Raw genomic sequence first — 225,814 nt, 5'->3', positions numbered from 1 at the left:
GGCAAAAACGATATCCGGCACGTCGCGGGCGAAAAGCCCGACCGTGTCGAGGCTGCGCGACAGCGGCGAGACACCGCCTGGCTCGATCAGATCGAAGGATGGCTTGTAACCGACCACACCACAAAACGACGCCGGGCGGATGACCGAGCCGGACGTCTGCGTCCCGAAGGCAAGCGGAACCATTCCGGCAGAAACGGCGGCAGCAGAGCCGGAGGACGAGCCGCCGGGCGTGCGGCCGGAGGCCGCCGGATTCTGTGTGCGGCTGGCCTTGTAGCCGGCAAATTCCGTGGTTTCCGTCTTGCCGAGAATGATCGCTCCGGCGGCACGCGCGATGGCGACGGAGGCAGCATCGAAATCTGCGATGCGATCCGCCCAGATCGGCGATCCGCACCGCCAGGGCAGGTTCTTTGCCGCGAAAATATCCTTCACGCCAAACCCGACGCCATGCAGGGCTCCGCCATCGGGGCCACGGTCCAGTGCGCGGGCGGCCTCCAGCGCGCCTTGCCTGTCCACCGCAACCCATGCCTCGACCGTCGGCTCCAGAGCGTCGATGCGGTCGAGCAGATCTCGCGTGGCCTGTTCGGCGGTGATCTTGCCGGATGCAATGGCGGTGCGGGTTTCAACCGCACTCAGGAGGGGGGCCGAGTTCGTGTTCATGACAGGGCTCCGGTCCAGTCCGCGATGGCGGCGCTGTAGATGGCCTGCGCCTGCTGGAGACGCAGGACGCTGACGCTCTCGTCGGTCTTGTGCGCCATTTCCGCCTCGCCCGGCCCCAGGATGATTGTGGGCACATTGTCGAGTGCAGGCGTGAAAACCGAGGCGTCCGTGAAATAGGGCATGCAGGAGGGAGCCGGATCCGCACCGGCCAGCCTCACCGCATGGGCTGTGATGCTGGCGATCCACGGATCTTGCGGATCTGTCCAGACCGCGGGCAGATCGATGATGGTCTCGATTTCGATCTGGGTCCCGATCCGTCCGATCAGGGCTGCGCGCATGGAGGCATGTTCTGCGCCCGCAACGGAGCGCATGTCGAGCGCGACTTCGCAATAGTCTGGGACCGAATTGGTATTGAGCCCACCGCGGATGGTGCCGACATTCGAGGTGCATAGGCCCATGACGGGATGGGCCGGGCCGGGCACGAAGCCCTCAATGGCGACAAGCGCATGGGCCATGCCCATGACCGCATTGACGCCTTCCTGCGGCATGGAACCGTGGCTGGTCACGCCGTGCGCCTTGAGCCGGAGCCAGAGCGCGCCCTTGTGACCGGGCACGGCGCGGTTGTCGGTGGGCTCAGCCACCACGAGCGCACCGATCTTCGGCAATCCGCCGGCTTCAACGAGGGCCTTGGCGCCGTCGCTTCCCGTTTCCTCGCCGCCCGTCAGCAACAGGACGATGCCGCCGGGAGGTGTCGGGCTTTCCAGCACCGCGCACAGGAAGGCGGCGACGCCGCCCTTCATGTCCGCCGAACCGCGGCCATGCAGCCGCCCGTTCTCGACCACGCCCGCATGTGGCGGGTGCACCCAGGGCGCATCGCCAAGGGGAACGGTGTCGAGATGGCCGGTAAAGGCAAGGGCTGCGGCGTCGGCGCTGAGCCCTTTGGTGGCAACAAGGCTGCAGCGCCGGTCTCCGCTCTCAACGAGACGACACTCGAAGTCGGCCCCTTCCAGAAGGTCCTTGAGGAACGCCATGGCGGCGGCCTCGTCGCCCGGCGGATTGATCGTGTCGAAGGCGATGAGCTTGCGCGTGAGTTCGGTGACGTCCATTTCCTGGTCTTTCTATCCGAAATAGGCTGCGTGAACGGCGCTGTCCTTTGACAGGGCTTCGGCTGTTCCCTCGCCGACAAGCTTGCCGCCGGAAAGCACGTAGCCGTAGTCGGCGATCGCCAGCGTCTGGCGCACGTTCTGCTCCACGAGGAAGACGGTGATGCCCTGTTCACGGATGCCCTCGATGATGCGGAAATTCTCCTTCACGTAGAGCGGAGAAAGACCGAGCGAGGGCTCGTCGATCAGCAGGATATCGGGCGCACCCATCAGGCCGCGCCCGATGGAAACCATCGCCTGTTCGCCGCCCGACATGGTGCCCGCCAGCTGGTCGCGGCGGGAATTGAGCTGCGGGAAGGTCTCGAAGACCTTTTCCATGCGCTCCTTGATGACCTTGGTATCGGCCACCTGGAAGGCCCCGAGGCGCAGGTTCTCCATCACGGTCAGCTTGGGAAACATCTTGCGCCCTTCCGGGATCGCAGCGATGCCACGGCTGATGATCTTGTGCGTCGGCAGATTTACGATGTTCTCGCCATTGAGCAGGATCTCGCCCGTGTGAGGACGGGTGAGCCCGAGGATCGCGCGGATCAGGGTGGACTTGCCGGCCCCGTTAGAGCCGAGCAGGCAGGTGATCTTGCCGGGCTCGATGTTGAGCGAGATGTCGTGCAGGACATCGGCCTTGTCATAGGCCGCATAGAGCCCCTTGATTTCGATACGGGCCATCAGTCCACCCCCAGATATGCGTTCTGGACCTCGGGGTCCGCAGCGATTTCGGCATAGACGCCTTCGGCGATCTTCTTGCCGTAGCTCAGCACCACGCAACGGTCGGTGATCCGTTCGATCACGCCCATCTCGTGTTCCACGATGATGATCGACAGGCCTTCGCCGCGCGCCCGCACGTCGAGAATGTCGGACATGAGCTGATCGGTCTCGTCATGGGTCATGCCCGCGGACGGTTCGTCGAGAAGCAGCAGGCGGGGATTGGAGATCAGTGCACGGCAGATCTCGATCCGCCGCCGCTCGATCATCGGCAGCGCGCCGACGGGATCGAACATGCGGTCTGCGAGGTTGCCGGAGAAGGTGGCCACGAGGGACCGCGCCGTCTCGAAGGTTTCCTCGAACTGCTGGCGCAAGGCCTTGCGGTTCATCAGGTTCGCCCAAAGGCCCTGGGGCAGGCGCGAGGTGTCGCCGATCATGATGTTGTCGTAGATCGACAGGTCGAGACACAGGCGCGAACGCTGGAACGTGCGCACGATCCCCGCCTCGTAGACCTGACGGGGCCCGATATCGGTGATGTCCTTGCCGTCGAACAGAACCTGGCCGCCGGACGTGGGATAGATGCCGGTCAACAGATTGAAGCTCGTCGTCTTGCCGGAACCGTTGGGACCGATCAGACCCAGAATCTCGCCGCGGCCGAGGTGCATGTTGAAATGGTTGAGCGCCGTCACACCGCCAAAGCGTTTGCTCAGGTCTCTGAATTCAAGAAGCGGAGACGTCATTTTCCGTTGCTCCAGCCCGGGAAGTAGTTGCGGATCTGGCGGGGCAGCAGGCCTTCGGGCCTGAACAGAAGCACAAGGATCACCAGACACGAGAACAGCAGGAACCGATATTCCTGGAGGATCTGAAGTTTCTCTGGCAGCAGCACGACAATGGCTGCCGCAAGAGCGCCGCCCCAGGGGCTCCCCATGCCGCCCAGCAGCACGATGGAGACCATCAGCAGGCTGTCGGCGAAGGTGAAGGATGTGGGCGCGATGAAACTGATCATCATGCCGTAGACCGCTCCGGCGATGCCAAGGATCAGGTTTCCGGTCAGGAAGGCGAGGATCTTGGTGCGGTGTACGGAGATGCCGAAACAGGCGGCCGCCGTCTCATCGAGACGCACCGCATCCATGTGCAACCCGAGCCAGCTGCGCTCCAGCCGCCGCACGAGGCAGAAGATCACCGCCGCCAGCACGATCGTGAAGAGCGTGTAGTTCAGGTAGAACGAGGTGTTTTCGCCGAAAATGGTGGGGGCGTTGTTGAAGTCCCAGCCGAAGAGCTTCATGGAATCGACCATCAGCCCCTGCGGTCCGCCGAGGATCTCGTTCACTTCCAGAAAGGTCTTGAACAACACGCCGAAGGCGATGGTGACCACGGCGGAATAATGACCGGCGGTGCGCACGATCGGGTAGACCAGCGCCATGCTGAGGATCATCGACACGATGCCGCCGGCAAGCAGGATCAGCAGGGAGGGCATCCAGGGCTGGGTACCGAGAACGGCTGCGGTGTAGGCGCCCGCGCCGAAGAAGGCCGCGCCTGCGAAATTCACCATGCCCGTGTAGCCGAACTGGATGTTCAGGCCGAGCGAGGCGATGAAATAGAGCAGGGTGGTTGTCAGCATCAGAAGCGGGAAATGCTGATCCCACAGGGCAAGCGCAACGGCGATGGCGCCAAGCATCGCGCCGCCATTCAGCGTCATTTCGTAGTCGGCCCAGGACGTCTTGATCTGGGTGCCAAAGCCGGTTTTCCAGCTCGCCAGCACCGCGGCGAGGGCGAGGCCGAGAAGGCTTGCGACTTCCCAGTCCTGCTCAACCGTCAGGATGGCCCAGCCATAGAGCGAGATGGCGAGGATGGTGGCTGCGCCGGGAAGAAGGCTCTTCTGCCGGGCAGGCGCTTGGAGGGCGGTGTCACTCATCGGATCAGACTCTGTCGCTGGTGCGTTCGGGGATGAGGCCGGTCGGCTTCCACGCCATGATCGCGATGACGACGGCGAAGGCGAAGACGTCCTTGTAGGCGGAAGCGAAGGGCAACACGGCGGAGCCGATGACCTGCAGGGCGGCAAACAGGAAGCCGCCGAGAATGGCGCCGTAGAGATTGCCGAGCCCGCCGACAATGGCCGCGGAGAAGCCGATCAGGCCAAGCAGCACGCCCATTCCGAAATTGATTTCGCTGTAGTAGAGGCCGTTCATGATGCCGGCGAAGGTGGCGACACCGGAGCCGATGGCGAAGGTCGCCAGAACCACGAGCATGTAGTTGATGCCCATGGTCTTCGCGGTCTCCTCGTCCTGCGCGACGGCGCGGATGGCGAGGCCGAGGCGGGTGCGGTTCAGCACCAGGTTCAGCCCGGCAATGAGCGCGAGGCCGGACACCACGAGGATCACGCTGTCGGCGCGCAGCAGAAAGCCGTCAAGGTCGATCGATGCGCTGGGAAGCAGCGTGGGAAAGGCCTTGGGGTTGGAGCCGTTCGGGTAGAACAGGCGCACCGCTTCGCGGATCGCGGTGCCGAGCATCAGCGTGATGAGAAGCGTGTTGAGTGCGGGCGCCTTCTTGAGAGGCAGCACCAGCCACTTCGCGATCATCGCGCCGACCGCCGCCGTCAGGGCGAGGCTGGCGACAAGAAGGATGATCAACTGCAGCCAGGGATTGACGATGCCGATGGCTTCCAGGCCGAGCCAGAAGGTGAACCCGGCAAAGGTACCGAGCATCAGCACGTCGCCGTGGCTGAACTTGATGACGTCGAGGACGCCGAAAAAGAGCGTGAAGCCGACGGCGACGAGCGCATACATCGTACCGAGCATAATGCCGTTGGCCAGGTACTGAGCGATCAGACCGAAATCCATGATCGGAGCCTTTGATCCGTTTGAGACACGACCGGAAAGACCCCGGACCGACGGGGCCGGTCCGGGGGTGGTGATGGGGAGTGCATTTTTCAGGCGAAGAGGATCACTTCTCGCCAGGGAGCTTGCGGGTGCCGGCGGCGTATTCGCTGTCCGGCCACAAGACCCAGGCGCCGTCCTGCGCCACATAGGTGGAGATCAGGGCGACGGTGTTCTGGCCGTGCTCGTCAAAGGTGATGGGGCCGGTGATGGACTTGTGGTCCTTGACCTTCGACATGTAGCCGACAACCTTCTTGCGGTCCGCGCCGACTTCCTCGATGGCGTCGATCAGCAGGTTCGTGGCCGCGAAGGCGAAGGGGCCATAGGCTTCCGCCGGGCTGTCATACTTGGCCTTGGCGTATTCCTCGATGAAATACGCGCCGCCCGGCAGTTTCTCCGCCGGGGCGCCTTCCAGGAAGGTCAGCGTGCCTTCCGACAGATCCGTGCCAAGGCCATCGAAATAGGCTTCGGACTTGATGCCGGAAACGCCCTGGAAGACGGCGTCAATGCCGAGCTTGTCCATCTGCTGGCGGACGCGGATGCCGAGCGGGGTCAGACCGGCGAAGTAGACCACTTCCGGGTTCAGTTGCTTGATCTGGGTCAGCTCGGAGGTGAAGTCCTGCTGGTCGGACGTCACGCCGAACGTGCCGAGGATCTCGCCGCCGTCCTCCTTGAGGAACTTCTGGAAGTACTCGTTGTGACCCTTGCCGTAGTCGGTGGTGTCGTGGATGACCGCCCAGGTCTTGTAGCCAAGTTCACGCATGAACTTCGCGGCCGTCCCGTTCTGGTTGATCATCGTGCCGTTGACGCGGGTGATCTCGGGATAGTCGTTGCCGTAGGTAATGGCCGGGAGCACCGCGCCCCATACCGTCGCCGGCAGGCCGAAGCGGTGATAGATATCAACCGTGCCCATGGCCACCGCGGAGCAGTAATGGGTGACCGCGCCGATGACGCGCCGATTGGCGGCGAGCTTCGTGGCGACCTGCACACCGACATTCGGCTTGCATTCGTCGTCCAGAGCCTCAAGCTCATAATGGTACTTGGTGTCGGGATCGGCATTGCGCAGCGCGACGGCGAGCTCCGCGGAGTTGCGCCCGCCGAGTCCGACGGCGGACACGCCACCTGTCAGCGGGCCGATGAAACCGAGCTTCACCGTATCTTTTGCGACGGCGGGGCTGCCCAGCGCGATACCCACACTTGCGGCAGCGACCAGTACAGTTGACCGCATCACGCCGAGTTTATTCCAATTCATGTCGTTGTCCCTCTGTTGCTATTCGTATAACTTTTTGAACAGATCGACTTCTCCGGTCGTCTCGCAAGGCATCGTGCCCAGTGACCAGAAGCCTGTCGTAAATTTGAATGTCATTCAACTTTTATATGCTCGAAGCTGAAAAAGTGAGCGGTATTCAAATTTTCTGTCTTGGATTTCATCAGTTTGAGGGGACATGAGCACAAGGAATGGGCGGCGGGGCTTGAGGGGAATGTTCCGGTCCGGAGCCGCCACCGGCGGCCGAAGGCGATTCCTCGGCAATATGCAGGCTTCGAGCGAGGAGGCGTCCGAGCCCGTATCGACGGTCGGTCCGACTGGCGCGTCCGGCTCCGTCGGCGCGATTTCAGGTGGCCATGAAAGCTCCATGCACAGCGAAGGCGCACACGACGCCCAGACCATGTCGGACCTCGGCGCGCGCATCCGCGAAGCGCGCAAGAGCAAGAAGATGACCCTGAGGGGGGTGGCCGAGCAGGTCGGCTGTTCGCCCTCCATGCTCTCCAAGATCGAGACCGATCAGGCGACGCCATCCCTGCGCACACTGCACCGCATTGCCGCGGTGCTCGACACCTCCATCATCCATCTCTTCGGTTCGGAAGACACCGGTGGCGAAGAGATCACGGTCATCCGCCACGATCAGCGTCCGGCCGTACGGGTCAGGCGCGATGGCGGGGCCTCGATCCTGCTGGAGCGCCTCTCTCCCTCGATGCCGGACCTAATGCTGTCCGCCAACATTCACACGCTGGAACCGGGCGCCGAGAGTGGCGGCGATATCCAGCATGCCGGACAGGAAGTGGGCTATGTCCTGCAGGGCAAGGCGGAGCTTGTCGTGGCGGATAATCTCTATGTGCTGGAGACGGGAGACAGCTTCTATTTTTCGTCGAACCTGCCCCATCGCTACCGCAATCTCGATGAGGGCGTGACCCGTATCCTGTGGGTGGCGACGCCGGCGACGTTCTGAGCGGTATCGGGCGCGAAGCGGATCACGTTCCGTGCGACGATTCCGAGGGTCCGTTGGCCCGTGTGGTGTTCCGCAGCAAGGTGGCGAACCTAGAGCTTCATGGCCTGAATGACGGCCGGCCCCATGATCACGGCGAACAGCACCGGCAGGAAGAACACGATCATCGGCACCGTGAGCTGCGGCGGCAGGGCAGCAGCCTTTTTCTCGGCCATCTGCATGCGTTCCGCGCGGTTCTCGTCCGCCATCACGCGCAGGCTGGTTCCCAGCGGCGTTCCGTAGCGTTCTGCCTGGATAAGCGACGTGGAAACCGCCTTCACCCCGTCCAGCCCCGTGCGGGACGCAAGGTTCTCATAGGCCTTGCGACGTTCCTGCAGATAGGAAAGTTCCGCATTGGTGAGGGCAAGCTCCTCGGCCAACGGGATCGACTGCGACCCGATTTCTTCCGCCACCTTCTTGAAGGCGGCTTCGATGGACATGCCCGATTCCACGCAGATCAGCATGAGATCCAGTGCGTCCGGCCAGGCGAGGCGGATGGACAGCTGGCGCTTCTTGGTCAGGTTGGTGACATAGATGTTCGGCGCATAGAAGCCGAGCAAAGCCACCATCAGCGAAAAGGAAACCTTCATGCCCGCCGGGTGAGAGGTCTTCAGAACCACAAAGAAATAGAGCAACGCCAGTATGAACAGGACAATCGGCATGATCACGCGGGCGAACAGAAACGTGTAGAGCGCCTGCTGGCCGCGCAGACCCGCCACGCGCAGCTTCGCGACGGTCTTCTCGTCGACCAGAGCATCCTTGAGGTTCAGCCTGTCGACGAAGTTCCGCAGGTTCTGCTTGGGCTCATGGCGCAATGAGACCTTGGCCTTTTCCGCCGCTGCCAAACGGGACCTTTCGCGCGCGCGCATCTCGTCGCGTTCGAGCGCGACGGACTTCATCCGCTTTTTCAGCGTGTCACCCTCGAATGCGGGCAATGCAAGCGTAATGATCGTCGCTGTCACCGCAAGAGCGGTCAGGGCGGCGATCAGGAACTGCTGGTTGAGAAGCAGGGACATGATGGTGTCGATCATCGTGTTTCCTCCTCAGATCTCGAAGTTGATCATGCGTCGCATGATCAACACGCCGCACAACATCCAGAAGGCGCTGACGCCAAGAATGATCTTGCCGATCGGCTCCACGAACAGGACCGTCATGTAGCCGGGGCTGGTGAGATAGATCAGCAGGGAAACGATAACCGGCAGTGAGCCGATGATCCCTGCGGAGGCCTTGGCTTCCATGGAGACGGCCTGGATCTTTGCGCGCATCCGTTTGCGTTCACGCAGAACCTTGGACAGGTTGCCGAGAGCCTCGGAGAGATTGCCGCCCGCCTGTGACTGAATGGCAATGACGATGGCGAAGAAATTGGCCTCCGGCGTCGGCATGCGTTCTGGCAGGCGACCGACGGCGTCCGCCAGCGGCATGCCCATTGCCTGAGCCTCAACGATCTTGCGAAACTCGCTGCAGACCGGTTCGCGGGCCTCCGATGCTATGACGCGCAGACAGTCGCCCAGCGGCAGGCCTGCCTTGACACCGCGGACGATCACGTCCACCGCATTCGGCAATTCTTCCAGGAACGCTTTCTTGCGCCGCTTGCGCATGTGATTGACATACCAGCGCGGCAATCCCAGGAATCCCACGAAACCGACGCCTGCCACAACGTAAAGCGGCAAGCCCTTCATCAGCGCAAGAAGCGCCACGATGGAGCCCGACGCGATGCTGACGAGAATGAACTTACGGCGGGACCAGGAAAGCCCGGCCTGCTGGATCCGCGTCATCAGCGCCGGATCGTTGCTTTTCTTCGCCTTCGCCTGCTGGCGTTGCTCGATGTCTTTCAGCGATTCCTGGATCGACTTGCGGCGCTTGTCGGCATCCTGTGCGGTGCGGCGATCAGCAACGACCTTCATCCGCGACGTGGAGGCTTGCGCCATGCGTTTCGCCTGTCGGCCGTCACCCGACAAGCGCGGCTGAAGCAGCGCATACAGAACGCCGCCCGTCGCGAAGATGATCAGGCCGACTGCGGCGATTATGGTGATACCCGGCGAAAACATGTCGCGTTCCTGGATCTTCGCGCCTTCGCATCGGCATAGCCGTCACGCATGCGCGGATGCGCTTCTCGTATCATGCGGCCCCGCAAGCGCGGCCCGTCGTCGTCCCTCTGGCCGCAAGGGCCTTGTTTCAGGCGGTTTCGCGCTCTGCCAGTTCGGCCGCGTCGAGCGCTTCCGCGAGGCGTTTTTCCTGGCCGAAATACCGAGCCTGTTCCCAGAATTTCGGACGCCCGATCCCCGTTGACTTGTGGCGCCCGATGACCTTGCCGTTGGCGTCCTCGCCGATGATCTCGTAGATGAACACGTCCTGCGTGACGATGACGTCGCCTTCCATCCCCACCACCTCGGTGACATGGGTGATGCGGCGCGAGCCATCGCGCAGACGCGCGGCCTGCACGATCACGTCGACGGAGGCCACGATCATTTCGCGGATCGTGCGCGAGGGCAGGGCGTATCCGCCCATGGTGATCATGGATTCCAGACGAGAGAGCGCCTCGCGCGGACTGTTGGCGTGCAGTGTGCCCATCGAGCCGTCATGACCGGTGTTCATGGCCTGGAGGAGGTCGAAGGCCTCCGGGCCACGCACTTCGCCGACGATGATGCGTTCCGGGCGCATACGCAGACAGTTCTTGACCAGGTCGCGCATGGTCACTTGCCCCTCGCCCTCAAGGTTGGGCGGGCGGGTTTCCAGCCGCACCACATGGGGCTGCTGGAGCTGCAATTCGGCGGCGTCTTCGCAGGTGATGATGCGCTCATCGGTATCGATGTAATGCGTCAGGCAGTTCAGGAGCGTGGTCTTGCCCGACCCCGTGCCGCCGGAAATCAGCACGTTGCAGCGCGATTTGCCGATGACCTGCAGCACCGTCGCGCCTTCCGGCGTGATCGAGCCGAAGCGGACAAGCTGGTCGAGCGTCAGCTTGTCCTTCTTGAACTTACGGATGGTCAGGGCCGGACCGTCGATCGCCAGCGGCGGCGCGATGACGTTGACGCGCGATCCGTCGGGCAGGCGCGCATCGCAGATCGGGCTTGCTTCGTCGACGCGCCGGCCGACCTGACTGACGATCCGCTGGCAGATATTCATCAGCTGCTGGTTGTCGCGGAAGCGGATCGGCGTCTGGTGAACCTTGCCCTCGGTTTCGATGTAGATCGTGTCCGCACCGTTCACCATGATGTCGGCGATGTCGTCGCGCGCCAGCAACGGTTCCAACGGGCCATAGCCAAGAACGTCGTTGCAGATGTCGTCCAGCAGGTCTTCCTGCTCGGCAATCGACATCACCACATTCTTCAACGCGATGATGTCATTGACGATATCGCGGATTTCCTCGCGCGCGGATTCCGCGTCGAGCTTGGCAAGCTGCGACAGGTCGATCGTGTCGATCAGGGCCGAAAAGATCGAGGTCTTGGTGTCGTAATATTCTTCCGAGCGCGGACGCTTCGCGGCTTCCGGCGGCCGGGGCTGGGATGCCGGGTCGAGGCGGCCGCTGTCAGGCAGCGATGACGGCATCGGCGCATCGTTTCTCGCAGCCGCCAGGGGGGGCGACATCGGCTCGGGTGCAGGCTTGGGCGCACTCGTCGCCGGTGTGCCGGATACGCGTGCGGGCGCTCCGCCTTCCTTCGCTCCGAAACTGCCGCGTTTGCCGAACATCTAAAGACTTCCCCCTGTTGCCGCGCCGGTCAGCCGCGGCCCCGCAGCTTCTTCAACAGCGGCCCCAACGCCGACTTGCGACGTGGCTGCCGGACCTCCGACCGCCCCGTCGTTATCTGGGCAAGATTGTTGATGGTGCTCACGACGTCGCTCTTGCCGCCAAGTTCGGCGATCATCTGCCCGTTGTTCGATGCCGTGCCGAACAGCTGGGGATCGAACGGAATGCTCGCATCCACCGTCAGCTCCAACGCACTGGCGAAATCCGCCGCCTTGATTTCCGGCCGCTTGGGCACACCCACGCGGTTGAGAACGAGATGCGGCGGGTGGTCGTTGGGCCGCAACTGGCGCAGCTTGTCGGCGAGGTTCTTGCCGTTTCGCAGATTGGCCAGATCCGGTTCGGCGACGATCACCACCTCGTCGGCGGAGCACAGGAGCGACTGTACCCACGCGGTCCACATGTGCGGCAGATCAAAGACCACCGTCGGCACGCCCTGACGCATCATGTCGACGACCTGCGCGAAATCCTGCTCCTGAAAATCGTAGGGGCGCTCAAGCGCAGCCGGTGCGGCCAGAATGGACAGGTTTTCGCTGCATTTCGACAGCAGCCGGTCCAGCAGCATGTCGTCGAGCCGGTCGGGCGAAGAGACCGCTTCCAGAATGCCCTGGAGGGGATCCTGATTGAAATCCAGCCCGGCGGTGCCAAAGGGGAGGTCGAAATCGGCCAGAACCACTTCGTTCTCGAAGTTGCGGGCAATCGACCAGGAAACATTGTGGGCGATCGTGGAGGCGCCGCAGCCGCCCTTGGCGCCGATAAAGGCGATGGAGCGACCGAGCGGGTTGCCTTCGGGATCGCCAAAAATCTCGCTCACCGTCGCGATCACGTCGAACAGGTCGATCGGGGTAACGAGATATTCGCTGATGCCACGACGCATGAGGTCGCGATAGAGCACGATATCGTTGGTTGCGCCGATCACCACCACTTTCGTGCCGGGGTCGCAAGCCTCTGCCAGGCTGTCGAGACCCACGGCCAGCGCATCCAGCGTCCCGTGCATCTCCAGAATGATCAGGTTCGGTGTCGGAGCGGACTGGTAGAAGTCGATCGCGGCCGAAAGCCCGCCCATATGGACCTTGGTATGCGCCTTGGCCATGCGGCGATCTTCCGCCGCCGCCTCGATGGCCGCGGCAACCGTCGGGCTTTCGCAAAAAGCCTGAATGGAGACGCGCGGGACGGGCCTCAGTTCCAGACCGGTCCCACGTGCGCCGTGGTCCTCCATGGCATTCATCTCGTCCGGATCGTCAAGCAACTTCGACTGTTGCGTCAACTCGTTCATCACAACTGGCCTCACTGCCCGACTTCGCTGACCTTGGCGCCGACGCCTTCGGTGTATTTGCCACTCGGGTTTTCGCCCCCGCGATACTTCTCATGCACACTGTCGCGGCGGAGCCGGTCGCCCGGGCCCATCGCGCGCGGCCGCAGCAGATCGACCGGATCATCGATCATGGCGGCCAGATTGGTCTGGGTCGCGCAACCGAAGTCGGGATGATCTGAATTGTCCGCATCCGAGGTGATGGATTCCGTCCACCGCCCGCAGGCATGAACCGAGGCCTTGACCTTGGGATAAGCAAGGCGGATCGGGGCGATGGCATAGGGATCATCAACCGGATAGGCACGGATCTCGATGTTCTGAGGGGGGATGCCCGATTTCGCCAGCGTGTGACGAACCTGTCCGGCAACCGAATGGGCGGCAGCCTCGTTCCCCGAACCCGATGGCACGAGGATCTCCACATGCCGCGCGCCACTGCGACGCGCCTCGCGGGCGAAACCGCTGACGGCATGCGCCATGGAGCGGGAGATGCGCCGCGTCTCCGCGCTTACGGGCAGATCGAAGGTTTCCGCCTGTTCGGCGATGACGATGGGGTGGCGCAGCCGGTAATCGTGTTTTGCAAGTTGTTGCGTCGTCGGATTGGTCTGGCACCCGGCTGTCAGGAGAACGGCGGCCGCCGCCATTGCGAGGCCTGTCAGGCGACGCGGGCGGCACCCCGTCGTGATGCGGGACGCACGAACAGGCGTCTTGCGGGCCGGGGCCTCCAGAGCAGGCGCGTCGTGAGCCATAGCCATGCTGCTGTCCTCACTCATAGATGAAGCCGACCTGGCCCTGATAGGTGCCGGCGGGCGCGACCGGATCGACCCGGTAGACGCGGTTGAGATGATCGAAGAAGAGGGCTTCCGCATCGTGCGGGGGCGCGAGGTTCGCGTCCGGGCGGGCGATCTTCGAAGGAGAGGTGGGCTTGACCGTGTAGGGGGTCACGAAGATGACCAGTTCGGTCTGATTGCGTTGGAAGTCGCGGCTCTTGAAGAGCGAACCAAGGATCGGCAGCTTCGACAGGCCCGGCACCTTGGACAAAGTGTCCTCGTAGCCGTCGCGCAACAGGCCCGCCATGACAAGGGCACCGCCAGACGGCAGCTCCACGGTCGATTCCGCACGCCGAACCTTCAAGGCGGAAATGGTCAGTCCGCCGATATCGACCGCGCCATCGGACGTCAGTTCGCTGACCTCTGTCTTGACCCGCAGGCTGATGCGCCCGCTCGACATGACGATGGGCGTGAAGTCAAGGCCGATGCCGTAGGGCTTGAATTCGACCTGGATGGTATCGTTGTCGCGCGAGACCGGGATCGGGAACTCGCCGCCCACAAGGAAACTGGCGTTCTCGCCGGAGATGGCGGTCAGTGTCGGCTCCGCAAGGGTGCGCACAATGCCGTCTTCCTGAAGGGCGTTCAGATAACCGGTGATATTCGTCGCGCCGGAATTGAAGCCGAGGCTTGCAATCGCGCTATCCAGCAGTTTGCCGCTATAGCCGCCAGTATAGTTGCCGGAGCCGATCGAGACATTGTCGAAGTCAATGCCGAGTTGCTTGACCACCGTGCGTTCGACCTCGGCGATCGTCACCTTGAGGAACACCTGTTCCTTGCCCATGACGCTCAGCATGTTGATGACATTGATATTCTTGCTGTCACCGGAGACCATGTATCCCTTGGCGATGTCCATCGCCTTCTGGGCGTCGAGCGGGGTCTGGACCGAGCCTGAGACGATGATCGCGCTGTTGGCGATTTCCGCATGCACGTTGGAGCCGGGAACGAGACGTTTGATCAGGCTGTTGAGTTCGCTGGTATCCTGCGCCACCGTCAGGTCGAGGCTGGCGATCTGGCGGCCGCCTGTGCCGAAGAGGAAGAGGTTCGCCTGACCAGGCGCGACGCCGAGAATGAACACGCGATGGGGGGTTCGCACGATGGCGTCTGCGACTTTGGGATCGGAGACCAGAACATCGGCCACGGCATCGCCGGTCTCCACGACGACCGAACGGCCAATGCCCACCGAAAGCGGCCGTGCGACTGCGTTCTCGCCGGTTGAGATACGCACCTTCTTCGGGAATGCGTTCTGGGCATCTGCGGGAGCGCCGGTCGCAAGCAGGCTCGCCAGGGCGAGACTTGCGGCGACCAAAAGGCCTTTCAAAACCGCTCCGCGGACCATCGGTTCACTCCTTCAAGCGCGGCTTCACTACCGCGTGGATTCCTGCGTGGTGACGCCGAAACGGACAAAGTTCACGCCACTGTTGCTCGTCACGGCATTGTCATTGTCGGCGATCGCATCCTCTGCACTGCGCAGCGTCAGGGCGATGGTGCCAAGTTGCTGGGATTCGGTGATGATCTCAGCCTGCGTCTGATCGAGTTCGAGCGTCGCCGTGCGGTTCGGCGGAAGAGACTTCTCGTCGCTCTCGCTCTTCGTCTTGGTATCGATGGCCAGAACGCGAACGTTCTGGAGGATGGTGCGGCTGACAGCCCCACCGGAGCCGCGCCGACCGGACTTGGTCAGGATCACGTCCACATGATCTCCTGGAAGAATGAACCCGCCCGCCGTCGTGACCGCTTCCACCGAGACGGCGACTGCGCGTTTGCCTTTCGGCAGGATCGCGGACATGAAGCCCCGGTCGGTCTTGATCAGGCGCTGTTCGCGGATCGGCTCGCCGGCAAAGACCGGTGCCCGCGCGATCCGCCCGGCCATCTCGACCCGCGCATCGGGGTTCTCCTGTCGGGTGATGAAGCCGGTGGTCACACTGCCTTTCGGCCAGGGCTGCCAGGACATTTCCGTCTCGCGGAGCACGGAGCCCAGCTGAACGTCTTCCGCCGCGATCAGCACATCGACCGTATCGATGACCGACTTGAGCTGCACCGTCTCAACGGGCTCCGGCGCGGGAGCGGACATGTTCAGCATGAGGTTCGCGGCCACCAGCCCCGCTCCCAATGCAACAACCAGAACGCCAATACGCGCGAGCTTCATCGCCACTTTCCTACTCGTTTACTCTGTCGCGCCTTGACGGGGGTGAACCCAGAGGCACCACAGTGGGACTTAGTTTTCACGGGAAATGGATAAATTATAGTTAACCGGTCAATACGGTTAGGAATTGACATAGTTTACATATTGGTTGTTATTGTTTTGTTAAATCTCGTATATTCAGAAGTATATAATGGATAACAAATAGTTAAACGTAATGTTAATTTGATACATATATAAATAACTTAAAGTTAACCCAGCAAGTTGATCCAGATTGACTTCGGGTATACGGCCAGCGCCGACGCTGCCAGTGCCAGCCCGTAGGGAATGCCCTCTGCAAGTGTGTGCAGACGGTCGATCCAGACCACACGTTCAGCGGCTTGCGGGAGCGGGACATAACGGAAAAGCATCAGCGCTATTGTCAGGATGCCCCCGAATACTGATGCGAAGACCACAAAGGCCAGCAGCTGGGGCAAGCCCAGCCAAAGTGCAGCCACGGCGGCGAACTTTGCGTCGCCTCCGCCGATCCAGCCGAATGCAAAGAAGGCAAAACCGACGACAAGCATGATCAGCCCGGCCCCCAGATGGCCTGCCAGGACGGAGGGGTTCCAGCCGATGGCGAAGGGGGCGGCGATGCAAAATCCTGCCAGCAGGGCCATCGTGATCCGGTTGGGGATCTTCATCGTGAGCAAGTCACCGATCCCGGCAAGCACGGTTATCAGCGGGAAAAGAAAGAACAGCGATTGGTTGAGCATGAGGCCTCTGCGTCCGTCGGCTTTCAAAAGCTTGACTGGACGCTTAAGGCATGAGGCTGAATATCGCGTTAAACGACAAGTAAGAATAATGCAGCACGGCAGAAAAGACTGGTTCTGGAAAAGCAAAGCGCGAATGACTTCAACGGGTCATTCGCGCTTCGATCGCTTATGGTGCAGACGCTCAGTAAAAGCAGCTTGTCCGGATAAAATGATCCGATCAGCTACACAGGCGCGCGATTAGCCGCCGGTGCCGCCGGTGCCACCGGTGCCGCCGGCGCCGCTCAGCGCGTCGGAAACAGACTGGAACGTGCCCTGCAGGCTCCCGCTCATGGTGCCCAGAATGCCGATGAGAGCGACAGCCACGAGGGCAGCAATCAGGCCGTACTCGATAGCGGTAGCGCCAGATTCGTCCTTCGCGAAACGGGCAAGAAGGGTCTTCATGGTTTAGCTCCTAAATCCACGTGGTTTTGACAGCACCTGTTCGGCGGGCTTGTTGTTTGTTTGCCGCTCGAAACTGAGTATGAAACCTAACGCTCAGTCGTTTCGATCAAGTTAATATGAGGCGGTCTTTTGCAATACACGAAAGCAAGAGCAGGCATGGTTAAGGAATGGTTGTAATAAAACCGAGATGTCGAGTGTTTCGCGAAATGCGTCTCTGGGGAAGGAGGCGTGAATGAATACTGCTAATGTTGGGCGGCGTGCATTTGAATTTTGTTAATCACGATGGGCGCTGGGTTGGCAAGCTGGTTTGGCAAGAAGCGTGGGGCTGGCTCATCCGGTCAGACCTCGGTCCGCAATCGACACAAATACCGGCAATTGGGAAGAGTGAGATCGCAACAAATACCATGTTTGTTTTTCGCAAGTCGGTTCCGTCATTCACGACACGAGCTCCCATAGCGTTAGGCATTCCTTCACCAAAAACCGGCAGGATCGAGGACTGCCAAGCACAGAAAGCATAAGCGGAGAGATCCATGCGTTCCTCAATTCTGCGGGCCCTGCCGGTCGTTACCGGTATTGCTGCCTCCGCCCTTTGCGCGGCCCTGTCCTGCGCGCCGACTTATGCTGAAGGCGTGGTCAAGGTGGTCACCGATCGGGCGAAGGTCTTTCGGATAGACGAGCCGGCGGACACGATCATCATCGGCAACCCCGCCATCGCGGATGCCACGATGCATGACCGCACCACCCTGGTGATCACCGGAAAAGCCTATGGCACGACCAATCTGGTCATTCTCAACAAGGCAGGCAATCCGATCATCGATGAAGTCATCGCGGTTGAGCCGCCGGGTGGATCGGTGGTCACGCTCATGCGCGCGAAAGAGACCTACAGTTACGACTGTACGCCTGCTTGCAAGCCGCACCTGAATATCGGTGATGATAAGGAATTCTTTGACAATACCTACAAGCAGGTCTCGCAGCGCCGGGCCCTGTCTGAGGGGGGCGGCGAAGGTCAGTCCGGTCAATAGTGTCCGTTCTTGTGAGAAGGCCTGCCGTTACAACCGATCTGTCGGCGGCCTCCGGCTTGAAACGGGTGGAGCCGCAAGGCAGCAAGAATGACGCATGAAGGTCGAATGAAGAACGTGAGTTCGCGGCATATGAGCCCGAGTGGGCTGTTGGCGCGCAGAGCGTTCACGGTTTTCCGTCGCGCTTGCCGCGATGAATCCGGTGTCACCGCCATCGAATTCGCGATGGTTGCCGTTCCTTTCTTCGCGCTGATCGTGGGCATCATCGAAATCGGCCTGATGTTCTTTGCCGGTCGCATTCTCGACAATGCAACCGCCGACGCCGCACGCCTCATTCGCACCGGCCAGGCGTACACGCAAAACTTCGATGCGGCGGCGTTCAGGGCGTCCGTGATGAGCGAATTGCCCAGCTTCTTCACCAATGATCGCTTGGCGATCGATGTGCGGACCTTCGAGACCTTTGCCGGGATCAACTCGCGGCCACCGGTTGAGGACGGCAAGCTCAACAACGACAACTTCACCTATGTCAATCCGGGGCCGTCGCAAATCGTCGTCGTGCGGGTTTTCTATCGCTGGCCCTACACAGGGTCCTACATGGGGGTCAATTTCGCAGATCTTGATGATGGAAGTCGTCTTCTCGGGGCTGTGCAGGCCTTTCGGACCGAACCGTTCCCCGAGCGCGCGGGTGGGAGTTAAGCCATGACGGAGAAGGGGTCCGGTTTGTGGTTTCGTGCCATCCTGCCATCACGTTTCATCGAATGTCAGCGCGGGGTGGCGGCCGTCGAATTCGCCCTCATCCTGCCGGTTCTGATCTTGCTTCTTCTGGGCGCATCGGAATTGACGCGCGCTCTCACCTACAACCGCAAGGTCACGCAGGCCGGATATACCGTTGGCGATCTGGTCGCCCAGAGCGATTCTGTTTCCGCCTCTGATGTCACCGATATCTATGCCGCCGCCGGTGCGATCATGCAGCCTTATCCTTCCGACGGGCTCAATGTCGTCATCGCCAGCGTGGTTTTCGATGAGGACGCGAACGCGACCGTCGCGTGGAGCTGCACGAACGGGTCCGGAGCCTGGCCGACCGGCGGTTCTCCTCCAATCACGATCCCCGACGGTTTGAAACTCGCCAATACGTCCCTGATCATCACCGTGTCGTCCTATTCCTACCGGCCGACATTCGATGCGATCATTCCCAATGGCATCGAAATGGGTGAGACTTTCTTCCTGCGCCCGCGCCTTGTGGAAACGATCAGCGATCCCGGCTGCTGACCGAGGCGTTTTTCAGTTCGCACTCGGGTGCCTACTATCTCGACGCTGCCTCCCGCAACGTGATATTGCATTGCAATAACGCGTCTCGATCCTGCACTGGGCGATCATGCCCCGCAGCAGGGCATAATGTGGTTCAAGTGCAGGGCGATAAGCATGGTCGCAAACAAGACCTATGACGAGATCAACGTCGGTGACAGCGCGAGCATTACCCGCGTTTGCACGGCAAACGACCTTTACATCTTCGCCAATGCCTCCGGCAATCTGAACCCGCTCAACCTGCCGGATTTCGATCACAACGGGGACGGGCGCAAGAACAAGGCGCTTGCGCCTGCCATGTGGGTGGGGGCGCTCGTATCCGCGGTGCTCGGCAATGTGCTGCCCGGCCCCGGCACCATCTATCGGTCCCAGAGCTTCCGCTTTCTGGAGCGCGTTCATGTCGGCGAGACGCTGACCGTGACCGTCACCATCCTTGCCAAGGAGCCAGACAATCTCCTGCGCGTGGGCGCGCGTGTCGAGGATGCTGGCGGCAGGTTGGTCGCCGATGGTGAAGGGATGGTGGAAGCGCCCGCGCGCAAGATCATTCTCGATGATCACGAAGTGCCGCAGATCCTGGTGGAGCGACACCAGCATTTCAACCAGCTGATCGCACGTGCGCAGACGCTGGAACCGCTGGCGACCGCCGTTGTCTGGCCGGACGAGGCCTCTTCGCTGAACGGGGCGATCCTTGCCGCGCAAGCGGGCCTCATGCAGCCGATCCTGATCGGTCAACGCGGGGCCATGGAAGCTGTTGCGGAAAAGATCGGCCAGTCGCTGGACGGCTGTCAGATCGTGGAGGCGGATAGTGAGGTCGAGGCGGCCAAGACGGCCGTGTCGCTGGTTCATGCAGGGCGTGCCGCTGCGATCATGAAGGGCCATCTCCACACCGACACGTTGCTGAAGCCGATTATTGCTCGCGATCACGGCCTGCGCGACACGCGCCGCATCACCCATGCGTTCATCATGGATGTGCCTGGCCGCCCCGCTCCGCTGATCATTTCCGATGCCGCGATCAACATCGCTCCGAACCTGAGCACCAAGGTCGACATTACCCAGAATGCGATCGACATGGCGCGGTCCATGGGTGTGGAGACGCCGAAAGTCGGTGTCCTGTCGGCTGTGGAGACGGTGAACCCGTCCATTCCCTCAACGCTTGATGCCGCGATCCTGTCGAAAATGGCGGAACGTGGTCAGATACGAGGCGGCATCGTTGACGGGCCGCTCGCCATGGACAATGCGGTCGATGTGAATGCGGCCCGTACCAAGGGCATCACGTCTCTTGTGGCCGGGCATGCCGATGTGCTGATCATGCCGAACATGGAGGCTGGCAACATGCTGGCCAAGGAACTGACCTTCATTGCACATGCGCAAGCGGCGGGCGTCGTTCTGGGGGCAAGAGTGCCGGTGATCCTCACCAGCCGGGCCGATGACGACCGCTCCCGCCTTGCATCCTGCGCGCTGGCCTTGCTCTTTGCACATTGGCAGAAGACGGGCGTTGCGGCGGTCAGTCCGGCGGAAGAGGAGCCCGAAGCTCTCACCGGAGCGCCCCGGCGCTTCGACACCCCGGAAACGGTTTGACGGCAAACGGTCTCAATTGGGCGAAAAGGCGTGCAGCAGCGGGGCGTAGTCGTCGCGGCTGATGGCCACGAAGCCGCTGGAAAAGGCTGGCTCAGCGGCATCATATGCCTCCGGGTCGGCCTGCAACAGGTCGAACAGGGCGGCGCGCAGGAGCGATTTCAGGTCTTCCGGCAGATTTGCCCTGACCACCTGCGGCGGGTGCGGGATCGCATCCGATTGCCAGACGATGCGGACATCGCCCATGGAAAGCGCGCCGTCGCGCACCATCCGGTGCAACGGCCCGCGGCTGTAGCCTTCAGCCTTGTCGCCGGCCAGGCTCGACCATGCGAAGGCAACGTCATAGTCCCCGCGCAACATGGCGGAAATGGCCGCCCGCGGGCTGGCGGCATGGTTTTGTCGTGCGAAGAAGCGGGTCGTGTCGATGCCTTGCGCGCGCAGGGTTGCGACCGGCAGCAAATAGCCTGTCAGGGAAGTCGGTTCGGAAAAGACGACGGCCTTTCCCTCCAGATCCACGAGCCGGCTAAGGTTTGATCTGGCGGGCGCGAGCGCGATTGCATGATAGGCGCGTGTTCCGTCCGCCGCCTGCGGTGTCGCCAGCGGTTCAAGGCAGCGGCACAGGGCCCAGCCCGTGGAGAAGGCGGATGCACTCATGCGGGCATAGTCGATCCGGCCATTGACGATGGCGTCGATCAGGGCGCGGGTGTCGCGCGCCGGGATCAGCTCCACCGGCAGGCCGAGCGTCTCCTGCATGTGGAGGCGGAACGGATCGGCCATGAGCAGCTCGCGCCCGGTGCCGCTTGGCGCCAGTATCCCGATGCGAAGGACATTGATTTCCTGCCGCCACTCGGGAAGGGAAGGGCGCGAAAGCGTCTCGATTTCGGGGCGCGTCTCGCTCTGAAGCGTCGGCAAATCCGCCGGTTCGGAGCCGGGGGCAGGATCTTGCGACAGCGCAGGCGCGCCGAAGCCCGCAACCGCGCAGCTGAGCACCAATGCGGCCAAATGCTTGCGCAGGCTCATGTCTGCACTCCGTAAGCCCGTTCCGCGATAATCAGTGCCCCAGAACGAGCGCCGCTCCGGAAAACACCAGGAACCCGCCCACCGCCTTGTTGAGCGCGCCGCCAATGGCGGTCTGGTTGATGACCCCGCTCAGGAGCGTGCCCGCGGCGACATAGATCGCGATTGCCACCGTCTCCAGACACAGGAATGTGCCCCCGATCCAGACAAACTGGGGGGCGGCGGGCTGGGAGAGGTCGAGAAACTGCGGGAAGACCGCGGTGAAGATCGCGATCGCCTTGGGGTTGGTGATGGCAATGAGGAAGTCGCGGCGCATCAGCGAACGGATGTCCTGCGCCGCGGGCATGTCCGTGGTGTCGACCCGGGCCCGCAACATGTGAAAACCCACATAGACCAGATAGGCCGCGCCCACATATTTGATCACGGTGAAGGCGACGGCTGAGGCGGTCAGGGCCGCGCCAAGCCCGATCGCAGTCAGCGTGATCAGGAAGGCAAAGGCGGGCAGCCGGCCGAGCGCTGCCAGAAAGCCAGGCCAGAAGCCGAGCCGGGCACCGGTCGCGAAGGCGGTGATGTTGTTGGGGCCGGGCGCCATGTTGAGCGCGAAGCAGGCGGGAATGAACAGGAGCCACGACATGGGAAAACCTTGGCCGGAAGCGTGAGAGGAAATGCGCGAATGCGGCGCTTCTCATGCTCCCGGAGGGTGTCCTCCACAAGGTGCCAAAATGCCACCCCTGCCCTGCGTTTTCTGCATGCCCTGTCATTGTGGTTCGCGGTTCTCCGCCAAGGCCCGGCCGGACCGGATAAGGGCCGGGCCGGGCAAGGTGTTCAGTGCGCCGTTGCAGGCTCAGCCGCCTTCGAACCCGCTCAACACATTGACGCAGTTCACGCCCAGCGCATCGATGGCATATCCGCCTTCCATCACGAAAAGCGTCGGCATCTTGAGCTTGGCGATCCGTTCGCCCGCACGGGTAAAATCGTCGCTCACAAGCTTGAACTTGGAGATCGGGTCCTTCTCGTAAGGATCGAGCCCCAGCGAGACGACGAGCACATCGGCACCGAAATCCGCAACATCCTTGCAGGCCTGGTCGAGGGAGGCGCCCCAGACCGACCAGTCCGTGCCATGCGGCATGGGCCAGTTGCGCGTGTAGCCTTCGCCCGCCCCCGCGCCTGTTTCGTCCTGGTAGCCCAGGAAATAGGGATATTCGACCGCCGGGTCGGCATGCAGAGACAGGAACTGGACGTCGGAGCGCTCGTAGAAGATCTCCTGCGTGCCGTTGCCGTGATGGTAATCGACATCGAGGATGGAGACCTTCTCGGCCCCGTTGTCGCGCAGAAACTGGGCGGCAATGGCGGCATTGTTCAAGAAGCAGTAGCCGCCGAACCGATCCGTCATGGCGTGATGGCCCGGCGGGCGGCACAGCGCAAAGGCATTGGGCAGGCCCTCGGCCACCATCTTGGCCGCCGTCAGCGCCGTGTCGGCGCTCACCTTGGCGGCTTCCCAGCTGTTCGGCCCAATGGGCGTCCCGGCATCGAAGGAATAGCGCCCGAGCAGGCCGTCCACATGGCGCGGCGTCACGTCGGCGCGCAGGCCCCGTGTCGGCCACACGAAGGGAAAGGCTTCGCCGCTGCGGCCTTCGGCCTCGTAAAGTGCGCGGAAGCCTTCCATGAAGTCGAGATAGTCGGCGTCATGGACGCGCTCCAGGGGCGTACGACCGAAGGCCACCGGGTCGATGATGTCGCCAAGGCGCACTTCGCGAATGCGGTCGCGCACATATTCCGCGCGTGAGGGCAATTCGACCGCCGGAACCATTGCTCCGTCGGACAACTCCACGGAGGGGGTGTGGAGGAGCTGACGTTCTGAGAACACGGATTTCATGTTGTTACTCTTGAAAGGGTGTCATTTGCGAAAGGTTATCTGTCTGACCCTTCCGGGGTAGCGGAATGAGCGCGCGCCTGCGAGATGAATTTATGGGCGCAACGTCGCTCTCGTCAGTCATGGCCTTCGGGTGTCTCGTCTTGAGGTGACGGTGTCTGTGTCTGGCGCAACAACCTCTGATAGAGCGCACCGATACCGATAAGGACGACGCCGAGCCCGATGAAGGAAAGCGCGCGCCAGATGCCGGTGAGGCTCGACATGTCGATGAGAAAGGCCTTGCCGACGGTCAGTGCCACGACCGCGCCGGACGCTGCCCGCAAGGCCCGCGAATGGGTGTAGACGCCGGCCACGAGAAGCACGATGCCGAGCGCCAGCCAGACCAGCGAATAGGTGTAAAGCTCGCTGTCGCCGATCGCGCCGAGATCGAGCCGCGGGCGATGGAAGACCGCGCGCACCTCTAGCGTGGCCCACGCAAAGACGAGGATGCCCGCGAGGATACCGGCTGCCAGAATGTAGAACGGATGTCTCTCCACGCGTAAGGACTGGCGATAAAGATAGCCCAACAGCAGCGCGGGCAGGAGATAGCCGGGCAACAGCACGTTGAAGAACAGACCTGTGCCGATGTCCTCGCCCGTCAGCCAGGGGTTCAGGGTGAAGAGGCTGACCTGCGCGATCATCGCAAAGCCGATGACGCCGACAAGCTGCGATCCGAATTCGAAAACCTTGCTTTCGCTTCTTTCGTTCAGCATCTGGAGGGCGATGGCGCCGGTGAGCGCCAGAAGTGTCAGGAGACTTCCTTCCGCCAGCGTGTCCACGCTCGCCTGCATGTCGCCGCCGTTCATGGCGTGATGGATGAGCATGGCGGGCGTTGCCAGCGCAAAACCGGTCGCCAATGCCTCAAAGAATGTCTGCGGCCAGTCCTTGCCGCGCCGGCCGAGCAGCCAGGCCGTTGCCGCGAAGGCGAGGGTCGGCACACCGTAGCCATAGAGCAGCCAGTTGAAGACCGGCGTCGTTCCCAGCGCCTCGCCCGCGATGGACGGCTCGCGCAGGACCACGTAACCGCAAAGCGCAGCGACGGCGACGGCCAGCCAACGCAGGACGGGAAGTTCCTTTCGGGTTTCCACCCAGGCAATGCCGGTGGTGATTAACGCCAGGGCAATGACCAGCCAGCCTTCCTCGAAAAGAATGGCCATGCCGGAGACAAGCGCCGCGATCGTTGCAATGGCATAGGCTGCCACGGCAAGCTCTCGGGTTGCGGCGCGGCGCGGCAGCCATGTCTCGAACCGGGCGGTTGCCGCCGCAAAGCCTGCGCCCATGGCAAGGGCGGTGATGCCGAACATGACCTCCAGGCCCGCCGTATCCGTGCGCAGATAGGCGACGCCGAAAACCGCAAGCGGCCCGGCAGTGCCTGCCGCGGCCAACGCCCAGCGCGCGGCGGAACGCCAACTCCCGACAAGTCCTGCAATGGCGAGCAGGCCTGCAATGGCGAGGCCGAAATGCAGGTAGCTTTGTGTTTCCGGGTTCAGGAGGGCGGAGGCGATGACCGGGTCTGCAGCCATGTCCGGCGCAAAGGAGTCTGGTCCCAGGGGCACCTTGAAAGTGAGGTGGGCAAGGCCACCCAGCGCTGCGGCAGCGATGGCCACCGCGCCCACAGCGGGCCATTCGCAGGCCAGCACCAGCAGCGCCGCAAGCGTGATGAAAAGTGTCGCCACCGAGACGGTGGAGAAAAGATCGATCTGCAGCAGGTAGAGGACTGGCAGGGCGTGGGCTGCGAGAATGGCGCTGACGACCCAGTCCGGCTTCTGGTCGTCGCGGTCCGAACCGCGCGGATAGAGCGTCAGCACGAGGAACCATGCCGCAAGGCCCAGTGCGCCGAGATTGTAAAGCGCCAGCAGCAGCACATCGGCAGGCAGAGCCATCGCGCTCAGGATATGGGCCCACAGCACAGTGGCGGCCGCCGCCGCAATCGCCAGCCAACGCCAGAGCCGCATGTTGGAAACCGCGTAGGCTGCGAGTGTCACGAAGAGAACGTATGGCACCAGCGGCGCCATTGCGGGCGTCTCGGAGGAAACCAGAAACGGCATGCCGTAGGAGGCGACAAGCCCGACGCTGGCGATGATCGGCCCGTGCAGCAACGAAGCGGCGAGCGTCAAAAGCGCCACCGCCCCCATCAGCACGAAGGCGGCTGCCGGGCCGATGAGCCCGTACAGCGCGTGCGCGGCAAAGGCGCTGGCGAAGGCGGAGGTTACACCGGCAAGCGTTAGGATACCGGGAATGTAGGCGCGGGTCTTGCTGGAAGGCTCCTCCGGCATGCGCCGTCGCGTGATCTCGCCAAGCCCGATGAGAAGGAGTGCGAAGGCTCCGCCCATGAGAACCCGGACGATCGGTGGCAACAGGCCGGCCTCGATGGAATAGCGCACGAGAAAGACGCCGCCCAGCACCAGGGCCAGACCGCCGATCCACACTGTCCAGTTTCCACCGAGACTGTCCTCAAGGGAGCCGCGGTTTGAAGCCACGGAGGTCTTGGGTTCGCGCGGCGCGTCGGTCTCGCCGAAGATCCTGTCGACGGGCGCAGCGGTTGCCGCGACATTGGGGATGCGGGACTTTTCCATAAACGGCTTTGCCGCCGCCCCCTGGCTTTGCCCGGCAGGGGGGGAGGTGTCCGGCTTGTCCGCGCTCGTGGGCTCAGTGGGCTCAGTGGGCTCGGCGGGTTCAGTGGGCTCGGCGGGCTCTGCGGGTTCGGCGGGCTTGGTCGGGGCCGTGGCGGCGGGCTGAGTCATCCGCCCATCGCCCTGTTTGCCTTCGAGCATGGCAAGGCGTTCGCGGACGTGCTTCAGCTCCCGTTCAAGAAGTCCGGATCTTTCGCGCAGGGCTCTCGTTCTCAACCAGCCGACAAAGCCGAAGACGGAAAAGACGGCGACGGTGAGGGGGATCAGGATGAGCAAGGCGAAGGCCGTATCGTCAAACATGAGGCGTCCCGCCAAACCCTTTACGTTGAAAGCTCAGCACAAAAGCAGAGCTTGCGAACTTTCGCAAGGACAGGAAGTGCGGGGGTCTGCCGGGCAAGCGCCTGACCCGGCAGACATCGGGGTCAGGGCGCAAAGACCATGCAGGTCTCGCTGCCATGGGCGTAGAGCTTGCCGTCGGCATCTTTCAACGTGGCTTCCGCCGTCGCCGTGCGCCGTCCTCGGTGAACGATGCGCCCTCGCAAATCATCTCACCGGAGTTTTCCAGGATGGGTCGGGTGCAATTCACCTTGAATTCCAGCGTCGTGTAGCCTTCGCCCGCCGCGAGTGTCGTCTGGACCGCACAGCCAAGTGCGGAATCGAGCAAGGTGGCTGCCCAGCCGCCATGAACCGTGCCGAGGGGGTTGTAGAAGGCAATGGACGGTCTTCCCGTGAAGATGGCGGTTCCCTCGCCGACCTCCCGCAACCAGAAATCCAGTGTCTTCGCCATGGGCGGGGCGGGCAACTTGCGGGCAATCAGCGCCTGCATGACCTCAAGCCCGCTCATATGTGCGATCTCCTCCCGCGTGGCGAGCCCGTAGCGAACGCTGTTGTCGCTTGTCAGCTGATCTTCGTTCACGCACCTTCTCCCATATACGTGCTGTTACACTTAATCCCATCCATTCTTGCCCCAAGAGCGGCATGTGTCTAGTGTTGCAGCGGCTGAATTCTTCCGTGCAAAGGCACGCAAATCACTGCGGGGGGGGCATGAGCGACGATCTCAACTGCACCTGCTATCGGCTGCGCAAGGCCGATCGGCTGCTGTCGCGCATCTATGATTCAGCCCTTGCAGGAACCGGCGTCTCCATCGTGCAATTCGCCGTTCTGGCCGAGCTTGAGCGCGCAGGCGCACGCGGCATCACGGCGCTTGCCGAAACGCTCGGCACCGACCGCACCACCATGACCCGTACGCTCGACCGGATGGCGGGGCTCGGCTGGGTGACGGTGGAGGAGACCGAAGATGCCCGCCTGCACCGCCATCAGGTGACGGACGCCGGACATGCGGTCTTTGTGGAGGCCTGGCGCGGATGGCGGCGCGCGGAAACCGCGATTGCCAAATCCATGGGCGGCGAGCGCCTCGCCCTGCTCTGGGAGCTTCTGGGGGAGGCGGAACAGGCGGCGCGTAACGCGAGCATCCAGCCCGCAAGTTCCGCGACTGGACCCGCGACTTGAGCGTGGGCTGATCGGCCGGTCTAGTAGCCGGCTGTGCGATCCACCACATTGATCAGCCCTTCACCCGCCTCATAGGCGCGGATGCGTTCCGCCACATAGACGGAAAGCGCCTGCGGATCGGAATCAGCTGCAATATGCGGGGTGAGGCTCACTCTGGGATGATCCCAGAACGGCGACGTGGCGGTGAGCGGTTCGTTCTCGAACACATCAAGCGAACAGGCGGCGAGTGTACCGTCATCGAGCGCGCGAAGGATATCGTCCTCCACCTGAGAACCGCCGCGTCCTGCATTGATCAGGATCGGCGCATCGCAATCGGGGTGACGCTGGCCGTCGCTGGAGAGCTTTGAGAGAAGATCATAGTCGATGAGACCGGTTGTGGCAGGGGTGAGGGGCAGCAGGTTCACCAGAATATCGGTGCGCCTGAGCATGGTGTTCAGCCCGTCCTCGCCGCTGAAGGACACCACGCCCTCAACGGATTTCGGGGTGCGGCTCCAGCCCGCAACCTGATAGCCCAGCAGCGCGAGCTTGCGTGCGGCATCCGCGCCCAGAACACCCTGTCCGAGAATGCCAACGCGCACGGCATTGGCCGAAGGCACATCCGCGCCCTTCCAGAGGTGGTCGGCCTGCTGTGCGCGATAGAGCCTGTCCTTTCTGTGGTGCAACAGCACCTGAAGGATGACCCATTCGCTCATGCGCATGGTCAGGTCCGGATCGACGATCCGCACCATCGGCACATCGGGAAGGTCGGGGTTCTTCAGAAGATGATCGACGCCCGCGCCGAGCGAGAAGATCACTTCCAGATTGGGCAGCGCGGCAACGAGCTCCGGGTCCGTCTTCCAGCCGAGAAGATAGCGGATGTCGGACAGCTCGCCCGTTGTCTCGGGATGGCGACGGATGTCGTGATCGGGCAGGAGGGCGGAGAAACGCGTGGCCCAGCTTTCACTGTCCCAGCCGTTCACGGCAATCAAGAGCGCCATTGGAAGGTCCGTCGTCTCTGGAGGAAAACGGCGCTCCGGACCGAGGTCGATCCGGAGCGCATGAGGGCCTTCACCTTAAAAGCGCGGCGGCACGCTGCCAACCGTTTGCCCGGCGAAAAGAAGGCCGTGTCCGAAGATCAGTCTTCAACTGCCACCGTCACCGGGATGTTTCCGCGGGTCGCGTTGGAATAGGGGCAAACCTCGTGTGCCTTGGCGACAAGGTCTTCCAGCGTGGCCTTTTCAACGCCCGGCGCGGAGGCCGAGAGCGCCACGTCCAGACCGAAGCCGCCATCGCTCAACGGGCCGATGCCGACGGTTGCGGTGATGGTGGTTTCCGGCGGCAACTTCACCTTGGCCTTGCCGGCCACGAGCTTCAGAGCACCGAGAAAGCAGGCCGCATAACCGGTTGCGAAAAGCTGCTCCGGGTTGGTGCCCTCGCCACCGGCCCCGCCCAGTTCCTTCGGGGTGACGAGCTTGACGTTCAGATTGCCGTCGAGGCTTTCGCCGGAGCCGTCGCGCCCGCCGGTTGCCTTTGAGGAGGTGCGATAGAGAACATTGAGGGACATGAGGTTTCCTTTCCTGTTGAAGGCCGGATCAAGGGCCGGGCCCATCGTCGGGCTGCGTTGTGAAACGCGCTCGGACCGATTGGGTTCGATGATCCAGAGAGCATCGTGCGAAAAAATATCGTGCACGATATAAAGGGTGCATGGAGCTGATTGTCAAGTCTTGCGATTAAATCGTGTGCTATATATTTACGTCGCAACAGTGAGAGAGCGCCATGACAGATCCTGAGAGAAGCCTCGCCAAGCCGAATGAGAAAGCACCGGACGCTTCTGGCTCTGCCTTGCCCGATGGCATGCTTCCCCACGAGATCATGCGGCTGGAAAACATGCTGTGTTTTGCGGTCTATGGCGCGGGCCACGGCTTCAACCGGGTCTACAAGCCTCTGCTCGACAAGCTCGGCCTCACCTATCCGCAGTTTCTGGTGATGGTCGCGCTCTGGGAGCGCGAAGGGCGCACGGTGGGCGATCTGGGTGGCGCGCTTGGTCTGGAATCCAGCACGCTCACGCCGTTGATCAAGCGTCTTGAGGCTGCCGGCCTTCTCACCCGTCGCCGCGACAGGGAGGACGAGCGGGTCGTCCGTGTCAGTCTCACGCAGGAGGGGCGGGCACTTCGGGACAAGGCGGATTTTGTCCCCGAATGTATCGTGGAAGCGACCGGAATGGGGCTCGACGAGTTGAAGGCGCTCAAGCAGGGGCTTGAACGTCTTCGCAGCGGCCTTGAAGCGTCAGCGCGCAAAGCCGGGCCCTAGACGATCAGTTCGAAAACAGCTCCGGCAATAATCGCACCGATGACGCCAAAGGCGATATAGGCGGCGAAGACGGCCTTGCGCACCAACGACCAGATTGCGGCCATGGCGGGAATGCAGCTCACAGCCCCCGCCACCATGAAGGCCAGCCCGGCACCGGATCCCATGCCCTGCTGCATCAGTCCTGCAACCATCGGCGGGGCGATATAGCTGTTCAGATAGGCGGGCATGCCGACGATGGCTGCCGTGGCAATCGATCCGATCCCGCTGCCGCCCACGAACCCCGCGATGGTTTGCGCGGGCACATAGGTCACCAACAGCCCTTCCAGCACATAGGCAAGTGCGAGCCATTTGAAGAGAAAGAGCACGTTGGAAGTCATCTCGGTGCGGAAGATCGTCCGGCGCGCGTCTTCGCGCCAGAACTGCCAGACCGGCTTTGCCCCGATCGTCGTGCGCGCCTTGCAGCAACAGCCGGAAGGGGCCGCCTCGGCACGCAGCGCATCCTTGAAGAAGCCCGCGCCTATCATGCCCTTGAGTGCAAAGCCGCCGAAAAGTCCGAGGCCTACGGCGGAAAGGGTCTTGGCAATCGCCATCGGCCAGCCGAGTGCTGCGGCGGTGATCAGGATGGAGCTGGGATCGATGAGCGGCGAGGAAAGCCAGAAGGCCATCACGGCGGGAAGCGGTGTGCCAAGCGCCAGAAGACCGGCAACAAACGGGATCACCTGACAGGAGCAGAAGGGCGCAAGCCCGCCGAAAAGCGCGGCCAGAACGATCATCCGCGTCTCGCGTCCCTTGAAGGCTTGCGAGATCATGGCCTCCGCGCCCGCTCCCTTCAAATAGGCCAGCAGCAGCACCGCAATGACGATGTAGGGCAGCGTACCGGCCAGCGCGCGCAGCGCGATTTCGCCGATCGGCAGGACCTGGCCCGGATCGAGCAGCGCGAGACCCGCCACCAGGTAGGTGATCAGCGCCCAGGGTGAGGTCAGCCAGGGCTTGGCTCGCTCAATCGGGGACAGGGCGCTTTGGGCGATATCGCTCATGTTGCGATCTCCCTGGAAATCTCCGGCACCATTGCCTCGTCCGCGCAGCACTGGGCCATGATGTATCCAGCCAGGGCTTCGAGCCTCTCAAAGGCCGCGCGGTTGATGACGCTGCGGCCCTCCTTTTCCTGCTCGATCAGGCCCGCGGAGGCGAGAAAGCGCAGGTGATGGGCAAGCGTCGAGGCCGCCATGCCGGTGCGCGCCTGGATATCGCCGACGCTCAGTCCGGAACGGCCCGCGCGCACGAGCGCCAGCACGACCGAAAGCCGGGCCTGCGATCCGATGGCCGCAAAACCTTGCGCGGCTTCTTCAATGGAAAGGGGGCTGCATGATATAACCATAAAACTAGTTATATAGAAATGAAGGGTCAGCGCAAGCGTCTGCGCGCTTGCCCCCCTATCGTGAGCCCGGTTCGCTGGGTTTCAAGGGGATTGGAAGCACATTGTCGTCGTCCAGCGTTTCGCGCGCGGCCTCGTCTGCACGCGTGCCGACCTCCGGCAATGCCGCATCCTCGCCCAGCTCCAGCGCCTCGATCCGCTCGCCGCGGCGCGTGATCTTGGAGGTGGAGGTGAGGATCTGCTCGATATCGCGCGCGGCCTGCCCGTGGTGTTGCTGCAGCTTGCTGACGCGATCGTCGAGCCGTGTCACGTCTTCCATCAGGTGACGGACTTCCGCTTGAATGAGATGGGCCTGCTCGCGCATGCGGGCATCGCGCAGGATCGACTGGATCACCTGGATCGAGAGCAGAAGCAGCGAAGGCGAGACGATCACCACCCGCGCCCGGTTCGCCTTCTGTACGATGTCGGAGAAATTCTCGTGAAGCTCCGCGAAGAGCGATTCCGACGGCACGAACATGAAGGCCGTGTCCTGCGTCTCACCGGGCAGGAGATAACGCTCGCGAATATCGATCACGTGTTTGGCCACATCGCGCCGCAACTGGGCGCTTGCCGCCTTGGTATCTTCCTCCTCGTCGCGGATGCGGTTGAAGGCTTCCAGCGGGAATTTCGCATCAATGACCAGCGGCAGCGCGCCGTTCGGCATGTGGATCAGGCAGTCCGGCCTGCTTCCCGATGAGAGCGTCGCCTGAAAGCTGTAGGCGGTCTCCGGAAGGGCGTCCTGAATGATCGCCTCCATCCGCCCCTGTCCGAAGGCCCCGCGCGCCTGCTTGTTGGACAGGATCTGCTGTAACTCCACCACCTGACCGGAAAGATCGGTGATGGTCTTCTGCGCCCGGTCGATGATGCCAAGGCGTTCATGCAGATGGGTGAGGCTTTCCTGCGTGCTTTTGGAACTTTGCGCCATGGACTGGCCGAGCCTGTGGCCGAACCCGTCGAGCCGCTCGTTGACCGAGCGCATGAGATCGGTTTGGCGCGAGCCCAGATGCTCGGCCATGGTCTTCATGCGGCCGGTCATTTCCGCCTGCGTATTGAGCAGCGTATCGATGCGCGCTTCCAGCTCGCGGGCATGGTGGATTGTGGCCCGCTCGGCCAGGCGACGAGCGCGCGCAAGGCGCAAGCTGACAATCAGCACGACCACCAGCAACACGAACGCGCCCGAACCGGCAAAGAGCATTGCCTCGCCAAGCGTCATCCAGTGTCCAGAAACCTGCAAAAACGGTGTCGAGAAATCCATGAAACAAACATAGAACGATTCGGGGCGGATGCAGAGAAGGGAAGGATTATCGGGCGGCGGGGCATCGGTCCCTTCGCCATGGATTGAGGCCGGTATGCGCGGCACATCATTCGCGGCAACCCATTCGGGTTTCCTCTGGATGACGTTGAAGGGGCGGCTTCCAGCTTGGTTGCGTCTTGCAGTGTCCCCCCGCGTCTGCGACGTAGCCCCCAAAGCGAGGTCCGGTCGCACGTTGCAGCAGGGGTAAACGGCGTGGAGTACATTTCAATTTTCTCGTTTGGCCAATGGGAGTTTCTGGCCAAGCTGGAACGGTTCACTTCTGCAACTTTCCTGGCAATGCCGGAGATCTGGGCGCTCATCAGCTTTTTGCCTTTCATGGTCACAGCCCGTCTTCTGACGTCGCGCGCCTTGCTGCTGACGACTTTGGCCCTTGGTTTTTCCATGATCGCGTTCGGCTACTTCACCGGCATGTACCAGAAGGCCATTTGGCTTCCGCTCTGGTTCAACCAGATGCGATCCTACGTTCTGTTCAGCATCGCCATGATGATGCTGGCTCTGATCGTGCGTAGTTTCCTGAAAAGCGATGGGCCTACTCGGGCCCGATCCTGGTTGGAACAAGGCCTATGGGGGCTTGTGGCATGGGGCGGCTTGTTCTTTTCTCCGCTCATCAATGTGACAAGCATGTCCATTGCGGGGACCGCGGCTGAGTATGCTGCTCTTTCCACGATGATCGTTTCCGCAGCCGCCGGAACGCTGACGGCGATGGCGCTCATACTGATATTGCCGACCTTGACCGGGTATCTGCTGAGCCGGTTTCCCTCTCTGTCTCTGAGGCGCGCGGTTCTTGTGGTTCTGGCCTTGCCGTGGTTCTGGCAGATCTTCACGATGTTGCGATATGCCGGACTTCTTTGATGGTCTTGGCCATGTGGCGAGGCACGAAGTGCCCCACGTGGCCATTGCGCCACGCAATAATCTTGCGTTGGCGGCGTACCGCATTTGCGACCTGTGACCTTTCTTTAGCCTTTGAAAGCTGCGAAAAGGGACGCCGGATAAAGCCAGCCGACCAACCAACAAGATTGCCAGGATGCCAGAAATGGCAAAATTGCCGGGACGGCCAGCTCAACAAGACTGATGAGGTTCGCTCATGCCCCCGTATCGTTCTCGTACATCCACGCATGGCCGCAACATGGCCGGTGCCCGCGGTCTGTGGCGCGCCACAGGCATGAAGGAAGGCGACTTCGGCAAGCCGATCATTGCTATCGCCAATTCCTTCACGCAGTTCGTGCCGGGGCACGTACACCTTCACAATCTCGGCCAGCTCGTGGCCCGCGAGGTTGAAAAAGCCGGCGGCGTCGCCAAGGAATTCAACACCATCGCGGTCGATGACGGCATCGCCATGGGCCATGACGGCATGCTCTATTCGCTGCCTTCGCGCGAGATCATCGCCGACAGCGTGGAGTATATGGTCAACGCCCATTGCGCCGACGCCATCGTGTGCATCTCCAATTGTGACAAGATCACCCCGGGCATGCTGATGGCCGCCATGCGGCTCAACATTCCGGTGATCTTCGTCTCCGGCGGCCCGATGGAAGCGGGCAAGGTGGTGCTGGAAGACGGCACGGCTAAGTCCGTCGATCTGATCGACGCAATGATCGTTGCTGCCGATGACCGCGTCTCCGACGCCGATGTGGCAACCTACGAGCAGAACGCCTGCCCGACCTGCGGCTCCTGCTCCGGCATGTTCACCGCAAATTCCATGAACTGTCTGACGGAAGCCTTAGGCCTCGCCCTGCCGGGCAATGGCACGGTGCTGGCAACCCATGCCGACCGTGAGCGTCTTTTCGTGGAGGCCGGTCACCTGATCGTCGATCTGGCGCGCCGCTATTACGAGCAGGACGATGAAAGTGTGCTGCCGCGCAACATCGCGACCGTTCCGGCCTTTGAAAACGCCATGTCGCTCGACATCGCGATGGGTGGTTCCACCAATACGGTCCTGCACCTTTTGGCGGCTGCCCAGGAAGGCGAGGTCGACTTCACCATGGCCGATATCGACCGCCTGTCGCGCCGCGTGCCCGTGCTGTGCAAGGTCGCGCCCTCGGTTGCCGACGTGCATGTGGAAGATGTTCACCGCGCAGGCGGCATCATGGGCATTCTGGGTGAGCTTGAGCGCGCGGGCCTGATCGACAAGTCGGTCGGGACGATCCACGCCGCTACCATGGGCGATGCGCTGGACCGCTGGGATGTGATGCGCACCAACAGCGATGCGGTGCACGAATTCTTCCGTTCCGCGCCCGGCGGTGTGCCGACCCAGACGGCCTTCAGCCAGAACCGCCGCTATGACGCGGTCGACACGGACCGCAAGGGCGGCATCATCCGCGCCTATGACGATGCCTTCTCCAAGGATGGCGGTCTGGCCGTGCTCTTCGGCAACCTCGCCGAGGATGGCTGCATCGTGAAAACCTCCGGCGTTGATGAGAGCATCCTGAAATTCACCGGCCCGGCCCGCATCTGCGAAAGCCAGGATCAGGCGGTGAGCGACATTCTCACCGGCAAGATCAACCCTGGCGACATCGTGCTTGTGCGCTATGAAGGTCCCAAGGGCGGCCCAGGCATGCAGGAAATGCTCTATCCGACGAGCTACCTGAAGTCGAAGGGGCTCGGCAAGGTCTGCGCGTTGATCACCGACGGTCGCTTCTCCGGCGGCTCCTCGGGGCTCTCCATCGGCCACGTTTCGCCGGAAGCCGCCGAAGGCGGTACGGTCGGCCTGGTGGAAGAGGGCGATCTGATCGAGATCGATATCCCGAACCGCAAGATCGAGCTGCAGGTTTCCGACGAGGTTCTGGCTTCCCGTCGCGCCGCGATGGAGGCCAAGGGCAAGGATGCCTGGAAGCCTGCCAAGCCGCGCAAGCGCAAGATCACGCAAGCGCTTCGTGCCTATGGCGCGCTCGCGACCTCTGCCGCCCGTGGTGCGGTGCGCGATGTCAGTCAGGTGGAGCGCCACTAGGCTGTCACGGGGCCGATTGCCGGCCTTCAGGAGTGCCGGCGTCTGAAATTTCTGGCGGCGCGAAACGGGAAAAGCCCCGTTTCGCGCCGTTTTTGTAGTTTGACGAGATTGACCGCAGGGCAATCACCGCCTATCTGATTGCTCATGGCCAAACGCGATATCATCATCCTGCCCGACGCCATGCTGCGTCAGGTCTCCACGCCCGTCGAGAAAGTCGACAGCGACATTCGTCAACTTGCCGACGACATGCTCGATACCATGTACGACGCCCCCGGCATCGGGCTGGCGGCGATTCAGATCGCCATTCCCAAGCGCATGCTTGTGCTGGACGTTGCCAAGGATGATCAGCCCAAGGACCCGCAGGTCTTCATCAATCCTGAAATCGTCTGGTCGTCAGAGGAACGGTCCGTCTATCAGGAAGGGTGCCTTTCCATTCCCGAGTATTACGAGGACGTGGAACGCCCGGAGAAGGTGCGCGTGACATTCCTCGACCGTGAGGGGCGGGAATGCGAGCTTGAGGCCGATGGTCTTCTGGCGACCTGTCTGCAGCACGAGATCGATCACCTGAACGGTGTGCTGTTTATCGATCATATCTCGCGGCTGAAACGCGAGCGAGTGATCAAGAAGTTCACCAAGCAGGCTCGGTACGAAAAGCAGCGCGCAAGCGCCTGATATTCACCGTTCGTCACGAGTGTACTTCATCGCCGCTGTGATGTTGGCGGTGCCCGTGCGCCTGTGTCTGTGTCGTTGTGTCCGAATTTGTGCGGCTGAACGCACGGGATGCCCGCATAGGGGCGCTGATATCTAGGTGTTATTATCTAATAATTGATTTAGTAGAATTTTACGCTGAGGCAATATTCTTCCATTCCGTAGATGGAGGGCGTCCGGGTGGGGCGTTTCGAACCGCGGAAATCCGGGAGAGAGCCGATGAGCAAGCCGTTGTCGCTGACGGGTGTCGAACGATTTTTCGACAAGGACGACGTGATTGTCAGCAAGACGGACACGAAGGGGCGCATCACCTACGCCAATCGCACGTTCCTTCAGGTCGCCGGTTTCCGGGAGGCCGACATCCTCGGCCTGCCGCATAGCATCATCCGCCATCCGCACATGCCACGGGCGGTGTTCAAATTGCTCTGGGACGCAATCGAGGCCGGTAGCGAGATTTTCGGCTACGTCATAAACCGGGCGAAGAATGGTGACCACTACTGGGTCTATGCCCATGTCACGCCCAGCTTCGACAACGCGGGCCATATCATCGGGTACCACTCCAACCGCCGCGTCCCCAACCGCGCCGTCATCGATGACGTGATCGTTCCCCTCTATGAGATCGTGCTGGCCGAAGAGGCGCGCCACAAGAACGGCAAGGAGCAGCTTGCCGCCGGCTACCAGGTCCTGATCGATCAGGTTTCAAGCCATGGCCTGCCCTATGACGAACTCATTGCAAAGCTGACGGCCCACACCCCGCTTAAGGCGGCGGCCGCATAGGTCGGTCGGCGGATACCCGGTTCTGGACAGGATTGAGACGAGAATGTTCTTTCGGTCGAAACGCGCAAAACTCAAACATGCCACCGAAGTCTGCAAGGCGGTTGCTGCCGGGGATTTCGAGGCGCGCATTCTCAATATCGACGATAGCAGCGACACGGCGGAGCTGATGCACGCCATCAACCTTCTGATCGATCGCACCGACGCCTATCTGCGCGAATCCAAGGCCTGTCTGGAATATGTGGGAAAGAACAAGCACTACCGGCTGATTTCCGAGCAGGGGATGCTCGGCGCCTTTGCCGACGCTGCGCGCAGCGTCAATGCGGTGACAGACAAGCTTCGAGAGCGGCACGAGAATTTCTGCAATCTCGCCAACCGGCTGGAAGAACGCTTGCACGAGACCGTTGACCGGATCGAGGGCGCGACGTCCGAATTGAAGACGGCTTCCAGCGAAATGGCGAATGCAGGTGAGGCGGCGAGCAAGCGCTCGCTCGATGTCTCTTCAGGTGCGGAGGAGGCGGCCGCCAACATGCGCAATGTCGCAAGCACCACCGAGGAACTCACCCAATCGATCGGCGAGATCAACCGTCAGGTAATGAGTGCGGCCGATATCGCGAGGGGGACCGTGGACAAGTCCCGCGCCATGAACCGGGAGATTGACGGTCTTTCGGAGAAATCGGAGCGGATTGGTGTCGTCATCCAGCTCATCACCGATATCGCAGCCCAGACCAACCTTCTCGCGCTCAACGCCACGATCGAGGCCGCGCGTGCCGGCGAGATGGGCAAGGGCTTTGCGATCGTCGCCCAGGAGGTCAAGGCGCTGTCGGGGCAAACGGCGAACGCAACAAAGGAAATCAACGACGAGATCCACGCGCTGCAGTCCGCAACCAGCACGGCTGTTGAGGCCAATTCGCAGATCAGCGAGGCCATTGAGAGGGTGAGCGAGATTTCAACCGCCATCGCCTCGGCGGTGGACGAGCAGGCAGCGGCCACCGGTGAGATCGCGCACAATGTGGAAGAAGCCGCACGTGGGGCGGGCGGGATCACGTCCGGCATCAGTGCGCTGCGCACGGCGAATGAAAGCACGGCGGAAATAGGCGGACAGTTGCTGGATGCCTCAGGTTCACTCTCGGATCAGGTCGAACACCTCCAGGAAGTGCGCGCCGATTTGCGCGAGTTCCTTGAAGGTGCAATGCGGACCGGCTGAACGACGAGGGAACGTAGCCTGCATCGAAAGGGCGAGGCTGCTCAGCCTGCCAGAAGCAGGACGACCGATCCGACGATCAGCACACAGCCCAGGACTTCCTTGCGGTTGATTGCTTCTCGGAAGACGAAGGCCGACATCGCGAAGGTAAAAACCAGTTCGATCTGCGCCAGTGTGCGCACATAGGCGACCTTCTGCAGCGTGCTGGCGGTGAACCATCCTGCGGATCCCACCACGCCCACAATTCCCACCCAAACGGCGATCCGCCAATGCCTGAAGGCTGCGGCAAGCTGCTCAGGTTCGTATTTCTTCATCCACAGACCCATGATCATGGTCTGGAAAACGGTCACGAAGCCCAACGTGAAGGCCGCCTGCATCAGGAAGTCATTTCCGCCGAGCGACAGGGAGGCCGTGCGATAGCAGGCCGCCGAGGCGCCGAACAGGGCTGCGGAGGCAAGGCCGATCAGCGCCGGGCGTCCGACAAGCGAGCCGGAAACCGCGCGCCAGGAAAGCGGCTGGCGGGCAACGGAAATGATGATCACCCCGATAACGCCCACCGCAATCGCGATCACTGCGGAAAAGGTGACGGTCTCTCCGAGGAGCACCAGGCCAAAGATCGCGGCCTGAACGGGTTCGGTCTTGGAATAGGCCGTGCCGACCGCGAAATTGCGATAGGAGAAGAGGTGCACGAGCAGGAAAGTCGCGAAGATCTGGGCAAGCCCCCCAGCGACAGAGGCGAGGGCGAAAACGACATTGGCCGTGGGCAGGGCATGGCCGAAACCCAGATGCAGAACCGCCACATAGGCTGACGCGAAAGGGAACCCGTAACCGAAGCGCACGAAGGTCGCGCCGGCCGTGCCGAGATGTCCCTTCAGATGCTTCTGAAGCGCCGAACGCAGGTTCTGCAGAAACGCAGCCGCGATCGTGATGGGTATCCACAATTCCATGGATTGAAAAACCTGCGAGGTTTGGCCGGGAAGGCTACTTACCCGTGGGAAGCCGTCTTGTCCACTTGGCCCGGTACGCCGAACCGTCATGGCGCGAGGAAGCGAGGAAACTGGGCTCACGTATGATCCATCGGCGCTGTGTTGTATTGACTTCATGGGCTGTGGCGGCTTTTCTCCGCCGCGGATCCTTCCATCAGCCCTCTTTCGGAAAAGACGCGACCCATGACCAGCCCTTCTGATCTTGCTTCCCTCCAGGCTACGATCGATGCCGCTTTCGACGACCGTGCGAATGTCGACACCTCGACGCGCGGCGAAGTCCGTGATGCGGTGGAGACCGCGCTGAACCTGCTCGACAGGGGTGAGGCGCGCGTTGCGGAGAAAGTGGGAGGCGAGTGGGTCGTCAATCAGTGGCTGAAGAAGGCCGTGCTTCTCTCTTTCCGCCTCAACCCGATGACGACCATCTCTGGTGGCCCGAACAATGCGACCTGGTGGGACAAGGTGCCTTCCAAGTTCGAGGGCTGGGGCGCGCCGGAATTCGAAAAAGCCGGTTTCCGTGCCGTTCCCAACTGCGTTGTGCGCCGTTCCGCCTATGTCGCGCCGGGCGTTGTGCTGATGCCGTCCTTTGTGAACCTCGGCGCCTATGTTGATACTGGCACCATGGTCGACACCTGGGTGACAGTCGGCTCCTGCGCGCAGATCGGCAAGAATGTGCATCTGTCCGGCGGCGTCGGTATCGGTGGCGTGCTTGAGCCGCTGCAGGCCGGTCCTGTCATCATCGAGGACAACTGCTTCATCGGCGCGCGTTCGGAAGTGGTTGAAGGCGTTGTCGTGGGCGAAGGCGCGGTGATCTCCATGGGCGTCTTCATCGGCGCATCCACCAAGATCGTCGACCGCAACACCGGCGAGATCCACATCGGCAAGGTGCCTCCTTACTCGGTGGTTGTGTCCGGCTCCATGCCCGGCAAGCCGCTTCCCGACGGTCGTCCGGGGCCGAGCCTCTATTGCGCGGTCATCGTCAAGCGCGTGGATGCGCAGACCCGGTCCAAGACCTCGATCAACGATCTGTTGCGCGACTGACGCGCGCCTTGCGCCTTTGCCGCGATGACGGTTGATCATGGCGATTGAACAAGAAAACCCGGGGCTGCGCGCGGCCCCGGGTTTTTTGGTCTGATCGCAGGGGCGAGGGGCGAGCCCCCGCGCCATAAGACGCCAGTCAGATTTCGTCGGATGTCGGCAGGATACAGGCGAAACGGTCGGACATGGCGGCAAGTGCGGCGCGGTGCATATCCCTCGCCGAAATCTCTCCGCCGTCATGGCTGGGCAGTGCCCGGGTTGCGCAGCTATCGGCGATAACCGCGGCCTCCAGTCCCAGATCAAGCGCGCCGCGCACCGTGGAAGAGACGCACATATGCGTCATGAACCCGGCGACGATGATGCGCTTGATGCTGAGCGCGTCCAGCCTGGTGGCCAGATCGGTGCCGGTAAAGGCGTTCGGCAGGCGCTTGTCGATCACGTGTTCTCCGGCCAGAGGCTCCGCTTGCGCGCAAAAGGCCCCGCCATGTCCCTCAACGTCGAAAAGGCCGCCTGGCGGGCCCACATGCCGGACATGAAGGACCGGTAACCCCAGCTCCCGCGCTCGCCGGCGCAGGTTGACGATCTCGCCCAGCGCCGAGGTGATGTCTCCAAGCGCCAATGCTCCTGAGCGGTATTCCTCCTGCGCATCGATCAGCAGCACCGCCGCCTCTCCGGGCGCCGGATGTTGCCATTTCGGCAGGCCGGCGAGATCCCGCAGCGTCCTGGGCATGGTCTGGAACGTGGATAGCATTCCGTATGTCTCTCTCTGAATAGTCTCGCCCTGCGGCATTGCATGAACCATAGGCTGTCAAAGGCCTTGCGAAAACGCCTCGCTTGTGCGGTTCAAACCTGCAAATATGCAGCATGCTGACATGGAACGATCATCATCTGGTGCTGGTCCTTGCACGCGCGGGCACGGTCGCGGGCGCCGCGCGCGCCTTGGGCGTGAATGAAACGACCATTTCCCGCAGGCTCGCCGCGGCGGAGCTGGCCGCGGGGTCGACCCTGTTTCGGCGCATAGAGCGCAAACTTGAGCCGACCGCAGCCGGTCGCGCCATCGTGGAGGCGGGGGAGGCCATGGAGCGCGCGCTGGCCGCGTCCGGCACCAAGATCAGCTCCGCACCGGCGACGGTACGGGTCAGTACGGTCATGACGGTCATCGAACACATGATCGCCCCGCGGCTGTCGGAATTCGTGGCGCGCCATCCGGGGATCGTGATGGAGCTTGTCGGTTCGAATGAGACGGTTTCGCTCGCGAGGCGTGAAGCGGATATTTCCATTCGCCTGCAGCGACCTGATCGCGGCAGGCTGGTGGCGCGCCGCATCGGGCGTCTGCGGTTCATTCTGGCCGGGCGGGAGGGAACCGATCCCACGGAGTTCATCGCCTATGAACGGGATATGGATGACCTGCCGGAGATCGCGACAATCATGGCGCGTTTCGGCAATGCTGCTCCTGTGGCGCGCATCGTCTCGCTGTCCTCCATCACCCGGGCGGTTCAAAGGGGGCTCGGCGCAGCGATGTTGCCGGAATACATGATCGCGACAACGCCTGGGGTTGTGGCCCTGGACCCATCGGTTCATGTGGAACGTCCGTTGTGGCTAGTCGTGCATGAGGACATGAAAGAGCGCCCGGCTGTCCGGTCGGCGGTCGACTGGCTGAGTGATACGATCCATAACGCCAGGCCCGGGACGGGCGAGTTGCCACATACCCCTTGAGTCCGACGGGTATCGACAATAGGTAACGCTTTCAAGCGCCCGTAGGGGCGCAGCTTGCGCAGCGTTTTTTGCAAGTCTTCACCCATGGAACAGAATGCTCCGATGAACGACCAACCGATCGCGCCGGCCAGCCCCATGAAGCTCGCCGCCCTGTTTTTCAGCCCGACCGGGCGTATCTCGCGGCAGGCCTATTGGCTGGCACTCGCGGTGCTGACCTGCATCAATTTTTCGCTGCGGCCCCTGTGGGAAGGCATGATGGTTATCCAGACCGGCGCGGACGGCGTTGATCACGTGGTGATGACTGGCACAGGCCCGATTGCCATGTTCATTCTGCTGCTGTTCCAGTGGGTGTTCTTCGTGCTGATCGCCAAGCGCGCCCGCGACTTTGGCTGGCCGGGTCTTATTGCCCTGCTCTGGGTCGTGCCGCTGATCAATTTTCTGGTTCTGTTCGGCGTCGGGCTGAAGGCCGGAGATCCGGGGCCGAACCGTTTCGGCTGGGCGCCCAACCAGTAGGTCTCGCCGCGAGGGCGCGGTTTCTTCGCGCGAAATTTGCTACAAGATATCCGTTCGAGTCGACTTTTCGTCGGCTGAAGCCGCAGGAAAGTTCATGACCGCCGCAACGCCCGCCCCCTCCGGTTCCGACAACGCCTTGTCCCCCGCCATCCGCATCGCGCGTGACCTGATCCGGTGTCCGAGTGTCACCCCCACGGAGGGAGGTGCGCTCGCGTTTCTGGGGCAATTGCTCGAAGACGCGGGCTTTGAGGTGCACCGCGTGACCTTCACGGCTCCCGGTACGCCGGATGTCGAAAACCTCTTTGCCCGCATCGGGTCCGGCGCGCCGCATGTGGTCTTTGCCGGCCACACCGATGTGGTGCCGGCGGGAGATGAGGCGAGCTGGGCGCATGGGCCGTTTGCCGGCGAAATATCCGGCGGGTTTCTGCATGGGCGCGGCGCTGTCGACATGAAGGGCGGTGTCGCTGCCTTTGCCGCCGCGGCTCTCGACTATCTTGCCGAAAAGGGAAATGAGTTCGCCGGAACGATCTCCTTCCTGATAACGGGCGACGAGGAGGGGCCCGCCGTCAACGGCACGGTCAAGCTTCTGGAATGGTGCGCGCAGCGCGGCGAGACGTTCGATGCCTGTATTGTTGGCGAGCCGACCAACCCGGACCATCTTGGCGATGCAATTAAGGTGGGAAGGCGCGGCTCTTTGTCGGGAACCGTTACGGTCACCGGCCGTCAGGGCCATGTCGCCTATCCGCATCTGGCCGATAATCCGATCCCCGGACTGATCCGGCTTTGCGCGGCACTGGAGGATCTCGTGCTCGACGAGGGCAATGAGCGCTTCCAGCCCTCCAATCTGGAAATCGTTTCCATCGATACCGGCAATCCGGCCTTCAACGTCATCCCGCAATCGGCAAGCGCGCGCTTCAATGTGCGCTTCAACGATACGTGGACCCGCACCAGTCTGGCCGCGCGCATCAAGGCGGCCCTGGGCGAGGTGGCTGATGAGGAACTCTCCTGGGATCTTGCCATTCGCGAGGATGGAAGCGACAGTTTCCTGACCAACGACGCCGCTCTGATCGAGACGCTGAGCGCGGCGATCGAAGCGGAGATCGGGCGCAAGCCGGAGCTGTCGACCGGCGGCGGCACGTCGGATGCGCGCTTCATCAAGAACTATTGTCCCGTCGTGGAATTCGGACTTGTCGGCCAGACGATGCACCAGGTCGATGAATGCGTGGCCACCGACGACCTTGACCGGCTCGCAGCCATCTACCGGCGTTTCCTCTCCGATTATTTCAAGGTTTGATCCTATGATTTTCAGCGGCGCAGAGATCCGCAACTCCGTTTTGGGCGTCTGGTATCTCTTCAAAGGGGATCCGGAGGGCTTGCGCGGGTTCGATGCGTCCATTGGCGGCTTCTGGCGATCGTTTCTGCTTGTCGTGCTGATCGCCGCTCCCTACCTGCTCATCACAAGCGCGCAGGTGGATGTCTATCTTGAAGAGATGGTGGACGTTCCTGAGGGCGGCGTGGACCTGTCGCTTGTCGCCACGCTCCTCATGCTCGCGCTGAACTGGTTCGCTTTCCCGCTGGTGCTTGCCATCTTGGCAGCGCCCCTGGGGATCGGGCAGAAGTTCGTGCAGTACATCGTCGTTCGCAACTGGGTGGAGATGGTTGCGATCGTGCCGCTCGCCTTCGCCGCGCTGATCTACAAGGCGGGTATCTTCAATTCCGAGGCTTTCGCCTTTGTGACATTGTTCGCGACCGGCATGACCTTTTTCCTTCGGTTTCGCGCCGCCCATATCACGTTTGAATCCGGTATCGCGTTTGCCGCGGGCATTGTTGCCTTCGACACCATGCTGTCGATCGTGCTTGAAATGCTGGCCGCCCGGATTTTCGTGGGCGGCTGAGCCGCAGCCGCGGCCTTTCTCAGTAGTCGACCTGCGTCAGGTAAAGCCCGTCCGGCGGGCAGACCGGGCCGCAGGCCGTCCGGTCGGCGGCTGCAAGGGCATCGGCCAGATCCTGCGCGCTCCACTTTCCCTCCCCGACCAGCTTCAGCGAGCCGACCATCGAGCGTACCTGATTGTGCAGGAACGAACGCGCCGAGCATCGGAGATTGATCACGTCGCCCTCGCGCGAAACGGAGAAGGCATCGAGTGTCTTCACGGGGCTTTTGGCCTGGCACTGGCTGGCGCGGAAGGTGGTGAAATCGTGCTTGCCCAGAAAGCACTGCGCGGCTGCGTGCATCGCGTCCGCATCGAGACGGTGGCGCACATGCCATGCACGGTGGCGCTCCAGCGCCAGCGGCGCGCGACGGTCGATGATGCGATAGAGATAGTGCCGCTTGCGGGCCGAAAAGCGCGCATCGAAATCGTCCGCAACCTTCTCGCTCGTCACGATGGCGACCGCGTGCTGGCGCAGATGCGCATTCGTGGCTTCGCGGATCTTGTCCGCCTCCCAGTCGCGCGAAAGGTCCACATGGGCGACCTGGCCCGTCGCGTGGACACCTGCATCCGTGCGACCGGCCCCGCGAATGCCCGGTGTCTCGCCCGTGAAGGCGGCAAGGGCCTCTTCGATGGCCTGTTGCACCGACATGTCGTGTTCCTGGCGTTGCCAGCCGACAAAGGCGGTGCCGTCATATTCGATGGTGAGCTTGTAACGGGGCAAGGGGGCGTCGTGTTCTGATCAGGTGTCGTCTTTGGCGTGCGCGAAAGCCGTGAACGGCCAGCGCAGCACCATATAAACGAGTGAGACGAGCGACGACACCGCGAAGATGACGGGAAAACTCTCAACAAGCACGAACTGGTTGCCGCCCGCGTTGCGCACCATGACCCAGAGGCTGTCGATCTCCCCACCGATCATCTGGAACAGGCGCGAGAACGTGCCGCCCTGATGGCGCGCCAGCGCATCGCCGATCCCAGCCAGAGAACTGAAAATCCCTGCGAATTCGCTGGAGATCATCTTGTAAAGCGTGCCTGCGAATGTCTCGGTGTCGAACTGGCTGGCAAGGATCAGATAGCTCGACCAGGTCTTTGCAAGTGACAAGGCGACGATGAAGGCGACGAGAAAGGCGAGGGGCACGACGATCCTTTGCACCAGTTCGGAGGAGTGCCGCACGAAGCCGAATGCGAAAACCGCCACGATGAGGGCCGCCAGCATGATCACGAAGAACTCCAGCGCCGGGCGCAGAAGGAAAACGGGAAAGCTCTCCGGCACGTAGACCTCGTCGCCGAAGATCCCCAGTTTCAGCAACAGGCCGGAAAGCACGGAACCGATCAGCACCGACAGGCTGAGGGACAGGGCCACGGAGAGCGCGAATGACACGACCTGTGCCCGCTCCCAGATCCTGTGAAGCAGCGAGATGTTGCAGACCAGAAAAATCGCGGCGACGCCCGCTGCAAGCCCGGCCAGGAAGACAAGCACGAGCGGCAGCAGGATGAGCAGGGCCGAGCGGTGATCGATATGCGTCATCTCGCAAGGTTAATTCACCTTAACGCTTGCCACAACGAGGACTTGCCGACCCTGTTCGCGATCTTTGCGCCAAACGGGCTAGCCGACAGCCACCAGGGCTTGCGGGAAGGTCAGCTTGAGCGGGGTATCGTCTGCCCCGAGGCTGATGGCGGCCCCTTCGCGAAGCTCCATCGCCATGAATTCAGGGCCCGGCCAGGGGGTATCGAATTTCTCGCCAAGCGCGGCGGAAAAGCCGAAGCGGGTGTAGTAGGCCGGATCGCCGAGCACCATGACCATGTCGATCCCGTCACGGCGCAAACGGTCGAGCGCCGCTTCGACAAGCGCGCTGCCGATCCCCTTGCGTTGCATGTCCGGGCGCACCGACAAGGGGGCGAGGATCACCATTGAGGGCGTGTCCGCTCCGTCGGCGCGGCGGACATGGGTGAACTGGACATGGCCCAGAATGTTCGCACCGTCTGTCGCGACCAGTTCCAGCGCGAAGTCGTCGCTCGTTCTGAGCTTGCCGACGAGTTTGGTTTCATCGCCGCGTTCGAAGGCCTCATGCACCAGCCGTCCGATCAGGACCGCGTCATTGGGGCCTGCGGGGCGAAAGGCGAGAGAGGTGACCGGGGCCTCGGCGGCCTCGGTCCTGTCGTGTGTTTCAGCGGTCGGTGTCTGGGGCTCGCTCATCGTGCTTGCCTCGTTTCGATTTGCGTTTACGAAGATCGAATGACTGCCTGCCCGATGATCAAGGCAGTATCGTGCCCTTGGCAAGGCGGGACCCGCGCAGGAACTCCTCTGCTTCCATCGGCCGCTTGCCGGCTCGTTGGACCTGCACCAGCTTTACCGCCCCCTCGCCACAGGCAATGGTCAGCTCGTCAAGCACCTCGCCAGGCTTGGCGGTGGACGGGGCTTGTGCGAGCGTGCTGCGAAGAACCTTCACGCGTTCCTCCTTGCCTTCGCCGCGCGGGAAATTGCACCACGCGCCGGGAAAGGGGGAAAGGCCGCGAATGTGGTTGTGGACCTCCTGGGCGGGGCGCGACCAGTCGATGCGGGTCTCGTCCTTGGAGATCTTGGCGGCGTATGTCACGCCCTCTTCCGCTTGCGGGCTCGTGCCAAGGGCACCGCGCGACAGGGCGGCGAGTGCACGTCCCATCAGGTCCGCACCGAGGCGCGAAAGCGCGTCGTGAAGTTCGCCCGCAGTCATGTCCGCGCCGATGGCGATTTTTTCCGCCATGGCGATGGGGCCGGTATCCAGCCCTTCGCCCATCTGCATGACTTCAACGCCCGTTTCCGTGTCCCCGGCCATGATGGCACGGTTGATCGGAGCAGCGCCGCGCCAGCGCGGCAGAAGCGAGGCATGCAGGTTCAGGCAGCCATGTTCCGGGGCTTCCAGTATGTCCTTGGGCAGGATCAGGCCATAGGCGACCACCACCGCCACATCCGCGCCATGCGAAAGGAAGCTCTCGCGCTCGATCGGGCTTTTCAGGGTGGTCGGCGTATAGACAGGAATGTGGAAGGCTTCCGCCTTGAGCTGGACGGGCGACGGTCGCTCTTCCATGCCGCGTCCCGCGGGGCGCGGGGGTTGGGTATAGCAGGCGACGACTTCATGCCCCTGCCCGATGATTTCCAGAAGGGTGGGCACGGAAAAATCCGGGGTGCCCATGAAGACGACTTTGAGCGACATGCGTATTCCTTGTCGATGCGGCGGATCAACTGGCGCGGATCAACTGGCGCGGATCTACCCCCTGTATGTGACGTCTTTCGGCGCGGATGCAACCGTTTGGGGGAGGAAAGTGTCATGGCGTTGTGGGAGGCAGGCGGACTGACGGCCATGATCGATGCGGATTGATCGTGCGCGCAGCCTTGGCTAGAGGTTGAGCAGGCAACGCGTGAACGGGAGGTGGAGAGCGGCGATATGAAGGACAAGCACCCGAAATCCGGCAAGCCCCAGGCTCCCGGAGCGCCGGACGGCAAACGTCCGGGCTTGCGTTCGCGGGGGTTCCTCTCCCATGGCGGCGCGCCCGCCGGGGATGGGGAGGACGTCCCCTCTCGCGCCCGCGCCTCGCGGTCCCATGATCGTGTCGGGGAGACCAAACCGCGCGAACTCGCGACACGGAAAGTCGTTCGCCCCTATCGCCTCGGTGAGGATTGATCACTGGAGGCCGCCGAAGCGGTTTCGCCTATTGCGCGGCCTCAAGGGAGGGCTCTTGCCAGGGTTTGCCGGTCGTCGGCTTGTCTTTCGGTCTCTGCCAGGCGCCGCTTTCGACCTCCTCGATCTGGCGCTCGATCTCGCTCACCACGTAGCGTGAGAACGGGCCCAGATGTACGAAAAGCGCATAGAGGACGATGGCGGCGTTGAGCGCGCGCGGATTGGTTCTCAGGCAATACCAGAGAAGCTTCAGATAGGGCTTGCGGTGCTCGGGCATGCGGACTGTCAGGTGCCACAGGATGCGCGCGAAGTCGCTCAGGTCTTTTTTCAACCGCGGACGTGTAAGCTCGCCGTTCGGACCCGACATGTCGAGCATGTCCACCACTCGGCGTACGCGGGCGACGTAGTTTTCCGGCGAATAGATGTGATCGATGATCCGGCGGTAGTCCCTGAGGATTTCCGCGCGCGGGCGCAGCGTGTCGAAATTGAGCCCCGCCGTGCACTGATCGCCCAGGTCGCCTTCGGCAAGACTGTGGCCGGGATGAAGCCGCCCTTCGCGCTCCAGCCGCCGTGTCAGTTGCGTCTCCGGCAGCGCGAACAGAAGTCCCGCCATGGACACCGGAATTGCCGCATCCTCGATGAGGCCGCAAATCGGCTCCGCCACGCTTGCCTTCTCCTCGTCGAAGCCGACGATGAACCCTGCCAGAACAAAGATGCCCGCTTCATAGATGCGGTGAATGCTGGCCGCGATGTCGCGCCGCGTGTTCTGCTTCTTGCGCGTGGCGTTGAGGATTTCCGGGTCTGGGCTCTCGATCCCGATGAAGACGGTGAAGAAGCCCGCATCGCGCATCATTTCCAGAAGGTCGGGATCGTCAGCGAGATTGAGTGACGCCTCTGTGGAGAGCAGGAAGGGGTATTTATGCGCCTTCTGCCAGGCGATCAGCTCCGGCAGGAAGGCCTTCACCGCCTTCTTGTTGCCGATCAGATTGTCATCCACGAAATCGACATTGCCGCGATATCCGAGATCGTAAAGCGCCTGAAGTTCCGCCAGCATCTGCTGCGTGGTCTTGGTGCGCGGCACACGGCCATAGATCTCGATGATGTCGCAGAATTCGCAGGTAAACGGGCAGCCACGCGAATATTGCACACAGATCTGCGTGTAGTCCTTGAAGTTCAGAAGGTCGAAGCGTGGCACCGGCGTCGTGGTCACGTCTGCCTTGAAACGCTCCGCATTGAAGAGGCCGGACCGCTCGCCCGCCCGCCACGCCTCAACGAGCTTCTCCAGAACGCCCTCCGCCTCGCCGGTCACCCGAAAGTCCGCATGGGCATACATGTCCGGGCTGGTGGTGACGTCCGGGCCTCCGACTGCCACCGGCACCCCTTGCGCCTTGCAGCGCTCGATGACCGCCAGCGTGGAAGGCTGCTGAGGGAGCATCCCCCCGGTCATCACGAGATCCGCCCATGCGATGTCCGCATCGTCGAGATCTTGCGTGTTCCAGTCGACGAGCCGGATGTCCCAGCTTTCCGGCAGCATGGCGGCTATGGTGATCAGGCCCAGCGGCGGGGCCGGGTATTTTGCGCCGATCATTTCGCAGGTCGCCTGATAGTTCCAGAAGGAACCGACCACAAACTGGGGCTGGACCAGCAGGACGTTGCAGCGATCTTCGCTCAAGGCTCTGTTCTCCCGGTGCTTGGGCGTTGAGGGCGCGTACGAGTTCCCGTCATGGCGGAATGTGCGGCAATACACGCAGCAAGGGCAAAGGGGATGCGTTGTGTACGAAATCGTTCCGGCGATATCCGGTCATCCGCCCGGTCAGCAAGGTCGATATCGGCGCGACTGCCACCATGCCGCGCGACTGATGTCTGAGCCAACAAGAAGTCGGCCCCGTCTGCTCCGGCCACGCGGCGACCTGGCGCTGGTGGCCGGAGCAGACGGGGCGTAGAAAAGGGCGAGGGGGCTGGCCAACGGGGGCGGCCCAACCTCATGAGTTAACGCCTAGGGAACGCGCCCCGCCGGAGCCTAGCTCGCCGCAGCAGTTCCCGTCCGGGGGGTGAAGGGTAGCGGTGCTGCCTGCTCGCGTTGGGCGAGAGCCTTGATGCCCGCGACCGAAAACACCGTGACGTGGTCGGCATATGCCGCCAGGTCTGCATCACTCGGACGCGGCATGTTGGCCGTATAGACGCCCGCATAATTCACCGCCATGAAGGCTCGGCACTGGCTGAGAATGCTGGTGACGCAAAGGCGCAGCGTGGGGGCGGAAAGAGCGTTTCCGCCAAGGGTACCTACCGCAGCTGCAAAATGGTTTTGCGTCTTTTCCAACCCTGCCACACGAAGGTCGTCGACCAGTCCGGTCGGCTGAACCATTTCCGCACGGATGAGCCGTTCGAGCGGATCGTCCTGTACCAGCCACTCCAGCCGGTCGAGGACGTAAAACCTCAACAGCGCCTCGCTGTCATCGAGGCTGCCGTTCTGCGGTGGCTCGGGCGGCTCGTAGAGGTCGATAAGACGTTGGAAAACCTGCCGATACAGGCTTTCCTTGTTGCCAAAGTGGTAATTGACCGAGGCAATGTTCGCCTGCGCGGTGTCACAAATATCGGCAACCGTCGTGTCGCGGTAGCCCTTAGAAGCGAATATCCGGCAGGCTGAAAATAACAACCTGTCCCGCGTGGATGCGGCCTGTCGCTGTGGCGTGACCATTTGGTCCCTTCCGTTACGTGCTCTTTAAGAGCGAATTCTACCCATTTCTTCACACGAACACTGCGAAAGTCGTAATGTCTTTTACGGACCTCATTATCAAGCGGGCCCTTTAAACTCTACACACTCATATACCATAGGTAATCTCAATATCATACAGGCTGTCGGGAGGCTTGTTGAGCGCTTTTTCCCCATTTCATGCCGAAAAGACATGGCGTCGGATTTTGGATATCGTGATAAATCCCAGTATCTGCGGCTTCAGGCGCCATAGAACTGTTCTATGCGGCGCGCGGTCTCTCGCATCAGCGGCAGGAATTCGCTGATCATCGTCTCGCGCGACACCCGTGCGGTCTGGCTGGAGATGTTGAGCCCGGCAAAGGCCCGACCCGCGCGATCGCGCAAGGGGACTGCGATGGAGCGCAGGCCGATTTCCAGCTCCTGATCGAGGATTGCATAGCCCCGCGAGCGCACATTCGTGATCTCGGCGAAAAGGCTGTCGTGGTCGGTCAGCGTGTATTCGGTATGCCGCTGGATATCCGACTTGGTCAGGAATGCATGCAGCGCCGTGGGCGACAGGTTCGCCAGCATGACCCTGCCCATGGAGGTGGTCAGGGCGGGAAGGCGTGTGCCGATGGTGATGTTGACCGACATGATCCTGTTGCCCGCCACGCGCGCCACATAGACGATATCGGTGCCGTCGAGCACCGCGGCGGAGCAGGATTCGTTCACCTGCCGTGACAGCTCGCGCATGAGCGGCGCCGCGCTCTGCCAGATCGGACGGTTGCTCAGGTAGGAGACCCCCAGGGACAGCACCTTCGGCGTCAGGATGAAGAGCCTGCGGTCTTGCCGCACGTAACCAAGTTCCAGAAGCGTGAGCAGGAACCGTCGGGCCGTTGCGCGGGTGAGCCCGACACGACCCGCGACATCGGTCAGCGTGAGACCCTCCGGCGCATCGCCGAGCGCCTGCATCACCTTCAATCCGCGCTCCAGCGAACCGACAAACTCCCGTCCGCGCCGGATGCCGTCATCTTCGAAATCCTCATTGTCGCTGTTCATCGGCGCGAGGTTCATGGCGACCTTCCTCCCGGTTTTCGCCTGCAACATCGCCTCTGTTCCCAAACGGGCTTGACAGAGGCCTTCGCAGGCGCAAAAACATATCACTATGCGAATATTAGTTCGCAATGCGAACATTTGCAACCGGGTTTATCCCCTGCCGGGTAGCGAAACGGTCAAGGCAAACAGGCGCATGCTGCGCCTCGGGCTTGACGTTGCGTCTGCAGGGGTGGTGAACGGTCTTGACTGGTTGCTATGTTATCTATTTGACAGGGTGGCGGCGGTTTCTGAGCGACGCTGCCGGGGCCGGTGGCAAGCCGGCCGGGGAAGAGAGAGGGGGAGATGCCGGGGTCCGGCAGATCGCCCGGCCTGCTTAGAGGAAGCAGGCTGCCAGGGAGGAATGAACGCGTATCATGGCTCGTATCATGACTTTGAAGAATGCTGTCGCAGACCTCGTGCGCGACGGCGATGCGGTGGCGATGGAGGGGTTCACCCATCTCATCCCTTATGCCGCCGGTCACGAAGTGATCCGGCAGGGCCGCACGGGGCTTACTATCATCCGCATGACCCCGGACATTCTCTACGACCAGCTCATCGGCATGGGCTGCGTGGACAAGATGGTTTTCTCCTGGGGGGGCAACCCGGGCGTGGGGTCCCTGCACCGGTTGCGCGATGCGGTGGAGAGGCAGTGGCCGAAGCCGATCACGCTTGAAGAGCATAGCCATGCGGCCATGGCCAACGCCTATGAGGCGGGTGCGGCGGGGCTTCCTTGCGCGGTCTTCCGTGGCTATCGGGGCGCGGATCTCGCCAAGGTCAATCCGAACATCAAATCCGTCACCTGTCCCTTCACGGGCGAGGAGTTGGCTGCCGTGCCAGCGATCCGTCCGGATGTAGCGATCATCCACGCCAACCGAGCCGACAGGCAAGGCAATGTGCTGATCGAGGGCATTGTCGGCGTTCAGAAAGAGGCGGTGCTGGCCGCCAAGCGCTCCATCGTGACGGTTGAGGAAATCGTCGAGGACCTGGCTCCGCCGTCGCCGAATTCCTGCGTGCTGCCAAGCTGGACGGTCTCGGCGGTGGCTGAGGTGCCGGGCGGGGCGCATCCTTCCTATGTGCAGGGCGCTTATCCGCGCGACAATGTCTTCTACAAGCGTTGGGACGCCATCGCGCGCGACCGCGACAGCTTTGCCGCCTGGATGCAGAAGAATGTCATGGAGCAGGGGCCTGAGGCTTTCGCGGTCCATGTGGGTCAGTCAACGTCCGGCAAGTCGGCATGAGGGAGGCGACGATGGATTACACTTCCACCGAAATGATGACGGTCGCCGCCGCGCGTGCGCTGTCCAATGAAGACGTATGTTTTGTCGGCATCGGTCTGCCGTCGGCGGCCTGCAATCTGGCGCGCCTCACCCATGCTCCGGATATCACGCTGATCTACGAGTCCGGCACCATCGGTACCCGTCCGGCCGTTCTGCCGCTGTCCATCGGTGACGGTGAGCTTTGCGAGACCGCGCTCACCACAGTCGCGGTGCCGGAGATGTTCCGCTACTGGCTGCAGGGCGGACGCATCAGCATCGGCTTTCTGGGTGGTGCGGAAATCGACAAGTACGGCAATATCAATTCCACGGTGATCGGCGACTACGACGACCCGAAGGTCCGCCTTCCCGGCGGCGGTGGGGCTCCCGAGATCGCCACGTCCTGCGGTCAGATCTTCATCGTCATGAAGCAGGGCAAGCGCAGTTTTGTCGACAAGCTCTCCTTCCGCACCTCGCTCGGTCACGGCGAGGGGCACAACTCGCGCCGGGAGCTGGGCGTCACCACCAAGGGTCCGAACATGATCGTAACGGATCTGTGTGTCATGCGACCCGATCCGGAAACCAAGGAATTCCAGGTGGTTTCCATCCATCCCGGCGTGTCGCGTGAGGACATCGTGGCGGCAACCGGCTGGGAGATCCAGTTCGCCGACGACATCGAGGAGACCCTGGTCCCCAGCGCGGCGGAACTGGACGTTCTGCGCGCGCTCAATGCCCGCACAGCCGCGGCACATGGCGAACAGGCCTGAGCGCGCGAACAGCTGAACAAGGAAAATGCCGCGCGCGCCAAGTGTCGTGCGCGGTCTCTATGCGACGGCCGGAGAGGACTGGCCGGGAGAGGAAAACAGAGCATCATGACTGAAGCCTATATCGTCGATTACATTCGCACCCCCATCGGCCGCTTCGGCGGCGCATTGAGTGCGGTGCGCGCCGACGACCTTGCCGCCGCGCCCCTGAGGGCGCTTGTGGAGCGCAACCCGTCCATTGATTTCGAGGCGGTTGACGACGTGATCATGGGGTGCGCCAATCAGGCGGGCGAAGACAATCGCAACGTCGCCCGCATGGCGATCCTTCTGGCGGGCATGCCGGAATGCGTTCCCGGCACCACCATCAACCGCCTGTGCGGCTCAGGCATGGACGCCATGCTTGCAGCTTCGCGCATGATCAAGGCGGGGGAGGCGGAACTGGTGATTGCCGGGGGCGTGGAATCCATGTCGCGCGCGCCCTTCGTCATGCCCAAGGCAACCAGCGCCTTTTCGCGCAATGCCGAGATCTACGACACGACCATTGGTTGGCGCTTCGTGAACCCGGTGCTGAAGAAGCAGTATGGCGTGGAATCCATGCCCGAGACCGGCGAGAACGTCGCCGCCGATTTCAATGTCGCGCGCGCAGATCAGGATGCCTTCGCCGTACGCTCGCAGAACAAGGCCGTCGCCGCGCAGGAGAATGGGCGGTTGGCCAAGGAGATTGTCCCCGTCACGATCCCGCAGCGCAAAGGCGATCCGATCATCGTCGACAAGGACGAGCATCCGCGCCCCGGCACCACGGTGGAGACGCTCGGCAAGCTTCCCACCCCGTTCCGTCAGAACGGTTCGGTCACGGCGGGCAACGCCTCCGGTGTCAATGACGGTGCGGCGGGGCTCATCCTTGCTTCGGAGGCCGCGGTCAAGAAATATGGTCTGACACCGATCGCCCGCGTTCTGGGCGGTGCGGCCGCTGGCGTCGCCCCGCGCATCATGGGCATTGGCCCGGCGCCTGCATCCAAGAAACTGATGGCTCAGCTCGGTTTGTCGATCACCGATTTCGACATCATCGAATTGAACGAGGCTTTCGCCTCGCAGGGCATCGCGGTGTTGCGTGAACTCGGTGTTGCCGAAGATGCCGACCACGTCAATCCGAATGGCGGGGCGATTGCGCTTGGCCATCCGCTCGGCATGTCGGGCGCGCGTATCGCGGGCACGGCCGCCCTGGAGCTCAAGTTGCGCGGCGCCAAGCGAGCGCTTGCCACCATGTGCATCGGCGTCGGTCAGGGCATCGCCTGCGCGGTGGAAGCGGTCTGATACCGCTGACAATGCGGATCTGTCTGAAAGCCGCGGCCCCAGCCGCGGCTTTTTTTGTTGGCGGTATCCGGATCACGGCCTTTTGAATTTGGGAATGGGGATGGGAACGGGAAACTGACGCTGGGTGATCGGGGCGCGCAGGCCGGGCTCAGCGGTTTGGTATGTGTCAGGTCCGAAATGTGTCACTGAGGCCATCGCGCCTTTGCCGCATTCGTGGTTGCGGGGCTGCGCCCGGCCCCGTCTTTCAAGGAGGGCCTGCCATGATCCGATATCTCTTTCTGGGGCTTGCCGTCGCCTGTGCGGTTGCAAGTCCTGCGACGTCTGCCGAACAGATCGGCTCCGCCTTCGCCATAACCGGGTCGGTTACCGGCGAGCTGCGATCGTCTCCCGTACGCGCCCTGTCCCCGGGCAGCGACATTCATTTCAAGGAACATATCCGTGCCCGCCCTGCCGCCAATGGTCAGTTCCGCCTGATTGACGGGTCCCATCTTGTGGTGGGGGCGGGCAGCGATGTGGTTCTGGATGAATTCGTCTACAAGGGAGGCGCGGTGCGCGCCCGCCTGAAGCTGACGAAGGGCACCCTCCGGTTTCTCGGTTCCGGCAACAGGCCCGGTCAGGACCGGGTTTCCATCACGACGCCGGTGGCCACCGTCGGCATTCGCGGCACTGTGGTCGATGTGACCCACAGCCCCAACCGAACTGCCTTTCTGTTGCTCCATGGCAGTGCGCAAGTGTGTCGGCGTGGCGGCGGGTGTCGGATGATCACCGAACCCTGCACCGGCGTCATCGTCACGCGCGGTGTCTCCGGCGTCGACCGGCGCGCTCCGGCGGAATTGGCCGCCGACTTTCCGCTGCTTGCCCAGCAACCCCGGCTGTGGCCGTCATTTCGCGCGGAGTCCGTCTGCGGCGTCAGTCCTGTGGTCAATCCGCCGGAGCGCGGCAGCGGAAAGAGCGCCCAAGCGCCCTCCGATGGCGATAAGGAGGCCGCTGTCAGTGGCAGCTATGGCGGGTATGGCGGCTATGGCTATTAGGCGGCGAGGCATGCCCCCGGCCCACGTGTGACCGCAAGTGGATGGATACGTCAAAGGGTGAGGTGTCGCCCCGTCATTCCCTTCTTTCGCCGCGCACGAGGGGGGATGGTGGTGACCCTATTCTTGAACACTGCCGACAAACTGCCCATATTCAGATGCGAAACGGACCATGAGGTCCGTCCGGATGCCGAATTCGGGTCCGGTTCAGCAGGTTTGCTGAAACAAGGTCGCTTAGAAAAAGGACTTTGATGATGTCGCGTCTTTCGGCGTTTTCGAGCCCGCTGCTGCTCGGTTTCGACGATATCGAACGGGTTTTGGATCGGGTGTCGAAGGCAACCAACGACGGCTATCCGCCCTATAATATCGAGCGACTCCCGCGTGAGGGAGAGCAGGGCGAGATTCTCCGCATCACACTTGCGGTTGCTGGCTTCACCAGCGACCAGCTCGATGTGACGGTGGAGGAAAACCAGCTTGTCATCCGCGGTCGACAGACCGAGGAAAACAACCGCCAATATCTGCACCGCGGCATCGCCGCGCGACAGTTCCAGCGAACATTCGTTCTGGCGGAAGGCATCGTGATCTTGGGTGCCGATTTGAAGGACGGCCTTCTTTCCATCGACCTTGTCCGGCCGGAGCCGGAAAGGACAGTGCGGCGCATCGCGATTTCCGCACATGACTGAAGGACTGAAAACCGATCTCATGCACCCACCGCTGCGGTGGCGGCGGGCGCAAGGTTGGTGGCGTAAATCCTTGATCGGGCGGTTCAACCCAGGAGGGATCACTGATGACCGATAACCTGAAGCACATCAATTCCAGGACATTTGCCCATCTCGGTGATGGTCACATCGCCTATATCCGGCAGCTGCGTTCCGAAGACATCAACGCGATCTTCCCGGCCGCACCGCAAATGGAGCGCGGGTTGAAGCTGTGGGCCCTTCTGGGGGCGGATGGCTCCCCCATCATGCTCTCCGACAGTCGCGAGGCCATTGTGGCCAATGCAGTGGAGAACGAGTTGACCCCGGTCAGCGTGCACTGACGCAGGCCGCGATGGGGCAAGGACCCGGCGTTTGAGAGAGTGCGCCAACTCGGAAAGACGAGATGCCTGAAAGCGGCACCGGAAACGGTGCCGCTTTTTTATGGCCTCAAAGCCGCACCGGTCCATGGGTCAGGGCTGCCGACACATGACGGGGAGAGGCGCGCCGGCAATCGCCAGCGTGAAATGTCAGGCTGCGTTTGACGCGTTCGGCTGAGTGAGCAGCGCATAGATGGCGGCTGCATCGGTGCTTGCGCGCAGCTTTGCGGCCACGCCGGGGTCGCGCAACAGGCGCGCCACGCGGGCAAGCGCTTTCAGATGATCGGCACCGGCACCTTCCGGCGCCAGCAGCAGAAAGACGAGATCGACCGGCTGGTCGTCAAGCGCATCGAAATCGATCGGGCGTTCCAGGCGGGCGAAGACCCCCAAAAGGCGCTTCAGCGTCACCGGTTTGCCATGTGGAATCGCGATGCCGTGGCCCACACCGGTGGAGCCCAGACGTTCGCGCTGCAGCAGGGTATCGAAGATGTCGCGTTCCGGCAGGCCCGTGATGCTTGCTGCCTTGGCTGCCAGCTCCTGGATGACCTGCTTCTTGCTGTTCACCTTGAGCGCCGGAATAATGGCGTCTGCCGTGATGAGGTCGCTCAAATCCATAATATAAGCCCGTGTATGGTCACCGCGCGCACCGTAATGCGCGCGGGCAACCTTGGTGCCTGTCATCAGGTCAGGATGCTGTTGTCTCTGAGAGAGAGGGGTCGATCCAACCGATATTTCCGTCGCTGCGACGATAAACGACATTCAAGCCGCCATTGCCGGCATTGCGGAACATGACGACGGTCGCTTCGGACAGGTCCAGTTCCATGACCGCCATGCCGACGGTCAGCGTGCGAACGCGCGAGGGCGTTTCGGCGATGACGACGGGGTTGAAGTTCTCCTCAACCTCCTCTTCCTCTTCCGGAGAGGCGAGAACGTAGGAGGTGGCCTCGGTCACGGCGCGGACGGTGCCGCTGGAATTGTGATCCTTCAGCTTGCGCTTGTAGCGGCGCAGACGCTTCTCGATGCGATCCGCGGCCTGGTCGAAACTCGCGCGCGGGTCAGGCGATTCTGCCGAGGTTTGAAGCACAATGCCGGTATCGAGCCGGATCTTGCACTCCGAACGATAGCCCGATCCTTCGCGCCCGAGCGTAACGGTGGCGTCATAACCGCCATCGAAATACTTGGAAAGGGCCTCATCGATCCGCTGTTCAGCATGCGTGCGCATGGAATCGCCGATGTCGACGTTCTTTCCCGAAATCCGCAAGGTCATGGAGTTCCTCTGACTTTGTCTTGATCGACCTGAGCAGGTTCGCCTGAATTCGTCTGGCGACCTGTCCGGACCGCTATCTGCGGCAAGAGCAGGATATCACGACCGCTCTTCCTGTGCCGCATCTTCTGTCGCATGAGGTTGGCTCATCGAAACGAGCCCGGACTTCTATGTCGGCGCGTTCGTGAAGTCAATCGTGGTGGTCCTTACCGCCCGCGGATCCGCGACGGTATGTCTTGGCAGAAGCGGCGGGTGAAAGGCGCAAACGGCTATTGCCGCTTTTCGCGACGGCGCTGGACGGATGAGGGAATGCGGAGTGATTCCCGGTATTTGGCAACCGTTCGCCGGGCGATGTCGATCCCTGCCGCCTTCAGCATCGTGACGATCGTATCGTCCGACAGAATGGCGCTGGGGCTCTCCTGATCGATCATCTGACGGATACGGTGACGCACGGCTTCGGCCGAATGCGCATCGCCGCCTTCCGAGGACGCGATCGCCGATGTGAAAAAATACTTGAACTCGAAGATGCCGCGATTGGTCGCCATGTACTTGTTGGAGGTGACCCGCGAGACGGTGGATTCGTGCATGCCGATGGCGTCGGCGATCGTGCGCAGGTTGAGCGGGCGCAGGTGCTGGACCCCATAGGTGAGAAAGGCATCCTGCTGACGCACGATCTCCGTGGCGACCTTCAAGATGGTCTTGGCGCGCTGGTCGAGGCTCTTGACCAGCCAGTTGGCCGTTTGCAGGCAGTCGGTCAGGTAGGCCTTCTCCGTCTCATCCCGCGCTGTCTTCTGAACGGTGGCGTAATAGGTCTGGTTGACCAGAACCTTGGGCAGGTTCTCGCTGTTGAGTTCGATCGTCCAACCGCCATCGGGGCCCGGCCGCACGATCACATCCGGCACCATGGGCTGCACGAGCACGGAGCCGAATGCGCTCCCGGGGCGCGGGTTGAGCGCCCGGATCTCCTGGATCATCTCCGTGAGATCCTCGTCGTCGACCCGGCACAGCTTCTTGAGGGCGGACATGTCCCTTTTGGCCAGCAGTTCGATATTGTCCAGAAGTGCTGCCATCGCGGGGTCGTAACGGTTCTTGTCCTGCAGCTGGAGGCGCAGGCACTCCGCCAGATTGCGGGCAAAGACGCCGATCGGCTCAAGCGTCTGCAATTGCGCCAGCACGGCAGCCACCCGATCCGGCTCCGCCCCCAGTCGCTCAGCGACCTCATCAATATCGGTGCGCAGGTATCCCGCCTCATCGAGATTGTCGATCAGGTTGCCCGCGATGAGCCGGTCCGCGGGATCGCTGAGAAGAAGTGTCATCTGTGCGCTCACGTGGTCGGCGAGCGTTTCTTCCTCGGCAATGAAGCTCTCAAGATTATAGTCTTCCGATAGGCCCGCGCCGCGCCCGCCCCCCTGTTGCCACGGGTCGCCCGCCAGGGCTCCCGGATCCGGGATGGCGTCGGCCTGACTGTCGCCCTGATAGACATTTTCAAAATCGGTATCGAGCTTCTCCGCGACGCCGCCCGGTTCTCGGTCTATTTCCGCACCGATCCACTCAGCCGTGTCGTCCGAACCGCCCTCATCGCCGGATTGGCCGCCCTGATCCGGGCCCGCCGCATCGCCCCCGCCTTCCCTAGTGCCCGGTTCGCCGATCGTTTCGCCGCCTGAAAAGTCATCGCGCCCGCTTGCGCTGGTCTCGTCGCGATCCCGGCCATCCGCCCCATTGGCATCGGCGGGCGCATCCTCACCTTCCGTGCGTTCCAGAAGAGGATTGCGCTCCAGTTCGGCGTCCACATAGGCGACCAGATCCAGGTTGGACAACTGCAGCAGCTTGATGGCCTGCATCAGCTGGGGCGTCATCACAAGGGACTGGCTCTGGCGAACCTCTAATCTCGGAGCAATGGCCATAAGCGCGTGGCGACCCTGTTGCGGTAAACTGGTCCAATTCTTGCTATTCAGTTTCTTACACTACGCGCAAACCGCGTTCAAAGTGTAAACCGCCCTCACGTCATCATTGACAGGGAAAGTGGAGGGGCAGGGCATCCGCTCTCGGGGGAGGCCTCGTGAGCGAGGCAAGCGGATTGCGTAGGGGTCTGCAGCGGTTTCTTCGCTCAGAAAGTGAACTGCTCGCCCAGATAAAGGCGCCGCACATCGGGATTGTCCACGATGTCGCGGGGCAGGCCTTCGGTCAGCACCTCGCCGGAGGCGATGATATAGGCGCGGTCGATCAGGCCGAGCGTCTCACGCACATTATGGTCGGTAATAAGAACACCGATCCCGCGTTGGGTGAGGTGGCGCACAAGCTGCTGGATGTCTCCCACGGCGATGGGGTCGATCCCGGCGAAGGGCTCATCAAGCAGCATGAAGGCGGGGCGGCTTGCCAGCGCGCGGGCGATTTCCACGCGTCGACGCTCGCCGCCGGAAAGTGCAATGGACGGCGACTTGCGCAGATGGGTGACGCCGAACTCCGCCAGCAGCGCATCCAGCTCCTCCGCGCGTCGCTTGCGGTTCGGCTCCACGACTTCCAGAACGGCGCGGATGTTCTCCTCCACCGTCAGCCCGCGAAAGATCGAGGCTTCCTGTGGCAGGTACCCGATGCCGAGGCGTGCGCGTCGATACATGGGCAGGCGTGTGATATTGAACCCGTCGAGATGAATCGCGCCATGATCGGGCTGGATCAGGCCGGTGATCATATAGAAAACCGTCGTCTTGCCAGCGCCGTTGGGCCCCAGAAGGCCAACCGCTTCGCCGCGGCGAACCGACAGGCTCACATCCCGCACCACCTGGCGTCGGCGATAGCTCTTGGCGATGCTGGAAATCACAAGCGCATCCCCGTCCGCGCCACCTGCCGCATCGCCTGCCGCAGCAGGCGCCGACCTGTCAGAGCGTCCCTTGAACGAAAAGGGAAAATGGAACGGGATCAGCTTCAACGGTTCGTGTCTCGAAATGGATGCCGGTGACCGGCATGCGAACCGGCGGATTTTTCGTACAGACTTTGTGTGGACGTGTCGAGCCGCAGCACGTCACATGCGGGCGCTGGCGTTGGCGCTGGCGCCAGCGCAGGGGGTGGCTGGGGTCAATTCGTGCCGCCGGTTTTATCCTTGAAGCTGTTGGGCGTGATCAGAACCTTGACCCGGCCCTTCTTGGGGGCTTCCAGATCGACCTTGCCGGTCTTCAGGTTGACTGTCAGTCGGCTCCCGACAACCACATTGGGGCCTTGGGAAAGCACGACCTCCTTGCCCGAAAGCACCAGCAATTCGCGTTCCATGTCGAAGGAAGCGTGGTCGCCCGTGGCGGTCTGGTCCTTCGAGGAGATGAGAACGGCTCCGCTGGCTTCCATTTTCGAGATCCGGCTTTGCACCGATCCGCCGGCGGCGGAGCCCGCGTATCTGATCTTCAGCCGCTGGGTCTTCAGCGTGGCGTCGCCCTGACGCACGATTACGTCGCCGGTAAATTCCGCCGTGTGATCCTTGTCCTGAACCTTCAGCTCCTTGGCCTCGATCTGAATCGGTTCGCGTTCATTGGAGCCGAAACCGGCGAAGCTGTCGGAAAAGGTCTGCGCCGCGACCGGCTGCGCGACAATGAGGGCAAGCGCGAGAAGCAGGCCGAAAAAGGGCGAGTGGCGGAGGATTGGTCTGATCACTGGGCTTTGTCCCCTTGGGTTTTGTGATCCAGCTTGGCCGGGTGAAGCGTCATCTTCACGCCTTGCGAGAATTGGACGCTGGAGCCGTTATCTGCAACCGAGATCTTGCCGGCCTCAAATGTTCCCTGATCCGACGAGACGAAAATCGCATCGTCCGACAGGATCGTCCCGCTCTTCAGGTCGATCTTGGCGCCACTCAGGGTGACATCGTATCCGCGGCTCCATGTGAGCGCGATACCGTCCGAGAGCTTCAGTGTTTCCTGCCCGCTATCATAGACGCCGTAAGGCGCGGTGAAGGCGACCCATTCTTCCGCGTTCAGCGTCACACGGGCGTCGATTTCTTCCAGATTGACAATCTTGGGATTGATCAGGCTCTGGATCGCCCGGCTGGCTTTGACCCGATAGGAACGCTCCCCGTCATGGCCGGACAGTTCCGGATTGCTCATGACGATGCCTTCGGTGGTGATGTTGATGGAACCCAGGTCGAAGCCCGGTAGCAGGTTGCGCAACGCCATCGTTGCAACGACACCCAGAACGATCAATCCGCTTGCCGCGGGCAAAAGGCGTTTGAGCCAGCGCACACGCGTCGAATGACGGCGCGCAGCCACACGTTCACGCCGCAGCCGTTCGGGGCTCTGCACGCCCCAAACATGTGCAGGCGCTCTGTCCGCATGGCTGCGTTCAAACGTCTGATCGATCCGGTCGATGTGCTGATCCATCTGGCTCCTGATGGCGCGTGGCAAACTTTCCAGACGACTTTATACGCACCATTGTGGCGGATGTGGAACGCAACATGGCCTGCGCAACTCCAAATCGTCGGGTCCGTGGTCGCTCGCGGGCGGAGAGGCCCTTACGAATGCGCGAAAATATCGGTCTCTGGCCAGCCATCGAGGTCGAGCCGGGCACGGGTCGGAAGGAAATCATAGCAGGCCTGGGCGATCTCGGTCCGCCCCTCACGTTCCAGCCGCACGACAAGCTCGTCGCGCAAGGCGTGCAGGTACAACACATCGGAAGCCGCGTAGGTGAGCTGTGCTTCGCTCAGCGTGTCCGCGCCCCAGTCGGAGCTTTGCTGCACCTTGGACAGTTCCACGCCGATCAACTCGCGGGTCAGGTCCTTCAGGCCGTGCCGGTCGGTATAGGTGCGCACCAGCCGCGAGGCGATCTTGGTGCAGAAGACCGGGCGCGTTGCGATGCCGAGACCGTTTTGAAGAGCCGCAATGTCGAAGCGCGCGAAATGGAAGATCTTCACCCGCGCGGGATCGGTGAGAAGGGCGGCCAGGTTGGGCGCCTCTGTCTGGTTCTGCGCGATCTGAACCACGTCAACAGTGCCGTCCCCGGGAGAGAGCTGGACGACGCAAAGCCGGTCGCGATGCGGGTTGAGCCCCATCGTTTCGGTGTCGATCGCGACGGCGCCGCCGGCAGGATAAGCATCGAGGGAGGGCAGGTCACCCTTGTGCAGGCGGATGGTCATGCAGGTGTCTCACTGGAATTTAAGAAAGGACGCGCAATGAACGCGATAACTCCCGTGTATGCCAGAAGCGGTTCTACATGCCAACCACTGCTCTGATGTGAAAAAGCCGACAAGAGCGCGCTTCTCTCTTGCCAATAAAATATGAGTATAATAATCAGCTTTTCGATCTCGAGGGGGCTTGTCGAAAGCCGGATGCACTGGCGACTATCCGGTTTGCGTGGAGAGGCGAGGCTGGTCGGCCTGTTTGGAAAAAAGGACAAGGGAATGAGTGATCAGGCAGTGGCGGCATCTGGCCGCACCATGCGTTTGCGCGAGGCGACCCGTGCCGCCCACGAGCGTCTCGACAACGCAATCATGGCCTATGATCCCTTCTCCGACCGGGAGGCCTATGCCGACTTCGTCGCCATGCAGTTTCATCTGCACCAGGCCGCGGAGCCTTTTTTCCGCAATCGCGAACTCGCCGCGCTTCTGCCCGATCTCGCACAACGCTCCCGGCTCGACAAGGTTCGTCTCGACCTGGCCGATCTCGGCAGGGGTGTTCCCGACGCAATTCCGGCCCCCGGTTGTGACGTGGCGGTGGCCAACCCTGTTCCGCAAGGGCTTGGATGGCTTTACGTGGTCGAAGGGTCCAATCTCGGCGCGGCCTTTCTGCTGAAGGCGGCGACGAAGCTTGGCCTGTCCGACCTATTCGGCGCGCGGCATCTGGCTGGCGATCCGAAGGGGCGCGGCTTGCACTGGCGTCAGTTTACCGCGGGCATCGATGCGGTTGACCTCACCGATGGCGACGAGACCGTCATGATCGAAAGCGCCCGCGGCGCCTTCTCCTTTGCCCAGCGCCTTGCAGACGGGATATTCTCTGCGCGCGGCTAAGCCCTGGTCCTTGAGGGGAAAACAGTCCGTTTTGCGAAAAACGGATCGGCGACCATACGACTTCCAGTCGCTGCGTGAGACCACGTGAGCGGGGGGGCGCGGCCCGCTCTGCCCGCCTTGCCTCGGAATTCTTCGCTCCCTCGCCAGCTTTCCGAAATACTGCGCGCCTTTCGACCGCTCGGAGTAGGTGGTTCTTCTCACCCCAAGCCCTTGGGAATGGTTTCGTTGATAAAAGCAGACTGAGATCCGGACAAATCACCTGAAGTGACGTGCGGTTGCAGTGTGCAAGGTATCGGGTATATGTGGAAATACATATAAGTACCATGTATTTATAGTTATACGTAGTCGCATCTATTCGTAATAGTGTGTTTACGGCATTTGTATATTCAGCGCTGACAATCCGGTTTGAAGGCGCCGAATGAAAAACGACATGCTGAGGATCACCAAGCGAACGATCAGTTTGTTCGCAGTGATCACAATTGCCGTGATCCTGTCCATTGTGGCGGTTGGCTGGTGGGTGGCCTCCCAGATTGACAAGGAGGCGACCGAGGAGCAGTCGCGGTTGGCCGCCAGTGGTCTCGATGCGCTTGTCCAAGAGCTTCCCAAGACCCAGGAAAGTGTGACCATCTGGAACGACGCGGTGGAAGCTGCGCGCGCGAATGACGAACCGTGGCTTTCCGAAAATCTCGTTGAATGGATGGGCGAGTTCTACGGGTACCAGAGGGTCTATCTGCTCGACGCCTCGGATCGGGCGGTGAGGGCGGCGCGTGATGGCAAGCTGGTTCCAGATGCGCGCTTTCTCTCCGATGAGCCGGCCCTTGCGCCACTGATCGAGGCATTGAGGCGGGACATGGCGCAGGCCGTCGTGGGGCGGGACGATACGAACGAAGCCCTCTCAACGGTCTTTGTTAGTGATTTCGTCGCCTTTTCCGATGGCAGCGTCGCCGGTGTCAGCATTCGACCGTTGGTGGGCACCGGCGCGGATCCGGTTCAGAGCCCGGGAACGGAATATCTGCAAGTCGTCGCCCAGACACTCAATGATGATGTGAGCAAGGAACTGGGGAGCCGGTTCGGGTTGCGCAATCTCGCATTCGTTCAAGGCGACAGGGCGCGTGAAATCGGCCCCTGGCTGCAAGTCCGCAACAAAGCTGGCGAGGTCTTGGGTGGTTTCACCTGGATGCCGCACCGACCGGCGCGCGCCCTCCTGAAGGCGGTTGGTCCTTTCGCCGTGGCCGGGCTCGCCTGCGCCGGTTTGCTGGTCATTCTGCTGATGATCAGGCTTCGTGGCATGTCCGACGATCTGGCGGCCAGCAAGGCCAAGGCGCAGCATATGGCGTTCTATGACTCTCTCACCGGCATTCCCAATCGCGCCCTGTTCCAGGACAGGCTCGTCCATGCGCTGGAAGTCGCCAAAAGAGAGGGCGTCCAGATCGCGGTTCACTATCTGGATCTGGATGGTTTCAAGAACGTCAATGACACGCTCGGGCATCCTGTCGGCGATCGCCTGCTGGTGGAAGTGGCGAAACGGCTCGTCTCGATTGGCCGCGCGAGCGACACGATTGCACGCCTGAGCGGTGATGAGTTCGCGATCATCCAGGTCGGGGTCGCCAATGACAATGATGCCGAGATCCTGTCGAGGCGGGTGATCGATGAATTGGGCAGGCCATTCGATCTCGACGGCGACCATGCTTCTGTCGGGGCGAGTATCGGGGTGGCATTGTCACGCGCTTCGGATAGCGGCGACGACATGTTGCGGAAAGCCGATATCGCTCTCTATCAGGCCAAGGAGAACGGTCGAGGCTGTTTCCAGGTTTTCGTCGAGGACATGGACGACATCGTCCGCAAGCGGCGCGCAATTGGCCGGGAATTGAGGCGCGCTTTGGAGCGTCAGGAAGATCTGCAATTCGTCTACGAGCCTATCCATGGCGCCAGGAAGGGCAATCTGGTCGGCGTACAGGCTCAGCTGCTCTGGGAACACTCAGACTATACCGGCGTCCGCTCCGAGATAATCGTCGCAATTGCGGAAACGAGTGGTCTGATCACCCAGCTTGGCGAATATGCCTTGAACGCGATCTGTGCCTTCGCCGCTTCCTGCAATGTTCCCTGGGTAAGCGTCCCCATGACGCCCGCCCATTTTCAAAATGAACGGTTGGCAGACAGGATCCTGGAGATCATCTCCGCCCATGGCATCGATCCGGGCCGCGTCTGCTTCGAAATCCGCAACGGTGAGCGCTTGCGGCATTCCGAGCGCGTCCGCAATTGCCTTGCGCAGCTTCGTTCTGCCGGCGTGGGGATCGTGCTCACCTGCTTCAGCACCGACAACGTTTCCCTGAACTATCTGCGCGAACACGGCGTCGACAAGCTCAAGGTGGATCGCGCCTTCATCAATGCGCTGGGCAGTGTGACGGAGGCGCGCTCGATCATCGGGGCGCTTGTCAATCTGGTGCACACCTTGAAAATCGGAATGGTTGTGGAAGGTGTGGAGACCGTTGAAGAATACGAAATGCTCAAGGATATCGGCTGTACGGAATTTCAAGGGCCGCTGATATCGCCCGCACTTGCGCCCGGTCAGATGCGCAGTCTGCTTGCATGTTCGTCTGGTGGCATGCCCTACGACGACGGAGATCGCGCCAAGGTCGGCGGTTTCTGAGCGCCGCGCGCATCGTGTGCGCCTGCCGGCTTCAAGCCGAGCGGGCGGGCTCGAACGAGCCGACGATGAAACTCCGCCCTTGAAACGAAAAAAGCTCCGGTTTTCCGGAGCTTTTTCAAAGATCTCTGACAGTGGTAGCTGCCAGAGCCGGGAAATGGTGCCCAGGAGAGGACTCGAACCTCCACGCCCTTTCGAGCACTAGCACCTGAAGCTAGCGCGTCTACCAATTCCGCCACCTGGGCCGATGACGGCGATACATACGGACACGACCCGCGCCTGTCAATCACCTTCGCACGGCACCCGCACAGGTTATCAACACCCATTCGATCGGATGGCATTTGCGCGTGAATGCGTTTGCGAATTCGTGCGCACTTCACACGCCCGCAACAAGCGGCTATGACGGCTGTAACGTGCTGATGACGCGCGGTTCGCATCTTCGACATGAGGCGCTGACGACCGGTGCCTCATGTCGGGCCGGTCCCGAATGTCTCGCCCGCCCGAAACGGCGTCGTGACATTCGCCCGGCCTGCGACCGCTGGCCGGATACGAATCTCGCCTTTCATGTGCGAGGGGCGTCTTTCGGACGTGACATGTCGGCACCGCGTAAGGTGGGCTGAGACGAAGGAGCGATCATGACCACTCCGCTCAATGGGAAGCTTGTGACGGTATTTGGCGGTTCCGGCTTTGTCGGTCGTCATGTGGTGCATGCGCTGGCAAGGCGCGGATGGCGGGTTCGAGTGGCCGTTCGCAGGCCCGATCTTGCCTTTCACCTCCAGCCGCTCGGCTCCGTGGGCCAGATCCACGCGGTGCAGGCGAATCTGCGTTATCCCGATTCGCTCGCCCATGCCGTGGCAGGCGCCGACGCAGTCGTGAACCTCGTCGGCATTCTTGCCCAGAGCGGACGCCAGACCTTCGACGCCGTGCAGGCGTTCGGGGCCCGTGCCGTGGCGCAAGCCTGCAAGGATGCTGGCATCACCAATCTGGTTCACATGTCGGCTATCGGCGCGGATGCGAAGTCACCCGCCGGTTACGCGCGCTCCAAGGCCGCCGGTGAAGCCGCCATGCGCGAACTGGTGCCCGAGGCCGTGATCATGCGTCCCTCCATCCTGTTCGGTCCGGAGGACGACTTCTTCAACCGCTTCGCCTCCATGGCCCGCATGTCGCCCTTCCTGCCGCTCATCGGCGGGGGAAAGACGCGCTTCCAGCCGGTCTTCGTCGGCGATGTGGCGGAAGCGGTGGCCCGTGCGATCGAGGGCGAGGCAGAAGCCGGTGCGACCTACGAGCTTGGCGGTCCTCAGGTGAAGACCTTCCGAGAATGCCTGGAGATGATGCTGGAAATCACCGGCCGAAAGCGGCTTCTCGTGCCCCTGTCCTTCCGGCTGGCCGGCACGCTTGCCCGTATCCTGCAGCTGCTCCCCGGCGCGCCGCTGACGAGGGATCAGGTCGCGATGCTCAAGTCCGACAACGTGGTCTCGGAGGAAGCGGTCGCCGCGGGGCATACGCTTTCAGGGCTCGGCATCACGCCGGTCACGCTTGCCTCCATCCTGCCGGGCTACCTGTGGCGCTTCCGCGTCCATGGCCAGTTTGATTCGGCCTATCACGCGAAATAGACCGGTGGCCCCTTGCCGGGGCATCTGAGACAGAAAAAGCGGCAGGCCTGGTGAGGCGCTGCCGCTTTTTGTTTCCAAAGGCGCCGTCGGGTTCAGCCCAGAAGGTAAAGCCCGGCAAAACCGGCCAGCCCGACAATGATCCGCCACCATGCGAAAAGCTTGAAGCCATGGCGGGCGACGTAGTTCAACAGCCAGCGCACCACGATGACGCCCGCAATGAAGGCGGTCACGAAGCCGACGGCGATGATCGCCATGTCGTCCATGGAGAGCAGATCACGGTTCTTGAAGAGATCGAGCGCGAAGGCCCCTGCCATGGTGGGCATGGCGAGGAAGAAGGAAAACTCCGCCGCAGAGCGCTTGTCCGTGCCCATCAGCAACGCGCCGACGATGGTCGAGCCTGAGCGCGAGACGCCCGGCACCATGGCCAGCGTCTGGCACAGGCCAATGCCGAAATAGAGGCGCATCGGATATTGCGTGACATCGTGATAGCGCGGTTTGAGGTCGAGCCGGTCGACCCACAGGAGAATCACGCCGCCAACAAGCAGCGTGGAGCAGATGAGGGCGGGTGATTCGAACAGCACCGCCTTGATGAAGCCATGGGCGAAAAAGCCGATCACGGCGGCGGGCATGAAGGCCAGCAGGATGCCAGCAACGAAATAGCGGCTGCGCGGATCGCTCGGCAGGCTGATGGCAAGGTGCCAGAGCCTGGCGAAATAGACCGACAGGATGGCGAGGATCGATCCGAGCTGGATAAGGACCTCGAATGTCTTGCCCGGATTGTCGAATCCGATGAAATGGCCCAGAAGCAACAGGTGGCCGGTCGAGGAGACGGGAATGAATTCGGTCAGGCCTTCCACGGTGCCCAGAATGAGCGCCTCGATGATGGTCTGTTGGTCCATGGCAATGCGATCCGTTGATGATTTTGCAAAAGCCGGGTAGGGCTTGGCGATGAGGACGTGCGGGGTTGGGGGCGAGACTCGTGCATTGAAGAGGCTCGTGCAATGATGCTGGCGTCACTTGGCAGCGTCAGTTATGGGTCTTTTCGATCATTCAGGCGACCATAGGTTGTCGGTAAGGTCCGTTTTCCGGTTTCCGGGTTGCGGTGCATGGCTTATGCGCCTGCGATCCGACAGACTGTGTCATGAGTATATGAACCACGAATGCTGATCCTGTATCACCATCCCTTCTCGCCCGCCTCTCGTTTTGTTCGGCTGGCATTGCACGAATATGGGGTGAATTTCGAATCCTATCTCGAGTACCCTTGGCAGCGCCGCCGCGAGTTTCTGCTGATCAACCCCGCGGGCACCGTGCCCGTTGCGGTGGAGAATGACGGAACGCCTGTGTGCGGTGGCGCCGTGATTATGGAATATCTCGACGAGACGCGCGGCTACATGATCCCCGACAAGCGTCTCATGCCCGACAATGCCGAACGCCGTGCGGAAGTGCGGCGTCTGGTGGAGTGGTTCCTCGGGAAACTCGATCAGGACGTGATCGGCCATTTCGTGCGCGAAAAGATCTACAAGCTGGAAATGCCGAAATCGGCGGGGGGCGGCGAGCCTGATTCGGCTGTGCTGCGCGCCGCGCGCACCAATATCCGCCACCACATGCGCTATATCGGCTATCTCGCCGCTTCGAGGCGCTGGCTTGGCGGAGACCGGATCAGCTTTGCCGATATCGCGGCAGCCGCGGAGCTTTCCTGCGCCGACTACCTGGGCGAGGTGCCGTGGGACGAGGACGAGCATGCCAAGGCATGGTACGCTCGCGTCAAGTCGCGCCCAAGCTTCCGCTCTCTTCTGGGGGAGACGATCCCGGGCATGCGGCCGGCGAAAAGCTACGCTGATCTCGATTTCTGATTGGCGCTGGCGCGCCGGTCCGGTCAGGGCCGAATGCGGGAGGGGCATGGCATGCGGTTGAAGGCGGTCATCGCCGAGCGGGCGGAAGCCCTGGGCTTCGACGTGTGCCGCATCACCCATGCCGATGCGATCCCCAAGGCCGGGGACCGGCTTGCGCGCTTTCTGGGCGATGGCCACCACGCCACCATGACTTGGATGGAGGAAACGGCTGAGCGCCGCGCAGCCCCGCGCGCGCTCTGGCCGCAGGTGCGCTCCATCGTCATGCTTGGGATGAATTACGGGCCCGATCACGATCCGTTGGAAAACCTCGCCAGCGCGGAGATCGGCTCGATTTCCGTTTATGCCCGCCACCGCGATTATCATGACATCATCAAGGGCAAGCTGAAGACGCTGGCCAGCCAGATCCTCGCCGCCGCGCGCGAGATGGCAGAGCTTCCCGAAGATGGCGCGGATCTGAAGGTCTTCGTCGATACGGCTCCCGTGATGGAAAAGCCGCTCGCCGCCGCCAGCGGTCTTGGCTGGCAAGGCAAGCACACCAATCTGGTTTCGCGCGACTTCGGCTCCTGGCTTTTTCTCGGCTCGATCTTCACAACGCTGGATCTGCCGCCGGACGAGCCGGAAACCGACCGTTGCGGCTCCTGTCGCGCCTGCCTCGACATCTGCCCCACAAAGGCGTTTCCGGCCCCCTACAGGCTCGATGCGGGGCGTTGCATCTCCTATCTGACCATCGAGCACAAGGGGCCGATCCCACGCGAATTTCGAACCGCCATCGGCAATCGCATCTATGGCTGCGATGATTGCCTTGCGGTCTGTCCGTGGAACAAGTTCGCCGAAAGTGCGCGCGAGGCGAAGCTGAAGGCCCGGCTCGATCTTCAGGCCCCGATGCTGGAAGATCTGGTTGCGCTGGATGATGCCGCCTTCCGTGCGCTCTTTTCAGGCTCGCCCGTCAAGCGTATTGGTCGGGACAGGTTCGTCCGCAATGTTCTGATCGCAATCGGAAACTCGGCAGATGCCGGTCTGGCAGCCAGGGCGAAACTCCTCCTTGACGATCCTTCGCCGGAGGTGCGCGGGGCAGCTGTTTGGGCCCTCTCGCGTCTGCTGAAAACGGAAGAGCTTACCCGGCTAAGGAAAGGGCGCGAAGCGACTGAAGCGGACCCTGACGTGCTGGAGGAATGGCGAGCTGCGATTGAACAGCCCGACAAGTGATGAGCCGGCGAAATTTCCGTCAGCCCCATTGCCAGTAGTCGTCACCTTCCTGCGCATAGAAGCGTGACAGCACCATCTTGTGCACCTCCGATGCGCCATCCACGAGGCGGGCGCAACGCGCGTAGCGGTACATCCATTCCAGGGCCGTGTCCTTGGAATAGCCGCGTGCGCCATTGAGCTGGATGGCGCTGTCGACCGCCTTGTGCAACGTGTCGGCCACGTGGATCTTGGCGCTTGAGACTTCCTTGCGTGCCCGCGCGCCCCGATCGAGCTTCCAGGCCGCGTTCATGACGAGAAGCCGCCCGATCTGGATGTCATGGGCGAGCTCGCCGAGCGTCAGCCCGACCGATTCCCGATCGGCCAGCCGGATGCCGAAGCTCTCGCGGGTGGAGACGTAATCCTGTGCGATCTCCATTGCGCGCTTGGAAAGCCCAAGCCACCGCATGCAATGGGTGAGACGGGCGGGCCCGAGACGGATCTGGGTGACCTTCAGCCCATCGCCCACCTCCATCAGTCGGTCGCTGTCGGGGATCTCCAGCCCGTCGAATTCAAGTTCGCACACCCCGCCATGCTCGTCCGGTCCCATGTTCTCGATCCGGCGGACGATCCGCCAGTTGAGCTGGTCGCGATGGAAGAGAAAGGCCGTCAGGTGCTTTCGGGTGTTGGCGGGATCGGGATCGGTGCGCGCGATCAGTATGAAGTGCTTGGCGATGGCCGCGCCGGAAATGAACCACTTGCGGCCATAGATCCTCCACATGTCGCCATGACGTTCCGCGCGCGTCTGGATCATGCCGGGATCCGATCCGCCGCCCGGATGCGGCTCGGTCATGACGAAGGAGGAATTGACCTTCCCATCCACGATGGGCTGGAGCCAGCGGGCCTTCTGTTCCTCGCTCGCCACCATTTCCAGGACCCGCATGTTGCCGTCATCGGGGGCTGCGCAATTGAAGATGGAGGGCCCGAAGATGCAGCGATTGGCTTCTTCGTAAAAAGCGGCCTGCCCGACCATTGGCAGGCCGAGGCCGCCGCGCGACGGCGGCATCTGCGGCGCCCACAGGCCGACGTCCCTGGCCTTGACGCGCAATGCGTCACGCAAGCTCAGACGGATGTTCTCGAACTCGTTGAAAGTGGCGGGATCGCCCTCCAGCGGCAGCAGGTGCTCGTCCACGAAAGCGCGCACCCGCTGGCGAAGAGCCTCGTGACGGGGATCAAGCGTGAAATCCATCGATCGGTTTCCTTGAACGAGGTGTCAAAGCGAATTGACGAGATGCCCGCCATCGACGGGCACGATGGCCCCGGTCATGAAGGAGGAGGCGTCGCTGGCCAGAAGCAGGAAGGGGGCGTCGAGTTCTTCCATTTCGCCGGTCCGGCGCATGGGAATGCGCTTCAACATGGCCTGCCCCTGCGCGGTCTCGAAGAAGCCCTCGTTGATCTCGGTGGAGAAATAGCCCGGCGCAATTGCGTTGACGCGAATGTTGAAGCGGGCAAGCTCAAGCGCCATCGCCTTGGTAAGCTGCACCACGCCGGCCTTCGAAATCGCGTAGGGCGCAACGCCCGTCGCAACCCTGAGGCCCAGGACCGAGGCGATGTTGACAATTGCCCCCGGCGTCCCCGTTTCGCGCCAGTGACGGCCCGCCTCTGTCGCCATCAACCAGACACCGCGCAGATTGACGGAAAGAACGGCGTCGAAATCCGCGGTGGAATGATCGATGGAGAGCCCCTGGCTCGCCATGCCCGCATTGTTGACGAGCGTATCCAGTCCCCCCAGCGCCTCCAGCGCATCGCCAATGCAGGTCTTGACGGAAGCCTCGTCGGAAACATCGAGCGGCAAGGAAATGGCATCTTGCGCGCCGCTCTCCCTGAGCTCCCCGACAAGCGCCTGAAGCCGGTCCGCGCGTCTGGCCGCGATGGCCACGCGCGCGCCGTTTCTCGCGCACAGCCGGGCGAAATGCGCGCCCAGCCCGCTTGATGCCCCGGTGATGAGAATGCGGCGGCCTTCAAGCCTTGCGCCAAGATCCATGTGTTCCTCCCCCAAGCCGCAGGCTTCTCCCGAGCCTGTCATGATCACCCGACTGTAGAGGAAGTTGCCTCTGCGTCAAATGACCGATTGGCCGGAAATGCCGGGTGATGGAGGGCAGGCCGCGTTTGGGAAAGGCCACCTTTTGGGGGAGGTCTCCCTTGGGGGAGGCCGGCGGGGGCAGGCCGGCCTCTGGAAAGCCTCAGCGTTCGCCGCGCCGATAGGCCTGCATCAGGGCCTGGGGAACCCGCGCGCGCCGCGCCATCACCACAAGAGCGACAATCGACATCACGTAAGGCACCATCAACAGAAGCTGATAGGGCACGGCCTTGCCGACGACGGTCTGAAGGCGCAGCTGATAGGCGTCGAACAACGCAAAGAGCAACGCACCGAGAAGCGCGCGTCCCGGCCGCCAGGAGGCGAAGACCACCAGCGCGATGCAGACCCAGCCGCGTCCCTGGATCATGGTGGGGAAGAACGAGTTGAAGGCCGACAGCGTCAGGAACGAACCGCCGACGCTCATCAGGGCGCTGCCCAGGATGATCGCGCCATAGCGCACCTTGACCGGGTTCACGCCCTGTGCTTCCGCAGCGTGCGGGTTCTCGCCCGTCATCCTCACCGCAAGCCCGAGCGGCGTGAAGAACAGGACATAAGCCAGCACCACGGCGAGAACGATCGCGAGATAGGTGGGCGGTGTCTGGGTGAAGAGCGCAGGCCCGATGAAGGGCAGATCGCTCAGGCCGGGAATGTCGATCGGCTGGAACGGCTCGATGGTCGGCGGCGTACCCGCCACCGGCACGATGAGCCGGAACAGGAAATAGCTGAGCGAACTTGCAAAGAGCGTGATGCCGAGCCCGGTCACATGCTGGGAAAGCCCGAGGGTGACGGTGAGCCCCGCATGAAGCAGCCCGAAGGCCGCGCCGAAAAGGGCGGCGACCAGGAGCCCGGTCCACAGGTCCGCACCATTGAAGACGGCGAGCCAGCCAATCATCGCGCCGAAGGTCATGATGCCCTCGATGCCGAGATTGAGGACGCCGGAGCGTTCGCACAGGAGCGCGCCGAGTGTGCCGAAGATCAGCGGGGTCGCGATGCGCAGAACCGCGGCCCACAGACCGGCGGAGCCGAAGATTTCGAGGATCTCCATCATTTGCGGATCCTGTACTGCGTGAAGAAGATCGCGACCAGCATGGTCAGCAGCGAAAGAGCGACGGTCACATCCGCAATGTAGCTGGGAATGCCGATGGCCCGGCTCATGCCGTCAGCCCCCACGAACATGGCGGCGGTGAAAATGGCGGCCGCCACCACGCCCACCGGATGCAGGTTGGCGAGCATCGCGACGATGATGCCGGAATAGCCGAAGCCGGGCGAAAGATCGGTCGTGACATATCCCTTCACGCCCATCACCTCAACGGCGCCCGCAAGCCCGGCAAGCCCGCCGGAAAGGCACGCGACCTTGATGAGCGTGGAGGCCAGCGGAACGCCCGCAAATCGCGCGGCCCGGGGATTGAGGCCCGCAGCCTTTGACTGAAGCCCGAAGACGGTGCGCGCCTGAACCGCATAGACGATGACGGCGATAACGATTGCGACCACAAGTCCGATGTGAAGGCGCGTGCGCGCAATGATCTTCGGCAGCAGCGCGTTGTCGGCGACCGGCACCGATTGGGGCCAGCCAAAGGCGAGCGGATCCTTCAACGGGCCTTCGATCATCATGGAGACGAAAAGCACGGCCACGAAATTCAAAAGCAGTGTGGTCACCACCTCGTCGACGCCGAAACGCAGGCGAAGCCCCAGCGGCAACAAAAGCACGAAGGCCCCTGCCATCGCGCCGATCATCATCAGGACCGGAATGGCGAGCGCGGACGGCAGGCCCGCGGTGAGATCCGCACCGAAGGCGGCAACTGCAATCGCGCCGATGAAGAATTGGCCTTCTGCACCGATGTTCCAGACCTGTGCGCGGAAGGCGACGGCGGCGGCCAGTCCGGTCAAGATGAGAGGTGTCGCCCGCGTCAGCGTTTCGGTGGCGGCAAGACGGGATCCGAAGGAGCCGACGCCGATCTGGTAATAGGCTTCCAGAACGGGCGCGCCCGCAAGCGCGATCAGCACCCCGGAAATGGCCAGTGCCGCAACGATAGCGATGATCGGCGAGGCAATGACCAGCCCGAAAGGCCTGTGGGCGCGGCGTTCAAGACGCATGGACGACCTCCTTGCTCCAATCGCCCGCCATCATCAGGCCGAGCTTGCGCGCATCCGCCTCTTCTGCGGCGAGTGGCGGAGAGAGCCGTCCCTTGACGATGGCCTGGATACGGTCGGCCAGATTGATCACCTCTTCCAGATCCTCCGAAATCAGCAGGACGGCTGCGCCAGCGTTGCGTGCCTCCAGAATGCGTGTGTGAACGGCGGCAATCGCGCCTTCATCGAGGCCGCGCGTGGGCTGGGCGGCAATCAGAAGCTTCGGCTGGTCATGCAGGTTCCGGCCCAGAATGAGCTTCTGCATGTTGCCGCCGGAAAGAAGCCGTATGCGTCGGTCAGGCGCGCCGCCGCGCACGTCGAACTCTTCGATGATCGTAGTGGCGAAGGCGCGCGCCGCGGCCCGGTTGACCAGTCCGTTTTTCGAAAAACGCGGGCTGTGCATCCGTTCAAGGATCGCGTTTTCCCAAAGCGTCATCTCGCCGATGGCGCCTTCGGCATTGCGGTCCTCCGGAATGCGTCCGACACCGGCCTCAACAAGCGCGGCCACCCCTTCCTTGATTGGCTCGTCGAAGAGCCGCAGCTCTCCGGCGGTGGGGGTGGCGAGGCCCGAAACCATCTGTGCAAGCTGGGCCTGCCCATTGCCGGAAACCCCGATTATGCCGAGCGTTTCGCCCGCCCGGAGCTTGAAATTCAGGTCGGACAGCCGGGCAACGCCATCAACGGCAAGCGAGGCGCTGATGGCTTCCAGAACCACCGCGCCAGGTGCGCCTGCTTCACGCTTGGGGCGTGCGATGCGGCGCCCCACCATCAATTCGGCGAGCTCTTCCTTGGTGGTCTCTGCCGCTTTTCGTTCGGCCACCACCTTGCCGCCGCGCAGGACCACCACCCGGTCTGCTGCGGCCATCACCTCATGCAGCTTGTGCGAGATGAAGATCAGCGACAGCCCCTGCCGTGCCATTTCCCGCAAGGTGGAGAAAAGGCGCTCTGCCTCCAGATTGGTGAGCACGGCGGTCGGCTCGTCAAGGATCAGGATCTTCGCGTCATTGTAGAGCGCCTTCAGGATTTCGACACGCTGCTGCTCGCCGACGGAAAGGTCTCCAAGTCGCGCATCAGGGTCGACTGCAAGCCCGAAGCGCTCAGCCAGTTCCGCAAGTTTGGCGCGCGCCGCTCCAGTGTCGGAGCGCAGCTTCAACAGGCTCTGCGTCCCGGTCATGACGTTTTCGAGAACCGTCAGGTTCGGCGCCAGCGAGAAATGCTGGTGAACCATGCCCACGCCCGCATTGATGGCCGCGCGCGGGCGGCCCGGCGGCAACTCCCGGCCTTCCACCTCCACCGATCCGCTGTCGGGGGTGTAATGGCCGAAGAGGATCGACATCAGCGTTGTCTTGCCTGCCCCGTTTTCCCCCAGAAGCGCCAGAACCTCGCCATGGGCAAGGTCGATGGAGACGGCATCGTTCGCGACCGTCGTCCCGAAGGTCTTGGTGATGTTGGACAGGCGCAGGACAGGGGTCTCGCTCATGCTGCAAGCCCCGCGACCGGAAAGCGATGGGCCCACGGACAAAGAGCCTCAAGCGTCGCGCCAAGCGAAAGAAGACGGCGATCGGCGCCCATCGGTGCGAAGAGCTGCACGGGAAGGGGCAGCCCCTCGTCATCGGCGCCCACGGGCATGCTGAGTGCGGGCACGCCGGTGATGTTGGCCAGAGAGGCGAGCGGGGCGAAAGCTGTCATGCGATCCCAATGCGCTTGGACGTCATCGTGGTCTGTCGGAAAGGCGCCAAGAGGCGGCGGTGCGTCCGCCAGCATCGGCGCGAGCACAGTATCGACCTCGTCGAAGATCCGCCACATCGCATGGGCGGCAAGAACGCCTTCCTGAAGCGCGCTCCACAGTTCATGCGCCTGCATGGCCCGTCCGCGCGCCAGTACCGCGCGGCTCAACGGCTCGATCTTGTCTTCATCGAGTGTTCCTTGGGCGAAAAGGGACGCTGTCAAAGAGCAGATGATCCGGTCAAAGGCCCTGCGTCCGGTCTCAACCAGACCGGCGATCCGGTCAAAAGGCAGGTCGACGATACGATGGCCTGCGCCTTCCAGAAGGGCTGCCGTCCTGGCGACGGCATCGGCGCGCGCGGCGGAAACGGGATAGGGCCCGCAATCCGTGACGAGCCCAATGGTTCGCGGTGCGTTTCCGGCGGATTTGCTCGATGCCTGTTCGATCATGGGTTCCGGTGCCGGCCCGCGCACATCGCCTGCAAGATGATCGAAGGCAAGCCGCGCATCGCGAATGGAGCGGCAGATGGCGAACTCGGCGGCAAGTCCGCCCAGGTGATTGCCGAAATCGGGCCCGCCGGGGATCACCCCACGCGAGGGCTTCAGTCCGATGAGGCCGCAACAGGCGGCGGGAACGCGGATGGAGCCACCGGCATCGGTTGCATGCGCGATGGCGACAATCCCGGACGCGACCGCGCTGGCGGCCCCGCCCGAAGATCCGCCCGCGGCGCGCTCCGGGTCAAGCGGATTGCGGGTCGGCGCACGTTCCAGGGGCTCGGTGGAAAGCGACAGGCCGAATTCCGGCACCTGCGTGTTTCCGAAGGGCACGAGGCCCGCTTCGCGCATGCGGTGGGCAAATTCGGAATCCGCACTGCCGTCGGAAAGCCCACGCAGGGCGTTGGAACCGGCCGCGCCGGGAATTCCGGCAAAGGGCGCGCCGAGATCCTTGGCAAGCGTCGGCACACCCGCAAGGGGACGGGTGGCAAATCGCTCGGGATTGTCACGGCGTTCATCTTCCAGCGCGTTCGCCTGGCTGAGACCCAATTCCGGCACGAGCACGTCGATGGCGCCGAGATCCGCGTGCTGGCGCGCAGCCTGAAGGGAGGCCTCCATGGCTTCAAGCGCGCTCACACGTGAAGACGCGATGGCCTCGGCAAGTGCCATCGCGTCGTTCTGTCTTGTCATGGTCTCAGTGACCCTCAAGCCTTGGGCAGGCCATGTCTCACTTCGGTTCGCTGATGTCGCGCGGAACCTCGAATGTGCCGGCCTTGATCTCGGCGCGGCGCTTTTCCATCGCCTCTACGGCTTCCGCAGGCGCAACGCCCTTGGTGTAGACGATGTCCGAGCCGCCGTCCTTCATCAGGCCGTAGGCGGTGTAGTTCTTGCCAACCGGCTTGCCGGCCTTCACGTCCGCGACGGCGGCATCGAGGATCGGGCGGAAGTACCACATGGCGTTGGCGAAGACGGTGTCGGGATAACGGTCGGTGTAGTCGATCAGCGACCCGACGGCCTTGATGCCGCGCTCCTTGGCGGCGTCCGCCGTGCCGATACGCTCGCCGAACAGGATGTCCGCGCCCGCATCGATTTCGGCAAGACCTGCTTCGCGCGCCTTCGGCGGATCGAAGAAGGTGCCGATGAAGGAGACCAGCGTCTTGGCTTCCGGGTTCACTTCCTTCACGCCCGCGTTGAAGGCGTTGATGAGCTGGTTGACTTCCGGGATCGGGATGGCGCCGACCGAACCGACCACGTTGGTCTTGGTCATCTTGCCGGCCAGCATGCCGGCGAGATACGCGCCGTCATGGTTCCAGGTGCCGAAGACGCCGAAATTATCGCCGGATGCCTCGCCCGAGGAGCCCATCACGAAGGCCACGTCCGGATAGTCCTTGGCGACCTGGCGCGCTTCGCGCTCCACAGCGTAGGATTCGCCGATCACAAGATCGACGCCCTTTTCCGCATATTCGCGCATGGCACGCGGGTAATCGGTGCCGGAAACGCCCTCGGAGAATTCGTACTCGATGACACCGTCCTTCGCGGCTGCCAGCAGAGCTTCGTGAAGGCGCGAGTTCCACGCGTTCTCCACCGGCGAGGCGTGAATGCCCGCAACCTTGAGAACGTCGGCGGCAAGAGCTGCGCCGTGACCGGCCATGGTCACCGCAAGGCCTGCGCCAAGTGCTGCACCGGCCGCGAGAACGCGGCGGCGTGTCATCGATTTCAGGAACGCCATATCCCTATTTCCCCGGTTTTGCGGCGGACTTTCTGCCCGCCTGTTGTCGCGCATGATCTTGACCGTTTGCTCAAAAAATTGTCAAGTCAAGCATCTGCATAGAAATGCGTCATGCACAGCGTCGTCGCCGCGCAAAGCGGCGACTATTCGTCGCCCGCGCCTGGCGCATAGCTGGCAGGGTCGACCGTTTCCGGCCTTCCGGCCAGGTTGAGGCTTGCGACCCGCGGCAGTGTTCTAGCAATAAGCTTGCCGCGTTTGATGACCGCAAGGCGCGTCGCCTTCAGGCGCAGGGCCTCCAGCGGATCGCGCGCCTGCAGGATCACCATGTCGGCATTGCAGCCCGGCTCCAGGCCGTAGCCTTCCAGCCCCATGGCGCGGGCGGAGTTGACGGTAACGGCGTCGAACAGCTTGCGGCGGTCTTCCATGGAGGACATCTGCGCCACGTGCACCGCCATGTGCGCGACTTCCAGCATGTCGCCGGAGCCCATGGAGTACCAGGGGTCCATCACGCAATCATGGCCCAGGGCCACATTGATGCCGGCTGCCATAAGTTCGCGCACACGGGTCATGCCGCGACGCTTGGGGTAGGTGTCGTGCCGCCCCTGAAGCATGATGTTGATGAGCGGGTTCGGGATGGCATGCAGCTGCGCCTCCGCCATCAGCGGGATGAGCTTGGAGACGTAGTAGTTGTCCATGGAGTGCATGGAGGTGAGGTGCGAGCCCACCACCCGGCCCTGAAGACCGTGGCGCATCGTCTCCGCAGCAAGCGTCTCAACATGGCGCGACATCGGGTCGTCGCTCTCGTCGCAATGCATGTCGACGCGAAGCCCGCGTTCCGCCGCAATCCGGCACAGCGTCTCCACCGACTTGCGGCCCTCTTCCATCGTGCGCTCGAAATGCGGAATGCCGCCCACCACGTCGACGCCCATATCGAGCGCGCGCGTCAGCGCATCGGCAGCCTCCGGGCAGCGGTAATAGCCGTCCTGCGGGAAGGCGACGAGTTGCAGGTCGATATAGGGCGCCACCTTTTCGCGGACCTCAAGCAGGGCTTCCACGGTGACGAGCTTCGGATCGGATACGTCCACATGCGAGCGGATGGCGAGGAGCCCTTGCGAGACGGCGAGGTCGCAATATTTGAGCGCGCGCTCCACCACCGCATCTCGTGTCAGCATGGGGCGCAGCTCGCCCCAAAGCGAAATGCCTTCCAGCAGTGTGCCGGAGACATTCATGCGCGGAAGCCCCAGGGATAGGGTGGCGTCCATGTGGAAATGCGGGTCGACGAAGGGCGGAGTGACGAGGCACCGGTCGGCTTCGATAACGTTTCCCGCCTCGGCGGGAATGTCATGTTCGACCGCTGTGATCAGGCCGTTCGTGACAGCAATGTCCATGCCCTCCCGCCCGTCGGGCAGGTTGGCGTTGCGAATGAGGAGATCGACCATGAAACCGTTCCGGATTGGAGGGCGCGGGAGCGCGCATGGCCCCCGTTTTCTCCAATCGCCGCCGACATATCAAGTGTGACAATGTCCGAAGGTCGGGTCATGTTGCTGAGACAATGAATCCGCAGCGTTACCCAGATGGCCTGTGGGAAGGCGCGGGGACACAAAACGACTCAGCACGTACAGGCAGGCGTCTGCGCAAAGGAGTTTAACCGCCCTCGATAAGCCCTCTTCTTGCGCGTTGCAGAGCATTGCGGGGGAGGCGGCTCAGCCCACCGTGATGGATCTGCCTCTAAAGCCGCAGGCCCGTCTTGCGATCAAACAGCTTTGCCTTGGCCATATCGACCTCGAAGTGGAACGGCGCGCCGGGCGCGCCGGCATCCTGCGGGCGAACACGGGCAAAGAGTTCCGTCGCCCCGATGGTGAAGACCAGCATCGTGTCCGGCCCCGTCGGCTCGATCACATCCACCGGACGTTCGAATGCAAAGCGGCCCGGACCGGGAAGCTCGGTCCCCGCGGCAAAGATCGTCTCCGGTCGCATGCCGAGCACCACCTCGTGCCCATCCTCGGCCGTGATGCGCCCGGCAATGTCCTCGGGCAGCGGGAAGCGCAATCCGCCCTCGGCACCGTCCGGCACGACGAATAGGCCGCCGTCGCGCGTGAGGGTTCCCGGCAGCATGTTCATCGGCGGTGAGCCCATGAAGCCCGCGACGAAAAGGTCGACCGGTTCCTCGTAGATCGTCATGGGATCGGCGAACTGGCGGATATGGCCGTTGTCCATCACCGCAATGCGGCTGGCCAGCGTCATGGCCTCGATCTGGTCGTGGGTCACATAGACGATGGTCTTGCCGAGGCGCTGATGCAGTTTCTTGATCTCGGTACGCATTTCGATGCGCAGCTTGGCATCGAGATTCGAGAGAGGCTCGTCGAAGAGGAACACTTCCGGCTTGCGCACGAGCGCGCGCCCCATGGCCACGCGTTGGCGCTGACCGCCGGACAGCTGGCCGGGCTTTCGCTCCAGAAGGTGGTCGATGTGGAGCATGCCGGACACCTCCGCCAGCGCCGCCGTCTGTTCGGCCTTCGGTACCTTGCGGGTCTGCATGCCGAAGGTGATGTTGTCTTCCACCGTCTTGGTCGGATAGAGCGCATAGGACTGGAACACCAGGGCGATGTCGCGATCCTTCGGCGGGATGGTGTTGACGGTTCTGTCGCCGATCACGATCTGGCCGGAGGAGACCGTCTCCAGCCCGGAGATGAGGTTGAGCAGGGTTGACTTGCCGCAGCCGGACGGGCCGACGAGCACGACGAATTCCCCGTCTTCGATCTCAAGGTCGATGCCCTTGAGAACCTCCACGCCGGAGAACCGCTTCCAGATGTCTTGAAGGCTGATGCTGGCCATGGTTCGCGTTGCCTATTCTTTCACAGCGCCGGCGGCCAGACCGCGGACGAAATATTTGCCTGCAATGATGTAGACGAGAAGCGTCGGCAGGGCGGCGATAATCGCCGCGGCCATGTCGACATTGTATTCCTTCACGCCGGTGGAGGTGTTGACGAGATTGTTCAACGCCACGGTCAGTGGGTTGCTGTCACCGATGGTGAAGGCAACGCCGAACAGGAAGTCATTCCAGATCTGGGTGAACTGCCAGATGATGGTGACCACCATGGCCGGAAGAGCCATGGGCATCATGATCGCGAAAAAGATACGGAAGAAGCCCGCCCCGTCGATCTTGGCCGCGTTGACGATGCTGTCCGACACGCCGACGAAAAAGTTGCGGAAGAACAGCGTGGAAAAGGCGAGGCCATAGACCGTGTGGACGAGGATCAGCCCGAAGACCGAGCCCGCCAGCCCCAACGCGCCGAGTGTCCGGGCCATCGGCAGAAGCACGACCTGAAAAGGAATGAAGGCGCCGAACAATGTCAGCGCGAAGATGATATTGGCCCCCCGGAAACGCCACTTTGTCAGCGCGTAGCCGTTGAGCGCGCCAAGAAGGGTCGACACCAGCACGGCTGGCACTGCCATGACGATGGAGTTCCAGAAATAGGGCTTCAGGCCGTCGCAGCGCACCCCCACGCAGGCCGTGTCCCACGCCTTGGTCCATGCGGCGAGGCTGGGGGCTTGCGGCAGGGCGATGAGCGAGCCCTGCCGGATCTCGTCGACGCTCTTCAGGGAGGTCGTGACCATCACGAACAGCGGCGTCAGGTAATAGAGGCAGAAGAGGGCGAGCAGCGCATAGAGCAGGTAGCGCAGGAAAACCTGGCCGCTGCCTGTCGCGCGCACGATGCCGGAGGCCGGTTCGCGGCTCATCGTTTTGCCTCCCTCAGTTCCGAATAGAGATAGGGCACGATGATCGCGAGGATCGTCGCCAGCATCATCACCGCGCTCGCCGCTGCCGTCCCAAGCTCGGAGCGCTGGAAGGCGAAGGCGTACATGAAGGTTGCGGGCATGTCGGTGGCGTATCCCGGTCCGCCATTGGTAAGCGCGATGACGAGGTCGAAGCTCTTGATCGAAAGATGGGCAAGAATGATGAAGACCGACAGAAAAACCGGCCTGAGGTTCGGCAGGACGATGCGCGTATAGGTGCGCCACGGCCCGGCTCCGTCGATGGCGGCGGCTTTCAGGATATCGTCATCGACAGAACGAAGACCTGCAAGGAACAGCGCCATCGCATAGCCCGATGATTGCCAGACGCCCGCGATCACCACCGTGTAGATGGCCATGTCCGGATTGATCAGCCAGTCGAAGTGGAAGTCCGTGAACCCAAGGTCGTGCATGACCTTCTCAAGCCCGAGACCGGGGTTGAGAATCCATTTCCATGCCGTCCCCGTGACGATGAAGGACAGCGCCATCGGGTAGAGGAAAATCGTGCGGATCGCGCCTTCCGCCCGGATGCGCTGGTCGAGCATGATCGCCAGGACGATCCCGATGAAGGTGCAGAAACCGATGAACAGGGCGGAGAAAACGAAGAGATTCGACAGCGCCACGTACCAGCGCGGGGTCTGCCACAGTCGCGTGTATTGGATCAGCCCCGCGAGATCGTAATTCGGCAAGATGCCGGAGCGGGTGAACGAGATGTAGAGCGTCCAGGCGATGAAGCCGTAGACGAAAAAGAGGCTGACCGCGAACAGGGGAGAAACCACCAGTTTCGGCAACCATCGCTCCATGAGGCGTCCCATTGAGAACATCTCCCCCCGCGAGGTTCAGAAAAAGAGGACAAAAGAGCCGACGCGCGGCAACGCGTCGGCTCTCATGACTGGAAACGCCGCTATTGCTGAGCCCGCTTGATGGCTGCGGCAAGCGTCTTCACCGCCTCCTCGGAGCTCATGTCGGAGTTGAAGAAGTTGGTGACGAGATCCATGAACTCGCCGCGCACGGAGCGCGGAACGGCCATCTCATGCGCCATGGAGGGCACGAGCGAGTCGTTCTTGATGGCGGCCATCAGATCCTCGCGGGACTTCTTCGCGCAATCGTCGAACTTGTCCAGTGCCACGTCGGTGCGCGCCGGAATCGATCCCTTGGCCAGGTTGAAGGTCTCCTGGAAGCTCGGTGACATGATCAGGCTTGCAAGCTTCTTCTGGCCTTTGACGCGCTCCTCGCCCGACACCTTGAAGAAGGTGAAACTGTCGGAATTGAGCACGAAGCCCTTGCCGGGCGTTGCCGCACAGATGAAGTCCTTGCCCGGCACCTTGCCGGCTGCGAGGAATTCGCCCTTGGCCCAATCGCCCATGATCTGGAAGCCGGCCTCGCCGCGCATCACCATGGCGGTCGCGAGGTTCCAGTCGCGGCCGGAGAAATTCGCATCCACATAGCCGCGCAGTTTGCGAAGCTGGTCGAAGGACTTGATCATCGTGTCGCTGGTCAGGGCGTCCTGGTCGAGATCCACCAGCGCCTTTTTGAAAAAGTCGGCCCCGCCAATGCCGAGCACGACGTCCTCGAACAACGTCGCGTCCTGCCAGGGTTGTCCGCCATGTGCCAGCGGCGTGATGCCGGCGGCCTGCAGCTTGTCGGCGATGGCGTTGAACTCGTCCCAGGTTTCCGGCATCTCGGTGACGCCAACCTTTGCGAGCACTTCCGGGTTGGCCCAGAACCAGTCGACGCGGTGGATATTGACCGGAGCGGCCACGTACTTGCCGTCATATTTCATGATCTTGGCAAGTGCGGGCGGCAATACGCTGTCCCAGTTCTCGGCTGAGGCCACGTCCTGCACGTCATTGAGTGCGCCCAACTCCGCCCATTCCTGAATGCCGGGGCCCTTCAGCTGCACGGCGGTCGGGGGATTGCCGGAAACAACGCGCGCGCGCAAGGCGGTCATGGCCGCATCCCCGCCGCCACCGGCAATGGGAGAATCGATCCATTTCCCGCCGTCGGCTTCAAACGCGTTCTTCAGTTCGCCAACCGCCTTTGCCTCACCTCCGGATGTCCACCAGTGCAGCACCTCCACGGTCCCATCTGCATTGGCGATGCCCGGAAGGGCTAAGGTGGCTACGGCTGTTGCGGCAAGAAAATTCCTGAACTTTGTCATTGGACGTCCCTCGATTCTCATGTTCCTGCCCGAACCGTCGCAAGCGGGGTAGGGCAGTATCGTGTCCTCCGCGTCGGGGCACAATTCCTTGGGTTGCAAACGTGTTGAGTGACTGTTTCGAGAAATAGCAGGAATTCGCAGTATGTGCACTTTGATGCTTGTCAATCTTTCGGTCAATTACAGCCACGATCTACGCTGGTTGGCCTCTATGCAACGGAAAGCGTAACAAGATAATTGCTTAGGCGGCCAACATTACTGCGCAGGCACCAGGGTGACCAAGGGAAAGGCTGACGTAGCGTATATAATGACTTGGGCAGGGTGTGGCGCAGCGTTGGTTCCCGTGTTGGAGGCCCGCAGCCATGATCGTTCGTGCAGCACGGGGCGCGATGAAGCTGGTCGAAATAGCCGCTTATGCGGATCGCCGTCGTCGCGGAAAACAGGCTGGGGAAAAGAGGCCCCCGGCCAGGACGCCGGGAGCCGGTCAGCGATTCAGGCCCGGGTGTTCGGGCCAGAAACGAATGTGTGCCGTGAGCCAGCTAGCGCGCAGCCGTCTTCAGGTATTCAATCATGCCTGAAAAATCCTTGCCCTTGCCACCGTGTTCAAGAAACCGGGCATAAAGCTCCTGAGCCCGCGCGCCCATCGGTGTAGCCTGCCCCGCGCCGTCGGCGGCCTGTTGCGAAAGCCCCAGATCCTTCAGCATGAGCTCCGTCGCAAAGCCGGGTTTGTAGCCATTGTCGGCGGGGCTTTGCGGGCCAACACCGGGCACCGGGCAATAGGTGTTGACCGACCAGCAATAGCCTGATGACGTGGAGATGACATCGAAGGCGGCCTGTGCCTCAAGGCCGAGCTTTTCGGCCAGAGCGAAGGCTTCGCAGGCCCCGATCATGGATATGCCAAGCAGCATGTTGTTGCAGATCTTGGCGGCCTGACCGGCTCCGCCTCCGCCGCAATAGACCAGTTTGCCGCCCATCACGTCGAGGATCGGGCTCGCCTTGTCGAAGGCCTCGCGCTTTCCGCCTGCCATGAATGTCAGCGTTCCCGCCGCCGCACCACCGGTGCCACCGGAGACGGGCGCATCGAGCGACAAGAGGCCCGCGGCATCGCACATCGCATGAGCCTTGCGCGCGCTTTCCACGTCGATCGTCGAGCAATCGATCAGCACGGCACCGGACTTCGCCGCCGGAACGACCGCCTCAAAAACCTTCAGCACGATCGGGCCGCTCGGAAGCATGGTGATGATGAATTGTGCGTCCGCCACGGCAGAGGCTGCATCCGGTGCCGCCTTGATGCCTTCGGCCTCAGCCTTTGCAACGGCGTCGGCCACCGTATCGAAGGCCGTGACGCTGTGGCCTGCCTTGACCAGATTGATGGCCATGGGCAGGCCCATGTTTCCAAGGCCGATGAATGCGATGTCGCTCATGTGGATCCTCCCGATTTGCCCTAGGGATCGATTGTCGCGCACCTCCCGCACGGCAAAAGCCCTTGTTCTTTTGATCCGATATTCAAATGACGGATCGTCTTGTGCTGGAGATTAGCGTCACCGGCCCCCGCGATACCAGTCTCGTTTCGCCGTCGTCGCGTTTCTTGTTGGCGAAAGAGAGATCCTGTGCGCGGAAAAGAGCTTTTCGCGCGATGTGGGGGGCGAAACCTTGCGTCAGAACGCAAGCGGGGAGAATGATTGCAGCGTCTTGATTGGGCGCCGGAACGTTGTGCCGCACGGCCACGCGCTTCCTTCTTTCGCTTTGAGAAGGCTGCGCGTGGCCGGTCGGTGCTTCAGTCCGGGCGCGTTATCGGCTGGTTCAGTGCGCCTGCGCGACCAGCAAAGAGGCGACACAGCGCCGGGCGATTTCGCCGACCGCTTCAGCTGACCGGCCCGGCTTGTAGAGCGCGGCTCCAATGCCGAACCCGTTGGCGCCCGCATCGATCCAGGTCTTGAAATTTTCGGGACCCGCGCCGCCAACCGCATAGACGAGCGTGTCCTTGGGAAGAACGGCCCGAATGGCCTTGAGGCCGGAAGGCCCCATGATGGATGCGGGGAAGATCTTGAGGCCCGTGGCCCCGGCCTTGAGGGCGCCGAAGGCCTCGCTCGGCGTGAAGACGCCGGGCCAGGATGCCATGCGCAGCGAAACGGTTTCCTCAACCACTTCAACATCGAAATTCGGCGAGACGATCAGTCGTCCGCCCGCGCCATGAACGGCACGCACGTCCTGTCGGGTGAGAACGGTGCCTGCGCCGATCTGCACACGGTCGTCAGTTTCGAAATAGCGGGCGAGCAGTCCGATGGATTCCAGCGGCCGTGGCGAATTCAGCGGAACCTCGATGGTGCGAATGCCTGCGGAAACGAGCGCGTCGCCCACCGGGATAACCTCTTCCGGCGTGATGCCGCGCAAGATCGCGATCAGTCCGTTGCTCATTTTTGTGCTGCACCTTTCTGCCATAGGGCCACCAGACCGTTTCGCACGAGGCGGCTGCCATCCGCCACCCCCACGGTCTTGCCGGCCATTTCCAATGCTGTTTTGTAAAGCGCGCAAAGCTTCGCGGCGCCGATCAGCACCACGCGTTCGCAATCTGCGATGGCGCGCGCTTCCGCGCCGATGAGAAGGCCGGAAAGTCGCGCGCGCGCCGCGCCTGCCGACAAGCCATGCAGCAGACCCTGAGCGCGCAGGGGGAAGAGGCGTTCGAAGGCCACGCCCGCCAGACCGTCCCTGACACCGCCTTGGAAAGCCGCATCGTCCCAGTCGTCGCCCGTCATGCCGTGCCGCAGGACGGAGGCGGTCGAAAGAAGCTCGAACAGTTCGCCCGTCATCGCGGTCGCGAAGGAGAGGACTTTGCCGTCCGCGATCCGTACGCGCTTTGAATGGGTGCCAGGCATGATGAGAACGCCGTCGAAATCGGGTGTCTCGGCCAGGAAACCCGCGATCTGCACTTCTTCTCCGCGGATGACATCGGCGGGGGCGTCCTGCGCAAGGCCGGGAACGATCTCCACGGCAATACGCGGGTCCCGGGTGTCCACCTTCATGGTTTCCCCGGTCGCGACCGGGGCGCAAGGCACCATGCGATAGGGCGCTTCCTGCCAGCCCTGGCGCGCGCCGACCATTCCGCAGGCGATGACCGGCAAGGGCGTATCGCCGATCCAGTCACCGATCAGGCGCAACAGGGCGGGTTCGAATTCATCGCGAGCGAGCTTGCCCATGCCGTCCGGCGCATCGGCGGAAGCAAGAACCTCGCTCCCCCGCATTGCCCACACCCTGAGGTGAGAGGTGCCCCAGTCGGCGGCAACCCATTCCGGCTTCACTTCACGCATCAAACGTCTCCTGCATCGAGGCGGGTCGAGAACCCGGCTCCGTGTGACCGGGGCTCTTGCCCGGTCCGAATCCTCAGATCTTCTGGTCAGGCAACCGGGCTCACCAGTGCCTCGCCGTTCACATGAGCGCGCAGGTTGGCGACGGTCAGGTCTTCCATCCGTCGCCGGGTCGCGCGCGTCGCGCTGCCGACATGAGGAAGAAGGACGACATTCTCCAGGTCGCGCAGCCGTTGCGGCACATGCGGTTCGCGGGCAAAGACATCGAGTGCGGCCCCGCCGAGCTTGCCCGCCTCCAGAAGCGCGGTCATGGCTTCCTGATCGACCAGCGATCCACGCGCCACATTGACCAGACAGCCTTCCGGTCCGAGCGCTTCCATGACGTCCGCGTTGACGATGTTGTTCGTGGCCGCCGATTTCGGCGCGATCACCACGAGCCAGTCCACCTCGCGCGCCATGGTCACGAGGTTGTCGTAGAAGCGATAGGGCTGGTCGTCTTGACGGGTGCGCCCGTGATAGACGATCTCCATCCGCATGGCCTCCAGTCGCCGCGCGATTTCCTTGCCGATCCGGCCAAGCCCGAGAATCCCTGCGCGCCTGCCGAAAAGCTCGTCCGTCAGCGGGTACTTGGCGTTTTCCCAATGCCCCTCACGCACATAGCGGTCGGCCTGCGGGATGCGGTGGGCGAGCGACAGCATCAGCCCGAGCGTCACTTCCGCCACGCAGTCGTTCAGAACATCGGGGGTGTTGGTCACGCGCACATTGGCGGCTTTGGCGGCGGCCACGTCCACCGCGTCATAGCCCACGCCCATGGAGGCGACGAGTTCCAGTCCAGGCAGGCCGTTGATGATCTCCGCCGAGCAGCCGCGGCTGCCGGGCGTGATCACGTAACGCGTGGTGGGGGCGATCTCATTTAAGAAGGCGAGCTTGTCCTCGGCCTCCCAGAAATTGTGAATCGTGAAAAGCGCGTTGAGCTGGGCGACGACATTCTCGCTCATGGGGCCGACCATGAGGCAGCCGGGCTTTGTCATGAAGATCATGTCCTTTGCTGACAGGCGGCTCAAATCTCTGAGGGACGGTGAACATGCCCGCTTTGATGGGGGTGGCCACAGCGTTGCCGCGGCCACCCGTGTTTCGTTTCAACGGACCGTCGGGTCCGGATTACCGCCCCATCAGATGCAGCGGCCCCAGGGAGACGCCCGGCACATAGGTGATGATCAGGAGCGACAGGATCATGGCCAGAACGAACGGCACGATCCCCTTGATCACCTGGGACAGGGTTGTGTCCCCTATTCGGGCGGCCACGAAGAGGTTGATGCCCAGTGGCGGCGTGATGAAGCCGATCGCCAGGTTCACAACCATGATGATGCCGAAGTGGACCGGATCGATGCCAAGCGATGTCGCCACCGGATAGAGGATCGGCGCGAGCACCAGAATGGCCGGTGTCGTGTCCATCACGCAGCCCACGAGCAGCAGCAGGGCGTTGATGATGATCAGCACGACGATCGGGTTGTCGGAGATCGTCAGCATGCCGTCGGCGATGGCGCCGGGGATCTGCTCGATGGTCAGGATGCGCGCGAAGGTCGAGGCGCAGCCCAGAATGACCATCACGGTGCCGATGGTGACGCAGGAGCCTGAAATCACACTGAAGATCTCTTTGGGCTTCAGATCGCCATAGATGAACACGCCGCAGATGAAGGCATAGACCGCGGCAACGGCCGCAGCCTCCGTCGGGGTGAAGACACCCGCATAGATGCCGCCCAGAATGATGAAGGGATTGAGCAGCGCCCACTTGGCGTCCCAGGTCACCTTCATCGCCCGAGTCCCGTTGAACGGCGTCGGGTCCCCCGACCACCCCATCTTCTTGGAGTAGAAGTAGACATAGACGATCAGCACGAGGCCGATCAGGATGCCGGGGCCTGCACCGGCCAGGAAGAGGCTGGAAATCGATGTGCCGGTGGAAACGCCGTAAAGCACCATCGGGATCGATGGCGGGATGATGACACCGATGCTGCCTGCTGTGGCGAGCAAGGCGAGAACGAAGGATTTGGAATAACCGGCCCTGAGCATGGAGGGGACAACCATGGATCCTACGGCGGCAACCGTGGCCGGGCCCGAGCCGGAAACGGCGGCGAAGAACATGCACACCACGACCGTCACGATGGCGAGGCCGCCGGTGACACGCCCGAAGAACGCTTGCGCCACATCCAGGATGCGGCGAGAGACGCCGCCTGCGCCCATCAGGTCACCGGCGAGAATGAACAGCGGGATCGCCATGATCGGGAAGCTGTCGGTGGCGGAGACGAGGGTCTGCGAAATGTAGAGGCCGGAAACCGTGCCGAAGGTCATGATCGTCAGCATGCAGGCCATGCCGATGGCAATGCCGACGGGCACGTTGAAGATCAGGAAGCCCGCGAGGCTTCCGAAAAGGATGGCAGCCGTCATACCTCGACCTCCTCTTCGGTGCTTTTGTTAAGCGTGGTGACCCGATACCAGATGACCTGCGTCTGGCGCAGGGCTGTCAAGGCAAAGCCGACCATCGGAGCGGAGTAGACGGCCCACATCGGCAGGGCCATTGCCGGCGAGGTCTGACCAAGCATCAATTGGCGCAGGACGACCTGGCGCGACGTCCAGATCACATAGAGGGCGAAGACAAGGAACAGGATGTCGCCGATAATAACGACGTATTTGCGAAGAGGGACTGGAAACAGACTTAATGCGGCGTCGAGCTTGATGTGTCGCATCCGGTGTGCGCCATGACTGATACTGAGATAAATCAGCCAGATAAACATGTAGCGGGCGACTTCTTCCGACCAATAAAGCGATGCGCCAATCACATAGCGCATGAATACCTGGATCGCGAGAATGACAGTCATCGCCGATACAAGGGCGACAGAAAGTGTTATTTCGAGATTATTGTCTAACCAGCGCAGTAGCTTCATCTAGCTTGGTCCTTCCATGCGCAGTATCAGGCAAATAGAAATGTAGAAAAGCGCCGCCCACTTTAGTGGGCGGCGCAGCAGGATCGCGAAAAATCAGTTCTCAAGAGCCTGGTCGAGATATTCGGGATTATCCATCTTCGACTTCACGAGGTCGTAGATCTCGGCGTCCATGACCTTCTTCTGCCAGGCAGCCTTCTGTTCCGGGGTCGGCTTGACCACGGTCACACCTTCACCGGCGAAGGAGGCGAGGATTTCCCCTTCCAGTTCCTGAGACCGCTCACGCTGGAACTTCGTCGCCTTGACCATGGCGTCCTCAATCGCCGCCTTTTCCTTGTCGGAGAGGCTGTTGTAGCGGTCGAGGTTCATGAACACGATGTACGGGGTGTAGACGTGCTGCGTCAGGGAGACGTGGTTCTGGACTTCCTGGAAACCGTTGCCGGCGATGATGCCGAGCGGGTTTTCCTGGGCGTCGACCGTGCCCTGCTGCAGAGCCGTGAACAGCTCGGTGAAGGCCATCGGGGTCGGGTTCGCACCGAAGGCACGCCATGCGGCCAGATGGACTTCGTTTTCCATCGTGCGCACTTTCATGCCTGCCACATCTTCAGGCAGAGCAACGGGCTTGTCGTTGTCGGTGAAGTTGCGGAAGCCGTTTTCCCAGAAGCCGAGGCCCTTGAGGCCCTTCTTCTCGAGCGTGGCGAGAATGTTCTGGCCGACTTCGCCATCGAGCGTGGCGTAGGTCTCGTCGGCGCTCAGGAACAGGAAGGGAGCGTCGAAGAGGTAAAGGTCGGGGAACAGCGAGGCAAGCGGGCTTGTGGAGGAAACGCCGATGTCGATGTCGCCGAAGATGGTGCTTTCAGCGGCCACGCGGTCATCGCCGAGCTGGTTGTCCTGGAACAGCTGGATCTTCAGGCTGCCATCAGTGGCTTCTTCGACCATCTTCTTGAATTCCACGGCGGCTTCCTTGGCCGACGTGGAGGTCACACCTGCAAAGCGCAGGTCCGCGGCGTGGGAGAGCGCCGGGGCAAGCGTCATGACTGCGATGGCGGAGGCCATGCAGATTTTCTTCAGACAGGACATTCATATTCCTCCGTAAGCTTGATTCCGAGACCGTGGTCTCAGAGCTTGTTGACCGGCCAATTGACCGGCTGGTTTTGTGCGAAACGCACAGCCTCTTCCGCAACCTTGCGTTTGAGTTCGTTGGCCGAATCCTCGGAATACCAGGCCATGTGCGGGGTGATGAGACAGGTCTCGATGCCCCGCAGCGGGCTGCCATCCTCAAGCGGCTCGTTTCCGGTTGTGTCGATGCCCGCGCCCGCGATCTGACCGGCCTTGAGCGCCGCGGCCAGATCCGCCTCGTTGACGATGCCGCCGCGCGAGGTGTTCACGATCACGGCCGTGTCCTTCATGGAGGCCATGACGTCGGCATTGATCATGTTGCGGGTTTCATCGGTGAGCGGGCAGAAGACGGCGACGATATCGGCTTCCTTGAAGATCCGGTCGGTGTCGGCGCTCTCGATGTAGTCGGTGCCATCGGCTGCGTTGGGCTTGTAGAACTTGTCGTAGCCCAGAACCTTGAGGTCGATGGCGTTCATCTTGCGCGCATAGACCTGGCCAATGCGGCCAAGGCCGATCACGCCGACGGTCAGTTCCCGCAGACGCCTGATGGGGACGGCTTCGATGTAGTCCCAGCGACCCGCCTGGCAGGAATTGTTCATCGGAACGATCTTGCGCAGCAGTGTCAGGGAGAGCGCGAGCGCGTGGTCGGCGACCTCGTTCATGCCGTAATCCGGCACGTTGCAAACCTGTACGCCAGCCTTGGTGGCGGCTTCCAGATCCACGTTGTTGTAGCCCACGCCGTAGCGGATGATCTGCTTGAGGTTCGGCAGGGCCTCGAACACGCGCGCGGTAAACGGCGCGTACTGGTTCAGCACGATTTCCGCCTCGCCGAGCTGGTCGATCACCTCGTCTTCGGTGAGGCAGTTATAGAGCGGGGCGGACAATCCGGCGGCCGCGAGGATCTCGTCCTCGATCGCGTGGGAGGAGTGGTTGAGATCGGAGTAGACGACTTTCATTTCAGTTCCTTTCACCGGCGGGCGAAATCAGCGGCCCATGTAGCCGCCATCCACCGGCAGGGTGACGCCGTGGACGTATTCTGCTGCGTCAGAGGCGAGAAAGAGCAGCGGGCCGATCATGTCCGGCCCCGTGCCCCAGCGCTTGGCGGGAATGCGGGCGGTGATCTCCGCGTTGCGACCTTCATCGGCCAGCAGCGCGGTGTTCATGTCGGTGGCCATGTAGCCCGGCGCTATGGCGTTGACGTTAATGCCGCGGCTCGCCCACTCGTTGGAGAGCGCCTTGGTCAGCTGCATGACCCCGCCCTTGCTGGCCGCATAGGCCGGCACGGTGAAGCCGCCGAAGAACGACAGCAGGGACGCGATGTTGATGATCTTGCCCTTGCCCTGCTTCAGCATCACGCGCCCGGCCATCTGGCATAAGTCGAAGACGGCGGTGAGGTTGACGTCGATCACCTCCTGCCAGTCCTCGATGGGGAAGTCCTCGCACTTGTGACGGCGCTGGATGCCGGCTGCGGTGACCAGAATGTCGAGCTGGCCGGCGAGCATGTCGAGCGCCTTGGCGAAGCCATCGCGGCGTGCGTCCTGGTTGCCCAAGTCCAACGCAAGGCCGTGGCAGGTGCCGTTGGCGGATATTTCCTTTGCGACCTCATGGACCTTTTCGGAGCTGCCGATGATGACGACTTCAACGCCCGCGCTTACGAGGCCTTCGGCCATGGACTTTCCCAGGCCGCGTGTGCCGCCGGTGACGATGGCCTTGCGGCCGGAAAGATCGAAAAGGCTCATGCTTGGCAATCCACCAGAATCTTGACTGTGGTCAGGGAAGGATCGGCGATCATGTCGAAGACCTTGTCGGCGCCCGACAGCGGCACTTCCTGCGTGATCACCTTCTCAAGGTCCGGAACCATCTGCTGCGCCAGCTCCAGGGCCGCGCCGAATTCGGCCATCGTGTAGACGCGCGAGCCGATGATCGTCAGCTCCTTGAAATTGACGTCGATGAGGGAAACCGCATGCGGCTCCTTGTGGGTGGCGGTCATGCAGATAATGCCCTGCACACGCACCAGCTTGGTCATGTCGATCGCCGAGCTCGCCACGCCGGAGCACTCGAACACTGCGTCGACGCCGTCGCCATTGGTCTCGGCCTTCACGTGTTCGATCAGGTCCTGTTTGCGCACGTCCACCGCATCGAAGCCCATCTCGCGGCACAGGTTCAGCCGACCCTCATCCACGTCGGAAATGATGATCTTGGAGGCGCCCGCATTCTTCAGGACGATCGCGGTCAGGATGCCGATCGGGCCAGCGCCCATGACAACGGCCGACTGGGTGAGCGCGAATTGCGCCTGGTGCAGCGTGCGCACGACGACTGCAAGCGGTTCCACCAGGGCGGCGATACGGTCGGACAGGGTGTCCGGCACCTTGAACAACACGTTTTCGTCCACCCACAGCGTCTCCGCCATGCCGCCATCGCAGTCGATGCCGATCAGGCGCAGGCTCGCGCACACATGCGGCTGGCCGTTGCGGCAGGGGTGACAGTGGCCGCAGCTCAGCAAGGGATAGGCGACGGCCCGGTCGCCGAACGCGAAGCGCGAGCCCTCCGGGGCTTCCTCCACCGTGCCGACAAATTCATGCCCGAGCACCAGCGGTGCGGTCGCCCGCGGGTGTTTACCTGAAAAAATTCCGATGTCAGTCCCGCACACACCACAATAGTGAAGGCGAAGTCGAACCGCTCCCGCGCGCCCTTCGGGCGTTTCCACATCTTGAACTTCCACGCTTTTCGGGCCGGTATAAACAAGTGCTTTCATTGATTTTCGCCTTCTGACAGTGCGGAGCTGTCTAAAGTTCGCCATATCGACTTGCGGGGACCGCGAAGATCGGGAGGAAAGTCGCGGGTCGAAGCATGTTCGCGGTAGTTGCGGGGGAGACTTCAAGTGGAGGCGCGCTGTCTTTCAGCGCCTTGAAGCCTCACGAGAGAGGCAGGGGCGAACTCCGTAGGTTGATGTGTTCAGACCTGTAGTCGATTCTCTTGAGATGTGTCACACCTCAGGTTCGCGCAAAGATTGTATCCAAAAGAATCCTGCTTTGGCCAGAAGCCTTTGAGATCCATTCGCTCGCGAAGCCAATTATGATTCCGATTTACACAACGCCGACATTGCACTTGCCATCGGCGACCGGGCTATGGGACGGCGCAAAAGGTCGCAGCGTGGCGCATCTGCCCATGTCACAGAGTTCGGGGGCGGGTGCAGGATCTCGTTTTGCATTTGAGAGTCCACAAGGCATCAGTGGGTTAGGCGGATTGGGGGTGAATGCTGCAAACGCAGGAGGCAGTGCTCTTTTTTTGGGCTTCGAGATCATGTTGCGGGAGAATCGACCGATGGCCTTGTCTGTCATGGGGTTGGAGCGGTCGAGAATGGGCTGGCTCGGGATGCTAAACATGTTGTGGATTAAATCTCGGGCAGGATATCGGTTGCAGCGCTTGTGGGTTTTGCGGGCTGCATGTCACGCCCTTGCGGGGTGCCCGCTCAAGCTGTGTCGAAATGCGAGATTTATGTACCGCAACGGAGGGCCTATAGGCATGGAGACCCGTCCGATTTCGGACGGCGGATGATTACTATGGTTGTCTTGTGTGCACGGAAGATAAACGGCGCGTTACAAGACTTCGCAATGAGACAGGCCTGCAAACGAAAGACAGGCCGATACACACGGGCCTGGAAAAGGGTCCACATATAAGGCCGTACGCCCCATGCCGAACTCCCATCTCACCCAGCTCTTGATAGATGCGCGGCAGAGCAATCGCCCGCTCGACAGGGAAAGCCCTTTCCAGATTCCCGTAACCGCGGACGAGGCGGATGCTGTCCAGGTCGCCGTGATCCGGCATTTTGGTCCCATCGCGGGCTACAAGGTCTTTCAGGTGGAAGACAGAGAAGGCTGTTGGGGGGCGATCCCGGCACCGCGCGTGATGGACGCCACGAGCGAGCCGGTCAATGTGGGGGTGCCAATGAAAGTGGAGGCGGAAATCGCCTTCCGCTTCAAGGAAGACCTGCCCGCCCGCGGCAACGGGAACGCCTACACGGCCGAAGAGGTTTGGGCCGCCGTCGGCGAGGCTTTCGCAGCTTTCGAGCTTCTGGATAACCGGTACCCTTTCCTGAGCGCCCCCGATCCCTTGTTCGTGCGGGCCGATTCCATGGGCAATTACGGTCTGGTCTGTGGCATGGGCGTGAGCGACTGGCGCGAACGGGTGAAGGCGGATGTTGGCGTGAAACTGGAAATCGCCGGACGTAGGGTCGTTGACCAGCACGGTGGCCATCCCGCGGGCGATCCGGCTCACCCCCTGACATGGCTTGCCAACGCACTTGCCGGAACCGACCACCCGATCAAGGCCGGCGACGTGGTGACGACCGGAGCCTTTGGCGGCGGCCATACGGTCCGGCCTGGCGAGCGCGCGGTGGCCGAGATCGAGGGCTTCGCGGCAATCGAGTTCACCTGCGGCGCAGCCTGAACGTCGCTGATACCTTGTTTCAAGGCGCGCAAGCAGGGAATTATCCGTAAAAATGACGGGGTTGGCAGTGCTGGCGAGACAGCGGAAAAGACCTTCCATCCCTCTGTCATGCGAGGCGCGCCGTCTGCGCCCGGTGATCGAGATCGAACGAGAGAGACTGTAGATGGCATTTGACATCCTCTGCCTCGGCGAACCCATGCTGGAGTTCAATCAGCAGCCCGACGGCAACTATCTCCCCGGCCATGGCGGAGATACCCAGAACACCGCTTGCGCCGCCGCGCGGCAGGGCGCTTCGGTCGGCTATTTCACGATTCTGGGCGCCGATACCTTCGGCAACAGCTTCATGGACCTGTGGCGCTCGGAAGGCGTGGACTGTTCGCACGTGAAGCAGGTGACGACCGCGCCGACCGCTGTCTATTTCGTCACCCACGGCCCCGACGGACATGAATTCAGCTATTTCCGGGCGGGCTCCGCGGCCAGCAAGATGCGGCCGGAGGATCTGCCGGTGGAGGCGGTGAGGAGCGCGAAGATCCTGCATGTCTCCGGCATCTCGCAGGCGATCTCGCCATCCGCCGCCGATACGGTTTTCGAGGCGATTGACCTGGCAAGGGCTGCGGGCCGAACCGTCTCCTACGACACCAACCTGCGCCTGAAGCTCTGGCCGTTGTCGCGTGCCCGTGCGGTGACGCATGAAGCCATGAAGCGTTGCGACATCGCGCTGCCGGGCCTGGATGATGCGATCCACCTGACGGGGCTGTCGGAGCCGGATGCAATCGTCGATTTCTATCTGAACCTGGGAGCCAAGATCGTCGCGCTGACACTGGGGGCCAAGGGTACGCTGGTGGGCACTGAAAGCGAGCGTCAGCTCATCGGTGGGCGCAAGGTGACCCCGGTCGACGCGACGGCTGCGGGGGACACGTTCGACGGCTCCTTCCTGGCCCGCATAGCGGCGGGCGACACGCCCTTTGAGGCCGCGCGCTACGCCAATGCGGCGGCGGCTCTTTCCACACAGGGCTACGGTGCCGTGGCCCCCATGCCCCGAAAAGCCGAGGTTGAAGCCTTCCTGGCCACCGGCTGATCTCTGGATTGGTGCCAACACCAGAAAACGCCGGTGCCCAGTCAGGCCCCGGCGTTTTTCGTTTTCGGGGTATCCGGTGGATCTATGCGCGGTAGCGCTTCGCCATTTCCACGATGCGATCCACGGCGGCGCAGGCAGCAACATGGTCCTGCGAATAGTTGAGGCGGATGCTCTCAAGCGTATGCGGGCTGAACTCGCTGCCCGGCGTGACAATGACATCGGCCTGCCGGTTTAACAGGCGCACGAAATCGAGGGGCGAGATGGTGAGTTCCGGCATGCGGGCAAAGAGATAACTGCCCGCCTGCGGCCTGCGCACGGCAATGCCGTCCGCCGCGCGGAAACGGGATAGCAGCGCGTCGCGAAGGTTCTGATGCAGCCGGATGCGTTCCTCCATCCAGCCTTCCGGCTCTGCGAACCAGGTCCCGAAGACGGCCTGGTTGTACCCGGCTGCGCGCAGCGAAACGATCGCCTGAAGCCGTTCCATCCGCTCGATGATCGCGGCCGAACCGAAGGCGACGCCGAGGCGATAGCCGGAAAGCGATTCCGTCTTGGAAGGCCCCATGATCGTGATCACGTTTTCCGTGCCCGCAATCGCGCGCAGATGCGTATAGGGGCCGCAATCGCTGTATTTGAGGCGTGAATAGAGCTGGTCGGCAATGACGGTTGCCCCGTATCTGGCGGCAAGTTCGGCAATGGCGCGGATCTCATCCGGCGAATAGACTGCGCCCGTCGGATTGCTTGGATTTGAGAACAGGAAGGTCTTTGCGCCCGCCTTGAAGGCATCCTCCAGTTCGTCGAGATCAAGCCCGGCCCTGTCGTTCGGCCCGAGATAGTCGAGCTGCACCGGGCAGATCTCACCATCAAAGAACTGTACCAGCTTGCGGTTGGCGAAATAGTCCGGCTGCACGATGGCAACCTTGTCGCCGGAGGTTACCGTGGCTGCCACCGCAAGGAACAGCGCGCCCTGCGTGCCTGGTGTCAGGATGATCTCGCTTTCCGCGTTCAAGGGCGCGCCGGTGAATTTCGCCAGCCTTTCCGCCAGCATCTCGCGCAAGGTCTGTCGCCCGCGATATTCGGTATAGGCCTGCGCGCCGCCTTCCGCGACGCCCGCACTGAAGGCTTCGAAGGCCCCCGGCGTGGGCCGAAACGCATCGACGTCGCCGTGGGAGAAATCGACCCTGCGCCCGGCGAGCTTGTCGCCAATCATCAGGTCTTCGAGATTGCTCTGTCTGAGGCGGCTCTCCTGACCGGGCGCGTTGTCGGTTTTCAACGTGTCGAATTTTTCGGTGATCGAAGACATGGCCTGCCTTGCCTTGAAAAGGGGAATATGAGGAGACGCAGTGCTGTGGCGCAAGCTCAGGCCACGACGATGCCGCTTCCGCCGAGGAGCCGGTCAATCGAGCCAAGGGCCGATTGAGGCGTGTAGGCACCCGTGATGCCGCCGAGTGAGCGCGAAGAGACGCGGATATCCCATTCGAGCCCTTGGCCCTTCACTTCCACATGGTGCTGCATGGTCTTGAGGCCGGGAACCGCCACCACGCGGCTGACGGTCCGGTCAAAGCCGAGGCCCGCGAGCGCGATGGCCGCATGAACATTGACGTTTCTCGGAAATCGCGCGCAGACCTCCCGCGCAGGGCCTTCGAAAAGGATCCCGCTTGCGTCTTCCCCGATGCCGAGGCTTGGGCCGCTCTTGCTGGTGGTGACGGTGACGTTTTCCAGGAGCGCCCTGCCGTCTGCGATCCCGTCGAGCGCCAGTATGGCCCCGTGCGGAACATAGAAGGCATGACCACTCGCGGCACAGGCGTGGCGCACCGCCTGTTCGATTGCCGGATCGGCGAGAGCCGTACAGCTGAAGCCGCAGACATCGGCTCCTTCCAGAAATCGCGGGGCAAGATCCGCCAGCACCCCAGGCACGGCCGCCTCGATAACGAGATCGACCGGCGTTGCAAGCGCCTCTTCCGCATCGGTGGTGACGACGCCTGCGGGAAGATCGGGCCGGGTGGTGCTGTCAGCACTCGAGACGAGTACGAAGGCAAGCTCCAGCTCGGTCGCGCGAAGAATATGCTCAATGATCTCCGTGCCGATCGTTCCCGATCCGATCACGCCGATTTTGCTGTAGCGCGCCACGCGGTCCACTCCTGAAACGTGGTGTTTCTTGCTGGAGATCCGGAAGAACGGTCGGTCCCGCCCGCCCGGATCAGGCGTGCGTCACCGACCAGTTTAGCGGCTTGTCGGCCCGGAAAACCACAACATTGCCGCCGGTTCCGGCACCGACGCACGCGAAGATCGACGGGTCCGGTGCGGTGCGCGTCAGCGTGATGCGGTCCTCATTGACCGGCAGGCGGTAGAAGGCCGGCCCGTTGAGGGAGGTGAAGGCCTCCAGCTTGTCGAGGGCGCCTTCCTCGTCGAAGACCTGCGCCAGATAAGGCAGCGTCACCGGCGCGTTGAAGATGCCCGCGCAACCGCAGGCGCTTTCCTTGGCGTTGACCGGATGCGGCGCGGAATCGGTGCCAAGGAAGAACTTCGGATTTCCCGACGTCGCCGCCTTGCGCAGAGCCTGACGATGATTTTCGCGCTTGGCGATGGGCAGGCAATAGAAATGGGGCCGGATCCCACCGCGGAAAATGTCCGTTCGGTTGATGATCAGGTGCTGCGGGGTGATCGTTGCGGCCAGGTTCTCATTGGCCTCACTCACGTAAGACGCCCCATCCTGCGTGGTGATGTGCTCCATGACGACACGGAGGCCCGGAAAGTCGCGACGCAGCGGCTCCAGAACGCGTTCGATGAAGACGGCTTCGCGGTCGAAGATGTCGACGTCCGGGTCGTTCACTTCGCCGTGGACGAGCAGCGGCACCGAGGCCTCCTGCATTGCTTCGAGCACCTTGGTGATGCGCGTGAAGTCCTTCACGCCCGCATCGGAATTGGTTGTCGCACCGGCCGGATAGAGCTTCAGCGCGGTGAGTACCCCCGTTTCCGCGCCCTTGGTGATTTCAGCCGGGTCGGTCGTCTCTGTCAGATACAGCGTCATGAGAGGCTTGAAGGCGCTGCCCTCTGGAAGGGCTGCCTCGATGCGCGAGCGATAGGCACGCATGTCGTCAAGTGTGCGAACCGGCGGCACCAGGTTCGGCATGATGATCGCGCGGGCGAAGAGACCGGCGCTGATCGGCAGGACCGCCTTCAGCATGTCCCCGTCGCGCAGGTGCAGGTGCCAGTCGTCTGGACGGATGATCTCGATCTGATCGCTCATGTCGGTGCTTCCTTTGCCTCGTGCCTTCCGGCCGGGTCGGTCGCGCCATCCTGTCCATCTGTCTGTCGCGTGACGCCGGGGATAGCGCGGTTTGAGCAAACCCGGTGGCCCATGTCCAGAGAATATGCGTCGCGGCCGGACGCGCGGCGAGAACGCGCCTCGCCGCCCTATCTTCCATCACGCGGCGCCTGGCCTGAAAATGGCGCGCACGGGCCGTGCGGCTTCTTTGGCAAAAGGAGCGTGCGCTGCCCCCGTCGATCAGGTCGTGACCGGGATTTTGTGCGCAGCACTACCATGTGCGGGTGATGCTGCAGTGCACAAGATTTGCTTTGTGGAAGCTCCGCTCCGGGGCTTCTAGTCCTTCAACCACTGTTCCACAGCGTCCTCGCGCGGCAGGCCACCGGCATGGACGAGCTTGCCGTCAATGGCGAGGCCTGGCGTGGACATGACGCCCGCCATGGCGATGGATTTCGCATCGCTTACCTTTTCAAGTTCGATCTCGATATCCAGTTTTGCGGCGGCGTCCTTCACCATGGTTGCCACCGTCTCGCAACGCTTGCAGCCAGGACCGTAGACTTTGACCATTTTCATCGAAGGATCCTTTCCAGGTCAGAAAATCAGATTGAACAGAAAGCCGACGGCGAGGATGCCGCTGCCCACCACACCGATGAAGACGGCGATGAGGCGGAGCGTCAGAACCTGCCGAAGGATGATCATTTCCGGCAAGGATAGCGCGATGACGCTCATCATGAAGGCGAGCACGGTGCCCAGCGCCGCGCCCTTGCCCAGAAGTGCCTCGACAATGGGAACGACACCGGCGGCATTGGTGTACATCGGAATGCCGAGGACGACTGCGGCAGGCACAGACCACCATGCGTCCGCGCCCATGATGGAGGCCATCAGATCCTCTGGCACATAGCCGTGGATCAACGCGCCCATGGCAATGCCGAGGATGATCCACATCCACACCTTGCCGACGATTTCGCGGACCGCCTCAACGCCGAGGCGATAGCGGTCGACTATGGTGAGGTTCTCGCCGTCGCCGACCACCGGGGCGTTCGCGCCGGAATGGATGTCGCGCACCCAGTCCTGCAACCAGCCTTCAAGGCGCAGCTTGCCGATGACGAGACCGGCAAGAATGGCGATGGTGAGCCCGAAGCCCAGATAGGTCGCCGCCACCTTCCACCCGACGAGCCCGAAAAGAAGGACGAGCGCCACCTCGTTGACCATCGGCGCGGCAATGAGGAAGGAGAAGGTCACGCCCAGCGGAACACCTGCGGAAATGAAACCAATGAAGAGCGGTACGGCCGAGCAGGAGCAGAACGGCGTCAGGATGCCTAGTCCCGCCGACATCACGTTGCCCACGCCTTCGCGCCTGCCGGAAAGCAGCGCGCGGGTCTTTTCCGGTGAGAAGTAGCTGCGCACGACGCCCATGGCGAAAACGATGAGCGTCAAGAGCATCATCACTTTCGGCGTGTCGTAGAAGAAGAAGGCAATCGCCTCGCCGGTGTGGCCATGGCGCTCCACTGGGAAAAGGCCGGTGATCCAGTCGGAGACGGGGATGAGCTGACGGTAAACCAGCCACCACGCCGCGATGAAAAGGACCACGCCCAGATGCCAGTGCCAGTCGGGATGGGAAACGCGACGCGCAGATGTGCCGGTCCCGGTGCTCATGCTGCGTTCCTTTTCTGGTTCTCAGCCGCATTTCTGGCAGCCGAAAGAACAGCATCTACGATCTGGCGTATATCGGCGGGTAGGTCGGGGTTCATGCGGTAGCGCACCCATTGCGCATCGCGCCGGTCGATCACGAGGCCCGCGTCCTTGAGTGCCTTCATGTGCCGCGACATCCGTGATTGGCTCGTTTCAAGGCGCGCCATCAGTTCACACACACAGTGTTCGCCGTCATCGCAAACAACTTGCATCGCGCCCAGTCGCGTCGGCTCCGCCATGGCCGCCAGGATCTTTGGGATATCCATGCTTGCTCTCTCTGAAATGCGCATATGCGCCTAGGCGCATTTAAATGTGCAAGGCTTCGGTGGTCTTTGTCAACCCGCGAGGGTTGGGGGCGTGTTGTCGAATGGCGGGGGCGTTGTTTTCGGAGTCGGCTCGGTCGAGGGCTCGGGCTCGGGCTCGGGCTCGGGCGCGGAGCCGAAGCCTGGAGACGGGGGCTGGTGCGCATGCAGAGTCCGTGGCTGGAGACAGGGCGGGAGGTGCGTGGGGGGCATCCTTCGAGACGCCTGCTTGCGCAGGCCCCTCAGGATGACGTTGTGCGTGATGAGGGCTTCTTTCGATCTGCCAACACCCACAACGTCATCCTGAGGAGGGCCGTCAGGACCGTCTCGAAGGATCGGCCCCTTGCGCCCCATGCCCACGCGCCCCAACCCGGTTCAGGCTGGGGCGGCCTTGCGCCTCACGAAGTCTCGCTGAGCAGGGGGGCAGCCGGTTTCGCGTCTGGGGTTGCCCGTGGCCGGTTTGCACGCTGGCCTGCCCAAACAGATGCCAGCACGATCACCGCTCCGAGAAGCTGCGCGGGTTCGAGCGACTGGCCCAGCCATAGCCAGCCCAGGGTGACGGCGGTTACAGGGCTCATCATGCCAAGCATGGAGACCGCGCCGGGTTCGATGCGCGCGATGCCGCGAAACCAGATCGCATAGGTCGCCGCCGCCCCGATGAGGCCGAGCCAGATCAGACCTGCAAGGTTGAGCGCGGACAGTTGCGGCAGGGGCGGTTCCATCAGAAGCGCGAGCGGCAGCAGGAGGAGGCCACCGGCCGTCAGTTGCCAGGCTGTGAAGCTGAGAGCGGGAACCGGCGGCTGCCATCTTCGCGAGAGAACCGTTCCCGCCGCCATGGAGGCCGCCCCGCCGATCCCGGCTGCTATGCCGATCGGATCGAGCTTTGCCTCCGGGCCCAGAACCAGCAACCCGACGCCGAGGACACCGGCAAGAGCTGCGATGACCGCGCCGGTTCGAATTGGCGTTCCCAGCCAGCCCCGCGCCATGATGATCACCATGATCGCCTGGAAGGATCCGAGCGTCGCCGCGACGCCGCCGGGAAGCCGATAGGCGGCGATGAACAGGCACACCCAGAACAGCGAGAAGTTGAGCGCTCCGAGCGCGAAGACCCGGCCAAGCCAGGCACGTGGCGGCAGGCATCGCGTGACGGCAATGAGCAAAAGCCCTGCTGGCAGTGCGCGCAGGACGGAAAGCGTGATGGGATAGCCCTGAGGCAGGGCCTCGGTGGTGACCAGATAGGTGCTGCCCCAGATCGCGGGCGCGAGGCCGGTCAGAAGGATGTCGGTTGAACGAGACATGGGATCCTGCCTGTCTGGATTACTGATAATTGCGGAAACGCGGGGAGGGATCGCCCGGCAGACAGGGCAGGCCGATGTCCCGTCTCAGGTCGCAGGAGAGATCGAGCGGCCGGCGCTTTGAGTGCCATCGTATTGGTATCAGGTTCCTTTCCCGGAACCAGTCTTGCAACCACCGAAAGGCCTTTTCGCATGGCCTGATGCGCATCGTCGTTTTCCTTCAGTTTGGATGGCGTCAAGCGACAAGGCGCTGCGCTGCGCGGATCTGCGCCCTGAGATCGTCGATCGGCCCGTTGACGAGCCGCATTCCGGTCTCGCGGATGATCACGGTCGGGACCGCCTGCACCTGATGGCGGCGGGCATAGTGCCGGTCGGCTTCCACGGCTGCCGCCGTCGCCGGATCGTCGAATGCGGCGTTGAACCCGGCCGCATCAAAACCGAGCGCATGGGCGACCTCCCGGATGACCTTAGGATCGGCGATATTCTGCGCATGGGTGAGGTGGGCGCGCTGAAGCTGGTCGAACATCGCCCAATGGGCGTCTTGTCCGGCAAGCCGTTCTGCGGCCTTGCAGGCGAGCGCGGCGATGTAGCCGTGCGGATAGTCGAAATCGGCTCGCGCCATCGCGTCGATGTCGATCAGCTCGGGCCGGTCGCTGGCTTCGCGGCAAACCGACCAGTGCCCGAGGATCGTCTTGCGCGCCGCCTCAGGGCTGCCCCAGCGCGTAGCCATTTCCGTGTGGCTTGCCTGAAGGACGAAGGTCCGGTGATGGATGTCGAGTGGCATCTCGCCCGCAAGAAGACGCAGACGCGAGGAGATGTTGAACGACCAGCAGCACACCACGTCGTGGAAGAAATCGATGCAAAGCGGTTCCATCACGCGGCCTCCTGACGGCTTTCGGTCCGCGAAAGACGAGCAGCGATTTCGGCCACATACGCACCCTGAAAACGTGCGCCGGCAAGATCCGTCTCGTTGGGGCGGCGTGCACCGTCCGAACCTGCAATGGTGCCCGCCCCATAAGGCGAGCCGCCGACGATGCCGTCCTCAGACTTCTGCCCCTCGAAAAGGTAGGGCATGCCGACGATCATCATGCCGAAATGCAGAAGCGGGATCTGGGTGGTGAGCAGCGTAGCCTCATGCCCGCCATGCTGGGAGCCGGTGGAGGCGAAGACGGCGGCGACCTTGCCGACCAGGGCATTGCGTGCCCACAGCCCGCCTGCCTGATCGAGGAAGGACTTCATCTGCCCGGCCATCATGCCGAACAAAGTCGGTGTGCCGATAATGATCGCATCGTAGTCTTCAAGATCGGCAGGGCTGGCCAGGGCCGTATCATCGGCAATGAAGCCCGCCTTCTCGCGAACCTCTTCCGGCACGGTTTCTGGGACGCGACGCAGATCGGCCTGCACACCCGCAACGCTGCGGGCCCCTTCGGCCTCCGCCTCCGCCATTTCGCGGATATGGCCGTAGCTTGAATAGTAGAGAACGAGAACGCGGGTCATTGGATCTCTCCGACAGAGTGTTTCGATGCCGGAAAGATCGCGGAAGGGGCTCTCGGGAATAACCCGGCCCCTGTCATATCATTCTTTACGCGAGTTGAAGAATGTCAGGGCCTCAGGCGCAGCCGCAGATGATCCAGAAAGGCGGATACCTTGGCATCCATGCCGAGCCGGGAGGCGGTGACGGCGTAGATTTGGCGCGGCGCCAACTCGTAGTCGGGCAATATGCGCACCAGCTCTCCGCGCGCCACTGCCTCGTCGGCGACGAAATCCGGCAGGGTGCCGATGCCGTGTCCCGCAATCAGGAGATCGCGCAGGATCAGGCTGTTTTCCACCCTCAGATGGGGATCGAGGTCTATTGTGCGGGCGTCTGCCTCGTTTTCTTCCATCGTGCGGTGAAGCGTCCAGGAGGTCAGGTGCGTCCCGAATGCGAAGCCAATGATGCGGTGGGCGGGGATCTCTTCCGGGGCCTTTGGTGTTCCAGCGCGCTCCAGATAGGCGCGTGAGGAAAAGATGCGCTGCCGGGCGATGCCGATCTTGCGTTGAACAAGGCCGGAATCCGGCATGTCGGGCCGAATGCGGATGGCAAGATCGAAGCCGCCCTCCACCATGTCGACGACGCGCTCGTCGAGCGACAAGGTAAACCTGAGGTCGGGATAGGTGGACAGGAACTCCGGCAGACAGGGGGTGATGACGGTCTGTGCGAAGGAGCTTGCGGAATTGACCCTGAGATGCCCCTGGACGGCTCCCGCCCCTTCGCGGATGCGGCTCTCGACGCCGTGCACGGCCTCCAGAACGGCATTTGCCTCCTCATAATAGAGATGCCCGGCATCGGTCAGCGACATGGACCGCGTCGTGCGTGCAATCAGCGTACAGCCGAGGCTTTCTTCAAGAAGCCGGATTTCGCGGCTGAGAAGTGCCGGGGAGACGCCGAGATCGTCCGCCGCACGCGCAAAGCTCCCCCGCTCCACGATCCGGCGAAAGGCGTGCATGACGGAAAGCTTGTCCATGGCGGGCTCGGAAATGGTTCTTAAGAAAAAAGGCGTGCGGCGGATGATGGGGAGGAGAAACGTGACGGTCAAGCCGACCGACCTCGCAGCTCCGGGACCGGCTTGAATGCCGAGGGGGCCGGCTTCCCCTTGAATGGAGACGGGGCCGGTCTCTTCTGAAGCCGGCCCCTTTTTGACATCGCGTCTATTGGCTGTCGCTTGCAGCCGGCCCAACTACGCTTCGGCGGGTTCCAGCGTTCTCTGCGCTGATTTTTGCGAGATATAGGCGCAAACGAGAAGCTGGCTCATGTGATAGACGAGCAGCGGCAGCACGATGGCGCCCAGTTCATTGGCCGCAAAGAGCGCGGTCGCAATGGGCATGCCTGAGGCGAGGCTTTTGGTGGAGCCGCAATAGAACAGCGACGCCCGGTCCGGGTAGTTCAGCCTGAAAAGATGTCCCGCCGCCGCGATCACACTCATGGTGACGGCGAGGAAAATCAGCATCACGACGATCAGGATCAGCAGACTGCTCACCGGGATGGCGTTCCAAAGGCCGGTAACCGTTGAGCGGGAGAAGGCGGCATAGATGATCAGCAGGATCGAGCCGCGATCCACCACCATCGTCAGGACCTTGTGCTTTTTCACGAAGCCGCCGACCCAGGGGCGCAGCACCTGACCGACGATGAAGGGCAGCAGGATCTGCGTGCCGATCTTGATCACGCTGTCGAGGCTCACGCCGCCATCGCCTTGATGCAGCAGAAAGGCCACCATGGCAGGCGTCAACGCCACGCCGATAAGGTTGGAAACGGAAGCCGCGCAGATGGCGGCGGCAACGTTGCCGCGCGCGATGGAGGTGAAGGCGATGGAGGACTGAACTGTGGAGGGCAGAACAGCCAGGAACATCAGTCCGAAGGTCAGTTTCTCGCCCAGCAGAGAGCCGAAGAGCCAGGCGAAAATGAACCCGAAGATCGGAAACATGATGTAGGTCGAGGCGAAAGTCAGGCCCTGGATGGGGATATTCGTGATCCCGGCCCGCACCGCGCTCGGGTCGAGCTTGGCGCCATAGAGAAAGAACAGCAGCGACACGGCCCAATAGGTCACGTGCTTCAAGACATCGGCGGCTATCCCGTCCGCCGGAAGCAGCACGCCGAGGCCGACGGTTACGAACAGCAACACCATGTAGGTGTCGATACCAATACGCCTTAACAAGCCCATACCGGCTTCATCCCTTCAGTTTCGAAACGCCAACGCCAGAGGCAGGAATGCGTCGTGCCATCCTGGCGTGGTCGTGGGCTTCGAGGTGAGCCCGACGCTCGCGTTCATACGGCAACCGGATCGATCAGGAAACACGACGCACGGGCTTTGCCCCCGTTGGAAAAGTCGGCTGCCGTTGGCAAGACTGACTTGCGTGTCCTGTCGGTCTGCCCGCCGGAGCGGGCAGACCTGTTGCATTCTTCTGATCGCACCTGTCGCAAGGTGCAAGGGCGAATGCCCGCTCAGAAGCCAGCGGCGTGACCGTCCTTGCGCGGATCGGACCCCGCCGCATATCCGCCGCCCGGCATGCGCTGGACGAGCTGCGCGCCACCGAAGCCAAAGGCGTTGTCCGGCGCTTCGACCTGAACCTTGTGACCGAGATCGGCAAGACCCTTGAGCACGTCGGGCGACATGGTCGGTTCACAGGCGACATCCAGCCCTTCGATCATCCGCCAGCGCGGTGCATCGGCGGCGGTCTGGACGCACTGATCCCACAGTTGGGTGCGCAGCAAGAGCTGCACATGGCCCTGCGCCTGGATCGGGCCCCCCATCATGCCGTAGGCCATGAGCGGTTCCCCGCCCTTCATTGCGAAGCCGGGGATGATTGTCTGGAACGGCTTCTTGCCGCCCGCCACGCAGTTCTGATGCGAGGTGTCGGTGGTGAAGCCGTAGCCGCGGTTCTGCATGGAGATGCCGGTGCCGGGGACGACAACGCCGGAGCCGAAGCCCATGTAGTTGGACTGAATGAAGCTCACCATCATGCCCGACGAATCGGCCACGCTCATCAGCACCGTGCCGCCGCGCTTCGGGGCGCCGGAGCCGAAATCCTGCGCCTTGGCCGGGTCGATCAACGCCGCACGGGCCTTCAGGTAATCCGGATCGAGCAGATCCTTCTCGCTCACCTCGGTCATGAAACGGCGGTCGGCGACATAGGCGTGCAGATCGCGGTAGGCGAGCTTGATCGCCTCGATCTGCAGATGCACAGCGGTCAGATCGTCCGGTCCGTAGTCGCGGATGGCGGTGTGCTGAAGGATGCCGAGCGTCATCAGCGCGGCGATGCCCTGGCCGTTGGGCGGGATCTCATGCAGCTCAACGTCGTCGAATTGCTGGCTGATCGTACCGCACCATTCCGGGGAGAAGCCTGCAAGGTCGGCGACGGTCATCGCACCGCCATTGGCCTTTGCGAAGGCCTCGATCTCTTCCGCGATCTCGCCGTCATAGAAGGCGCGGCCCTTGGTCTCCGCGATAGCGCGCAGGGTGCGCGCCGCGCCGGGATTGCGGAACCGCTCGCCCGCCTTGGGAGCCCGTCCTTCAGGCATGAAGGTCTCGGCAAAGCCGGGCTGACTGCCCAGCGTCGCCGCCCCCTTGGCCCAGAGCGCGCCGATGACCGGCGAGACGATGAACCCTTCTTCTGCGTAGCGGATCGCGGGGGCGAGCACCGTGGCAAGGCCAAGCTTGCCGAACCGTTCGGAAAGCTCCACCCAGGCAGCAACCGCGCCCGGCACGGTGACGGCGTCCCAGCCGTGCATCGGAATGCCATTTGCAAAGCGTTCCGGTGACCATGCGGCCGGAGCCGGGCCGGACGCGTTCAGGCCATGAAGCTGCTTGCCGTCCCACAGGATGCAGTATCCATCGGAACCCAGCCCGTTGCCGGTCGGCTCCACCACCGTCAGCGTGGCGGCGGTGGCGATCGCGGCGTCCACCGCATTGCCGCCCTGCTGCAGGATGGTCAGTCCGGCCTGCGTCGCCAGCGGCTGCGAGGTCGCGACGACATTGTCGGCGAGAACGGGCGAGCGCCGGGAGGGATAGAAGGGGTCATGACGTAGACGCATCGGACGAATCCTCAATGTAGTATTTTTGCTTTTTCAGATGACTGCGGATTGCCCATGCGACGGAGAGCACGGCTGCGGCAAGGAAGAGCAGGCTGATGGGACGTGTGACGAACAGCATGGGATCGGCATCGGTCATCAGCGCACGGCGCAGGTTGGTTTCGGCGATCGGGCCAAGGATCACGCCCAGCACCAGGGGCGCCAGCGAATAGCCCAGAGCGCGCAGCGTGTAACCCGCCACGCCAATGAAGCCGAGGAGATAGAGGTCGGTCACGCGATTGTTGAGCGCGAAGGAGCCAACCACGCAACAGATCATCACCACCGGCACGATGGCCCATTTCGGCAGGCCCGCGACCCGCAGGAACAGGCGCATGGAGACGATGGAGACAAGCAGCATCATCAGCGAGGCCACCGCCATGGCGATAAACATGCCATAGACGAGGTCGGCGTGATCCATCATCAGGCGCGGTCCGACGGAAATGCCGTGGACCATGAGGGACGCCATCAGGATCGCATCCACGGCGGAGCCGGGAATGCCGAGGCCAATCAGCGGGATCAGTCCGCCGCCGGCGGTCGCCGAATTGCCGGCTTCGGAGGCGACGACGCCATCGGCGATGCCCCGTCCGAACTCGTTCGGCGTCTTTGAGGCACGCTTGGCCTGATCATAGGCGACCAGGTTGGCGATGGATCCGCCTGCGCCCGGCAGCGCGCCGATCAGCACGCCGATGATCGAAGACCGCAGCAGGTTCCCCGGACGGCTCAGCACCTCCTTCATGACTTTCCAGGTCTGGAAATCGATGTTGCCTGCCACCAGCGATGTGCCGGTGCGCACACTCGGCGCATCCTCGACCTCGGAGGCAAGCTGCGAGATCGCGAAGATGCCGATGAGCACGACGAGGAAGGGCAGCCCGGCCTGAAGCGTTTCGATGCCGAAGTCGAACCGCGTACGGCCCATGATCGGATCGGTGCCGATGGTGGAGATGGCGAGGCCGATCAGGCCAGCCAGAAGGCCGCGAATGACCGAGGAGCCGACGAGGCTTGAGACGATCGTCAGGGCGAAGACGATCAGGGAGAAGTACTCCCATGGCCCCAGACGGACAGCGAAGATGGCCAGCGGCGGCGCAGCGAAGATCAGGACGACCGTGGAGATGATCGTGCCGAAAAACGAGGCCCAGACACCGAGAGACAGGGCCCGCCCCGCTTCACCGCGACGCGCCATGGGAAAGGCGTCGAAGGTGGTGGCGACGGAGGAGGGCGTTCCGGGAATGCCCAGAAGCGCGGCCGAGATCAGGCCGCCCGTGTACCCGCCCACATAGACCGACAGCATGACCGCGATGCCCTGAAGGGGCTCCATCGCAAAGGTCAGCGGCAGGGTCAGGACGATGGCCATGGTCACGGTGAAGCCGGGGATGGCCGCCGCAACGATACCGGCGACGGAGCCCGCCAGCATGTAGACGAGGGTGGTGAACGTGAAAATCTGGTTCAGGCCGACGAGGAAAGCGTCCATGTCAAAACACTCCCCTGGGCAGGAACACGGTGAAGACGTCCGCAAACAGCCAGTTCAGGCCGAAGGAAAAGACGAGCGCCACGACGATGCCGGCAATGATTGTGGAGGGCTTGCGGGGCATCAGGATCAGCTCGATCACCAGGATGAACAGGAAACTGGCAAGGGAGAAGCCCAGTGCCGGAATGGCAGCAAGACAGACGGAGAGAGCCGCAAGGCAGATGAAGACGAGATGCCGGCGGCGTGCCCAGTCGGCGCTCGTGGCGAAGAAGCGCCCATAGGCGTGGCGCGGGATTTTCCGCAGGGCATCGACGATGGCGATCACGGCGACGAGCGCCATGCCTGCGAAAACGATTTTCGGGAAGGCGCCAGCCCCGAGTCGCTCGAAGCGCGAGGTCGGGATGGCGGTGGCGGATACGAAAAGCCCCGCCGAGGCGCAAAGGAGGAGCACATAACTCAGAAGGCGGGCGATTTCGCCCGCCTCCTTAACCTGCTCCTTGCTGAAGGAGTGGTCGTTCACGGTGCAAGGACCTCGGAAAGCGACTTCACGGTCGCGTCAAGCTTCTCCAGGTAGGCGCGATAGGCTTCCTGGCCACGGAAATCGACCGAAGCACCGGCATTGTGGGTCTGCTCGATGTAATTCGGATCATGCGCAAGCTTCTCAAGGGCGGCTTCGAGCGTGTTGCGGGCCTCTTCCGGCGCACCCTTCGGCATGACGATGCCACGGGTCACGTTCAGCTCCAGATCCGTGCCGAGCTCGACAAAGGTCGGCACGTCCGGGGCTTCTTCCATGCGCTTGGAGGAGCCGACCGCGAGAAAGACAAGATCGCCGTTTTCCACGAACTGCTTGGAGGAGGAGATGTCGCCAATGGCTGCATCGAGGTTCCCGCCGACGAGGGCGCGGACGCGCTGGCCGGTGCCTTCGTACCCCACATAGGCGAACTTCAGGCCGAATGCCTGTTCGATCATCGCGGCATGCAGATGCGGCACACCGCCGAGCGTCACGCCCATGGTGATCTCGCCCGGATGCTCCTTGGCGTAGGCGACGAACTCTTCCATGTTGGAGTAGTGCTCAGAAGGATGCACGACGAGGAATTGCGGCGAGGCCGTCATCAGGGCAATGGGCTCGAAATCGTCCCAGGCGAGGTCGGTCAGGCCAACCTCGGTCGCCACGATGAGCCCCTCGTGAATCTGGCTGATCGTGTAGCCGTCATTGGCGCGGCGCGATGCTTCGCGCAGACCGACCGTCCCACCGACACCCGGCATGTTGATGATCGGCATGTCGACGCCGAGGAACGGCTTCACGTTGTTGGCGATGAGGCGCATCAGCGTGTCGGAACCGCCGCCCGGCGACCATGGCACGATGAATTCAACCGGACGCTCCGGATAGCTCTGCGCGCTGGCGGAGGAGGTGAGGGCCGGTGCGACGACCAGGGCAGCCGCAGTGAACAGGGCGGCAAGGCCCTTTCTGATTTTCATGGTTTTCGTTCCCTTTTTGTGGTCCCGGCTGATGGGGGCGTCGGGACTTCCGGTGAAGGGAAAATGATAACCCAAGAATTTTTCATGCAAACCGCATAATTATTGCGATTAAGTTTAGAATTATTTATCTTATGAGTATGGATACGCGACAGCTCGAAACCCTGCTTGCCATTGAACGATATGGCGGATTCGCCGCCGCAGCGCAGGCTGTGAACCTGACCGCCTCTGCTGTCAGTCAGCAGATTTCGGCTCTGGAGGCGGAACTCGGGGCGGAGCTGTTCGACCGCTCGCGCCGTCCGCCGGCTCTCACCGCCAAGGGGGCGGAGGTGGTGCGCTCGGCGCGCGCGATCCTCCAGATCTATACGGAAACCAAGGATTCCGTGCCTGGCGGACCGGTTCGTGGCACGCTTGCGCTCGGCACCCTGCGCACAGGCGGTGATTCCATCGTGCCGCGCACGGTCGCCCGCATGCGCGAGCTCTTTCCCGAACTGGCTTTCCGTCTTCGGATCGGCATGGCGGAGGAATTGTTGAGCGAGGTCGCCGCCGGCCAGCTCGATGCGGCGCTTGTCGCCGACCATGTGGCCGTGCCGCCGAGCTTGCGCTGGACGGAGGTTCTGCGCGAACCGTTGGTCGTGCTGACGCCGCCGGGGACGTCCGATCTTCTGTTGGAGGATCTGGTGCGTAACCTGCCCTACATTCGCTATCGTACGCAGGTGCCGCTAGCCCGGCAGATCGACACGGAAATCGCCCGCCTCGGCATGGAGCCCCGGCAATATGTCTCGGTGAACACCATGACCGCGGTGATCGGCTGCGTTCAGGCAGGACTGGGGTGGGCCGTCATCCCCTATCTGACCCTTCACGACCGGATCACCGCGTCCTTGACGTGGTTTCCCTTCGGCACACCGCCGATCCAACGCAGGCTGGGGGTCGTCCAGCGCCCGGGCAACAGCCGCACGGAAGTGATCGCGTCGCTGATCGATGCGATCGCCGAACTGGGCCGCCCACCCGACGACAACGACTGAGACATGACGGCGCTCCCCCGGGTGGAGGGAGCGCCTTCGTGATCAGAAATCCCAGTCTTCGTCTTCGGTTGCCACCGCCTTGCCGATGACATAGGACGAGCCGGAACCTGAGAAGAAGTCGTGGTTCTCGTCCGCATTGGGGGAGAGTGCCGACAGGATCGCCGGGTTGACCGCGCACACGGTTTCCGGAAACAGAGCCTCATAACCCAGGTTCATCAAGGCCTTGTTGGCATTGTAATGAAGGAACTGCTTGACGTCCTCGCTGAGCCCGATGCCGTCATAGAGGCTCTCGGTATATTTGCACTCGATTTCATAGAGATCGAACAGCAGCGAGAAGGCGAAGTCCTTGATCTCCTGCTTCTGGGCATCGCTCAGACGATCCAGGCCTTTCTGGAACTTGTACCCGATATAGTAGCCATGCACTGCCTCATCGCGGATGATCAGGCGGATGAGGTCGGCGGTGTTGGTGAGCTTTGCACGGCTCGACCAGTACATCGGCAGATAGAAGCCGGAATAGAAAAGAAAGCTCTCCAGAAAGACGCTGGCGATCTTCTTCTTGAGCGGACTGTCCGCGCAGCGATACTCGTTCAGGATCAGCTTCGATTTGGCCTGAAGCTGGGCGTTCTCCTCCGACCAGCGGAAGGCGTCATCCACCTCTGCCGTGTTGCACAGCGTGGAAAAGACGGAGGAATAGCTGCGCGCATGCACCGCCTCCATGAAGGCGATGTTGGTGAGAACCGCTTCCTCATGCGGGGTGATCGCATCCGGCATCAGCGAGGGCGCACCCACCGTGTTCTGGATCGTATCCAGCAGCGTTAGTCCGGTGAAAACGCGAATGGTGAGCTGCTGTTCGTCCGGCGTGAGCGTCGCCCAGCTCTGGATGTCGTTTGAAAGCGGCACCTTTTCCGGCAGCCAGAAATTCACCGTCAGCCTGTTCCAGACCTCCAGATCCTTGTCATCCTCCAGACGGTTCCAGTTGATGGCACGCGGCACCGCGTGCTGGGGTTGGGAGGACGTGTCGCGTGCCGTGGGCAGGTGCGCGGCCATATGAGCGGGATGATGTGTCATGGGATTGAAGCCTCACAGCGCGCAGGAAACGCAGCCCTGCACCTCGGTCCCCTCAAGGGCGAGCTGGCGCAGGCGCACGTAATAGATGGTCTTGATGCCCTTCTTCCAGGCGTAGATCTGGGCACGGTTGATATCTCGGGTGGTGGCGGTGTCGCGGAAGAACAGCGTCAGCGACAGCCCTTGGTCTACATGCCGGGTCGCCGCCGCATAGGTGTCGATGATCTTCTCCGGACCGATCTCATAGGCGTCGCGGTAATAGTCGAGATTGTCATTGTCCATGAAGGGGGCGGGATAATAGACGCGCCCGATCTTTCCCTCCTTCCGGATCTCGATCCGCGAGGCGATCGGATGAATGGAGGAGGTGGCGTTGTTGATGTAGCTGATCGAGCCGGTCGGCGGCACCGCCTGAAGATTGCGGTTGTAGAGCCCGTCGCGCATCACGTCGGCCTTGAGTTCTTCCCAGTCCGCACGGCTCGGAACCGTGATGCCGAAGCGGTCGAACAAGGCCTTCACGGTCTCCGTTTCCGGCAGCCAGTCGCGCTCCACATATTGATCGAAGAACGAGCCATCGGCATAGCGGCTGTGCTTAAAGCCGGCAAAGCTTCGGCCCCGTTCCTTCGCGATTCTGTTGGACGCACGAATGGCGTGGAAGGCGATGGTGCAGAAATAGATACTGGTGAAGTCGATGCCCTCGGGCGAGCCGTAATGGATGCGCTCGCGGGCGAGAAAGCCGTGCAGGTTCATCTGCCCGAGCCCGATGGCGTGGCTCTCGTCATTTCCACGCCTGACGGACGGCACGGAGTCGATCGCGCTCATGTCGGAAACGGCCGTCAGTGCGCGCACCGCCGTTTCCACCGTGGCGGCGATGTCTCCCCCATCCATGGTCTTGGCGATGTTGAGCGAGCCGAGATTGCACGAAATATCCGTGCCCAGATGGGTATAGGAGAGATCGTCTGCGAATTCCGATGCGTCGTTGACCTGCAGGATCTCCGAGCACAGGTTCGACATGTTGATGCGACCGGCGACCGGGTTTGCGCGATTGGCGGTGTCCTCGAACAGGATATAGGGATATCCGCTTTCGAACTGGATTTCCGCGATGGTCTGGAAAAAGGCGCGGGCGCGGATCTTCTTCTTGGCGATCCGCGGGTCGTCGACCATCTCACGGTAAAGTTCGCTGACGGAAATCTCCGACATGGGCTTGCCGTAGACCCGCTGGATGTCATGCGGCGAGAACAGGTACATGTCCTCGTCAGTCTTGGCGAGTTCGAACGTGATGTCGGGAATGACGACGCCGAGCGACAGCGTCTTGATGCGGATCTTTTCGTCCGCGTTCTCGCGCTTTGTGTCGAGGAAGCGCAGGATGTCGGGGTGATGGGCATGGAGGTAGACGGCGCCCGCCCCCTGTCGCGCACCAAGCTGGTTGGCGTAGGAGAAGCTGTCTTCCAGGAGTTTCATCACCGGAATGACGCCGGAGGACTGGTTCTCGATGCCCTTGATGGGCGCGCCCGCTTCGCGCAGGTTGGTCAGCAGCAAGGCCACCCCGCCGCCGCGCTTTGACAGCTGGAGCGCGGAATTGATGCTGCGCCCGATGGATTCCATGTTGTCTTCGATGCGCAACAAGAAGCACGAGATCAATTCGCCGCGCTGCTTCTTGCCGGCATTCAGAAAGGTCGGGGTCGCGGGCTGGAAACGGCCCGAGATGATCTCGTCCATCAGCCGCATGGCCAGGTCTTCGTCGCCCTGGGCCAGCGCCAGCGCCACCATCACCACGCGGTCCTCGAAACGCTCAAGGTAACGTTTGCCGTCAAAGGTCTTCAGCGTGTAGCTGCTGTAATATTTGAATGCGCCCAGAAAGGTGGGAAAGCGGAACTTGCGATCATAGGCCGCCTTGAAAATCGAGGTGACGAAGGCCGGGTCGTAGGCCTCCAGAACCGCCGCCTCGTAATAATTCTCGCGCACGAGATAGCCGAGCTTTTCCTCCAGCGAATGGAAGAAAACCGTGTTCTGGTTCACGTGCTGAAGGAAATACTCGCGTGCGGCGCGCCGGTCTGCCTCGAACTGGATGCGACCGTCGGCATCGTAAATGTTCAGGAGTGCGTTGAGCGCGTGATAATCGAGCGGCTCGCCCCCCGTGGTCGGAGCAGCCTCCGCCCGCTTCAGGACTGTCGTTTCCAAAACCGTTCCATTCCCTGGGTGATGCGCGCCACGTCGCCTGCCGTTCCCGCAAGCTCGAAGCGATAGAGCAGGGGCACGTGACATTTCGCGCTGATGATGTCGCCCGCATAAGCGTAGAAGCGACCGAAATTGGTGTTGCCGGAGGCGATCACGCCCCTCAGGAGCGCGCGGTTCTCCGCGTCATTGAGAAAGCGGATGACCTGCTTGTGAACCGCACCACGCCCCTCGCCATCGGCATAGGTGGGCGTGATGAGGATGAAGGGTGCTTCGGGTCGCAGCATCGCCTGCGAGGACCGGCCCGGAATGCGTTGCGCGGGAAGCCCCAGCCGGGTGATGAGCCGCTGGGTGTTTCCCGAAGCGCTGGAGAAATAGACAAGGCCTGACATGGGGAATGCCCGTTAGCAGGTGAATGCGAGAGGTGACCGGCAGATACAGGATCTGTCCCTTCTCCCATGGGGAGAGGGTTAGGCAGAGGGTGTCGAACTCACGTGGATATGGAGACCTCACATCCCCTCACCCGGACCTGCGGTCCGACCTTCCCCCGTGGCAGAGGTGCATTGAAGAAGGCAGGTTCAGGCGTCTCACCAGCCCGAAAACGTCATCCTGAGGAGGCCCGAAGGGCCGTCCCGAAGGATCGGCCACACAGGCAAGACGATGCCCCGAACGGTGAGCGGACGAACCCCGCCCGCACCCGCCTTAGCTCAGCGCGCCGATCTTGTCGGGCCGGAAGCCGGACCAGTGATCCTCACCCGCCACCACCACGGGGGCCTGCCGGTAACCCAGCGATTGCACCTTCTCCATGGCGCTGTCGTCGCGGGTCAGGTCGATCAGGTTGTACGCGACGCCACGCTGGTCAAGCGCGCGGGTTGTGGCGGTGCACTGCACGCAAGCAGGCTTGGAATAGACGGTGATGGTCATGTGAGCTTCTTTCACCCCGAAGATCTTGAATTGGAGACGGGCGAAAGACACGAGCAGGCGAAGGCGAAACCATCGCACTCGCGTCTATCGGCCCCGCCGTCCGATGACGTTGTGCTCAAGGCAGGTCTCCTGGCTAACGGGTCATCGTTTCTGTCCGCCTTCCCGGGACATCCCAGTGGCTTTTCGGACAGGAACTCGCCGCTCACAGTTGCGGGGGCAGCGCCGGATTGGGCCATCAAAACGGGCCTCACCGGCTTCCCTCTTAGCCCTCAGCCTCTCGACTCAAGGAACCTCGAACACCACATAGGGTATGTTCAGCTCGCGGATTGTCAATCAGTTGAGTTTCGGTGTGAGCTGACCGCCCGTATATCACCACTTTCTCACACCGGGTGACAGGATGCCGCAGTTGGCGGAAAACAGCGCTTCCGCCGCGCCTCGGCGCTCCCGCCTCCACGTCATGACGAACGCCTGCCGAGCCATCCCACGGGCCTTGAACCGGCAGGTTTCTGCAGTTCGAATAAATCCATGTGGACAATCCGAGCGGGCAGACGGGGCGTTGCACCCGCGTCTGCCCGTGCCCGACCCGTTCGGCTCTATCAATTGACAGAAAACGAGACCTCAGACCTACATGTTGTAGTCGTGGTTCCTTGAGTCGAGAGGCTGAGGGCTAAGAGGGAAGCCGGTGCGCCTCGGGCAAGGCCGGCGCTGTCCCCGCAACTGTAAGCGGCGAGTTGTCATCCAGAGGTGCCTTTGTGCGCTGGCCTGCCACTGGAGCCTTCGGGCTCTGGGAAGGCGTCGGGTGGTGGCATTGACCCGCGAGCCAGGAGACCTGCCGCGATCCATAATTCACGTCCCGGGGCGGGGTCTCCGACGGGTCGCGTGCCTTTGCGCATGGCTTTCTGCCGTGTGCCGTCAGCACCGTGCGCCTGTTCGGTCCTTGCCCCTCCACATGGTCGGGGTTCAGAAACCAAATGCCTGCCACGTCTTGCCTGCCAAGTCACATCATCAAGCGAAGCGGCGTCCGCGCGCCCTTCGATGCCGAACGCATCCTGTCCGCGATTGCCCGCGCCGGTCAGGCGACCGGCGAATTCGGCGAGGCCGATGCCCGTCGCCTTTGCGATGCCGCGATCAAGGTCATCGCTCACCGTCACGCCGGCGACGTGCCCACGATCGAGCAGATCCAGGACATCGTGGAACAGGTTCTGATCTCCACGGATTACCCGGCGACCGCGCGCGCCTATATCGTCTACCGAGAAAAGCGCGGGCAGGCGCGGCAGGATCGCAAGACCGTCGTCGATGTTACCTCCTCCATCAACGAATATCTGGAGCGCACCGACTGGCGCGTTTCCGCCAACGCCAATCAGGGCTATTCGCTGGGCGGGCTGATCTTGAACCTCTCGGGCAAGGTGGTGGCCAATTACTGGCTCTCCCACATCTATCCGCCTGAGGTGGGCCGGGCGCATCGCGACGGCGACTTCCACATCCACGACCTCGACATGCTGGCAGGCTATTGCGCGGGCTGGTCCTTGCGCACGCTGCTGGTGGAAGGCCTGAACGGTGTACCGGGCAAGATCGAATCCGCCCCGCCCAAGCATCTTTCAAGCGCCGTCGGCCAGATCGTCAATTTCCTCGGCACGCTCCAGAACGAATGGGCGGGCGCGCAGGCCTTTTCTTCCTTCGACACTTACATGGCCCCCTTCATCCGCAAGGACGACCTCGATTACGAGGAAGTCCTGCAGTGTATTCAGGAGCTTGTCTACAATCTCAACGTGCCCTCGCGCTGGGGCATGCAGACGCCTTTCACCAATCTCACCTTCGACTGGACCTGCCCTGAGGACCTTCGCGACGAGGTGCCGGTGATCGGCGGCGAGGAGATGCCGTTCACCTATGGCGATCTTCAGCGCGAAATGGACATGATCAACCGCGCCTACATGGAGGTGATGACAAAGGGTGACGCCAAGGGCCGGGTCTTCACCTTCCCGATCCCCACCTACAACATCACCCCCGATTTTCCGTGGGAGAGCGAGAACGCCGACCGGCTGTTCGAGATGACGGCCAAATACGGGCTGCCTTACTTCCAGAACTTCCTGAATTCCGAACTGAAGCCGAACATGATCCGCTCCATGTGCTGCCGGCTTCAGCTTGACCTCACCGAACTTCTTAAGCGTGGCAACGGGCTTTTCGGCTCGGCCGAGCAGACCGGCTCGCTGGGCGTCGTCACCATCAACTGCGCCCGGCTCGGCCATGTCTATCGAGGCGATGAGGAAGGGCTTTTCGGGCGTCTCGACGAACTGCTGGAAATCGCGCGCAACAGTCTGGAAATCAAGCGCAAGGTCGTCCAGCGCCACATGGATGACGGGTTGTTCCCCTTCACCAAGCGCTATCTCGGTACGCTCAGGAACCACTTCTCCACCTTCGGTGTGAACGGCATCAACGAGATGATCCGCAATTTCACCGGCGATTGCGAGAATGTCAGCACCGAATGGGGCCATGCCTTCGCGGTGCGCCTGCTCGATCACATTCGTTCGCGGATCGTGGAGTTCCAGGAAGCGAGCGGCACCATGTTCAATCTGGAAGCGACGCCTGCGGAAGGCGCGACCTACCGCTTCGCTCGTGAGGATCTGAAACGCTATCCGGGCATCCTTCAGGCGGGCGGAGACGAAAGCCCCTACTACACCAACTCCAGCCAGCTTCCCGTCGACTTCACCGACGATCCCTTCGAGGCGCTGGAACGGCAGGACGAGCTACAGCGCAAATATACCGGTGGTACGGTGCTGCATCTCTACATGGGCTCGCGGGTTTCCTCCGCCGAGGCTTGCAAGAAGCTGGTGCAGCGCGCGCTCGGTCGCTTCCGGCTGCCTTACATCACCGTCACCCCGACATTCTCCATCTGTCCGAAGCATGGCTACATCGAAGGCGAACACGAATTCTGCCCGACCTGCGATGCCGAGCTGCTTGCCGAAAAGCGGCGGTGCGCCGGGCAATAAGCCTCACCATTTCATCTGATCACACCAAACGACATGGAGGCCGCCATGGCCGATTTTCTTGGCACTCAAGCCGAAACAGACATCGTCACCCTGAGCGATGAGGAACGCCAGCCCTGCGAAATCTGGACCCGCGTGATGGGCTACCATCGCCCGGTTTCCTCCTTCAATCGCGGCAAGAAGGGGGAGCACGCCGAACGTCGCTTCTTCTGCGAGGATCGACTTGCGCGCGACTGAGCTTCGCATCGGAGGGCTCGCCCGGCTGTCCACCTGCGACTGGCCGGGCGAGCTTGTCGCCACCGTTTTCTGTCAGGGCTGTCCGTGGAATTGCAGCTATTGCCACAATCCGCATCTGATCCCGGCTCACGCCGAGACGGGGCTGGATTGGGACAATGTGCTGTCTTTCCTCAAGGCGAGACGCGGGTTGCTGGATGGCGTGGTCTTTTCCGGCGGGGAGCCGACGCTTCAGGCCGCCTTGCCGGAGGCGATCCGCGAAACCCGCGCGCTTGGGTTCCGCATCGGGCTTCACACCGGCGGCCCCTATCCGGCGCGTCTTGAAGCGGTGCTCCCGCTCATTGACTGGATCGGTTACGACGTGAAGGCGCCTTTTGCCGAATATGAGCGGATCACGGGTGTGCCGGGCAGTGGCGTCAAGGCGCGCAAGGGGCTGGAGATGGTGCTGGAAAGCGGCATCGCCTGCGATATCCGCACGACCGAATATGAGCCCGTTCTGGACCGGGCAGCGTTGGCCCGGCTGGCCGACGATCTGGCCGCCATGGGTGGCGCAACCACCCGGCTTCAACCGTTTCGTTCTGTCGGTTGCGTGGAAGCCTGATCGCGCACGGGACGGAAAAAGGGCGCGCTAAGGAGCATGCTTGTCATCATCGAGACAGGTGACGGAACCTGCCTCGCGCGATTGAGCCTCCGCGATCCCGCGAGCGGGGAGGCTCAACCGGCCTTGCCGTCGACTTCAGTTATCCGGCAGGTCTCACCCGCATATTTTCATCGCCGTCACGTAGGAATAGACGAAAATCGGGTCCATATAGCCTGCGAAACTCACCACGGTCAGGGCGATGAGCAGGCTTGAGATCAGAACGAAACCTCCCGCTGAAAGCGCAGATCTCAGGCTGATCATCTTGCATAGGACTCAAGCGAACCCGGGCTGTAGACAAGCTTGTCGTTGATCGGCAGGTGTGCCAGCGCAGCCACGAAGCCCATCCCGATGCAAACGGTCCAGATCAGGTCATAGGAGCCTGTCGTGTCGAAGACATAGCCCGCCAGCCAGATCCCCAGAAACGCGCCCAGCTGATGGCCGAAGAAGACGAAGCCGAACAGGGTCGTGAGATATTTGGTTCCAAAGATCTGCCCCACGAGACCGCTGGTCAGCGGGACCGTGCCGAGCCACAGAAAGCCCATGGCCGTCGCGAAGATATAGGTGCTCGCCGTTGTGAGCGGCAGCATCACGAACAGCAGCATGGCAACGCTTCTGCAGACATAGAGGAAGGAAAGCGCGCTTTTGCGCCGGAAGATGCTGCCTCCCACATAACCGAACACGAAGGTTCCGACCACATTCGCCAGCGAGATGATGGCAATCGTGGCGCCACCTTCTTCAAGCGTCAGCCCCTGGTCCACGAGATAGGAGGGCATGTGCCCTGCCAGAAAGGCCAGCTGGAAACCGCACGCCATGAACCCCAGGTTCAACAACCAGAAGCCGGAGTGGCTGAAAGCCTGGGAGAGCGCCCCGCTCATCGAGATCTCGTTGCCCGCCGGATTGGGGGCCAGCTGGCTCGTCTTGAGGCAGAGCGATAGCGGAGACACGATCAGGAACACGATCGCGAGCGCGATCAGTGTGCCGGTCCAGGCATATTGGTTCAGCAGCTGATTGACGAAGGGCACGATCAGGAACTGGACGAACCCGCCAACCGCCCCGACCAGTGCAACGGCCCATGCGCGGTCCGCGTCGGGAACGATCTTGTTGACCGCGCCATAGACGACGCCGAAGGCCGTTCCCGCAAGCCCCGCCCCGATCAGCAGGCCCGTATCCATGTAGAAGACGATGATGTTCGGCGAATAGGCCATGGCGACAAGGCCTGCGACATACAACATGATGCCGCCGAATATGACCCTGGCTGACCCGTACCGGTCGGCCAGCATGCCGGTCAGCGGTTGCGTCAGGCCCCAGACGAGGTTCTGAAGGGCGAATGCAAACCCGACCTCCTCGATCGACCAGTTCATCCCCATCGAAACGGGCAGCATGAAGAGACCCTGAGACTGCCGAATTCCGAGTGAGATCCCCATGATGGCGCCGCCGGCCAGAATGAGAAGTGCCCAGCGGCGAATTGCTCCTGCTCTCATCTGCATTTCGGAAATCCTTTTTATGAACAGTATTTTAGATCTAAAAGGACGAGGTCCCCGCAGACGGCAAAAGCCACCGCCGGACCTGTTCAGTGAAACTCGAAGTCGATGTCGTCCGTGATTTCCAGCTCATCGAACAATCGGCGAATGGTCGTGTAGTTGCGCTTCAGGACCAGGCCGCGCGTCGAGGTCTCGTGCCGCTCGATGATCGCGTCCCGGTTGGGGATGCCGAGATAGTCGAGGATCGAGGCCCAATAGGTCAGATCGGGGGTCGTGAAGTCGGTCAGGGCCTGACCGATGAGCCTGCGGAATGTTTGGCGTTGTTTGTCGTTCATCTGCCTGTAGACGGAGCCGACGATTTCCGAAAACCCGATGCCATGCGCCGCCTCGTCCTGCCGGTGCATGTCGGTGTTCACCCTGTTGAGCGGCTGGATCGTCTGGTCGGTGGCGACCTCGTTCAGATACGCATTGATCGACATCTCCGCGACGGACGCGTAGGCGACCTGCGCAATGCGGGCCTCTTCCTCGTCGGCGGCGTCGGCAATGATCTCTTTCAGACGCACGCCGAGCAAAGGCTCCGGCATCCTGTAGTCTTCGATATGGTGTCGCTTGCGCGCGACATGGCAGACATCGAGACACATCAGGATGTGAAACTGCTCGTCCACCTGAATCTGGGCAACGACCTGCTTCGTGCGCGCCGCGCCAATGCCCGGAAGCTCTCCCCTGAAGAAGATCCCGCAAGCCGGTTGAACGACGGCCTCTTCCAGATATATGGCCTTTTCGTTGTAGGCGACCCAGGCGACCGCGAGGAACCGGAGCTTGGTCTGCGCGGAGAGGCTTGAAAAATCCTCGTCATCCCAGAAGGGAACGAGTGAGCTTGGAAAATCGGGAATGGCCGGATCGTAATACTGATCCAGATCCAGCCGTTCCTTCCGCACGGCGACGCGGTCGTCCCAAGTCTTCCCGAGATTCTCCAGAACATTTCGGACCAAAGCCGTGTCGTCAGAAATGTTTGTATACATGTCATGCTCCAGTAATGCGTTGGGAAGGCAATAAGTCAGGCAAAATCAACAAAGAAAATTCATGATCTCGATGTGCATCTCATCCGATGTGCAGATGCCGTAATGCGCGTGATGCGCGATCTTCAAATGTCGCGCGTTTGCGAGTTTCGATGTGAGCTGGCGGGACGTGTCCGCGTGAATGATCTCGTCGTTGTCGCAGTGGACGACCAGCGTGGGGATGCTGATGGTGTCGGCGTTTGCGAAAATGGTCTCGTCCCGACAGCTGGCCTGCATGATCGCGTAGATGAAGGTGGATTGCGCAGTCGCAAAGGGAAGCTTGTCGAGAACCTCGACCTCACCGGTCAGGCCCGTCTCCTGATCGCCCGATTTCGACTGCAACAGGCGATGAATGAGGCTCGCATAGGGCTGTCCGCGCTCGGCCACGTCCAGCCACATGGGCAGCATTGTGCGCTGGTAGTCGGTTTCTTCCTGCGAGCAATCGAGGTGGATGGACGGACTGACGATGCAGAGCCGATCGCAATCGAGCTTGTTCTGCATCAGCCCTCTCAAGGCGACGTTCACGCCGGAACAGAATGCGACGATCCCGAATGGAGCCGTTGAGCCCGTTTGGGAAAGGACAGTCAACGCGTCATTGACATGACGTTTGAGGGACAGGTCCGGAAGTGTATGGTCAGGCCCGACACTCGGCAGCCCCCGTGTTTCCCAGGTGACGACGTGGAAGTCGCAAGACAGCACCTTTGCAAGCCGGGCCATGAGCAGCGAGGACATGCCCAGCGCGTTGATCAGAAGGACGGTCGGCTTTTCCTGCGCCCCACATGTGAAGGCGTGAATGGTCTCGCCGTCGGTTGCGGTGACCGGCTGATGCCGAAAGACACGGCTTTCCTCGACCAGTCGCCAGTTCGCCGCCTCTGAAGGCAGGTATTGATAGGGTCTCGATGAGGCAAGACTGTTGGAAGCGGAGGCCTGTGTCATGCTTGCAATCCCTGTCTCGTATCGCTCTCCGGCTCGTCGATGTCCACAAGCACGCAAATCGCCTTCTCGCCCGCCTTCTGCGCCGTGAAAGCATGGAGACCGGGCGCCTGTGTTTGACGGATGAAGTTGATCAGTTGGATCGGAAAGGTCGCCGCGAGGTAGTCGGGGGCCTGGGCGTCGGGCGCCAGCGCGATGGTGTCGATCAGGTCTGCCCGATCCCGCCCTGCATGGGCGAGCGCGCCATCAACCAGTTGGCTTTCAGACGCGGCTCCCGGTTTCTCGTCACTCGCCCAGCCCACGATCTTCGGGGCTCCGTCGTCAGATCCATTTGCCTTTGACAGCAACACGAGCCCGGCACCGGAAAGCGTGGCGCGCTTTGTCTGAGCCGGCGCGGGGGAGGCCATATCGGGCGAAGCCATGTCTGGCGATGGTGTGTCGAACCCGCCGGCGATCATCGAGGCCGCCTGCCCCCACCGGATGAGGCGGCAAGCCATGATGAGGGATTCCAGACCCGACTGGTAACCGAGAAAGGTCAGGTTCGGCCCCAACAATTGCTCAAGCCCCGCCACGACGCCGGTCGTGGAGTTCGGCAGCCCGGTCGCGTAAAGCGAGGCAGGTACATGCAGGAAGCCCTGATCGCGAACGGTGTTCAGGGTTCTCCGGACAGTCGCGTTCACCCCATGGGCGGTGCCGAGGCACAGGCCGATCTCGGTCGCGCCGGGGCGCGCGTGGTTCGACAGGCACTGCCTGAGAGCATGCGTCACCATGCGCGACTGGACATTGATCGCGCCGACGGACGGAGCCCGCCGCTCCGGACACAGCATCTCGTCAGCGAGCGCTCCGTCGGCGGAAGCCTGGGCCGTCGCCATGCCCAGGATGGAGATCGGAGTTCCCATCAATGGCGCCTCCGCTTCAGGTAATCGTGAGACGCGACGATCATGACGCAATTGTTCCCGCCGAACCCAAAGGCATTCACCATCAGGCAGCCGGAGGAAAGGTCGAGCGTTTCGCGCGAAACGGTTATGGGAGCCAGCGCCGGATCGACGGTTTCAAGATTGGCGACGCCGGGAAGCTTGCCGTGTTTCAGGCTCGAAAGCGCGGTGAAAAGCGCCAGTGCCCCTGCGCCACCCTGAGCATGGCCGATCGCTCCTTTGACCGAGGTGATCGGTGGCAACTCGGTGGTGGCGAAGGCGCGACGCAGTGCCTCCACCTCCACCTTGTCATTTGTGGGGGTTCCCGTTCCGTGAGCGATGATCGCAGCGATATCGTCCGGCTGCAGATTGGCTGAACCGAGCGCGGCCTTGATAGCCCGGGCGATGCCTTCGACGTCCGGAGCCGTTGGCGAGCCGCCATCGCAACTGGTTCCGTAACCGAGAATGACCGCCTGAATATCGGCTTTCCGGGCCTCGGCACGGTCCACTGTCTCAAGGCAGAAACATGCGCCCCCTTCCGATAGGATGACGCCCTTTCTCTCCTCTGAGAAGGGGCGACATCGGTCCCGGGACGCCACGCGAAGCGAGTTGAAGCCGCAGATCGTGTATTCCAGCAAAACGTCGACGCCCCCGGCGATCATGAAATCGCATTCGCCGGAAGCAACGATTTGTGCCGAAAGGGCCGGGGCCAGCAATCCGGAGGAGCAAGCGGTGGACAGGGTGAAGGTCGGACCGCTCCAGTCGAGGTTGCCGCGCGGGACAAGGTCGGACCGCGGCGTTTCGGCAACGTCGTTGCTGCCATCCTCTTCAAGAAACTCGGCCTCGCAGAACTCTGCGCTCCGGGTCGTGGTGCCCAAGGCGCAGCCGATGGTTCCAACCCCGTCGCGGTTAAGCTTCGCCGCCTCCAGTGCGCTGCGTACCAGAAATGACGTCACCCGTTCCGATCTGGCCTTTCCATCCATGTTGCTCAGTGTGCCCCATGTCTCTTCCGGGACCGCAATGACATTGTTCACCGGATAGGGGGCAAGGTCTCGCAGAGGCCAGGGTGTCTGCAGGTCTGCGGGATGGCAAAGTCCCTGCCAGAAGCCATCCGGATCCGTTCCCAAGGGAGAGAAAACGCTGGAGCCGGTGATCGCGATCGGTTGCATGGCATCAACCTCTGGCCGACGCAGGCACCGCGGCAGCAATGCCGGCAAGCGTGAAATCGGACAGCTTTTCAGGCTGGATCTGGATGTTGTAGCGCCGCTCGACCTGGCGGATGAAGTCGATGATCTCGATGGAGTTCATGCCCGCTTCATTCAGGGGCTTGTCGATATCGATGGTTCCCGTTTCGATATGCAGAATACTGGCCGCCAGATTGCGGAACTCGTCAATAACGATGGGATCGGAATACTCGGTCATTTTAATGCCTTTGGCCCGTTGGCTGAAAAATCTCAAATATCGGGGAGCCGGCGGGACAAGACGATCCCCGCACTTGCCAGAATGAAGATGACCACGGCGACGCAGGCCATGGCGTTCTCGTCGGGCTGCCCCGCAGAAAAGCCGTAAGACACAGCGGCAAAATAGATGCTGCCGATAAGTGCCGTCCCGGAAACGATTGAAAACTGCGAACAGGTGGTCACCAGACCGCTGAGCGACGACGCGTATCTCGCGGGGATTGCATTGGCCATCCGGCTGACAGTCGCGCCAAAGCTCATCCCGTGACCCGATCCCGCGACAAAAAGCAGGGAGGGTCCCAGCACACTGTGCCAGCTGGCAAGCGTGACGAGCGCGGCGATCAGGATGCTGGCGAGCGAGAGTGCGCAAAGCGCCAGCATGGGGGCCAGTCCAATCAGCCTTTGCGGCAATCTGGACCAGAAGAGGTTGGAAAGCCCGAACCCGAGCGCATAGGCGCCAAAGGTCAGTCCGGACTGGAGCGGGCTCATCTGTATGCCCGCCTGAAGATAGAGGGCCACGGTCAGAAGCCAGCCGCCATAGCCGACGAACCCGAGGGCGACGATGCCGAGACCGGGCAGAATGCCTGGAATTTTAAGCATCTGCGGCTGCAACACCGGCGCGGCCCCACGGGCTTCCAGCCGCTTTTCGTATTTCCAGAAGACGGGCAGGATGACCATCCCCACGACCAATGCCGCGATCGCCCACACAGGCCATCCAAGTTCCGGCCCGAACGTGACCGCCAGCAGAATGCAGCCCGCTGCCGTGACTATCGCAATCATCCCGGCAATGTCCAGCCTTTGACGTGAAGCCGGTTCTGAGCGCGGCAGGACGATTAAGGCGACGAAAACGAGAAACACGCCGAGCGGAATGTTGATCAGGAAGGCTGGTCGCCATGAAAGCCCCAACAGATCGATGCTGACGACCACGCCGCCCAGCAGCTGACCCGCGGCCGCCCCCAGTCCGAGTATCATCGAATAGAGACCGACGGCCCGGGCCCGTTGAGCACCGGAAAAGCTCAGCTGGATCAGGGAGAGCACCTGCGGCACGAGAAGGGCGGCCCCGAGCCCTTGAAGGATACGGCCGAGGATCAGGGTTTGCGAACTGTCTGCGGAGCCACACAGGAAAGACGAAAAAGTGAAGACAGCCATGCCGATCACGAAGAGCCGACGGTAGCCGAACATCGCGCCCAGCCTGGAGGCTGTGATCAGAAAGGACGCATAGGCAAGGCCATATCCTGCGACGGTCAGCTGGAGCCCAGCCCCGCTCAGACCGAGATCAGCCTGCAGGGTGGGGGCGGCGACGTTCACGATGGCGGTGTCCATCGCCGCGAGGCCCTGACCCAGGAGGATGACAAGCAGCATCCAGCGCGACCGCCCCGCTCCCAGGTCCGAGGGGGTGCCGGCGAGTACCGCAGCATCAGATCTGTTCCCGGACGCCACTGTCATTTGAGCCCTGCTTTCACGCGGTTGATATGCGCTGATCAAGTTAAAGAGCCGTTCGAGCTGCACAACTACCCGTATTGGTAGTTGTGGTTTGGAGCCAAAGCGGGCAGCATCGTTGCGTTGCTGTTTTTGTAAATAATAATATTTTGGCATGTTGCGTTGAGTTTGATCTTGTTTTGATTGATTGCTTTACATTTGTCCTTTTGTAGGAGGCTTCCGTTTTTTATTCATGTAAGTCGGAATCTGGCGCGGTTTCTCAAAATTATTTCGATTTTTTTCGCAAGAGATGGAAGGTATCTGGCATGGCTATCAACTCAAGGTCCGGTTCTGTCGCGAGCCTGGTGGCCGTTCTGGCGGGTGCTTTGTTCATGGCGCAACCCGCCGCAGCCGAACAGCGTGTGATCAAGATTTCCGGATTTGGAGCGGAGTCCGGCGTGTTGAGTTCGTTTGGAACGAACAGCGAGGCCGCGATGCGGGCTGCGAGCACGCTGATCAACCGGGCGGGCGGGGTTCGCCTTGCCGACGGGACCCGGGCGCGCATCGAAATCGAGTACCGCGACGATGGCTGTGACGTGGAGCGCGGGCTGGCGACGCTCGCGGAATTCGCGAAGTCGGATTCCTTGGCGGTTGTGGGCACGACCTGCTCGTCAGTGCTGAAGCCGGTCTTCGAGAGCCTCCAGAAAAAGGCTGGCGACGCAAGCGATGACGGCTTCCAGATCCCCATCTTTGCGGATGTAGCCATGCGCAAGGGGCTGGCCGGAATCTCCGACTGGGCGTTCCGCAATATCCCCGACGAGGTCCAGCTTTATGAAAGCCTTTGGGACTGGATGAAGGAGCAGGATGCCACCCTCAAGACGGTCTATGCGGGGGTTGAGGAAAACCAGGTCCACGCCAATCTCACCTGGAACAAGATCATCAAGATCAGCGGTGCGGCGGCCGGTTACGAGGTTGTCGGCGATGATACCTGGTTCGTGGATACGGTCGATTTCACGAAAGAGGTTGAGAAGATGAAGGCGGCGAACGCTGATGTCGTCGTCATCTCCGCTCATCCCTTCACCGGGTGTGGTGTTCTGCGCGAAATGGCGCGACAGGACTATCGCCCAAAGGCCGTCATCGGTCTGACGAGCCTTGCGACGCCCGAACTGATTGAAAAATGTGGCGCGGAGGCCGACGGGATGGTGGTGCCCACCAGTTTCGCTCCGATCAATGAGCAGGCGCGAGCCGCTGCCGAGGCGACGGCGCAATTCAATGGTTATGCCGATCTGCACAGCATGGCAGCCTGGGAGAACATCTATGCCATCAAGCAGGTCATCGAGAGCGAAGGTGTGCAGGGGCGGCCTGAAACCGTCGCGCAGGACCGCGAGCGCATTCGCGTCGGTCTTCAGAAGCTCCATACGATGAACGGTTTGCTGGGCGAGATCGATCGGACTGACGAAGGTGAATCGGTCAAACGCTATGTCTTTGTCGAGGCACATCCCGATGGCTGGCAGGTTGTCTACGATTCAGGCAGCTGAGCACGTACTCCCGAGGCAGGAATGGGGGCTGGTGTGGAAGGCATGAGTGATACGACAGTAGTTACTCGGGACGTCGGAACCTGTGGGGTTGTTTTCCCCAGTTGCGAAAGTCTACTCAAGCACCGGCAACCATTCCTGTTCGTGAGCCAGGGCGTGATTGACAAGGAGGACGGCTCGGCAAGGTGCGACTATCGCTTTGACGAAGACGCTTGGTTCTTTGAAGGGCATTTCCCCCAAGCCCCGATCGTTCCCGGGGTTCTGGTCCTGGAAATGGCAGCTCAGACCGCGAATACCGTTTTAAGCGCACGATGCGAGCGCCCTGTGAAAGCCTATCTCGTCAGCGTTCAAAACGCCGTTTTCAAGGCGCCGGTCGGCGCAGGAGACGCCATCGTTGCTCATGCGCGGCTGATGGATGGCTCACAAGCGCAGAGGAAACTGGCTCCGGGGGATTTTCTCCGCTTCAAGGTAAGTGTCAGGCGCGACGAGCAGGTCTGCATGAGAGGGGAAGTCACCCTGTGTCTGGCGGACTGACACCGGTTTCATGCGGCCGCTCAGGGCGGCTTGGTGCAATTTGATTTGCTCACTTTTCAGAATGTTATCGCGAGTATTTTGGATAGGAATTTCATCATGAACAACGTCCAGCGAACAGATGTCGTCAACTTCATTATCAAGGATCTCCTGTTCGGCCAGCTTGATCTTGGGGAGTCCGGGCTCAAGATGGATGAATTGGACGAGACCACCTTGCTGACCGAGCCGCCGCTGTCGCTCGACTCCGTCGATACGCTGGAGCTTGTGGTCGGGGTGGAGCGCCAGTTCGTGCTGCCCAGTCAGGAACTGGCGCCGGAGGCCCTCAGGGAGACCTGCACCTCCATTGGGACTCTCGCCGATTTTGTGGAGCGGCAAGCTTCCCGAAAAGCCTCCTGAGCATGACGTCTCACAGGCGGCGCGGATAGCATGAACCACGTCTTGTTGATCGGCGAGCCGACCCCATTGTTCGTCTCGCTTCGAGACAAACTCCTGGAGAGAGCGAATACGGTCCATGAGCTGGCGTATTCTCTGCCCGATGAGGCGGCGGCAACAGAAGCGGACGGCATCGAAGACGCGACGAACCTCTCGCGCTTGAGAGGGTGGGAGGGCCTGAAAACTCCGGTGAACCGGATCGTTCTTGGCCAGCGGAAGGTTGCGAGCGACATTCCGCGGACGCCCGAGGAAATCGAGGCCCTCGCCCAGCGTCATGAGATCGCACTGTTGGAATATCTTCTTTTGTTGCAGGCGGCGGGGAAGCTGTTGGCGCGTCAGGGCGGCGGCCAGATCTGGGTGCTCAACCAGGAGCAGAGCTTTCGGCACCTGTCGCCGCTGGAAACCTCTCCGGTCGATACCTTCGCAAGGCGTGCCGCAGCCAAGAGTTTCGCGCGTGAGATCAGGCGAATGAACGTTCGCGTGAACTGTCTGAGTGTTCAGCCTCTGGCAGAGGAAAGAGAGCCCTCCGAGTGGCGTGATCTTGCGCCGGGCACCAAAATCTATGCCTCCCGCTTCAAGCCCTGCCGTTCGCACGCCGTTGCGGATACGATTTGCGGCTTCCTTGATCAGGAGGACCTCCCCATGTCTGGGCTGGACATCCCGATCGGGGTCGGGCTCACGGAGCAGAACATATGAGCCGTGGAGACAGACCGGTCGTCTTGATAACGGGAGCCTCGCGCGGGATTGGGGCGGCGGTGGCCGAACTTCTTGCAAGAGAGGGCTACCGTCTGGCGCTGACCTATCGCTCAGACGAAGACGCGGCCCGCACTGTCGCGCGAAATGTGCAAGACGCAGGCGGCGACGTGGAAATCCTGCAGGCCGATATGGCGGAGCCGGAAGAAGCGGCGCGGCTGATCGATCGGATCGGGACGAAATTGGGCCGGCTGGACCATCTCGTGGCCAATGCCGGGATCGCGGATGACGGCGCGTTCCTCACCTTCGACGAAGACCGTATACAAAGAACGCTCGCAACCAATCTGTCGGGCAACATCCGGCTGGTCTGTGCGGCCATGTCGGCGATGGAGCAGGGCGGTGGCTCAAGCATCGTCCTCATGTCATCCCTGGGCGGCATCTACGGTGGAGATGGACAGGTGCCCTATTGCGCGAGCAAGGGAGGCTTGATCGGCTTGATGCAGATGATGTCACCCGCACTGGCAGAACGCGGGATCAGCATCAATGCGGTTGCGCCCGGATATATCGAAACCGACATGACCTCGAACATCTCCGTGGAACGCATCCGCCCATTCCTCAAGTTCTCCGCCTCAGGCCGCATGGGGCATGTGGAAGAGATCGCGCGCGTGGTCCGTTTTCTTCTTCATCCCGGCTACATCAACTCCACCACGATCCGCTGCGATGGAGGCTTCGGTCGCTAGCGGGGAGGGCCGTGCCCCATAAATGAGGCGGGGCTGACGCCGATACGGCGGAGAGTTGCAGTGGGGAGAGGCTGGGCAGGTCCATCTCATTTGCGAGGCAACATCTTGGCGGAAAGCGTTGCCACTTTGCTCGCCAGTACGTCGATATTCCGCGTTTTTTTTGATGGAGGATTTCACGACAATGGTTTCATCGCCCCTTTATCTGGAAGACGTCGCAATTGGCTCGAAATTTGGTTCCCCCACCTACAAGGTTGGAGCGGATGACATCGTGGGGTTTGCGGCTGAGTTCGATCCGCAGGTGTTTCATCTGGATGAGGAGGGGGCCAAGGAGACTTTTTTCGGCCAGCTGGTGGCAAGCGGTTGGCATACGGCTTCCATCACCATGCGTCTTCTCGTGCTCAGTGACTTCAATCCCGCCGGCGGCATCGTGGGGGCGGGCGTGGAGGAGATCCGGTGGGTTCGTCCCCTGGTGCCCGGTGATGCCCTGACCCTCGAAATCACCGCCCTGGAGAGCATCCCGTCACAGACCAACCCGGACCGCGGCATGATCCGGCTGCGCGTTGTCACGCTCAACCAGCGCAAGCAGACGGTTCAGGTCATGGTTCCCAAACTGGTGATGCAGAGACGGCTTGAAGGCGAGGCTTTATCCGGGAATGACAAGACCAGGGCCGCAATCGCCGATCCTGCCTTGTGAGACGCGATCATGAGGGCCGGGCGGGCGCCCGGCCGCTGTCGGGCTCTCATCTGTTATTTGCCAGCTAAAGAACCTGTCCGGAAACGACCGCATCCGACCAGATTGCGGCCTGCACTTCCGACGCACCCTCATAGATCCGCAGAGAGCGGATGGCCCGGTAAAGGGCCTCAGGCACAGTTCCTGCGACAAGGCCGTTTGCCCCATTCAGTTGCACGCATTGGTCCACGGTTTTCTGCGCGGCTTCTGTCGCGGCGAGTTTTGCAAGCGATGAGAGCGGGCGCATGCGGGCCCCCTTCTGGTCCATCTCATTGGCGGCCTGACCAACGATCAGTTGTGCGGCGTTTACGGACGCGGCCATATCGCCCAGGATCTGTCGCACGGCAGGGATCTCCGACAATTTCTTGCTGCGCTGTGCGCTGTCCAGGGCATGGCGATGGGCATCGAGGAAAGCCCTGCGCGCAAAGCCTGCCGCTGCCGCGCCAACCGTGATCCTGCATCTTTCCAGCGTGTCGATCGCGACAGCGATTCCGAGGCCCCGATCTCCGACGATGCGGGAGGCATCGACGGCGCAGGTCCCGAAGGAAAGATGGCCAAAGGGGCGTGGCGCGATGAGATCTACCGGCTCGAAAGTGACCCCGCCCTGGGTGGCGTCCACGATGAACATGGAAAGCCCGAGTGTCCCCGCTCCGCTGCCGGTCCGGGCCAGAACCAGAACGTCATCGGCAATCGTTGCGTTGGCGATCCAGCATTTGCGCCCGCTGAGCGTGAACCGTTCCGGCTCCGGCTCATCGGCGCGCAGCATGACGGATCCGATATCCGTTCCGCTTTCCTTTTCCGTGAGCGCAAACGCTCCGATACGCTCGCCGGAAAGAAGCCCCGGCAGGCATTTCGCCTTCAACGCGTCATCCGCATGCAGGGCAATCGGGAGCGCGGCCAGCAACTGGATCGAATAGGCATAGTCCAGGAGATCATGGCGACAGGCCATCATGTCCCGGGCAAGACAGATCTGGCGAATATCGATCGAACCATCCACCGCGCGCGCAAACCAGCCTCCCTCCCCCAGAAGCCGGACCAGACGCCGGATCGCTTCATCAGGCTCCTGGGACAAGGCATGCGCGATATCAGGCTCGCTGTGTTCGCCCCAGGCGCGGAACTCCTCGATGAATCCCCGATGGGCGGGCGAGAAGAAGGGGAGATGCGCCATCGGGGAGACGGGCCACTCCTCGCTTGAGGCCTTGTTGGAGCCAAATGTCATGTCGTCCACGGGTGGGAACTCCCTAATTCGGAAAGGGCATCTTGAATGACCTCGTGTCGCCAGCGCGCGGATCTCCGGCACGCACGTGCAATGCGAGGTTGAGGGGATCCATCACCACTGCGGCGACGGTTTTCTCAACGGTTCGCTTGCCCGTGTCGGAAACGCAGATCGGCTCTTCAGCGAACATCCGGAAATAGTCCGCGCTGGTGCAGTCGTCTCCCAGCGATGCCAGCCAGGCGCGACACGCCTCAAGGCGTCTGCGAGAGCCGTTCCTTGCGAAGACGTTGAGCTCGTCCACTGGTTCGAAGGCGGGATCGAGGTAGTGGTTGGCGTGGACCAGCTCATGCCCGCGATGCACGGCCAGGGAGCCATTCGCCAGTTCGACGAAGGCGGCGCTGGTCGTGTCACACAGCATGAAGCTTCGGGAATTCGAGATATTAAGCCGGCTCAGCGTGTCGATTGCCTCATCGACACTTGCGCATGTGTCAATGAGATGGCGGATCGCGAGATAAGGCGGCAGGCCCGTGCCCCAGTCGCCTGCCAGAACGAGATTAAGCCCGACCGCCAGACCGCGGCTGTTCAATCCCAGATAGCCGAGCAGGCCGATGAAACTCAGGATCAGCGACGTATCCTGCGTCTCTTCATAGTGGACACGCATGACGGTCACGCAGTCATCGAGATCGCCGGCAAGATCGATCGTCTGTCCCAGAACGGGGGCCGCACCTGTACGTGCGAAGGTCGTACAGTCTCCGGATGTCAGGGTGCGGTTGTAACCGATCAGTTCCCGCCGCAACTGAAGCAGCAGCGCTTCATCGAGCGAAATATCCGCCCCCTCGCTCAGGCCCTGGATTTCTTCGAAAAGAGCGGGGGCTTCCTTCTCGATCTCGACAGAGAAGCGATGCAGTTTGTGTTCGATGTCCTTCAAGGCAATGTCTTTGCCGAGAAAGGCATCGAGGCGCGCCAGACCGTCACCGAGAAAGGCGTGGATCCTGTCGCGCGACTGCCGCCCGAGCTCTATGCCGCGGGCCCTGGCCCCGCCCTTGAGATCGATGACATCGAGGCTGGCGCGGCGCGGCATGTAGGTCATGTCGTCTCCATCGCGCCCAGCTCCGCTTTGACCTTCGGCCATTCGTCCTCAAGGATCGAATAGAAGATGGTGTCTCTGCGCCGACCTCCCGGCATGAAGTTGTAGCTGCGAAGGACGCCTTCTTCCGTCGCGCCGATATTCCTCAAGCCCCGGCGGGCCTGCTGGTTCAGGACATCGGTCTTGAACTCGACCCGCTTGCAGCCAAGTGTCTCGAACGCGTGGGTGAGAAGTGCCAGTTTTGCAAATCGGTTGAGGCCCGTCCCCTGATAGGCGACACCCAGCCACGACCAGCCGATCTCGAGGCGAAGGTCCTTTTCGGCCATGTTGCCGTAGCACATGCTGCCCACAAGCTCGTCTGTTGCCTTGTCGAAGATCACGAAGACGGCGCGTCTTTCAGCGGCCATGTCGGCAAGGGCGGTTTCCATGAAAGCATCCAGTCCGGCTTCATCGTCGACCGTGGCGACGAAGTAGCGCCAGATGGCCGGGTCGAAGACGATTTTTCGCAAGGCTTCCTTGTCGCTTGCCCGAAGTGGACGCAGTCGAACACGGTCGTTTTCCAAAGTCGCGTCAAACACGGTTTGCCAGGTCATTTCAGTTCACTCCCGCATTCTTCTGGAAAGCCGAAACCAGATCGTTGGCGCTGCGAATGGAGACGAGGTCGCGCTCATCGAAGCTCGAAAGCGTGACGCCCAATTCCTTGCAGAGATTGGTCATGAGCATGATCATCTTCAAAGATGTGATGCCGAACGCTTCGTTGAGATCTTTCGACATGTCCAGATCGCCGCTCGATGCGGACCGGTCCTTTGCAATAAAGAGGATTTGGTCTCTGACCGTGTTTTCAATATTGTTCATCAAAACTGCTCATATGCTTGCGTGATGTCGTCTGCGTAATGTTTCAAAATGGCGGAACGCTTCAGCTTGCCTTGGGATGTCAGCAAGCCGGCTTCCATTGTGAACCCGTCCTCCACGATGATCGTCAGAGCCAATGGTTCCGGTTTCAGGTCCCGGGTCGCTTGCCGGATCGCCGCCTTCACCTGCGCGGGCTCATGCCCGGGGGCGGGGCACACAAGCGCGCCGAGTGCGGGAAAGCCGGTTCCGATCACCATCGCCTGCCTGACCTCTGGCAGACGCAAAAGCGTTTCTTCGATCGATCGAACGGTAAGCGTCTTGCCATTGGTCAGCACGATGAGGTCATCGGCTCGGCCCTTGATGTAGAGATAACCGTCATCGTCCAGATGCCCGAGATCGCCCGTGATCACCGAGCCATCTTCCTGGAAGATCTTCTCCGAAGCGCCCGGCGCGGCATAGAGGTAGCGGGTGTTGACCGGGTGCTCCCGGCGAACATGGATGATCCCGTCGGGCGAGACAGTCACCTTTACGCCGTCGAGAGGCTTGCCGACGCTGCCGCGCTTATGCGCACCTGGATGGTTCTTGGTCACGATGCAGGTTTCATTCAATCCATAGCCCTCAAAGATGGGCACACCGCATGTTTCCTCAAAAAACTGGAGCGTATCGGGACGCGCCGCCGCAGATCCGGTCCACAAGTACCGGATGTCGGGGCCGAAGAAGTCTCTGGCGGTCTCGCGCAGGCTCGCGTCAGTGCCGTCTCCCGAACAGGAAAGCTCCACATACTCTTTCAACGTGTCGAAAAGCGCGGGGATCCCCATGATGACGGTTGGCTTGTAGGTCTGGATCGTCTCGATCACGAGCCGGGAATCCGTGACGATCACGTCATGCTCAAAGACAATCGCCGAGTAGATCCAGTAGCGTTGCTGCAGCAGGGAGAGCGGCAGAACCACGAGCAACCGATCTGATCCGCCATGCGCGAAAAGGGCCTGCGTTGCCTGTATCGACTGATTTATGCTGCCGGTCGTCGCGCCCAGGCCCTTGGCTTGTCCCGTGCTTCCCGACGTGAACTTAATGGTGCAGACGTCTGACGGCGCATAGGCGCGGAAAGAGGGCAGCTCGGTCTGGCGATTGCGCTCATCCAGCTTCGGCACCTGTTCAATGGGCAGCACGCGATTGGGCTCTGCTTCCCGTCCCGCATGCCCTTTGCCGACGAAAAGCACCGCCAGATCGTAATTCGTCACCAGATCGCTCCGGTCGGAAAAGGCCACCGGATCAAACGCCGCCGTCACGATACCCAGCCGCAGCGCGGCGAGATCCAGAAGGATGTATTCCAGGCAGTTGAGCGCGAGAATGCCGACCCGGTCGCCCCGCTTAAGGCCCCGCTCCAGCAGCCAGGCAGCCACGTTCTCCACCATTGTCTGAAGTCTGGACAGCGCGACGACCTGCGGCTTTGCCCCAATGGCATTGACGATCAGGTCGCAATCCGTTGGCCAATCCTTCTCAAACAGCGTGTTTGGAATATCGATCTTCGCAGAACTGACGGTCTGTAGCATCACGCGGCATCCGTTCTGTCCATGTCGAACTCCCGGTTGCCGATCTCGGGCGAGAAGAACCGGCGGTCGGCCAGATCAATCCGGTTCCCGACAGGCAGCAGTTCCACAACCTGCGGCCAGGTTTCTAATGGATCGCATCCCAGGCCCGCACGCAGCGCCGCCGAAAAGCGCGGCATCAGGGGGGCTGTGAGATCGGCCAGGAGCAGAGCGGCCGCCAGCTGAAGGGCAACCGTGGTGCGTGCCCGATCCGCGAAGGCATCGTCTTCCGTCAGGTGACTTTGCGCGGCGACGAACCGTGTCGTGTCCTCCACGAGCTGATTGATCGCGCGGCCGACCTGATTGAGCGAGAAGCCCTCGGACGTGTAGAGCGCGGAAACCTCCGTCCGGCATGCCTCAAGCGTCCGCAGAAAAGCCTTGTGATCGAGGCTCCAGTCCCCGGCATCCGGCGTCACGCCCGCGTATTTCCGCGAAACGGTCTGACCGAGCTGGTTGAGCCATGCCTGCCAGGTTTCGATCAGATGTGTGTTCGTGGACCTCAGTGCCTCGATCGAGAAATTCGTCCGCTCGACTTCGCCGCGCGTCAGGGCCAGGTGGAAGCGCACACAGTCGACGGTTTCCTCGCTGAGCACTTCCTTGCCCCAGACCGCCCGTCGCCGGCTCGTGGAGAATTTCTCTCCGCCCAGGCAATAGAACTCGTTCACCTGATAGTCGATCTTCGGAGCCCAGTCCGGGAAGGCGGCCTTGTAGAGAGCCGGGTAGAGGATCGCGTGGTAGAAGCTGTTATCGTAGCCGAAGAAATGGACGAACCTCCAGTTGTCGTCAGGGGACAGGGCATCCCAGTTCTGACCAACCTTCTTGCCAACGGCCTCGATTCCATAAAGGAAGCCATATGACATTTCCGGCCAGGCCCATATCACCTGTTCGGGGATTTCAGGATCGTCCGTCGTGACGCCCCACGGCTGGGGGTGTGTGATCGGGATCGTCGTCTCGTCGCGGTCCAGAACCTTTGTGGCCAGCGAAAGGATCCGGGGCGCTGCCTTAAATTCCTTCAGGGGCTCAAGGATCGCGGGTGAAAACGCGCTCAGGTCGATCGCGTAGCGCGCGCACTGTGCGGTAATGGGGTGCCCGCCAGAGATTTTGGAGACCGGAGCAATCAGGTCATAGGCGAGGTTCGGCTGCCCGCACTCTTCGCAAATATTGCCGCCCGTGCCAGAGCCGCAGGTGGGGCATCTGCCGGAGATATCGCACTCATAGAGATACTGGTTCGTCTCCGGGTCGAACGCCGCTGGCTGAAGCGTCTTCTTGATCTGGCCAGACGCGATCAGCCGGTTGAAAAACCGTTTCAGGCCTTCCTGGTAGCCGGGCGCATGGGAGGAGATGGTGAACTGGTCGAGATGAACATCCAGAAGAGCGAGGGTGTCCTGGATCTCGCTTGCGTAATAGTCCGCGACCTCCTGAGGGGTCTTGTTCATCTGCTTGCCGCGGGCAATGACGTAGCTTTGGAAGTCATCGCTTCCGGTTATGTGAAAGGCCTGTCGACCGAGCAGTTTCTGAAACCGCGTGAAGACGTCCGCGCCGAAATAGGGGCCGGAGAGATGGCCGAGATGCAGGTCGCCATTCGGGGTTGGCGGGGTCGAGAAGACGAAGCAGGGGGGATGCGTGTCTGCCTGGGGTGCGCTGGCCTTCGTCGCCTCCGCGGTGGTCGCGCCATCGCGCCAGTAGACGGTTGCGAAGACGAGCGGTGTGTCGCCGGTGTTGCGCAGCACGTGTTTCTCAAAGGGAGGGGCTGCAATGAAGTCGCCCTGATTGACCGGTGCGGTTGCGCCATCATCGGCTTCAAGGATGCCGCTGCCCTGCAATATCGTGAAAGCTTCGCACTCATCGTGACGATGAAAATCCGTCGCCTCCCCGGCCGCAATGATCCCGAACGCAAAACCGTGACGGTCCACATCCGGGAATGCCTCCAGCGAAGCCATCTTGATTCCGAATATGTCGGAGAAAACCTGCTCGTCCTGCCTAAAGATCTTCATAAGACAATCCCATCGTCGAATATGCTTCAGTCAATTGCAAAACGTCACGCGCGATTGCAGGCGCCAGCCGATAACCTGATCCGTTGGCTGCACCCGCGAAAATGATCCTGCCATTTTCGGTCAGGGACTTTACGATCGGCGCGCCGGTCGAGCTGTAGGCATCGCAGAAGACCTGTCCGCCCAGCGTGGCGCGCCGGAAGTCGGGAGCGACCTTCGCCAGCACCTCCAGCCCCTGGTCCACGTCCTGCGGAGTGATCCGTCCATGACAGTCCTGCGGAGAGACACCCCATTGGGTTCTCGTGAAGCTGAAGAGATACTTGGCGCCGTTTTCCAGCGGCAGGAAGAAGGCGTCATCATCGAAGAAGAGATCCGCGACGGCCTCGACATTCGCTCGGTTTTCCAGATGAAGGGCCACGACACGCTTGATACGGATGCCCAGATCCTGCGTGTAAGGGGTGAACTCGGGTTCCAGTGCCCACGGCCCGGGGCAAAGAACGATCTGGTCTGCGCGCAGGCTCTGCCCGTCTTGCGTGATGAGCTCCACGCAATCCTCCGCTTCCCTGATGGCCGAGATCTTCAGCCCGAACCGGGTTTGCAGGCGATCCGCCATCCGGCCGCGGTAAAACCGCACGAGTGCCGGGACGTCGGCCACCTGCGCGTTCTCAACAGCCCAAACCGGTGTGGCGGCATCCGAGGGGGCTATCGCGCCGGGCAAAACGTCCCTGTCCGTCCGTGTCAGCGGGCTGGTGAAAATCGTCGCGAGCGTTTCAGCGTCATGCCTTGCGGAATGAACCCGCAAGGATAACGGTGTAATCGGAACTTCAGGATGTTCGGCCTTGAGATTGCGGTAGTAGCGCTCGCTGAAAAGGCTCATCTCCCGGACGCGCTCATTGCGTCCCAGGGGAAAATGCAGGCCCGCCGACCGGGCGGAGGCGCCCGTGGCCGGGAGATCCTGCTCAATCAGCGTGAGGGAGCAGGAAGGAGAATTGTCGAGCAACATCGACGCAACCGAATAGCCGATGATGCCGCCGCCAATGATGATGATTGACTGTTTCATGACTATGCCGTCCGCAGGGCTTTGCCGGGAAGGGCCACATGCGGGCCCCAGCACACCGAAGAGGTTTCCGGTTCGGTTGCGACCGGGCGGCCGAGAATACGCTGCATCATCTTGGCGCTGCGCCATGCGGTCAGGCTGAGATTGGGGTCAGAGAGCCCCTTCTGTGCACGGCTCGCATTGTGGATGAAGATTGGCCTGTTTGAGGGGCCGTTCCAGCGGGCTGCAAAACTGCCGTCTACGGAAATCTCGTCATTGTCGCTGTGAAGCCGGTCCTCGATCGGGCTGAGGAACTCGATCGCGGCGTTTTTGTAGCCGGTGGCCCAGATGACGATGTCGACGGGCAGCATCTCATGCTGTTTGGTGTCGCCATGGAGCATCTTGACCACCCAGGACGCACCGTCGCGGATGACGTTTTCCACCGCGCGGTTTGGCAGGAGATTTACCGTGTTGGGGGTGTCTCGCACGAAGCGGCGCAGATACAGGCTCTGGTAGATCTCGCGCAGCGTGGATTCCGTTATCCCGTCGCTCGCCAGCACGTTCTCTTTCAGAAACTCTCTGCGGGTATGCGCCGGCAGGGAGGAGAAGTAGTCTTGGTGGCACGGCATGAACAGATCGTTGGTAAAGGGAGAGTCGTCCAGAGGCGCATAGCGATCGCGCCGGGAGACCCATGTGATCTGTGCAGGCGCGTCCGAGCCATCGCGGTTCAGCAGATCCTGAAAGACTTCGGCCCCGGACTGTCCTGATCCGACGACCGCGATCCGTTTCCCGGCGAGACGGTGTGAGTGGCTCAGATAGTCTGCGCTGTGGAACATCGTTTCCCCGATGCCCTGCTCGGCGAATTGCGGCACGGACGGCACCTTGCCGACAGCGATGGAAATGCACTCGGCCCGCAACTGCCGCTTCGAGGTCGCGACGAGGAAATCGCCGTCGAAGTCGATCCGTTCCACCTCTTCTCCAAAGCAGACATTCTCGTTCTTGTTGGCGGCCCAGTGCAGGTATTGCGTGAATTCCTGGCGCGTGATCGCGTCGAATTGGGCGTTGAGGAACTGGTACATCCTGCCCGTTTCGTGGAGGTAGGCGAGAAAGGAAAACGGATTGGTAGGATCGGCGAGGGTCACCAGGTCCTTCAGAAACGACACCTGCAATGTGGCATTGGGCAGCTGAAGTCCGGGATGCCAGGAAAACTCCGCCTGCTTCTCTATGAACTGATTTGACAAACCTGTTGGGTGGATCAGTGAAGCCAGGCTGAGGTTGGATGGTCCTGCACCCACGCCGACAATATTAACTCTCATAAAAGTCTCCCTAATCCGGAAGTATCCTTCCGGATGTAAAGTAACTGCCTATCAAATATTCAGTTCATATATGGAAAATGATATTATTGATATTTGTTCGGAATGAATATGTCTAAATACGAACGCTATATGTTTATCATCTCTGCTTCAACTAACAGAATAGGTAGGGGGATTGGACCCTCCGCAGGCCGTTTTGCCGCAAAAGGGGGGGGGCGTCACTGCGCGATGGGTGCGATCCGAGGCTGGCTGGGCCGTGGAGGGGGGCGGGAACGGCGGCTGCGTTTGCGGTCTTGCCTTCATCTTGCAACTCCGCCAGAGGCTGGCCGGTCGGCTGCCGGCCAGATGGCCCGCCGACCTGATGGCCTAACGGCCCTTGGTCCCCTCGCTCACGTCCGTCAGGATGTGCCGGTGTCGCCTGGCCTGGGCGCATGGCGATTTCCGCATTTCTGGGGCGCACTGCCCGGGTCGCAGAGCGTTTGCGTGGAGAGTGACGGCTGCGCCTTGAGGTGGTTTCGGCCAGGTCAGCCGGCGGCCTGCATGCGTTCCACGAGCAGGCGCGCCATGTCACCGGCGACCTGTATGTAAGAGGGGTCGCGGTGTAGTAGAACCGTGGAGAACGCGCCCTCCATGAGAACCATGATCTCCTTTGCGATCGCCTCTGCCTCGCCGGGGCTCACATAGGATTCCAGTTCGCTGGCCAGCCAGGTTTCGACGCGTTTCTTGTGCTGGCGCGCAGCCTGCAAGGCGGGGTGGCCGGGTGTCTTCACCAGTTCGACGCTCGTCCTGAGAAAGCCGCAGCCCTTCCAGCGTGGATTGCGTGCGAGCGTCTCCAGCCGTTCGAAAATGCCGCGAACCTTGTCAGGAACGGTCCCCTCGGTTTCCCTGAACCAAGTCTGGAACTGCGTGATGTTCAGTTCGTCGCAGGCCCGCAGGTAATCGGCGATAATGTCGTCTTTGCTCTGGAAGTGATAGTAGATCGTCCGTTTCGTCAGCTTCGCCTCTGCCGCGATCATGTCCACGCTGACGTCACGAATTCCCTCGTTCCGAAAGAGCTTTTTTGCTGCATTTACAATGGATTCCTTCGTAGATGTCATGTCAGACGCCTCCTCTCCGGTATACCCACTAGTGAGTGTACTAAAGCGCAGGTGCGCGTAAACATCAAGGAATGATGACGAGCGAATCCTATTACCGGCACATAAAAGTAGAAGAGGTATCCATCGCTTGTAGCGATGGGGTATCACTTGGCGGTCATGTCTGGCATGGCGAAGGGCCGGGCCCGCATGGTTGCGTGATCATCAATAACGCTACGGGCGTATTGGCGAAATATTATCATAGGTATGCCCGTTTCCTCGCCGAACGTGGTTTCGATGTCCTGACCTACGATTATCGGGGGATCGGGGCGTCGAGGCCTGCAAATCTCGCCGGATGCAAGTTTCGCTGGCGAGATTGGGGGGCGCTGGATTTCGAGGCGGCGATCCATTTCATGCGGCGCCGCTTTCCCGGTACCCCCATCAAGGTGGTTGGCCACAGTGTCGGCGGATATCTGCCCGGACTGGCCGCGAGCGCGGCACAGCTCGATCGCATGCTGACGGTCGGTGCCCAATATGCCTGGTTCGGCGACTATGCGCGCAATCACCGGGTGACCATGTTCCTGAAATGGCATGTGATCATGCCGCTCTTGACCGCCATTGTCGGCTATTTCCCAGGCAAGCGTCTGGGGTGGCTGGAGGACTTGCCCGCAGGTGTCGCCTATGAGTGGAGCTTCCGCCGACCGAGGTTCGAAGTGGCCTATGACGTCACCGAAAGGTCGGAGGTCCTCTCTCGCATAGGATCCGTGACGGCGCCGATCCTCGCGCTTTCCATGTCGGATGACGAATTCGGCACGCCGGAGGCGATCGGACGCACGCTTTCCTACTACACGAACGCGAAACGGACGATCGTGTGCCTGAACCCGAAGGACGTCGGTCAGGAGAAGGTCGGGCACTTCAACCTGTTTCATGACAGTCACTCCAGCGGTTTCTGGCTCGATACGCTTGTGTGGCTGCGTGGCGGGGTCAATCCCTGGCCGAACAAGATCGCCCGCTTCTTGCAGGAGAACCCGTGAAGGGAGGATTTCCAGGACGGTTCGGGGCGCTGCTGGAAGGGGGATTTGGCGGCGATAGCGGTTCCCCGCCGAGCTTTCTCGGCTTGATCATCCGGCTGTCCTCAGGAGGTATACCTATGAGGTAATGGACACCGGGTTCCCGGCATCATAACGTTTCAGAAGTTCACTAAATCAGGAATAGAGGTCGTTAGTCGAAATATAGTTTATCTGAACAATTAATATAAAAATGAAATAATTCGCACCGATAGAATAGAGAGTATATTCCATGGCCGATAAATTGCTTACGGAACGGGAAGCGGAAGTTCTGACCTGGGCGGCTCACGGTAAAACGTCGAGAGAGATTTCCGATATTCTGAAAATATCCGCAAATACGGTGAATTTTCACATCAAGAACGTCTTGTTCAAGCTTGGCGCCGTGAACCGGTCATCGGCTGTGGTCGCGGCGATCATGGCGGGCGAGATCGACGTGACCCCGCAATGGTGCCTGCCTATTGCAAGGCAGCCGGTGGGAATGGAACGGCTTGCGCTGGCCGAGGCCTGAGCCGTCGCCGGTGCGCCGCCTTTCAGGCGGCGTCGGCGCTTGAGCTGGGCGCAGGCGGGTCCCCCGAACGCAGATTGTGCCCGGCGGTGGGTGCGGCAAGCGCCGGAACATGTTCTTGGCAGCGTGCCGGAGGCAGCATCCATCCCTTTCGGCAAATGCCCCCGGTGACCTGGGTCGCCGGGGGTTTTTTTGTGGTTGATCATCAGGGGGCTGCTCTTTCGTCAGCCGAATTTGGAGCTTAAGTCCGTTTGAAGGAGGTCCAAACAAGCCGTTGCGACGCGGCGTGGGTCTGCGCCAAGCGCATGGAGGACGCGCGCGCAAGAGCCTGGATCGCGAAATCCGCGGCATCTGACGGTGCGGTCTCGAGTGCTTTGCGCGTCCGTGCCCCCTGTTACACACAGCCTGGCCCGCCTCGCGCCTGCGTCAAGCAATGCAAGGAGCGGGAAGGCTTGCCCGAAACTGGCAATAGAATAGGGTGATGCCGCCGCGCCGAACCTGGAGACCGCGAACCATGCTCGACACTTCCTCTTTGAACTGTGGATCTCTTCTTGTGCTCAACAGCGGTTCATCGTCCGTGAAGTTCACGGCTTTCCGTGTCGCGAAGGCGGGGCAGGTCGCTCCGTTGTTTTCCGGGCAACTGTCGGGCATCGGAACGGACGCGCGGCTATCGGCCCGCTCGGCCGACGGGGACGTGATCGCCAGTGCCTCCTGGGCGGAGCGCGACACCGGCGGCGTACCTGTGCTTTTGCCGGACCTGCTGGCATGGATCGAGACGCACCTGCCCTCTGATCTGCCTCTGTTGGCGGCTGGGCACCGCGTGGTTCACGGCGGACGCAACCTCCATCGCCCGGCGATCATCACAGACGATGTGCTGGTTGAACTGGAAAACATTATCCCGCTCGCCCCCCTTCACCAGCCGCAAAGTGTGGCTGCGATCAAGGCGCTCAAGGAGAGCCGCCCGGACCTTCCGCAGGCAGCCTGTTTCGACACCGCCTTCCACCACACACAGCCGCTCGTCTGTTCGACTTATGCCATCCCCCGTCATCTCAGCGAAGCTGGCGTCCACCGCTACGGCTTTCATGGTCTTTCCTACGAGTACATCGCCCGCTACCTGGGCGAGACCCTGCCGGAACTTGCAAAGGGGCGCGTCGTCGTCGCGCATCTGGGCAACGGGTCGAGCCTGTGCGGTCTGAAAGACGGCAAGAGTATCGATTCGAGCATGGGCTTTTCGGTGCTGGAAGGTGTGCCCATGGGCACACGCTGCGGCAGCCTTGATCCCGGCGTCATCATTTATCTGATGCGCAAATTCGAGATGAGCGCGGATGAATTGGAGCACCTGCTTTACCACCAGTCCGGCCTGCTGGGGATCTCGGGCGTTTCCAACGATATGCGGGTTCTGGAGGAAAGCGACGATCCCCATTGCAAGCTGGCCGTGGAGATTTTCTGCCTGCGGGTTGCCAAGGAGGTCGCCTCGCTGGCCTGTTCGATCGGCGGGCTGGACGGGATGGTCTTTACCGCGGGCATCGGGGAGAACAGCATCGGCATTCGAGCCCGGATCTGCGCGCATCTCGATTGGCTCGCAATCCTGCTCGATCCGGCGCGCAACGACGCCGGGGCAGGGCTGATTTCAAGCGACGCTTCGCTGCCTGTTCGCGTGATCCCCACCAACGAGGAGTTGATGATCGCCCTGCATACGCTTGACCTGCTCGCTTCACAGGCAGTCAGCTGAGTGCGGAAGCCTTTGGAGGGCTCAAATCACGCAAAGCCCGCCTCGAATGTGGTCGCCGTCAGGCTGACGTGGGCATCAAGCGGTGGGAGTAGTTCAAATGCCTTGGGTTCGCGTGAGAAGTTCCAGAGGCGGACCAGACACCATTCAGACCGGCGCGCATTCGCAACAGCAAGCTCGTTGCGGGTAATATGGAAGGGCGTGCGTTCCCAACCATTCGTCGTCTTCACTTCGATCAGGCGCGTCTGACCATCGGGCGCGAAACATCGCGATGTCATAGCCCGCGCCATCGCCGTCCTCCTCGGACACCCATCGGACCTTTCGTGCAAGGTCATCGCGTCCCGCCATGCGCAGGGATGTCCACTCGTGCGCAAGCATGCGCTCCTCACCGGCGCGGCCAAGGGTCCGGTTGCGCGCGTCTCGGCCCGCCGCGTCGTACGTGTGTGCAACGTGAAGCATCTGTTCCAGCTCCTGCGGGGGCGGCTGGTTCGATCGCGTGGGAGCCGGGCCGATCCAGAGCGGTGCGGATTCCTGAAGACCTGTCTCCTGGCGCGTGTGCGGTAACCGGGCGAGCCAGGCGGGGTTCATGGCCAACCACCGCGCCACTGCGTCGACCAGCGCCATTTGAAAATTGAACGCCGGCTTGTAGCCGGGGATCCAGTCCTCGCCGAGTCCCTTCAAAACCGCGCTGATATTCTGGTGCTTGAACTCGATCGAACCCTCGGAGCGGCCAGCCAGCAATGGCAGAAGCGCGCGACGATGCGCGGCCTTGCTGTAGGGGTGTCCCATGACATCCGCTTTGAGCATCGCGAAATAATCCGCGACGATCAGATCGTTTTCTTCATCGGTCCAAGGGGCATTCGACATTCGGCCAGGCTACTGTCCGCAAGACCATTTGTCATTGAAAACCAGAGGCCCAAAGGGCCTTTGGTTGTTGGTATGGCAAGGGGCGGGCTGCAAGCGCGATCGGCGGATCACGGTCGTAGAGCCGGGCCGCAGGTTCGCTAGAAGCGAACCTCAAGTCTTGCGTTGGCGCCTTGTTCCAGTGCATTGCGCCCGAAGCGGCCTTGATAGGCGAGGCCGAGCTTTGCACGGTCGCTGAAATGGAAGCGAAGGCCCGCCTGCAGGACGCCATTGTCACGATCGATCGGCGCGCCGTGAACGGAGAATGCGTTCGCGCCCCCTATTGCGAGGCGTCGCTGGGCTGTAACGCTTCCGATGGCATGCTGCCAGCCGAGACGCCCGGTCAGCTCGGTAGTCATGCCCTCACGGGTCGCGAGGGTCTTGGACAGGCGCATGCCGAGGTTTGTTGACCCGAAGAGCTGCGAAGACGCCTTGCCGGAAAGCGCCACCCCGGCGGATCCCGACTCTTCCACGGCGCCCGCATGGTGGTGAACCGCCGCGAGGCCGGCATAGGGCTCAAGCGCGAGCCAGGGCGTCTCGAACCGATAGGAGACGTCCGCGAAGGCCTGCGCGGTGCGCGATCCGTAGTCGGCGGTCAGGGTCTCGTCGATGCCGCCAAAGGCGACGTGACGGTTGGTCGAGACTTCGTGCCAGCTGTGAGAGGCCCCGGCCTCGACGCGGAGGGCGCCGGAACGGAGCGCGCCATAGGCGCCAAGCGTGAAGCTCTCCGAGTTTGCACTCGAAGCGCGCTTGTCGATGCTTGCCGTCGATTGGCTGAAGCCTGCCAACAGGCCGAGCCTGATATCCCGCGTCGGGTTGGATTCCAGACCAATCAGCCCGCCGCCAGTGGTGCTCGAAAGCCGGGCGGCATTGCCATCGCCCTGGAACACAGCATAGGTGCCCTGCATTTGCCCCCAGATCTGCAGGTTGGTGAGTGGCGGCTGCGCGGTCGAGCGAGCCGCCACAGTGTCCCGTGGCGCGAAGCTGGCGAAGCTGCTCGCAATGCGGTTGGTGACCGCATCGCGCAGACGGGCACTTTCACTCACGAACAGGGATGGCAGGGAGGCGTGGATTTCGCCGGACAGACTGTCATAGGCAGCCCGGGCCGATGCGGAGTCGAGGCCGATCAGCGCGCCATAGAGCGTGTCGGCCGTTGCCGGACTGTCGAGGCTCGTGGCAACGGCCCGCTGCGTGGCGGTCTGTGCCTGCGAGACAAAGCTAGAGCTGTTGCGGGTCAGTTCCAGCACCACCGCGTTCGACTGGTAGATGAGCGCGGCATCCAGGAAAGCGAAGTTCTCCGTCACGTGGTCAAAACTTCCAAAGACACCGCCTGCGCCGGTGAGGATCGTGTAGCGGGTCGAGGGGGCAAGAGGAGGCGTGCTTCCACTCAAGAGCGAAACATTGACCGTTCCGCCGGTCAGGTCGACCCGTCCGCTTGCTGCCGTCAGATCGCTCCGCCCGGTCTCGTCCACCTCGATGGCGTAGATGCTGCCCGGACCGAAGGAGATGTTGCCGGCCACGTTGATGGTCCCGATCGAGTTGCCGGGCGCAAGCGTTCCGCCGGAGACCAGCGAGAGGCCGCCGACCGTGCCCACGCCCTGGAGCCGCGCGCCCTCATTGACGGTGAACCCGCCGTCTAGCGTCGTATCGAGCGTGTAGATAACCCCTGAATGCAGGCCGACATCGCCGCTGAAGTTCGACTGAAGTCGCACCGCGCCGGTGCGGTAGATCTCGGCAGATCCGGTGAAGCCGGAATAATCGCCCGACAGCAGCGTCTCGCCGCTGACAAAGGCAAGCGTGCCGTCGCCGGTGACATCCGCCGCAAAGTCATAGGCCGCATCCGTGTGGTTGAAGACGATCTTGCCATCGCCTGCGCCAACGGAAACCGTGTCGGCCAAAAGTTTCCCCGCGCCGACCGGTGCCGATCCTTCTTCTGCGCCAAAGACCAGAGTGCCACTGGAGCCCGCAATTGCACCGAGTTCGAGGATCCCGGTTCCGCCGCCGATTTCGGCGACGCCCCCCTCCGACACCACAAGCTTTCCCTGACCGCCGGAGCCGCTGCCCACCACCGCCGTGGCGACCGTAAGGCGGCTGTCGGTTCCCGAGACTGTAACCCGGGCGCTTGAGGCGCTGCCGACGTCAAGCGTGTTGGCGCTGACGATGCCCTTGTTCCAGATCCACAGGTTGCCGCTTCCACTGCCGCCGGTCTCTCCGAGCTTCAGGTCCGTACCGATGGTCCAGCGCGTTCCCTCACCCGAGATCTCGACATCGGCATCGCCGGTGCCGGCTGCGGTAATCGCACCACGCCCGCTTGTCATGGTCTTCCCGCCACCGATGCTGATGATGCCCTCATCAACGCCGATCGTGCCGGAAACGGTCGTGTTGCCGCGCAGGAACACGGTCCCGAAACCCGTTTTCGTGAAGGTGCCCAGGCCGGTGATTTCGCCGGAAAATCCGGTGACGTCGTCCTGATCCAGAACGAGATCGGCCTCAGAGCCGGTGCTGGTCAGAGTGCCGCCGGTGCCCCACAGCAGCGACACCGTCAGGTCATGGCCGGCGAGGTCGAGGGTGCCGCCATTGATCTCGTATTGGGTGTTGTCGGCGAATGCGTTTGCGCCGCCTGCGCGCAACGTTCCGCCGTTCACCACTGTCCTACCGGTGAAGGCGGCGTTGTTGCCGGTCAGGGTCGTGGTGCCCGCATGGGCCACGATCGTCCCCCTGCCGACGATGTCGGTGGCGAAGGCGTAGGCGCTGTCTGTGTGGTTGAAGACCAGCGATCCGTTACCGTTTCCAAAGGTGAGCGAACTCGCGGTCAGGGTGCCGGCGGCGGATGCGGTTTCACCGGCGGCCGCACCGATGTTCAGGGCGCCCGTGCCGCTGAAGCGCGCCACATGGACGGTCGAGGCGGCATTCAAGGCGCCGCGCTCTTTCAGGGTCAAGTTGGCGCTTTGCCCGTTCTGGCCGATGGTCACGATGCCGGCGGCATTGATCGACGATCCTGTGCCTTGCACCGTGACCGTGGCATTCGAACCGCTCCCGTCTCCCAGGATCAGCAACTTCGATGTCGTGAGGACGCCGCCCTGGACGATGTTTACCGTGCCCTTGCTGTTGCCGCTGGAGCCAACGACCATGTTGGCATTTGCGGTCATGGACGATCCCGGTCCGGTGATGTTGAGTGTGCCCTCCGACCCACCCAGGTTGCCGACGAAGGTTTCTTCCCCGACCGACACCGCAGCCCCTTCCGCTATGGAAAGCGAGCCGCTGCCCCGGTACCCGACGCGGAGATCATCATCAATTGACCAGGAAGAGCTCGTGCCCGTCACGTTGACGGTACCGGTGCTGTTCGCGACATTGCCCAGTAAGGCGTTGTAACCGGTGGTCAGGCTGGCGCCCTCCGAGATGGTCAGGCTCCCGCTATCCCCGTCCGCATAGCCAAGATAGGCACTGTTGGAGCTCCTCAGGGACGTTCCGCTTCCTCTGAGGATCAACGTGCCGGTCTTCCCGGCGTCACCACCGAGATAGAGGCGGTAGCTGTCGAGACTGGAATCGTCCACGATCTCCAAGAGACCATCCGCGACCTGCAAATTGCTTATGGTCGCCGTCGCTTCGGCGAAATTGAGAGCGCCGCCGGAAACCGTGAGGTCGCCGAGTGCGGTGCCGGCCGTGCCTCTCATGACCCAGACGGACTCGTCTTTCTTCGATATGGCCTCGAAGCCGGTATATTTGGTGCCGATTTCAGCCAGGTTGAAGCTCGCGGTAGGGCTGATGACTCCTGCCATGATAAGCGTGTCGTGCGTGCCACCCGCGACGACATTGCCGGTGATACTTGAACCGGACCACAGCTCCAGGGTGTTAGTGCCGCCGGTGAACTCAATGGCATTGGCACGAACGCCGCTTGCGGAGAGCCCGCCGAAAATATCTCGTTTATTGACGATGGTCAGGTTCGATCCGAGAATGCCGACCCCGCCAGAACCTTCGCTTCCGGCCGGCCCCGCGCTGGCCATTATGGAAGTACCCCCCGCGCCCCCGCGTCCGCCTGCACCGCCCGTGATCGTTTCGTAGTTTTCGATAGTGAGGTTGTTGCCCGCGATGCCGGCACCACCCGCACCGCCGTTGCCGCCCCTGCCGCCATTGTTGGAGTGACGGAAGCCGCCATTGCCGCCGTCGCCACCGCGTCCCCCCGTGATTGTGCCGCGGTTCTCGATACTGCCGTCTCTAGCGGCGACGGCAGTTGCGCCGGCTCCACCGCCGCTGGCGTTCGCATTGCCGGAATCATAAGCGCCACTGCCGCCTGCACCGCCATTGCCGCCGGTTGCGGACCCGGTTAGCAGCACCGAAAATTCGCTCCCCGAAAGGGCTGTTGTTCCCGCGTCTCCCGCAGTGCTGGCGGCAGCGTCCGTTCCGTTGCCACCGTGTGCCCCGTTCTCGCCGGCCGCAGCGCCCTCCAAGGCGGCGGTGAGCGCGTTCGTGGAGGCGCCGCCCGACAGGACCAGCGATGTGCCCGATGCCGCAAATGGGGAACCGGTGATCGCGACCGGGGCGCTCGCCTGGACCGTCACGCCCGTCGCGAAAGCTGGCAATGCGCCCGAGACGGAGATGGCCGTGACGGCGGGATCAATTGCGATCACATCTCCGCTGGCGCCTGCATTGGCAATTGCCCAACTCAGCGAGCCGATGACCGTGCCGCTGCCATCATCGGTTGCCTCTGTGACCGTATAGATGGCGGCGTGAACGATCTGGCTGGACAGAGGCAGGATCACCACCGCGCACAAGGCCGTTGAGGCGAGAAGGGACAGCGAGCGCCTGCGGGCGGCGCGCGCGTGTTCCGCCGGGAGGTTGGGATCGTGTCCTGTGGGGGCAGGCTGCGCCCGGCGGTTCGCCGCGAAGCCTGTCGCATTGCCAGGCCCGCAAGCCAGTGTTTTTCTTGTGTTCATGGATCCCCCTCGGCCCGACGCTTGGCGATCGGGTGCAGCTCGTCCGCAGCGCCAGTTGTGTCAGCACTGTTTCTTGGCGCGGGAGAGGGGGGGAGTGAATCCCCTGTTCAGGGGTTATTGTTCGTTTCCAGGCCCTTGCCGAGCCAGAGGGCCATGAGGCTGGACCGGCTGGAGACCCCGTATTTGCGGAAGATCCGTTTCACGTGGTCATGGGTGGTGTGCGGGCTCTGGTTGTACTGCCCGGCGATGCGTTTTTCGGTCAGGCCAAGCAGAAGTCCCTTCAGGACGAGCTGTTCTGTGGGCGTGAGCGGCGCCGAGGCAACGCCAATCCCTTCGCCAAGCAGCTGATGCCGGTAGAACCAGCGAAGCCCGCGCAGCGCATGGAAGATCAGGGCCTGATCTTCGCGGGAGAACGGCTCTCTTTCGAAACTGCGATGGAACCCGATCTGCAACTCCGCATCGGCGCTGACGGGAATTCCCGCCCAGATGGAATCATGCCGGTCCAGGGCTTTGTAGTAGCGCAGATAGGACGGTCCCTCGAACCACTCCGGCGTGGCTAGCTCTCTCAGCAGCAGGACCCGGAACGTTCCGGCCAGTTCCACATTGCGGGTCGTGGTGATGTCTGGTTCACCCTTGTCCATTTCCGCAAAGGCCTGGTCGATGGCCTCACTGGTGAATTCGCAAGGGTTCAGCGTGAAGAGACTGCGCGGCCGCCATCCCTTCATCGGGTCGCTGCCCTGGTTCCAGTCCAGCCGCACACAGCCGATCCAGTCCGCATTCTGCGCATCCACCATCGCGCAGATCTCTTCCAGCAGAAATTTGCGCGATGCCTGGATATCCACCGCGTCAAAGGCTGAAAGGTCGTCCCACAGCTTGTAGATCCTGTCGAGACTGGAATAACCGATTTGCATGGAGGGTCCGAGAAGTGAAGGACGGCAACGGGAGTTATCTGTTTTAGGTAGCGGTTGTAATTGGAAAAATCAAAATGTCGGTTGGCTTTTTCGGGGAAAATGGTCAACGGCAAAGTTGGCGTTCGAACCGCGCGTGCAGAGAGGTGGGGGGAGCGGAGTGCCATGCCCGAAAGCCTGAGGATCATGAACGATCGTCGGCGCGTCCTTTGAATACAGGTTCCCCCGTTCTTTCCCCACATGAGGGGCTGCGTGACGGCTGAACGACGTCGAGAGAGACGTCCGTACATTCAATGAAATGAAGGGGAAATGGCGGAGAGAGAGGGATTCGAACCCTCGAGACGGTTACCCGCCTACACGCGTTCCAGGCGTGCGCCTTCGACCACTCGGCCACCTCTCCGTACGCGGGAAACACAAGCTCGTTCGGAGTATCTGGAAAACTGTGTTTTCCTGAAGTTTCCGGCGACCCGTCGCGATCAGTGGAACCGATCCGGCGCGACGTGGTTTTCCTGTGCCCACGGGAGGCGCAATATAGCGATAAGGGGCTTGAGCGCAAGTGCCTGTGGAGCGGCATTTGTGCATAATTCTCTGTGAGATGTCGCGGAGGGGGACTTTGGGGCGTGACCGGTTGTCACGAAAGCGTGGGCCCATTGTCCGCAAAGCGCAGAAATCCTATCTCAAGCCGGTTGTGGCGGCCGAGAGCCGCGGGGGTAAAGGGTGGACTGAGCTTTCCTGGCGCGTTAGCTATCGTTAACGCACAGGGATCGCCAGTGGCCCCGAGATGCCAAGTGTCGGAGCAGTCGATGTTATCCTTTTTGTCGAGAGTCCTCGGGATTCTCTGCGTCGCAGTTGCGTTGGTCACGGCCGTCATCGACGGAACGAAGTCGATTGCCGCCTCGCAGCTGGTGACCACCCCCTTCGGAGCGCACTGGTATGAGTTCGCGCCTGAATCCCTGAATGCGGCCCAGGCTGCGGTGCAACGTCACGTCGCAGTCTGGCTGTGGGATCCGGTCATTCAATGGATCCTTTTGCTGCCCACATGGGGTGTTGCCGGTGCACTTGGCGCGCTTTTCGTGTGGATGGGAACGCGCCGTCGCAGACGGAAATATGGCATGGCCTGAGCGCCTGCCGGAGCACCATGCCGGACCGGGCGCAGAATTGCGGGCGGGGCATAAGAGTTTTTGGGAAGACAAGATGAACCTGTTCGACCGTTTGACCCGAAAAAGCCGGCTTCCAGCGCCGCATGAAGCTCTGTGCGGTCGCGATCGCGCCATCCCGACGGCGGAAACACATTTCGTCAATGGCAGGCGCCTTGTCGGCTCCTATCCCGCCAACAGCAAGAGCCTGCTTATCGGCATGGGCTGTTTTTGGGGCGCGGAACGCATTTTCTGGCAACTCGACGGCGTCTGGGTGACCGCTGTGGGCTATTCGGGCGGTCACACCCCCAATCCGACCTATGAAGAGGTTTGTTCGGGCGGGACCGGTCATGCGGAGGTGGTCAAGGTCGTCTACGAATGCGACCGGATCTCTCTGGAAACGATTCTGGCTTCCTTCTGGGAGAACCACAATCCGACACAGGGTATGCGTCAGGGCAACGATATCGGCACACAGTACCGCTCCGCGCTCTATCTGCCCGACGATGAGGCGCTGGCCATCGCAGAGCGTTCACGCGATGCCTATCAGGCGGCGTTGAGCGAGAACGGGCGCGGCGAGATCACGACGGAGATCCGCCCCATGCGCTCGTTCTATTTCGCAGAGGACTATCATCAGCAATACTTGGCCAAGCACCCCGACGGCTATTGCGGGATCCGCGGCACCGGTATCACCTGCCCGATGGAAAAGCCGTCCTCCGTGTGAGGGGGCGTGTTGGCGTGATGTTTGGAAATTGAAACCCCGGCGGCCCTGGTTAGGGCGCCGGGGTTTTCATTCGAGCAAGGCCGGTCAACGGCCGTCAGGCCCATCTGCGGCCCGGTTTCGGCTCAGCGCGGGAGGCCGGCATCACGCATGGAGAGCGCCGCCAGGGACGCGGAGCGGGCATATTCCGTGGCCTTCGCCCGATAGGCGACGAAGGAATCGTGGACCTCTTTCGCAAGAGGGCTGGCCGAAGCGATCTCCGTCAGCACCTTCTCCGATTCCGCCGCAAGGGCGCTCACGATCCCCGGCGAGAAGCTTCGCAACTTCACGCCTTCCTTTTCCAAAAGCGGGCGGAAGCTCTCGATATTGTGGAACGTGAAGTCAGCCAGCGCCTCCATGGAGGAGGCCATAGAAGCTCGCTTGACGATTTCCCGCAGGTCGTCGGGCAAAGCCTCCAATCGGGACTTGTTGACCATCAGTTCCAGGGCCGGGCCAAGTTCGTGGAACGCTGGCATGTAATAATAGGGCGCGACCTTGTAGAGCCCGAATGCCAGGTCGTTCCACGGTCCGACCCACTCCGCTGCGTCGATCGTGCCTGCCTGCATCGCGGCGAAGATTTCGCCCGGCGGAAGCAGCACAACATTGACCCCGAGCCGCCGCATGACCGTGCCCCCAAGGCCTGCGATGCGCATCTTCAGGCCCTTCAGATCGTCGAGCGTGTTGATCTCCTTGGCAAACCAACCGCCCGCCTGCGGCCCGGACGAACCTGCGAGGAAGGGGACGACGCCAAAGGGCTCATAGGCCTTGTCCCACAACTCCTGGCCACCGCCGAAATAGAGCCAGCCGGCATGTTCTTCCGCCGTCAGCCCGAAGGGGACGCCGGTGAAGAAATGGAAGGCCTGATCCTTGCCCTGCCAGTAATAGGGGCTGGAATGCCCGCATTCCGCGGCACCGGAGGCGACCGCGTCGAAAACCTCGAAGGGCGGGACCAGTTCGCCGGCGCCGAAAAGCTGAACCGTCAAGCGCCCGCCGGACATGCTGGTGATCATATCGGCCAGGCGTTGCGCATTGCCGCCGGGGCCGGGCGAGCCTTTCGGCCAGCTCGTCGCCATTTTCCAGATGATGGGACTCTGCGCGCGCGCCACATGTGGTGCGGCGAGCAGAGCGGCCGCCCCGCCGCCGATACCCGCCATCAGTGAGCGGCGATTCACGCGCTTGCTCTTGCCCGCATCCGTCATTGCAGTATCCTCCACGCGATCAACTCCCCATCCCGGGGATTGTCGTTTGTCTTGCGTCATTGATCATTCCCTGATCGAGCAACTCAATCTATACGCCCGTTCTGCGGTCAGACCGTCGCGGAGCGTCCTGAAGGGCGATGCGCCCAGCCGAATACCCGATTGTCCTGTTCCCGCCTTGCTTCAGGCTTTCCTCCCGCCAGAAGCTGTGACGCAGCGATCGACAATTCGCTTTCGCCGGGCCCCTGTCAACTCTTGCGGGGGCGGTTTTCCAGTCAGTTCAGCTCAAAGGGGGGGGCACGTCGCGGAGGCAGGAAGGCGCGCCGCGTCCGGCGGTTTCCGCCATTGCAATAGCGCCCCCTGCGAAATGCGCGCGCGCTTCCTATATCAGAAGCATGATGGAACCGCTCCAGCTCAGGCCCGCCCTCCGCAGACGGCGCAAGATCGCGAACATGTTGCACACCTGGTTGCTGGCCGGCGGCAGTCTGTCGCTGCTTGCCGCCTGTGCCTGGGCGTTGGCGGGGCTTTCCGGCCTCGTCTGGATCACCATTGGCGGGGCGGTCTCTCTCATCGCGGCAACCAACGTCTCGCCGCTCTGGGTCCTGAGGCTCTATCGCGCACGACGCCTGCCTGAGCGCGTTTTTCCGGAAGGCCATGATGTCGTTCGCGCGCTGTCATTGCGCGCCGGCCTGCCTTCCGCGCCTGAGCTCTATTACATTCCCTCAAGCATGCTGAACGCCTTCACGGTGGGAAGGCCGGAAAACGCGGTCGTTTGTGTCACTGACGGGCTGCTGCGCCAGCTCACCTTGCGCGAATTCGCCGGTGTCATGGCCCATGAACTGAGTCATATCGCCAATGGCGACGTGAAGGTGATGGCGCTTGCCGACGTGGTGGCGCGCATGACGAGCTCCATGTCGATCGTCGGCCTGTTCATGCTGGCCTTCAACCTGCCGGTTCTGATCGCGGATGGCGGTGGTGTGCCGTGGCTCGGCATTTTCCTGCTGCTGGCGGCGCCCACCATTGGCGGTCTGTTGCAACTGGCGCTTTCGCGCACCCGTGAATATGACGCCGATCTCGATGCGGTCGGCCTCACCGGCGATCCCCACGGCCTTGTGGCGGCTCTTACAAAGCTGGAAAGCATTCAGGGTCGGCGCTGGGAGGCGATGGCGCTTCCCGGCTCGCGTATCCCCGAACCCTCGCTCCTGCGCACCCACCCGACCACAGCAGAACGCGTCAGGCGCATTCTGGATCTGGTCCCCGGTCAGGAAGCCCGCATGCACGATCATTTCCCCGATGTTCCGGCAAGGATCGGGCGGTCGCTGGTCCCATCCGTCGGCAAACCGCGCATGCGTGTGCGCGGGCTTGGGCACTGGTACTGAGCGGCCAGAGCGAGCCAACGAAAAAGGGGCGGGCCCATCCGGCCCCGCCCCCTTTGGGAAGTCTCGGGTTGCGAAGGACTAGCCGCGCAAGCTGCCGCCGGTCGCCTTCTCAACGCCTGCAACGATCTTGGCCGCAATCGCTTCGATGTCCTCTTCGGTGAGCGTACGCTCCACCGGCTGAAGCGTGACATCGATGGCAATGGACTTCTTGCCGTCCGGCACGCCCGTGCCACGATAGACGTCGAAGACATTGACCTCGCGAATGAGAGTCTTTTCTGCTGTACGTGCGGCGCGCAGCACCTTGTCGGCTTCCACGCCCTCATCGACGATGAAGGCGAAGTCGCGGCGGACCGGGGTCAGGCCCGCCAGAGCCAGCGCGCCCTTGGAGCGGCCGCCCTTGGCCTTCGGCGTCGGGATAGCGTCGAGATGAACTTCAAAGGCCACGATCGGGCCTTCCACGTCGAGCTTCTTCAGCACCTTCGGGTGCACCTCGCCGAAGGCCGCCAGCACGTTCTTCGGGCCAAGGCGCAGTGTGCCGGAGCGGCCGGGGTGATACCACTCCGGCGCCTCCGCGAAGACCTGCAAGTTCGCCGTCGGCGCCCCCGCCGCCTCAAGAACGGCAATGGCGTCCGCCTTGGCGTCAAAGGCACTGACGGTGGGGGCAGAGCCCGCCCAGTGACGGCCCGCGCCCGTCATCACGGCCGTGCCGCGACGCACGCCGGTTGCCACCACCTTCTGGTCCTCCGGCTTGTCGCCAAGGAACACCTGTCCCACCTCAAACAGCGCAACGTCGCCGTTGCCGCGATCGGCATTGCGCTGCGTGGCGCTGAGCAGGCCCGGCACGAGGCTCGGACGCATGTCGGACATATCGGTGGAGATCGGGTTGGCCAGGGCCGTTTCGGGCTGACCTCCACCAAAGGCCATCGCGTGGTCATGGGGAATGAAGGACCAGGTCACAGCCTCGTTGAGACCGCGGGCTGCCAGCATGCGGCGAGCCTTGTTGCGGCGCAGCTGACTGGTGGTCAGAACCTGACGCCCGACGGTGTCGATACGCGGCAGCGGTGTCGTCGGCACCTTGTCGACGCCCACAATACGCATCACCTCTTCGACGAGATCCGCCTTGCCGTGAATGTCCGGACGCCAGCTCGGCACCGCGACTTTCCACTGCGTGCCGGTGCCGGAGGTCCAGAAACCGAGACGGGTAAGCACCACCTTGATTTCGGCCGCCGAAACCTCAAGCCCCGAAAGCCGCTTCACTTCCGAAATAGGGAATTCCACGATGTGATCGTGATCGGGAACCTCGCCCACAATCTCCATGTCGCTGGCCGCGCCGCCGCACAGATCGACGACAAGCCGCGTCGCTTCTTCCAGACCGGGGATCATGAAGGCCGGGTCGACACCGCGTTCGAAACGGTAGCGCGCATCGGAATTGAGCCCGAGCTTGCGGCCCGTCTGGGCAATGTTGATCGGTTCCCACAGGGCGGATTCGATCAACACGTCGGTGGTCTCTTCCGTGCAGCCCGAGACTTCGCCACCCATCACGCCAGCGATGGATTCAACACCGTTGTCGTCGGCAATGACACACATGTTCTGGTCAACGGCATATTCCTTGCCGTCGAGCGCCAGGAGGCTCTCGCCCGCGCGTCCCCGGCGCACCACCAGATCCCCCTTGACCTTGGCGGCGTCAAAGACGTGCAGCGGGCGACCCCGGTCGTAGGTCATGTAATTGGTGATATCGACCAGCGCATTGATCGGGCGAAGCCCGATGGCAATGAGGCGCTGCTGCATCCATTTCGGGCTCGGGCCGTTCTTCACACCGCGTACGAGGCGCAGGCCAAAGGCCGGGCAAAGCGGTGGCGTGTCGCCAAAGGCGAGCTTGACGGAAACAGGGCAGGGTCCGTCGCCGCGCACCGGCTCGCGGCGCGGCTCGATCAGCTTGCCGAGGCCTGCGGCCGCCAGATCGCGCGCCACACCATGAATGCCGAGGCAGTCGGATCGGTTGGGCGTGATGGCAATGTCAATGACCGGGTCGTCGAGACCCGCCCACGCGGCATAATTCGCGCCGATGGGGGCATCGTCGCCCAGATCGATGATGCCGTTATGTTCGTCGGAAAGCTCAAGCTCGCGCTCCGAGCACATCATGCCGAAGCTCTCGATGTCGCGGATCTTGCCGACCGACAGCGTGACGTCGATACCCGGAACATGGTCGCCGGGCCGCGCCAGCACGCCCACGAGACCGGCGCGCGCATTGGGGGCGCCGCACACGATCTGCAGCGGTTCGCCGGACCCGGCATCGACAGTGAGCACCTTCAGCCGATCGGCATTGGGGTGCGGCTTGGCATCAATGACGCGGGCGATGTGGAACGGGGCCAGCTTGGCGGCCGGATCAACGACCTCTTCGACCTCAAGGCCGATCATGGTCAGCGTCTCGACGATCTCGTCGAGCGTGGCGTCCGTTTCCAGATGGTCCTTGAGCCAGGAAAGGGTGAATTTCATTGGATCGCTCTTCTTGCGGAAAGTGTTACGACGACGGCCTGGCTCGTTGTCAGGAGCTCAATCCCCCGAACAGGGTCGGCAGGTCGAGCGGGCGGAAGCCGTAGTGCTTGATCCAGCGCAGGTCCGCGTCGAAGAAGGCGCGCAGGTCCGGCATGCCGTATTTCAGCATCGCGATGCGGTCGATGCCCATGCCCCAGGCGAAGCCCTGGTAGACGTCCGGGTCAAGGCCGCAATTGCGCAGCACATTGGGATGCACCATGCCGCAGCCCAGGATTTCCAGCCAGTCGTCGCCTTCGCCAATGCGGATCTCGTCGCCTGCGAACTTGCAGCCGATATCCACCTCCATGGAGGGCTCGGTGAAGGGGAAGAAGGAGGGACGGAAGCGCATCTTGATGTCGTCCACCTCGAAGAAGGCCTTGCAGAATTCCTGCAGGATCCACTTCAGGTGTCCGATATGGCTGCCCTTGTCGATGACGATCCCTTCCACCTGATGGAACATCGGGGTGTGGGTCTGGTCACTGTCGCAGCGATAGGTGCGACCGGGAATGATCACCCGGTGCGGCGGTTCGCTCCCGCGCATGGTGCGGATCTGAACCGTGGAAGTATGTGTGCGCAGCAGGAGCCGATCTCCGTCTTCCTTTTCGGGGAAGAAGAACGTGTCGTGCATTTCACGAGCGGGGTGGCCTTCCGGGAAGTTGAGCGCAGTGAAATTGTGCTCGTCCGTCTCGATATCCGGTCCTTCGGCGATGGAAAAGCCCATGTCGGCGAAGATGGCGGTCAGTTCGTCGATAACCTGCGAGACCGGATGGATCCGGCCTTCGGTGGTCGGGCCCGGGCGAACCGGCAACGTCACATCGATACGCTCGCTTGCAAGGCGCGCTTCAAGGGCGGCGTCCTCGAGCACTTCCTTGCGCTGGGCAATCGCCTCGGTGATGCGCAGCTTGAGGCCGTTCAGCGCCGGCCCCATGGTCTGGCGCTCTTCCGGGCTCATCTTGCCGAGCGTTTTCATCTTTTCGGAAACGACGCCCTTCTTGCCAAGCGCGCTCACGCGCACGGCTTCAAGGGCGGCCTCGTCGCCTGCCGCCTCGATGGCGGCGTTCAGTTCGGATTCGAGAGTTTGCAGGTCGGACATGGTCACTCGATTGCTTCGCGCCACACGAAAGGCCTCGCGCGGCTGCGGCGGAATGTCGACGTGTCTTTTAGCTTCAAACGCCGGGACAATCCATAAGGGGGCGGCGAGTATGCGCCGGAACTTCCCCGCAAGGTGTTCTGCGGGGGCGAGACAGGATCAGCGCGTGTTTCTAAATCGCCCGCAGGCAGGGCCCTGATGGGCCTTCGGCAGGTGCATGCATACGGCACCGTCCGCGCCTGTCCGCGCGCCCGTTCCCTTTGTGCCCTGTTTGATGGAGACCATCATCACCTGCTCCGTGAAAAAGTCCGGCGATCATACTCGCCGCCGGTGCAAGCGCAAGGTCCAATCGGGTCCACTTTGCCCCATGGGAGCGCGGAAAATGCCTTGTTCCGAAAGGGAATGAGCGTGCCCCGCTCATCCCACCATGCCTCTAGCTCATCCAGCGAAGCGTCTTCGCCTTGACCGGGTTCTCGAAGGTCCGCCCGGCAGCGCCCGAGGCGGTCCACTCGCGCTTGAGCTGCATCCACCAACGGCCTTGGGTATCCGCATCGTTGATGAGCATCAGCTTCGGGTTGTAGATGAGCCCCTCGCGCTGCTGGATGACGACGCGCCGGTCCTGCCCCAGAAACACGTTCATCAGGTGGCGGAAGAGCGGTTTGAGCGGTGCGATCCAGCCCATGCTTGCCCAGAAGATCTGCCGCACTTCGGTATGGTCTTCGTCGACCGGCGTGATCGTCGTCAGCCCCAGAACCTGGTGCTTGTCGCCCTCGATATGCTCGATCCGCAGGCCCGGCAGACGGTAGGAAATCTCGGTCGTCACGTTGTCGCCCAGCAGATAGCGATAGGCGATGTTCTGCGGCGGGATCTTGTGGCGCACCATCGCCCAGCCAAGCTCGGAGGGCGCGAATTGCTTCACCTTGGGCCGGAGCTTCGCGCCGTTCTTCTTGAACCACCATGAGGTGTGCACGAAGGCGGCATGGGTCGGGTCCATCAGGCCAAGGGCCGCGTGATCGACGGAGCAGTCGAAGGGCTGCATGATGGCGAGCTTGGGCGCAACATCATCGGCAAAACCGGGAAGCCGCGGCGGCTCCGGCTGGCGGCCATCCTCAGGCTTCTCGCCCTTTTCGGCAAAGTAGATCCAGATCAGCCCCTGCCGTTCCACGCAAGAATAAGCCCCGCAGGTGATCTTGCTGAGGTCTATGGTCTGGTATTCGTGGGTGGAGGGGATCTCGGTGCAGGTGCCTTCGGTGTTGAAGCGCCAGCCGTGATAGCAGCACTGCACGGTTTCGCCGTCGAAGCGGCCATGGGACAGCGGAATGCCGCGATGGGGACAGATATCGCGCAGCGCAAAGACCTTTCCGTCCGCATCGCGCCCGATCAGCACCAATTCGCCCATCAGCTTCTTGGAGATCATCTTGCCCGGTTTCACGTCCGAGCCGACGGTCGCCACGTACCAGAGGCCGCGCAGAAGTTCCGCCTTCAGATTATCCATTGTCCAGCTCGTCCGTTTTCCAGCCTGTTGACCCTGCGGGATCGCATCGTTCGGGGTTTAGCGGTTTGCAGGCGGGGCCTCAAGCGGGCTTTCGCGCCGGAAAGCCCAAGGCGTCCGATTGGCATGAGCGGCATGATGAACCACCGGCCAGAATTGGCTGGCAATAATCGGCGATTTCCGCCTTGATATATGCCTCAGGGCCGGTTGGGCGGCCACGGATTGCTTGTTTTTGTGGCGGTGATCATGATCCTCATTGGCCAGTTCGATTCTCCCTTCGTCCGCCGTGTTGCCATCGCGCTGCGGCTCTATGGTCTGGAATTCGAGCATCGGCCGTGGTCGACCTTTCGCGATGTCGACAAGATCGGTGCGATCAATCCCATGCGCCGCGTTCCCACGCTGGTGCTGGATGATGGCGAAGTGCTGATCGAGAGCTTCGCCATCCTCGATCATCTGGACGAGGTGGCGGGGCGCGCAAGGGCCCTGATCCCGGAAAGCGGGACGAAACGCCGTCAGGCTTTGAAGATTGCGGCCCTTGGCATGGGGCTGGCCGAAAAGGCCGTGGCGCTGGTCTACGAGCGTGCGCTCCATGAAACTGCATCCGAGATGTGGGTGGAGCGTTGCCGCTGCCAGATTGTGGAGGTTCTGGAGGCGCTGGAGCGCGAACGCGCGACCCGTCGCGGGCCCTGGTGGTTCGGTGACGGCATCGGCCACGCCGATATCGCGGTCGCCTGCGCCCTGCGGTTCGTGAAGGAGGCGCATGGCGATCTGTTCGATGACGACCGCTTCCCCCATCTCGCTGCCCATTCGGCCGCCTGCGAGGCGCTGCCCGACTTCATCGAGATCTCACAGGCTTTCGATCCTCCGGCCTAGCCCCCGATCCCCTTCGCCACATCTGCGAGAATTTCATAGGAGTGCAGCCGCGCCGTGTTGTCGTAGATGGAGGAGGAGACGATGATCTCGTCGACCGGGACGCTGTCCGCGAATGCCTTGAGTTGGTGTTTGAGGCTTTCCGGCCCTCCAATGAAGGAGCAGCGCATCATCTCCTGAACGTGGCGCTTTTCGCCCGGTGTCCAGTAGGTCTCGATATCGTCGATGGGGGGCTTGGTGAGCCCGCGTTCGCCGCGCAGCATGCCGGTGAAGCGCATCTGGAGCGAGGTTGCGAGCCGTGCTGCTTGCGCGTCATCGTCGGCTGCAAACACATTGGCCCCGGCGATCACGTAAGGCGCATCAAGCGCATCGGAGGGCGTGAACTCTGCCTTGTAGATCGCGACCGCCTGTTCCAGCGCCTGCGGGGCGAAATGGGAGGCGAAGGCGTAAGGCAGCCCCAGCATGGCGGCGAGCTTTGCGCCGAAGAGGCTGGAGCCCAGCATCCAGATCGGCACATTGGTGCCGGCCCCGGGCACCGCGCGCACGATCTGGTTGGGCGCCGCGGGCGCCAGCAGCGCCTGCAACTCCACAACGTCCTGCGGAAAGCTTTCCGCACTTTCATAGGACCGGCGCAGTGCGCGCAGCGTCGCCTGATCGGTTCCCGGCGCGCGGCCGAGGCCGAGATCGATCCGCCCCGGATAAAGCGTTTCCAGCGTGCCGAACTGTTCCGCGATCACCAAAGGCGAGTGGTTCGGCAGCATGATCCCGCCAGCCCCCACGCGAATGGTGGAGGTGCCGCCCGCGATATACCCGATGACGACGGAGGTCGCCGCACTCGCGATACCGATCATGTTGTGATGTTCGGCAAGCCAGAACCGCTCATAACCGAGCGCCTCTGCATGGCGGGCGAGCTCAAGCGAGTGATCAAGCGCATCGCGCGGCGTTTCGCCTTCACCGACAAAGGCGAGATCGAGGACGGAGAGTTTCATGAAAGGAGCTTCCGGTCATTGGGCAGGGTGTTGTCCTTGAGAGATAGGGACCCTTGCCGCAACGTCCAATCCCGGAGCAGAGATTTCGCTCTTCGGGGCAGCGATCTGGAAAATGGCATGAAAAAAAGGGGCGCGCCCGGCGGGCACGCCCCTTTTGAGGTCTGTCAGGCTTGAAAGCCTCAGGCGAGAGCCGCCTGCGCCTTGTCCACCAGGGCCTTGAAGGCCTCCGGCTGATGGATGGCGAGATCGGAAAGAACCTTGCGGTCAACTTCCACGCCGGCCTTGTTCAGGCCGTCGATGAAGCGGCCATAGGTCAGGCCGTGCTCGCGGGTGGCAGCGTTGATACGCTGGATCCACAGCGAGCGGAAGTTCCGCTTGCGAACCTTGCGGTCGCGATAGGCGTACTGGCCCGCCTTCTCCACGGCCTGCTTGGCAACGCGGATGGTGTTCTTGCGGCGGCCATAATAGCCCTTGGCGGCCTTGATGACTTTCTTGTGACGGGCATGGGCGGTAACGCCCCGTTTCACGCGCGACATTGGCTGATCTCCTCGTCGTCTCTTGGACCGCTACCCTTACAGGTAGGGCATGTACTTCTTGACGATCTTGGCATCCTGGTCCGCGAGAACCATGGTGCCGCGGGCATTGCGGATGAACTTCTTCGTCCGCTTGATCATGCCGTGCCGCTTGCCGGCCTGGGCGACCTTCACCCGGCCGGAGGCCGTCACTTTAAAGCGCTTTTTGGCGCCCGATTTGGTCTTCATCTTGGGCATTTTGCGTCCTTTCTTGGCGCGATCCGCCCATCCCTTGCAGGATGTTGGGATCGCTGATCGTTGGAAGCATTCGTGAGCCACCGCGGCATGCCCTATCGCGCCGGGCGGCTCGGAACCGTGGGCTTATAGGAGGAAGGGGCGCGCAATGCAAGCGGGCGGGGCCAAGATTCAGCCTCAACCCGGCGGTATTGCGCCGATAACGACCGCAAATCCCCGGAAAGGTCCACATGGCCCCGTCCAGAATCCCCTCATGCAGCGTGAAGGCGCAATAAAGTACGAAGGCTGGCACGCAAATCGCCGCGGTTGGGGCAAGGGGCCCGGCAACGGTCGGTGTGTGCGGCCGATCCTTCGAGACGCGGTCTTTCGACCGCTCCTCAGGATGACGTTCTCGGGTTGATATATCCTGCAGAACCACTCCCGTCCCCGACGTCATCCTGAGGAGCCTGCGCAAGCAGGCGTCTCGAAGGATCTGCCACACGGGCAAATGGCCCCAGAAAAGCAAAATGCCCGGCACAAGGCCGGGCATCAAAACATCGTTGCTGCAAGACGTGTGAACCCGTCGCCTTAACGCGGCGCCAGGATCATGATCATCTGGCGGCCTTCGACCTTGGGTTCGAACTCGACCTTGGCGATCTCGGCGGTCTCTTCCTTGACGCGCTGCATCAGCTTGAAGCCGAGGTCCTGGTGCGCCATTTCGCGGCCGCGGAAACGAAGGGTGATTTTCACCTTGTCGCCTTCCTCGAAGAAACGCAGCACGTTCTTCATCTTCACCTCATAATCGTGGGTGTCGATGTTCGGACGCAGCTTCACTTCCTTGAGTTCGACGGTCTTCTGCTTCTTGCGAGCCTCGGCGGCCTTCTTCTGCGCCTGATACTTGTGGCGACCGTAATCAAGAATCTTGCAGACCGGGGGATTTGCGTTCGGCTGGATCTCCACGAGGTCGAGGCCGGCCTCACCGGCGATGTCCATAGCCTCTTCAATCGGGATCGTGCCCCGGTTCTGGCCTTCGTGATCGATCAACTGGACTTCGCGAACGCGAATGTCTTCGTTAATGCGCGGCCCCTCCTTTTGGGGCGGTGGTGCGCGGAACGGACGGCGAATGGTCGCTAACTCCTATGTAATTGTCGAAACGGGTTCGATTCAGTCACGCAAGCCGCGCCTGGGATGCGTCGGTCGGTCAAGGGACCGAGGGACCCGCCTTAAACGAATAACCCCACCCGTAATGCACAGACGGTCGTGCGGACGAGCAGGGCACCGAGATCAGCGCGGTTGCGTTGCGTTCGTTAGAATTCCGCGAAAGCACGAAAAAGTCAACCAATCCCTCCAAATCAGGTGGTGATCGTGTCTTCTCCGCACGCGAGTCCAGATAGGTTTGCCGACCCCAATTTCAATGGTTTAGCCGATCAACCGATCATAGACCTCAAGCGTCGCCCCGCACATGGCTTCCAGCGAGAAATGTGCGGCATTGGCTTTCGCGCGCCTTGCGAGCGCCAAGTGTGCTTCCGCATCCAGAGATAGAGCCTCTCCAAGTGTCAGGGTCAGCGCCGCGGGGTCATTGGCGGGAATGCGCCATCCGCTGCGCTGGGATGCTTCCACCTGCGGCGGAGCCTGCACCGTTTCGCCCACCGCGCCGAGATCGGAGACGATGACCGGCCGTCCCGCCGCCTGTGCCTCCACCGCCGCGCGTCCGAAGGCTTCCGGCTCCACTGAAGACACGGCGACCACATCCGCTGCATTCATTGCCGCAGGCACATCCGCACAGTGGCCGACGAGGCGGACCTGTTCCCCAAGTCCGTGCCCGGCAATGCGGGCCTCAAGCTCGGCGACGTAGTCGTTGCGTCCCTGCGCATCTCCGGCGAGAATCAGCACACAGTCCTCACGTAGCGCCAGAGCGAGCCCCGCAAAGGCATCGATCGTGACCTTCTGGCCTTTCCAGGCAGTCAATCGTGCCAATTGCAGGACGATCCGCTTGCCGCTTTCGACACCCCAGCTTTCCCGCAAAGCGTTGATCCGGGCCTCCGGCACGTCGGAGATGGCCGCGATGTCGGTGCCGCGATGGATGACGGTCATCTCGCCCGCAACGGGGTGACGGGTGCGGATGAGACCGGCGGTGTAATGGGAATTGGCAATCACCGCATCGCCGCGCGCCATGACGGAATTGTAGAAGGCTTTCAGCGCATTCTTCTGGCCATAGGCGCCGTGATAGGTGGTGACGAAGGGCGTGCGTGTCTTGCGGGCGGCGTAAAGGGCCGACCATGCAGGCGCTCGGCTGCGCGCATGGATGATGGATACCTTCTCGCGGCGGATGATCTCGGCAAGCCGCCCCGCATTGGCCCCCATGATGAACGGGTTCTTTGTGGCAAGGGGCATGGCGATATGTTCGCCGCCGGCCGCTTCCAGTTCATCGACCAGCCGTCCGCCCGCGCTTGCCACCAGCGCCCGCCAGCCACGCGCCTTGCAGGCTTGCGCGATATCGACGGCGGTGCGCTCCACACCTCCGGTTTCCAACTCGGGCACGACCTGCAGGATCGTCGTCACGGGCTTTAAATCTCCTGTCGCCTGTGTCATCACCGAATCCAGTTCGGCACTTGAAGCAGGAACCTATCAGATGAGCGAGCGCGATCCGCAATTCCTTTCCGTGGGCACCGGCGACGAGGCGCGACAGATCGCCTACCGCCATGAACCCGGCACCGAGACGGCGGAACGTCCCGGCGTCATCTGGCTCTCCGGGTTTCGCTCCGACATGCTGGGCTCCAAGGCGCTGGAAGTGGCGCGCGTGGCGCGAGAAGCGGGGAACGCCGTGACGCGCTTCGATTATTCCGGCCACGGCGAATCGGGCGGGAAATTCATCGACGGCACCATTTCGCGCTGGCTTGAGGAAACGCTCGCCGTATTCGACAAGTGCTGCACCGGCCCGACGGTGATCGTCGGCTCCTCCATGGGCGGCTGGATGGCGCTGCTGCTGGCGCTGGCGCGCAAGAGCAGCGGCAAGGTCGCGGGGCTCGTGCTGATCGCGCCCGCACCTGATTTCACCGAGGATCTTTTGTGGAACGCGTTCCCGGAGGAAGCGCGCCGCGCCATCGAGACCAAGGGGGTCTACGAACATCCCTCGGACTATTCCGATGAGCCGGATGTCTATACCCGCGCGCTGATCGAGGACGGTCGCAAGAATCTGCTGCTTGGCGCCTCCATCGATCCGGGCTGCCCGGTCCGCATCCTCCAGGGCATGGAAGATCAGGACGTGCCCTGGGAACATGCCATGAAGCTCGTTTCGCGCCTGCCTGTCAGCGATGTCACCATCACGCTTGTTCGTGACGGCGATCATCGCCTGTCGCGCATGGAAGACATCATGAACCGCATCCTCCCCGCGATTGCGGAGTTCGGCGTCGGTTGACGGTCATAATGTCCTCATTTTGGTGGGGCTTGTATCGAACTTGCCAGACTTGCAAATGACCATGCCGCCAAAGCGGCGAAGCGGAGAGGACTATGGGAATGGGGAAAGGGCGCGCGCATCTTTCGAGCCTGATGCGGTCGGGGGCCTTCGCGCTGAGTGCGATGGTTATCGCGTTATCCCCGGCGCTTGCCCGAGATCAGCTTCCTCAGCCAAAGCCCTCCGTAGGTGCCGTCTCTTCCCAAAACGCGCCCGCGATGCCGCAAGCCAAGGCAACGCATGCAGACAACGCGCGGCGCGCAACCGGTATCCCGTCGCAGGTCAACATGAATGCGCCTGCGCGCGACTATTTCGGCAAGGTCTCCGTTCCCGCCCACATGAAGCCAGAGGCGCTGGGCTCCTATGCCAAGGGCTGTCAGGCGGGCGCGGTGGCGCTTCCCGCCAATGGCGAGGGGTTCCAGGTCATGCGCCTGTCGCGCAACCGCTTCTGGGGCCAGCCGGAACTGATCGACTACCTTGAGGATCTTGCCCGCGATGTGCCGAAACTCGGCTGGCGCGGGCTGATGGTTGGCGACATGGCCCAACCGCGCGGCGGGCCGATGTCGTCGGGCCATGCCAGCCACCAGATCGGGCTCGATGCCGATATCTGGCTGAAAGAGATGCCCGCACACACCATGACCGCATCGGAGCGCGAAAACGTCTCCGCCGTCTCCATGCTGCGCGGTGCGATCAACACCAAGGGGGCAGACCGTACGGTCGATCCGAAGAAATTCACCGATGCCCATGCCCGGTTGATCCGCCGTGCGGCGAACGATCCGCGCGTGGCGCGCATTTTCGTCTCTCCCGGCATCAAGAAGGCCTTGTGCGACTTCGAGACCGGCAACCGTGCCTGGCTGCGCGTGGTCCGGCCCTGGTGGGGGCACCATTATCATTTCCATGTCCGGCTCAAGTGTCCGGCAGGCGAGGGATCTTGCAAGAGCCAGGCGGCCCCGCCTCCTGGTGACGGCTGCGGCAAGGAACTGGCCTGGTGGATGTCGGACGAACCCTGGGTGCCCAAGCCGCCCAAGCCCGGTGAAAAACCGGCCAAGCCGAAACCGCCCCTGACCATGGCCGGACTGCCCGACGCTTGCGTCGCCGTTCTGAAGGCGCGTTGAGCCGCGACTGCGGCGGGCCATATGGGATGCGGGGAAAAACATGCGGCGCGCGATGATTATCGGTCAGCCGGGATCGGGCAAATCCACGCTTGCACGGGCGCTCGGGCAGATCACGGATCTTCCGGTCATTCATATTGACCAGATCCTTTGGCAGACGGGGTGGATCCAGCGTTCCCGGCCTGAAATCGATGCGCTTTGTCTGGAAGCTCATGCCCGTCCGTGTTGGATTTTCGAAGGTGGGCACTCATCCACATGGGCGCAGCGCCTGGAACGGTGCGATACGTTGATCTGGCTCGATGTTCCTCTGGCGCGGCGTCTGTATCGCGTGCTTCTGCGTACTCTCCGGCACCACGGACGTACCCGGCCCGATCTGACGCCAGGGTGCCACGAGCACTTCGATACGGAGTTTCTGGTCTGGATGTGGAACACCCGCAACTCCGCACGGGAGAAGATGCGCCGCTTGTATGAAACGGCACCGGCAGACAAGGCGCTCTATCGGTTCACCCGCTTTGCGGAGGTGGATCGCTTCCTGGACGATGTTCGCAACCGGGTCGCGACCTCTTGAAGAGAGCTCCCGGTTGCTTATCTTGAGACATGTCGTCAACAACCGAAAGGAGGTGAGCCCATGTCGAGTGAGACCCTGAATGTGGCCCTGATGTCTGGGCGGAAGGTGTCGATGCTGGAGCAGCCTCTGGCGAAGAGAGTTTCCGTCGGGATCTGATCCGGACCCAAGGTCATATCGATCTCACGGAGGGCCGCCATGTGCGGCCCTCTTTGTTTTTGACGTGCTGGCATGCGCCATCCTCGTCGTTTTTGTGTCCGCAGCATCGCAGTACGTCAATTCCGCTTTGCGCCGCCCGCGCCCGATGCTATTTGAGCGCCCATGACGACGCAGAAACTCGACCATATTCGCAACTTCTCCATCGTTGCGCACATCGACCACGGCAAATCCACGCTGGCGGACCGGCTCATCCAGTCCACGGGCACCGTGTCTGAGCGCGAGATGAAGGAGCAGGTGCTCGACTCGATGGATATCGAGCGGGAACGCGGCATTACGATCAAGGCGCAGACCGTCCGGCTCATCTACAATGCCAAGAACGGCAAGCAGTATTTCCTGAACCTGATCGACACCCCGGGCCACGTGGACTTCGCCTACGAGGTCTCGCGCTCGCTGGCGGCCTGCGAAGGCTCGCTGCTGGTGGTTGACGCCTCGCAGGGCGTGGAAGCGCAGACGCTGGCCAATGTCTATCAGGCGCTGGACAACGATCACGAGATCGTCCCGGTCCTGAACAAGATCGATCTGCCCGCCGCCGAACCCGACCGCATCAAGCAGCAGATCGAGGATGTGATCGGTCTGGATGCCTCGGATGCGGTGATGATTTCCGCCAAGACCGGCCTCGGCATCGAGGATGTGCTGGAAGCGATCGTGGAGCGTCTGCCGGCGCCCGACGGCGACCCGGATGCGACGCTGAAAGCCATGCTGGTCGACAGCTGGTACGACGCCTATCTCGGCGTCATGGTGCTGGTGCGCATCATCGACGGCTCCCTGAAGAAGGGCCAGCGCATCCGCATGATGGGCTCCGGCGCCGTCTATGACGTCGACCGCGTCGGCGTGATGACGCCCAAGCTTCTGGTCAAGGACGAGCTTCTTCCCGGCGAGATCGGCGTTTTCACCGCGTCCATCAAGGAAGTGGCCGATACCCGCGTCGGAGATACCATCACCGATGACCGCAAGCCCTGCCAGCAGGCCTTGCCAGGGTTCAAGCCCGCCCAGCCGGTCGTTTTCTGCGGCCTCTTCCCCATTGATGCCGCCGATTTCGAGGATCTGCGCGCCGCCATGGGCAAGCTGCGCCTCAACGATGCCAGCTTCTCCTTCGAGATGGAAACGTCGGCGGCCCTCGGCTTCGGGTTCCGCTGTGGCTTCCTCGGCCTGTTGCACCTGGAAATCATCCAGGAGCGTCTTGAGCGCGAGTTCAATCTCGACCTGATCGCCACCGCCCCCTCGGTGGTCTACGAGATGAGCATGACGGACGGCTCCGAGATCGAGCTTCACAACCCCGCCGACATGCCGGACGTGGTGAAGATCGCGGAGATCCGTGAGCCGTGGATCCGCGCCACCATCATGACGCCGGACGAATATCTGGGAGGCATTCTCAAGCTCTGCCAGGAACGCCGCGGACTGCAGATCGACCTGTCCTATGTCGGTTCGCGCGCCATGGTCGTCTACGACCTGCCGCTCAACGAAGTCGTGTTCGATTTCTATGATCGGCTGAAATCGATCTCCAAGGGCTACGCCTCTTTCGACTACCAGCTCACCGAGCACCGCGCCGGCGATCTGGTGAAGATGTCGATCCTCGTCAACGAGGAGCCTGTGGATGCGCTCTCCGTGCTCGTTCACCGCTCACAGGCGGAACGCCGGGGCCGTGCCATGTGCGAAAAGCTGAAAGAGCTGATCCCGCGGCACATGTTCAAGATCCCCATTCAGGCGGCCATCGGCGCGAAGGTCATCGCGCGTGAAACGCTGTCGGCCCTGCGCAAGGATGTGACGGCGAAGTGTTACGGCGGCGACGCCACGCGAAAGCGCAAGCTCCTCGACAAGCAGAAAGAGGGCAAGAAGCGCATGCGCCAGTTCGGCAAGGTCGAGATCCCGCAGGAGGCCTTCATTCAGGCCCTGAAGATGGACGACTGAGAACCCGCGTTCTCGCAAGATCATGACGCCCCGGGCGGATCGGCTGACCGGTTCGCCCGCCTGGGCGTCGATGTGGGCGCCCTGCGTCCCCACCCCCGACCTGAGAGACCCCAGAGAGCCCATGACCCTGGAAACAGATCTACGCGCCCGCGCGGAAGACAAATGCGAGCTTTGCGGCTCCTCCGATAACCTCGTCGCGCTGGCCGTGGGGCCGGACGCCGAGGACAGCGCCGACAAGGCCATCCTCGCCTGCAACGCCTGCGCCTCACAGATCGAAGGCTCTTCGGAGATCGATCTCGCCCACTGGCATTGCCTGAATGAAAGCGCCTGGAGCCAGGTGCCGCCGGTTCAGGTCGCGGCATGGCGCATGCTCAACCGGCTTTCTTCCGAGACCTGGGCGCGCGATCTCCTCGACATGCTCTATCTCGACGAGGAAACACTTGCCTGGGCTGAAGCCGGTCTGGCCAGCGGTGCGGCGGGCGATGACGCGGACGCTGTCGTCCACAAGGACACCCACGGCGCGGTTCTGTCAGCGGGCGATACGGTCACGCTGATCAAGGACCTGAAGGTCAAGGGCGGCGGGTTCACCGCCAAGCGCGGCACGGCAGTGCGCAACATCGCGCTGGTGCCCGACAATGCGGGCCAGATCGAAGGCCGCGTCAACGATCAGCGCATCGTCATCCTGACGGAGTTCGTCAAGAAGGCCTGACGCCTCACACAGGGCCCGGTTTTCCACCCGGGCTGTTGAAAGATCGAGGCCGGTGAGTGACAATTATCAATGTCACTTACCGGCTTTTGTTATTTAGAGTTATTCCAAATATAAATTTCATCGACTCAATTGGAGGTTTCCATGTCTGCATTGCTTCTCGGCGATACCGCGCCGGATTTCGAGGTTGAGACCACGTCGGGCCCGATCCACTTTCACGAGGTGATCGATGGTCACTGGGCGATCCTGTTCTCCCATCCCGCCGATTTTACGCCTGTATGCACCACCGAGCTTGGCATGACCGCGAAGCTCAAGGATGAGTTCGACAAGCGCGACGTGAAGGTTTTTGGCGTCTCTGTCGATCCGATCGAGGATCACCATGCCTGGATCGGGGATATCAAGGAAACGCAGGGCGTCGCGCTGAATTTCCCGCTGATTGCCGACCCTGACAAGGTCGTCGCCACCGCCTATGGCATGATCCATCCCAATGCCGATAGCACCGCCACGGTGCGTTCGCTCTTCGTCATCGGGCCGGACAAGAAGATCAAGCTGAAGATCGAATACCCGGCCTCCACGGGCCGCAATTTCGATGAGGTGCTGCGCGTGGTGGACAGCCTGCAGCTCACCGCCAAGCACAAGGTTGCGACACCCGCCAACTGGAAGCATGGCGAAGATGTCATCATCGTTCCGACGGTTTCCGACGAGGACGCGAAGAAGGCCTTCCCGGAAGGCTTCAAGACCCTCAAGCCCTACCTGCGCATGGTCGCGCAGCCGCAGGGCTGATCATCGCTCCGGCTAAGGACCGGCAAAAACGGGCCTTGAGCGAAGCCCTTGAAAGATCCGAAGCCCGGCATTCGTGCCGGGCTTTTTGCATGTCGGCCCTGTCCTCACGATGATTTGTGTCTCCGGACGCTGTACGCATCTTTTTGCGTTGCAAGGGGGAGGGTAACCTTGCGAGATAACGTAAGGGCAGATTGTGCGGGCTGGGTGCAGGGAGGAGTTATGACATGGCCGCATCGCGGGCCGGATCGGGATCGGATGCGCCAGGTGCGCGGAGGGTCGGGTTCGTCGCATGCCTGACAGCCATGGCGACCTTCTGCCTGTCGGCTTTTGGTGTGCAGGCAGCCAGCTTGCATCTGGCGCAGGCCGTCGATCCGCCGCCCGCCAGTCATTGCCTCGCGGTGGCAGGCAACCGTCCGCCCTTAGCCCGTGTGACGCTCGGAGCCGCGTTGTCCTCAAGCGAAATCCGGATCAGCTTTGCCGGCCACTCCACCTTCGTGCTTGAAACCGCTGCGGGCGTCACCATCGCGACCGATTACAATGGCTACGCCGGTGGCATCATCCCCCGTGTGGTCACCATGAACCACGCCCATTCCAGTCATTTCACGGCCTTTCCCGACCCGGATATCGAGCATGTGCTGCGCGGTTGGGACACGGGGGAGGGGCCTGCGAAGCACTTCCTGCAAGTCGACGACGTGCTCATCCGAAACGTGACGACGGATATCCGCTCCGGTGTGGCCACCATGGAGCATGACGGCAATTCGATCTTCATTTTTGAAGCGGCGGGCCTGTGCATCGGCCATCTGGGTCACCTGCATCACCGCCTTACCGACGAGCAATATGCCCAGATTGGCCGGATCGACGTTCTCATGGTGCCGGTGGATGGGGCCTTCACCATGGGCCATGATGGCATGCTGGAGGTTGCCCGCCGCCTCCGCTCCTCCATCATCCTGCCCATGCATTATTTCGGGCAGTTGAGTTTCAACCGCTTCCTGAGCGAGATGGGCAAGGAGATGGATGTGGAGATCTCCCAGGAGCCGACCCGCGTGTTCTCGCTGGCCGGCCTGCCGCAAAAGCCGAAGATCCTCGTTCTGCCAGGGTTCTGACGTCTGTCTCCGGCTGTCAGCGCCAGCCTGTCTTGAACATGTGGTCGAGTGCAGCGCGATAGGTCGGATGCCGGAAGGAATAGCCAAGCGCGTCCTTCAACCGCGCATTGGAAACCCGCTTGTTCTCGGCATAAAACGACCGCGCCATGGGGGAAAGATCCGCCTTCTCGAAGTCGATGGCAGGCGGAGGTGCGACGCCCATGAGCTCAGCCGCATATTCGATGACATCCTGCGGCGCGCTGGGCTCGTCATCGGTCACGTTGTAGATGCGTGTGTCGGGGCTCAGGCTCGCCGCTTCCAGCGCGCCTGCAATGTCATCGACGTGAATGCGGTTGAAGACCTGCCCCGGCTTGATCAGCCGTCGTGCCTTGCCTTCTTCAAGGTTGAGAAGCGCATTGCGGCCGGGGCCGTAGATCCCGGAGAGCCGGAAAATGCCGACTGGAATGCCCGTCTCTTCGGCAAATTCGAGCCATCCATTCTCTGCCTCAAGGCGGCGCTTGGAACGTTCCGAGAGGGGGGCAGCTTGTGTGTATTCGTCGATCCACGCCCCGTCATGATTGCCATAGACGCCAATGGTGGAGAGATAGCCGATCCACGAAAGATTAGCCGCCTCAAGATCTCCGCCATGCTGGAGCAGTACCGGATCGCCGTCCTCGTCGGGCGCGATGGAGACGAGCAGATGTGTCGCCTCGGCAAGGGCTTCCGCAATCCCATCTCCGGGGGATGTACCGTCGAATAGAAACGGCGTGATCCCGCGTTCCAGAAGGCTTGCCGCCTTTTCCACGCTGCGGGTGGTCCCGCCGACCCAGTCGAGCCGGTCGCGCATCTTTTCCACGAAGGCCAAGGCGGAGTATCCCATTCCGAAAACGAAAAGACGCATTACTCAGAGCTCCAACACATTACGTTTGATTTCATAGAGCATGACGGCGGTGGCAACCGCCAGGTTCAGGCTGTCTGCCATCCCGGCCTGTGGAATACGCACGAGCTGGGTGCAGGCTTCCACCATCTGCTCAGGCAGTCCCGACTGCTCGGTTCCCATCAGGAGAAGCGTCGGGCCGGAATAATCGGGCTTGCGGTAGTCGACCGAGCCTTTGAGGTGTGTGCCGAAAACCTTGCCTGGCCACCCTTTCCGCCATTTCAGGAAGTCTGTTCGGTTCATGCGCACCAGCGGAACATAGAAAATGGAGCCCATTGTGGCGCGCACCGCTTCCACGGCAAACGGGTCGGTCGTATCGCCGATCAGCACCACACCCTTCGCCCCCACCGCATCGACGGTGCGCAGGATGGTGCCGAGATTTCCGGGATCGCGCACCTCGTCGAGCGCGACCCAGACCGCGCCGTCTTCCGGCGCGATGCTTGCCGGATCCGCCCATTGCTGTTCGAAGACGCCGACGACCATCTGCGGGTTGTCCCGCCGGGTGATGGAGGTGAGAACGGCGCGCGAGACATCCAGCACCAGCGCGCCACGCGCGCGCGCAGTTGCGGCGGCCTTGCTCACCATCGGCTGTTCGCGCACTTCACCGCCAAAGACCAGCGTGCGGATCGGCCAGCCCGCTTCCATGGCGTCGGTGACGAGCTTCAGCCCTTCGGCCACGAAAAGACCCGCTTCCTTGCGCCGTTTGCGTTGGGCGACAAGGGCCTTGATGTCCTTGATGACCGGATTGGAAACGCTGGTGACGGTCTTGACCTGTCCCGGCCGGGTGTTTGCGGGCCTGGTGTCCTGGCTCATGACGCGCTCCAGCGGCTGAACAGCGAAGTTGAAAGGGCGCGGGCGGCGGAGCCGGTCTCGCGGATGACGAGTTCGCCCGATTCCACCGTGCCCGGCTTGTCGTGCATCACATCCATCATCAGTTCGTGGTTGGACAGGAATGAGGCCCGGATCGCGTAGATCGACAGGATGACGAAGGCAGCCTCCTCGCTCAGCAGTGCACGCACAACGTCAAGCATGGCGGGAAGATCACGGAAGAGATCCCAAACCTCGCCTTTCGGCCCGCGGCCATATTTCGGCGGATCGAGAATGATCCCGTCATATTTGTTGCCGCGCCGTTCCTCGCGCGCGATGAACTTCATCGCGTCGTCGCAGATCCAGCGGATCGGCAGATCGTCCATGCCGGAGAGGTTCTGGTTTTCCCGCGCCCATCCGATGGCCTTTTTCGAGGCATCCACATGGGTCACTTCTGCGCCCGCATTGGCTGCCAGGAGCGAAGCGAGGCCGGTATATCCGAAGAGGTTGAGAACCTTCAGCGGCCGCCCGGCGGGGCGTTTGGCCGCCTGGATCCGTTCGCGCGTCCAGTCCCAGTGGGCGATCTGCTCGGGAAAGACGCCCACATGGCGAAACGACATGAAACGTCCATGAAAGCTCGCAGCCCCCATGGTCATCGGCCATGTCTCGGGCAATTCGCGCGCAAAGCGCCAGCGCCCGGGACCTTCTTCCTCCACATCGCCGGTAAAGGCTGCGTCCGCCCCCTCCCAGCGACTGGCATCGAGACGGCGCGCGCCCATGGCCTGCGCCTCCGGACGGCGAATGACATAAGTCCCGTACCGCTCCAGCTTTTCGCCGTCGCCCATATCGAGCAGCTCGTAGTCGGACCAGCCCTTCGTCTCCAGCATCACCGGCCAGCGACCGGTCACCTTTTGCGGCCCCTTGGGGGCAAGGCGGGGTGGCAGGGGAGAGGATGCGGATGCGGCGGGCTTGTCGCTGAAGGCGGGGCGCGCATCGTCATCGCGCCGCGGTGTGGGCGCGTTGCGCGGGCGCTCGGCGGCCTTCTTGGAAGACGCGGCGGGCTTCTTGCGGGCAGCGCCTGCCTTGCCGAAAGGGGCGGCTGCCTCAGGACGGGCGCGGGGTTTGCGGGGCGGCTTTCGGGCCAAGTCGGTCCTCGTGGGGGCTTGCCTTTGAAAGGCTTTGAACTGTGCTGGGTGGATTAGGGCCGGGCAGGCGTCCGGTCAATCGTCACCACGCGGAACTTTTTTGTTTTCGGCTGCTTGTCATCGCGCACGCAAGCCGACAAGTTAACAGTGTGAGCACGCGGCGCCCTATCGTTGGTCGGGATCATAGCATTTCTTCATGCCACCTTTGCATGATTGATGTTTCGCTCCAGGGAGCGAATTCTAGAGGGCCGTGCCATACGTTTGTTCTGGAGGAGTAGGTCCGAAGATGGACATGAAGGGCGAATACCGCATCCCTGCACCGCGTGAGACGGTTTGGGAAGCGCTCAATGATCCGGAAATCCTGAAAGCCTGCATTCCTGGCTGTGAAAGCCTGGAAAAGACGTCCGACAACGAGATGGCGGCGGAAGTGACGGCCAAGGTCGGGCCGGTGAAGGCGAAGTTCAAGGGGGCGGTGACCTTCGAGAATATCAATGCGCCTGAAGGCTACACCATTGTCGGCGAGGGCAAGGGCGGCGTTGCCGGCTTCGCCAAGGGCGGTGCGGATGTTCATCTGGCGGAGGATGGCGATGGAACCGTACTCACCTATGAGGCAAACGCGCAGGTTGGCGGAAAGCTTGCCCAGCTCGGCTCGCGGCTGATCGATTCCACCGCCCGCAAGATGGCGGATGAATTCTTCGGCAAGTTCAGCGAAATGGTCGGCGGCGCTGCCTCAGGCCAGGCGGTGATGGCCGATGAAAGCGTTACCGCAGAGGGCGAGAATTCCATCGCTGGGGCCCCGGCTTCGGTTGAAAACGCCATGGAAGACGTGGTGCGCGATGCCGAGGAACGGCTGGAAGTGGAAGCCGCCAAGGGCACGTTGGGAGGTCCCATGGTTTGGGGCCTGTTCGGACTTGGCGTGATTATTCTGATCATTCTGATTGCCAATATGTAGCCAGATGCAGGCAGGGCGCGGATCCTGTGGGAGGAATATGCCGCGCCCCTGCCTGACGATGAAGAAGTGGGAGGAAGTTTCATGGCGACGGTTACCATGACCGTGAACGGCAAGACCGTTTCACAAGAGGTGGAAGGCCGGACTTTGCTGGTGCAGTTCCTGCGCGAAGGGGTCGGCCTCACCGGCACCCATGTGGGATGCGATACGTCCCAATGCGGGGCCTGCGTTGTCCATGTGGACGGCAAGGCGGTCAAGTCCTGCACCATGCTGGCCGCTCAGGCCGATGGTTGTCAGGTCACCACCATCGAGGGCATAGCCAAGGGGGATATTCTTCACCCCGTGCAGGCCGCCTTCCGCGAGCATCATGGCCTTCAGTGCGGTTTCTGCACCCCCGGCATGATCATGGCCGCGGTCGACATGATCGAGCGTCATGACGCCAAGCTCGATGAGGCGACGATCCGTCACGAGCTGGAAGGCAATATCTGCCGCTGCACCGGTTACCACAACATCGTCAAGGCCATCAAGGCGGCTGCGGACGAGATCTCCGGGTCGCTGTCGGCTGCTGCCGAGTGATTTTCATCTGAGTTTTTTCAGGACGGCGCGCGCCGTCCGCGAAGCGGAGCCTGTTCCGGGCAAGTGGCGCATGAAGACGCCCCGGATCTGGTGACGTTTCGAACGGGACCCGCTTTGGACAGGCGGCATCCCAGGGGAGGAAGAAATGGGAGCTGAAGGTATCGGTGCGCGGATTCCGCGCAAGGAAGACAAGCGTTTCATCACTGGCAAGGGGCGTTACACCGACGACATGAACCTGCCGCGCATGGGCCGGGTGGCCTTTGTGCGCAGCCCGCATGCCCATGCGAAAGTCTCCAACATCGACGCATCCGCCGCGCTTGAGATGCCGGGGGTCGATGCGGTGCTCACCGGGGATCAGCTTGTGGCCGACGGTGTCGGCAATCTGATCTGCGGCTGGATGATCCATTCCAAGGACGGCTCGCCCATGAACATGGGCGCATGGTCGGCGCTGGCCACCGATACGGTGCGCTTCGTAGGGCAGGCGGTCGCCATGGTGGTTGCAGACACCTATGAGCAGGCCCGCGATGCAGCCGAAGCCGTAATGGTGGACTGGGAAGAGCTGCCGGCGGTGACGACGACAGCCGCGGCTCTGAAGCCAGGTGCGCCGCAGATCCACCCGGAAGCGCCGGGCAACATGGTCTATGACTGGGAGATCGGTGACGAGGCCGCGGTCGATGCGGCCATGGCGAGCGCCGCCCATATCACCAAGATCGACATTACCAACAATCGTCTCGTGCCCAATCCAATGGAGCCGCGCGCCGCCGTCGTGGATTATGACGCGGCTGAGGAGCATTTCACGCTCTGGACCACATCCCAGAACCCGCATATGGCGCGTCTGGTTCTGTCTGCCTTCTATAATATCGCCCCGGAGCACAAGCTGCGCGTCATCGCCCCTGATGTCGGCGGCGGTTTCGGCTCCAAGATCTATGTCTATCCGGAAGAGGTGGCCTGCCTTTGGGCCGCCAAGAAGGTGGGACGTCCGCTGAAATGGGTTTCCGATCGCACCGAAGCCTTCCTCACCGATGCCCATGGCCGCGACCACACCACAACCGCGGAACTGGCCTTTGACGCGGACAATCGCATCACGGGCTTCCGGGTGAACACCACGGCGAATTTCGGCGCCTACATGTCGCTCTTCTCGTCTGCCGTGCCGACCTACCTCTATGCCACGCTTTTGTCGGGCCAGTACGCGATGCCCGCCATCTACGCCAATGTGAAGGGGGTCTATACCACCACCACGCCGGTCGATGCCTATCGCGGCGCGGGACGCCCGGAGGCGACCTATGTGGTGGAGCGCATCATGGAAGTGGCGGCGCGCGAACTGGGGCTCGATCCGGCGGAGCTGCGCCGCAAGAACTTCGTGACCGAGTTCCCGCACCAGACCCCGGTCATCATGTGCTATGACGCGGGCGATTATGACGCATCGGTTCGTGCGGCGCAGGAAGCCATCGACTATGCGGGGTATCCGGCCCGCAAGGCGGAGGCTGAGGCGCGTGGCAAGCTGCGCGGCATCGGCTACTCCTGCTATATCGAGGCATGTGGCATCGCGCCTTCCAAGGCCGTCGGCTCGCTCGGCGCTGGCGTCGGTCTTTGGGAATCGGCGGAAGTCCGGGTCAATCCGGTTGGCACCATCGAGGTCCTCACCGGGTCCCACAGCCACGGTCAGGGGCATGAGACGACCTTTGCCCAGCTTGTGTCGGAACGCCTCGGCGTTGGCGTCGATACCGTCCAGATCGTCCATGGCGACACCGACAAGGTGCAGTTCGGCATGGGTACCTACGGGTCGCGGTCAGGTGCCGTCGGCATGTCGGCCATCTCAAAGGCGCTCGACAAGGTTGAGACCAAGGCCAAGAAGATCGCCGCGCACCTGATGGAAGCGGCGGAGGCCGACATCGTGGTCGATGGCGGGGCCTTCAAGGTGGCGGGCACCGACAAGCAGCTCACCATGACCGAAGTCGCGCTCGCCGCCTACACCGCCCACAACCTGCCGGATGGCATGGAGCCGGGCCTGAAGGAAGGCGCTTTCTACGACCCGGCCAACTTCACCTTCCCCGCAGGTTGCTACATCTGCGAGGTCGAGGTTGATCCGGACACCGGCAAGACCGAGATCATCGCCTTCGTGGCGGCGGATGATTTCGGGCGCATCATCAACCCGATGATCGTGGAAGGGCAGGTCCATGGCGGTCTTGCACAGGGCATCGGCCAGGCGCTGCTGGAAGGCTGCGTCTATGACGAGGACAGTGGCCAGCTCACCACCGCCTCCTTCCAGGATTACTGCATGCCGCGCGCCGATGACCTGCCTTCCTTCCACGTGACGACCACGGAGACGATCTGCCCGTCCAATCCGCTGGGCATGAAAGGCTGCGGCGAGGCGGGCGCCATCGGGTCTCCGCCGGCGTTGATGAATGCGTTGACCGATGCGCTCGGCACCGAGGACCTGACCATGCCGGCGACGCCGGAAAAGGTCTGGCGTCTTGCCCAGGCGGCCCGGCGGCCCATGGCGGCCGAATAGGAGATCGAAGGTTCGCCGCGGCCCGCCGGAAAAGGCCTGGGCCGCGGCTTCGATGATTTTCCCGGCCACGCGAATGGCGGGGCCGAAACGGGAAGGGATTGATATGTACGAAACCAATTATCACCGCGCAGCCAGCGTTCAGGAGGCCGCGGGCCTTCTTGCGGGCAATGATGAGGCTAAGGTGCTGGCCGGTGGCCAGACCCTCATTCCGACCATGAAGCAGCGCCTTGCCGCGCCCTCAGATCTCATCGACGTCTCGCGCATCGAGGACTTGCAGGGGGTTACAAAATCGGGCGACGCCTACACGATCGGGGCAGGCACGTGCCATGCGAATGTGGCTGGTGACGCCGGGCTCAAGGCCGACATTCCGGGGCTTGCGGCTCTCGCCGGCAAGATCGGCGATCCGCATGTGCGCCATCGTGGCACCATCGGTGGATCAATCGCCAACAATGACCCGGCGGCTGACTATCCGGCGGGCATGCTGGCCCTTGGTGCGACCATCATCACCAACAAGCGCGAGCTTTCCGCAGACGACTTCTTCACCGGCCTCTTTGAGACGGCGCTGGAAGAAGACGAGATCGTCACCGCGGTGCGCGTTCCCGTGCCGCAGAAATCATCCTACGCCAAGTTCCCGAACCCCGCCTCGCGTTATGCGATGGCCGGTGTGTTCGTGGCAAAGCTCGCCGATGGCGCGGTCCGTGTTGCGGTGACAGGCGCGGGCGCGGATGGCGTTTTCCGCGTACCAGAGATGGAGGCGGCCCTTGCCGCCAACTGGTCGCCGGAAGCGGTGGCGGGCATCGCGGTCGATGCGGGCGGTCTCCTGGGCGATATTCACGGCTCGCCCGACTACCGCGCGAATCTCGTGAACGTCATGGCCAAGCGCGCGGTCGCTGCCGCGTGATCACCGGGCGGACAAAAACAGGATAGAAAAAGGCGGGAGTGATCCCGCCTTTTTGCTGCTTTCGTGTTGTTCAAAGCCTGATCAGGCGGCGGTCACCTCTGCGAGGAACCTGTCGATCTGCCTGCGTAGATGGCCGGTCTTCTCGGAGACATCAGCGCTGGAATCATGCACCGATTGGGCCGACTGGGATGTGTGGTCGACGGCGCCGGTGAGGCTCTCCATCTCCTGGCTCATCGCGCTGGTATCCCGCGTGGCATCCAGTACTGAACGGCTGATCTCGGCGGTCGCCGCCCCTTGTTGCTGAACGGCGGCGGCTATGGTGGAGGTGTACGTGTTCACCTCGTCCATGATTTCCGCGATCTTCTGGATCGCGATGACAGCCTCGCCGGTGGAGCCCTGAATGCCCGCGATCTGGGCGGAGATTTCCTCCGTTGCCTTTGATGTCTGGGTCGCCAGTTCCTTCACCTCTGCCGCCACAACGGCGAAGCCCTTGCCGGCTTCCCCTGCGCGAGCTGCCTCGATGGTGGCATTCAACGCGAGCAGGTTGGTCTGTTCGGCGATATCCTGAATGAGACCGATAACCTCGCCGATCTTGTTGGCCGACTGGGCGAGCGAAGCCACCTTGGCATTCGTCTCCTGTGTGCCGGTGGTGGCCTTGCCGACGATTTCCGTCGTTTTGGAAATCTGACGGTCGATTTCCTTGATGGAGGCGGCGAGTTCCTCCGCCGCGCTCGCCACGGTCTCCACGTTCTGGGACGCGCCGCTTGCCGCGGTGGCCGCATGGGCGGTGCGCTGGGAGGCGTTGACCGCGACTTGGGAAAGATCGCCAGCGGTCGATGACATGGTACCGATACTGTCCGAGACCGATTGCAGGAGGTTCCGGACTTCGGCGCGAAAATCGGCGATGAGGCCTTCCACCTTCTGGCGCCGGGCGCTTTCCGCCCGATCCTCCGCTTCCTTGGCCTTCTGCAGGCGGATGCGCTCCACCGCGTTGTCGCGGAAGACCTGCACTGCCCGGCTCATGCCGCCGATTTCGTCGAGACGCTGCGCACTGTCAATGGTCACGTCGGTATTGCCGTTGGCAAGCTGTTCCATGGTCTGCGTGAGGGCGCGGGTTGGGCGCGCGATGGCACGGGACAGCACGAAGGCGATACCGCTTGCAGCAATAATGGCGAAAGCCAGTGTGACAGCGATCTGCCACAGCGCGCTGGTTCCTGCGTCTCTGGCGATCTGGCTTTCCCTGTTTGCCATCTCGGCAATGGCGGCTCGCATCTCCTGGGAAAGACGGTCGAGCGAGGCGCTCTGCTCGGCCATGGCGATGCGAAGCGAAGCAAGCTTCTCGAACACGCTGCCCAATTCGCCCACTTTCGTTTCAAGCCCGTCCAGCACGCCTCGCAACTCTTCCCTTTTCGGGTCCGTCGGCGGCAACGTCGCGATTTCACGGGACATGGCGTCATTCGCCGCCGTGATTGCTTTCAGTGCTGCGAGCGCTTCTTCCCCCACCACGTCTTTGCGGTCGCTGACGAAGGCGTGGAACTTCGCCTCGCCCTTCAGGGCTTGCGTGAGAATGAAGGCGGCGGCTTGTGCCAAGCGGCTGTATTGTTCGTCCTTCGCCCCGATTGCCTCGAACTGGCTGCGACCATTGTCGACAAGATCATAGATCAGCTTGCGCAGGGCGTTGGTGCTCTCAAGCGCTGCCTCGCCCGATTGGCGTACGCTCACCTCAAGCCCGTAAAGTGTTGCGAAGTCGGTGGTTTGCGACAGCTTCACAATGTTCTCGCGATAAGCGACGAGTGCATCGGCAAGAGCCTTGGTTTCGGCGGCCTGAGGTCCGCCTTGGCCCGCCCGCATCAGCTTTTCGGCAAGCGGCTCCAAAGGTTCAGAGGCACTCAGAGCCAGCTTCGTGGCGTTGCCGGAGGACGTGCCGGAGAAGACGTTCTGAATCAGGAGCAGCTTTTCGATGGATTCAGAGGACAGACGCGCGATTGCGTCGATGCGCTGAAGCTCAGCCTGGTTATGCGTCAGTTCTTCCTTGGTCTGGTCGCGAACCTGCTCGATCGATTGGCGAAACTCCGTCGCCGCCACATCGAGGTCCCGTGCGCCCGCCATGAAGCTCTCAAGCGTGGTCCGGTTTTGCGCGATCAGTCCACTGAGCTTTTCGAAATCGTCCGTCAGGGCCGCAACCGATCGCAGGGCATCATGAATGCCCTGCGCGCCCTCACCGTCACCGGCATCCTTGGCCATTGCATCAAGGCGGGCCTGCAATTTCGCGGTTTCCTGCCGCACGGCGTCACGCTGTTCCGCATTGGGCTCCAGCAGATAAGCTTCGCGTGCGGCAGAAACCGTCTGAAGCTGGTTCACGACGTCTGTGGAGATAGAGGCCAGCTCCATCCGGCTGTTGAGGGACATGATCGCCAATACCCCACTGAGGCCGATTGCCATGGAGAGTACGAGTACAAGCGCAAATCCACCGCTGATCTTGGCGCCGATTGGCATGTTGAGAATAAAACCGGTCTTGGTCGCCATTTCCGCCCTACTTGTTTTTGTAACGTAGCGGAAGTTTCTCCTTGGAAAGGAAAATATTGCGTAAATTACCCATCAACGATCTCGTTGATTATCAATAGACGGGTGGGGGACGCGAAGCTGGTGCCCAAAGGGGCTGTCATAGGAAACGGTTGCGGCCGGACCGTTCCCGGTCCGGCCGCCTGCCGGGTCTTCGCAGTGTGGGTCGTGAGGGCGCGTTCCGTCAGGCCGCGTTCCGTCAGGCCGCGTTCACTTCGGTCAGGAACGTGCTGATCTCCCGGCGAAGCTTCTCGGTCTTGTCGGAGACCTCCGAGGAGGCTCCCAAAACGGTTTCGGCGGATTCCCTGGCTTGCGCCACGGATTGCGACAGGGTCGCCATGTTGCCGGTCACAGCACTGGTGCCATGGGCGGCCTGTTGGACACTGCGCGAAATTTCGGTTGTTGCCGCGCCCTGTCGCTCCACGGCTGAGGCGATGGCCCCGGTGTGGCTGTTCACTTCTTCCATCGTCTGGGCGATTTCCTGAATGGCATTGGCGGCATCTGAAGTCGCGTGCTGGATTGCCGAGATTTGCGCGGAAATCTCCTCCGTCGCCTTGGAGGTCTGTGTCGCCAGCTCCTTCACCTCTGACGCCACGATCGCGAAGCCTCTGCCGGCCTCGCCTGCACGTGCGGCCTCTATGGTGGCGTTCAACGCCAGCAGGTTGGTCTGTTCGGCGATATCGTGAATGAGCCCGATAACCTCGCCGATCTTGTTGGCGGCCTCTGCCAGTGACGCGACCTTCTCGTTGGTCGAGACGGCTCCTTTGGTGGCATGGGAGACGATCTCTGTCGTTTGTCCGACCTGCCGGGAGATCTCGGTGATGGAGGCAGCAAGCTCTTCGGCAGCGGAGGCGACGGTTTCCACATTTTCCGTAGCTTCTTCGCTGGCCGCGGCCGTCTCGTCGGCACGGTTGGCGCTCTCCCCGGCAATGCCGGTCAGGGCGCGGGCGGTCGTTTCCAGGCCCTTGGCGGTCCCTTCGACCGACTGAATCAGGGACTGGACGGTGTCTCTGAAGTCGTCGATGCGGCTTACAGTCGTGCGAGCGCGTTCCTCGCGCGCCGCTCGTTCGCAAGCCTGCGCGGCGGCAAGGTCATGGCGTTCCTGGCTGCGTTGCTTGAGTGTCACAACGGCCTTCGCCATTTCGCCGACCTCGTCACCGCGCTCGGCATAGAGGATCTCGGTTTTCAGGTCGTCTTCGGCGATGCGTCGGGTGATGCCGGCCAGCATGGTCAGCGGACGCAGCATCTTGCGGGTTTGCCAGATGGTCGCGCCGATGGCGGCAACGAGGATCGCCAGGAAGGCAACGGCAAGGGACGTCAGCGTCTTGTTGATTATCTCCACGATCTGGTCCTTGCGCACCCCTGCATAAAGGATGCCGACTGTTTCTCCGCTCTCGGAGAAGATCGGCTGATAGATCGTGTAATAGGGCTGCCCGAGAATGGTCGCTTCGCCGCGGAACGTCTCGCCCCTCATGATAAGGGGATAGACGGCGCCTTTCTGCCCAAGCGGGGTTCCGACGGCGCGCTTTCCATCGGGTTTGATGATGTTGGTTGTCCGGCGCCAGAAATCGCGGCTCTGCGGATCCCACGCGAAGACGGTCGCCGTTTCCCCTGTCATGCGACCGATGGCATCGATCATGTCGTTGTTGTCGAAGGTAAGCGGTTGGCTGACCGTGATGCGCTGGACATTGCCGTCCGAGTCCCAGGTGACACGTGCACCGGGCACGTCGCGCGCAAACAGCGTGGCCGCCGAACGAAGCGAACCGAACTGCCGTGCGGCGGCTTCATCCGCGACTTGAGCCGAGATCGTGAAATAGACAACGGTTGCAATGATCGTCAATGCGGCTGTGAGGAGGAGCGTGAAGGTCATTGTCATACGACCAACAAGACCAAGGCAGTTCAAGTTGAATCTCATTGCAGGTGTCTCCGGAGACGGCAAAACCGGCATACGGCTTTGCTTTATTCAGAATTAGACACCAGAAACAATAAAGGTTACATTAATTTACAGCTACATTCGGGGCTTCGTATTACGTAGATGCAGGTTTATACAATGCGTTGCCAAGATAATAAAATCATGAATTATTGAAAACAAAGTGCGCATGTTGAAAGTCTATTCAGACGTGCTGAAGCAGAAAATCACATATCGATATATCAGTGTAATTGTATGTCTTCACCCATACGCAGCGAACGGGTCCATATGGGGCCTCTTTCAAAGCGGGAGGCAGGACCCTTCCGTGGCGTTTAGACGTGCTGCCCGCCATTGATATGGATTTCAGCTCCCGTGACATAGGAACTGGGCGCGTTGCACAGGAAAAATATCGTGTCGGCGACTTCTTCCGGCCGGCCGAGCCTGCGAAGCGGGATCTGCTCGACGAGTTTTTCTGTACCGGGCGAGAGGATCGAGGTGTCGATCTCCCCTGGTGCGATTGCGTTGACCCGGATGCCATAGGGTCCGAAGTCAGCCGCCATTTCCCGCGTCAGCGAAGCAAGGGCCGCCTTGGAAGTGGCATAGGCGGTTCCAGCGAAGGGATGCACGCGCATGCCGGCAATGGAGGTGACATTGACGACAGATCCTTCTCCGGCCTTCAGCTCTGCAATGAGACCGCGCGCCAGCATGATGGGCGCAAAGAAGTTCACCTGGAAGACGGTGCGCCACAGATCCATCGGCGTCGTCAGCGAATCCAGCCGGCCCGCGTTTTCATCCTTGGGGCTGATCGCGGCATTGTTGATGAGGGCGTGCAGCTCGCTGCCGTCGGTTTCCAGTCGCTCGCGAATCTCCGCCACAGCGCCGGCGATCACCTCCGGGTCGGAAAGATCCACCTGGATATGGTCTTCCGGCCCCATCGGCCAGGGGCACTTGTCGGAGAAAGGTTGGCGGGAACAGGTGATGACGCGCCATCCGGCTGCCGAAAACCGTTTGACCGTCGCATGGCCGATGCCGCGGCTTGCACCCGTCAGCACAACGGTTTTGCGGGATTCGGGACGGATGGCAGAATCGCTCATGTGCATGGCCTTGTTTCTTGTGGCGTCGGGCATAGGTTAGGGCGTATCCCAGCTAAACCAAACAGGTTTGATCGGCTCGCAGATGTTTGAGAGTGTCTTGCCGGAACGTGGCGTTTCGTCGGTCTGTCGCCCAGACCGAAACGAACGGATCCTTCAGACGCGCCACACTACCGCATCGCGTCCGCTCTCGCCACGACTCAAAGTGCCTCGGGTATCGCGCAGATGATCGTATGTTCCTGCAATGTATTGACGGATAAGGACCTGGAGCGCGCAGCCGCCGAAATTCGTGACGATCCTTCCGGTCGCATCGTCACGCCGGGGGGCTGTTTCAAGAAGCTCGATTGCCGTCCAAAGTGTGGGAATTGTTTTCCCATGGTTGTGCAGGTCATTCATCGTAGTTATAATAATTCTAAACTACGAGATCAGAAGCCGGACCAGCCTCGTTGGTGGGATGTCGACCCTGAGGAGCCGATGACCCCGGAAGGCCGGTCTGAGACCGTTCCCGCCACAAGGAGCAGCTCCCCTGCGAGGAAAAAGGCCCCTGCAAAGGGGTGAAATCCTGCAAGGGCATATCGCAGACACTGCAGCCGCATTTGGCTCTCTCAAGAAGGAAATCTGGCCATGAAGGGCGAACCGGAAGTCATTGAATACCTCAACAAGGCGCTGCGTCACGAGATGACGGCGGTCAACCAGTACTGGCTGCACTATCGCCTGACGGAAGACTGGGGATTCGCCCGCTTCGCGCGCAAGGAGCGTGAGGAGTCCATCGAGGAAATGCAGCACGCCGACAAGCTGGTCCAGCGCATCATCTTCCTGGGCGGTCATCCGAACATGCAGAGCCTCGACCCGCTGCGTATCGGCCAGAATATCCGCGAAGTGCTGGATTGCGATCTCGCCGGCGAATATTCCGCGCGCGCCCTCTACAAGGAAGCCCGCGAATGCTGCAACGAGAAGGGCGACTACGTGACCATGAAGCTCTTTGAGGAGCTGATGGCCGACGAGGAAGGCCACATCGATTATCTGGAGACCCAGATCGAGCTTCTCGAGGCCATCGGTGCAGAGCGCTACATGCAGACCCAGGCGGTGCCTGCGGACGAAGCCGAATAAGTCTCGTTCTCACGAGTATGCAATTTCGAACGGGCGGCCTCAACGGTCGCCCGTTTTCATTTGGGCCCGTTTCAGTCCGGCCGCGGTGCCTGCGCGGACTGAAGCGTGACGATGGCCCCGCCCGCCGCTTCCGCATCCCGGATATCATGCGTGACGAGCAGGACCGGCAGGTTTCGTTCGCGCGCCTTGGTGAAAACGAGCGCGCGGATCTGGTCGCGAAGCCCGGCGTCGAGTTTTGAGAAAGGCTCATCCAGCAACAGTGCCCCTGGCTCCGACAGCAGCACCCGCATGAGCGCAACCCGCGCCCGCTGTCCGCCGGAAAGGCTTGCCGGATCGCGGGGGCCCAGGCCGTCCAGTGAAACATCCGCCAGCACTTTGCATGCGCGTTCGCGCCGCTCCGCGCGCGTCACGCCCTGGGGTACCGCGAACATCAGGTTCTCGGCCACCGACATGTGCGGGAAGAGAAGGTCGTCCTGAAAGAGCAGCCCGACATGGCGGGCTGGGGCGGGCAGGGCAGTGATATCGCGCCCGGCAAGCCACACAGAACCTTGCGCCGTAAAGGCGGGGGGCAGGAACCCGGCAATGAAGCTGAGCAGCGTCGACTTCCCGACCCCGCTTTCCCCCATGACGGTCAGAATCTCGCCGGGGTCGATCCGGTGATCGAGCGCGATCAGCGGCGCGCCTTCGCGCATGATCCGCACATTTTCAAGAATGAGCGCGCTGTCACTCATGCCCTGGCCTCATGTCGCGCCGGTTCCTGAAGAGCATGGCGGGCAGCGTTGTTGCAAGCACGAAGCCTGCAAGGGGCAACGCCATTTGCAGGAGTGCATAGACCGCAATGATGCGTCGGCTACCGCCCGAAGCGAGCGCCACCGCTTCGGTGGTGAGGGTGGTGTACCGCCCGCCACCGATGAGCAGGGTAGGGAGGTATTGGCCGACCGAAACCGCAAAACCGACAGCCACCGCCGTCAGGACGGGGGGCAACAGAATGGGAAGCCGCACCCGCCAGAAGATTCGCGATTGCCCGGCCCCAAGGCTTGCCGCGACATGGGCGTAACGCGGATCCCACGCCCGCCACGGATCGCCGAGCGACAGGAACACGTAAGGCAGCACGAAGAGGAAATGGGAAAACACGAGCGCGCCGCCGCTGGTCCCAAGCCCCATGGCGATAAACAGGAATTGCAGCCCGAAAAGAAACGCCACCTGCGGCACCAGAAGCGGCACATAGATGAGCCCGAGCGCCGTCCCGCGCGGGGCGTGTCCGGTGCGAATTTCCCGCTCCAGGCAGGCGATGGTCAGAAGGAGGGCGGCGAGGGTCGCGGCGCAGCCCAGCCACAGGGTCGTCCCGGTTGGCCCCGCTATCTGCGGCAGCGCCGTCGTCCATGTCTTCAAAGAGATGGCAGGCGGGAGGCTTGCCGGGAAGGGCCAGAAGCCGGCGAGCGACCACAGGACCAGAACGACGAGCCCCAGTCCCGTGGCCGCGATCAGCAAGAGCGTTGCGGCGGCAAGTCCTGCGCGCGCCGCGCTGTCTGCAGCCCCCCGGGCGCCGTTCACCCGCCAGTTTCGGTGCCATGCGGCGGCGAGCTTTTCGATGGCAAGCCATGTCAGGATCGCCGCTCCCGTCACGCCCACCTGAAGGAGTGCGCCTGCAGAGGCTGTGAAGCGCATCGCGAGATCGGGGTCGCGCATCCAGTGGGTGAGCTGCACGGCAAGTGGCGCGGGCAGCGTCGGCCCGAGGATCATCGCCACATCGACCACCGAGGAGGAATAGGCGATGACCGCCAGAACCGGCAGGCGGATCTGCGGATAGATCTGCGGCAGGGCGACCTTGAAGAAGCCCGCAAGCCGTCCGTATCCGAAACTGGCGGCGACCCGCATGTGCCGGGCGGCCAGGGTCTGCGGAAGAGCTGCAAGCGTCATCAGAAACAGGAAAGGGGCTTCCTTGGCGACGAGCCCCGCGATCATCGAAAGTCCCAATGGATCGTGCAGGATCAGGATATCCGGCGGACGTTCAAACCCCGTCGCCCATGGCGAGACGAGACGCATGATCCAGCCCGACGGCGCGATGAGGAAGGCGAGCGCGAAGGCCGCCGCCGCGTGGGGCACGGAAAGAAGCGGCGAGAGCGCGCGGTTCATCAAGCCAAAGAGCCGTGTTTCACTCCACCCCGCGATGAAGCCGAGCACGAGGCCCAGCGACACGGCGGTCGCCACAAGTGCCGTCAGGTAGCTGAAAACCGCCGAGCGCCAGATGCCCGGCTGGGCCATCAGCATCCGCCAGGGATCGAGCGAAAAATGCTCGCCACCCAGAACCGGCAGATAACCGAAGGCGGGAAACGCCGCCCCGGCAAGTCCGGCGACGACCGGCAGGATCAAAAGCGCGATGGTCAGACCCGGCGCAAGCTGAAGGGCGAAGCCGGGTGTGTCAGTCCGCTCCGTCATTCGACGCCGTAGCGCGCCGACCATGCCTGTTCCAGACGTGTCGTCCAGCTCGGGTGCGGCTCAGGCAGGGTCTGGCCAAGCTCGGCGGGCGTTAGCGTCGCGATACCGAGATCGAGCGCATCGAAGCGCGCCTTGTCGTCCGCTGCAAGAGTATCCACCGCCAGCACGGTCGGATCGCCCCAGACATTCGGGTCCTGTTTGCGGGCCTGGGCCTCGGGGCTCATCAGAAAATCGGCGACGACCATCGCACCAGCCGGGGCATTGGCATTGAAAGGAATGGCCACGAAATGCGTGTTGCCGATGGTGCCGCCATCCAGAACATAAGTGCGCACCGTTTCCGGCAATTCACCGTTCGCGATGGCGTTGGAGGCGGCTGCCGGGTTGAAATTGAAGGCGATCTCGGTTTCCCCGTCGGCCAGAAGCTGCATCATCGCGGCGCTGTTTTGCGGGAAGGCGCGGCCCGAGCGCCAGAGCACGGGGTGAAGCGCGTCGAGATAGTCGAAAAGCGGCGTGGAGGCGGCTGCGAAGCTTTCGTCGGTCACAGGTTCGCTGAGTGCGGACCTGTCCGGAGCCACAGCGTAAAGCGCCTGCTTCAGGAAGGTCGTGCCGTGAAAATCGGGCGGCTGCGGATAGGTGAAGCGGCCCGGATTGGCCTTCGCCCAGTCGAGAAGGGCCGCAAGTGTGCGCGGTGGGTTTTCAAGCCGTGCCGTATCATGGACGAACACAAGCTGCGCCATGCCCCAGGGCGCTTCCAGCCCATCGGTCGGCACGGTGAAGTCGTTGAGGACCGTGGGCTTGCCCGCCACATCGACGTGTTTCCATGCGGGCAGCTTGTCGGCCCAGCCTTTTTTCAAAAGCAGCCCTTCGCGCTTCATCGCGGCGAAATTCTCGCCGTTGATCCAGATGAGATCGATCGCCCCGCCCGTTGTCTGTCCCGCCACCTTTTCCGCCAGCACCCGGCTGACGACGCTGGCCGTGTCGTCCACCTTCACTTGCTTCAGCGTGATGCCGTATTTCGCGGCGACTTGATCGGCGGCCCATCCGATATAGGCGTTGATGCGCGGCTCCCCGCCCCATGCGTAGAAATAGACCGTTTCCCCGTGCGCTTTCGCCGTCAGGTCTGCCCAGTGCGAAGGGGATGGTTCTGCGGCCCGGCTTGCGGTGAGGCTGACAAGGACGGCGGCAAGGATCGCCATCGTGGCGCGGACAATCGACAAGAGAGGCTCCTTCACGAACAGCAAGGCAAATCTGCGCGAACAGCAAGGTTGCTTTGGTTGGGAGCTTAATGCTGTCAGCGCCGCTTGTCGCGTCAAGGTCGGCACACGGGTTGGTGATCTCCGCGAAAGGGCCCGCACAGATTTGAAGGTCCCGTCAGATCGGAAGAACCGCGGTGTCCTTCACCTCCTCCATCACCGTATAGGTGTGGGTTTCGCGTACGCCCGGCAGGTTCAGCACCACTTCGGAAAGAAAGACGCGATAGGCCGCCATGTCGGCAACGCGGCTTTTCAGCAGATAGTCGAACCCGCCCGCCACCATGTGGCACTCAAGCACTTCCGGCACCTTGTTCACGGCGGATGCAAAGGCATCGAACACGTCCGGTGTGGTGCGGTCGAGCTTCACTTCCACGAAGACAAGCAGGCCCAGCCCGATCCTGGCCGCATCCAGCTTTGCGGAAAAGCCGACAATATAGCCCTCGCGGGTCAGGCGCTTCACGCGTTCTGAAGTGGCGGTTGCGGAAAGCCCGATACGCTCCGCGAGCTGGGTCGTGGTGATGCGGCCATCAACCTGGAGCTCGCCGAGTATCTTCCGGTCGAGTTTGTCGAGATCGGCGAAAACCGCGATTAATTCGTCCATTTCTAGAAAAACCTCTGCCGAACTGTCCACCTTTGGCGGATATCACTAACACCTTCGAGCTATCTTGGCGAATGATCAGTTTGGAGATCCCTAACGTGACCATGTTTCAGCACAAGATGTCTTCTGGCGATGAATATTCTCAAAACGGCCCCGCGCCTTTCCGTAAAGTTTATGCACCCGACGATGAGAGCGTTGTCGCGAAGCTGAAGGACATGACGCGGCTCGACCCTCTGGCAGAGCAGCGCATCAAGGCCACCGCGGAGCGTTATGTCGATGCCATCCGCACGACCCGTTCCGGTCTGGGTGGGGTGGAGGATTTTCTCCGCGACTACGGATTGTCGACGCGCGAGGGGCTGGCGCTGATGGTTCTGGCGGAAGCGCTGCTGCGTGTGCCCGATGCGGCGACCGCCGACAAGCTGATCGAGGACAAACTCGCCGCCCGTCTCGGCGGTAATCGCCCCAAATCGGACACATGGCTTGTCTCCGCCTCCTCATGGGCGCTGGATATTTCTTCACGCCTTCTCCACCCCGGTGAGACGCCGGACACGATCCTGAGCCAGTTGACCAAACGCCTCGGCATGCCCACCATGCGGGTCGCCACTAGGCAGGCCATGCGGCTCCTCGGCCATCAGTTCGTGCTGGGCGAGACGATCGGTTCCGCGCTGGACCGCGCCCGCGCCATGGAAGCGAAGGGCTATCGCTATTCCTATGACATGTTGGGCGAAGGGGCGCGCACCTCAGCGGATGCGAAGCGCCATTTCGAAAGTTATGCGGCGTGCATCCGCGCCATAGCCAAACGCGCGGGCGACCGGGCGCTGCCGGATCGTCCGGGCATTTCCGTCAAGCTCTCCGCGCTCCATCCGCGCTATGAGGCGGTCAACGGCCAAGAGGTGCTTGCCACGCTGACCCCGCGCGTCATCGAACTTGCCCAGCTGGCCAAGGCGCATGATCTCAACTTCACGGTTGATGCCGAGGAAGCGGACCGGCTGGAGCTTTCCCTGGATGTCTTTGCCGCAGTCCTCAGAGACCGCTCTCTGGCGGGCTGGGACGGGTTTGGCCTTGCCGTTCAGGCCTATATGAAACGCGCATCGCAGGTCATCGGCTATGTGCACGAGCTGGCCGAGGCCCATGACCGGCATCTGATGGTTCGTCTGGTGAAGGGGGCTTATTGGGATACCGAGATCAAGCGCGCGCAGGAGCGGGGCCTTGAGGACTATCCGGTCTTCACCCGCAAATCGGCTTCGGATCTTTCCTATATGGCCTGTGCCCGGCGCATGTTGGCCGCGCGCGATCGCATCTACTCCCAGTTTGCCACCCACAACGCACTGACGGTTGCACAGGTTCTGGAATTTGCCGGTCCCGCCGATCGTTTCGAGTTTCAGCGTCTTCACGGCATGGGAGAGTCGCTCTTCCGCACCGTGGTGGAGGAGGATGGTCACCCTTGCAGGATCTATGCACCCGTCGGCGGGCATCGCGATCTGCTGGCCTATCTGGTCAGACGCCTTCTTGAAAACGGAGCCAATTCTTCCTTTGTGGCGGCAGTGGGCAATCCGAAGGTGAAGATCGAGGATCTTCTGAAGTCCCCAGCCGCGCTTCTGGATGCGGGCAGTGCGCGCAATCGGGGCATCGTCATGCCCAACGCAATCTATGGCCTTCGAAAGGACTCCGAAGGCGTCGAATTCGGCTATTCAGCCGAGCGTGACGCCCTCTCGAAGGGCATCGCGAAGCAGAGTTTCCCGATGGCCGATGCAACCGCGCTGATTGGCGGCAGGCCCGGCAAGGGCGCGGCCCGTCCGATCCTCTCCCCGGTGGACGGGGTCACGCTTGCGGGCACGGTCGCGGAAGCGTCGCAGGAAGAAGCCGCAGCGGCCATCGACAGTGCGGCAAAGGGGTTCAAGAGATGGTCGCGCATGCCGGTGGAGGGGCGCGCGGCTGCCTTGGAGCGTATGGCGGATCTTCTGGAGGAAAACCGGGACCGGCTGATGGCGTTGCTGGCTGTGGAAGCGGGCAAGACGCAGGCGGACGGCATTGCGGAAATCCGCGAGGCGGTGGATTTCTGCCGGTACTACGCGCTGGAAGCCCGTTCGCTCTTCGGGGCTGGCAAGCTCATGCCCGGCCCGACGGGCGAGGAAAACCGCTATCGCTTCCGTGGGCGCGGCGTCTTTCTCTGCATTTCGCCGTGGAATTTCCCGTTGGCGATCTTTCTTGGGCAGGTTTCAGCCGCACTCGTGGCGGGCAACGCTGTTATCGCCAAGCCTGCGCCGCAAACGCCTCTGATTGCCTATGAGGCCGTGCGCCTGTTGCACGAGGCGGGGGTTCCCGCTGAAGCACTTCAGTTCGTGCCCGGCGGCCCGGCCATTGGCGCTGCGCTGGTGGACGATCCACGCATCGCGGGCGTCGCTTTCACCGGCTCCACCGCAACAGCGCAGGCCATCAACCGCGCGCTTGCCGCCAAGGACGGCCCAATCGTGCCGCTCATTGCGGAAACCGGTGGCATCAATGCCATGATCGTTGATGCCACGGCGTTGCCGGAGCAGGTGAGCGACGATGTGATCATGTCGGCTTTCCGCTCCGCGGGGCAGCGCTGTTCTGCTCTGCGACTTCTCTTCGTGCAGGATGGCGTTGCCGACCGAATGGTGGAAATGATCGCAGGCGCGGCAGCCGAACTGCGGCTTGGCGATCCGCGCAAGGCGGAAACCGATATTGGTCCGGTTATAGATCGCGAGGCCCGCGACCGTATCCGCGCGCATATCGAAAAGATGCGAACGGAACAGACCCTTGTCTATGCGGGCGAGGCTCCCGCCGGGGATTTTACCGGCGGAAGCTGGATGCCGCCGCATATCATCGAGCTGGACCGTCCCGAAGCGCTGGACCGTGAGGTCTTCGGACCCGTGCTGCACGTCTATCGCTACAAGGCGGAAAAGCTCGGCGAGGTGATGGAGAAGATTGCGGCGACCGGTTACGGCCTGACGCTCGGCGTTCACAGCCGCATCGACACCACCGTCAATCAGGTCGTGGATGCTCTGTCGGTCGGCAATGTCTATGTGAACCGCAATATCATCGGCGCGGTCGTCGGCACCCAGCCTTTCGGCGGCTCAGGGCTCTCCGGCACCGGCCCCAAGGCGGGCGGACCGAATTACCTGCAACGCTTCGCGCAGGAACAGGTGATCTCGATCAACACTTCGGCAGCTGGCGGAAATGCCAGCCTTCTGGCGCAGGCTGAAGAGTAGTCGATATCGGGGTGGGGCTTGCGTTACGCGGAGTGCGCGGCGTACGTGGCGCAAGTGGCCGATCCTTCGAGATGGCCCTTTGGGCCTCCTCAGGATGACGTTGAGCGTGTGGCGGGCGTCTTCTGCTTCCGCAACACGACAACGCCATCCTGCGAAGTCCAGCCCCACCCCTCAACGTCATCCTGAGGAGCCCGCGCAAGCGGGCGTCTCGAAGGATCGGCTGCAAACTCTGTAGCCCGCTCCAAACGCGCGCCTACTGCACGGCCCCGAACACAACCCGCGCCTTGCCCGCCTCACCCGTCTTGAGCAAGGCCGCCGCATGTCCTTCGGCACAAATCTTAGGCGCGAAGCCTTCCGGCAGGTTCAGCCCTGAGACGTCGTCACCCCAGGCAATATCAAGCTTTTCGCTTCGCTCGAACCGCGTCAGCGCGAACCGGTTGCCGATCATGACGACAAGCGCCCAGTGGGTCGCATCGCCCCCATAGGTGCGGCTGATCAGATACCCGTTGATGGCGGCCGCATCGCGGGCATCTTGCGGAACACGTTTTTCGTGCGGCGGCACAAGGCAAATCGTGTCCGGCTCATCCGGCATCAACGTGGTCAGCATCTGTGGCTTGCCCATGGGCATGGTCTCAAGCGTGGTGCGGGTAATCGGCGGGGTGGTCAACATGACATCGACGGCGATAAGACCCGCGGCGCCGAGCCCTGTTGCCAGGATCACCAGCCACAGCAGCCTTTTCGTCCAGTTTCCACGCATCTGCCGGTTCTCCCGTTTTTCTTGCCCGAGCACCTAATCGTTACGCGGTTTTGCCCGCCGTGTCGCCTCTGCGCTTGCCGGATCGTCGGGCCAGGGGTGCTTCGGGTAGCGCCCCTTCATTTCCGCCTTCACGTCCGCCCATGATCCCGCCCAGAAACCGGGAAGATCGCGGGTCAGCTGGATGGGTCTGTGAGCCGGGGAGAGAAGTTCCACGATCAGTGGAATACGGCCATCCGCAACGCAGGGGTGGCGCGAGAGCCCGAAAAGCTCCTGCACGCGGATCGATATCCGCGGGCCCGGATCGGCTCCGTAATCGATGGGCACGCGTGATCCTGTCGGAGCCTCGAAATGGCTGGGCGCGAGGCGGTCAATCTCGGCAGTCTGCCCCCATGGCACGAGCCCGCCAAGCGCCTGGCCGAGAAGTCCCGCATCGATATCGCTCAGCGAACGCGCACCTGCAAGATAGGGCGCGAGCCAGTCATCAAGCGTATCCTGCAGATGCTTATCGCTCACGTCTTGCCAGGGCGCGCCGAGGTTTTCGTGAAGATAGCCGATCCGCGCGCGCAGGCGGTTCTGGTCCTTCGACCATGACAGTCGCGAAACGCCCCTGGTGCGAACGGCATCAATGAGCGCGCGGGCGACAAGCTCCGGGTCCGGATTGTCGATCCGCGTCTCGGCCAGAACCACCCTGCCCAGTCGCCGCACGCGATTTGCCCGCACCGTTTGCGATCCCGATTGCAGGCTCACCTGATCTTCGCTCACGATGTGGACCGCGAAATCTTCCTCGATTTCTTCGCGTGAAATCGGAGCGGCCAGCAGAATACGGGCCCGCTGCGCGCTGCCTTGCACCTCGGCGACCGCGAGAAACGGCTCGCCCGCCATCGCGTCGGTTTCCTCCAGCATCGCGCCACGTCCACTTGCGAGCCGGAACGAGCCGCGGGGACCCCGCGCCTGCGCGATCCGGTCAGGAAAAGCGAGGGCCAGCACCCGGCCTGCTTCTTCTTCATCGGCCTCGCCCGGTTTCGCATCGATCCGTTTCAGCCATTGGGCTGCAAGGGCGCGGCCATCCCTGGCCCGTTGACCACCGTCGCGACGAAGGCGGCGGAGACGCTCGCGCAGGTCCGGGGTCGTCCCACCCAGCCCGCGTTCGGATAGGATCACCGCAATTTCCGCCGCAAGCCGTCCGGCGGAGCGTTCGGATGCGCTGAGTACCATGTGGGCAAGGCGGGGATGGAGCGGCAAGCTTGCAAGCGCCTCGCCATCCTTCGTGACCCGGCCTTCGTCATCCAGCGCATCGAGATCGCGCAAGAGTGCCTTGGCCTCTGCCCATGCGCCCGCGGGCGGTTCGTCGGGAAAGGAGAGCGCGTCCGGCTCACGCGCGCCCCATTGGGCAATATCCAGAACCAGCTGCGCAAGATCGGCTTCCAGAATTTCCGGCCGGTCATGCTCGGCCAACGATACAGTCTGCGCCTCGTCCCAGAGCCTGTAGCACACGCCCGGCTCGGTGCGGCCCGCACGTCCCCGGCGCTGATCGGCGGAAGCACGCGAGACCTTCACCGTTTCAAGGCGTGTCAGCCCGGTCGACGGCTCATAGCGCGGCACACGCGCAAGTCCGGTATCGATGACGATCCGCACACCCTCAATCGTCAGCGACGTCTGCGCGATCGAGGTGGCGAGCACCACCTTGCGTGTTCCCGCTTCTGCAGGTCGGATCGCGGCGTCCTGTTCCTTGCCGGTCAGCGCGCCATAAAGCGGCGCGATCACCACACCTGTGGGCGTGTTTTCCGAAAGCGCCGCGGCCACCCGCCTGATTTCGCCCTGACCAGGCAGGAAAACGAGGATGGAGCCCGTTTCTTCGTGAAGCGCCTTGCGAACGGCCTTCACCGTATCCACCTCGATCCGCTGGCTGGTGTCGCGCCCGAGATAGCGGGTTTCCACCGGAAACATCCGCCCCTTGCTCTCAATGACGGGGGCATCCCCCAGCAGCGAGGCGACCTTGGCCGCATCGAGTGTCGCCGACATGACCACAAGGCGCAGATCCTCGCGCAACACCGATTGCACGTCGAGCGCCAGCGCCAGCCCCAGATCGCCGTCGAGGCTGCGTTCGTGGAATTCGTCGAATAGAACAGCGGAGACGCCCGGCAGGTCCGGCTCGTTGAGGATCATCCGGGCAAAGACGCCTTCGGTCACGACCTCGATGCGCGTGCGCGCGGAGACCTTCGTCTCCATGCGCATCCGGTATCCAACGGTCTCGCCCGCCTTCTCATTGAGGGTTGCGGCCATGCGTCTTGCGGCGGCGCGCGCTGCCAGGCGGCGCGGTTCGAGCATCAGAATGCGACCATCGCCGCGCCACCCGGCGTGGAGCAATGCCAGCGGCACGCGCGTGGTCTTTCCTGCGCCGGGCGCCGCCACGAGGACGGCGTTCGGCGCACTGTCGAGCGCCCTCAGAAGGTCTGGGAGAACCTCGTCGACCGGAAGGACCTCATTCATCTGACCGCAGCTTTTCAGGAAACCGGCGGTTTGGCCGAAGGCACCTGCCACATTCGCCCGATCAGGTTGATCGCGAAGCGCGAAGGTGTGCGGGCGAAGGCGGCCAAGCCTTCCAGCGCGGGCTGCGGGTGCTTCACGATGTAGGTCGGGATCGTCTTCATGATCGCGTCATGCGGGGCCTTGGCTTCGAACGCCTTGCGGAAGGCACCCTTGAGCAGGAATGGTTCGATCTTGGGCGGAATGCCACCCGCGAGATAGACGCCACCGCGCGCCATCAGCAACAGCGCCATGTCGCCTGCCACCCGGCCAAGGGCTGCACAGAAGATGTCGAGCGTCTTCAGCGCCAACGGATCGCCTGCGTGTCCCGCATCGGCAAGCTCGGCCGGATCGGTGAAGGGCGACACGCCCCCGTCCGCGGCTGCGATCGCGCGGGAAAGGCGGATAAGTCCGCCGCCGCAAATCACCTGCTCGGCGCCCAGTCGCCCGCCGCGTCGTTCCAGATAGGGCCAGATGCGGTATTCCTCGTCGGTCACCGGACCCAGTTCGATATGTCCGCCCTCTCCGGGGATCGGAACCCAGCGGTCGGCGGCATGGATCAACACGCCCGCACCGAGACCGGTGCCAGGCCCGACCACCACCTTGGGCGCATAGGGCAGCGGTTCGCCACCGTTGATTTGCGTCAGATCTTCCGCCTCGAAGGTCAGAAGCGCCAGCGCCTGCGCCTCGAAGTCGTTGAGCAGCACTACCCGTTCAAGCCCGAGCTCCTGGATCAGCTCCTTCGGATCAATGGTCCAGGGCGCGTTGGTGAGCTTGGTGCGTTCGCCGTGAATGGCCCCCGCGATCGCGATGACAGCCGTGCGCGGCATCAGCGATGTTTGTGACAGCACGTGATCGGAGATGACCTTTGCCAGCCCTTCCGGGTGGTCATGCGTGTTGAGGGTGACCACCTTCGACAGGTTCGCATGGGCGTCGCTGACGACCGTGAAACGGGAGTTCGTCCCGCCGATATCGGCCACGAGAAGCGGATAGGAAAAGGAGGGAACGTCGCGCGAATTGGAGATCATTTCGAAGCGGTGCTCTCAAGGTTCTCGGTTTTTGCAATCGTGCTGATGATAGCTTCGGCGGTTGCCTGATTCAGGGCCATGGGTATGTCATAGACAATGGCGAGCCGGGTCAACGCCTTGACGTCCACATCGTGCGGCATGGGCGTGAGCGGGTCGGCGAAGAAGATCAGCGCGGACAGGCGGCCTTCGGCGATCATGGCGCCGATCTGCTGATCTCCGCCAAGTGGGCCGCTCTTGACGGGATGAATGTCGAGGTCGGGGCAGGCGGCCTTGAGCCGGGCTCCTGTCGTCCCGGTTGCAATGAGCCGGAAGGGGAGGAGTTTCTTCTCGTGTTGCCGGACGAAGGAGACGAGGCTGTCCTTCTTGGCGTCGTGGGCGACGAGGGCGAAGGCGGGGCGTTTATCCATGGGGCACATCCTTATTGCCGAGCCTTGATCGTAACGCCGGTTTAGCCTTTCCAGTCAGGGATTTGAAGTCTGTTCTGGCGCCAGTCATCGTCATACTGGCGAATGCGATCCCGCCATATGCGCTCTCCGATGAGGCAGAACTCTTCATCTTGTGGCTCGTAACCTGCGGGCCGTACAAGTGATGGTTGTGACGCCCCGGCAATCTCGAGAATGAGCTTCATGCGGACGGCTTCGGCAAAATCCTTGATGTCGTGCACGGGAATTGCGAAGGCCCCGGGCCCGCCGATGACACAGCGCGCGTAATAGGCGTCGAGGTTGTCGATGTCGTACCAGCCTTTTTCCGCCCTTGCGAGCAGGAGTGGCAGGCCGTTGACGGTGATGTTTTGCGCCAGAACCTGCTTCCGCGCTTCAAGAACCGCTATGCCCTGATTGTTTGGCCCGTCGCCGGAAACGTCGATTACCCGGCGCAGCGGTTCAGCCTTGAGTTGCTTCATCAACCTTGCGGCAAACAGAAGGCCGCCGCTGATGGACGTGCGATAGGCGCGCTGGATCGGCGCTTCGGCAAGCGCTGAGGCGAAATCCTGTGCGCTTTGAAGATCCGATATCATGTGCCAGTCGACCAGCGTGAACTGCGAGGTCGCGCCTGCCCATTCCATGTAGGAAACCGCAATCTTGCCGGTCAGACCGCTTTGGATGGCCTTCAGGACCTGCGGCGAGGTGATGGCGGAAATGTAGCCAAGCCTCTGTAGCCTCTGTTCTTCCCTGTCCATGGAATAGGAAATATCGACAGCCAGAACGAGCGCCAGATCGATCTCTTCACCCGGTGTCAGCGTTCGGGCCTCGCCCTGTGTACGCAACAGGCCGGCGACAACAATCCCCGAGAGCACCACCCTCAGCGCGGCTCTGAGGACATGGGAGCGCCATCGGGCAGGCCTGGCGGCGAGGGCAAGGATCTGGGGCACGCGCACGGACCTCTCTCCCGGTTTGAGTTATGCAAGTCGCGGCGGGCAGTGTCTTGAACCCGTCAGGGCCTGTTTGCCGCTCTCGCCATCGCGGTGCGCAATCCGGCCCTTGCGGCTGACGGCGTCCTTATCAATGCGTCTTTGACCCGATACCGGCCGCCCATTGTCTGGCTCGCCGTGATCGCGCGCGAACGGCTTTGCTATGTGTCGTAGGGGAAGTCTGGCAGAGGCGGCCGCCGCTGCATAGCGTATCGAGCCGGCGGGGCGGGCTGTTCACGAACAGATGATCGCGCAATTTTAGCGGATGTCTGGTCGGCCTGCCGGGGGATCCCGACAGGCCATCAATGGTTGAGGAGGCGACTAGTTGAAGATGTTGCAGGAAATGGGCTTGCGACCTGCGGCGGGAAGCACACGGGAGGCATCGCCGGAGTTGCGCGGGCCCAGATCGGCAATTTCCATGACCAGCTTGGTCTTGATCGCCATGCCGAATTCTTCCGTCGAATAGACCGGGACCATGAAAGAGCCCGGCCCGCCGATCACGCAATCCTCGTAGTAGTGATCAAGATTGGGCATGTGATACCAGCCATTGCCGGAGCCCTTCAGCATGAGGGGAAGCCCGTTGATGGTGATGCCCTGCGCGATAACCTGATCGCGGGCTGCCGTCACCTGGCCACCCTGATTGTTGGGTCCGTCGCCAGACATGTCGATAACGCGGCGAAGCCCGGTGAAGGGACCGTTCTCGATATGAGTGACCGAGAAGGCGAGTGCGGAGGCGATTGACGTCCTCTGGACTTGGCGCAATGGGGATTCGGCGATCTTGGAGGCGAAAAGGGCTGCGGTCTCGGGGCCATCGATCATCTGCCAGTCGACGACCACATGCTGTTCGCCCATGCCGCCCCATTCCACATAGGTAACGGCGATACGGCCTGTCGGCCCCATCTTGATGGCGTCTATGACTTCGCTTGAGGTGATCGCAGCGACATAGCCGCGACGTTGAACCTTCTGTTCCTGTTCGTCCATCGACTGGGAGATGTCGACAGCCAGAACAAGTTCCACATCGACCTCTGCGGCCGGATCGTAGGCAACGCGATCGGCAGCCAGTGCCGTATCGGGAAGGCCCGCTGAAGACAGAAGAGCGATCATGAGCAGGTTGATCGCCACGGCTGTCAGCTTTCTTTCTTGCTTTTTCAGACGCATCGACGGTTCCTTTTTCAACGAACGGGTCTTGGCGTCCTCCCAGTTTTTATCGCCGGTTCGGCGTTCCTGATGTCACTGACCTCACTTGGTGCGGGCGCACCTCCCGCCGCGCAAACTCACTTGAACAAGCTGGCACGATGTTGCTGCATTGCAGCAAGTTCAGTCTGTGCCCGACTGACAATGCGCTCCGTAGGCCGGAGCCGAAGGGGTGCATACGGTAAATCCCGTAAGATATACAAATAAATTTTGAAAAAATGACTAAGAACAGTAGTTAGCTAATTCGTTATTCTGGATCTAACGAGGTTAAAATTAAGTTAATATATAATAAGTGTGGTTGCTCTCCGTGGATTAACGCTACGAATAAAAAGCATCGTCAATTTGATCAGCTCTTCTTGCATCCAGATTTGAGCGTTTGGTGACGCAGGGTTTACATCAGCAAGAAACGCGCCACTTATGCTGCATTGCAAAAAAAAGGTATCCGGATGCGCTGAGTTTGCGTGTTCTCGATGATGTCGTGCCCCGGTTTTGCGTGTTTGAGGCAGAGAAGAGTGAGTCGCACGTCTGATGCCAACACCGCTCATCGGCTGTCTTGACCGGGTGCCCTGTGTTGGCATTCGAACTTCGCCGGGATCCTTCGCATGTTCTTTCAAAAAGGCATCTGCCTGCCGCCAGGTTGTGCCTGCGACCTGTGCAACTGAATGCGGAGGCGGCACAGTGTGGAAAATTACGTCCCCGATTGGGCTTCAACATCGCACAAGGCTTGACGTTGACGCAGAGTCTGTGGTGCGATGAAAGATATCTCGGTCACTGAAATTTTATTCACGTGCCGATTTTGGGGGCTCGGGGAGATGGGGGCGAGCTTGTGGCTTGCCCGGCAGGGTGGAGGAACACCGATGGCAGAGCGCAGGTGACATGACCGGGCGTGAAGACTGGACCACCTATCTGGCGATCCGCGCCGCGTGGCTGTCCTATGTCGGCGGCTGCACGCAAGGCGAGATCGCGGCGCGTCTTGATGTGTCGCCGGCAAAAGTCCATCGCCTGATCGCCCATGCCCAGCGCGCTGGTCATGTCCGTTTCCATATCGAGGGGCGGCCTGTCGAGTGTCTCGAATACGAAGACCGGCTCACACGCAGCTTCGGCTTGAACAATTGCATCGTCGCTCCCGACCTCGGGGCCCAGGCGGGGGATGAGGAGGCTTCCATCCGCGCAGTCGGAAGTGCGGCGGGCCATCTTCTGGCGCAGGTGTTGGCCTCTTCCGATATCGCGCAGGTCGGCGTCGGCATGGGGCGTACGTTGAAGGCCGCCATCTCCGCCATGCCGCGCATTGCCCGTCCGGATCTTTCCATCGTCTCCATATCCGGCTCGCTCACCCGTCGCCTGTCGGCCAATCCCTATGACGTGGTGCAGCTCCTGAGCGAGCGCACCAGTGGCGAGGGATTCTATCTTCCCGTGCCCTATCTGGCGGCCTCGGTTGCGGAAAAGGACATGTTTCTCGGGCAGCCCAGCGTTCAGGAGCTACTCCAGCGCGCGCGCCGTTGCGACACCTTCGTGATCGGCATCGGATCGCTGGGCGACGAGGGGCACCTGTACCGGATGGAATTGATCTCACGCGACGAGCAGCGCTCGCTTTGTGAAAGCGGCGCCGTCGGGGATCTGATGGGACGTTTTCTGGACAGGGGCGGAGCCGCAGTGCCGGCAAGCCTGAGCGAGAAGGCGGTTGGCCTCGGTTACGAGGACGTGCGCGGTTCGCGGGTTCTTGCTTTGGCGGGGGGGCTGTCCAAGACCTCCGCCGTTCTGTCGTCGCTGCGTACCGGGGTGATAACGGATCTGGTCGTTGACGAAGGCCTTGCGCAAAGCCTGTGCGCGGCAATGGAAGAGCGCGTGGCCCAGCCCGCGTGATTGCGGCGACATCCTCGGGCTGCAAACGAATTGCGTGGAACCGCCGCGCTCCGCAATCTGCGGTAATCAGGTACGTAAGAGCGGTTGGGATAAAGAGCGAAGAACCTTGGGGCCTGCGCGCAACGTGTGGCCCAGAAGAGAGCTGAAAGAGGGTTGACGCCCGCGCGAGGCGCGCGGCGGACACGATGCCGGGCAGACGCAGATGATGCCCGATATAATGGAGGTGTGCAGGTGAAGACGATTGCGAAACTGATGGGTGCGGTCGCGGTTGCGGCCATGGTCTCGGGGGCGGCGACGCTTTCGGCAACGGCTGCGGACAAGACGCCCGCCGTCGTCTACGACTTGGGCGGCAAGTTCGACAAGTCGTTCAACGAGTCTGCCTATACGGGTGCGGAGAAGTACAAGGCCGATACCGGCGTTGCCTACCGCGACTTTGAGATCCAGAACGACAGTCAGCGCGAGCAGGGGCTTCGCAATTTTGCCCGTCGCGGCATGACCCCGATCGTCGGCATCGGCTTTTCCTATGAGCAGGCCATCAAAAAGGTCGCCACGGAGTTCCCCGATACCGAGTTCGCCATCGTGGATTCGGTCGTGGACCTGCCCAACGTCCGCTCCATCCTCTTCAAGGAGCACGAGGGCTCGTACCTCGTCGGCGTTCTTGCGGCCATGGCCTCCAAGACCGGCAAGGTCGGCTTCGTCGGCGGTATGGATATCCCGCTCATCCGTAAATTCGCCTGCGGCTACCTGCAGGGCGCGAAGTCGGTCGGTGACAATATCGAGGTCATCCAGAACATGACCGGCACGACGGGTGCCGCATGGAACGATCCGGTCAAGGGCGGCGAGCTCGCCAAGGCGCAGTTCGATCAGGGTGTGGACGTGGTCTATCACGCGGCGGGCGGCACCGGCATCGGCGTGCTTCAGGCGGCAGCCGATGCGGGCAAGCTCGGCATCGGCGTGGACTCAAACCAGAACGCCCTGCATCCGGGCAGCGTCCTCACCTCGATGGTGAAGAGCGTGGACGTTGCCGTTTACAAGGCGTTCGAGGATTCCGCGAAGGGCAACTGGACATCGGGCGTTCAGGCGCTGGGTCTCGCCGAGGGCGGCGTCGACTGGGCCTATGACGACAACAACAAGGATCTCATCACCGAGGAGATGAAGGCGGCCGTCGAAAAGGCCAAGCAGGACATCATCTCCGGCAAGATCGAGGTTCACGACTACATGTCGGACAACACCTGCCCGATGTGATCGATGGATGCGGGACGCGCGGCGGGGAGAAAAGCCGCGCGTCCATCTTCATCCTTTCCGGCAAATCGTCATTGTGAAGCTGCGTGTCGCGCGTCAGCCTAAGACATGACGAGTTGAGCCAGGCGATGTGGGGGGACGGCCTCATGAAGAACAGGGCAGGCTTCAGGCCGAAAAAGACAGCCGCAAGGGGCTTGTCCGGAAGGGCGCGCGTGCGCGCCCTGGTTGCCGGGCTGGCATTTCTTGTGCCTGTTGCAGGCTTCGCCGCAAGCGAGGTGTCTCCACCGCCCGCCATTCCGCCCCCCGACCCAGCTCCGGTTCCCGCCATCGTTTATTCTGTCGGCGGCAAGTTCGACGGCTCCTTCAACGAGTCCGCCTTCGCAGGCGTCACCCGCTTCAAAAACGAGACCGGCTCCGACGTGCGCGAATTCGAGATCGCGCGCGACGCGCAGAGCCTTCAGGCCATGCGCAACTTCGCAGGCCGCGGATTTGCGCCAATCGTCGCCATCGGGTTCAATCAGGCAGGTGCGATCCACAAGGCGGCCGAGGAATATCCCGCCAACAAGTTCGCCATCATCGACATGGTGATCGATGCCCCCAATGTCGCATCTTATGTCTTCAGGGAACAGGAAGGCGCCTATATCGCGGGCGTGCTCGCGGCCATGGCGACAAAGTCCGGCACGATCGGCTTTGTCGGCGGGATGGATATCCCGATCATTCGCCGTTTCCTGTGCGGTTACCGTGCGGGGGCAGCTTCGGTCAGCGGCGATGTGAAGGTCGTCTTCAACATGGCCGGCGATACGCCCGCCGCCTTTGTCGATCCCGCGCGCGGCAACGAACTGGCCCGCGCCCAGATCGATCAGGGCGCGGATGTCATCATCCAGGCTGCGGGCGGCACCGGCATCGGCGTGCTTCAGGCTGCATCCGATGCGGGCATTCTCGGCATCGGTACGGATTCAAACCAGAACGCCCTTTATCCCGGCCATGTGCTGACCTCCATCCGCAAGCGTGTGGACAATGCCGTCTTTGAGAGTTTCCTGGCTGTTCGCGAAGGACGCTTCCGCCCCGGCGTCCGCGTTTTGGGCGTTGCCGATGGTGGCATGGACTGGGTTCTGGACAAGAACAACGCGTCTCTGATCACGTCGGAAATGAAAGCGGCGGCGGAAGCCGCGGTCGCTGACATCTCGGCAGGCCGGATCAAGGTGCATGACGTCGTTTCCGACGGCCCATGCCCGCTGGAGTGAGCCCTATGGACAAAGCCCATATCGAGACAGGACCTGCCGCGCCCGCTTGTGAACCGGCGCTGGAACTGATCGGCATCGACAAGAGCTTCGGCCCCGTGCGGGCCAATAAGGACATCAATCTCACGGTTGGCAAAGGCTCCATCCACGGCATCGTCGGCGAGAACGGGGCGGGCAAATCCACGCTGATGTCGATCATCTACGGCTTCTACAGCGCCGATGCGGGCGAGATCCGGATCTCGGGCAAGCCGGTGAAGATCCCCGACTCCAAGACCGCGATCGCCAGCGGCATCGGCATGGTTCACCAGCACTTCATGCTGGTCGACAATTTCACCGTCCTGGAAAACGTCATGCTGGGCGCGGAAGGCGGGCTGATGCTGAATGTCGGCATCGCCAGGGCGCGCAAGGAACTGAAACGCCTTGCCGATGAATATGGCCTGACCGTCGATCTCGACGCGGAAGTGGGCGAGTTGCCGGTCGGTCTCCAGCAGCGCGTGGAAATTCTCAAAGCCCTTTACCGCGGTGCGGATATCCTGATCCTCGACGAGCCTACCGGTGTGCTGACGCCGGCCGAAGCCGATCACCTTTTCCGCATCCTGCGAACCCTGCGCGATGAGGGAAAGACGGTCCTTCTCATCACCCACAAGCTGCGCGAGATCATGGCTGTAACCGACAAGGTCTCGGTGATGCGCCGCGGTGAGATTGTCGCCACGCGCTCCACGTCCCAGACCTCTGTTGAGCAGCTTGCCGAACTGATGGTCGGTCGCTCGGTCCTGCTCGATGTGAACAAGGGTCCGGCCAATCCAGGCCGTGCGGTGCTGGAGGTCTGCGGCCTCACGGTGCGCGATGCGCGCGGCGTGGTGCGCGTCGATGATGCGAGCTTCACCGTTCATGCGGGCGAAATCGTCGGCATTGCGGGCGTGTCCGGCAACGGCCAGTCGCAATTGCTGGAGGCGCTTGCCGGTATCCGCAAATGGGAAAAGGGCACGGTCCTCGTCGATGGCGAGGACGTGATGGCCGATGGAAAGGTCGACCCGGCGGAGATCCGCGATCGCGGCGTCGCCCACGTGCCGGAGGATCGTCACCGCATGGGCCTCGTCAACGCCTTCGCCGAATATGAAAACGCCGTTCTCGGCTATCACCGTGATCCGAAATACGCCGCCGGCATGATGCTCGACATCGCGGCCATGCGCGCCGATGCGATGGCCAAGATCGAAGCCTATGACATCCGCCCGCCCTCATGTCTTCTGAAGACCTCGATGTTTTCCGGTGGCAATCAGCAGAAGATTGTATTGGCGCGCGAGATCGAGCGCGATCCAGTTGTTCTGCTCGTTGGCCAGCCCACGCGCGGCGTCGATATCGGGGCCATCGAGTTCATTCACAAGCGGCTGATCGAATTGCGCGATGCGGGCAAGGGCGTCCTTCTCGTATCGGTCGAGCTCGATGAGATCCGCATGCTGGCCGACAGGGTGCTGGTGATGTTCGACGGAAAGCTCGTGGGCGAACGGTCGCCGGAGGCAAGTGAACAGGAATTTGGCCTGCTCATGGCGGGCGTTACGCAGGAGGCTGCCGAATGAGCCGCGGAAAGCTCCCCGCCTGGGTCGATTTCGGCCTCTTGCCTCTCATCAATCTCACCGCCGCCTTTCTGGTGGCGGGCCTCGTGGTGCTGCTCATCGGCGAAAACCCGCTGGATGCGGTGAAAATCCTGGTCTGGGGCTCGCTTGGGTTCGGCGAGGGCGTCGGCTTCACGCTCTTCTATGCCACCAATTTCGTCTTCACGGGTCTTGCGGTGGCGGTTGCCTTCCACGCCTCGCTCTTCAATATCGGCGGTGAGGGGCAGGCTTATGTGGGCGGGCTCGGCGTGGCGCTGGCCTGCCTTGCGCTCGACCGCTTCGTCCCCTGGTGGGTGACCTTTCCGGTCGCAGTCGCGGGCGGGGCTGCTTTTGGGGCGGGATGGGCGTTCATCCCGGCCTACCTTCAGGCAAAGCGCGGCAGTCACATCGTGATCACCACGATCATGTTCAACTTCATTGCCTCGTCGCTGATGGTCTATCTGCTCGTCAACATTATGGGCAAAGTTGGCTCCATGCAGCCGGAAACCCGCATTTTCGAGCCCGGCGGTCGCCTGCCGCTCATCCGCGAGCTTCTGCCCAATCTCGATCTCGGACAGGCCCCGCTGAACCTTGCTTTCGTGCTGGCGCTGGTCGTCAGCGTACTCGTCTGGCTGCTGATCTGGCGGACGCGTCTCGGCTATGAAATCCGCACCTTCGGCGCAAATCCGACGGCCGCCGTCTATGCGGGGATCTCGCCCGTTCGCATCACCATCGTCACCATGCTCATTTCCGGCGCCCTTGCCGGTCTCATGGCGGTGAACGAAGTGATGGGCTCGCAAACCCGCCTGCTCCTGGAGTTCACCTCAGGCTACGGCTTTGTCGGCATCGCCGTCGCCCTCATGGGGCGCGCCCACCCCATCGGCATCCTGCTCGCCTCCATCCTTTTCGGCATGCTCTATCAGGGCGGGGCGGAACTGGCCTTCGAGATCCCGGCAATCTCGCGCGACATGATTGTCGTTATTCAGGGGCTGGTGATCCTGTTCGCGGGCGCGCTGGAGCATGTCTTCCGTCCGAGCCTTGAACGGCTCGTTGCCTCGGCACCCGCGCCCGTCGTGCAAGGCTCGTGAGGAGGTAGCGATGTTCGATTATCTTTATGTGGTCCTGAACGTCCTTTTCAGCCTCTCCACACTGGATGCGGCGGTGCGGCTTTCCACTCCGCTTCTGCTGGCAGCGCTTGCGGGCCTCTTCTCGGAACGCTCCGGCATCTTCGATATCGGTCTTGAGGGCAAGATGCTGGCGGCGGCCTTCGCGGCCGGAGCTGCGGCCGGCGTTACCGGCTCTGCGCTCATCGGTCTTGGGGCGGGCATTGCGGTCTCCATCGCGCTGGCGCTGGTCCATGGCTTCGCCTCGATCACCCATCGCGGCAATCAGATCGTCTCCGGCGTTGCGATCAACTTCTTCGCAGCCGGTCTGACGGCACTTCTGGGGCAGGCCTGGTTTTCCCAGGGCGGACGTACGCCGCAGCTTTCCCGCGATGGCCGCTTTGTCGAGATCACGCTGCCCGGCGCGGACGCGCTGAAAGATGTGCCCCTTGTTGGGCATGTCTATGCGGAGCTGATTTCCGGGCACAACATCCTCGTCTATATCGCCTTTCTGGCTGTGCCGTTCAGTTGGTGGGTGTTCTACCGCACACGCTTCGGGCTGCGCCTTCGCGCGGTGGGGGAAAATCCGGCAGCGGTGGATACGGCGGGCATTTCGGTCTCCTGGCTGCGCTACCGGGCGGTCATCTGCACCGGCATCCTGTGCGGGCTGGCGGGCACCTATCTTTCCATCGCGCAGTCGGCGGGCTTCAATCGTGACATGACCGCAGGGCGCGGGTATATCGCGCTTGCCGCCCTCATCTTCGCCAAGTGGAAGCCGGTGCCGGTCATGTTCGCCTGCCTGCTGTTCGGCCTGCTCGATGCGGTTGCGATCCGCATGCAGGGCCAGTCAGTACCCGGCGCCGCGGTGATCCCGGTGCAATTCTTCCAGGCGCTGCCCTATATCCTCACCGTCATTCTGCTGGCGGGTTTCATTGGCAAGGCCGTGCCACCCAAGGCGGGGGGCGTGGCCTATGTGAAGGAGCGCACATGAGCGCCTTCGACAAGCTTTTCAAAGCGGCATCCGCGGCGCGCGAAAACGCCCATGCCCCCTATTCGAGTTTCCATGTGGGCGCGGCGGTTCTGACGCGCGACGGTGCGATCCATGCGGGCTGCAACGTGGAGAACGCCGCCTATCCGGAAGGCTGGTGCGCGGAGACGACGGCGCTCGGCGCGATGGTCGCTTCCGGCGGACGCGAGGTGGTGGAAGTGGTGGTGCTTGCCGGTGGCGAGCGGCTGTGCACGCCCTGCGGCGGCTGTCGTCAGCGGTTGGCGGAATTTGCGGGGCCCGAGACGCCGGTTCATATCGCCGGGCCGGAGGGGCTTCGTCGCAGCTTCACGCTGGGCGAATTGCTGCCCGCCGGGTTCGATCTTGATCCGGACGGCAACGCTGCGGCCGGGGAGGCATGAACATGACCGGTTCCGGCAAACAATGCGCAGGCATCGTTCAGGCGGCCCGTCCAGGCAAGTATCGCGTCGGGCTGGTGCTGGGCTCCGGTCTTGGCACGCTTGCGGACGCGGTCGAGGATGCCGCGCGCATTCCCTACACCGAATTCCCGGATTTCCCGGTCTCAACCGTCTCCTCCCACAAGGGGGAACTGGTGGCCGGGCGGCTGGCAGGGCAGGAGGTGATCGTGCTGGCGGGCCGCGCGCATTACTATGAAAGCGGCGATCCGACCCGTATGCGCACGCCCCTTGAGACGATGAAGGCCCTTGGTTGCGAGATCCTGCTACTGACCAACGCCGCCGGGTCGCTGAGGCCGGAAGTCCCGCCCGGGTTTCCGATGCTGATCACCGATCATATCAATTTCTCCGGTCTCAATCCGCTGATCGGAGAGGAAAGCGAGGCCCGCTTCGTCGACATGAGCGCGGCTTACGACAAGGCTTTATGTGCGAGCCTTCGCAAGATTGCAGCGGATAACGAGATCCCGCTGGGCGAAGGTGTCTATGCCTGGTTCTCCGGCCCGTCCTTCGAGACGCCCGCGGAGATCCGCATGGCGCGCGTACTGGGGGTGGATGCGGTGGGCATGTCCACCGTACCTGAGGTGATCATCGGTCGTTTTCTCGGCTTGCGGATCGCGGCCATTTCCACCATCACCAACCTTGCCGCGGGCATGCAGGCGGAACTCTCGCATGTGGAAACAAAAGAAATGGGCCTGAAAGGCGTGGGGCGTTTGACAGCGCTCGTCACCGGCCTCCTGGCTTCCCTCGACAAGGATGTGGCGGATGCTTGACTTCGATGCGCGCGCGGTTGCGCTGCGTGCCCTTCCCCTGCTCGATCTGACCGACCTGAACGACGATAGCTCCCGCGACGCGGTGAAGGCGCTGTGCGCGCGCACGCAGACCGCCCATGGCCACGTGGCGGCGGTGTGCATCTGGTCGCGTTTCGTGGGCGATGCCTCCGTGTTCCTTGCTGGCTCCGACGTGCGCATAGCCACGGTGGTGAACTTTCCCGGCGGCGATCAGGATATCGCGGCCATTATCGAGGAAACCCAGCAGTCGATTTCCCATGGCGCGGACGAGATCGATCTCGTCATGCCCTACGAAGCATGGATGAGCGGCGATCGGGTTACGGCGGAATCCACGGTCATTCGCGTTCGCACCGCGGCGACGCATCCAGTCAAGCTGAAGGTCATTCTGGAGACGGGCCGCATCGGCGATGCCGCCCTCATCCGCGAAGCCTCCGACATGGCGATCGCGGCGGGTGCCGATTTCATCAAGACATCGACCGGCAAGGTCGATGTCAATGCAACGCCGGAAGCCGCCCGCATCATGCTGGAGGCGATCCGCGCCTCGGGTGCACCGGTCGGCTTCAAGCCCGCTGGCGGCATCCGCACGCTGGAGGATGCCGCGACCTATCTCGCCCTTGCTGACGAGATCATGGGCCCTGGTTGGGTCAGTCTGCAAACCTTCCGCTTCGGCGCCTCCAGCCTGCTCGATGCGCTGCTGGCGACCATCGAGGGCGGTCTGGCGGTAACGGGAGAGGGCTATTGATGCTGGCGCAGGAAATCATCCGCCGCAAACGCGACGGCAAGACGCTGTCGGCAGAAGAGATCGCGGGCTTCATCGCGGGCCTCACCGATGGGACTGTCGCCGACGAACAGGCCTCCGCGCTCGCCATGGCGATCTTCTTTCGTGGGCTCAACGTGGACGAACGTGTGGCGCTGACCCTCGCCATGCGTGATTCCGGCACGGTTCTCGACTGGTCGGAAATTGACCGTCCCGTCCTCGACAAGCATTCCACCGGCGGCGTGGGGGATAATGTCTCGCTGATGCTGGCGCCTGCGCTTGCCGCTTGCGGTGCGGCTGTGCCGATGATTTCGGGGCGTGGCCTTGGCCACACCGGCGGAACGCTCGACAAGCTCGATACCATCCCCGGCTATACCACGCAGCCCGACAACAAGCTGTTTCGCAAGGTCGTGGCGGATGTGGGCTGCGCCATCATCGGCCAGACGGCGGATCTTGCACCTGCCGACAAGCGCCTCTACGCCATCCGCGATGTCACCGGCACGGTGGAGAGCATCGATCTGATCACCGCTTCCATCCTGTCCAAGAAGCTTGCCGCAGGACTGCAAGGGCTGGTGCTGGATGTGAAATGGGGCACGGGCGCTTTCATGGCCTCACTGGAGGAGGCCCGTGCGCTGGCGCAAAGCCTTGTCGATGTGGCAAATGGGGCGGGGTTGAAGACGACCGCTCTTCTCACCGACATGAACGAGCCGTTGGCAAGTGCGGCGGGTAACGCGGTTGAGGTCCTGAACGCGATCGATTTCCTGACAGGCCGTCACATCGACAATCGCCTTTTTGATGCGACCGTTGCGCTTGGCGGGGAGGTTCTGGCGACCGGAGGGCTGGCAGAGGATGCGCATGAGGGCGAAACCCGCATGCGTGAAGCCTTCGAAAGCGGGCGCGCGGCGGAAATTTTCGGCAAGATGGTTACAGAGCTGGGTGGCCCGCGCGATCTTCTGGAGAAGGCGGAAGCCTATCTGCCCAAGGCCCCCGTCACGCGACAGATTCTGGCGGAGCGCGAGGGCCTTGTCACGCGCATCGATACCCGCGCCGTCGGTGTGGCTGTTATCGAGCTTGGCGGCGGGCGCAGACGAGCCGAAGACGACATCGACCCGCGCGTCGGCTTCACCCAGCTTGCGGGTGTCGGCATGGCGGTCGGTCCCGACGACGAACCGTTGGCCGTCGTGCACGCTGCCGATGAAGACGCTGCAGACAGGGCGGCACATGCCATTCGTGCCGCCTACCGCATTGGCGGCGAGATGGCCGACCACGATGTGATCGCGGAGCGCATCGCGCCCTGACCGGAGCGCATCAAGAACTGCAAGGACATAACGCCCGACATGGGCGATCAGACCGGTCTTTACGCCGGTGGAGAGGAAGAGGTGAAGCCATGGCCCGTGCCATCTTGATGGTGCTGGATTCCTTCGGCATCGGCGGCGCCGATGATGCGGAGAAATTCGGCGATCTGGGTTCCGACACGCTCGGCCACATTGCGGAGGCCTGCGCACGCGGAGACGGCGATCGCGAGGGGCTGCGCTCCGGGCCCTTGTCTCTTCCCAACATGGACCGGCTCGGCCTCGGTGCCGCCGCTGCCGCCTCAAACGGCATTCGCCCACCCGGTCTCGATCACGCGGGGGAACCAGAGGGTCTGTGGGGCTATGCGGCGGAAGTCTCCAATGGCAAGGACACGCCATCCGGTCACTGGGAAATCGCGGGCGTGCCGGTGCTGTTCGACTGGGGCTATTTCCCTGAAATCGTCCCGACCTTTCCCGATGAACTGATCTCCGCTTTCGTGAAACGTGCGGGCCTGCCCGGCATCCTCGGCAACAAGCACGCTTCGGGCACCGAGATTATCGCCGAACTCGGTGAGGAGCATGTGCGCTCCGGCAAACCGATCTGTTACACCTCCGGCGACAGCGTCTTCCAGATCGCCGCCCATGAAGAGCATTTCGGCCTGGAGCGGCTTTACGAGATCTGCCAGATCGCGCGTGATCTGGTTGATGAGTACAATATCGGGCGTGTCATCGCGCGTCCGTTTGTTGGCGAGACAGCGACCGATTTCGCGCGGACCGGCAACCGGCGCGACTACTCGGTTCTGCCGCCTGCTCCCACGCTTCTGGACCGCGCCAAGGCAGCGGGCCGCGAGGTGATTGCTGTCGGCAAGATCTCGGACATCTTCGCCCATCAGGGCATCACGCGCGCCATCAAGGCAAGCGGCAACGAAGCCCTGTTCGAGGCGAACCTGAAAGCCATGGACGATGCGGGGGACGGTGATATCGTCTTCACGAATTTCGTCGATTTCGACATGCTCTACGGACACCGGCGCGACGTTCCGGGCTACGCGGCCGCCCTTGAGGCCTTCGACCGGCGCCTTCCGGAAATCGAAGCTCGCCTCAGGCCCGGCGATCTGGCCATCCTGACTGCGGACCATGGTTGCGATCCGACATGGCGCGGCACGGACCATACGCGCGAGCATGTGCCAGTCATAGGCTTCGGGCCAGGCCTTGCGGCAAGGGCAATCGGCGGACGGACAAGCTATGCCGATATCGGGGCAACGATTGCCGCACATCTCGGCCTTGATCCGGGGCAATATGGAAAGAGCTTTCTTTGAGCTGGAAATGCTGAAAAAGGAGCTGGGGAGGCCGGAAACGGAGACGTTAACGGAACAAAGAGCGGGGGAATGGGCGCATGACTCGTCAAGCACGCAGATTTACGGCGACGGCCGACGGCAGTCTGACATATGAAATGCTGAGTGCGTTCAACGAGGACGGCTTCCTGCTTCTGGAAGGGTTTGTCGCTCCGGCCACATGCGATGCGCTGCGCGAACGAATGGCGTCACTCATTGCAGAGTTCGACCCCGAAAGCGTTGCCACGGTCTTTTCCACGAAAGCCCAGTCCCATGCGCAAGAGGAGTATTTCCGCTCATCCGGCGACAAGATCCGCTTCTTTTTCGAGGAAGAGGCCTTCGATTCCGACGGCCATCTCGTCAAGGGCACCCTGCATTCCCTGAACAAGGTTGGCCATGCCCTGCATGATCGCGACCCGGTCTTTTCCGCCTTTTCCTACGATATCCGGCTTGGCCGCATGGCGCGCGATCTTGGCCATGAAGAGCCGTTGCTGGCCCAGTCCATGTATATTTTCAAGCCACCGCATATCGGCGGCGAGGTGAGCTGCCATCAGGATTCAAGCTTCCTCCATACCACGCCTCTGAGCTGTCTCGGCTTCTGGTTCGCTTTGGAGGATGCCGACGACACCAATGGCGGGCTTTACGGTGTGCCCGGCGGCCACAAGGGGCCCTTGCGCAAACGCTTCCATTATTCCGGCGGCGATCTGGTTATGGAAACGCTGGACGAGACCCCGTTCGAGCCGGATTTCGAGCACGCCGCCCTGAATGCCCCCAAGGGGACTCTGGTGGTGCTGCATGGGAGTGTGCCGCACAAATCCGCGCCCAACCGCTCCGCCCGTTCGCGCCACGCCTATGCGCTTCATGTGGTGGATGGGGCCGCGATCTGGTCTGCCGACAACTGGCTGCGCAGGCCGTCCAACATGCCGATGCGCGGGTTTGCATGCGTCTGACAGCCGAGCTGCATTGCCATATCGAAGGGGCCGCTCCGCCGCAATTGGTGCGAAGTCTCGCCTTGCGTCGCGGCATCGATGTCGAAGGCCTTTTTGCCGCCAATGGAAGCTATGCGTGGAGCGACTTCACCTCCTTTCTGAGTGCCTATGACCGCGCTGCCGCCGTCTTTCGCGAACCGGAAGACTATGCCGCGCTCGCCCACGCTCACTACGCGGGGGCGGCGCGCGAGGGCATGATCTATGGCGAGGTTTTCATTTCGCCCGATCATGCGGCCTCCGCCGGATTGTCCTTTGCGACCTATGTTGAAGGCATTGCCGCAGGCATGGAGCAGGCGCGAGATGAGACCGGCGTGGAGGGCCGGATGATCGTCGTCGGAGTGCGCCATCTGGGGCGCGAGGCGGTCACGCGCGCAGCCAAAGCCATGATTGCCCATCCCCATCCGCTCGTCACAGGTTTCGGTCTTACTGGCGATGAGCGGCAAGGCATGGCGACCGATTTTGCCCATGCCTTCGCGATGGCGCGTGAGGCGGGCTACGGGCTCACGGCCCATGCCGGTGAATTTGGCGGGCCGGAAAGCGTTCGCGACGTGCTCGATCATCTCCGCGTTACCCGTATCGGCCATGGGGTCAGAGCGGTGGAGGATGCGGATCTGATGCGGCGCATGGCGGAAGAAAAGGTTGTGTTGGAGGTTTGCCCCGGCTCCAACATTGCGCTTGGGCTCTATCCGGACCGGGCCACCCATCCGGTCGGGCGCTTGCGTCAGGCGGGTATCCCGGTCACGATCAATTCAGACGATCCGCCATTCTTCGCCACGACTCTGGGGCGTGACTACGACGAAACGGCGCTCGCCCAACATTGGGACGCGGCCGCCGTGACGGATCTCACACGCACCGCATTGCGCGCAGCATTTTGCGACGAGGAGACCCGGGTGCGTCTTCTTGCGCGTCTCGACGAAACCCATCCGTCTTGACGGGTGCGGGCGACACTCAGTAGGCAGCCGCCATTGAAAGGTGCCCATGACCGACAAAACCGATTCTCCATCCGAGCCGCTTCTGGGGCAAGGCAGCGAAGCCGACCTCCCCATCGACTATGACGACGCGCTCGCCCACAAGGCGCGCATTCTGATGACCCCGCATGCGGTGCGCGCCCGTGCAAACCTGTTGTTGGACAAGGCGCTTGAAGGCGAGCTTTCTCATGTCGCCGTCGATATTGGTGCGCTCGATCCCCTTTCTGACAGTCTGGCTGCGCGGATCAGGGCCGAATGGCCGGATCTGGCGCTTCCGTTCCATTCCGTCTGGCGGCGATTTGAGGCGGGCGGTCATGACCGGTTTGCCGGTCTTGCCGCCTCACGGCAATGGCCGGATGTGCGCGAGATGGGCCGCGCCGCCTTCGACATGGCGCTTGTCGCCGGGTTCATCGGACCCGCTGCGCCGGACGGCTGGGGCTTTGCCGACGCTCTGACGGGGGAACGTTATCCTGGCGCGGACGGGCTCGCTATTGCCAGCCTGTCCATGATCGCAAGCGGTCTTTTCTCTGGTCAGCCACTCGATCCCCTGCGCGCCGACGCAGGCCAGCTCGTGCGTGTCTCGGAAGACGAGATCGCGGCGGGTCTCCAGATCGACCCTGACAATCCGGCGATGGACTGCGCGCCTCTTGCCCGTGTTCTTCGGCGTCTGGGCGAAGCTGTGGGGCTGAGGGACGATGTCTTCGCCCAAAAAGACGATCCGCGCCCCGGTGGGGTGTTCGACCTGCTTTTCGAGGAAGGTCTGGAGGGCGCGCTGGGCGCCTCCCGTGTGATGGAACTCCTGTGCGACGGGCTGGCTATCGTGCAGGTGGGCGGACCGGCGCTTGGCGGTATTCCGCTTGGCGACACCGCCACTCACCCGAGCCTGCGCGGTGAGGGGATTGAGGAGGGGACGGAGACCTTCATGCCGTTCCATGCGCGCCTGCAACGCCTGGTTCCGGATCTGGTGGAGCCGCTTGTCTGGGCGGGAGTGGAGATTTCGGGCCTTGAGGATCTGACCATCAACAGTGATGCACCTGCGGCAGCACTGTTGCTCGATGCAGGTGTCGTGACGCTTTGTGATGGCCCCCCGCAAGGCGGAGTGATCGCCCTTGATGCGCCTCAGGCGGTTGAATTGCGGGCCGTGACTGTCGCGCTCTTCGACCGGCTCGCGGAAAAGTTGCGCCTGCGATTTGAGGTGCGTGCGGAAGAAATGCCGCTGGCAGGCCTTCTGGAAGGTGCTATCCGGCACGCTGCCGGCAAGATTGCGTTGGAAAAACGCGGCACATTGGTCCCAATGATTCAGTTTGGCGCCCCGGACGGGCTAAAGTAGCCGCCAGAAAGCGTGGTGAAGCGACCGGGAGCCGGGGCCTTCGCCAGATTGATCGACCCCGCGGATCTGCTTGCCCCGGCAAGCGTCGTCCGCGCGATCAAGAAACAACAGAGCAGAACAAGAAGGAGTTTCCGGCATGGGAACGGCGACAGTCATCGACCATCCGCTGGTGCAGCACAAGCTCACCATCATGCGTGACAAGGAAACCTCCACGTCCAGCTTCCGGCAACTTCTGCGCGAGATCGCGCATTTGATGTGCTACGAGGTCATGCGCGATCTGGAGCTGACCACCATCACCATCGAGACGCCGATTGCCGAGATGAGCTCCCCGACGCTGGCTGGCAAGAAGCTGGTCTTCTGCTCCATCCTTCGGGCCGGAAACGGCCTTCTGGAAGGCATGCTGGATTTGGTGCCGTCGGCCCGCGTTGCCCATATCGGCCTTTACCGCGATCCCAAGACGCTGATTCCGGTGGAATACTACTTCAAGGCCCCGGAAGACCTGGAAGACCGCCTGATCGTCGTTGTGGACCCGATGCTGGCCACTGCCAACTCCGCCATTGTCGCCCTGGATCGTCTGAAGGAACGGGGTGCCAAGAACCTGCGGTTCGTCTGCCTTCTGGCAGCCCCGGAAGGCATCGAGAAGTTCTCCGAGGCCCATCCGGACGTGCCGATCTTCACCGCGGCGATTGATCAGAAGCTCAACGAGCACGCCTATATCGTGCCCGGCCTCGGCGATGCGGGCGACCGCATGTACGGAACGAAATAGGCACGATTTGCGGGACGGCGAATTTCCCGCTCTCAGCCACGCCAGCGACATTCCGGACCCCGGCTCATCACCTCTCCCACGGGGAGAGGTCGGCGCGGCTCGCGCTGGGTGAGGGGGCAGACCATACCGTATCCCCGGAGAGATCGCATCCCCTCACCCCAACCCTCTCCCCATGGGAGAGGGGGCTTGATCGCGGATGTGGCGATACCGCAGGTCTTGATCGGGGGTGCGCAAGGGCGGCAAATTCGGATTGTCGCCTTGGAAAAGAGCCCGGCCTATCACCTCTCCCATGGGGAGAGGTCGGCGCGGATCGCGCCGGGTGAGGGGGCAGGCCATGCCGTGCCCTCGGAGATATCGCAGCCCCTCACCCCACCCCTCTCCCCATGGGAGAGGGAGCTTGATCGCGCATGTGGCGACATAGCGGGCCCTGATCCGGGGGGGGGGCGCAAGGGCAGCAAATTCGGATTGTCGCCTTGGAAAAGAGCCCGGCTCATCACCTCTCCCACAGGGAGAGGTCGGCGCGGATGCGCCGGGTGAGGGGGGGGGGCTGGCTTTGCCGTATCCGAGGAACTTCGTTCTCTCCTCTGACGTTATCCGCGCCCTCAGGCGACTTTTTCGAGAAGCCCTTCCAGAAAGCCCGCCAGATCTTCGGTTACGAAACCCACGTAAGGTGCGTTGCGGCCTTCAAGCTCCCAGGCCTCACGAAACACCTCGCGGGTGCCTGACGGCACGACCAGAACCGTCTGCATGCCAAGGTCATGCGGGATTTTCAGGTTGCGTGCCAGATCCTCAAACATCGCTGCGCGGGTCGGGTCGATCGTATTACGCTTGAGGAAGATGTCGTAGGTTTCGGCAAAGGGTTTGGGCACAAGCTCGGCATCCTCGATGCCAAACATGTCGGTGAAGTAATCGGTGATGCCCAGCTTGTTTGACACGGCAAGGGCATGTTGGCGCGTGCCGTTTGTCATGATGAACTTGCGGCCCGGCAATCGACGGATCGCATTTCCCAGCCGCGGGTCCGGCTTCAGCGCGCCGTGGTCGATGTCATGCACGAACTCCAGGAAGTCGTCGGGCTCGATGTCATATTCCATCATCAGACCGCGCAGCGTCGTTCCGTAGCGCTGGTAATAGTCCTTCTGGATCGTACGGGCCTCTTCGGCGCTCAAGCCGGTCAGACGGATCACATAATCGACAATCCGGTCGTCGATCTGGGCGAACAGGTTCGTTTGGGCCGGATAAAGCGTGTTGTCGAGGTCGAAGACCCAGTCAGTGACAGGGCCGAACGGATCCATGGTCATGAAGGAAGACTTTCGCGCGTTGGCATGGGGCGAAGGGGCCCGCGCCGGGTCATCCCGGTTTAAGGGCGCCCACTCGGCAGGTCAATTCGGGAAAGGTCGCGTGGGTAAACATGGGTAGACGGGGGAACGTCTGCCCTGCGAGCCATCAGCGCGTGATCAGTGTGCCCGCGCCACCTTCGGTGAAGAGCTCCAGCAGCACCGCGTGCGGCACCTTGCCGTTCAGGATCACAACCCCTTCCACACCCCGGTCGAGCGCGTCGATGCAGGTCTCCACCTTCGGGATCATGCCGCCGGAAATCGTCCCGTCGAGGATCAGCGAACGCGCTTCGGCGACCGTCAGCCGTTTCAAGAGATTGCCATCCTTGTCGAGGACACCGGGCACGTCGGTCAGGAACATAAGGCGAGAGGCATTGAGAGAACCGGCGATGGCGCCCGCGAAGGTATCCGCGTTGACGTTGTAGGTCTCTCCGTCGACGCCGGGCGCCACGGGGGCGACAACCGGGATCAGGTCTTCCTTGAGAACCAGTTTCAACACCGTCGGGTCGACCGATTTCGGTTCGCCCACGAAGCCCAGATCGACAATCTTCTCGATATTGGAATCGGGATCGACCGTCGTGCGGGTCAGCCGGTCCACCACCACCATGCGGCCATCCTTGCCGCACAGCCCGACGGCGCGTCCGCCCTCGTTATTGATGGTGTTGACGATATCCTTGTTGATGCCGCCGGCCAGAACCATTTCCACGATCTGGACGGTCGCCTTGTCCGTGACACGAAGCCCGCCGCGGAACTCGCTCTCGATGCCGAGCCGCTTGAGCATGTCACCGATCTGCGGCCCGCCGCCATGCACCACAACCGGATGAACCCCGGATTGGCGCAGCAGCGTGATGTCGCGCGCAAAGGCCTTGGAAAGCTCTTCATCGCCCATAGCATGCCCGCCATACTTCACCACCACGGTCCGGTTGTCATAGCGCTGCATGTAGGGCAGGGCTTCGGAGATGATGGTGGCGCGCGTCAGCGCGGGCGTGGAATGATTGCTCATAGCGGGGGGAGCCTCGTCGGTAATGCCCGATCCAGTGCGGGTTCGGCCAATTCTGAAGAGCGTCTATAGACCAATTCGGTCCCGAGCGTAAACGCCGTGCCCATGGAAATTGTGACGACGCGCGACCCGGCCACAGTCTGCCTTAGCTTTCCGAACTCTCTGCCGGCGCAGAAAATCCGCCGATCTCGGCTATGGTTGCGCGCAACTCGTCGATCCCGACGCCCTTTTCGCTCGATGTTGTGATGACGATCGGGAAGGCGGCAGGGCGGCGGCTGATTTCGGCAAGCGTCTGCTGCACCAGCTTCTCAAGGGCCGGAGGCTTGATCTTGTCCGCCTTGGTGAGCACGACCTGGTAGGTTACAGCGGCCGTGTCCAGC

Annotated in this window: 209 protein-coding genes, 2 tRNA genes and 2 riboswitches (2 of these 213 only partly in view); of the genes, 76 read left to right on the top strand and 135 right to left on the bottom strand. The window is 62.2% G+C overall.

Features of this window, described 5'->3' with window-relative positions; all coding sequences use genetic code 11:
• The 7 genes from ABGM93_RS12475 to ABGM93_RS12445 form a co-directional block, all read right to left on the bottom strand.
• Positions 1–657, bottom strand: partial view of an amidase gene (locus tag ABGM93_RS12475; RefSeq protein WP_321499899.1) — the 5' portion only. 642 nt of this gene lie to the left of the window's left edge; the window shows 657 of its 1,299 coding nt (coding positions 1–657); its start codon is at positions 655–657; its stop codon lies off the left edge, out of view.
• Complete coding sequence (locus ABGM93_RS12470) at positions 654–1,763, bottom strand: M20 family metallopeptidase (protein ID WP_321499897.1); 1,110 nt, start codon at positions 1,761–1,763, stop codon at positions 654–656. Before ABGM93_RS12470 ends, ABGM93_RS12475 begins: the two co-directional genes overlap by 4 nt.
• A 12-nt stretch (positions 1,764–1,775) precedes the next feature.
• Positions 1,776–2,483: an ABC transporter ATP-binding protein gene (locus ABGM93_RS12465; protein ID WP_321499895.1), complete on the bottom strand. Its 708-nt coding sequence runs from the start codon at positions 2,481–2,483 to the stop codon at positions 1,776–1,778.
• Positions 2,483–3,259, bottom strand: a complete 777-nt coding sequence (locus tag ABGM93_RS12460) for an ABC transporter ATP-binding protein (RefSeq protein ID WP_319772486.1) — start codon at positions 3,257–3,259, stop codon at positions 2,483–2,485. The genes ABGM93_RS12465 and ABGM93_RS12460 overlap by 1 nt, the downstream gene beginning before the upstream one ends.
• On the bottom strand, positions 3,256–4,434 hold the full coding sequence (locus tag ABGM93_RS12455) for a branched-chain amino acid ABC transporter permease (protein ID WP_321499892.1): 1,179 nt from the start codon (positions 4,432–4,434) through the stop codon (positions 3,256–3,258). The genes ABGM93_RS12460 and ABGM93_RS12455 overlap by 4 nt, the downstream gene beginning before the upstream one ends.
• 4 nt (positions 4,435–4,438) lie before the next feature.
• The gene (locus tag ABGM93_RS12450) at positions 4,439–5,359 is read right to left on the bottom strand and encodes a branched-chain amino acid ABC transporter permease (RefSeq protein ID WP_319772488.1); all 921 of its coding nucleotides are present in this window, start codon (positions 5,357–5,359) and stop codon (positions 4,439–4,441) included.
• Between the two features lie 103 nt (positions 5,360–5,462).
• Positions 5,463–6,647, bottom strand: coding sequence for a branched-chain amino acid ABC transporter substrate-binding protein (locus ABGM93_RS12445; RefSeq protein WP_321499890.1), 1,185 nt, complete (start codon positions 6,645–6,647; stop codon positions 5,463–5,465).
• A gap of 280 nt (positions 6,648–6,927) precedes the next feature.
• On the opposite strand from ABGM93_RS12445, the gene ABGM93_RS12440 reads away from it, so the two are divergent.
• Positions 6,928–7,623, top strand: coding sequence for a cupin domain-containing protein (locus tag ABGM93_RS12440; protein ID WP_321499888.1), 696 nt, complete (start codon positions 6,928–6,930; stop codon positions 7,621–7,623).
• Positions 7,624–7,712: 89 nt separating this feature from the next.
• On the opposite strand, the gene ABGM93_RS12435 is transcribed toward ABGM93_RS12440, so the two are convergent.
• The 9 genes from ABGM93_RS12435 to ABGM93_RS12395 form a co-directional block, all read right to left on the bottom strand.
• Positions 7,713–8,690, bottom strand: a complete 978-nt coding sequence (locus ABGM93_RS12435; protein WP_321499886.1) for a type II secretion system F family protein — start codon at positions 8,688–8,690, stop codon at positions 7,713–7,715.
• A 12-nt stretch (positions 8,691–8,702) separates the two neighbouring features.
• Positions 8,703–9,707, bottom strand: a complete 1,005-nt coding sequence (locus ABGM93_RS12430) for a type II secretion system F family protein (protein WP_321499884.1) — start codon at positions 9,705–9,707, stop codon at positions 8,703–8,705.
• A gap of 127 nt (positions 9,708–9,834) precedes the next feature.
• On the bottom strand, positions 9,835–11,247 hold the full coding sequence (locus tag ABGM93_RS12425; protein WP_321505868.1) for a CpaF family protein: 1,413 nt from the start codon (positions 11,245–11,247) through the stop codon (positions 9,835–9,837).
• A gap of 131 nt (positions 11,248–11,378) precedes the next feature.
• Entirely contained in the window at positions 11,379–12,680 is a 1,302-nt protein-coding gene (locus ABGM93_RS12420) for an AAA family ATPase (protein ID WP_321499882.1), read from the bottom strand.
• 11 nt (positions 12,681–12,691) lie between these two features.
• Positions 12,692–13,468 carry a CpaD family pilus assembly protein gene (locus ABGM93_RS12415; RefSeq protein WP_321499880.1) on the bottom strand — a complete coding sequence of 259 codons (777 nt, stop codon included), beginning with the start codon at positions 13,466–13,468 and terminating at the stop codon, positions 12,692–12,694.
• 10 nt (positions 13,469–13,478) lie between these two features.
• Entirely contained in the window at positions 13,479–14,879 is a 1,401-nt protein-coding gene (locus tag ABGM93_RS12410) for a type II and III secretion system protein family protein (RefSeq protein ID WP_321499878.1), read from the bottom strand.
• A gap of 27 nt (positions 14,880–14,906) precedes the next feature.
• Positions 14,907–15,686 (bottom strand): Flp pilus assembly protein CpaB, encoded by a 780-nt coding sequence (gene cpaB / locus ABGM93_RS12405; protein ID WP_319772497.1) that lies wholly within the window; start codon positions 15,684–15,686, stop codon positions 14,907–14,909.
• A 245-nt stretch (positions 15,687–15,931) separates the two neighbouring features.
• Complete coding sequence (locus tag ABGM93_RS12400) at positions 15,932–16,435, bottom strand: prepilin peptidase (protein WP_321499876.1); 504 nt, start codon at positions 16,433–16,435, stop codon at positions 15,932–15,934.
• Positions 16,436–16,672: 237 nt separating this feature from the next.
• Positions 16,673–16,876, bottom strand: a complete 204-nt coding sequence (locus ABGM93_RS12395) for a Flp family type IVb pilin (RefSeq protein ID WP_321499874.1) — start codon at positions 16,874–16,876, stop codon at positions 16,673–16,675.
• Between the two features lie 530 nt (positions 16,877–17,406).
• On the opposite strand from ABGM93_RS12395, the gene ABGM93_RS12390 reads away from it, so the two are divergent.
• The 4 genes from ABGM93_RS12390 to ABGM93_RS12375 all read left to right on the top strand — a co-directional run bounded on the left by ABGM93_RS12390 (position 17,407) and on the right by ABGM93_RS12375 (position 20,778).
• Complete coding sequence (locus ABGM93_RS12390) at positions 17,407–17,898, top strand: pilus assembly protein N-terminal domain-containing protein (protein ID WP_321499872.1); 492 nt, start codon at positions 17,407–17,409, stop codon at positions 17,896–17,898.
• 129 nt (positions 17,899–18,027) lie between these two features.
• Positions 18,028–18,591, top strand: coding sequence for a TadE/TadG family type IV pilus assembly protein (locus ABGM93_RS12385; RefSeq protein ID WP_321499870.1), 564 nt, complete (start codon positions 18,028–18,030; stop codon positions 18,589–18,591).
• A 3-nt stretch (positions 18,592–18,594) separates the two neighbouring features.
• The gene (locus ABGM93_RS12380; protein WP_321499867.1) at positions 18,595–19,164 is read left to right on the top strand and encodes a TadE/TadG family type IV pilus assembly protein; all 570 of its coding nucleotides are present in this window, start codon (positions 18,595–18,597) and stop codon (positions 19,162–19,164) included.
• 153 nt (positions 19,165–19,317) lie between these two features.
• Positions 19,318–20,778 (top strand): bifunctional enoyl-CoA hydratase/phosphate acetyltransferase, encoded by a 1,461-nt coding sequence (locus ABGM93_RS12375; protein ID WP_321499864.1) that lies wholly within the window; start codon positions 19,318–19,320, stop codon positions 20,776–20,778.
• Positions 20,779–20,790: 12 nt separating this feature from the next.
• Here ABGM93_RS12375 and phnD read toward each other — a convergent pair whose 3' ends face one another.
• The 5 genes from phnD to ABGM93_RS12350 form a co-directional block, all read right to left on the bottom strand.
• Entirely contained in the window at positions 20,791–21,795 is a 1,005-nt protein-coding gene (gene phnD / locus ABGM93_RS12370; RefSeq protein WP_321499862.1) for a phosphate/phosphite/phosphonate ABC transporter substrate-binding protein, read from the bottom strand.
• Between the two features lie 31 nt (positions 21,796–21,826).
• The gene (locus ABGM93_RS12365; RefSeq protein ID WP_321499860.1) at positions 21,827–22,426 is read right to left on the bottom strand and encodes a LysE family translocator; all 600 of its coding nucleotides are present in this window, start codon (positions 22,424–22,426) and stop codon (positions 21,827–21,829) included.
• Between the two features lie 210 nt (positions 22,427–22,636).
• Positions 22,637–23,668 (bottom strand): histone deacetylase family protein, encoded by a 1,032-nt coding sequence (locus ABGM93_RS12360; RefSeq protein WP_321499858.1) that lies wholly within the window; start codon positions 23,666–23,668, stop codon positions 22,637–22,639.
• Positions 23,669–23,781: 113 nt separating this feature from the next.
• Positions 23,782–26,637: a DUF2339 domain-containing protein gene (locus ABGM93_RS12355; RefSeq protein WP_321499856.1), complete on the bottom strand. Its 2,856-nt coding sequence runs from the start codon at positions 26,635–26,637 to the stop codon at positions 23,782–23,784.
• A gap of 184 nt (positions 26,638–26,821) precedes the next feature.
• Positions 26,822–27,253 carry a PaaI family thioesterase gene (locus ABGM93_RS12350; RefSeq protein WP_321499854.1) on the bottom strand — a complete coding sequence of 144 codons (432 nt, stop codon included), beginning with the start codon at positions 27,251–27,253 and terminating at the stop codon, positions 26,822–26,824.
• Positions 27,254–27,381: 128 nt separating this feature from the next.
• On the opposite strand from ABGM93_RS12350, the gene ABGM93_RS12345 reads away from it, so the two are divergent.
• Positions 27,382–27,846, top strand: coding sequence for a MarR family winged helix-turn-helix transcriptional regulator (locus ABGM93_RS12345; RefSeq protein ID WP_321499852.1), 465 nt, complete (start codon positions 27,382–27,384; stop codon positions 27,844–27,846).
• A gap of 20 nt (positions 27,847–27,866) precedes the next feature.
• Here ABGM93_RS12345 and ABGM93_RS12340 read toward each other — a convergent pair whose 3' ends face one another.
• Together ABGM93_RS12340 and ABGM93_RS12335 are read right to left on the bottom strand one after the other, a co-directional pair.
• The gene (locus ABGM93_RS12340) at positions 27,867–28,823 is read right to left on the bottom strand and encodes a glyoxylate/hydroxypyruvate reductase A (protein WP_321499849.1); all 957 of its coding nucleotides are present in this window, start codon (positions 28,821–28,823) and stop codon (positions 27,867–27,869) included.
• 137 nt (positions 28,824–28,960) lie between these two features.
• Positions 28,961–29,389 carry an organic hydroperoxide resistance protein gene (locus ABGM93_RS12335; RefSeq protein WP_321499847.1) on the bottom strand — a complete coding sequence of 143 codons (429 nt, stop codon included), beginning with the start codon at positions 29,387–29,389 and terminating at the stop codon, positions 28,961–28,963.
• Between the two features lie 308 nt (positions 29,390–29,697).
• Here ABGM93_RS12335 and ABGM93_RS12330 point away from each other — a divergent pair, with 308 nt between their 5' ends.
• Positions 29,698–30,135, top strand: a complete 438-nt coding sequence (locus ABGM93_RS12330; protein ID WP_321505866.1) for a MarR family transcriptional regulator — start codon at positions 29,698–29,700, stop codon at positions 30,133–30,135.
• Here the strand turns inward: ABGM93_RS12330 and ABGM93_RS12325 are convergent.
• Genes ABGM93_RS12325 through rmuC form a run of 3 tightly spaced genes read right to left on the bottom strand, consistent with a single transcriptional unit; the run spans position 30,132 to position 32,762 of the window.
• The gene (locus ABGM93_RS12325) at positions 30,132–31,172 is read right to left on the bottom strand and encodes a permease (RefSeq protein ID WP_321499845.1); all 1,041 of its coding nucleotides are present in this window, start codon (positions 31,170–31,172) and stop codon (positions 30,132–30,134) included. The two genes, ABGM93_RS12330 and ABGM93_RS12325, sit on opposite strands and share 4 nt — an antisense overlap.
• Positions 31,169–31,513: a metalloregulator ArsR/SmtB family transcription factor gene (locus ABGM93_RS12320; RefSeq protein ID WP_321499843.1), complete on the bottom strand. Its 345-nt coding sequence runs from the start codon at positions 31,511–31,513 to the stop codon at positions 31,169–31,171. Before ABGM93_RS12320 ends, ABGM93_RS12325 begins: the two co-directional genes overlap by 4 nt.
• Before the next feature lie 55 nt (positions 31,514–31,568).
• A complete protein-coding gene (gene rmuC, locus ABGM93_RS12315) occupies positions 31,569–32,762 on the bottom strand; it encodes a DNA recombination protein RmuC (protein ID WP_321499841.1) in 1,194 nt (397 codons plus the stop codon).
• 294 nt (positions 32,763–33,056) lie between these two features.
• On the opposite strand from rmuC, the gene ABGM93_RS12310 reads away from it, so the two are divergent.
• The 5 genes from ABGM93_RS12310 to ABGM93_RS12290 all read left to right on the top strand — a co-directional run bounded on the left by ABGM93_RS12310 (position 33,057) and on the right by ABGM93_RS12290 (position 38,497).
• Positions 33,057–33,716, top strand: coding sequence for a hypothetical protein (locus ABGM93_RS12310; RefSeq protein WP_321499839.1), 660 nt, complete (start codon positions 33,057–33,059; stop codon positions 33,714–33,716).
• Between the two features lie 232 nt (positions 33,717–33,948).
• Positions 33,949–35,808, top strand: a complete 1,860-nt coding sequence (ilvD, locus tag ABGM93_RS12305) for a dihydroxy-acid dehydratase (RefSeq protein WP_319772517.1) — start codon at positions 33,949–33,951, stop codon at positions 35,806–35,808.
• Positions 35,809–35,952: 144 nt separating this feature from the next.
• A complete protein-coding gene (def, locus tag ABGM93_RS12300; protein WP_321499836.1) occupies positions 35,953–36,480 on the top strand; it encodes a peptide deformylase in 528 nt (175 codons plus the stop codon).
• 255 nt (positions 36,481–36,735) lie between these two features.
• Positions 36,736–37,293 carry a PAS domain-containing protein gene (locus tag ABGM93_RS12295; RefSeq protein ID WP_321499834.1) on the top strand — a complete coding sequence of 186 codons (558 nt, stop codon included), beginning with the start codon at positions 36,736–36,738 and terminating at the stop codon, positions 37,291–37,293.
• Between the two features lie 43 nt (positions 37,294–37,336).
• Positions 37,337–38,497 (top strand): methyl-accepting chemotaxis protein, encoded by a 1,161-nt coding sequence (locus ABGM93_RS12290; protein ID WP_321499832.1) that lies wholly within the window; start codon positions 37,337–37,339, stop codon positions 38,495–38,497.
• Between the two features lie 41 nt (positions 38,498–38,538).
• Here ABGM93_RS12290 and ABGM93_RS12285 read toward each other — a convergent pair whose 3' ends face one another.
• Positions 38,539–39,441 carry a DMT family transporter gene (locus ABGM93_RS12285; RefSeq protein ID WP_321499830.1) on the bottom strand — a complete coding sequence of 301 codons (903 nt, stop codon included), beginning with the start codon at positions 39,439–39,441 and terminating at the stop codon, positions 38,539–38,541.
• Between the two features lie 222 nt (positions 39,442–39,663).
• Between ABGM93_RS12285 and dapD the strand changes: the two genes are divergently transcribed.
• A complete protein-coding gene (dapD, locus tag ABGM93_RS12280) occupies positions 39,664–40,518 on the top strand; it encodes a 2,3,4,5-tetrahydropyridine-2,6-dicarboxylate N-succinyltransferase (protein WP_321499828.1) in 855 nt (284 codons plus the stop codon).
• A gap of 136 nt (positions 40,519–40,654) precedes the next feature.
• Here the strand turns inward: dapD and ABGM93_RS12275 are convergent, their stop codons facing one another.
• A complete protein-coding gene (locus ABGM93_RS12275; protein ID WP_321499826.1) occupies positions 40,655–41,266 on the bottom strand; it encodes a cysteine hydrolase family protein in 612 nt (203 codons plus the stop codon).
• A 113-nt stretch (positions 41,267–41,379) separates the two neighbouring features.
• Between ABGM93_RS12275 and ABGM93_RS12270 the strand changes: the two genes are divergently transcribed.
• From ABGM93_RS12270 to ABGM93_RS12255, 4 genes are all read left to right on the top strand, one after another.
• Complete coding sequence (locus ABGM93_RS12270; protein ID WP_321499824.1) at positions 41,380–42,231, top strand: LysR family transcriptional regulator; 852 nt, start codon at positions 41,380–41,382, stop codon at positions 42,229–42,231.
• Positions 42,232–42,333: 102 nt separating this feature from the next.
• Complete coding sequence (locus tag ABGM93_RS12265) at positions 42,334–42,744, top strand: DUF805 domain-containing protein (RefSeq protein ID WP_321499822.1); 411 nt, start codon at positions 42,334–42,336, stop codon at positions 42,742–42,744.
• A gap of 94 nt (positions 42,745–42,838) precedes the next feature.
• Complete coding sequence (gene dapE, locus ABGM93_RS12260) at positions 42,839–44,038, top strand: succinyl-diaminopimelate desuccinylase (protein WP_321499820.1); 1,200 nt, start codon at positions 42,839–42,841, stop codon at positions 44,036–44,038.
• A 4-nt stretch (positions 44,039–44,042) separates the two neighbouring features.
• Complete coding sequence (locus ABGM93_RS12255) at positions 44,043–44,639, top strand: hypothetical protein (protein WP_321499818.1); 597 nt, start codon at positions 44,043–44,045, stop codon at positions 44,637–44,639.
• Positions 44,640–44,658: 19 nt separating this feature from the next.
• Here ABGM93_RS12255 and truA read toward each other — a convergent pair whose 3' ends face one another.
• From truA to fmt, 4 genes are all read right to left on the bottom strand, one after another.
• Positions 44,659–45,396: a tRNA pseudouridine(38-40) synthase TruA gene (gene truA / locus ABGM93_RS12250; protein WP_321499816.1), complete on the bottom strand. Its 738-nt coding sequence runs from the start codon at positions 45,394–45,396 to the stop codon at positions 44,659–44,661.
• 18 nt (positions 45,397–45,414) lie between these two features.
• Positions 45,415–46,200 (bottom strand): hypothetical protein, encoded by a 786-nt coding sequence (locus ABGM93_RS12245; RefSeq protein ID WP_321499814.1) that lies wholly within the window; start codon positions 46,198–46,200, stop codon positions 45,415–45,417.
• 78 nt (positions 46,201–46,278) lie between these two features.
• Positions 46,279–46,869, bottom strand: a complete 591-nt coding sequence (locus ABGM93_RS12240; RefSeq protein WP_321499812.1) for an N-acetyltransferase — start codon at positions 46,867–46,869, stop codon at positions 46,279–46,281.
• A 58-nt stretch (positions 46,870–46,927) separates the two neighbouring features.
• Positions 46,928–47,866 (bottom strand): methionyl-tRNA formyltransferase, encoded by a 939-nt coding sequence (gene fmt / locus ABGM93_RS12235; protein ID WP_321499810.1) that lies wholly within the window; start codon positions 47,864–47,866, stop codon positions 46,928–46,930.
• A gap of 231 nt (positions 47,867–48,097) precedes the next feature.
• On the opposite strand from fmt, the gene ABGM93_RS12230 reads away from it, so the two are divergent.
• Positions 48,098–48,334 carry a hypothetical protein gene (locus tag ABGM93_RS12230; protein ID WP_321499808.1) on the top strand — a complete coding sequence of 79 codons (237 nt, stop codon included), beginning with the start codon at positions 48,098–48,100 and terminating at the stop codon, positions 48,332–48,334.
• A gap of 28 nt (positions 48,335–48,362) precedes the next feature.
• Here the strand turns inward: ABGM93_RS12230 and ABGM93_RS12225 are convergent, their stop codons facing one another.
• The 3 genes from ABGM93_RS12225 to ABGM93_RS12215 all read right to left on the bottom strand — a co-directional run bounded on the left by ABGM93_RS12225 (position 48,363) and on the right by ABGM93_RS12215 (position 52,097).
• Positions 48,363–50,003: a B12-binding domain-containing radical SAM protein gene (locus ABGM93_RS12225; protein WP_321499805.1), complete on the bottom strand. Its 1,641-nt coding sequence runs from the start codon at positions 50,001–50,003 to the stop codon at positions 48,363–48,365.
• Between the two features lie 348 nt (positions 50,004–50,351).
• A complete protein-coding gene (locus ABGM93_RS12220; protein ID WP_321499803.1) occupies positions 50,352–51,029 on the bottom strand; it encodes a TetR/AcrR family transcriptional regulator in 678 nt (225 codons plus the stop codon).
• A gap of 255 nt (positions 51,030–51,284) precedes the next feature.
• The gene (locus ABGM93_RS12215; RefSeq protein ID WP_321335108.1) at positions 51,285–52,097 is read right to left on the bottom strand and encodes an IclR family transcriptional regulator C-terminal domain-containing protein; all 813 of its coding nucleotides are present in this window, start codon (positions 52,095–52,097) and stop codon (positions 51,285–51,287) included.
• Positions 52,098–52,492: 395 nt separating this feature from the next.
• Here ABGM93_RS12215 and ABGM93_RS12210 point away from each other — a divergent pair, with 395 nt between their 5' ends.
• The 6 genes from ABGM93_RS12210 (at position 52,493) to ABGM93_RS12185 (ending at position 57,516) form a co-directional block, all read left to right on the top strand.
• Positions 52,493–53,356, top strand: a complete 864-nt coding sequence (locus ABGM93_RS12210; RefSeq protein WP_321499801.1) for a CoA transferase subunit A — start codon at positions 52,493–52,495, stop codon at positions 53,354–53,356.
• Between the two features lie 11 nt (positions 53,357–53,367).
• Positions 53,368–54,138 carry a CoA-transferase subunit beta gene (locus ABGM93_RS12205; RefSeq protein WP_321499799.1) on the top strand — a complete coding sequence of 257 codons (771 nt, stop codon included), beginning with the start codon at positions 53,368–53,370 and terminating at the stop codon, positions 54,136–54,138.
• Between the two features lie 105 nt (positions 54,139–54,243).
• Complete coding sequence (gene pcaF, locus ABGM93_RS12200) at positions 54,244–55,449, top strand: 3-oxoadipyl-CoA thiolase (protein ID WP_321499796.1); 1,206 nt, start codon at positions 54,244–54,246, stop codon at positions 55,447–55,449.
• A gap of 260 nt (positions 55,450–55,709) precedes the next feature.
• Positions 55,710–56,480: a FecR domain-containing protein gene (locus ABGM93_RS12195; RefSeq protein WP_321499794.1), complete on the top strand. Its 771-nt coding sequence runs from the start codon at positions 55,710–55,712 to the stop codon at positions 56,478–56,480.
• A 251-nt stretch (positions 56,481–56,731) separates the two neighbouring features.
• Positions 56,732–57,160, top strand: a complete 429-nt coding sequence (locus ABGM93_RS12190; RefSeq protein WP_321499792.1) for an Hsp20 family protein — start codon at positions 56,732–56,734, stop codon at positions 57,158–57,160.
• A 104-nt stretch (positions 57,161–57,264) separates the two neighbouring features.
• Positions 57,265–57,516 carry a DUF1150 domain-containing protein gene (locus ABGM93_RS12185; RefSeq protein ID WP_321499790.1) on the top strand — a complete coding sequence of 84 codons (252 nt, stop codon included), beginning with the start codon at positions 57,265–57,267 and terminating at the stop codon, positions 57,514–57,516.
• A 186-nt stretch (positions 57,517–57,702) separates the two neighbouring features.
• Here the strand turns inward: ABGM93_RS12185 and ptsN are convergent, their stop codons facing one another.
• The 7 genes from ptsN to ABGM93_RS12150 form a co-directional block, all read right to left on the bottom strand.
• On the bottom strand, positions 57,703–58,167 hold the full coding sequence (gene ptsN, locus ABGM93_RS12180) for a PTS IIA-like nitrogen regulatory protein PtsN (RefSeq protein ID WP_321499787.1): 465 nt from the start codon (positions 58,165–58,167) through the stop codon (positions 57,703–57,705).
• A gap of 70 nt (positions 58,168–58,237) precedes the next feature.
• A complete protein-coding gene (gene raiA / locus ABGM93_RS12175) occupies positions 58,238–58,819 on the bottom strand; it encodes a ribosome-associated translation inhibitor RaiA (RefSeq protein WP_321499785.1) in 582 nt (193 codons plus the stop codon).
• Positions 58,820–59,085: 266 nt separating this feature from the next.
• On the bottom strand, positions 59,086–60,720 hold the full coding sequence (gene rpoN, locus ABGM93_RS12170; RefSeq protein WP_321499783.1) for an RNA polymerase factor sigma-54: 1,635 nt from the start codon (positions 60,718–60,720) through the stop codon (positions 59,086–59,088).
• A gap of 203 nt (positions 60,721–60,923) precedes the next feature.
• On the bottom strand, positions 60,924–61,742 hold the full coding sequence (lptB, locus tag ABGM93_RS12165) for an LPS export ABC transporter ATP-binding protein (RefSeq protein ID WP_321499782.1): 819 nt from the start codon (positions 61,740–61,742) through the stop codon (positions 60,924–60,926).
• Positions 61,743–61,888: 146 nt separating this feature from the next.
• Positions 61,889–62,455 (bottom strand): LptA/OstA family protein, encoded by a 567-nt coding sequence (locus tag ABGM93_RS12160; RefSeq protein ID WP_321499781.1) that lies wholly within the window; start codon positions 62,453–62,455, stop codon positions 61,889–61,891.
• Positions 62,452–63,174 (bottom strand): LPS export ABC transporter periplasmic protein LptC, encoded by a 723-nt coding sequence (lptC, locus tag ABGM93_RS12155; RefSeq protein ID WP_321499780.1) that lies wholly within the window; start codon positions 63,172–63,174, stop codon positions 62,452–62,454. Before lptC ends, ABGM93_RS12160 begins: the two co-directional genes overlap by 4 nt.
• Before the next feature lie 131 nt (positions 63,175–63,305).
• The gene (locus tag ABGM93_RS12150) at positions 63,306–63,926 is read right to left on the bottom strand and encodes a ribonuclease D (RefSeq protein WP_321499778.1); all 621 of its coding nucleotides are present in this window, start codon (positions 63,924–63,926) and stop codon (positions 63,306–63,308) included.
• Positions 63,927–64,190: 264 nt separating this feature from the next.
• Between ABGM93_RS12150 and ABGM93_RS12145 the strand changes: the two genes are divergently transcribed.
• Both ABGM93_RS12145 and ABGM93_RS12140 read left to right on the top strand, forming a co-directional pair.
• Complete coding sequence (locus ABGM93_RS12145) at positions 64,191–64,796, top strand: biliverdin-producing heme oxygenase (RefSeq protein ID WP_321499776.1); 606 nt, start codon at positions 64,191–64,193, stop codon at positions 64,794–64,796.
• A gap of 418 nt (positions 64,797–65,214) precedes the next feature.
• Positions 65,215–67,446, top strand: coding sequence for an EAL domain-containing protein (locus ABGM93_RS12140; RefSeq protein WP_321499774.1), 2,232 nt, complete (start codon positions 65,215–65,217; stop codon positions 67,444–67,446).
• A 155-nt stretch (positions 67,447–67,601) separates the two neighbouring features.
• On the opposite strand, the gene ABGM93_RS12135 is transcribed toward ABGM93_RS12140, so the two are convergent.
• Positions 67,602–67,688: transfer RNA gene (locus ABGM93_RS12135), tRNA-Leu, on the bottom strand.
• Positions 67,689–68,078: 390 nt separating this feature from the next.
• Here ABGM93_RS12135 and ABGM93_RS12130 point away from each other — a divergent pair.
• Positions 68,079–69,056: a complex I NDUFA9 subunit family protein gene (locus ABGM93_RS12130; protein ID WP_321499773.1), complete on the top strand. Its 978-nt coding sequence runs from the start codon at positions 68,079–68,081 to the stop codon at positions 69,054–69,056.
• Between the two features lie 92 nt (positions 69,057–69,148).
• Here the strand turns inward: ABGM93_RS12130 and ABGM93_RS12125 are convergent, their stop codons facing one another.
• Entirely contained in the window at positions 69,149–69,955 is an 807-nt protein-coding gene (locus ABGM93_RS12125) for an undecaprenyl-diphosphate phosphatase (protein ID WP_321499771.1), read from the bottom strand.
• 261 nt (positions 69,956–70,216) lie between these two features.
• On the opposite strand from ABGM93_RS12125, the gene ABGM93_RS12120 reads away from it, so the two are divergent.
• Positions 70,217–70,909 (top strand): glutathione S-transferase family protein, encoded by a 693-nt coding sequence (locus ABGM93_RS12120; RefSeq protein ID WP_321499768.1) that lies wholly within the window; start codon positions 70,217–70,219, stop codon positions 70,907–70,909.
• A 51-nt stretch (positions 70,910–70,960) separates the two neighbouring features.
• Positions 70,961–72,115 carry a tRNA epoxyqueuosine(34) reductase QueG gene (gene queG / locus ABGM93_RS12115; RefSeq protein WP_321499766.1) on the top strand — a complete coding sequence of 385 codons (1,155 nt, stop codon included), beginning with the start codon at positions 70,961–70,963 and terminating at the stop codon, positions 72,113–72,115.
• A gap of 19 nt (positions 72,116–72,134) precedes the next feature.
• On the opposite strand, the gene ABGM93_RS12110 is transcribed toward queG, so the two are convergent.
• The 22 genes from ABGM93_RS12110 to ABGM93_RS12005 form a co-directional block, all read right to left on the bottom strand.
• Positions 72,135–73,340 carry an acyl-CoA dehydrogenase family protein gene (locus ABGM93_RS12110; RefSeq protein WP_321499763.1) on the bottom strand — a complete coding sequence of 402 codons (1,206 nt, stop codon included), beginning with the start codon at positions 73,338–73,340 and terminating at the stop codon, positions 72,135–72,137.
• A gap of 24 nt (positions 73,341–73,364) precedes the next feature.
• Complete coding sequence (locus ABGM93_RS12105) at positions 73,365–74,135, bottom strand: SDR family NAD(P)-dependent oxidoreductase (RefSeq protein ID WP_321499761.1); 771 nt, start codon at positions 74,133–74,135, stop codon at positions 73,365–73,367.
• Positions 74,136–74,334: 199 nt separating this feature from the next.
• The gene (locus ABGM93_RS12100) at positions 74,335–75,279 is read right to left on the bottom strand and encodes an ABC transporter permease (protein ID WP_321499759.1); all 945 of its coding nucleotides are present in this window, start codon (positions 75,277–75,279) and stop codon (positions 74,335–74,337) included.
• Entirely contained in the window at positions 75,276–76,325 is a 1,050-nt protein-coding gene (locus ABGM93_RS12095; protein ID WP_321499757.1) for an ABC transporter permease, read from the bottom strand. Before ABGM93_RS12095 ends, ABGM93_RS12100 begins: the two co-directional genes overlap by 4 nt.
• Positions 76,315–77,841, bottom strand: coding sequence for an ABC transporter ATP-binding protein (locus ABGM93_RS12090; protein ID WP_321499754.1), 1,527 nt, complete (start codon positions 77,839–77,841; stop codon positions 76,315–76,317). Before ABGM93_RS12090 ends, ABGM93_RS12095 begins: the two co-directional genes overlap by 11 nt.
• A complete protein-coding gene (locus tag ABGM93_RS12085; RefSeq protein WP_321499752.1) occupies positions 77,838–79,271 on the bottom strand; it encodes an amidase in 1,434 nt (477 codons plus the stop codon). Before ABGM93_RS12085 ends, ABGM93_RS12090 begins: the two co-directional genes overlap by 4 nt.
• Before the next feature lie 37 nt (positions 79,272–79,308).
• Positions 79,309–80,292 carry a BMP family protein gene (locus tag ABGM93_RS12080; RefSeq protein WP_319772984.1) on the bottom strand — a complete coding sequence of 328 codons (984 nt, stop codon included), beginning with the start codon at positions 80,290–80,292 and terminating at the stop codon, positions 79,309–79,311.
• Positions 80,293–80,453: 161 nt separating this feature from the next.
• On the bottom strand, positions 80,454–81,749 hold the full coding sequence (locus ABGM93_RS12075; protein ID WP_321335145.1) for an amidohydrolase family protein: 1,296 nt from the start codon (positions 81,747–81,749) through the stop codon (positions 80,454–80,456).
• A gap of 289 nt (positions 81,750–82,038) precedes the next feature.
• A complete protein-coding gene (locus ABGM93_RS12070) occupies positions 82,039–83,145 on the bottom strand; it encodes an ABC transporter ATP-binding protein (RefSeq protein ID WP_321499749.1) in 1,107 nt (368 codons plus the stop codon).
• A 12-nt stretch (positions 83,146–83,157) separates the two neighbouring features.
• Positions 83,158–84,051, bottom strand: coding sequence for a carbohydrate ABC transporter permease (locus ABGM93_RS12065; RefSeq protein ID WP_321499747.1), 894 nt, complete (start codon positions 84,049–84,051; stop codon positions 83,158–83,160).
• Positions 84,048–84,920: a sugar ABC transporter permease gene (locus ABGM93_RS12060; RefSeq protein ID WP_321499745.1), complete on the bottom strand. Its 873-nt coding sequence runs from the start codon at positions 84,918–84,920 to the stop codon at positions 84,048–84,050. The genes ABGM93_RS12065 and ABGM93_RS12060 overlap by 4 nt, the downstream gene beginning before the upstream one ends.
• Positions 84,921–85,009: 89 nt before the next feature.
• A complete protein-coding gene (locus ABGM93_RS12055; protein WP_321499743.1) occupies positions 85,010–86,266 on the bottom strand; it encodes an ABC transporter substrate-binding protein in 1,257 nt (418 codons plus the stop codon).
• Between the two features lie 536 nt (positions 86,267–86,802).
• Positions 86,803–87,687, bottom strand: a complete 885-nt coding sequence (mmsB, locus tag ABGM93_RS12050) for a 3-hydroxyisobutyrate dehydrogenase (RefSeq protein ID WP_321499741.1) — start codon at positions 87,685–87,687, stop codon at positions 86,803–86,805.
• A gap of 379 nt (positions 87,688–88,066) precedes the next feature.
• Complete coding sequence (locus ABGM93_RS12045; protein WP_321499739.1) at positions 88,067–88,681, bottom strand: 2-dehydro-3-deoxy-6-phosphogalactonate aldolase; 615 nt, start codon at positions 88,679–88,681, stop codon at positions 88,067–88,069.
• On the bottom strand, positions 88,678–89,571 hold the full coding sequence (locus ABGM93_RS12040; RefSeq protein WP_321499737.1) for a 2-dehydro-3-deoxygalactonokinase: 894 nt from the start codon (positions 89,569–89,571) through the stop codon (positions 88,678–88,680). Before ABGM93_RS12040 ends, ABGM93_RS12045 begins: the two co-directional genes overlap by 4 nt.
• Positions 89,572–89,657: 86 nt before the next feature.
• A complete protein-coding gene (locus ABGM93_RS12035) occupies positions 89,658–90,599 on the bottom strand; it encodes a 2-hydroxyacid dehydrogenase (RefSeq protein WP_321499735.1) in 942 nt (313 codons plus the stop codon).
• Between the two features lie 130 nt (positions 90,600–90,729).
• Positions 90,730–92,013: a TRAP transporter large permease gene (locus ABGM93_RS12030; RefSeq protein ID WP_321499733.1), complete on the bottom strand. Its 1,284-nt coding sequence runs from the start codon at positions 92,011–92,013 to the stop codon at positions 90,730–90,732.
• Positions 92,010–92,510 carry a TRAP transporter small permease gene (locus ABGM93_RS12025; protein WP_321499731.1) on the bottom strand — a complete coding sequence of 167 codons (501 nt, stop codon included), beginning with the start codon at positions 92,508–92,510 and terminating at the stop codon, positions 92,010–92,012. Before ABGM93_RS12025 ends, ABGM93_RS12030 begins: the two co-directional genes overlap by 4 nt.
• Positions 92,511–92,603: 93 nt before the next feature.
• On the bottom strand, positions 92,604–93,587 hold the full coding sequence (locus ABGM93_RS12020; protein WP_321499729.1) for a DctP family TRAP transporter solute-binding subunit: 984 nt from the start codon (positions 93,585–93,587) through the stop codon (positions 92,604–92,606).
• 38 nt (positions 93,588–93,625) lie between these two features.
• The gene (locus ABGM93_RS12015) at positions 93,626–94,582 is read right to left on the bottom strand and encodes a C-terminal binding protein (RefSeq protein ID WP_321499727.1); all 957 of its coding nucleotides are present in this window, start codon (positions 94,580–94,582) and stop codon (positions 93,626–93,628) included.
• 27 nt (positions 94,583–94,609) lie between these two features.
• The gene (locus ABGM93_RS12010; RefSeq protein ID WP_319772576.1) at positions 94,610–95,365 is read right to left on the bottom strand and encodes an SDR family NAD(P)-dependent oxidoreductase; all 756 of its coding nucleotides are present in this window, start codon (positions 95,363–95,365) and stop codon (positions 94,610–94,612) included.
• A complete protein-coding gene (locus ABGM93_RS12005; RefSeq protein WP_321499724.1) occupies positions 95,362–96,381 on the bottom strand; it encodes an alcohol dehydrogenase catalytic domain-containing protein in 1,020 nt (339 codons plus the stop codon). Before ABGM93_RS12005 ends, ABGM93_RS12010 begins: the two co-directional genes overlap by 4 nt.
• A 938-nt stretch (positions 96,382–97,319) precedes the next feature.
• Between ABGM93_RS12005 and ABGM93_RS12000 the strand changes: the two genes are divergently transcribed.
• A complete protein-coding gene (locus ABGM93_RS12000) occupies positions 97,320–98,075 on the top strand; it encodes a fumarylacetoacetate hydrolase family protein (protein ID WP_321499722.1) in 756 nt (251 codons plus the stop codon).
• A gap of 163 nt (positions 98,076–98,238) precedes the next feature.
• Positions 98,239–99,153, top strand: coding sequence for a sugar kinase (locus tag ABGM93_RS11995; protein ID WP_321499720.1), 915 nt, complete (start codon positions 98,239–98,241; stop codon positions 99,151–99,153).
• An 82-nt stretch (positions 99,154–99,235) separates the two neighbouring features.
• Here ABGM93_RS11995 and ABGM93_RS11990 read toward each other — a convergent pair whose 3' ends face one another.
• The 15 genes from ABGM93_RS11990 to ABGM93_RS11920 all read right to left on the bottom strand — a co-directional run bounded on the left by ABGM93_RS11990 (position 99,236) and on the right by ABGM93_RS11920 (position 114,256).
• Positions 99,236–100,453 carry a pyridoxal phosphate-dependent aminotransferase gene (locus ABGM93_RS11990; RefSeq protein ID WP_321499718.1) on the bottom strand — a complete coding sequence of 406 codons (1,218 nt, stop codon included), beginning with the start codon at positions 100,451–100,453 and terminating at the stop codon, positions 99,236–99,238.
• A 56-nt stretch (positions 100,454–100,509) separates the two neighbouring features.
• Positions 100,510–101,280 (bottom strand): aspartate dehydrogenase domain-containing protein, encoded by a 771-nt coding sequence (locus tag ABGM93_RS11985; protein WP_321499716.1) that lies wholly within the window; start codon positions 101,278–101,280, stop codon positions 100,510–100,512.
• A gap of 70 nt (positions 101,281–101,350) precedes the next feature.
• Entirely contained in the window at positions 101,351–102,400 is a 1,050-nt protein-coding gene (gene pyrC / locus ABGM93_RS11980) for a dihydroorotase (protein ID WP_321499714.1), read from the bottom strand.
• A gap of 354 nt (positions 102,401–102,754) precedes the next feature.
• The gene (locus ABGM93_RS11975; RefSeq protein WP_321499712.1) at positions 102,755–102,991 is read right to left on the bottom strand and encodes a thioredoxin family protein; all 237 of its coding nucleotides are present in this window, start codon (positions 102,989–102,991) and stop codon (positions 102,755–102,757) included.
• Positions 102,992–103,009: 18 nt separating this feature from the next.
• Complete coding sequence (locus tag ABGM93_RS11970) at positions 103,010–104,074, bottom strand: permease (RefSeq protein ID WP_321499710.1); 1,065 nt, start codon at positions 104,072–104,074, stop codon at positions 103,010–103,012.
• Positions 104,071–104,376 (bottom strand): metalloregulator ArsR/SmtB family transcription factor, encoded by a 306-nt coding sequence (locus ABGM93_RS11965; protein WP_321499708.1) that lies wholly within the window; start codon positions 104,374–104,376, stop codon positions 104,071–104,073. The genes ABGM93_RS11970 and ABGM93_RS11965 overlap by 4 nt, the downstream gene beginning before the upstream one ends.
• Positions 104,377–104,810: 434 nt before the next feature.
• The gene (locus tag ABGM93_RS11960) at positions 104,811–105,710 is read right to left on the bottom strand and encodes an EamA family transporter (RefSeq protein WP_321499706.1); all 900 of its coding nucleotides are present in this window, start codon (positions 105,708–105,710) and stop codon (positions 104,811–104,813) included.
• A gap of 232 nt (positions 105,711–105,942) precedes the next feature.
• A complete protein-coding gene (locus tag ABGM93_RS11955; protein ID WP_321499704.1) occupies positions 105,943–106,581 on the bottom strand; it encodes a DsbA family protein in 639 nt (212 codons plus the stop codon).
• Positions 106,581–107,204, bottom strand: a complete 624-nt coding sequence (gene wrbA, locus ABGM93_RS11950) for an NAD(P)H:quinone oxidoreductase (protein WP_321499702.1) — start codon at positions 107,202–107,204, stop codon at positions 106,581–106,583. The genes ABGM93_RS11955 and wrbA overlap by 1 nt, the downstream gene beginning before the upstream one ends.
• 104 nt (positions 107,205–107,308) lie before the next feature.
• Positions 107,309–108,211 carry a LysR family transcriptional regulator gene (locus ABGM93_RS11945; protein WP_321499700.1) on the bottom strand — a complete coding sequence of 301 codons (903 nt, stop codon included), beginning with the start codon at positions 108,209–108,211 and terminating at the stop codon, positions 107,309–107,311.
• A gap of 213 nt (positions 108,212–108,424) precedes the next feature.
• The gene (locus tag ABGM93_RS11940; RefSeq protein WP_321335191.1) at positions 108,425–109,405 is read right to left on the bottom strand and encodes a bile acid:sodium symporter family protein; all 981 of its coding nucleotides are present in this window, start codon (positions 109,403–109,405) and stop codon (positions 108,425–108,427) included.
• A 281-nt stretch (positions 109,406–109,686) separates the two neighbouring features.
• On the bottom strand, positions 109,687–111,276 hold the full coding sequence (locus ABGM93_RS11935; protein ID WP_321499697.1) for a gamma-glutamyltransferase family protein: 1,590 nt from the start codon (positions 111,274–111,276) through the stop codon (positions 109,687–109,689).
• The gene (locus ABGM93_RS11930) at positions 111,260–112,780 is read right to left on the bottom strand and encodes a tripartite tricarboxylate transporter permease (protein WP_321499695.1); all 1,521 of its coding nucleotides are present in this window, start codon (positions 112,778–112,780) and stop codon (positions 111,260–111,262) included. The genes ABGM93_RS11935 and ABGM93_RS11930 overlap by 17 nt, the downstream gene beginning before the upstream one ends.
• Before the next feature lies 1 nt (position 112,781).
• On the bottom strand, positions 112,782–113,297 hold the full coding sequence (locus ABGM93_RS11925; protein WP_321499693.1) for a tripartite tricarboxylate transporter TctB family protein: 516 nt from the start codon (positions 113,295–113,297) through the stop codon (positions 112,782–112,784).
• Complete coding sequence (locus ABGM93_RS11920) at positions 113,294–114,256, bottom strand: tripartite tricarboxylate transporter substrate binding protein (protein WP_321499691.1); 963 nt, start codon at positions 114,254–114,256, stop codon at positions 113,294–113,296. The genes ABGM93_RS11925 and ABGM93_RS11920 overlap by 4 nt, the downstream gene beginning before the upstream one ends.
• A 131-nt stretch (positions 114,257–114,387) precedes the next feature.
• Here ABGM93_RS11920 and ABGM93_RS11915 point away from each other — a divergent pair, with 131 nt between their 5' ends.
• Positions 114,388–115,278 (top strand): LysR family transcriptional regulator, encoded by an 891-nt coding sequence (locus ABGM93_RS11915; protein ID WP_321499689.1) that lies wholly within the window; start codon positions 114,388–114,390, stop codon positions 115,276–115,278.
• Positions 115,279–115,320: 42 nt separating this feature from the next.
• Here ABGM93_RS11915 and nrdF read toward each other — a convergent pair whose 3' ends face one another.
• From nrdF to nrdH, 4 genes are all read right to left on the bottom strand, one after another.
• On the bottom strand, positions 115,321–116,325 hold the full coding sequence (nrdF, locus tag ABGM93_RS11910; protein ID WP_321505864.1) for a class 1b ribonucleoside-diphosphate reductase subunit beta: 1,005 nt from the start codon (positions 116,323–116,325) through the stop codon (positions 115,321–115,323).
• 33 nt (positions 116,326–116,358) lie between these two features.
• Positions 116,359–118,521: a class 1b ribonucleoside-diphosphate reductase subunit alpha gene (gene nrdE / locus ABGM93_RS11905; protein WP_321499687.1), complete on the bottom strand. Its 2,163-nt coding sequence runs from the start codon at positions 118,519–118,521 to the stop codon at positions 116,359–116,361.
• Complete coding sequence (gene nrdI / locus ABGM93_RS11900; RefSeq protein ID WP_319772599.1) at positions 118,503–118,907, bottom strand: class Ib ribonucleoside-diphosphate reductase assembly flavoprotein NrdI; 405 nt, start codon at positions 118,905–118,907, stop codon at positions 118,503–118,505. The genes nrdE and nrdI overlap by 19 nt, the downstream gene beginning before the upstream one ends.
• Before the next feature lie 310 nt (positions 118,908–119,217).
• Complete coding sequence (nrdH, locus tag ABGM93_RS11895; protein WP_321499685.1) at positions 119,218–119,439, bottom strand: glutaredoxin-like protein NrdH; 222 nt, start codon at positions 119,437–119,439, stop codon at positions 119,218–119,220.
• Between the two features lie 101 nt (positions 119,440–119,540).
• Positions 119,541–119,749, bottom strand: a riboswitch (cobalamin riboswitch).
• Positions 119,750–120,062: 313 nt separating this feature from the next.
• A riboswitch (cobalamin riboswitch) is annotated at positions 120,063–120,291 on the top strand.
• Positions 120,292–120,410: 119 nt separating this feature from the next.
• Between nrdH and ABGM93_RS11890 the strand changes: the two genes are divergently transcribed.
• From ABGM93_RS11890 to ABGM93_RS11880, 3 genes are read left to right on the top strand one after another with little or no spacing between them, the layout of a single operon-like run.
• Entirely contained in the window at positions 120,411–122,426 is a 2,016-nt protein-coding gene (locus ABGM93_RS11890) for a ribonucleoside triphosphate reductase (RefSeq protein ID WP_321499683.1), read from the top strand.
• 45 nt (positions 122,427–122,471) lie between these two features.
• Positions 122,472–122,660, top strand: coding sequence for an anaerobic ribonucleoside-triphosphate reductase (gene nrdD, locus ABGM93_RS11885; RefSeq protein WP_319772601.1), 189 nt, complete (start codon positions 122,472–122,474; stop codon positions 122,658–122,660).
• On the top strand, positions 122,647–123,258 hold the full coding sequence (locus tag ABGM93_RS11880) for an anaerobic ribonucleoside-triphosphate reductase activating protein (protein ID WP_321499680.1): 612 nt from the start codon (positions 122,647–122,649) through the stop codon (positions 123,256–123,258). The genes nrdD and ABGM93_RS11880 overlap by 14 nt, the downstream gene beginning before the upstream one ends.
• A gap of 153 nt (positions 123,259–123,411) precedes the next feature.
• On the opposite strand, the gene ABGM93_RS11875 is transcribed toward ABGM93_RS11880, so the two are convergent.
• The 8 genes from ABGM93_RS11875 to ABGM93_RS11840 all read right to left on the bottom strand — a co-directional run bounded on the left by ABGM93_RS11875 (position 123,412) and on the right by ABGM93_RS11840 (position 130,502).
• Complete coding sequence (locus tag ABGM93_RS11875; protein ID WP_321335207.1) at positions 123,412–123,558, bottom strand: hypothetical protein; 147 nt, start codon at positions 123,556–123,558, stop codon at positions 123,412–123,414.
• Entirely contained in the window at positions 123,555–124,784 is a 1,230-nt protein-coding gene (locus tag ABGM93_RS11870) for an MFS transporter (protein ID WP_321499678.1), read from the bottom strand. Before ABGM93_RS11870 ends, ABGM93_RS11875 begins: the two co-directional genes overlap by 4 nt.
• Before the next feature lie 83 nt (positions 124,785–124,867).
• A complete protein-coding gene (locus tag ABGM93_RS11865; protein WP_321499675.1) occupies positions 124,868–125,800 on the bottom strand; it encodes a diiron oxygenase in 933 nt (310 codons plus the stop codon).
• 45 nt (positions 125,801–125,845) lie between these two features.
• Positions 125,846–126,772, bottom strand: coding sequence for an alpha/beta hydrolase (locus tag ABGM93_RS11860; protein ID WP_321499673.1), 927 nt, complete (start codon positions 126,770–126,772; stop codon positions 125,846–125,848).
• Positions 126,769–127,668 (bottom strand): beta-ketoacyl synthase N-terminal-like domain-containing protein, encoded by a 900-nt coding sequence (locus ABGM93_RS11855; protein ID WP_321499671.1) that lies wholly within the window; start codon positions 127,666–127,668, stop codon positions 126,769–126,771. The genes ABGM93_RS11860 and ABGM93_RS11855 overlap by 4 nt, the downstream gene beginning before the upstream one ends.
• On the bottom strand, positions 127,668–128,852 hold the full coding sequence (locus ABGM93_RS11850) for a beta-ketoacyl synthase N-terminal-like domain-containing protein (RefSeq protein WP_321499669.1): 1,185 nt from the start codon (positions 128,850–128,852) through the stop codon (positions 127,668–127,670). Before ABGM93_RS11850 ends, ABGM93_RS11855 begins: the two co-directional genes overlap by 1 nt.
• 4 nt (positions 128,853–128,856) lie before the next feature.
• Positions 128,857–129,105, bottom strand: a complete 249-nt coding sequence (locus tag ABGM93_RS11845) for an acyl carrier protein (protein WP_321499667.1) — start codon at positions 129,103–129,105, stop codon at positions 128,857–128,859.
• Positions 129,106–129,137: 32 nt separating this feature from the next.
• Positions 129,138–130,502 (bottom strand): MFS transporter, encoded by a 1,365-nt coding sequence (locus ABGM93_RS11840; protein WP_321499665.1) that lies wholly within the window; start codon positions 130,500–130,502, stop codon positions 129,138–129,140.
• Positions 130,503–130,885: 383 nt separating this feature from the next.
• Here ABGM93_RS11840 and ABGM93_RS11835 point away from each other — a divergent pair, with 383 nt between their 5' ends.
• From ABGM93_RS11835 to ABGM93_RS11810, 6 genes are all read left to right on the top strand, one after another.
• Entirely contained in the window at positions 130,886–132,097 is a 1,212-nt protein-coding gene (locus ABGM93_RS11835; RefSeq protein ID WP_321499662.1) for an ABC transporter substrate-binding protein, read from the top strand.
• A 153-nt stretch (positions 132,098–132,250) separates the two neighbouring features.
• Complete coding sequence (locus ABGM93_RS11830) at positions 132,251–132,628, top strand: 3-hydroxyacyl-ACP dehydratase FabZ family protein (protein ID WP_321499660.1); 378 nt, start codon at positions 132,251–132,253, stop codon at positions 132,626–132,628.
• Positions 132,629–132,724: 96 nt separating this feature from the next.
• Positions 132,725–133,021, top strand: a complete 297-nt coding sequence (locus ABGM93_RS11825) for an acyl carrier protein (protein WP_321499658.1) — start codon at positions 132,725–132,727, stop codon at positions 133,019–133,021.
• Between the two features lie 30 nt (positions 133,022–133,051).
• Positions 133,052–133,753: a hypothetical protein gene (locus ABGM93_RS11820; RefSeq protein ID WP_321499656.1), complete on the top strand. Its 702-nt coding sequence runs from the start codon at positions 133,052–133,054 to the stop codon at positions 133,751–133,753.
• Positions 133,750–134,490 (top strand): SDR family NAD(P)-dependent oxidoreductase, encoded by a 741-nt coding sequence (locus tag ABGM93_RS11815; RefSeq protein ID WP_321499654.1) that lies wholly within the window; start codon positions 133,750–133,752, stop codon positions 134,488–134,490. Before ABGM93_RS11820 ends, ABGM93_RS11815 begins: the two co-directional genes overlap by 4 nt.
• 181 nt (positions 134,491–134,671) lie before the next feature.
• The gene (locus ABGM93_RS11810; protein WP_321499652.1) at positions 134,672–135,184 is read left to right on the top strand and encodes a MaoC family dehydratase; all 513 of its coding nucleotides are present in this window, start codon (positions 134,672–134,674) and stop codon (positions 135,182–135,184) included.
• A 64-nt stretch (positions 135,185–135,248) separates the two neighbouring features.
• On the opposite strand, the gene ABGM93_RS11805 is transcribed toward ABGM93_RS11810, so the two are convergent.
• The 9 genes from ABGM93_RS11805 to ABGM93_RS11765 all read right to left on the bottom strand — a co-directional run bounded on the left by ABGM93_RS11805 (position 135,249) and on the right by ABGM93_RS11765 (position 145,401).
• Entirely contained in the window at positions 135,249–136,439 is a 1,191-nt protein-coding gene (locus ABGM93_RS11805) for an acyl-CoA dehydrogenase (protein WP_321505862.1), read from the bottom strand.
• A 22-nt stretch (positions 136,440–136,461) separates the two neighbouring features.
• On the bottom strand, positions 136,462–137,526 hold the full coding sequence (locus ABGM93_RS11800) for a C45 family peptidase (protein WP_321499650.1): 1,065 nt from the start codon (positions 137,524–137,526) through the stop codon (positions 136,462–136,464).
• Positions 137,523–138,116 (bottom strand): GNAT family protein, encoded by a 594-nt coding sequence (locus tag ABGM93_RS11795; RefSeq protein WP_321499647.1) that lies wholly within the window; start codon positions 138,114–138,116, stop codon positions 137,523–137,525. Before ABGM93_RS11795 ends, ABGM93_RS11800 begins: the two co-directional genes overlap by 4 nt.
• A gap of 1 nt (position 138,117) precedes the next feature.
• Complete coding sequence (locus ABGM93_RS11790; RefSeq protein ID WP_321335236.1) at positions 138,118–138,297, bottom strand: hypothetical protein; 180 nt, start codon at positions 138,295–138,297, stop codon at positions 138,118–138,120.
• A gap of 80 nt (positions 138,298–138,377) precedes the next feature.
• Positions 138,378–139,928: an AMP-binding protein gene (locus ABGM93_RS11785; RefSeq protein WP_321505860.1), complete on the bottom strand. Its 1,551-nt coding sequence runs from the start codon at positions 139,926–139,928 to the stop codon at positions 138,378–138,380.
• Positions 139,928–141,958: a class I tRNA ligase family protein gene (locus ABGM93_RS11780; protein WP_321499645.1), complete on the bottom strand. Its 2,031-nt coding sequence runs from the start codon at positions 141,956–141,958 to the stop codon at positions 139,928–139,930. Before ABGM93_RS11780 ends, ABGM93_RS11785 begins: the two co-directional genes overlap by 1 nt.
• Entirely contained in the window at positions 141,945–143,015 is a 1,071-nt protein-coding gene (locus ABGM93_RS11775) for an FAD-dependent oxidoreductase (RefSeq protein WP_321499643.1), read from the bottom strand. The genes ABGM93_RS11780 and ABGM93_RS11775 overlap by 14 nt, the downstream gene beginning before the upstream one ends.
• 2 nt (positions 143,016–143,017) lie before the next feature.
• A complete protein-coding gene (locus tag ABGM93_RS11770; protein WP_321499642.1) occupies positions 143,018–144,307 on the bottom strand; it encodes a SidA/IucD/PvdA family monooxygenase in 1,290 nt (429 codons plus the stop codon).
• A 521-nt stretch (positions 144,308–144,828) separates the two neighbouring features.
• On the bottom strand, positions 144,829–145,401 hold the full coding sequence (locus tag ABGM93_RS11765) for a TetR/AcrR family transcriptional regulator (protein ID WP_321499640.1): 573 nt from the start codon (positions 145,399–145,401) through the stop codon (positions 144,829–144,831).
• A 71-nt stretch (positions 145,402–145,472) separates the two neighbouring features.
• Between ABGM93_RS11765 and ABGM93_RS11760 the strand changes: the two genes are divergently transcribed.
• The 3 genes from ABGM93_RS11760 (at position 145,473) to ABGM93_RS11750 (ending at position 148,681) form a co-directional block, all read left to right on the top strand.
• Positions 145,473–146,411 (top strand): alpha/beta fold hydrolase, encoded by a 939-nt coding sequence (locus ABGM93_RS11760; protein ID WP_321499638.1) that lies wholly within the window; start codon positions 145,473–145,475, stop codon positions 146,409–146,411.
• A 265-nt stretch (positions 146,412–146,676) separates the two neighbouring features.
• Positions 146,677–146,952, top strand: a complete 276-nt coding sequence (locus ABGM93_RS11755) for a helix-turn-helix transcriptional regulator (RefSeq protein WP_321499636.1) — start codon at positions 146,677–146,679, stop codon at positions 146,950–146,952.
• A gap of 511 nt (positions 146,953–147,463) precedes the next feature.
• Positions 147,464–148,681: an acetate/propionate family kinase gene (locus tag ABGM93_RS11750; protein ID WP_321499634.1), complete on the top strand. Its 1,218-nt coding sequence runs from the start codon at positions 147,464–147,466 to the stop codon at positions 148,679–148,681.
• Between the two features lie 26 nt (positions 148,682–148,707).
• On the opposite strand, the gene ABGM93_RS11745 is transcribed toward ABGM93_RS11750, so the two are convergent.
• The 5 genes from ABGM93_RS11745 to ABGM93_RS11725 all read right to left on the bottom strand — a co-directional run bounded on the left by ABGM93_RS11745 (position 148,708) and on the right by ABGM93_RS11725 (position 155,823).
• Positions 148,708–148,908, bottom strand: a complete 201-nt coding sequence (locus ABGM93_RS11745) for a DUF3883 domain-containing protein (RefSeq protein WP_321499632.1) — start codon at positions 148,906–148,908, stop codon at positions 148,708–148,710.
• Positions 148,826–149,545, bottom strand: coding sequence for a hypothetical protein (locus ABGM93_RS11740; RefSeq protein ID WP_321499630.1), 720 nt, complete (start codon positions 149,543–149,545; stop codon positions 148,826–148,828). Before ABGM93_RS11740 ends, ABGM93_RS11745 begins: the two co-directional genes overlap by 83 nt.
• A gap of 137 nt (positions 149,546–149,682) precedes the next feature.
• Positions 149,683–154,515, bottom strand: a complete 4,833-nt coding sequence (locus ABGM93_RS11735; protein ID WP_321499628.1) for an autotransporter domain-containing protein — start codon at positions 154,513–154,515, stop codon at positions 149,683–149,685.
• A 107-nt stretch (positions 154,516–154,622) separates the two neighbouring features.
• Entirely contained in the window at positions 154,623–155,426 is an 804-nt protein-coding gene (locus ABGM93_RS11730) for a helix-turn-helix transcriptional regulator (RefSeq protein ID WP_321499626.1), read from the bottom strand.
• 307 nt (positions 155,427–155,733) lie between these two features.
• Positions 155,734–155,823, bottom strand: a tRNA-Ser gene (locus ABGM93_RS11725).
• A gap of 454 nt (positions 155,824–156,277) precedes the next feature.
• Here ABGM93_RS11725 and ABGM93_RS11720 point away from each other — a divergent pair.
• Together ABGM93_RS11720 and msrA are read left to right on the top strand one after the other, a co-directional pair.
• On the top strand, positions 156,278–156,544 hold the full coding sequence (locus ABGM93_RS11720) for a hypothetical protein (protein ID WP_321499624.1): 267 nt from the start codon (positions 156,278–156,280) through the stop codon (positions 156,542–156,544).
• A 73-nt stretch (positions 156,545–156,617) separates the two neighbouring features.
• On the top strand, positions 156,618–157,280 hold the full coding sequence (msrA, locus tag ABGM93_RS11715; RefSeq protein ID WP_321499622.1) for a peptide-methionine (S)-S-oxide reductase MsrA: 663 nt from the start codon (positions 156,618–156,620) through the stop codon (positions 157,278–157,280).
• A 122-nt stretch (positions 157,281–157,402) separates the two neighbouring features.
• On the opposite strand, the gene ABGM93_RS11710 is transcribed toward msrA, so the two are convergent.
• Positions 157,403–158,530 (bottom strand): TRAP transporter substrate-binding protein, encoded by a 1,128-nt coding sequence (locus tag ABGM93_RS11710; protein WP_321499619.1) that lies wholly within the window; start codon positions 158,528–158,530, stop codon positions 157,403–157,405.
• Positions 158,531–158,907: 377 nt separating this feature from the next.
• On the opposite strand from ABGM93_RS11710, the gene ABGM93_RS11705 reads away from it, so the two are divergent.
• Positions 158,908–159,891 carry a zinc metalloprotease HtpX gene (locus tag ABGM93_RS11705; protein WP_321499617.1) on the top strand — a complete coding sequence of 328 codons (984 nt, stop codon included), beginning with the start codon at positions 158,908–158,910 and terminating at the stop codon, positions 159,889–159,891.
• A 78-nt stretch (positions 159,892–159,969) separates the two neighbouring features.
• Here the strand turns inward: ABGM93_RS11705 and pheT are convergent, their stop codons facing one another.
• The 3 genes from pheT to ABGM93_RS11690 all read right to left on the bottom strand — a co-directional run bounded on the left by pheT (position 159,970) and on the right by ABGM93_RS11690 (position 165,011).
• The gene (gene pheT / locus ABGM93_RS11700; RefSeq protein ID WP_321499615.1) at positions 159,970–162,387 is read right to left on the bottom strand and encodes a phenylalanine--tRNA ligase subunit beta; all 2,418 of its coding nucleotides are present in this window, start codon (positions 162,385–162,387) and stop codon (positions 159,970–159,972) included.
• Between the two features lie 49 nt (positions 162,388–162,436).
• Positions 162,437–163,519: a phenylalanine--tRNA ligase subunit alpha gene (gene pheS / locus ABGM93_RS11695; RefSeq protein ID WP_321335663.1), complete on the bottom strand. Its 1,083-nt coding sequence runs from the start codon at positions 163,517–163,519 to the stop codon at positions 162,437–162,439.
• Between the two features lie 430 nt (positions 163,520–163,949).
• The gene (locus tag ABGM93_RS11690) at positions 163,950–165,011 is read right to left on the bottom strand and encodes an aromatic ring-hydroxylating dioxygenase subunit alpha (protein WP_321499613.1); all 1,062 of its coding nucleotides are present in this window, start codon (positions 165,009–165,011) and stop codon (positions 163,950–163,952) included.
• Positions 165,012–165,254: 243 nt separating this feature from the next.
• On the opposite strand from ABGM93_RS11690, the gene ABGM93_RS11685 reads away from it, so the two are divergent.
• Positions 165,255–165,881, top strand: coding sequence for a glutathione S-transferase family protein (locus ABGM93_RS11685; RefSeq protein ID WP_321505858.1), 627 nt, complete (start codon positions 165,255–165,257; stop codon positions 165,879–165,881).
• On the opposite strand, the gene ABGM93_RS11680 is transcribed toward ABGM93_RS11685, so the two are convergent.
• From ABGM93_RS11680 to ABGM93_RS11660, 5 genes are all read right to left on the bottom strand, one after another.
• A complete protein-coding gene (locus ABGM93_RS11680) occupies positions 165,878–166,867 on the bottom strand; it encodes an LLM class flavin-dependent oxidoreductase (protein WP_321499611.1) in 990 nt (329 codons plus the stop codon). The genes ABGM93_RS11685 and ABGM93_RS11680 overlap by 4 nt on opposite strands.
• A gap of 179 nt (positions 166,868–167,046) precedes the next feature.
• Positions 167,047–167,403, bottom strand: a complete 357-nt coding sequence (rplT, locus tag ABGM93_RS11675; protein WP_319772642.1) for a 50S ribosomal protein L20 — start codon at positions 167,401–167,403, stop codon at positions 167,047–167,049.
• A 36-nt stretch (positions 167,404–167,439) separates the two neighbouring features.
• Complete coding sequence (gene rpmI / locus ABGM93_RS11670; RefSeq protein WP_319772643.1) at positions 167,440–167,637, bottom strand: 50S ribosomal protein L35; 198 nt, start codon at positions 167,635–167,637, stop codon at positions 167,440–167,442.
• Positions 167,638–168,201: 564 nt separating this feature from the next.
• Entirely contained in the window at positions 168,202–168,738 is a 537-nt protein-coding gene (gene infC, locus ABGM93_RS11665; RefSeq protein ID WP_319772989.1) for a translation initiation factor IF-3, read from the bottom strand.
• 294 nt (positions 168,739–169,032) lie between these two features.
• Positions 169,033–170,175, bottom strand: coding sequence for a glycosyltransferase family 4 protein (locus ABGM93_RS11660; protein WP_321499608.1), 1,143 nt, complete (start codon positions 170,173–170,175; stop codon positions 169,033–169,035).
• Between the two features lie 70 nt (positions 170,176–170,245).
• Here ABGM93_RS11660 and ABGM93_RS11655 point away from each other — a divergent pair, with 70 nt between their 5' ends.
• The 7 genes from ABGM93_RS11655 to ABGM93_RS11625 all read left to right on the top strand — a co-directional run bounded on the left by ABGM93_RS11655 (position 170,246) and on the right by ABGM93_RS11625 (position 177,463).
• Positions 170,246–171,031, top strand: a complete 786-nt coding sequence (locus ABGM93_RS11655; protein WP_321335290.1) for an alpha/beta hydrolase — start codon at positions 170,246–170,248, stop codon at positions 171,029–171,031.
• A 92-nt stretch (positions 171,032–171,123) separates the two neighbouring features.
• Complete coding sequence (mepA, locus tag ABGM93_RS11650) at positions 171,124–172,182, top strand: penicillin-insensitive murein endopeptidase (protein ID WP_321499605.1); 1,059 nt, start codon at positions 171,124–171,126, stop codon at positions 172,180–172,182.
• Positions 172,183–172,222: 40 nt separating this feature from the next.
• The gene (locus ABGM93_RS11645) at positions 172,223–172,747 is read left to right on the top strand and encodes an AAA family ATPase (protein WP_321499603.1); all 525 of its coding nucleotides are present in this window, start codon (positions 172,223–172,225) and stop codon (positions 172,745–172,747) included.
• Between the two features lie 318 nt (positions 172,748–173,065).
• Positions 173,066–174,871: a translation elongation factor 4 gene (gene lepA / locus ABGM93_RS11640; RefSeq protein ID WP_321499601.1), complete on the top strand. Its 1,806-nt coding sequence runs from the start codon at positions 173,066–173,068 to the stop codon at positions 174,869–174,871.
• Between the two features lie 121 nt (positions 174,872–174,992).
• Positions 174,993–175,580 carry a PhnA domain-containing protein gene (locus ABGM93_RS11635; protein ID WP_321499599.1) on the top strand — a complete coding sequence of 196 codons (588 nt, stop codon included), beginning with the start codon at positions 174,993–174,995 and terminating at the stop codon, positions 175,578–175,580.
• Between the two features lie 141 nt (positions 175,581–175,721).
• A complete protein-coding gene (locus ABGM93_RS11630) occupies positions 175,722–176,360 on the top strand; it encodes a peroxiredoxin (protein ID WP_321499597.1) in 639 nt (212 codons plus the stop codon).
• A gap of 224 nt (positions 176,361–176,584) precedes the next feature.
• Positions 176,585–177,463: an MBL fold metallo-hydrolase gene (locus ABGM93_RS11625; protein WP_321499594.1), complete on the top strand. Its 879-nt coding sequence runs from the start codon at positions 176,585–176,587 to the stop codon at positions 177,461–177,463.
• A gap of 16 nt (positions 177,464–177,479) precedes the next feature.
• Here ABGM93_RS11625 and ABGM93_RS11620 read toward each other — a convergent pair whose 3' ends face one another.
• From ABGM93_RS11620 to ABGM93_RS11610, 3 genes are read right to left on the bottom strand one after another with little or no spacing between them, the layout of a single operon-like run.
• A complete protein-coding gene (locus ABGM93_RS11620) occupies positions 177,480–178,343 on the bottom strand; it encodes an SDR family NAD(P)-dependent oxidoreductase (RefSeq protein ID WP_321499592.1) in 864 nt (287 codons plus the stop codon).
• A gap of 3 nt (positions 178,344–178,346) precedes the next feature.
• Entirely contained in the window at positions 178,347–179,192 is an 846-nt protein-coding gene (locus tag ABGM93_RS11615; protein WP_321499590.1) for an RNA methyltransferase, read from the bottom strand.
• On the bottom strand, positions 179,189–180,130 hold the full coding sequence (locus ABGM93_RS11610; RefSeq protein WP_321505856.1) for a class I SAM-dependent methyltransferase: 942 nt from the start codon (positions 180,128–180,130) through the stop codon (positions 179,189–179,191). Before ABGM93_RS11610 ends, ABGM93_RS11615 begins: the two co-directional genes overlap by 4 nt.
• A 487-nt stretch (positions 180,131–180,617) precedes the next feature.
• Between ABGM93_RS11610 and ABGM93_RS11605 the strand changes: the two genes are divergently transcribed.
• The 4 genes from ABGM93_RS11605 (at position 180,618) to ABGM93_RS11590 (ending at position 185,269) form a co-directional block, all read left to right on the top strand.
• Positions 180,618–181,283 carry a carbon monoxide dehydrogenase subunit G gene (locus tag ABGM93_RS11605; protein WP_321499588.1) on the top strand — a complete coding sequence of 222 codons (666 nt, stop codon included), beginning with the start codon at positions 180,618–180,620 and terminating at the stop codon, positions 181,281–181,283.
• 81 nt (positions 181,284–181,364) lie between these two features.
• On the top strand, positions 181,365–181,856 hold the full coding sequence (locus tag ABGM93_RS11600; RefSeq protein ID WP_319772658.1) for a (2Fe-2S)-binding protein: 492 nt from the start codon (positions 181,365–181,367) through the stop codon (positions 181,854–181,856).
• A 145-nt stretch (positions 181,857–182,001) separates the two neighbouring features.
• Positions 182,002–184,368 (top strand): xanthine dehydrogenase family protein molybdopterin-binding subunit, encoded by a 2,367-nt coding sequence (locus tag ABGM93_RS11595; RefSeq protein ID WP_321499587.1) that lies wholly within the window; start codon positions 182,002–182,004, stop codon positions 184,366–184,368.
• A 103-nt stretch (positions 184,369–184,471) separates the two neighbouring features.
• Complete coding sequence (locus ABGM93_RS11590) at positions 184,472–185,269, top strand: xanthine dehydrogenase family protein subunit M (protein ID WP_321499586.1); 798 nt, start codon at positions 184,472–184,474, stop codon at positions 185,267–185,269.
• An 81-nt stretch (positions 185,270–185,350) separates the two neighbouring features.
• Here ABGM93_RS11590 and ABGM93_RS11585 read toward each other — a convergent pair whose 3' ends face one another.
• From ABGM93_RS11585 to ABGM93_RS11575, 3 genes are all read right to left on the bottom strand, one after another.
• Positions 185,351–187,795: a methyl-accepting chemotaxis protein gene (locus ABGM93_RS11585; RefSeq protein WP_321499585.1), complete on the bottom strand. Its 2,445-nt coding sequence runs from the start codon at positions 187,793–187,795 to the stop codon at positions 185,351–185,353.
• A 235-nt stretch (positions 187,796–188,030) separates the two neighbouring features.
• A complete protein-coding gene (locus ABGM93_RS11580; RefSeq protein WP_321499583.1) occupies positions 188,031–189,746 on the bottom strand; it encodes a Cache 3/Cache 2 fusion domain-containing protein in 1,716 nt (571 codons plus the stop codon).
• 326 nt (positions 189,747–190,072) lie between these two features.
• Positions 190,073–190,834, bottom strand: a complete 762-nt coding sequence (locus ABGM93_RS11575) for an SDR family oxidoreductase (protein WP_319772663.1) — start codon at positions 190,832–190,834, stop codon at positions 190,073–190,075.
• A 621-nt stretch (positions 190,835–191,455) separates the two neighbouring features.
• Here ABGM93_RS11575 and bfr point away from each other — a divergent pair.
• The gene (bfr, locus tag ABGM93_RS11570; RefSeq protein ID WP_319772664.1) at positions 191,456–191,941 is read left to right on the top strand and encodes a bacterioferritin; all 486 of its coding nucleotides are present in this window, start codon (positions 191,456–191,458) and stop codon (positions 191,939–191,941) included.
• A gap of 71 nt (positions 191,942–192,012) precedes the next feature.
• On the opposite strand, the gene ABGM93_RS11565 is transcribed toward bfr, so the two are convergent.
• The 4 genes from ABGM93_RS11565 to ABGM93_RS11550 form a co-directional block, all read right to left on the bottom strand.
• A complete protein-coding gene (locus ABGM93_RS11565; RefSeq protein ID WP_321499580.1) occupies positions 192,013–192,672 on the bottom strand; it encodes an ATP-binding cassette domain-containing protein in 660 nt (219 codons plus the stop codon).
• Positions 192,665–194,380, bottom strand: coding sequence for an ABC transporter permease subunit (locus tag ABGM93_RS11560; RefSeq protein WP_321499578.1), 1,716 nt, complete (start codon positions 194,378–194,380; stop codon positions 192,665–192,667). Before ABGM93_RS11560 ends, ABGM93_RS11565 begins: the two co-directional genes overlap by 8 nt.
• Positions 194,377–195,576, bottom strand: coding sequence for an ABC transporter substrate-binding protein (locus tag ABGM93_RS11555; protein ID WP_321505854.1), 1,200 nt, complete (start codon positions 195,574–195,576; stop codon positions 194,377–194,379). Before ABGM93_RS11555 ends, ABGM93_RS11560 begins: the two co-directional genes overlap by 4 nt.
• 175 nt (positions 195,577–195,751) lie before the next feature.
• Positions 195,752–196,234, bottom strand: coding sequence for an Lrp/AsnC ligand binding domain-containing protein (locus tag ABGM93_RS11550; protein ID WP_319772667.1), 483 nt, complete (start codon positions 196,232–196,234; stop codon positions 195,752–195,754).
• 101 nt (positions 196,235–196,335) lie between these two features.
• Between ABGM93_RS11550 and putA the strand changes: the two genes are divergently transcribed.
• Complete coding sequence (gene putA / locus ABGM93_RS11545; protein ID WP_321505850.1) at positions 196,336–199,464, top strand: bifunctional proline dehydrogenase/L-glutamate gamma-semialdehyde dehydrogenase PutA; 3,129 nt, start codon at positions 196,336–196,338, stop codon at positions 199,462–199,464.
• Positions 199,465–199,717: 253 nt separating this feature from the next.
• Here putA and ABGM93_RS11540 read toward each other — a convergent pair whose 3' ends face one another.
• The 6 genes from ABGM93_RS11540 to ABGM93_RS11515 all read right to left on the bottom strand — a co-directional run bounded on the left by ABGM93_RS11540 (position 199,718) and on the right by ABGM93_RS11515 (position 206,341).
• Positions 199,718–200,221 (bottom strand): hypothetical protein, encoded by a 504-nt coding sequence (locus ABGM93_RS11540; protein ID WP_321499575.1) that lies wholly within the window; start codon positions 200,219–200,221, stop codon positions 199,718–199,720.
• Between the two features lie 33 nt (positions 200,222–200,254).
• Positions 200,255–202,711 (bottom strand): ATP-dependent helicase HrpB, encoded by a 2,457-nt coding sequence (hrpB, locus tag ABGM93_RS11535; RefSeq protein ID WP_321499573.1) that lies wholly within the window; start codon positions 202,709–202,711, stop codon positions 200,255–200,257.
• Positions 202,712–202,725: 14 nt separating this feature from the next.
• Positions 202,726–203,775, bottom strand: coding sequence for a glucokinase (glk, locus tag ABGM93_RS11530; RefSeq protein ID WP_321335305.1), 1,050 nt, complete (start codon positions 203,773–203,775; stop codon positions 202,726–202,728).
• Positions 203,772–204,182 carry a methylglyoxal synthase gene (locus tag ABGM93_RS11525; protein WP_321335306.1) on the bottom strand — a complete coding sequence of 137 codons (411 nt, stop codon included), beginning with the start codon at positions 204,180–204,182 and terminating at the stop codon, positions 203,772–203,774. The genes glk and ABGM93_RS11525 overlap by 4 nt, the downstream gene beginning before the upstream one ends.
• Before the next feature lie 41 nt (positions 204,183–204,223).
• Entirely contained in the window at positions 204,224–205,150 is a 927-nt protein-coding gene (locus ABGM93_RS11520; protein ID WP_321499569.1) for a DUF1194 domain-containing protein, read from the bottom strand.
• A gap of 354 nt (positions 205,151–205,504) precedes the next feature.
• The gene (locus ABGM93_RS11515) at positions 205,505–206,341 is read right to left on the bottom strand and encodes a DUF1194 domain-containing protein (protein WP_321499567.1); all 837 of its coding nucleotides are present in this window, start codon (positions 206,339–206,341) and stop codon (positions 205,505–205,507) included.
• A gap of 912 nt (positions 206,342–207,253) precedes the next feature.
• On the opposite strand from ABGM93_RS11515, the gene ABGM93_RS11510 reads away from it, so the two are divergent.
• The 15 genes from ABGM93_RS11510 to upp all read left to right on the top strand — a co-directional run bounded on the left by ABGM93_RS11510 (position 207,254) and on the right by upp (position 223,100).
• Positions 207,254–208,240, top strand: a complete 987-nt coding sequence (locus tag ABGM93_RS11510; protein WP_321499565.1) for a sugar-binding transcriptional regulator — start codon at positions 207,254–207,256, stop codon at positions 208,238–208,240.
• Positions 208,241–208,516: 276 nt separating this feature from the next.
• On the top strand, positions 208,517–209,485 hold the full coding sequence (locus tag ABGM93_RS11505) for a BMP family ABC transporter substrate-binding protein (RefSeq protein ID WP_321505848.1): 969 nt from the start codon (positions 208,517–208,519) through the stop codon (positions 209,483–209,485).
• Between the two features lie 209 nt (positions 209,486–209,694).
• Positions 209,695–210,726 (top strand): BMP family ABC transporter substrate-binding protein, encoded by a 1,032-nt coding sequence (locus ABGM93_RS11500; protein ID WP_321499563.1) that lies wholly within the window; start codon positions 209,695–209,697, stop codon positions 210,724–210,726.
• Positions 210,727–210,731: 5 nt separating this feature from the next.
• Positions 210,732–212,300 (top strand): ABC transporter ATP-binding protein, encoded by a 1,569-nt coding sequence (locus ABGM93_RS11495; RefSeq protein WP_321499561.1) that lies wholly within the window; start codon positions 210,732–210,734, stop codon positions 212,298–212,300.
• Positions 212,297–213,403 carry an ABC transporter permease gene (locus ABGM93_RS11490; protein ID WP_321499559.1) on the top strand — a complete coding sequence of 369 codons (1,107 nt, stop codon included), beginning with the start codon at positions 212,297–212,299 and terminating at the stop codon, positions 213,401–213,403. The genes ABGM93_RS11495 and ABGM93_RS11490 overlap by 4 nt, the downstream gene beginning before the upstream one ends.
• A gap of 10 nt (positions 213,404–213,413) precedes the next feature.
• Positions 213,414–214,409, top strand: a complete 996-nt coding sequence (locus tag ABGM93_RS11485) for an ABC transporter permease (protein ID WP_321499557.1) — start codon at positions 213,414–213,416, stop codon at positions 214,407–214,409.
• Positions 214,406–214,825, top strand: coding sequence for a cytidine deaminase (cdd, locus tag ABGM93_RS11480; protein WP_321499555.1), 420 nt, complete (start codon positions 214,406–214,408; stop codon positions 214,823–214,825). Before ABGM93_RS11485 ends, cdd begins: the two co-directional genes overlap by 4 nt.
• A 2-nt stretch (positions 214,826–214,827) precedes the next feature.
• On the top strand, positions 214,828–215,649 hold the full coding sequence (locus tag ABGM93_RS11475; RefSeq protein ID WP_321499553.1) for a purine-nucleoside phosphorylase: 822 nt from the start codon (positions 214,828–214,830) through the stop codon (positions 215,647–215,649).
• Entirely contained in the window at positions 215,642–216,409 is a 768-nt protein-coding gene (deoC, locus tag ABGM93_RS11470; protein WP_321499551.1) for a deoxyribose-phosphate aldolase, read from the top strand. The genes ABGM93_RS11475 and deoC overlap by 8 nt, the downstream gene beginning before the upstream one ends.
• Positions 216,409–217,722, top strand: a complete 1,314-nt coding sequence (deoA, locus tag ABGM93_RS11465; RefSeq protein WP_321499549.1) for a thymidine phosphorylase — start codon at positions 216,409–216,411, stop codon at positions 217,720–217,722. The genes deoC and deoA overlap by 1 nt, the downstream gene beginning before the upstream one ends.
• 89 nt (positions 217,723–217,811) lie before the next feature.
• Positions 217,812–219,032, top strand: a complete 1,221-nt coding sequence (locus ABGM93_RS11460; RefSeq protein WP_321499547.1) for a phosphopentomutase — start codon at positions 217,812–217,814, stop codon at positions 219,030–219,032.
• 77 nt (positions 219,033–219,109) lie between these two features.
• A complete protein-coding gene (locus tag ABGM93_RS11455) occupies positions 219,110–219,997 on the top strand; it encodes a phytanoyl-CoA dioxygenase family protein (RefSeq protein WP_321499544.1) in 888 nt (295 codons plus the stop codon).
• Positions 219,988–220,968: an adenosine deaminase gene (locus ABGM93_RS11450; protein ID WP_321499542.1), complete on the top strand. Its 981-nt coding sequence runs from the start codon at positions 219,988–219,990 to the stop codon at positions 220,966–220,968. The genes ABGM93_RS11455 and ABGM93_RS11450 overlap by 10 nt, the downstream gene beginning before the upstream one ends.
• Positions 220,969–221,014: 46 nt before the next feature.
• Positions 221,015–222,334, top strand: coding sequence for a DUF1688 family protein (locus ABGM93_RS11445; RefSeq protein ID WP_321499540.1), 1,320 nt, complete (start codon positions 221,015–221,017; stop codon positions 222,332–222,334).
• Between the two features lie 136 nt (positions 222,335–222,470).
• Positions 222,471–223,100: a uracil phosphoribosyltransferase gene (gene upp / locus ABGM93_RS11440; protein ID WP_319772687.1), complete on the top strand. Its 630-nt coding sequence runs from the start codon at positions 222,471–222,473 to the stop codon at positions 223,098–223,100.
• 602 nt (positions 223,101–223,702) lie between these two features.
• Here the strand turns inward: upp and ABGM93_RS11435 are convergent.
• The 3 genes from ABGM93_RS11435 to yihA all read right to left on the bottom strand — a co-directional run.
• Positions 223,703–224,398: a pyrimidine 5'-nucleotidase gene (locus tag ABGM93_RS11435; RefSeq protein ID WP_321499537.1), complete on the bottom strand. Its 696-nt coding sequence runs from the start codon at positions 224,396–224,398 to the stop codon at positions 223,703–223,705.
• A 145-nt stretch (positions 224,399–224,543) separates the two neighbouring features.
• Positions 224,544–225,437 carry an acetylglutamate kinase gene (argB, locus tag ABGM93_RS11430; protein ID WP_319772689.1) on the bottom strand — a complete coding sequence of 298 codons (894 nt, stop codon included), beginning with the start codon at positions 225,435–225,437 and terminating at the stop codon, positions 224,544–224,546.
• Positions 225,438–225,579: 142 nt separating this feature from the next.
• On the bottom strand, positions 225,580–225,814 hold the end of the coding sequence (gene yihA, locus ABGM93_RS11425) for a ribosome biogenesis GTP-binding protein YihA/YsxC (RefSeq protein ID WP_321499534.1). The gene runs 485 nt beyond the window's last position; 235 of the gene's 720 nt are visible here — the last part of the coding sequence; the start codon falls outside the window, past its right edge; its stop codon occupies positions 225,580–225,582.

Source organism: Breoghania sp. (assembly GCF_963674635.1).
GTDB lineage: Bacteria > Pseudomonadota > Alphaproteobacteria > Rhizobiales > Stappiaceae > Breoghania.
The sequence above is the reverse complement of the archived record's forward strand: the minus strand, read 5'-3'. Positions and strand labels throughout refer to the sequence as shown.

Excerpts from the sequence above, each read along its gene's own strand:
- ABGM93_RS12075 (WP_321335145.1), bottom strand. The coding sequence starts at position 81,749 with ATGGTCGATCTCCTCATTCGCAACGCCAACCTGCCCGACGGGCGGGAG.
- phnD (WP_321499862.1), bottom strand. The coding sequence starts at position 21,795 with ATGAGCCTGCGCAAGCATTTGGCCGCATTGGTGCTCAGCTGCGCGGTT.
- cdd (WP_321499555.1), top strand. The coding sequence starts at position 214,406 with ATGAGCGCCTTCGACAAGCTTTTCAAAGCGGCATCCGCGGCGCGCGAA.
- ABGM93_RS11495 (WP_321499561.1), top strand. The coding sequence starts at position 210,732 with ATGGACAAAGCCCATATCGAGACAGGACCTGCCGCGCCCGCTTGTGAA.
- ABGM93_RS11590 (WP_321499586.1), top strand. The coding sequence starts at position 184,472 with ATGTACGAAACCAATTATCACCGCGCAGCCAGCGTTCAGGAGGCCGCG.
- dapE (WP_321499820.1), top strand. The coding sequence starts at position 42,839 with ATGACCGCCGCAACGCCCGCCCCCTCCGGTTCCGACAACGCCTTGTCC.
- ABGM93_RS12220 (WP_321499803.1), bottom strand. The coding sequence starts at position 51,029 with ATGGTCACGCCACAGCGACAGGCCGCATCCACGCGGGACAGGTTGTTA.
- pyrC (WP_321499714.1), bottom strand. The coding sequence starts at position 102,400 with ATGAGCGATCAGATCGAGATCATCCGTCCAGACGACTGGCACCTGCAC.
- msrA (WP_321499622.1), top strand. The coding sequence starts at position 156,618 with ATGAACCTGTTCGACCGTTTGACCCGAAAAAGCCGGCTTCCAGCGCCG.
- ABGM93_RS12120 (WP_321499768.1), top strand. The coding sequence starts at position 70,217 with ATGCTGATCCTGTATCACCATCCCTTCTCGCCCGCCTCTCGTTTTGTT.
- ABGM93_RS12125 (WP_321499771.1), bottom strand. The coding sequence starts at position 69,955 with ATGGACCAACAGACCATCATCGAGGCGCTCATTCTGGGCACCGTGGAA.
- ABGM93_RS12030 (WP_321499733.1), bottom strand. The coding sequence starts at position 92,013 with ATGACGGCTGCCATCCTTTTCGGAAGCCTCGCGGGCTTCCTGATCTTC.
- ABGM93_RS11510 (WP_321499565.1), top strand. The coding sequence starts at position 207,254 with ATGACCGGGCGTGAAGACTGGACCACCTATCTGGCGATCCGCGCCGCG.
- ABGM93_RS11810 (WP_321499652.1), top strand. The coding sequence starts at position 134,672 with ATGGTTTCATCGCCCCTTTATCTGGAAGACGTCGCAATTGGCTCGAAA.
- ABGM93_RS12130 (WP_321499773.1), top strand. The coding sequence starts at position 68,079 with ATGACCACTCCGCTCAATGGGAAGCTTGTGACGGTATTTGGCGGTTCC.
- ABGM93_RS11890 (WP_321499683.1), top strand. The coding sequence starts at position 120,411 with ATGCCTGCCACGTCTTGCCTGCCAAGTCACATCATCAAGCGAAGCGGC.
- ABGM93_RS12230 (WP_321499808.1), top strand. The coding sequence starts at position 48,098 with ATGAAGGACAAGCACCCGAAATCCGGCAAGCCCCAGGCTCCCGGAGCG.
- ABGM93_RS12140 (WP_321499774.1), top strand. The coding sequence starts at position 65,215 with ATGAAAAACGACATGCTGAGGATCACCAAGCGAACGATCAGTTTGTTC.
- ABGM93_RS12415 (WP_321499880.1), bottom strand. The coding sequence starts at position 13,468 with ATGGCTATGGCTCACGACGCGCCTGCTCTGGAGGCCCCGGCCCGCAAG.
- ABGM93_RS11915 (WP_321499689.1), top strand. The coding sequence starts at position 114,388 with ATGAGTATGGATACGCGACAGCTCGAAACCCTGCTTGCCATTGAACGA.
- pcaF (WP_321499796.1), top strand. The coding sequence starts at position 54,244 with ATGACTGAAGCCTATATCGTCGATTACATTCGCACCCCCATCGGCCGC.
- ABGM93_RS12090 (WP_321499754.1), bottom strand. The coding sequence starts at position 77,841 with ATGAGCGAGACCCCTGTCCTGCGCCTGTCCAACATCACCAAGACCTTC.
- ABGM93_RS11970 (WP_321499710.1), bottom strand. The coding sequence starts at position 104,074 with ATGAGCACCGGGACCGGCACATCTGCGCGTCGCGTTTCCCATCCCGAC.
- ptsN (WP_321499787.1), bottom strand. The coding sequence starts at position 58,167 with ATGGATTTGAGCGACCTCATCACGGCAGACGCCATTATTCCGGCGCTC.
- ABGM93_RS12440 (WP_321499888.1), top strand. The coding sequence starts at position 6,928 with ATGCAGGCTTCGAGCGAGGAGGCGTCCGAGCCCGTATCGACGGTCGGT.
- ABGM93_RS12265 (WP_321499822.1), top strand. The coding sequence starts at position 42,334 with ATGAACGACCAACCGATCGCGCCGGCCAGCCCCATGAAGCTCGCCGCC.
- lptC (WP_321499780.1), bottom strand. The coding sequence starts at position 63,174 with ATGGATCAGCACATCGACCGGATCGATCAGACGTTTGAACGCAGCCAT.
- ABGM93_RS11580 (WP_321499583.1), bottom strand. The coding sequence starts at position 189,746 with ATGAGATTCAACTTGAACTGCCTTGGTCTTGTTGGTCGTATGACAATG.
- ABGM93_RS11860 (WP_321499673.1), bottom strand. The coding sequence starts at position 126,772 with ATGACACAGGCCTCCGCTTCCAACAGTCTTGCCTCATCGAGACCCTAT.
- fmt (WP_321499810.1), bottom strand. The coding sequence starts at position 47,866 with ATGTCGCTCAAAGTCGTCTTCATGGGCACCCCGGATTTTTCCGTGCCC.
- ABGM93_RS11975 (WP_321499712.1), bottom strand. The coding sequence starts at position 102,991 with ATGAAAATGGTCAAAGTCTACGGTCCTGGCTGCAAGCGTTGCGAGACG.
- ABGM93_RS11785 (WP_321505860.1), bottom strand. The coding sequence starts at position 139,928 with ATGCTACAGACCGTCAGTTCTGCGAAGATCGATATTCCAAACACGCTG.
- ABGM93_RS12210 (WP_321499801.1), top strand. The coding sequence starts at position 52,493 with ATGGCTCGTATCATGACTTTGAAGAATGCTGTCGCAGACCTCGTGCGC.
- ABGM93_RS11740 (WP_321499630.1), bottom strand. The coding sequence starts at position 149,545 with ATGTCGAATGCCCCTTGGACCGATGAAGAAAACGATCTGATCGTCGCG.
- ABGM93_RS11685 (WP_321505858.1), top strand. The coding sequence starts at position 165,255 with ATGATCCTCATTGGCCAGTTCGATTCTCCCTTCGTCCGCCGTGTTGCC.
- rmuC (WP_321499841.1), bottom strand. The coding sequence starts at position 32,762 with ATGACGCTTGGCGAGGCAATGCTCTTTGCCGGTTCGGGCGCGTTCGTG.
- ABGM93_RS12145 (WP_321499776.1), top strand. The coding sequence starts at position 64,191 with ATGAGTGATCAGGCAGTGGCGGCATCTGGCCGCACCATGCGTTTGCGC.
- ABGM93_RS12020 (WP_321499729.1), bottom strand. The coding sequence starts at position 93,587 with ATGTCCTGTCTGAAGAAAATCTGCATGGCCTCCGCCATCGCAGTCATG.
- ABGM93_RS11735 (WP_321499628.1), bottom strand. The coding sequence starts at position 154,515 with ATGAACACAAGAAAAACACTGGCTTGCGGGCCTGGCAATGCGACAGGC.
- ABGM93_RS11645 (WP_321499603.1), top strand. The coding sequence starts at position 172,223 with ATGCGGCGCGCGATGATTATCGGTCAGCCGGGATCGGGCAAATCCACG.
- ABGM93_RS11525 (WP_321335306.1), bottom strand. The coding sequence starts at position 204,182 with ATGGATAAACGCCCCGCCTTCGCCCTCGTCGCCCACGACGCCAAGAAG.
- ABGM93_RS12285 (WP_321499830.1), bottom strand. The coding sequence starts at position 39,441 with ATGGAATTGTGGATACCCATCACGATCGCGGCTGCGTTTCTGCAGAAC.
- rpmI (WP_319772643.1), bottom strand. The coding sequence starts at position 167,637 with ATGCCCAAGATGAAGACCAAATCGGGCGCCAAAAAGCGCTTTAAAGTG.
- ABGM93_RS12110 (WP_321499763.1), bottom strand. The coding sequence starts at position 73,340 with ATGGATTTCACGCTTGATCCCCGTCACGAGGCTCTTCGCCAGCGGGTG.
- ABGM93_RS12010 (WP_319772576.1), bottom strand. The coding sequence starts at position 95,365 with ATGAGCCTTTTCGATCTTTCCGGCCGCAAGGCCATCGTCACCGGCGGC.
- dapD (WP_321499828.1), top strand. The coding sequence starts at position 39,664 with ATGACCAGCCCTTCTGATCTTGCTTCCCTCCAGGCTACGATCGATGCC.
- ABGM93_RS12325 (WP_321499845.1), bottom strand. The coding sequence starts at position 31,172 with ATGAGCGATATCGCCCAAAGCGCCCTGTCCCCGATTGAGCGAGCCAAG.
- ABGM93_RS11945 (WP_321499700.1), bottom strand. The coding sequence starts at position 108,211 with ATGGACAAGCTTTCCGTCATGCACGCCTTTCGCCGGATCGTGGAGCGG.
- ABGM93_RS11765 (WP_321499640.1), bottom strand. The coding sequence starts at position 145,401 with ATGACATCTACGAAGGAATCCATTGTAAATGCAGCAAAAAAGCTCTTT.
- ABGM93_RS11820 (WP_321499656.1), top strand. The coding sequence starts at position 133,052 with ATGAACCACGTCTTGTTGATCGGCGAGCCGACCCCATTGTTCGTCTCG.
- ABGM93_RS12065 (WP_321499747.1), bottom strand. The coding sequence starts at position 84,051 with ATGAGCCGCGAACCGGCCTCCGGCATCGTGCGCGCGACAGGCAGCGGC.
- ABGM93_RS12390 (WP_321499872.1), top strand. The coding sequence starts at position 17,407 with ATGCGTTCCTCAATTCTGCGGGCCCTGCCGGTCGTTACCGGTATTGCT.
- ABGM93_RS11960 (WP_321499706.1), bottom strand. The coding sequence starts at position 105,710 with ATGTCTCGTTCAACCGACATCCTTCTGACCGGCCTCGCGCCCGCGATC.
- queG (WP_321499766.1), top strand. The coding sequence starts at position 70,961 with ATGCGGTTGAAGGCGGTCATCGCCGAGCGGGCGGAAGCCCTGGGCTTC.
- ABGM93_RS11875 (WP_321335207.1), bottom strand. The coding sequence starts at position 123,558 with ATGATCAGCCTGAGATCTGCGCTTTCAGCGGGAGGTTTCGTTCTGATC.
- ABGM93_RS12095 (WP_321499757.1), bottom strand. The coding sequence starts at position 76,325 with ATGCGTCTTGAACGCCGCGCCCACAGGCCTTTCGGGCTGGTCATTGCC.
- ABGM93_RS11930 (WP_321499695.1), bottom strand. The coding sequence starts at position 112,780 with ATGGACGCTTTCCTCGTCGGCCTGAACCAGATTTTCACGTTCACCACC.
- ABGM93_RS11990 (WP_321499718.1), bottom strand. The coding sequence starts at position 100,453 with ATGTCTTCGATCACCGAAAAATTCGACACGTTGAAAACCGACAACGCG.
- ABGM93_RS11515 (WP_321499567.1), bottom strand. The coding sequence starts at position 206,341 with ATGCGTCTGAAAAAGCAAGAAAGAAAGCTGACAGCCGTGGCGATCAAC.
- ABGM93_RS11490 (WP_321499559.1), top strand. The coding sequence starts at position 212,297 with ATGAGCCGCGGAAAGCTCCCCGCCTGGGTCGATTTCGGCCTCTTGCCT.
- deoC (WP_321499551.1), top strand. The coding sequence starts at position 215,642 with ATGCTTGACTTCGATGCGCGCGCGGTTGCGCTGCGTGCCCTTCCCCTG.
- lepA (WP_321499601.1), top strand. The coding sequence starts at position 173,066 with ATGACGACGCAGAAACTCGACCATATTCGCAACTTCTCCATCGTTGCG.
- nrdH (WP_321499685.1), bottom strand. The coding sequence starts at position 119,439 with ATGACCATCACCGTCTATTCCAAGCCTGCTTGCGTGCAGTGCACCGCC.
- ABGM93_RS12460 (WP_319772486.1), bottom strand. The coding sequence starts at position 3,259 with ATGACGTCTCCGCTTCTTGAATTCAGAGACCTGAGCAAACGCTTTGGC.
- ABGM93_RS12270 (WP_321499824.1), top strand. The coding sequence starts at position 41,380 with ATGCTGACATGGAACGATCATCATCTGGTGCTGGTCCTTGCACGCGCG.
- ABGM93_RS11920 (WP_321499691.1), bottom strand. The coding sequence starts at position 114,256 with ATGAAAATCAGAAAGGGCCTTGCCGCCCTGTTCACTGCGGCTGCCCTG.
- ABGM93_RS11475 (WP_321499553.1), top strand. The coding sequence starts at position 214,828 with ATGACCGGTTCCGGCAAACAATGCGCAGGCATCGTTCAGGCGGCCCGT.
- ABGM93_RS11805 (WP_321505862.1), bottom strand. The coding sequence starts at position 136,439 with ATGACATTTGGCTCCAACAAGGCCTCAAGCGAGGAGTGGCCCGTCTCC.
- ABGM93_RS12420 (WP_321499882.1), bottom strand. The coding sequence starts at position 12,680 with ATGAACGAGTTGACGCAACAGTCGAAGTTGCTTGACGATCCGGACGAG.
- ABGM93_RS12380 (WP_321499867.1), top strand. The coding sequence starts at position 18,595 with ATGACGGAGAAGGGGTCCGGTTTGTGGTTTCGTGCCATCCTGCCATCA.
- ABGM93_RS11560 (WP_321499578.1), bottom strand. The coding sequence starts at position 194,380 with ATGACGGAGCGGACTGACACACCCGGCTTCGCCCTTCAGCTTGCGCCG.
- ABGM93_RS11825 (WP_321499658.1), top strand. The coding sequence starts at position 132,725 with ATGAACAACGTCCAGCGAACAGATGTCGTCAACTTCATTATCAAGGAT.
- ABGM93_RS12445 (WP_321499890.1), bottom strand. The coding sequence starts at position 6,647 with ATGAATTGGAATAAACTCGGCGTGATGCGGTCAACTGTACTGGTCGCT.
- wrbA (WP_321499702.1), bottom strand. The coding sequence starts at position 107,204 with ATGACCCGCGTTCTCGTTCTCTACTATTCAAGCTACGGCCATATCCGC.
- cpaB (WP_319772497.1), bottom strand. The coding sequence starts at position 15,686 with ATGAAGCTCGCGCGTATTGGCGTTCTGGTTGTTGCATTGGGAGCGGGG.
- ABGM93_RS12080 (WP_319772984.1), bottom strand. The coding sequence starts at position 80,292 with ATGACACGCCGCCGCGTTCTCGCGGCCGGTGCAGCACTTGGCGCAGGC.
- pheT (WP_321499615.1), bottom strand. The coding sequence starts at position 162,387 with ATGAAATTCACCCTTTCCTGGCTCAAGGACCATCTGGAAACGGACGCC.
- ABGM93_RS11845 (WP_321499667.1), bottom strand. The coding sequence starts at position 129,105 with ATGACCGAGTATTCCGATCCCATCGTTATTGACGAGTTCCGCAATCTG.
- mepA (WP_321499605.1), top strand. The coding sequence starts at position 171,124 with ATGGGAATGGGGAAAGGGCGCGCGCATCTTTCGAGCCTGATGCGGTCG.
- ABGM93_RS12355 (WP_321499856.1), bottom strand. The coding sequence starts at position 26,637 with ATGTTTGACGATACGGCCTTCGCCTTGCTCATCCTGATCCCCCTCACC.
- ABGM93_RS11605 (WP_321499588.1), top strand. The coding sequence starts at position 180,618 with ATGGACATGAAGGGCGAATACCGCATCCCTGCACCGCGTGAGACGGTT.
- ABGM93_RS12365 (WP_321499860.1), bottom strand. The coding sequence starts at position 22,426 with ATGTCGTGGCTCCTGTTCATTCCCGCCTGCTTCGCGCTCAACATGGCG.
- nrdF (WP_321505864.1), bottom strand. The coding sequence starts at position 116,325 with ATGGCCGCGCACCTGCCCACGGCACGCGACACGTCCTCCCAACCCCAG.
- ABGM93_RS12255 (WP_321499818.1), top strand. The coding sequence starts at position 44,043 with ATGATTTTCAGCGGCGCAGAGATCCGCAACTCCGTTTTGGGCGTCTGG.
- ABGM93_RS12085 (WP_321499752.1), bottom strand. The coding sequence starts at position 79,271 with ATGACAAGACAGAACGACGCGATGGCACTTGCCGAGGCCATCGCGTCT.
- ABGM93_RS12005 (WP_321499724.1), bottom strand. The coding sequence starts at position 96,381 with ATGAAAGCACTTGTTTATACCGGCCCGAAAAGCGTGGAAGTTCAAGAT.
- ABGM93_RS12205 (WP_321499799.1), top strand. The coding sequence starts at position 53,368 with ATGGATTACACTTCCACCGAAATGATGACGGTCGCCGCCGCGCGTGCG.
- ABGM93_RS11730 (WP_321499626.1), bottom strand. The coding sequence starts at position 155,426 with ATGCAAATCGGTTATTCCAGTCTCGACAGGATCTACAAGCTGTGGGAC.
- putA (WP_321505850.1), top strand. The coding sequence starts at position 196,336 with ATGTTTCAGCACAAGATGTCTTCTGGCGATGAATATTCTCAAAACGGC.
- ABGM93_RS11540 (WP_321499575.1), bottom strand. The coding sequence starts at position 200,221 with ATGCGTGGAAACTGGACGAAAAGGCTGCTGTGGCTGGTGATCCTGGCA.
- ABGM93_RS11815 (WP_321499654.1), top strand. The coding sequence starts at position 133,750 with ATGAGCCGTGGAGACAGACCGGTCGTCTTGATAACGGGAGCCTCGCGC.
- ABGM93_RS12150 (WP_321499778.1), bottom strand. The coding sequence starts at position 63,926 with ATGACCATCCGCCTGCACAAGGGTGACCTGCCCTCCCTCGATGCTTAT.
- ABGM93_RS11995 (WP_321499720.1), top strand. The coding sequence starts at position 98,239 with ATGGCATTTGACATCCTCTGCCTCGGCGAACCCATGCTGGAGTTCAAT.
- ABGM93_RS11565 (WP_321499580.1), bottom strand. The coding sequence starts at position 192,672 with ATGAGTGACAGCGCGCTCATTCTTGAAAATGTGCGGATCATGCGCGAA.
- ABGM93_RS11485 (WP_321499557.1), top strand. The coding sequence starts at position 213,414 with ATGTTCGATTATCTTTATGTGGTCCTGAACGTCCTTTTCAGCCTCTCC.
- ABGM93_RS12275 (WP_321499826.1), bottom strand. The coding sequence starts at position 41,266 with ATGCTATCCACGTTCCAGACCATGCCCAGGACGCTGCGGGATCTCGCC.
- ABGM93_RS12105 (WP_321499761.1), bottom strand. The coding sequence starts at position 74,135 with ATGGATCTTGGCGCAAGGCTTGAAGGCCGCCGCATTCTCATCACCGGG.
- ABGM93_RS11865 (WP_321499675.1), bottom strand. The coding sequence starts at position 125,800 with ATGTATACAAACATTTCTGACGACACGGCTTTGGTCCGAAATGTTCTG.
- ABGM93_RS12425 (WP_321505868.1), bottom strand. The coding sequence starts at position 11,247 with ATGTCGCCCCCCCTGGCGGCTGCGAGAAACGATGCGCCGATGCCGTCA.
- ABGM93_RS11955 (WP_321499704.1), bottom strand. The coding sequence starts at position 106,581 with ATGGAACCGCTTTGCATCGATTTCTTCCACGACGTGGTGTGCTGCTGG.
- ABGM93_RS11790 (WP_321335236.1), bottom strand. The coding sequence starts at position 138,297 with ATGTCGAAAGATCTCAACGAAGCGTTCGGCATCACATCTTTGAAGATG.
- ABGM93_RS11620 (WP_321499592.1), bottom strand. The coding sequence starts at position 178,343 with ATGCGTCTTTTCGTTTTCGGAATGGGATACTCCGCCTTGGCCTTCGTG.
- ABGM93_RS12450 (WP_319772488.1), bottom strand. The coding sequence starts at position 5,359 with ATGGATTTCGGTCTGATCGCTCAGTACCTGGCCAACGGCATTATGCTC.
- ABGM93_RS12185 (WP_321499790.1), top strand. The coding sequence starts at position 57,265 with ATGACCGATAACCTGAAGCACATCAATTCCAGGACATTTGCCCATCTC.
- ABGM93_RS12345 (WP_321499852.1), top strand. The coding sequence starts at position 27,382 with ATGAGCGACGATCTCAACTGCACCTGCTATCGGCTGCGCAAGGCCGAT.
- hrpB (WP_321499573.1), bottom strand. The coding sequence starts at position 202,711 with ATGAATGAGGTCCTTCCGGTCGACGAGGTTCTCCCAGACCTTCTGAGG.
- ABGM93_RS11855 (WP_321499671.1), bottom strand. The coding sequence starts at position 127,668 with ATGGGAACTCCGATCTCCATCCTGGGCATGGCGACGGCCCAGGCTTCC.
- ABGM93_RS12290 (WP_321499832.1), top strand. The coding sequence starts at position 37,337 with ATGTTCTTTCGGTCGAAACGCGCAAAACTCAAACATGCCACCGAAGTC.
- ABGM93_RS12465 (WP_321499895.1), bottom strand. The coding sequence starts at position 2,483 with ATGGCCCGTATCGAAATCAAGGGGCTCTATGCGGCCTATGACAAGGCC.
- ABGM93_RS12335 (WP_321499847.1), bottom strand. The coding sequence starts at position 29,389 with ATGTCCCTCAATGTTCTCTATCGCACCTCCTCAAAGGCAACCGGCGGG.
- ABGM93_RS12035 (WP_321499735.1), bottom strand. The coding sequence starts at position 90,599 with ATGACAAAGCCCGGCTGCCTCATGGTCGGCCCCATGAGCGAGAATGTC.
- rplT (WP_319772642.1), bottom strand. The coding sequence starts at position 167,403 with ATGTCGCGCGTGAAACGGGGCGTTACCGCCCATGCCCGTCACAAGAAA.
- ABGM93_RS12435 (WP_321499886.1), bottom strand. The coding sequence starts at position 8,690 with ATGATCGACACCATCATGTCCCTGCTTCTCAACCAGCAGTTCCTGATC.
- ABGM93_RS12455 (WP_321499892.1), bottom strand. The coding sequence starts at position 4,434 with ATGAGTGACACCGCCCTCCAAGCGCCTGCCCGGCAGAAGAGCCTTCTT.
- ABGM93_RS11635 (WP_321499599.1), top strand. The coding sequence starts at position 174,993 with ATGACCCTGGAAACAGATCTACGCGCCCGCGCGGAAGACAAATGCGAG.
- ABGM93_RS11705 (WP_321499617.1), top strand. The coding sequence starts at position 158,908 with ATGATGGAACCGCTCCAGCTCAGGCCCGCCCTCCGCAGACGGCGCAAG.
- bfr (WP_319772664.1), top strand. The coding sequence starts at position 191,456 with ATGAAGGGCGAACCGGAAGTCATTGAATACCTCAACAAGGCGCTGCGT.
- ABGM93_RS11940 (WP_321335191.1), bottom strand. The coding sequence starts at position 109,405 with ATGGGCTTGTTAAGGCGTATTGGTATCGACACCTACATGGTGTTGCTG.
- ABGM93_RS11750 (WP_321499634.1), top strand. The coding sequence starts at position 147,464 with ATGCTCGACACTTCCTCTTTGAACTGTGGATCTCTTCTTGTGCTCAAC.
- ABGM93_RS12430 (WP_321499884.1), bottom strand. The coding sequence starts at position 9,707 with ATGTTTTCGCCGGGTATCACCATAATCGCCGCAGTCGGCCTGATCATC.
- ABGM93_RS11835 (WP_321499662.1), top strand. The coding sequence starts at position 130,886 with ATGGCTATCAACTCAAGGTCCGGTTCTGTCGCGAGCCTGGTGGCCGTT.
- ABGM93_RS11460 (WP_321499547.1), top strand. The coding sequence starts at position 217,812 with ATGGCCCGTGCCATCTTGATGGTGCTGGATTCCTTCGGCATCGGCGGC.
- ABGM93_RS11935 (WP_321499697.1), bottom strand. The coding sequence starts at position 111,276 with ATGCGTCTACGTCATGACCCCTTCTATCCCTCCCGGCGCTCGCCCGTT.
- ABGM93_RS12025 (WP_321499731.1), bottom strand. The coding sequence starts at position 92,510 with ATGAAGCTACTGCGCTGGTTAGACAATAATCTCGAAATAACACTTTCT.
- ABGM93_RS12240 (WP_321499812.1), bottom strand. The coding sequence starts at position 46,869 with ATGAGCGAGCCCCAGACACCGACCGCTGAAACACACGACAGGACCGAG.
- ABGM93_RS12330 (WP_321505866.1), top strand. The coding sequence starts at position 29,698 with ATGCGGCTGGAAAACATGCTGTGTTTTGCGGTCTATGGCGCGGGCCAC.
- ABGM93_RS11795 (WP_321499647.1), bottom strand. The coding sequence starts at position 138,116 with ATGACCTGGCAAACCGTGTTTGACGCGACTTTGGAAAACGACCGTGTT.
- ABGM93_RS12360 (WP_321499858.1), bottom strand. The coding sequence starts at position 23,668 with ATGAAATCCGTGTTCTCAGAACGTCAGCTCCTCCACACCCCCTCCGTG.
- ABGM93_RS11575 (WP_319772663.1), bottom strand. The coding sequence starts at position 190,834 with ATGAGCGATTCTGCCATCCGTCCCGAATCCCGCAAAACCGTTGTGCTG.
- ABGM93_RS11840 (WP_321499665.1), bottom strand. The coding sequence starts at position 130,502 with ATGCTGCTTGTCATCCTCCTGGGTCAGGGCCTCGCGGCGATGGACACC.
- ilvD (WP_319772517.1), top strand. The coding sequence starts at position 33,949 with ATGCCCCCGTATCGTTCTCGTACATCCACGCATGGCCGCAACATGGCC.
- ABGM93_RS12000 (WP_321499722.1), top strand. The coding sequence starts at position 97,320 with ATGCCGAACTCCCATCTCACCCAGCTCTTGATAGATGCGCGGCAGAGC.
- ABGM93_RS12055 (WP_321499743.1), bottom strand. The coding sequence starts at position 86,266 with ATGACAAAGTTCAGGAATTTTCTTGCCGCAACAGCCGTAGCCACCTTA.
- ABGM93_RS12375 (WP_321499864.1), top strand. The coding sequence starts at position 19,318 with ATGGTCGCAAACAAGACCTATGACGAGATCAACGTCGGTGACAGCGCG.
- ABGM93_RS11760 (WP_321499638.1), top strand. The coding sequence starts at position 145,473 with ATGATGACGAGCGAATCCTATTACCGGCACATAAAAGTAGAAGAGGTA.
- ABGM93_RS11435 (WP_321499537.1), bottom strand. The coding sequence starts at position 224,398 with ATGACCATGGATCCGTTCGGCCCTGTCACTGACTGGGTCTTCGACCTC.
- ABGM93_RS12070 (WP_321499749.1), bottom strand. The coding sequence starts at position 83,145 with ATGGCCAGCATCAGCCTTCAAGACATCTGGAAGCGGTTCTCCGGCGTG.
- ABGM93_RS11450 (WP_321499542.1), top strand. The coding sequence starts at position 219,988 with ATGCGTCTGACAGCCGAGCTGCATTGCCATATCGAAGGGGCCGCTCCG.
- ABGM93_RS11965 (WP_321499708.1), bottom strand. The coding sequence starts at position 104,376 with ATGGATATCCCAAAGATCCTGGCGGCCATGGCGGAGCCGACGCGACTG.
- ABGM93_RS11505 (WP_321505848.1), top strand. The coding sequence starts at position 208,517 with ATGGTCTCGGGGGCGGCGACGCTTTCGGCAACGGCTGCGGACAAGACG.
- ABGM93_RS12215 (WP_321335108.1), bottom strand. The coding sequence starts at position 52,097 with ATGAACCTCGCGCCGATGAACAGCGACAATGAGGATTTCGAAGATGAC.
- ABGM93_RS11755 (WP_321499636.1), top strand. The coding sequence starts at position 146,677 with ATGGCCGATAAATTGCTTACGGAACGGGAAGCGGAAGTTCTGACCTGG.
- ABGM93_RS12400 (WP_321499876.1), bottom strand. The coding sequence starts at position 16,435 with ATGCTCAACCAATCGCTGTTCTTTCTTTTCCCGCTGATAACCGTGCTT.
- ABGM93_RS11630 (WP_321499597.1), top strand. The coding sequence starts at position 175,722 with ATGTCTGCATTGCTTCTCGGCGATACCGCGCCGGATTTCGAGGTTGAG.
- argB (WP_319772689.1), bottom strand. The coding sequence starts at position 225,437 with ATGAGCAATCATTCCACGCCCGCGCTGACGCGCGCCACCATCATCTCC.
- ABGM93_RS12015 (WP_321499727.1), bottom strand. The coding sequence starts at position 94,582 with ATGAAAGTCGTCTACTCCGATCTCAACCACTCCTCCCACGCGATCGAG.
- ABGM93_RS11775 (WP_321499643.1), bottom strand. The coding sequence starts at position 143,015 with ATGAAACAGTCAATCATCATCATTGGCGGCGGCATCATCGGCTATTCG.
- raiA (WP_321499785.1), bottom strand. The coding sequence starts at position 58,819 with ATGACCTTGCGGATTTCGGGAAAGAACGTCGACATCGGCGATTCCATG.
- ABGM93_RS12045 (WP_321499739.1), bottom strand. The coding sequence starts at position 88,681 with ATGAGCAACGGACTGATCGCGATCTTGCGCGGCATCACGCCGGAAGAG.
- mmsB (WP_321499741.1), bottom strand. The coding sequence starts at position 87,687 with ATGAGCGACATCGCATTCATCGGCCTTGGAAACATGGGCCTGCCCATG.
- ABGM93_RS11445 (WP_321499540.1), top strand. The coding sequence starts at position 221,015 with ATGACCGACAAAACCGATTCTCCATCCGAGCCGCTTCTGGGGCAAGGC.
- upp (WP_319772687.1), top strand. The coding sequence starts at position 222,471 with ATGGGAACGGCGACAGTCATCGACCATCCGCTGGTGCAGCACAAGCTC.
- ABGM93_RS12320 (WP_321499843.1), bottom strand. The coding sequence starts at position 31,513 with ATGGTTATATCATGCAGCCCCCTTTCCATTGAAGAAGCCGCGCAAGGT.
- ABGM93_RS12395 (WP_321499874.1), bottom strand. The coding sequence starts at position 16,876 with ATGAAGACCCTTCTTGCCCGTTTCGCGAAGGACGAATCTGGCGCTACC.
- ABGM93_RS12195 (WP_321499794.1), top strand. The coding sequence starts at position 55,710 with ATGATCCGATATCTCTTTCTGGGGCTTGCCGTCGCCTGTGCGGTTGCA.
- ABGM93_RS11555 (WP_321505854.1), bottom strand. The coding sequence starts at position 195,576 with ATGGCGATCCTTGCCGCCGTCCTTGTCAGCCTCACCGCAAGCCGGGCC.
- ABGM93_RS12245 (WP_321499814.1), bottom strand. The coding sequence starts at position 46,200 with ATGACGCATATCGATCACCGCTCGGCCCTGCTCATCCTGCTGCCGCTC.
- ABGM93_RS11780 (WP_321499645.1), bottom strand. The coding sequence starts at position 141,958 with ATGAAGATCTTTAGGCAGGACGAGCAGGTTTTCTCCGACATATTCGGA.
- ABGM93_RS11870 (WP_321499678.1), bottom strand. The coding sequence starts at position 124,784 with ATGCAGATGAGAGCAGGAGCAATTCGCCGCTGGGCACTTCTCATTCTG.
- ABGM93_RS11770 (WP_321499642.1), bottom strand. The coding sequence starts at position 144,307 with ATGAGAGTTAATATTGTCGGCGTGGGTGCAGGACCATCCAACCTCAGC.
- ABGM93_RS11625 (WP_321499594.1), top strand. The coding sequence starts at position 176,585 with ATGGCCGCATCGCGGGCCGGATCGGGATCGGATGCGCCAGGTGCGCGG.
- ABGM93_RS11690 (WP_321499613.1), bottom strand. The coding sequence starts at position 165,011 with ATGGATAATCTGAAGGCGGAACTTCTGCGCGGCCTCTGGTACGTGGCG.
- ABGM93_RS11680 (WP_321499611.1), bottom strand. The coding sequence starts at position 166,867 with ATGAAACTCTCCGTCCTCGATCTCGCCTTTGTCGGTGAAGGCGAAACG.
- ABGM93_RS12100 (WP_321499759.1), bottom strand. The coding sequence starts at position 75,279 with ATGATGGAGATCCTCGAAATCTTCGGCTCCGCCGGTCTGTGGGCCGCG.
- nrdI (WP_319772599.1), bottom strand. The coding sequence starts at position 118,907 with ATGTCAGGCCTTGTCTATTTCTCCAGCGCTTCGGGAAACACCCAGCGG.
- def (WP_321499836.1), top strand. The coding sequence starts at position 35,953 with ATGGCCAAACGCGATATCATCATCCTGCCCGACGCCATGCTGCGTCAG.
- ABGM93_RS12470 (WP_321499897.1), bottom strand. The coding sequence starts at position 1,763 with ATGGACGTCACCGAACTCACGCGCAAGCTCATCGCCTTCGACACGATC.
- ABGM93_RS12190 (WP_321499792.1), top strand. The coding sequence starts at position 56,732 with ATGTCGCGTCTTTCGGCGTTTTCGAGCCCGCTGCTGCTCGGTTTCGAC.
- rpoN (WP_321499783.1), bottom strand. The coding sequence starts at position 60,720 with ATGGCCATTGCTCCGAGATTAGAGGTTCGCCAGAGCCAGTCCCTTGTG.
- ABGM93_RS11655 (WP_321335290.1), top strand. The coding sequence starts at position 170,246 with ATGAGCGAGCGCGATCCGCAATTCCTTTCCGTGGGCACCGGCGACGAG.
- ABGM93_RS11615 (WP_321499590.1), bottom strand. The coding sequence starts at position 179,192 with ATGAGCCAGGACACCAGGCCCGCAAACACCCGGCCGGGACAGGTCAAG.
- ABGM93_RS12385 (WP_321499870.1), top strand. The coding sequence starts at position 18,028 with ATGAGCCCGAGTGGGCTGTTGGCGCGCAGAGCGTTCACGGTTTTCCGT.
- ABGM93_RS12040 (WP_321499737.1), bottom strand. The coding sequence starts at position 89,571 with ATGCGTGAAGTGAAGCCGGAATGGGTTGCCGCCGACTGGGGCACCTCT.
- ABGM93_RS11600 (WP_319772658.1), top strand. The coding sequence starts at position 181,365 with ATGGCGACGGTTACCATGACCGTGAACGGCAAGACCGTTTCACAAGAG.
- ABGM93_RS11585 (WP_321499585.1), bottom strand. The coding sequence starts at position 187,795 with ATGGCGACCAAGACCGGTTTTATTCTCAACATGCCAATCGGCGCCAAG.
- nrdD (WP_319772601.1), top strand. The coding sequence starts at position 122,472 with ATGGCCGATTTTCTTGGCACTCAAGCCGAAACAGACATCGTCACCCTG.
- ABGM93_RS11550 (WP_319772667.1), bottom strand. The coding sequence starts at position 196,234 with ATGGACGAATTAATCGCGGTTTTCGCCGATCTCGACAAACTCGACCGG.
- ABGM93_RS12295 (WP_321499834.1), top strand. The coding sequence starts at position 36,736 with ATGAGCAAGCCGTTGTCGCTGACGGGTGTCGAACGATTTTTCGACAAG.
- ABGM93_RS11850 (WP_321499669.1), bottom strand. The coding sequence starts at position 128,852 with ATGCAACCGATCGCGATCACCGGCTCCAGCGTTTTCTCTCCCTTGGGA.
- pheS (WP_321335663.1), bottom strand. The coding sequence starts at position 163,519 with ATGTCCGACCTGCAAACTCTCGAATCCGAACTGAACGCCGCCATCGAG.
- ABGM93_RS12410 (WP_321499878.1), bottom strand. The coding sequence starts at position 14,879 with ATGGTCCGCGGAGCGGTTTTGAAAGGCCTTTTGGTCGCCGCAAGTCTC.
- deoA (WP_321499549.1), top strand. The coding sequence starts at position 216,409 with ATGCTGGCGCAGGAAATCATCCGCCGCAAACGCGACGGCAAGACGCTG.
- glk (WP_321335305.1), bottom strand. The coding sequence starts at position 203,775 with ATGATCTCCAATTCGCGCGACGTTCCCTCCTTTTCCTATCCGCTTCTC.
- ABGM93_RS11455 (WP_321499544.1), top strand. The coding sequence starts at position 219,110 with ATGACTCGTCAAGCACGCAGATTTACGGCGACGGCCGACGGCAGTCTG.
- ABGM93_RS11595 (WP_321499587.1), top strand. The coding sequence starts at position 182,002 with ATGGGAGCTGAAGGTATCGGTGCGCGGATTCCGCGCAAGGAAGACAAG.
- ABGM93_RS12340 (WP_321499849.1), bottom strand. The coding sequence starts at position 28,823 with ATGGCGCTCTTGATTGCCGTGAACGGCTGGGACAGTGAAAGCTGGGCC.
- ABGM93_RS11800 (WP_321499650.1), bottom strand. The coding sequence starts at position 137,526 with ATGACCTACATGCCGCGCCGCGCCAGCCTCGATGTCATCGATCTCAAG.
- ABGM93_RS12060 (WP_321499745.1), bottom strand. The coding sequence starts at position 84,920 with ATGGGACGCCTCATGGAGCGATGGTTGCCGAAACTGGTGGTTTCTCCC.